219 protein-coding genes, 8 tRNA genes, 1 other RNA gene and 4 pseudogenes (2 of these 232 running past the window's edge) are annotated in these 227,837 nt (G+C 62.0%); 86 read left to right on the top strand and 146 right to left on the bottom strand.

What is annotated here, in order from left to right:
* The 4 genes from BX591_RS06740 to BX591_RS06725 form a co-directional block, all read right to left on the bottom strand.
* Window positions 1-797 carry the 5' portion of an ATP-dependent nuclease gene (locus tag BX591_RS06740; protein ID WP_111929876.1) on the bottom strand. 1,054 nt of this gene lie to the left of the window's left edge, so the window shows 797 of its 1,851 coding nt (coding positions 1-797); the start codon lies at window positions 795-797; the stop codon falls past the left edge of the window.
* Between the two features lie 154 nt (window positions 798-951).
* On the bottom strand, window positions 952-1,923 hold the full coding sequence (locus BX591_RS06735) for a reverse transcriptase family protein (protein WP_111929875.1): 972 nt from the start codon (window positions 1,921-1,923) through the stop codon (window positions 952-954).
* Window positions 1,892-2,197: a helix-turn-helix domain-containing protein gene (locus BX591_RS06730; RefSeq protein WP_074262788.1), complete on the bottom strand. Its 306-nt coding sequence runs from the start codon at window positions 2,195-2,197 to the stop codon at window positions 1,892-1,894. Before BX591_RS06730 ends, BX591_RS06735 begins: the two co-directional genes overlap by 32 nt.
* A gap of 33 nt (window positions 2,198-2,230) precedes the next feature.
* A complete protein-coding gene (locus BX591_RS06725; protein WP_146749734.1) occupies window positions 2,231-2,488 on the bottom strand; it encodes a hypothetical protein in 258 nt (85 codons plus the stop codon).
* Window positions 2,489-3,301: 813 nt separating this feature from the next.
* Here BX591_RS06725 and BX591_RS06720 point away from each other — a divergent pair.
* The gene (locus BX591_RS06720) at window positions 3,302-3,946 is read left to right on the top strand and encodes a hypothetical protein (protein ID WP_111929873.1); all 645 of its coding nucleotides are present in this window, start codon (window positions 3,302-3,304) and stop codon (window positions 3,944-3,946) included.
* A 229-nt stretch (window positions 3,947-4,175) separates the two neighbouring features.
* Complete coding sequence (locus BX591_RS06715) at window positions 4,176-5,570, top strand: hypothetical protein (protein ID WP_111929872.1); 1,395 nt, start codon at window positions 4,176-4,178, stop codon at window positions 5,568-5,570.
* 56 nt (window positions 5,571-5,626) lie between these two features.
* Here the strand turns inward: BX591_RS06715 and BX591_RS06710 are convergent, their stop codons facing one another.
* From BX591_RS06710 to BX591_RS06690, 6 genes and pseudogenes are all read right to left on the bottom strand, one after another.
* Window positions 5,627-6,175, bottom strand: a complete 549-nt coding sequence (locus BX591_RS06710; RefSeq protein WP_111929871.1) for a hypothetical protein — start codon at window positions 6,173-6,175, stop codon at window positions 5,627-5,629.
* A 174-nt stretch (window positions 6,176-6,349) separates the two neighbouring features.
* Window positions 6,350-7,057 carry a hypothetical protein gene (locus BX591_RS06705; RefSeq protein WP_111929929.1) on the bottom strand — a complete coding sequence of 236 codons (708 nt, stop codon included), beginning with the start codon at window positions 7,055-7,057 and terminating at the stop codon, window positions 6,350-6,352.
* Between the two features lie 37 nt (window positions 7,058-7,094).
* Complete coding sequence (locus BX591_RS37310; RefSeq protein WP_420849346.1) at window positions 7,095-7,571, bottom strand: Mov34/MPN/PAD-1 family protein; 477 nt, start codon at window positions 7,569-7,571, stop codon at window positions 7,095-7,097.
* Window positions 7,572-8,894: 1,323 nt separating this feature from the next.
* Window positions 8,895-9,323 (bottom strand): annotated as a pseudogene (locus tag BX591_RS37305) (hypothetical protein); the annotation flags it as partial.
* Between the two features lie 13 nt (window positions 9,324-9,336).
* Window positions 9,337-10,494: a ComEC/Rec2 family competence protein gene (locus tag BX591_RS06695; RefSeq protein ID WP_111929869.1), complete on the bottom strand. Its 1,158-nt coding sequence runs from the start codon at window positions 10,492-10,494 to the stop codon at window positions 9,337-9,339.
* 249 nt (window positions 10,495-10,743) lie between these two features.
* Window positions 10,744-11,685 (bottom strand): hypothetical protein, encoded by a 942-nt coding sequence (locus BX591_RS06690; RefSeq protein ID WP_167444505.1) that lies wholly within the window; start codon window positions 11,683-11,685, stop codon window positions 10,744-10,746.
* Window positions 11,686-11,847: 162 nt separating this feature from the next.
* On the opposite strand from BX591_RS06690, the gene BX591_RS06685 reads away from it, so the two are divergent.
* The 3 genes from BX591_RS06685 to BX591_RS06675 are packed head-to-tail and all read left to right on the top strand — an operon-like array spanning window position 11,848 to window position 13,654.
* Entirely contained in the window at window positions 11,848-12,438 is a 591-nt protein-coding gene (locus tag BX591_RS06685; RefSeq protein ID WP_111929867.1) for a hypothetical protein, read from the top strand.
* Window positions 12,435-12,824, top strand: a complete 390-nt coding sequence (locus BX591_RS06680; RefSeq protein WP_111929866.1) for a hypothetical protein — start codon at window positions 12,435-12,437, stop codon at window positions 12,822-12,824. Before BX591_RS06685 ends, BX591_RS06680 begins: the two co-directional genes overlap by 4 nt.
* On the top strand, window positions 12,821-13,654 hold the full coding sequence (locus BX591_RS06675; protein WP_111929865.1) for an ImmA/IrrE family metallo-endopeptidase: 834 nt from the start codon (window positions 12,821-12,823) through the stop codon (window positions 13,652-13,654). Before BX591_RS06680 ends, BX591_RS06675 begins: the two co-directional genes overlap by 4 nt.
* A 166-nt stretch (window positions 13,655-13,820) precedes the next feature.
* Here the strand turns inward: BX591_RS06675 and BX591_RS36010 are convergent, their stop codons facing one another.
* The 5 genes from BX591_RS36010 to BX591_RS06655 all read right to left on the bottom strand — a co-directional run bounded on the left by BX591_RS36010 (window position 13,821) and on the right by BX591_RS06655 (window position 20,832).
* Entirely contained in the window at window positions 13,821-14,486 is a 666-nt protein-coding gene (locus BX591_RS36010; RefSeq protein ID WP_146749733.1) for a hypothetical protein, read from the bottom strand.
* Window positions 14,479-17,973 carry a hypothetical protein gene (locus BX591_RS36005; protein WP_146749732.1) on the bottom strand — a complete coding sequence of 1,165 codons (3,495 nt, stop codon included), beginning with the start codon at window positions 17,971-17,973 and terminating at the stop codon, window positions 14,479-14,481. Before BX591_RS36005 ends, BX591_RS36010 begins: the two co-directional genes overlap by 8 nt.
* A complete protein-coding gene (locus tag BX591_RS06665) occupies window positions 17,970-19,376 on the bottom strand; it encodes a tyrosine-type recombinase/integrase (protein WP_111929863.1) in 1,407 nt (468 codons plus the stop codon). Before BX591_RS06665 ends, BX591_RS36005 begins: the two co-directional genes overlap by 4 nt.
* Before the next feature lie 147 nt (window positions 19,377-19,523).
* A tRNA-Arg gene (locus tag BX591_RS06660) sits at window positions 19,524-19,600 on the bottom strand.
* A 401-nt stretch (window positions 19,601-20,001) separates the two neighbouring features.
* On the bottom strand, window positions 20,002-20,832 hold the full coding sequence (locus tag BX591_RS06655) for an undecaprenyl-diphosphate phosphatase (RefSeq protein WP_111929862.1): 831 nt from the start codon (window positions 20,830-20,832) through the stop codon (window positions 20,002-20,004).
* 570 nt (window positions 20,833-21,402) lie between these two features.
* Between BX591_RS06655 and BX591_RS06650 the strand changes: the two genes are divergently transcribed.
* The 3 genes from BX591_RS06650 to BX591_RS06635 all read left to right on the top strand — a co-directional run bounded on the left by BX591_RS06650 (window position 21,403) and on the right by BX591_RS06635 (window position 23,624).
* Window positions 21,403-22,311 (top strand): aldose epimerase family protein, encoded by a 909-nt coding sequence (locus tag BX591_RS06650; RefSeq protein ID WP_111929861.1) that lies wholly within the window; start codon window positions 21,403-21,405, stop codon window positions 22,309-22,311.
* A gap of 151 nt (window positions 22,312-22,462) precedes the next feature.
* Window positions 22,463-23,182 carry a peptidoglycan DD-metalloendopeptidase family protein gene (locus tag BX591_RS06640; RefSeq protein ID WP_111929859.1) on the top strand — a complete coding sequence of 240 codons (720 nt, stop codon included), beginning with the start codon at window positions 22,463-22,465 and terminating at the stop codon, window positions 23,180-23,182.
* A 124-nt stretch (window positions 23,183-23,306) separates the two neighbouring features.
* Window positions 23,307-23,624, top strand: coding sequence for a hypothetical protein (locus BX591_RS06635; protein WP_111929858.1), 318 nt, complete (start codon window positions 23,307-23,309; stop codon window positions 23,622-23,624).
* A 231-nt stretch (window positions 23,625-23,855) separates the two neighbouring features.
* Here BX591_RS06635 and BX591_RS36380 read toward each other — a convergent pair whose 3' ends face one another.
* Window positions 23,856-24,017, bottom strand: coding sequence for a hypothetical protein (locus tag BX591_RS36380; protein WP_167444504.1), 162 nt, complete (start codon window positions 24,015-24,017; stop codon window positions 23,856-23,858).
* 287 nt (window positions 24,018-24,304) lie between these two features.
* Window positions 24,305-25,051, bottom strand: coding sequence for a pentapeptide repeat-containing protein (locus BX591_RS06630; RefSeq protein WP_111929857.1), 747 nt, complete (start codon window positions 25,049-25,051; stop codon window positions 24,305-24,307).
* Window positions 25,052-25,160: 109 nt separating this feature from the next.
* Between BX591_RS06630 and BX591_RS06625 the strand changes: the two genes are divergently transcribed.
* Together BX591_RS06625 and BX591_RS06620 are read left to right on the top strand one after the other, a co-directional pair.
* On the top strand, window positions 25,161-25,469 hold the full coding sequence (locus BX591_RS06625; RefSeq protein ID WP_111929856.1) for a DUF2288 domain-containing protein: 309 nt from the start codon (window positions 25,161-25,163) through the stop codon (window positions 25,467-25,469).
* A gap of 98 nt (window positions 25,470-25,567) precedes the next feature.
* Entirely contained in the window at window positions 25,568-26,932 is a 1,365-nt protein-coding gene (locus BX591_RS06620) for an MATE family efflux transporter (protein ID WP_111929928.1), read from the top strand.
* Between the two features lie 36 nt (window positions 26,933-26,968).
* Here the strand turns inward: BX591_RS06620 and BX591_RS36375 are convergent, their stop codons facing one another.
* Window positions 26,969-27,139, bottom strand: coding sequence for a hypothetical protein (locus BX591_RS36375; protein WP_167444503.1), 171 nt, complete (start codon window positions 27,137-27,139; stop codon window positions 26,969-26,971).
* Between the two features lie 198 nt (window positions 27,140-27,337).
* On the opposite strand from BX591_RS36375, the gene BX591_RS36370 reads away from it, so the two are divergent.
* From BX591_RS36370 to BX591_RS06610, 3 genes are all read left to right on the top strand, one after another.
* The gene (locus BX591_RS36370; protein ID WP_167444502.1) at window positions 27,338-27,514 is read left to right on the top strand and encodes a hypothetical protein; all 177 of its coding nucleotides are present in this window, start codon (window positions 27,338-27,340) and stop codon (window positions 27,512-27,514) included.
* Window positions 27,515-27,888: 374 nt separating this feature from the next.
* On the top strand, window positions 27,889-28,047 hold the full coding sequence (locus tag BX591_RS06615; RefSeq protein WP_091792618.1) for a DUF3309 family protein: 159 nt from the start codon (window positions 27,889-27,891) through the stop codon (window positions 28,045-28,047).
* 107 nt (window positions 28,048-28,154) lie between these two features.
* Window positions 28,155-28,231: transfer RNA gene (locus tag BX591_RS06610), tRNA-Pro, on the top strand.
* Window positions 28,232-28,433: 202 nt separating this feature from the next.
* On the opposite strand, the gene BX591_RS06605 is transcribed toward BX591_RS06610, so the two are convergent.
* Window positions 28,434-28,853 (bottom strand): hypothetical protein, encoded by a 420-nt coding sequence (locus tag BX591_RS06605; RefSeq protein ID WP_146749731.1) that lies wholly within the window; start codon window positions 28,851-28,853, stop codon window positions 28,434-28,436.
* A 799-nt stretch (window positions 28,854-29,652) separates the two neighbouring features.
* Here BX591_RS06605 and BX591_RS06595 point away from each other — a divergent pair.
* The gene (locus BX591_RS06595) at window positions 29,653-30,282 is read left to right on the top strand and encodes a winged helix-turn-helix domain-containing protein (protein ID WP_111929854.1); all 630 of its coding nucleotides are present in this window, start codon (window positions 29,653-29,655) and stop codon (window positions 30,280-30,282) included.
* A 41-nt stretch (window positions 30,283-30,323) separates the two neighbouring features.
* On the opposite strand, the gene BX591_RS06590 is transcribed toward BX591_RS06595, so the two are convergent.
* Both BX591_RS06590 and BX591_RS06585 read right to left on the bottom strand, forming a co-directional pair.
* Window positions 30,324-30,578, bottom strand: coding sequence for a hypothetical protein (locus BX591_RS06590; protein ID WP_146749730.1), 255 nt, complete (start codon window positions 30,576-30,578; stop codon window positions 30,324-30,326).
* Window positions 30,579-30,704: 126 nt separating this feature from the next.
* Entirely contained in the window at window positions 30,705-32,318 is a 1,614-nt protein-coding gene (locus tag BX591_RS06585; RefSeq protein WP_111929852.1) for a gp53-like domain-containing protein, read from the bottom strand.
* A 463-nt stretch (window positions 32,319-32,781) separates the two neighbouring features.
* Between BX591_RS06585 and BX591_RS06580 the strand changes: the two genes are divergently transcribed.
* From BX591_RS06580 to BX591_RS36850, 3 genes are all read left to right on the top strand, one after another.
* Entirely contained in the window at window positions 32,782-33,003 is a 222-nt protein-coding gene (locus tag BX591_RS06580; protein ID WP_111929851.1) for a hypothetical protein, read from the top strand.
* Complete coding sequence (locus BX591_RS06575; protein WP_111929850.1) at window positions 33,000-33,368, top strand: hypothetical protein; 369 nt, start codon at window positions 33,000-33,002, stop codon at window positions 33,366-33,368. Before BX591_RS06580 ends, BX591_RS06575 begins: the two co-directional genes overlap by 4 nt.
* Window positions 33,369-33,467: 99 nt before the next feature.
* A complete protein-coding gene (locus BX591_RS36850; RefSeq protein WP_111929927.1) occupies window positions 33,468-33,683 on the top strand; it encodes a hypothetical protein in 216 nt (71 codons plus the stop codon).
* A 552-nt stretch (window positions 33,684-34,235) separates the two neighbouring features.
* Here the strand turns inward: BX591_RS36850 and BX591_RS37300 are convergent.
* From BX591_RS37300 to BX591_RS06520, 11 genes are all read right to left on the bottom strand, one after another.
* Entirely contained in the window at window positions 34,236-34,424 is a 189-nt protein-coding gene (locus tag BX591_RS37300) for a type II toxin-antitoxin system HicA family toxin (protein ID WP_111929849.1), read from the bottom strand.
* Window positions 34,425-34,432: 8 nt separating this feature from the next.
* Window positions 34,433-34,651 carry a DUF1902 domain-containing protein gene (locus BX591_RS06560; protein WP_111929926.1) on the bottom strand — a complete coding sequence of 73 codons (219 nt, stop codon included), beginning with the start codon at window positions 34,649-34,651 and terminating at the stop codon, window positions 34,433-34,435.
* 542 nt (window positions 34,652-35,193) lie between these two features.
* Complete coding sequence (locus BX591_RS06555) at window positions 35,194-35,661, bottom strand: hypothetical protein (RefSeq protein WP_111929848.1); 468 nt, start codon at window positions 35,659-35,661, stop codon at window positions 35,194-35,196.
* Between the two features lie 8 nt (window positions 35,662-35,669).
* Entirely contained in the window at window positions 35,670-35,993 is a 324-nt protein-coding gene (locus tag BX591_RS06550) for a hypothetical protein (protein WP_111929847.1), read from the bottom strand.
* A complete protein-coding gene (locus BX591_RS06545) occupies window positions 35,986-36,462 on the bottom strand; it encodes a hypothetical protein (RefSeq protein WP_111929846.1) in 477 nt (158 codons plus the stop codon). Before BX591_RS06545 ends, BX591_RS06550 begins: the two co-directional genes overlap by 8 nt.
* On the bottom strand, window positions 36,455-36,769 hold the full coding sequence (locus BX591_RS06540; protein WP_111929845.1) for a hypothetical protein: 315 nt from the start codon (window positions 36,767-36,769) through the stop codon (window positions 36,455-36,457). Before BX591_RS06540 ends, BX591_RS06545 begins: the two co-directional genes overlap by 8 nt.
* Window positions 36,762-37,151: a hypothetical protein gene (locus BX591_RS06535; protein WP_111929844.1), complete on the bottom strand. Its 390-nt coding sequence runs from the start codon at window positions 37,149-37,151 to the stop codon at window positions 36,762-36,764. Before BX591_RS06535 ends, BX591_RS06540 begins: the two co-directional genes overlap by 8 nt.
* A gap of 115 nt (window positions 37,152-37,266) precedes the next feature.
* Window positions 37,267-37,512 carry a hypothetical protein gene (locus BX591_RS06530; RefSeq protein ID WP_111929843.1) on the bottom strand — a complete coding sequence of 82 codons (246 nt, stop codon included), beginning with the start codon at window positions 37,510-37,512 and terminating at the stop codon, window positions 37,267-37,269.
* Window positions 37,505-37,690 (bottom strand): hypothetical protein, encoded by a 186-nt coding sequence (locus BX591_RS06525; protein WP_111929842.1) that lies wholly within the window; start codon window positions 37,688-37,690, stop codon window positions 37,505-37,507. The genes BX591_RS06530 and BX591_RS06525 overlap by 8 nt, the downstream gene beginning before the upstream one ends.
* Window positions 37,687-37,899 (bottom strand): hypothetical protein, encoded by a 213-nt coding sequence (locus tag BX591_RS36000; RefSeq protein ID WP_146749729.1) that lies wholly within the window; start codon window positions 37,897-37,899, stop codon window positions 37,687-37,689. Before BX591_RS36000 ends, BX591_RS06525 begins: the two co-directional genes overlap by 4 nt.
* A complete protein-coding gene (locus BX591_RS06520; RefSeq protein ID WP_111929841.1) occupies window positions 37,892-38,185 on the bottom strand; it encodes a hypothetical protein in 294 nt (97 codons plus the stop codon). The genes BX591_RS36000 and BX591_RS06520 overlap by 8 nt, the downstream gene beginning before the upstream one ends.
* Before the next feature lie 116 nt (window positions 38,186-38,301).
* Here BX591_RS06520 and BX591_RS37125 point away from each other — a divergent pair, with 116 nt between their 5' ends.
* The 3 genes from BX591_RS37125 (at window position 38,302) to BX591_RS06505 (ending at window position 41,171) form a co-directional block, all read left to right on the top strand.
* Complete coding sequence (locus BX591_RS37125) at window positions 38,302-38,535, top strand: Arc family DNA-binding protein (protein WP_111929840.1); 234 nt, start codon at window positions 38,302-38,304, stop codon at window positions 38,533-38,535.
* A 1,063-nt stretch (window positions 38,536-39,598) separates the two neighbouring features.
* On the top strand, window positions 39,599-39,832 hold the full coding sequence (locus tag BX591_RS06510) for a hypothetical protein (protein WP_111929839.1): 234 nt from the start codon (window positions 39,599-39,601) through the stop codon (window positions 39,830-39,832).
* Between the two features lie 4 nt (window positions 39,833-39,836).
* A complete protein-coding gene (locus tag BX591_RS06505; protein WP_111929838.1) occupies window positions 39,837-41,171 on the top strand; it encodes a hypothetical protein in 1,335 nt (444 codons plus the stop codon).
* A 37-nt stretch (window positions 41,172-41,208) separates the two neighbouring features.
* On the opposite strand, the pseudogene BX591_RS06500 reads toward BX591_RS06505, so the two are convergent.
* Window positions 41,209-41,397 (bottom strand): annotated as a pseudogene (locus tag BX591_RS06500) (transposase domain-containing protein); the annotation flags it as partial.
* Window positions 41,398-41,460: 63 nt separating this feature from the next.
* A complete protein-coding gene (locus BX591_RS06495) occupies window positions 41,461-42,297 on the bottom strand; it encodes a potassium channel family protein (protein WP_111929837.1) in 837 nt (278 codons plus the stop codon).
* Window positions 42,298-42,800: 503 nt separating this feature from the next.
* On the opposite strand from BX591_RS06495, the gene BX591_RS06490 reads away from it, so the two are divergent.
* Entirely contained in the window at window positions 42,801-43,214 is a 414-nt protein-coding gene (locus BX591_RS06490) for a PH domain-containing protein (protein ID WP_111929836.1), read from the top strand.
* A gap of 40 nt (window positions 43,215-43,254) precedes the next feature.
* Here the strand turns inward: BX591_RS06490 and BX591_RS06485 are convergent.
* Window positions 43,255-43,527: pseudogene (locus BX591_RS06485) on the bottom strand (transposase); the annotation flags it as partial.
* Between the two features lie 15 nt (window positions 43,528-43,542).
* The gene (locus BX591_RS06480) at window positions 43,543-44,100 is read right to left on the bottom strand and encodes an Arm DNA-binding domain-containing protein (RefSeq protein WP_111929835.1); all 558 of its coding nucleotides are present in this window, start codon (window positions 44,098-44,100) and stop codon (window positions 43,543-43,545) included.
* Between the two features lie 507 nt (window positions 44,101-44,607).
* Between BX591_RS06480 and sixA the strand changes: the two genes are divergently transcribed.
* Entirely contained in the window at window positions 44,608-45,066 is a 459-nt protein-coding gene (sixA, locus tag BX591_RS06475) for a phosphohistidine phosphatase SixA (protein WP_111929834.1), read from the top strand.
* 316 nt (window positions 45,067-45,382) lie between these two features.
* Complete coding sequence (locus BX591_RS06470; RefSeq protein WP_105507817.1) at window positions 45,383-46,195, top strand: GNAT family N-acetyltransferase; 813 nt, start codon at window positions 45,383-45,385, stop codon at window positions 46,193-46,195.
* Window positions 46,196-46,288: 93 nt separating this feature from the next.
* Here the strand turns inward: BX591_RS06470 and ppx are convergent, their stop codons facing one another.
* Window positions 46,289-47,914: an exopolyphosphatase gene (gene ppx, locus BX591_RS06465; RefSeq protein WP_111929833.1), complete on the bottom strand. Its 1,626-nt coding sequence runs from the start codon at window positions 47,912-47,914 to the stop codon at window positions 46,289-46,291.
* A gap of 351 nt (window positions 47,915-48,265) precedes the next feature.
* Between ppx and BX591_RS06460 the strand changes: the two genes are divergently transcribed.
* A complete protein-coding gene (locus BX591_RS06460) occupies window positions 48,266-49,222 on the top strand; it encodes an IS110 family RNA-guided transposase (protein WP_111929832.1) in 957 nt (318 codons plus the stop codon).
* Between the two features lie 71 nt (window positions 49,223-49,293).
* Window positions 49,294-51,357, top strand: coding sequence for a polyphosphate kinase 1 (gene ppk1 / locus BX591_RS06455; RefSeq protein WP_111929831.1), 2,064 nt, complete (start codon window positions 49,294-49,296; stop codon window positions 51,355-51,357).
* Between the two features lie 90 nt (window positions 51,358-51,447).
* On the opposite strand, the gene phoR is transcribed toward ppk1, so the two are convergent.
* The 11 genes from phoR to BX591_RS06395 all read right to left on the bottom strand — a co-directional run bounded on the left by phoR (window position 51,448) and on the right by BX591_RS06395 (window position 63,876).
* A complete protein-coding gene (gene phoR, locus BX591_RS06450; protein ID WP_111929830.1) occupies window positions 51,448-52,761 on the bottom strand; it encodes a phosphate regulon sensor histidine kinase PhoR in 1,314 nt (437 codons plus the stop codon).
* A 159-nt stretch (window positions 52,762-52,920) separates the two neighbouring features.
* On the bottom strand, window positions 52,921-53,622 hold the full coding sequence (phoB, locus tag BX591_RS06445; protein WP_028199153.1) for a phosphate regulon transcriptional regulator PhoB: 702 nt from the start codon (window positions 53,620-53,622) through the stop codon (window positions 52,921-52,923).
* A 26-nt stretch (window positions 53,623-53,648) separates the two neighbouring features.
* Window positions 53,649-54,353, bottom strand: coding sequence for a phosphate signaling complex protein PhoU (gene phoU, locus BX591_RS06440; RefSeq protein WP_105507821.1), 705 nt, complete (start codon window positions 54,351-54,353; stop codon window positions 53,649-53,651).
* A gap of 29 nt (window positions 54,354-54,382) precedes the next feature.
* On the bottom strand, window positions 54,383-55,231 hold the full coding sequence (gene pstB / locus BX591_RS06435) for a phosphate ABC transporter ATP-binding protein PstB (RefSeq protein WP_111929829.1): 849 nt from the start codon (window positions 55,229-55,231) through the stop codon (window positions 54,383-54,385).
* Window positions 55,232-55,248: 17 nt separating this feature from the next.
* Window positions 55,249-56,145, bottom strand: a complete 897-nt coding sequence (pstA, locus tag BX591_RS06430) for a phosphate ABC transporter permease PstA (RefSeq protein WP_111929828.1) — start codon at window positions 56,143-56,145, stop codon at window positions 55,249-55,251.
* On the bottom strand, window positions 56,142-57,143 hold the full coding sequence (gene pstC, locus BX591_RS06425) for a phosphate ABC transporter permease PstC (RefSeq protein WP_111929827.1): 1,002 nt from the start codon (window positions 57,141-57,143) through the stop codon (window positions 56,142-56,144). The genes pstA and pstC overlap by 4 nt, the downstream gene beginning before the upstream one ends.
* Before the next feature lie 152 nt (window positions 57,144-57,295).
* Window positions 57,296-58,327: a phosphate ABC transporter substrate-binding protein PstS gene (gene pstS, locus BX591_RS06420; RefSeq protein ID WP_111929826.1), complete on the bottom strand. Its 1,032-nt coding sequence runs from the start codon at window positions 58,325-58,327 to the stop codon at window positions 57,296-57,298.
* A 425-nt stretch (window positions 58,328-58,752) separates the two neighbouring features.
* A complete protein-coding gene (glmM, locus tag BX591_RS06410) occupies window positions 58,753-60,111 on the bottom strand; it encodes a phosphoglucosamine mutase (protein WP_111929825.1) in 1,359 nt (452 codons plus the stop codon).
* Window positions 60,112-60,114: 3 nt separating this feature from the next.
* Entirely contained in the window at window positions 60,115-60,951 is an 837-nt protein-coding gene (gene folP / locus BX591_RS06405) for a dihydropteroate synthase (RefSeq protein ID WP_420849345.1), read from the bottom strand.
* Window positions 60,952-61,132: 181 nt separating this feature from the next.
* Window positions 61,133-63,025, bottom strand: a complete 1,893-nt coding sequence (ftsH, locus tag BX591_RS06400) for an ATP-dependent zinc metalloprotease FtsH (protein WP_111929824.1) — start codon at window positions 63,023-63,025, stop codon at window positions 61,133-61,135.
* 188 nt (window positions 63,026-63,213) lie between these two features.
* On the bottom strand, window positions 63,214-63,876 hold the full coding sequence (locus tag BX591_RS06395) for an RlmE family RNA methyltransferase (RefSeq protein ID WP_111929823.1): 663 nt from the start codon (window positions 63,874-63,876) through the stop codon (window positions 63,214-63,216).
* A gap of 201 nt (window positions 63,877-64,077) precedes the next feature.
* Here BX591_RS06395 and BX591_RS06390 point away from each other — a divergent pair, with 201 nt between their 5' ends.
* Window positions 64,078-64,608, top strand: coding sequence for a YhbY family RNA-binding protein (locus BX591_RS06390; RefSeq protein ID WP_111929822.1), 531 nt, complete (start codon window positions 64,078-64,080; stop codon window positions 64,606-64,608).
* Window positions 64,609-64,843: 235 nt separating this feature from the next.
* Here the strand turns inward: BX591_RS06390 and BX591_RS06385 are convergent, their stop codons facing one another.
* The 7 genes from BX591_RS06385 to gloB all read right to left on the bottom strand — a co-directional run bounded on the left by BX591_RS06385 (window position 64,844) and on the right by gloB (window position 75,091).
* The gene (locus BX591_RS06385; protein ID WP_111929924.1) at window positions 64,844-65,359 is read right to left on the bottom strand and encodes a DUF4149 domain-containing protein; all 516 of its coding nucleotides are present in this window, start codon (window positions 65,357-65,359) and stop codon (window positions 64,844-64,846) included.
* 20 nt (window positions 65,360-65,379) lie between these two features.
* Entirely contained in the window at window positions 65,380-65,856 is a 477-nt protein-coding gene (greA, locus tag BX591_RS06380; RefSeq protein ID WP_111929821.1) for a transcription elongation factor GreA, read from the bottom strand.
* Between the two features lie 151 nt (window positions 65,857-66,007).
* Window positions 66,008-69,262 carry a carbamoyl-phosphate synthase large subunit gene (gene carB, locus BX591_RS06375; RefSeq protein ID WP_111929820.1) on the bottom strand — a complete coding sequence of 1,085 codons (3,255 nt, stop codon included), beginning with the start codon at window positions 69,260-69,262 and terminating at the stop codon, window positions 66,008-66,010.
* A 145-nt stretch (window positions 69,263-69,407) separates the two neighbouring features.
* Window positions 69,408-70,562, bottom strand: a complete 1,155-nt coding sequence (gene carA, locus BX591_RS06370; RefSeq protein WP_111929819.1) for a glutamine-hydrolyzing carbamoyl-phosphate synthase small subunit — start codon at window positions 70,560-70,562, stop codon at window positions 69,408-69,410.
* A 442-nt stretch (window positions 70,563-71,004) separates the two neighbouring features.
* Window positions 71,005-72,246 (bottom strand): MFS transporter, encoded by a 1,242-nt coding sequence (locus tag BX591_RS06365; RefSeq protein ID WP_111929818.1) that lies wholly within the window; start codon window positions 72,244-72,246, stop codon window positions 71,005-71,007.
* Window positions 72,247-72,439: 193 nt separating this feature from the next.
* Window positions 72,440-74,143, bottom strand: coding sequence for a transglycosylase SLT domain-containing protein (locus BX591_RS06360; RefSeq protein ID WP_111929817.1), 1,704 nt, complete (start codon window positions 74,141-74,143; stop codon window positions 72,440-72,442).
* A 156-nt stretch (window positions 74,144-74,299) separates the two neighbouring features.
* The gene (gene gloB, locus BX591_RS06355; RefSeq protein ID WP_111929816.1) at window positions 74,300-75,091 is read right to left on the bottom strand and encodes a hydroxyacylglutathione hydrolase; all 792 of its coding nucleotides are present in this window, start codon (window positions 75,089-75,091) and stop codon (window positions 74,300-74,302) included.
* 19 nt (window positions 75,092-75,110) lie between these two features.
* Here gloB and BX591_RS06350 point away from each other — a divergent pair, with 19 nt between their 5' ends.
* The 5 genes from BX591_RS06350 to BX591_RS06330 all read left to right on the top strand — a co-directional run bounded on the left by BX591_RS06350 (window position 75,111) and on the right by BX591_RS06330 (window position 79,749).
* Window positions 75,111-75,989, top strand: a complete 879-nt coding sequence (locus BX591_RS06350) for a class I SAM-dependent methyltransferase (protein ID WP_111929815.1) — start codon at window positions 75,111-75,113, stop codon at window positions 75,987-75,989.
* Window positions 75,986-76,432, top strand: coding sequence for a ribonuclease HI (rnhA, locus tag BX591_RS06345; protein WP_111929814.1), 447 nt, complete (start codon window positions 75,986-75,988; stop codon window positions 76,430-76,432). The genes BX591_RS06350 and rnhA overlap by 4 nt, the downstream gene beginning before the upstream one ends.
* Window positions 76,433-76,535: 103 nt before the next feature.
* On the top strand, window positions 76,536-77,270 hold the full coding sequence (gene dnaQ / locus BX591_RS06340; RefSeq protein WP_111929813.1) for a DNA polymerase III subunit epsilon: 735 nt from the start codon (window positions 76,536-76,538) through the stop codon (window positions 77,268-77,270).
* A gap of 48 nt (window positions 77,271-77,318) precedes the next feature.
* A tRNA-Val gene (locus BX591_RS06335) sits at window positions 77,319-77,393 on the top strand.
* A 478-nt stretch (window positions 77,394-77,871) separates the two neighbouring features.
* Entirely contained in the window at window positions 77,872-79,749 is a 1,878-nt protein-coding gene (locus BX591_RS06330) for an ABC transporter ATP-binding protein (RefSeq protein WP_111929812.1), read from the top strand.
* A gap of 86 nt (window positions 79,750-79,835) precedes the next feature.
* Here the strand turns inward: BX591_RS06330 and BX591_RS06325 are convergent, their stop codons facing one another.
* The 3 genes from BX591_RS06325 to BX591_RS06315 all read right to left on the bottom strand — a co-directional run bounded on the left by BX591_RS06325 (window position 79,836) and on the right by BX591_RS06315 (window position 82,672).
* Window positions 79,836-80,300, bottom strand: coding sequence for a DUF2214 family protein (locus tag BX591_RS06325; protein ID WP_111929811.1), 465 nt, complete (start codon window positions 80,298-80,300; stop codon window positions 79,836-79,838).
* Between the two features lie 151 nt (window positions 80,301-80,451).
* Complete coding sequence (locus tag BX591_RS06320; RefSeq protein ID WP_111929923.1) at window positions 80,452-81,303, bottom strand: hypothetical protein; 852 nt, start codon at window positions 81,301-81,303, stop codon at window positions 80,452-80,454.
* A gap of 304 nt (window positions 81,304-81,607) precedes the next feature.
* The gene (locus tag BX591_RS06315) at window positions 81,608-82,672 is read right to left on the bottom strand and encodes a glycosyltransferase family 4 protein (RefSeq protein ID WP_111929810.1); all 1,065 of its coding nucleotides are present in this window, start codon (window positions 82,670-82,672) and stop codon (window positions 81,608-81,610) included.
* Between the two features lie 696 nt (window positions 82,673-83,368).
* Between BX591_RS06315 and BX591_RS06310 the strand changes: the two genes are divergently transcribed.
* The gene (locus BX591_RS06310; protein WP_111929809.1) at window positions 83,369-85,204 is read left to right on the top strand and encodes an ABC transporter ATP-binding protein; all 1,836 of its coding nucleotides are present in this window, start codon (window positions 83,369-83,371) and stop codon (window positions 85,202-85,204) included.
* A gap of 150 nt (window positions 85,205-85,354) precedes the next feature.
* On the opposite strand, the gene otsA is transcribed toward BX591_RS06310, so the two are convergent.
* Window positions 85,355-86,818, bottom strand: coding sequence for an alpha,alpha-trehalose-phosphate synthase (UDP-forming) (gene otsA, locus BX591_RS06305; RefSeq protein ID WP_111929808.1), 1,464 nt, complete (start codon window positions 86,816-86,818; stop codon window positions 85,355-85,357).
* Window positions 86,819-86,873: 55 nt separating this feature from the next.
* The gene (gene otsB, locus BX591_RS06300; protein WP_111929807.1) at window positions 86,874-87,623 is read right to left on the bottom strand and encodes a trehalose-phosphatase; all 750 of its coding nucleotides are present in this window, start codon (window positions 87,621-87,623) and stop codon (window positions 86,874-86,876) included.
* Between the two features lie 526 nt (window positions 87,624-88,149).
* Between otsB and BX591_RS06295 the strand changes: the two genes are divergently transcribed.
* Genes BX591_RS06295 through BX591_RS06285 form a run of 3 tightly spaced genes read left to right on the top strand, consistent with a single transcriptional unit; the run spans window position 88,150 to window position 90,117 of the window.
* Complete coding sequence (locus BX591_RS06295; protein WP_420849344.1) at window positions 88,150-88,737, top strand: SCO family protein; 588 nt, start codon at window positions 88,150-88,152, stop codon at window positions 88,735-88,737.
* Between the two features lie 18 nt (window positions 88,738-88,755).
* The gene (locus BX591_RS06290) at window positions 88,756-89,223 is read left to right on the top strand and encodes a copper chaperone PCu(A)C (protein WP_111929805.1); all 468 of its coding nucleotides are present in this window, start codon (window positions 88,756-88,758) and stop codon (window positions 89,221-89,223) included.
* Window positions 89,224-89,232: 9 nt separating this feature from the next.
* Window positions 89,233-90,117, top strand: a complete 885-nt coding sequence (locus tag BX591_RS06285) for a cytochrome c oxidase assembly protein (protein ID WP_111929804.1) — start codon at window positions 89,233-89,235, stop codon at window positions 90,115-90,117.
* A gap of 109 nt (window positions 90,118-90,226) precedes the next feature.
* Here the strand turns inward: BX591_RS06285 and BX591_RS06280 are convergent, their stop codons facing one another.
* The 5 genes from BX591_RS06280 to BX591_RS06260 all read right to left on the bottom strand — a co-directional run bounded on the left by BX591_RS06280 (window position 90,227) and on the right by BX591_RS06260 (window position 94,090).
* On the bottom strand, window positions 90,227-90,724 hold the full coding sequence (locus BX591_RS06280; protein WP_111929803.1) for a GNAT family N-acetyltransferase: 498 nt from the start codon (window positions 90,722-90,724) through the stop codon (window positions 90,227-90,229).
* Between the two features lie 85 nt (window positions 90,725-90,809).
* Window positions 90,810-91,790 (bottom strand): sensor domain-containing diguanylate cyclase, encoded by a 981-nt coding sequence (locus tag BX591_RS06275; RefSeq protein WP_111929802.1) that lies wholly within the window; start codon window positions 91,788-91,790, stop codon window positions 90,810-90,812.
* Between the two features lie 194 nt (window positions 91,791-91,984).
* Window positions 91,985-92,743, bottom strand: coding sequence for a TraB/GumN family protein (locus BX591_RS06270; protein ID WP_111929801.1), 759 nt, complete (start codon window positions 92,741-92,743; stop codon window positions 91,985-91,987).
* 47 nt (window positions 92,744-92,790) lie between these two features.
* Complete coding sequence (locus tag BX591_RS06265) at window positions 92,791-93,189, bottom strand: hypothetical protein (protein ID WP_111929800.1); 399 nt, start codon at window positions 93,187-93,189, stop codon at window positions 92,791-92,793.
* Window positions 93,190-93,355: 166 nt separating this feature from the next.
* Window positions 93,356-94,090, bottom strand: a complete 735-nt coding sequence (locus tag BX591_RS06260; protein ID WP_111929799.1) for a hypothetical protein — start codon at window positions 94,088-94,090, stop codon at window positions 93,356-93,358.
* Window positions 94,091-94,538: 448 nt separating this feature from the next.
* On the opposite strand from BX591_RS06260, the gene BX591_RS06255 reads away from it, so the two are divergent.
* Window positions 94,539-95,357 (top strand): hypothetical protein, encoded by an 819-nt coding sequence (locus BX591_RS06255; protein WP_244146839.1) that lies wholly within the window; start codon window positions 94,539-94,541, stop codon window positions 95,355-95,357.
* 146 nt (window positions 95,358-95,503) lie between these two features.
* Here the strand turns inward: BX591_RS06255 and BX591_RS06250 are convergent.
* The 5 genes from BX591_RS06250 to uvrC form a co-directional block, all read right to left on the bottom strand.
* Window positions 95,504-95,577: transfer RNA gene (locus BX591_RS06250), tRNA-Cys, on the bottom strand.
* Between the two features lie 122 nt (window positions 95,578-95,699).
* Window positions 95,700-95,775, bottom strand: a tRNA-Gly gene (locus BX591_RS06245).
* A gap of 64 nt (window positions 95,776-95,839) precedes the next feature.
* Window positions 95,840-95,915 (bottom strand) — tRNA-Gly (locus BX591_RS06240).
* A gap of 162 nt (window positions 95,916-96,077) precedes the next feature.
* Window positions 96,078-96,671 carry a CDP-diacylglycerol--glycerol-3-phosphate 3-phosphatidyltransferase gene (gene pgsA, locus BX591_RS06235; RefSeq protein WP_111929797.1) on the bottom strand — a complete coding sequence of 198 codons (594 nt, stop codon included), beginning with the start codon at window positions 96,669-96,671 and terminating at the stop codon, window positions 96,078-96,080.
* Between the two features lie 144 nt (window positions 96,672-96,815).
* Window positions 96,816-99,188 (bottom strand): excinuclease ABC subunit UvrC, encoded by a 2,373-nt coding sequence (uvrC, locus tag BX591_RS06230; protein ID WP_111929796.1) that lies wholly within the window; start codon window positions 99,186-99,188, stop codon window positions 96,816-96,818.
* Between the two features lie 198 nt (window positions 99,189-99,386).
* Here uvrC and earP point away from each other — a divergent pair, with 198 nt between their 5' ends.
* Window positions 99,387-100,580, top strand: coding sequence for an elongation factor P maturation arginine rhamnosyltransferase EarP (earP, locus tag BX591_RS06225; protein ID WP_111929795.1), 1,194 nt, complete (start codon window positions 99,387-99,389; stop codon window positions 100,578-100,580).
* Window positions 100,581-100,894: 314 nt separating this feature from the next.
* A complete protein-coding gene (efp, locus tag BX591_RS06220) occupies window positions 100,895-101,452 on the top strand; it encodes an elongation factor P (RefSeq protein WP_111929794.1) in 558 nt (185 codons plus the stop codon).
* Window positions 101,453-101,572: 120 nt separating this feature from the next.
* On the opposite strand, the gene BX591_RS06215 is transcribed toward efp, so the two are convergent.
* Entirely contained in the window at window positions 101,573-102,940 is a 1,368-nt protein-coding gene (locus tag BX591_RS06215; RefSeq protein ID WP_111929793.1) for an SGNH/GDSL hydrolase family protein, read from the bottom strand.
* A 366-nt stretch (window positions 102,941-103,306) separates the two neighbouring features.
* Between BX591_RS06215 and BX591_RS06210 the strand changes: the two genes are divergently transcribed.
* Window positions 103,307-103,513 (top strand): CsbD family protein, encoded by a 207-nt coding sequence (locus tag BX591_RS06210; RefSeq protein ID WP_035547320.1) that lies wholly within the window; start codon window positions 103,307-103,309, stop codon window positions 103,511-103,513.
* A gap of 243 nt (window positions 103,514-103,756) precedes the next feature.
* A complete protein-coding gene (locus tag BX591_RS06205) occupies window positions 103,757-105,139 on the top strand; it encodes a sigma-54-dependent transcriptional regulator (protein ID WP_111929792.1) in 1,383 nt (460 codons plus the stop codon).
* Window positions 105,140-105,324: 185 nt separating this feature from the next.
* On the opposite strand, the gene nagZ is transcribed toward BX591_RS06205, so the two are convergent.
* The 22 genes and pseudogenes from nagZ to BX591_RS06095 form a co-directional block, all read right to left on the bottom strand.
* A complete protein-coding gene (gene nagZ, locus BX591_RS06200) occupies window positions 105,325-106,362 on the bottom strand; it encodes a beta-N-acetylhexosaminidase (protein ID WP_111929791.1) in 1,038 nt (345 codons plus the stop codon).
* A gap of 187 nt (window positions 106,363-106,549) precedes the next feature.
* Window positions 106,550-106,981: pseudogene (gene acpS, locus BX591_RS06195) on the bottom strand (holo-ACP synthase); the annotation flags it as partial.
* 28 nt (window positions 106,982-107,009) lie between these two features.
* Window positions 107,010-107,774 carry a pyridoxine 5'-phosphate synthase gene (gene pdxJ / locus BX591_RS06190; protein WP_111929790.1) on the bottom strand — a complete coding sequence of 255 codons (765 nt, stop codon included), beginning with the start codon at window positions 107,772-107,774 and terminating at the stop codon, window positions 107,010-107,012.
* Window positions 107,771-108,673 carry a DNA repair protein RecO gene (gene recO, locus BX591_RS06185; protein ID WP_111929789.1) on the bottom strand — a complete coding sequence of 301 codons (903 nt, stop codon included), beginning with the start codon at window positions 108,671-108,673 and terminating at the stop codon, window positions 107,771-107,773. Before recO ends, pdxJ begins: the two co-directional genes overlap by 4 nt.
* A complete protein-coding gene (era, locus tag BX591_RS06180; RefSeq protein WP_111929788.1) occupies window positions 108,660-109,559 on the bottom strand; it encodes a GTPase Era in 900 nt (299 codons plus the stop codon). Before era ends, recO begins: the two co-directional genes overlap by 14 nt.
* A gap of 54 nt (window positions 109,560-109,613) precedes the next feature.
* Window positions 109,614-110,738 (bottom strand): ribonuclease III, encoded by a 1,125-nt coding sequence (gene rnc / locus BX591_RS06175; RefSeq protein ID WP_111929787.1) that lies wholly within the window; start codon window positions 110,736-110,738, stop codon window positions 109,614-109,616.
* 174 nt (window positions 110,739-110,912) lie between these two features.
* Window positions 110,913-111,806, bottom strand: a complete 894-nt coding sequence (gene lepB, locus BX591_RS06170; RefSeq protein ID WP_111929786.1) for a signal peptidase I — start codon at window positions 111,804-111,806, stop codon at window positions 110,913-110,915.
* A gap of 18 nt (window positions 111,807-111,824) precedes the next feature.
* Window positions 111,825-113,618 (bottom strand): translation elongation factor 4, encoded by a 1,794-nt coding sequence (gene lepA, locus BX591_RS06165; RefSeq protein WP_111929785.1) that lies wholly within the window; start codon window positions 113,616-113,618, stop codon window positions 111,825-111,827.
* A gap of 202 nt (window positions 113,619-113,820) precedes the next feature.
* Entirely contained in the window at window positions 113,821-114,093 is a 273-nt protein-coding gene (locus BX591_RS06160) for a glutaredoxin family protein (RefSeq protein WP_111929784.1), read from the bottom strand.
* On the bottom strand, window positions 114,090-115,616 hold the full coding sequence (locus BX591_RS06155) for a DegQ family serine endoprotease (protein ID WP_111929783.1): 1,527 nt from the start codon (window positions 115,614-115,616) through the stop codon (window positions 114,090-114,092). Before BX591_RS06155 ends, BX591_RS06160 begins: the two co-directional genes overlap by 4 nt.
* A gap of 35 nt (window positions 115,617-115,651) precedes the next feature.
* Complete coding sequence (locus tag BX591_RS06150; protein WP_111929922.1) at window positions 115,652-116,695, bottom strand: MucB/RseB C-terminal domain-containing protein; 1,044 nt, start codon at window positions 116,693-116,695, stop codon at window positions 115,652-115,654.
* Window positions 116,696-116,699: 4 nt separating this feature from the next.
* Window positions 116,700-117,332: a sigma-E factor negative regulatory protein gene (locus BX591_RS06145; protein ID WP_111929921.1), complete on the bottom strand. Its 633-nt coding sequence runs from the start codon at window positions 117,330-117,332 to the stop codon at window positions 116,700-116,702.
* 84 nt (window positions 117,333-117,416) lie between these two features.
* Complete coding sequence (rpoE, locus tag BX591_RS06140) at window positions 117,417-118,016, bottom strand: RNA polymerase sigma factor RpoE (RefSeq protein ID WP_006051939.1); 600 nt, start codon at window positions 118,014-118,016, stop codon at window positions 117,417-117,419.
* Window positions 118,017-118,118: 102 nt separating this feature from the next.
* The gene (locus BX591_RS06135) at window positions 118,119-118,502 is read right to left on the bottom strand and encodes a hypothetical protein (RefSeq protein ID WP_111929782.1); all 384 of its coding nucleotides are present in this window, start codon (window positions 118,500-118,502) and stop codon (window positions 118,119-118,121) included.
* Window positions 118,503-118,619: 117 nt separating this feature from the next.
* Window positions 118,620-119,858 (bottom strand): beta-ketoacyl-ACP synthase II, encoded by a 1,239-nt coding sequence (fabF, locus tag BX591_RS06130; protein ID WP_035547354.1) that lies wholly within the window; start codon window positions 119,856-119,858, stop codon window positions 118,620-118,622.
* A 300-nt stretch (window positions 119,859-120,158) separates the two neighbouring features.
* Entirely contained in the window at window positions 120,159-120,398 is a 240-nt protein-coding gene (acpP, locus tag BX591_RS06125) for an acyl carrier protein (RefSeq protein WP_004197638.1), read from the bottom strand.
* Window positions 120,399-120,549: 151 nt separating this feature from the next.
* Window positions 120,550-121,299: a 3-oxoacyl-ACP reductase FabG gene (fabG, locus tag BX591_RS06120; RefSeq protein WP_111929781.1), complete on the bottom strand. Its 750-nt coding sequence runs from the start codon at window positions 121,297-121,299 to the stop codon at window positions 120,550-120,552.
* A gap of 100 nt (window positions 121,300-121,399) precedes the next feature.
* Window positions 121,400-122,335, bottom strand: coding sequence for an ACP S-malonyltransferase (gene fabD / locus BX591_RS06115; RefSeq protein WP_111929780.1), 936 nt, complete (start codon window positions 122,333-122,335; stop codon window positions 121,400-121,402).
* 112 nt (window positions 122,336-122,447) lie between these two features.
* Window positions 122,448-123,437, bottom strand: coding sequence for a beta-ketoacyl-ACP synthase III (locus BX591_RS06110; protein WP_111929779.1), 990 nt, complete (start codon window positions 123,435-123,437; stop codon window positions 122,448-122,450).
* A complete protein-coding gene (gene plsX / locus BX591_RS06105) occupies window positions 123,437-124,543 on the bottom strand; it encodes a phosphate acyltransferase PlsX (RefSeq protein ID WP_035547365.1) in 1,107 nt (368 codons plus the stop codon). The genes BX591_RS06110 and plsX overlap by 1 nt, the downstream gene beginning before the upstream one ends.
* Window positions 124,544-124,714: 171 nt before the next feature.
* Window positions 124,715-124,894 carry a 50S ribosomal protein L32 gene (gene rpmF / locus BX591_RS06100; RefSeq protein ID WP_006051932.1) on the bottom strand — a complete coding sequence of 60 codons (180 nt, stop codon included), beginning with the start codon at window positions 124,892-124,894 and terminating at the stop codon, window positions 124,715-124,717.
* 101 nt (window positions 124,895-124,995) lie between these two features.
* Complete coding sequence (locus BX591_RS06095; RefSeq protein ID WP_111929778.1) at window positions 124,996-125,640, bottom strand: DUF177 domain-containing protein; 645 nt, start codon at window positions 125,638-125,640, stop codon at window positions 124,996-124,998.
* Window positions 125,641-125,875: 235 nt separating this feature from the next.
* On the opposite strand from BX591_RS06095, the gene BX591_RS06090 reads away from it, so the two are divergent.
* Entirely contained in the window at window positions 125,876-126,490 is a 615-nt protein-coding gene (locus BX591_RS06090) for a Maf-like protein (RefSeq protein WP_111929777.1), read from the top strand.
* A complete protein-coding gene (locus BX591_RS06085) occupies window positions 126,491-127,210 on the top strand; it encodes an SAM-dependent methyltransferase (protein ID WP_111929776.1) in 720 nt (239 codons plus the stop codon).
* A 130-nt stretch (window positions 127,211-127,340) separates the two neighbouring features.
* Here the strand turns inward: BX591_RS06085 and BX591_RS06080 are convergent, their stop codons facing one another.
* Genes BX591_RS06080 through BX591_RS06065 form a run of 4 tightly spaced genes read right to left on the bottom strand, consistent with a single transcriptional unit; the run spans window position 127,341 to window position 130,461 of the window.
* Window positions 127,341-128,345, bottom strand: a complete 1,005-nt coding sequence (locus BX591_RS06080) for a S49 family peptidase (protein WP_111929775.1) — start codon at window positions 128,343-128,345, stop codon at window positions 127,341-127,343.
* A 34-nt stretch (window positions 128,346-128,379) separates the two neighbouring features.
* The gene (locus BX591_RS06075) at window positions 128,380-128,787 is read right to left on the bottom strand and encodes a Rieske (2Fe-2S) protein (RefSeq protein WP_111929774.1); all 408 of its coding nucleotides are present in this window, start codon (window positions 128,785-128,787) and stop codon (window positions 128,380-128,382) included.
* Window positions 128,784-129,443 carry an HAD-IIIA family hydrolase gene (locus BX591_RS06070; protein WP_111929773.1) on the bottom strand — a complete coding sequence of 220 codons (660 nt, stop codon included), beginning with the start codon at window positions 129,441-129,443 and terminating at the stop codon, window positions 128,784-128,786. The genes BX591_RS06075 and BX591_RS06070 overlap by 4 nt, the downstream gene beginning before the upstream one ends.
* Window positions 129,436-130,461, bottom strand: coding sequence for an RluA family pseudouridine synthase (locus tag BX591_RS06065; RefSeq protein ID WP_111929772.1), 1,026 nt, complete (start codon window positions 130,459-130,461; stop codon window positions 129,436-129,438). The genes BX591_RS06070 and BX591_RS06065 overlap by 8 nt, the downstream gene beginning before the upstream one ends.
* Window positions 130,462-131,190: 729 nt before the next feature.
* Between BX591_RS06065 and BX591_RS06060 the strand changes: the two genes are divergently transcribed.
* From BX591_RS06060 to BX591_RS06035, 6 genes are all read left to right on the top strand, one after another.
* A complete protein-coding gene (locus BX591_RS06060; protein WP_111929771.1) occupies window positions 131,191-134,496 on the top strand; it encodes an Rne/Rng family ribonuclease in 3,306 nt (1,101 codons plus the stop codon).
* Window positions 134,497-134,697: 201 nt separating this feature from the next.
* Complete coding sequence (moaA, locus tag BX591_RS06055; protein WP_111929770.1) at window positions 134,698-135,807, top strand: GTP 3',8-cyclase MoaA; 1,110 nt, start codon at window positions 134,698-134,700, stop codon at window positions 135,805-135,807.
* Window positions 135,808-135,826: 19 nt separating this feature from the next.
* Window positions 135,827-136,441, top strand: a complete 615-nt coding sequence (gene mobA, locus BX591_RS06050) for a molybdenum cofactor guanylyltransferase MobA (protein WP_111929769.1) — start codon at window positions 135,827-135,829, stop codon at window positions 136,439-136,441.
* 84 nt (window positions 136,442-136,525) lie between these two features.
* Window positions 136,526-137,827 carry a molybdopterin molybdotransferase MoeA gene (moeA, locus tag BX591_RS06045; protein ID WP_111929768.1) on the top strand — a complete coding sequence of 434 codons (1,302 nt, stop codon included), beginning with the start codon at window positions 136,526-136,528 and terminating at the stop codon, window positions 137,825-137,827.
* A gap of 79 nt (window positions 137,828-137,906) precedes the next feature.
* Window positions 137,907-138,182: a hypothetical protein gene (locus BX591_RS06040; protein WP_105507881.1), complete on the top strand. Its 276-nt coding sequence runs from the start codon at window positions 137,907-137,909 to the stop codon at window positions 138,180-138,182.
* Window positions 138,182-138,670: a GNAT family N-acetyltransferase gene (locus BX591_RS06035; protein WP_111929767.1), complete on the top strand. Its 489-nt coding sequence runs from the start codon at window positions 138,182-138,184 to the stop codon at window positions 138,668-138,670. Before BX591_RS06040 ends, BX591_RS06035 begins: the two co-directional genes overlap by 1 nt.
* 25 nt (window positions 138,671-138,695) lie before the next feature.
* On the opposite strand, the gene BX591_RS06030 is transcribed toward BX591_RS06035, so the two are convergent.
* From BX591_RS06030 to pncB, 5 genes are all read right to left on the bottom strand, one after another.
* Window positions 138,696-140,153 (bottom strand): DNA recombination protein RmuC, encoded by a 1,458-nt coding sequence (locus BX591_RS06030; protein ID WP_111929766.1) that lies wholly within the window; start codon window positions 140,151-140,153, stop codon window positions 138,696-138,698.
* Entirely contained in the window at window positions 140,150-141,139 is a 990-nt protein-coding gene (locus BX591_RS06025) for a 2-hydroxyacid dehydrogenase (RefSeq protein WP_111929765.1), read from the bottom strand. Before BX591_RS06025 ends, BX591_RS06030 begins: the two co-directional genes overlap by 4 nt.
* A gap of 81 nt (window positions 141,140-141,220) precedes the next feature.
* Window positions 141,221-142,654 carry a sodium:proton antiporter gene (locus BX591_RS06020; protein WP_111929764.1) on the bottom strand — a complete coding sequence of 478 codons (1,434 nt, stop codon included), beginning with the start codon at window positions 142,652-142,654 and terminating at the stop codon, window positions 141,221-141,223.
* 62 nt (window positions 142,655-142,716) lie between these two features.
* On the bottom strand, window positions 142,717-143,379 hold the full coding sequence (locus BX591_RS06015) for a LutC/YkgG family protein (RefSeq protein ID WP_111929763.1): 663 nt from the start codon (window positions 143,377-143,379) through the stop codon (window positions 142,717-142,719).
* Window positions 143,380-143,540: 161 nt separating this feature from the next.
* Window positions 143,541-144,737, bottom strand: a complete 1,197-nt coding sequence (gene pncB, locus BX591_RS06010; RefSeq protein ID WP_111929762.1) for a nicotinate phosphoribosyltransferase — start codon at window positions 144,735-144,737, stop codon at window positions 143,541-143,543.
* A gap of 268 nt (window positions 144,738-145,005) precedes the next feature.
* Here pncB and fdxA point away from each other — a divergent pair, with 268 nt between their 5' ends.
* The 8 genes from fdxA to BX591_RS05970 all read left to right on the top strand — a co-directional run bounded on the left by fdxA (window position 145,006) and on the right by BX591_RS05970 (window position 149,794).
* Complete coding sequence (gene fdxA, locus BX591_RS06005) at window positions 145,006-145,329, top strand: ferredoxin FdxA (protein ID WP_111929761.1); 324 nt, start codon at window positions 145,006-145,008, stop codon at window positions 145,327-145,329.
* A 126-nt stretch (window positions 145,330-145,455) separates the two neighbouring features.
* Window positions 145,456-145,531, top strand: a tRNA-Asn gene (locus tag BX591_RS06000).
* 62 nt (window positions 145,532-145,593) lie between these two features.
* Window positions 145,594-145,669, top strand: a tRNA-Asn gene (locus tag BX591_RS05995).
* A 245-nt stretch (window positions 145,670-145,914) separates the two neighbouring features.
* On the top strand, window positions 145,915-146,391 hold the full coding sequence (locus tag BX591_RS05990; RefSeq protein WP_111929760.1) for a CreA family protein: 477 nt from the start codon (window positions 145,915-145,917) through the stop codon (window positions 146,389-146,391).
* 100 nt (window positions 146,392-146,491) lie between these two features.
* Window positions 146,492-147,322: a helix-turn-helix transcriptional regulator gene (locus BX591_RS05985; RefSeq protein ID WP_111929759.1), complete on the top strand. Its 831-nt coding sequence runs from the start codon at window positions 146,492-146,494 to the stop codon at window positions 147,320-147,322.
* Window positions 147,323-147,511: 189 nt separating this feature from the next.
* Window positions 147,512-148,264 carry an AzlC family ABC transporter permease gene (locus BX591_RS05980; RefSeq protein ID WP_111929758.1) on the top strand — a complete coding sequence of 251 codons (753 nt, stop codon included), beginning with the start codon at window positions 147,512-147,514 and terminating at the stop codon, window positions 148,262-148,264.
* Entirely contained in the window at window positions 148,261-148,584 is a 324-nt protein-coding gene (locus BX591_RS05975; RefSeq protein ID WP_111929757.1) for an AzlD domain-containing protein, read from the top strand. The genes BX591_RS05980 and BX591_RS05975 overlap by 4 nt, the downstream gene beginning before the upstream one ends.
* A 442-nt stretch (window positions 148,585-149,026) precedes the next feature.
* The gene (locus BX591_RS05970; RefSeq protein ID WP_035547431.1) at window positions 149,027-149,794 is read left to right on the top strand and encodes a DUF4088 family protein; all 768 of its coding nucleotides are present in this window, start codon (window positions 149,027-149,029) and stop codon (window positions 149,792-149,794) included.
* 82 nt (window positions 149,795-149,876) lie between these two features.
* On the opposite strand, the gene BX591_RS05965 is transcribed toward BX591_RS05970, so the two are convergent.
* The 3 genes from BX591_RS05965 to BX591_RS05955 all read right to left on the bottom strand — a co-directional run bounded on the left by BX591_RS05965 (window position 149,877) and on the right by BX591_RS05955 (window position 152,891).
* Window positions 149,877-152,027, bottom strand: a complete 2,151-nt coding sequence (locus BX591_RS05965; protein WP_420849343.1) for an ATP-dependent helicase — start codon at window positions 152,025-152,027, stop codon at window positions 149,877-149,879.
* Window positions 152,028-152,168: 141 nt separating this feature from the next.
* Complete coding sequence (locus tag BX591_RS05960; protein ID WP_111929755.1) at window positions 152,169-152,441, bottom strand: hypothetical protein; 273 nt, start codon at window positions 152,439-152,441, stop codon at window positions 152,169-152,171.
* Between the two features lie 15 nt (window positions 152,442-152,456).
* Entirely contained in the window at window positions 152,457-152,891 is a 435-nt protein-coding gene (locus BX591_RS05955; protein ID WP_111929754.1) for a hypothetical protein, read from the bottom strand.
* A 331-nt stretch (window positions 152,892-153,222) separates the two neighbouring features.
* Between BX591_RS05955 and BX591_RS05950 the strand changes: the two genes are divergently transcribed.
* The 5 genes from BX591_RS05950 (at window position 153,223) to fumC (ending at window position 159,448) form a co-directional block, all read left to right on the top strand.
* Window positions 153,223-153,441, top strand: a complete 219-nt coding sequence (locus BX591_RS05950; protein WP_035547440.1) for an RNA-binding S4 domain-containing protein — start codon at window positions 153,223-153,225, stop codon at window positions 153,439-153,441.
* Between the two features lie 243 nt (window positions 153,442-153,684).
* Entirely contained in the window at window positions 153,685-155,094 is a 1,410-nt protein-coding gene (locus tag BX591_RS05945) for an MATE family efflux transporter (protein ID WP_111929753.1), read from the top strand.
* A 156-nt stretch (window positions 155,095-155,250) separates the two neighbouring features.
* A complete protein-coding gene (panS, locus tag BX591_RS05940; RefSeq protein WP_111929752.1) occupies window positions 155,251-156,210 on the top strand; it encodes a ketopantoate/pantoate/pantothenate transporter PanS in 960 nt (319 codons plus the stop codon).
* Between the two features lie 247 nt (window positions 156,211-156,457).
* Window positions 156,458-158,032, top strand: coding sequence for a phospholipase D family protein (locus BX591_RS05935; protein WP_111929920.1), 1,575 nt, complete (start codon window positions 156,458-156,460; stop codon window positions 158,030-158,032).
* A gap of 15 nt (window positions 158,033-158,047) precedes the next feature.
* Window positions 158,048-159,448: a class II fumarate hydratase gene (gene fumC, locus BX591_RS05930; protein WP_111929751.1), complete on the top strand. Its 1,401-nt coding sequence runs from the start codon at window positions 158,048-158,050 to the stop codon at window positions 159,446-159,448.
* 224 nt (window positions 159,449-159,672) lie between these two features.
* Here fumC and BX591_RS05925 read toward each other — a convergent pair whose 3' ends face one another.
* The gene (locus BX591_RS05925) at window positions 159,673-160,179 is read right to left on the bottom strand and encodes an acyl-CoA thioesterase (RefSeq protein ID WP_105507897.1); all 507 of its coding nucleotides are present in this window, start codon (window positions 160,177-160,179) and stop codon (window positions 159,673-159,675) included.
* Window positions 160,180-160,411: 232 nt separating this feature from the next.
* Window positions 160,412-160,552 (bottom strand): hypothetical protein, encoded by a 141-nt coding sequence (locus BX591_RS36365; RefSeq protein WP_167444501.1) that lies wholly within the window; start codon window positions 160,550-160,552, stop codon window positions 160,412-160,414.
* A 242-nt stretch (window positions 160,553-160,794) separates the two neighbouring features.
* On the opposite strand from BX591_RS36365, the gene BX591_RS05920 reads away from it, so the two are divergent.
* On the top strand, window positions 160,795-161,508 hold the full coding sequence (locus BX591_RS05920) for an ArsR/SmtB family transcription factor (protein ID WP_111929750.1): 714 nt from the start codon (window positions 160,795-160,797) through the stop codon (window positions 161,506-161,508).
* A 203-nt stretch (window positions 161,509-161,711) separates the two neighbouring features.
* Complete coding sequence (locus BX591_RS05915; protein ID WP_111929749.1) at window positions 161,712-164,168, top strand: DUF6600 domain-containing protein; 2,457 nt, start codon at window positions 161,712-161,714, stop codon at window positions 164,166-164,168.
* 136 nt (window positions 164,169-164,304) lie between these two features.
* Here BX591_RS05915 and BX591_RS05910 read toward each other — a convergent pair whose 3' ends face one another.
* Together BX591_RS05910 and BX591_RS05905 are read right to left on the bottom strand one after the other, a co-directional pair.
* Window positions 164,305-165,276 carry a thymidylate synthase gene (locus tag BX591_RS05910; protein ID WP_111929748.1) on the bottom strand — a complete coding sequence of 324 codons (972 nt, stop codon included), beginning with the start codon at window positions 165,274-165,276 and terminating at the stop codon, window positions 164,305-164,307.
* A gap of 184 nt (window positions 165,277-165,460) precedes the next feature.
* On the bottom strand, window positions 165,461-166,855 hold the full coding sequence (locus BX591_RS05905; protein ID WP_105507900.1) for a sigma-54 dependent transcriptional regulator: 1,395 nt from the start codon (window positions 166,853-166,855) through the stop codon (window positions 165,461-165,463).
* Window positions 166,856-167,392: 537 nt separating this feature from the next.
* Here BX591_RS05905 and BX591_RS05900 point away from each other — a divergent pair.
* The 9 genes from BX591_RS05900 to BX591_RS05860 all read left to right on the top strand — a co-directional run bounded on the left by BX591_RS05900 (window position 167,393) and on the right by BX591_RS05860 (window position 175,953).
* On the top strand, window positions 167,393-167,905 hold the full coding sequence (locus BX591_RS05900) for a hypothetical protein (protein ID WP_111929747.1): 513 nt from the start codon (window positions 167,393-167,395) through the stop codon (window positions 167,903-167,905).
* A gap of 83 nt (window positions 167,906-167,988) precedes the next feature.
* A complete protein-coding gene (locus BX591_RS05895) occupies window positions 167,989-168,546 on the top strand; it encodes a hypothetical protein (RefSeq protein ID WP_111929746.1) in 558 nt (185 codons plus the stop codon).
* Entirely contained in the window at window positions 168,543-169,187 is a 645-nt protein-coding gene (locus tag BX591_RS05890) for a hypothetical protein (protein WP_176343014.1), read from the top strand. The genes BX591_RS05895 and BX591_RS05890 overlap by 4 nt, the downstream gene beginning before the upstream one ends.
* Before the next feature lie 26 nt (window positions 169,188-169,213).
* A complete protein-coding gene (locus tag BX591_RS05885; RefSeq protein WP_111929745.1) occupies window positions 169,214-170,605 on the top strand; it encodes a hypothetical protein in 1,392 nt (463 codons plus the stop codon).
* 105 nt (window positions 170,606-170,710) lie between these two features.
* On the top strand, window positions 170,711-171,424 hold the full coding sequence (locus BX591_RS05880) for a C39 family peptidase (RefSeq protein WP_111929744.1): 714 nt from the start codon (window positions 170,711-170,713) through the stop codon (window positions 171,422-171,424).
* Window positions 171,425-171,431: 7 nt separating this feature from the next.
* Window positions 171,432-172,244 (top strand): peptidase C39, encoded by an 813-nt coding sequence (locus BX591_RS05875; RefSeq protein ID WP_111929743.1) that lies wholly within the window; start codon window positions 171,432-171,434, stop codon window positions 172,242-172,244.
* Between the two features lie 104 nt (window positions 172,245-172,348).
* Window positions 172,349-173,785, top strand: coding sequence for a hypothetical protein (locus tag BX591_RS05870; protein WP_111929742.1), 1,437 nt, complete (start codon window positions 172,349-172,351; stop codon window positions 173,783-173,785).
* Window positions 173,786-173,809: 24 nt separating this feature from the next.
* Complete coding sequence (locus tag BX591_RS05865; RefSeq protein ID WP_111929741.1) at window positions 173,810-175,360, top strand: sigma-54 dependent transcriptional regulator; 1,551 nt, start codon at window positions 173,810-173,812, stop codon at window positions 175,358-175,360.
* 92 nt (window positions 175,361-175,452) lie between these two features.
* Window positions 175,453-175,953 carry a dihydrofolate reductase gene (locus BX591_RS05860; RefSeq protein ID WP_111929740.1) on the top strand — a complete coding sequence of 167 codons (501 nt, stop codon included), beginning with the start codon at window positions 175,453-175,455 and terminating at the stop codon, window positions 175,951-175,953.
* 154 nt (window positions 175,954-176,107) lie between these two features.
* Here the strand turns inward: BX591_RS05860 and pmbA are convergent, their stop codons facing one another.
* A complete protein-coding gene (gene pmbA, locus BX591_RS05855) occupies window positions 176,108-177,478 on the bottom strand; it encodes a metalloprotease PmbA (RefSeq protein WP_035547483.1) in 1,371 nt (456 codons plus the stop codon).
* 306 nt (window positions 177,479-177,784) lie between these two features.
* On the opposite strand from pmbA, the gene yjgA reads away from it, so the two are divergent.
* Window positions 177,785-178,396 carry a ribosome biogenesis factor YjgA gene (gene yjgA / locus BX591_RS05850; RefSeq protein ID WP_111929918.1) on the top strand — a complete coding sequence of 204 codons (612 nt, stop codon included), beginning with the start codon at window positions 177,785-177,787 and terminating at the stop codon, window positions 178,394-178,396.
* Complete coding sequence (gene mog / locus BX591_RS05845) at window positions 178,377-179,051, top strand: molybdopterin adenylyltransferase (RefSeq protein ID WP_111929739.1); 675 nt, start codon at window positions 178,377-178,379, stop codon at window positions 179,049-179,051. Before yjgA ends, mog begins: the two co-directional genes overlap by 20 nt.
* Before the next feature lie 162 nt (window positions 179,052-179,213).
* Here the strand turns inward: mog and orn are convergent, their stop codons facing one another.
* Window positions 179,214-179,822, bottom strand: a complete 609-nt coding sequence (gene orn, locus BX591_RS05840) for an oligoribonuclease (RefSeq protein WP_111929738.1) — start codon at window positions 179,820-179,822, stop codon at window positions 179,214-179,216.
* Between the two features lie 169 nt (window positions 179,823-179,991).
* Between orn and BX591_RS05835 the strand changes: the two genes are divergently transcribed.
* The 3 genes from BX591_RS05835 to BX591_RS05825 are packed head-to-tail and all read left to right on the top strand — an operon-like array spanning window position 179,992 to window position 182,523.
* Window positions 179,992-181,251, top strand: coding sequence for a M48 family metallopeptidase (locus BX591_RS05835; RefSeq protein ID WP_111929737.1), 1,260 nt, complete (start codon window positions 179,992-179,994; stop codon window positions 181,249-181,251).
* Complete coding sequence (gene rsgA, locus BX591_RS05830; RefSeq protein WP_111929736.1) at window positions 181,248-182,201, top strand: ribosome small subunit-dependent GTPase A; 954 nt, start codon at window positions 181,248-181,250, stop codon at window positions 182,199-182,201. Before BX591_RS05835 ends, rsgA begins: the two co-directional genes overlap by 4 nt.
* A gap of 1 nt (window position 182,202) precedes the next feature.
* Entirely contained in the window at window positions 182,203-182,523 is a 321-nt protein-coding gene (locus tag BX591_RS05825; RefSeq protein ID WP_111929735.1) for a putative signal transducing protein, read from the top strand.
* Between the two features lie 80 nt (window positions 182,524-182,603).
* On the opposite strand, the gene BX591_RS05820 is transcribed toward BX591_RS05825, so the two are convergent.
* The 6 genes from BX591_RS05820 to rpsP all read right to left on the bottom strand — a co-directional run bounded on the left by BX591_RS05820 (window position 182,604) and on the right by rpsP (window position 186,914).
* Window positions 182,604-183,542: a CobD/CbiB family protein gene (locus BX591_RS05820; protein ID WP_105507915.1), complete on the bottom strand. Its 939-nt coding sequence runs from the start codon at window positions 183,540-183,542 to the stop codon at window positions 182,604-182,606.
* A gap of 115 nt (window positions 183,543-183,657) precedes the next feature.
* A complete protein-coding gene (locus tag BX591_RS05815) occupies window positions 183,658-184,386 on the bottom strand; it encodes a CoA pyrophosphatase (RefSeq protein ID WP_111929734.1) in 729 nt (242 codons plus the stop codon).
* Between the two features lie 91 nt (window positions 184,387-184,477).
* Window positions 184,478-184,864: a 50S ribosomal protein L19 gene (rplS, locus tag BX591_RS05810; protein WP_035547504.1), complete on the bottom strand. Its 387-nt coding sequence runs from the start codon at window positions 184,862-184,864 to the stop codon at window positions 184,478-184,480.
* 157 nt (window positions 184,865-185,021) lie between these two features.
* Window positions 185,022-185,789, bottom strand: a complete 768-nt coding sequence (gene trmD, locus BX591_RS05805; protein ID WP_111929733.1) for a tRNA (guanosine(37)-N1)-methyltransferase TrmD — start codon at window positions 185,787-185,789, stop codon at window positions 185,022-185,024.
* Window positions 185,790-185,813: 24 nt separating this feature from the next.
* Entirely contained in the window at window positions 185,814-186,539 is a 726-nt protein-coding gene (gene rimM / locus BX591_RS05800; RefSeq protein ID WP_111929732.1) for a ribosome maturation factor RimM, read from the bottom strand.
* Between the two features lie 120 nt (window positions 186,540-186,659).
* Complete coding sequence (gene rpsP / locus BX591_RS05795) at window positions 186,660-186,914, bottom strand: 30S ribosomal protein S16 (RefSeq protein ID WP_006050280.1); 255 nt, start codon at window positions 186,912-186,914, stop codon at window positions 186,660-186,662.
* A 172-nt stretch (window positions 186,915-187,086) separates the two neighbouring features.
* Here rpsP and BX591_RS05790 point away from each other — a divergent pair, with 172 nt between their 5' ends.
* Together BX591_RS05790 and BX591_RS05785 are read left to right on the top strand one after the other, a co-directional pair.
* Window positions 187,087-188,280: a PQQ-dependent sugar dehydrogenase gene (locus BX591_RS05790; RefSeq protein WP_111929731.1), complete on the top strand. Its 1,194-nt coding sequence runs from the start codon at window positions 187,087-187,089 to the stop codon at window positions 188,278-188,280.
* 163 nt (window positions 188,281-188,443) lie between these two features.
* Window positions 188,444-188,911 (top strand): NINE protein, encoded by a 468-nt coding sequence (locus BX591_RS05785; protein ID WP_111929730.1) that lies wholly within the window; start codon window positions 188,444-188,446, stop codon window positions 188,909-188,911.
* A 22-nt stretch (window positions 188,912-188,933) separates the two neighbouring features.
* Here the strand turns inward: BX591_RS05785 and BX591_RS05780 are convergent, their stop codons facing one another.
* Window positions 188,934-190,094 carry a PA0069 family radical SAM protein gene (locus BX591_RS05780; protein WP_111929729.1) on the bottom strand — a complete coding sequence of 387 codons (1,161 nt, stop codon included), beginning with the start codon at window positions 190,092-190,094 and terminating at the stop codon, window positions 188,934-188,936.
* Window positions 190,095-190,235: 141 nt separating this feature from the next.
* A complete protein-coding gene (locus BX591_RS05775; protein WP_007180908.1) occupies window positions 190,236-190,724 on the bottom strand; it encodes an Lrp/AsnC ligand binding domain-containing protein in 489 nt (162 codons plus the stop codon).
* A 168-nt stretch (window positions 190,725-190,892) separates the two neighbouring features.
* On the opposite strand from BX591_RS05775, the gene BX591_RS05770 reads away from it, so the two are divergent.
* The gene (locus BX591_RS05770) at window positions 190,893-192,179 is read left to right on the top strand and encodes a D-amino acid dehydrogenase (RefSeq protein ID WP_111929728.1); all 1,287 of its coding nucleotides are present in this window, start codon (window positions 190,893-190,895) and stop codon (window positions 192,177-192,179) included.
* 118 nt (window positions 192,180-192,297) lie between these two features.
* Here the strand turns inward: BX591_RS05770 and BX591_RS05765 are convergent, their stop codons facing one another.
* The 6 genes from BX591_RS05765 to BX591_RS05740 all read right to left on the bottom strand — a co-directional run bounded on the left by BX591_RS05765 (window position 192,298) and on the right by BX591_RS05740 (window position 198,658).
* Window positions 192,298-194,088, bottom strand: coding sequence for an acyl-CoA dehydrogenase (locus BX591_RS05765; protein WP_111929727.1), 1,791 nt, complete (start codon window positions 194,086-194,088; stop codon window positions 192,298-192,300).
* Between the two features lie 103 nt (window positions 194,089-194,191).
* Complete coding sequence (locus tag BX591_RS05760; RefSeq protein WP_111929726.1) at window positions 194,192-195,127, bottom strand: electron transfer flavoprotein subunit alpha/FixB family protein; 936 nt, start codon at window positions 195,125-195,127, stop codon at window positions 194,192-194,194.
* A 22-nt stretch (window positions 195,128-195,149) separates the two neighbouring features.
* Complete coding sequence (locus BX591_RS05755) at window positions 195,150-195,899, bottom strand: electron transfer flavoprotein subunit beta/FixA family protein (protein WP_111929725.1); 750 nt, start codon at window positions 195,897-195,899, stop codon at window positions 195,150-195,152.
* A gap of 251 nt (window positions 195,900-196,150) precedes the next feature.
* Window positions 196,151-196,948, bottom strand: a complete 798-nt coding sequence (locus BX591_RS05750) for a MetQ/NlpA family ABC transporter substrate-binding protein (protein WP_111929724.1) — start codon at window positions 196,946-196,948, stop codon at window positions 196,151-196,153.
* A gap of 32 nt (window positions 196,949-196,980) precedes the next feature.
* On the bottom strand, window positions 196,981-197,634 hold the full coding sequence (locus BX591_RS05745; protein WP_111929723.1) for a methionine ABC transporter permease: 654 nt from the start codon (window positions 197,632-197,634) through the stop codon (window positions 196,981-196,983).
* Entirely contained in the window at window positions 197,624-198,658 is a 1,035-nt protein-coding gene (locus BX591_RS05740) for a methionine ABC transporter ATP-binding protein (protein WP_111929722.1), read from the bottom strand. Before BX591_RS05740 ends, BX591_RS05745 begins: the two co-directional genes overlap by 11 nt.
* A gap of 240 nt (window positions 198,659-198,898) precedes the next feature.
* Between BX591_RS05740 and BX591_RS05735 the strand changes: the two genes are divergently transcribed.
* Window positions 198,899-199,804, top strand: coding sequence for an alpha/beta hydrolase (locus BX591_RS05735; protein ID WP_176343015.1), 906 nt, complete (start codon window positions 198,899-198,901; stop codon window positions 199,802-199,804).
* 20 nt (window positions 199,805-199,824) lie between these two features.
* Here BX591_RS05735 and BX591_RS05730 read toward each other — a convergent pair whose 3' ends face one another.
* Entirely contained in the window at window positions 199,825-200,628 is an 804-nt protein-coding gene (locus BX591_RS05730) for an enoyl-CoA hydratase (protein WP_111929721.1), read from the bottom strand.
* Between the two features lie 101 nt (window positions 200,629-200,729).
* On the bottom strand, window positions 200,730-201,653 hold the full coding sequence (locus BX591_RS05725) for a histone deacetylase family protein (RefSeq protein ID WP_111929916.1): 924 nt from the start codon (window positions 201,651-201,653) through the stop codon (window positions 200,730-200,732).
* Window positions 201,654-201,852: 199 nt separating this feature from the next.
* Here BX591_RS05725 and mltB point away from each other — a divergent pair, with 199 nt between their 5' ends.
* Window positions 201,853-203,082 carry a lytic murein transglycosylase B gene (gene mltB / locus BX591_RS05720; protein ID WP_111929720.1) on the top strand — a complete coding sequence of 410 codons (1,230 nt, stop codon included), beginning with the start codon at window positions 201,853-201,855 and terminating at the stop codon, window positions 203,080-203,082.
* A gap of 98 nt (window positions 203,083-203,180) precedes the next feature.
* Here mltB and cysM read toward each other — a convergent pair whose 3' ends face one another.
* The 17 genes from cysM to gyrA form a co-directional block, all read right to left on the bottom strand.
* Window positions 203,181-204,083 carry a cysteine synthase CysM gene (cysM, locus tag BX591_RS05715; protein WP_111929719.1) on the bottom strand — a complete coding sequence of 301 codons (903 nt, stop codon included), beginning with the start codon at window positions 204,081-204,083 and terminating at the stop codon, window positions 203,181-203,183.
* Window positions 204,084-204,367: 284 nt separating this feature from the next.
* Window positions 204,368-204,733, bottom strand: coding sequence for a ComEA family DNA-binding protein (locus BX591_RS05710; RefSeq protein WP_111929718.1), 366 nt, complete (start codon window positions 204,731-204,733; stop codon window positions 204,368-204,370).
* 77 nt (window positions 204,734-204,810) lie between these two features.
* Window positions 204,811-205,803, bottom strand: a complete 993-nt coding sequence (rfaD, locus tag BX591_RS05705; protein ID WP_111929717.1) for an ADP-glyceromanno-heptose 6-epimerase — start codon at window positions 205,801-205,803, stop codon at window positions 204,811-204,813.
* A gap of 94 nt (window positions 205,804-205,897) precedes the next feature.
* Window positions 205,898-206,905: a D-glycero-beta-D-manno-heptose-7-phosphate kinase gene (gene rfaE1, locus BX591_RS05700; RefSeq protein ID WP_111929915.1), complete on the bottom strand. Its 1,008-nt coding sequence runs from the start codon at window positions 206,903-206,905 to the stop codon at window positions 205,898-205,900.
* The gene (locus tag BX591_RS05695; RefSeq protein ID WP_111929716.1) at window positions 206,871-208,274 is read right to left on the bottom strand and encodes a UDP-glucose dehydrogenase family protein; all 1,404 of its coding nucleotides are present in this window, start codon (window positions 208,272-208,274) and stop codon (window positions 206,871-206,873) included. The genes rfaE1 and BX591_RS05695 overlap by 35 nt, the downstream gene beginning before the upstream one ends.
* A 156-nt stretch (window positions 208,275-208,430) precedes the next feature.
* Complete coding sequence (gene lapB / locus BX591_RS05690; protein WP_111929715.1) at window positions 208,431-209,606, bottom strand: lipopolysaccharide assembly protein LapB; 1,176 nt, start codon at window positions 209,604-209,606, stop codon at window positions 208,431-208,433.
* Window positions 209,607-209,675: 69 nt separating this feature from the next.
* On the bottom strand, window positions 209,676-209,969 hold the full coding sequence (locus BX591_RS05685) for a LapA family protein (RefSeq protein WP_035549363.1): 294 nt from the start codon (window positions 209,967-209,969) through the stop codon (window positions 209,676-209,678).
* A gap of 315 nt (window positions 209,970-210,284) precedes the next feature.
* Complete coding sequence (locus tag BX591_RS05680) at window positions 210,285-210,608, bottom strand: integration host factor subunit beta (protein WP_111929714.1); 324 nt, start codon at window positions 210,606-210,608, stop codon at window positions 210,285-210,287.
* A 21-nt stretch (window positions 210,609-210,629) separates the two neighbouring features.
* A complete protein-coding gene (gene rpsA, locus BX591_RS05675) occupies window positions 210,630-212,363 on the bottom strand; it encodes a 30S ribosomal protein S1 (protein WP_035547560.1) in 1,734 nt (577 codons plus the stop codon).
* A 158-nt stretch (window positions 212,364-212,521) separates the two neighbouring features.
* A complete protein-coding gene (cmk, locus tag BX591_RS05670) occupies window positions 212,522-213,208 on the bottom strand; it encodes a (d)CMP kinase (RefSeq protein ID WP_111929713.1) in 687 nt (228 codons plus the stop codon).
* A 35-nt stretch (window positions 213,209-213,243) separates the two neighbouring features.
* Window positions 213,244-214,548 (bottom strand): 3-phosphoshikimate 1-carboxyvinyltransferase, encoded by a 1,305-nt coding sequence (gene aroA, locus BX591_RS05665; protein ID WP_111929712.1) that lies wholly within the window; start codon window positions 214,546-214,548, stop codon window positions 213,244-213,246.
* Between the two features lie 18 nt (window positions 214,549-214,566).
* Window positions 214,567-215,508 (bottom strand): prephenate dehydrogenase, encoded by a 942-nt coding sequence (locus tag BX591_RS05660; RefSeq protein WP_111929711.1) that lies wholly within the window; start codon window positions 215,506-215,508, stop codon window positions 214,567-214,569.
* 74 nt (window positions 215,509-215,582) lie between these two features.
* The gene (hisC, locus tag BX591_RS05655; protein ID WP_111929710.1) at window positions 215,583-216,695 is read right to left on the bottom strand and encodes a histidinol-phosphate transaminase; all 1,113 of its coding nucleotides are present in this window, start codon (window positions 216,693-216,695) and stop codon (window positions 215,583-215,585) included.
* Window positions 216,696-216,794: 99 nt separating this feature from the next.
* Entirely contained in the window at window positions 216,795-217,877 is a 1,083-nt protein-coding gene (pheA, locus tag BX591_RS05650; protein ID WP_111929709.1) for a prephenate dehydratase, read from the bottom strand.
* Between the two features lie 68 nt (window positions 217,878-217,945).
* Window positions 217,946-219,028 carry a 3-phosphoserine/phosphohydroxythreonine transaminase gene (serC, locus tag BX591_RS05645; RefSeq protein ID WP_111929708.1) on the bottom strand — a complete coding sequence of 361 codons (1,083 nt, stop codon included), beginning with the start codon at window positions 219,026-219,028 and terminating at the stop codon, window positions 217,946-217,948.
* 306 nt (window positions 219,029-219,334) lie between these two features.
* Window positions 219,335-219,937 carry a DUF2059 domain-containing protein gene (locus BX591_RS05640; protein WP_111929914.1) on the bottom strand — a complete coding sequence of 201 codons (603 nt, stop codon included), beginning with the start codon at window positions 219,935-219,937 and terminating at the stop codon, window positions 219,335-219,337.
* 123 nt (window positions 219,938-220,060) lie between these two features.
* On the bottom strand, window positions 220,061-222,697 hold the full coding sequence (gyrA, locus tag BX591_RS05635) for a DNA gyrase subunit A (protein ID WP_111929707.1): 2,637 nt from the start codon (window positions 222,695-222,697) through the stop codon (window positions 220,061-220,063).
* A gap of 476 nt (window positions 222,698-223,173) precedes the next feature.
* On the opposite strand from gyrA, the gene ompA reads away from it, so the two are divergent.
* The 4 genes from ompA to ssrA all read left to right on the top strand — a co-directional run bounded on the left by ompA (window position 223,174) and on the right by ssrA (window position 226,007).
* On the top strand, window positions 223,174-223,821 hold the full coding sequence (ompA, locus tag BX591_RS05630) for an outer membrane protein OmpA (RefSeq protein WP_007180879.1): 648 nt from the start codon (window positions 223,174-223,176) through the stop codon (window positions 223,819-223,821).
* 265 nt (window positions 223,822-224,086) lie between these two features.
* Window positions 224,087-224,785, top strand: a complete 699-nt coding sequence (gene ubiG, locus BX591_RS05625) for a bifunctional 2-polyprenyl-6-hydroxyphenol methylase/3-demethylubiquinol 3-O-methyltransferase UbiG (RefSeq protein WP_111929706.1) — start codon at window positions 224,087-224,089, stop codon at window positions 224,783-224,785.
* 30 nt (window positions 224,786-224,815) lie between these two features.
* Window positions 224,816-225,529 carry a phosphoglycolate phosphatase gene (gph, locus tag BX591_RS05620; protein WP_111929705.1) on the top strand — a complete coding sequence of 238 codons (714 nt, stop codon included), beginning with the start codon at window positions 224,816-224,818 and terminating at the stop codon, window positions 225,527-225,529.
* 108 nt (window positions 225,530-225,637) lie between these two features.
* Window positions 225,638-226,007, top strand: a transfer-messenger RNA (tmRNA) gene (ssrA, locus tag BX591_RS05615).
* 128 nt (window positions 226,008-226,135) lie between these two features.
* Here the strand turns inward: ssrA and BX591_RS05610 are convergent.
* Entirely contained in the window at window positions 226,136-227,809 is a 1,674-nt protein-coding gene (locus BX591_RS05610; RefSeq protein ID WP_176343016.1) for a TolC family protein, read from the bottom strand.
* Window positions 227,802-227,837: the final stretch of a peptidase domain-containing ABC transporter gene (locus BX591_RS05605; protein WP_111929704.1), read on the bottom strand. Its footprint extends 2,067 nt past the window's final position; 36 of the gene's 2,103 nt are visible here — the last part of the coding sequence; its start codon lies off the right edge, out of view; it ends in the stop codon at window positions 227,802-227,804. The genes BX591_RS05610 and BX591_RS05605 overlap by 8 nt, the downstream gene beginning before the upstream one ends.

The following is a 227,837-nucleotide window of genomic DNA, read 5'->3' as shown; positions in this document are numbered from 1 at the left end:
TCGCGGAAACGTTCGTTCAGCTTTTTGTCCCCCTTCTCCGTGAGGGCAATTTGCGTTCTCCGTTCGGCGGTCAATAACTCGGGTAACGATATTTTTGCCGCCCGCAAGTAGTTCCTGGCGGCATCGCGGCCAGCCCCCACAAGCTCGCCCTTGTCATCGATATCGACGTAGTCGGGAAGAGCCTGACTGTCCACATCAAATGACAAAGCACGCGGTGCAAAACTATGTATTACGAGAGCGAGGTCATTCGCCCCCATCTTCGATGTCGGGCTTTCATGGCTAACTGGTTTCGCCCCTTCTGTCGAAGCGTTGGCGATAGCTGAAGCGATTGTCGTTAGTGACTGGCCTAAATTGACCAGACCCGTACCGGTGTTGTGCGCATCTTCAAGCATCTTATCGAGCTCTGGGTCCGCAATACCGACAAGTCCTTCAAAGACCGTCCTTCCCTCAGCCCGTGAGCGGTCCCACGCATAGTCCAGCAAAACCTCGCCGCCTCGCGTCGAAAGATAACGCCTCACCGCCTGCTTCTGAAAGAACCCCCAACTGGCGAGTTCGGACTCTAGTTCTTCATATACAACCCGAACACGAAGGTGAATTTCCGGCTCTTTACTATCGACCCGGCAGTCGTTCTCGTTCAACCGCGCGCTACCAACAGTAAGCGCCAGCGCATCCAGAACAGCGCTTTTTCCGCTCTCATTCTGGCCGATGAGCACGGTCACTCTGTCCTCCGAAAAGCGTTGCCACTCGGAGTCAACGATTGAACGAAAATTTCTGATTCTGAACGCTAGAAAGTCCATAACAACCTTGCTTTGTTATTTCTGACTGGAAATCCCATCCGCCTGCTGCGCACAATCGAATACCCAAACCAGCCCCTCCGACCGGCGCGTCTTCATATGCTATCGACATTACTCGCCCGCACGCTCTACTCATTGCGGCACCACGTTCATAGAACTATTCGGGAGAACCTTCGGTATCGAACGGGACAGCTTGCCCTAACCTATCCGACAGCCGCGAACCAAGGTCGGGGTGCAGTCGAATCACCTTCGCAATCTTGCCACGCGTGCTTGCCACCGAAGGCACGTCCGCCTGAGTCCCGGACGTCAACGCCTCTTTGACCTGGTGCACCTGTGCTCTGATTCGACGGCGTTCATCCTTTGGCAATGCCGGGTGAACATTCACCACAAGGCTATTAACCGTTACGCGATGGTTCCGCCGAAGCACCTTGTGCTTCGAGCGCTTTACCGAGTACCCGTACCCCTGAAAACAACCTATTGCTATCCGATTGATGTCGGTCAGTTCCGTCTGGGACGTGTCGGTGGACTTCGAGATAGTTATGTCGTCGACGAGACGGGAGTATCGCCAGCCACGCTTTTCAAGCGTCTCAACCAGACTGTGTTCACGCTGCCAGAACACAAGATTGGCAAGGTAACTGCTAGTTCTCGCGCCTTGCGGGAGGAAACCGTCCTTGGTTGTCAACTGCGTGAGCACCACCGCAACTGGAGGCGCGAACCGGAAAAAATTCGTCCAGATGTCCCGGACAAGTTCGGCTTGGGTACTAGGAAAGAAGTCCGCAATGTCCAGGGTGACGGCAACACATGCGCCGGCGTGAATCTCGGCGTTGCGTACGTAGTCCCTCGGATACGCCCTGTCGCGAATGCTTCCCTGAAGGTACAGCGGAAACAGGACCTTATGAAAGAACAACTGGTTAATCCGGCCTTGGACTGCCTTAAGTTGCCTATGCGCGTCCCATGTTATCCGCTCAGTCCCGTCTTTTTTTGCAACGACGTTCCTGCGGTACATATTCCCGGCATTCGCAGCCAGCCGGTTCAACTGACGCTCGGTTAAGCCAAGCGCCAACGCCAGCGTCTTCACGTCGTTAACCGGCGCGAAGTTATATGAGGGCTTGTTCGGGCGGCTGTTCATTTAGCAGTTGGAGAGCTGCGAAAGATAGCTTTTCCTGCAAGTCGACGGGCAAGCCGGAAAGCTCGGTCTGGTCCGCAGCGAGGAAAAATAGGATACCCGAAGGGATTGCCAACGCTTCTGAGATTCGCTGAATGATGGAAAGGGTTGGGTCCTTCCGCTTGTTCTGCTCAAGCAGCGACAAATACGAAATCGAAATTTCGGCCTTTTCAGCAAGCTGCGCTTGATTGTATCCACGCTGCTTGCGGCAGAGTGCGATGGCGCGGCCTAGGTTCATCTCATGGTCCTTTGGAAAAGGTGGTTTGCTGTGTCACCGGGAGTTGAAGAACAGGTGAGCGAGAGTAGCGAGATTAGTCACGATGCTGAGCGCCTGGGCAAGCATGGTTAATGCCCGCCGGCTCACGCGATGTGGTACCTCGACTTCGTCCGTCCTTTCTTGCAGGCAGTCCTCCATTTCTTCGACGACAGCCTTCAACTCTTCACTGACACTGGTGCCTAACTCTTGGTGCTTTTCCTGATGAAGCGCCTTGAGCGCATCGATGCAGGTTTTCAATTGGTCGTACTTCATTGGAGTGTTCTCCGAAAACGGGCACATGCCCAGCTTCCACAAGCAAATAGCCGAACGGAGAGAGTTAGACACCACAAACCACATCCCAACAAAACAGCTTCCTTCAGTGCATTGCAAAACCGCGCAACGCTTACATCGCAGCAAAGGCGCTCATGCGATTAGCAGCATGCGAACCCCTACCTAACCAGCCAGCCGTAATGACCACGCCATTCGCACTCACGGACCGCGACGAGTGCATCGCGTCCACGGTTTCGGGGATGCAGTGCAGTCAGTACGGCGCGCTTCGGCGGTGACGTGGGAATTGCCCGCTATGCGGGTACCTCGTTCCAACGAACGAAGCAGCACTACCACGCTACTACTTGGGGAGCGATGAAGTCGACCTGTTAAAGAGCACCGAGGGGCGATACGCCCCTCCAAAACAAAGAATACACCAAAAACGTACAGTGGTGGCTCTTTTTTGACTGTCAGTCAAATTGTTGCGTCCCGAGTCGTTGTGCTCCCCGTTTGGGTCCACCACCAGAAGCTAAGTAAAAGCTGGGTAACAAGCGCGTCGGCGCCGCTTGGCATAGCTACCAGGCAAGGTCATCGGGCTGCTGGCGAGACCGCACGTGCTCGCGAATACTCGGTGTCCCCGGGCACGCCAAACACTCATCGACAAATCTGGTTAGAATTGGACATGGCACCCGCCAGAGCTTCGAGCGGCTCAAAAAAGGCGACATGTTTCCATGTTCAAACCCCGCGATAATCGTGCAGCTCCGCACGCGCAGGGGTCGGAATCGCTCGAGACCCCGCGCTCTATTCGGAGCACACGATATGACACAGCTATCCGCTATTGTCTTTGCGGTTCGTCGCGCGTTTGCGGCACAAGGCATGGCCCTCTCGACCGGCCATGCCCAGCAGCTTGCCGCCGCTGCGCTCGGACACAACAATCTCGCTTCCTACCAGGCGGCCAATGACGATGCCGGGCTGGCGGTCGCGTCGGTCATCGTCGTCGACCCAGGGCGGCTTCATGACCGGGCCACCGGGCTCGGGTACGATGGCAGCGCCTTTGCGCAAGCGCTCTCCGCTGCGCTGGGGGCGCGCTTTCCGGCTGCGCGCATCTACTCAGACCACGAGGACTGGCTGACGGACGTCCAAAATCACTTCGAGTTGGCAATAATCAACGACGGACATGTCGAATCCGAAGTGGCGATGACCAACGGTACGTTCCCGCGGATTGATATTGAGTTGCCGTGGTGGGAGACGCTCGATGAGTACGATGGCGACGACCTGAGCACGGAAATCGAAGGTCTGGTCACGGTCGACCAGGATGATGACCGCGCGTATTATGGCCATGAAATTGATGTGCGCGCCACGCTAACGGTGGAGCGCTTCGGCCGGCGCCTCTTCGGTGACTATCGTCTTGAGGTGGAGAAGGCAAGCCTGCGATGGCTGGGCGAGCCGAACCCATCCTTCTGACCGCAAGAGCCTGCCGCCGCTCCTACGCATTAAGCCGGGGCGGCATTTGGCGCCGTTTTGCTGTGGCGACCGCGAGCAGGGAAGTCGGCCAGGCTGACGGAGCAATCCGCCTCAGCGAACCGGCAAAACTCCACGTGATACCCCCGACTTATTCGCTTAGGCGGGGTATAACGCTCCGAGAACGCGGCGCAGCGGCATCCAAAACACGTGTCTTATACCGGGGAATAAAATGTCCAATCAGGCAGTCGCATCGTATCTCCCAGATTTACAGCTCATTAAACTAGGGGTTGAGCTTCCCGCCTTCGCTGACCCAGAGAATCCACGTGGCTTACAGGGGCCCCACGAACTCGCTTACTTCTTCCATGAATGGATTCACTTTTTCCACAATGTCTCCACGATTCATGGCTTGTCCGCTTTTGCAAACCTAGTGCATCTCTGGGGGCACTTCCGCAGCTCTATCGGCGCAGACGGCTTAAGTCAGGGTTCGGTCTCGCTTTCCGACGACGAGAACCTCTGGCTTCGTCAAAAGTTCGCGTTTTCCAGCGCCGAGCGGGCCAAGCGCCCAAACCCGTTGCCCCCGGGGGTCAAAGCCGAGCTTGTAAAAGTAACGAGCGTAGAATTCAGCGACGTCCCACTCCCCGAACTGACGCTGACAACACGTGTCATAGTCTGCAACCTCGAAATTCACAATGGCCAAGGCGACCATATCGAAGCGAAAGTCGAAATCGGCGCGCACGAGGTTCTCGAGTCAGTCGCGTACATGCTGGAAGAAAGGCTGACGCGCAAGTTTGGCGCAACTCCCGAACCACTTGGGTTTGCGCCGTACCATCTGCTCAGGATTTTGGCGCTGCACGTTGCGCCGACCCTTTCAGATGAATGTGTCGTCGCGTGCGGACTCGCATCCCTCCAGGACTCAGACCCACCATCAACTCTACTTGATGTCTTGAGAAGTGCGGAGCAGGAAAAAGCCAAGGGAAACGACCCCCTACAATTTATTGCGAACACTCAATCTCGGCTCCTGCATGACGCCAGAGAGTGGATTGACAAGCGGCTGGAAGAAATCGAAACTCGCTTCCCTAACGACGAGCCGATGGCTCGCGCAGTTAAAAGGACTCTTGCAGCCATCAGATGGAACTTTGAGTTTAGACGGCATTCGCCCCTCGTCGAGTTCTCGCTAATCGACCTGATAGCCTCGGACTGCAATACCTTAACGCAGATACTCGCTGTCTTCGGAGGATGTGCCGTCCTGCAGAAACGGCTTGGCTACGACGACGACGTCGAGCGTGACGTGCTCTATGAGTTTGTGCTAGACACCGACGACAACCAGGAACTGTACGAAGGAAGACGCATAATGCATGCGGCATTTCGCTTTGTTGCCCTGCATGCTGGACGCGGCGGAAGGCTCCTTGCCACGTCCGAGATTGCAGAGACACGTAGCAACATGTGTCCGTACTACACGACCTGCACGTTGGAGGCTCGCAAGGAAAATCCGACTGTGTGCGCCGAGAAACCGTGGCAATCCGTCTCGGAGCACACGCGATGCTGGTACGAACATGCCGTGCACATTATCGCGTCGCCTGAAATCGCCGCGCAGAGAGCAGCAAAGAGGTCGCAGCAAGCCTGACCATCCATCTGCTAGCGCGTAACAGCCAAGTCGATGGAGAGGCGTACTGCGGTTTGTCAGAGGTCTCGAATCTCTTCTACGACAACTGCTTTGAAATCCCTGCAGGCCTGCTCTAGCTGGTTCATCGACTCTGCCAACCTCGGTCCAAAACCGCCGCCTTCGGCTCCTGCCTTATAAGACCTTTTAAATTTGCCGAGCAATTCGCTTCTGGCGTCTCGCTGGTGGATGGCCGCGTTAAAAGTTTTCCTCGAGTTAGGAAAGTACACGTCAACTAGCATCTCGATGCGTCCGAAGTCGTACTTTAGGTTCGAATTGTCGCGAATTTCCATGTCGAGCGCGTCGTTTGCAGTGTAGCGGCCCTCCATGACACCAAGCCAAACAAAAGAATTTGCGCGAAGGTTGCTCTGCCATTTGTCCGCATGCTGGTAAAGCTCTTCTCCACGTTCGCGCGTGAGGGCTCGGCGCTCTTTAGCGAGCTCTTCCTTTGACTGTATTTGGGCACGACGGTCATTGCCCGTGCTGGTCACCCACACGCCAACAAGCGCACCTACCGCACCGGTCAAAGCCGACGAAACGTTGCTCAGTATTGTTGTGTAATCGGTCATACTCTCTCTTCAATCGGTCCAGAATAGGCATCCCGGTGTGAGCCTCTTAAATGCGAAGAAATCGCCGGAGGCTCGAGTAGACGTCGTGGCTCAAGTCGCAGAAACGGAAGAAACCCCGCTTAAGCGCTTTCTCAAATTCAAAGCAAGTTGCACACGCTGAACAGTCGGCGATGATTAGCTGCTGTTTTCTGGCTTACGGTTCGGACTCCGCTTTGACGCCGCAACCCTCTTTGTAGCGTGGATACAAAGTACGTTCTGAACGAAGCGCACCCCACTGTTCCGCGCAGCGACTGATGCAATCAGATATTGGAGCGCAAAGACTACCGCGGACAAGACCACAGCCGAGGCCGTGTTCCCGAAGAGAAACAGACCAAGCGCTACAAGAGGCACGAGCAATAGGGACATTGCAGCGATGTCCCGGAACATCAGGTATTTCTGATGACTCTCGAGCACCGAAACCTCGTTCTCCACCTGCTTGTAGAGCCTATACCACGTCGAATTCTGGTCACGCTCATCGCTGGGGAACTCCCCTACATTCTTTCTAAGCGAGTTGACGTCAATCCGTGAATCGGTTTGTGCATGAACGGAAAACGCGCGCGAAGCAGGCATCGGGTTACGAAGCCGCCAGAAAACCAGGACCGCCTTTTGCGAGTGCGAGAGAAGATACGACAGGAACACAATCGGAACGGGAAGAAAGACCGATAGGCCCGTACGCAATCCCATTCCCTTATCCGCAGTGAAGTCATCAACGGGGTGATGAAACGCGATGACCAACAGCACGATGACATCGAAGATGCCGACGGCGACGAGCCAGACCATATTTCGCGCCTTCAGCGACTTCCCCGATGAGGCGGCATGTGCGACTTGCTGTAATGCGTCCATGTTTTCCCCGTATGTCGAGTGTTGAAGCCAACCGGATTCAGGCCGGCGAACCATCGCGGACCAGCGCAGCATATCCTTCCGGATGACGAATTAGCAGCACTGCCGCGTGACGTATTTGGCCGTCGAGCGATTGCGCTGTATCCCTGTCAATCTGCGACGGACCACTCACCGCCAAATGGCTATGCCATGTCCCCAAGCACCACAGCGTGTGCCCACCGAGCGCTTCGTAGTCACGAATCGCATCCATAGTTCCTTCGACCCCGAGCACGAACCGCTCAGGCGCGCGCGTGCTGTCAGGCGAAGCGGGAAGGACGTCAGTGATGAATATCTCTCTCGTGAGCGCGGAGACGTTTCCCACGATGATGCCGCCAGTTTCAACCGCGGGATGCTCAGCAACATCCGCAACAATTTTCTTATGCGCCCTATCGAGCACGCGAACCGTCCACGTCTTCCCGTCAAATACCTCCGCCACATGCGTCGCACCAACTTCATCATGCGACCAAGCGATAGACATTCCATCGTCGCCGACAGAGGCGACGGACGATATACCGGTCTCGGGCAAACCGACCTCATCGTATTGATGCAATCTCTGGCCGATTCCAGCTGCGACGAGTGAGACTCGAGCGTCCGACATCGCGATAGTGACCGAGTGGCACCCGATACCGATTTCGAGAATATTCGCCGCTGCGGTTACACCCGCATCGCGCAGAAGCCCCAGCAAGCGAAGCTGCTCGTATGAGTGATGCAGCAGGTCGATAGTCGAGGGATTTCTGCCTTGTCCTTCCACGGTTATGAATGCTGCTTTGCCATGATGGACAAGTGCACCTTCAACAACACGGGCTTCAAACTTCGCTCTTGCGAAGAAGTCGCGCACCGCAGGCGAGCCCGTCGTGTGTACTACCACCGATTGCTCGCCGCGAAAGAAGTCTCTGTATTTGGCCTCATTGAAGTCTAGGCCGCGAACATCAGATGCGACGAATTTCGGGCGCTTTGAGCCAAAGCTCCCCATGATTTGCGCCAACCTTTCTGCTTTTCCCTGCAAGTTGCTCACGTCATCAGGCAAGAGTGCATGGCGGGCTACGTTATGCGCGACAACGAGCTTCTCGTCTATTAGCAGCGCTGCCCTGCCTCCCGCGCGCGCGACATGCATGGCAACCTTCGACCCGAGGCTCCCGCACCCTGCAAATGTCAGTTTCAATTCCTTCGATTGCTCCTGCAGCGCCGACGTCCGTCTCAGCAGTTTCGAAGAGATGGGGGACGAGAAGGCAACGGCGCCAACCGCTGCCGTGTCGTCCACCGACAGTTTCGTCGGCAGTGATAGTTGCATCTTGTAGGCCACCATTTCAAACTGACTCTGGGTGCCGATAATGTTCGTGGGCCTGCGCACCGGAAACGCAAAATACAAGAGCACATCAGCCTTGTATTTCGACGTTGCAAGCACACGGTTGAAGTTGCTCACAAAATCGTCCAGTGCAACTCGACAACCCCACTCGGCCGCCTGCTCGGCAAGCTCCGCGAACGTCGTGACCGTATCGGCCTTGTATCGCTCATGAACAGCGGGCTGCTCACCAGGAACGGATTGCGGCCAGCAGAAAACCAAAGGTACACGCCCGCAGAATGCCCTTTCGTTCATCCCGAGCGTCTTCAGCCACTCATGCATGAAGCCCGGGTCACCTACCGGAGACTTAAGCTGAGGGTCACGCGCTATCGACCAGCGGCCGTCTTTGCTCCAGCACGTCATGCATATGAACAAGCGCCACCCGCCAAACGGTGGCTTGACGAAATGTTCTGCTGGGTCCATTTCGACAAAGTTGAAGCCGACTTCCCTTCGGCTCGGTTCCCAGCCCTTTTCATTGATGGCCAGCTCATCGACCGCAGCTTTGTTGAGCCAATCCGACATCTGGTCGACAAGGCGAAAGAACCCATCTGAATGCATTACATCAAGCTTGTCGCCGAACGTAATGCACGGGGGCACCCGACCTCCGCGCTTGTGCAGATAGATATGCGGCAACGCGTCCGGAAAATCCTCACGCAACGTGAATCGCGGTGCGATATCCGGGAAATCGGACGGAAACTCGACGAGCACTTCCTCTCGCGCTCGAACACCATTCGGACTTGCGCCCGCGGCGGCCCAGCGCGACGGCAGGTCAACGAGAAACGTCGCGTAGACGTTTGCGCCACCGCCAGACGTTTCTTCGACCTTTACCGACTCGACCGCAGGATGCGCCTCGAGCAGCTGGATTGCACCCTGCAGCAGAGCGTTCATGGCGACCTCAGTCTTAGCCGTGCGACAAGGGCTTCGAGCCGAACGCTGCGGCGGCACCAGCCGCTGCAGGGGTCGCCGCAACCTTCCATTTCGCCTTGACGCCACCCGACGTGACTTCGAACACCATCGGCTCGGGATTCTTCTCGTTGGGATGGGCGGAGGTGTTCACAAACTTGCCCGAAGCCTCTTTCGCGATAGCTTCGTACTCACGCTTTGCGCGGATGCAAGGAGGGTCATTGTCGTCGTTGAGAATCAGATTGCTACTGGCGACGATGTAAGCGCCCGCGCGCGTCTGCGACAGCGCTTTGCGCGCGTCGGAAGACACTTCAGCCTCTTCCTTTTTCTTGCTCCAGCTGTGCCACGAGAGCGTGTGCCACGAGCAATGGTGAGGCGTCGACAGCAAGTCGTACTCGAGCGCCGTCGTGTCATCCTTGTGGCGTTTCCACTGCTTCTCCCAGATGTACACCTCTGCATCGCCGCCCGACAGGAATTTCACGGCGTCCGCGACCGCTCCCGTGCCGATGGAATAGTTGATGATGATGCTCGACTCGTTCTTCGAGAGTTCATCGGCATCGTGCTCGTCGTCAGCAGGCATCGGCGCCAGGAGCAACGCGCTGAAGTTATCCTGCTCCTTGCCGGCCACGGTAGTGATGCGCTCGTCGGTCTTCACGACGATGTCGAGAATATCGTCGGTCTTGCCGTCCGTGTCCTCGCCCATAATCAAGATGCGGTCGCCATCCTCCAACTCACCCTCTTCGCGGAACAGTGCAACACGACGCTTTGCTTCTGCATTCCAAGCGCGCGCGTCATCGCTCAGGGTGTGGTACTTCGAGGCGCGGCGGAACACCAGCGGAGAAGACCACATCTCTCGAATAACGATTTTTGACGGCTCGCCTCTCGTCGGGTAGTTCATCAGCGGGCCAAGGTAAAAGTGCTCGCGCAGGCCGCGGCAGTGGTCCTGGTCCGGATGGCTCAGCACCATCACGTCCACGTACGGGCGTCCTTCCTCGTCAACGGCCAGTTTCTCGCGCAAATCCTTAAGTACGTCGCGCACGCCGTCGCCTGGTTGCCGGATGTTGATGTCGATAAGAATCGTCCGGCCACTGGATAATTTGATGAGCGTCATGTCCCCATTGCCCACGGGGAAAAAGGTGATTTCTGGCGTTGCCATGGGTGACATCCCTCAAAGAAGTGCGCGAAAACGCCGCCAACCAATTGACGGCAACTTTTACCGCCTAACATGTTCAAATCATATTACCAAATACCACAACATATCGATAATTTACTATTTCAAACACAACATCTTGTGCTTCATCGCAATATTTCTATCATTTGAAAGAAATATTGCCATGCGCGCCACCTGCTTCGGTCAATTCGACCGTTTCCAGACAGTCCCGGCGCGAGCGGCGCACGCATTCAATTACGCAGCGCTTGCAGCGGGGCGAGCCAGAATTTCCGCCAAGGCGTCGAACCACTTGCGGTCGTGAATCAATCGCGCGTCGTGCGCCGAGGCAGACAGAATTTGCGCTTTCGTCATCTGCGAGACGATTTCCCAGTTCGCATGAGCGAGCACGTAAGTGGCGTTGTTGGTGAACCGGCTTTCCAGGATGCAGATACCCGTGCGCGGGAACCCGAATACGACGTAGTCGTCGAATCCCCCCAAACCGACGGCGATAAATTCCGGGGCGTATTTGCCAACTTCATTGAAGCGCGCCGCGACCACTTCGCGGCTCTTGCCGCGGCTCTTTTCGATGACGGTCTCGAGCGACGGCCACGCCGACTTCCACGGGTTCTTGCCAGACGGCAAGAGCTTCCAATTGAGGCGGCGCATCCGCACATCCACCGACGGGCTCATCGACGTATCGAGCACCTCAAACGAGCCGAACTGCTCGACGAGCATGTTCGCCGTGTTCGTCGCAGCGGCGGTCTGCGCATCCGTACGTTCGAACGGACCGGCCACCATGCAGTGCGCGCCGCCGGGGTCAGCCGAGACAACGACCTCGATGGAGTACGGCAGAACCTTCGTGCGCGGATAGCGGTAGTACCGAACATCCTTGACCTCGGTCACCTCGACCTCACGGTCGCCGTGCCGCTGCGTATAAGTCCAACTAATCTGGCGGTACGCAGTCTCTTTCGGCTGGTCGCGATGAACAATGTCGAAGCCATTGGCGTTTCGACGGCTCGCCGCGCCGCGCGCCGGCGGCAGCAGGCGTTCGCCGACGACCAGCGGGCTCGAAAAGCCCAGAGTCGCCAGACGGCGAACATGCTCGGGGCGCACGCGCACGCCGAGGTAGTATTTTTTGCCTTCGGGGAGATGCGACAGGTAACGATTGATGTCGCGCGTCTTGCGTTCTACTATCATCGGATTGTCCTCGCTCATCGGGAGCGGCGAAGCGCCAAATGCTTCGCCCATACTCAGTAAGACTCTTCAGAGAGGCGGCACGGACGTCACAACAAAAATTTTTTCGCGGCGTCCGTAGAGCGCGCCCGGAGAGTCTTTACTAATAACGGGAGTTCGGGAGCTATGAGAGAAGCCCTCGACAGTGACGACCGCCTGAGTCCGGCGGAGGTCAAGCAGGAACTGGAGAATATGTCGCCGGCCGATTGGGTCCGCGTCGAACGGATTGCCAAACGAGCGTACGCCGGGATGGGTGCCGCATCGCATGAGGACCTGCTGCAGGAAGCTTGCGCAAAGCTCCTCGGCGGGGAGCGAGTCTGGCACCGCGGATACACGGCCGTTCCGGCTATTGCATCCGTGCTGGACAGCATGGCCAGTAACGCTCGGAAGCGTGAAGCGAACGGTCCAATCGACGCAAACGCTGTTGTCGAGAGCAGTGACGTCATGGATGCGACCGAACTGCTCGTCCGTAACGTCGAGCCGGTTCAGACTCTCAGCCCCGAGGTCGCGACATCCGATGCCGAGCAAGCGGCCCGGGTGGAGATGCTGCTCGCAGATGATGTGGAGGCAGCACTGGTCGCATGGGAATGGGCTGCGGGTAGACGCGGCAAAGAAGCTGCCGGAGCACTTCAAATGGACAAGAATCAATACGAGGCCGCCCGTAAGCGGCTAATCCGGAAGCTTGAAACGATGGAAGACGAAAGGAGGAACGGATGAGCGCATCGCGCAAGCCCCAGTTCTCGTCGAGCTTTCTCGAGTCGTACACGTACGAGCTGATGTCGATGCCCGACGAGGAAATCCTCGAAGGCCAGGATATAGACGCGGTGAAACAGAGAGCAGCCAACCGTATTGCGGCCGCGAATCAGGATGCCGGGCGCAAACGATTGGCCGCAGCAAAAGCACGTCTTCAGAAACAAGATGAGCCTGTAGCCGCACAGTCGTCGGCGTCGCTAGATGAAATGAAGGCCTATATACGCGACGCAGCGAACGATGGTCAAGTCACCCTCGCCGCTCGCCAGCTCAGCGAGATGTCGGAAGCCGACACTCGACGGCTTTACGCCCAGCTCAAGCAGCTCCAAGATGGACAAGGAGGTAACAAATGACCCCCGGCCAGCGCGCCGAGGCACTTATCGCCGAGTTTGGCATCTCGTCCCCGTCGGAGCTTGACGTTGAAGCCATCGCGTGCGACGCCGGAATGGACGTTCGATATGAACAGCTTGACGGCTGTGAGGCAACACTCGTAGGAGTCAACAACCAGGCAATCGCAACCATCCGGCCGTCAGGGAACCGCGGGCGAGAGAGATTTTCCGCGTCACATGAACTCGGGCATTGGATTATGCACCGCGGGAAGTCGTTCCGCTGCCGCGTCGATGACCAAAGCGCAAACCTGGCGTCGGACGCGACGCTAGAGAAGGAAGCTGATAGCTACGCAGCCCACTTGCTGATGCCGCGCTATCTGTTCGACCCTGCCATCCGGTCGGGAACGAAGATTCCAACCTTCAAGCACATCGGGGAGGTTGCCCAGGCATTCGAAGTCAGCGTCGCAGCTGCCATCATCCGCATGGCTGAAGTCGACTCCTTGCCTATAATCGTCGCCTGCTATGACGGACGCGGAATTCGCTGGCGCGCGTTTGCCCCTCATGTTCCGAGACGGTGGCGGCTTGTACAAACGCTTCACGAAGACAGCTTTGCCTACGACATCGTGAATGGTGTCGAGTCAAAGCAGTGTTCCGGAAAGCAGGAAGCAGCAGCGTGGTTCTCAAACGATGACGCGGAGAGCTTCGAAGTGCACGAAAACGCGATGCCAAGTCGCCCGGGAGAAATTCTGGTGATGCTGTATCTCAGCGATACCGAGATGTTTGAGTCACCCTTCGAGCGCAGGTCCGAAGGGCGTTATCAAGATAACCCGAGCTTTGGCAGGCGGTCTCGTTAAGGCAGGCAACAAAAGAAGACCCGACCGCGCGACCTAGGCCCTCTTCCCAGTATCCGCCTTCTACCGGTCATCGGGCGGGTCGGACCAGCTCGTCAAAGACGAGCCTCTCTAGGGGAATGCTACCTGGTCACGCGTTGACATTCCACGCCTTCGTCTGGGCGCACACCTAGCTTTTGCCACCCAGAATGCCCCGGTGAGCCCGAAGCCAATCAAAAAATGGCGACGCCAAACGGTGCTCAACTATTACGTTGTTTCGCAATTTCGCCCGGTCTATAAATCTCTCGCCATCAGCATCGACTAAAACGAAGTCTTCGATATACGTCAACAATGCATGGAGCGCCTGACACGTCAGCGCGTGCCGATTCTGCAACTCCTCGATGGACCGGCGTTCCGCATCACCGCCCGTCAACAAGACTTCACTTTCTCGATTGCGTTCCTCTTCTTTCCTCCGTTCAGTCTCCTGATACAGAATTTTCAGTCGCTCGTTTTCACGCCGAAGATTGGTAATTTCTAACCGCTCTTTGAAATTCTCGACTTCAGGCCTCCCGGAGAATCCGTCACCTTTTCCATTTTTATGGTTCGTGATATTAGCTACCGCCATAAACCCCACCAACTTTACCTTGTATTTTTGATTTCTCAGCAATGTTGATTTGCTGCAGGGCTTTCCCTCCGCGATTGAGAGATGCTCTGCTAGTGCCTCTGCCAGGGCCGTCACATGAGGAAATCCAAGTTTTCTTTTTTTTGCGAGATGGAGATAATTTTGAATTATTTTCGCCCTGGCATCCTGATTGTCATCTTGAAACTTTTTAAAGGTGTTTATATTATTATTCATGGCTATCGCCCTTACCGACAAGACCAAGGCGTACCGGCATTGCACTTTCCGGCAACGCTCCATTTATAATTGCATCCAACGACTCAATGGTAAGCGAGTTCGCCTCCACCAGCGTGCGAATCAGCCCAGCGCACTCTGCGGCCGGCGCGACGCAAGTTTGCATTGAAAACGCCTCACTGGCCCGGCCGCCGAGTGCAAGCAGCGTACGCCGAAGAATATCAAATCGTGCTCGAATAACTGGATTATCAAGAGTCGGATATGCAACGCATTCATCCAATCGCAGTAATGTATAGGAAGTGAGGTTGGATGGCGACTGCACTCTTTTTAGTTGTCGAGTAATAATTTCCGGTTTTTGCACAATCCATCGCCGGGTTTCTTCACCCGATTTTACTTTCTCATATATCGTATATAGGAGCTCCTCATTTACCTTCCAACCAGCAAGTTCCTCGCCTACTCGAAGGCGCTCTGCTTCCAGCTCGTCTAATTCACCAGCGCTATACGTTGGTGGGTCCGTCTTCATAGCACCCACCAACTTTTCAGTCAGTGAATCTAGTTCTTCCTGCATCGAATGGACTTTAGCTGATACCGCCGGTGCATGGTCAATCGACCGAACTGCGTATTCGCATAAGCCGCATCGACCAATGCCTCTCCAACGTTTTATCACGTCCGGCGGACAAACATTTCCAAACGGACAGATTTCTGTCTTGTTTTCTACCGCATTTGCAGCGTTAGTCTCGCGGAGGACGTCGAGACCATTTTTTCCATTTTCGTTGATGGTTAGGCTCATACAGCCATATGAAATCAACGTTTCCTCCAGGTTCTCTCGAAGGCTTTCCGCTAGCCGGGAATTTACTGCCCCGGCGTCAATGAAGTTTGGGCTACCCGGTCGCTGGTGACCTTCTACGCCTAGCGGTCCGCTGCTGAAACCTTTCTTTCGAAGGGCCATTGCTTGGTGTACGCGAGCATCTTCCAGAAATGATGGTTCGATTTTCGTATAATAGAAGACCGATGTTCTTTTTTGACCCGTTATGGCTTTGCCAATCAGCTCCGCGGGCAAAAATTGTACATTTTGCGAAACAACAGAAATTCTCGAGCTATGCGGCGTTATATTTGTCGCGAGACCAAGTTCGCATACAGTTGCCCTATTGTCATCGCAAAATTGGCCATAACTCAGCCTCCGTTCCTTTATATTCGGATTGTTGAACCCTACATTCGGAGGCACCAGTTCACATAACTTCACAAGTCCGTTTACTCCCAATTCCGGCAACATACCGTGTAGCCCAGCCATTAGCGACTTCCACACGGTTTCGTAGCGACTGTCGTTATGCGGCCTACCATCACGATAAGAGGAAAATAGAGGTACGATTTTCTCCCATTTAGTATTTTGATTGTTATTATAGAAAATTCCATCGTTAAATCCCGGTTCATCAATCAACTTACGCCATGAACGCTGAGCCCTGAGAACTTCAATGACCTCAATATTTACGTGTGGAGTCCATGCGCCGGCCATCGTCTTATCGGTATTGACATAAAGCAAAGTGAAGTCACCATGGCTGACATTTACCAATCTGTCAAACGTATCGACATCCAACCATTGAATATGGTTATGCCTCAACCCAGTATAAAGTGCAACAATTATCTGATTCAGCGCATGCGGTTGCGGCAGTAAGCAGTAATCCGCTTTACCCCCCACTTTAACTCTAAAATTGCTTAGCGCCAAACAGTCTGGAATAAAGCGCAGGGGTATCGCCTTCCCATTAACGAAAAGCACAGGTATTGAAATACCAAACAATTCTGCCAACTCGAATGTGTCCAGAATGGTGCGACGACGGATGCATCGCCGCAAAACAGCACCATTCAACTCGCCCGACAACAACCGCTCCAAAATCACATAAAGATGTGCCTGAATCGCCTCTGTATAGGACAACAATGTCCCAAACAAAATCGAAGGGATAGGCGGCTTGTTTGAATTTGCATAACGGGAAGTGGGTGGGAAATCTTCTCTAGGCAGAGGCTGCTTGAACCCTGCGCACCCCGGCAATCTGTCTGCGTTGTTCTCTAAGAATTCAAAAAATCTTTCAAGCTGAATTAATGTTCCATAGTAGGAGTTATTTACCCACTCACGGTTATCCCGCATAGTGTCCATCAACTCAAAGAAAGTTAATGGCATTGACTCAGCGACGCTCAAAAGTCGGCTAATAAACACACTTGCCGCAAGCTTTTTCGGCTCATCAGGAAATTCAAATTTAGCTTCAGGATGTCTTTCAAACCAATAAGGAAGATACCAAAATAAATAAATATTCAGCCATCCAATTGCCCTTCGAAGCTCTCCTGTAGATTCCGTGCGAATTTTTTCTAAAAAGACTCTTTCTAGGATAACCCACGTCTTAGAAAATTCTTTAATGTTACAGTTGAGGCCTGGGAGGGTTGTCGTTTTCTCCAAGATTTCCAAGCTTGCGTTAGCGATGGGTTGCATCCGGAGTGCCTCTTCGATAACGTCAATGTCATCTCGGCCGCAAAATCGCTCAAGTATTTTAGGGTCTACGGCTGAGCGCAGGGGGCGAGGACGGCTTCGTTTCGGAACATTTGAGAATGCGCTGGATTTTTTTATTTTTGAATATTGCGCTCCTTTGCTTTTCTTCGCAACATTTCCTTCGACGGGAACCATTTTCTGCCTACGGTCGCTCAATTTATCCGACCAGTCGGATACCGAAATTCCGAAATCGCTCCCAAACCTTTTCCCGAGAACATCAATCAACATACGGTAAGGTGGCGCAGTGAAGACACCAAAATTCCCCGCATGTTCGCCCTTTTCCTTAAGTTCCATAAGCTCTTCTACATTTGCGTCCTGCGGTCTGTGCCAACCGGTCGCAAGTAAAAGCTTAGTACCATAGGAGAGAAAATACTCGCGCCCCTTCCTACCGTTCGAAATCGAGGCAAATGCTGGGTGCGGGAGTTCGTCAGATTGTGAATTTAAGGTCCGTATAAATGACAGCAGGCTCGAACATAACTCAGACCCAATCTCTAGCCGCCGCCCTTCCTCGCCTATACTTGGCCAATCAAAAGAAAAAGGGAGCACAATGCATTTCTGTCTATGCAACGAAAGGAGAAACAGGCAAGCCCCTTTCTTCATCCGCGCGGCGTATGTTCGCTTATAGGCAAACTCACCTTCCGAGGGCGCAAGTGTGAATTTATAAAATTGCTCCGGCGTTACGTCAAATGTTCCGCCCATTGCGATATCAAAAGCATTTTGCACATATTCGACTCCGAACCTTACATCCTCCCTCGCTAAGGTTTTATATAAGATAAATTTTGGAAAGCCACCCATCGGGTACGCTTTCGTTGTAACTTCCGCAAGGTCGATGTCGTTTAATTGATATTTATCGAGCAGTGTATCTGCTGCCTCATAAAGAGCTCGGCGGACATTTCTGTGCAATCGCTTCCCGTGCTGGAGAAAAACAGGTTCTTGACGATAGGGATTTATCATTGCATCCGTTTTTTGTCGTTGGCTATTTGAGCCTCAAGTTTGCTGACCTGCGAGTGCAATGCTTGCAACTTCATTTCTAATAAAGAATGAGGCATGCCACCGCAGTAAACCAACGCATTCGCATATTCAAGCTCCTGCCTTAACAAATCTTTATCATAGCGCGCATATACTCGCGTATATTTCTCGCATTTATGCCCCATAATCTGTTGCACGACAGCGAGACTCAGACCATGTTCTCCATTTCTGCAAGGGAAGTAGTTCAACAAATAAATCCCGTAAGCATGCCTCAAAGAGTGCGGGCCAGCTAAGGCAATCGGGATACCCGCGGCTGCGACAGTTCGCTTAAAAATTGTTCTTCGATAGCTTGCGTCTGATAAAAAGTAAGCCTCGCCGACATCGGCACCGGAATCGCTCTGAAAAACGAAACTATGTCGCCCGTGGGCGATATATTCAGTCGCGAGATATCGTTCAAGCTCCTCAAAGAAAATCGATGCGAATGGTTCAATGAAAAATGTCTCTGATGTCGCCCTTCCCTTCCAGCATAGTAAATCTCTCTGAGCCTGTGAAAGGTACAGGTAGCTTGCGTGGTTTCTTCTTTGAGAGGGACTTTTCAATTTTATTTCACGATTTTCGACATCGATATCTTCAAAAAGAATCTGTATCGCCTCGTGAATCCTGCAGCCAGTTCCCGCTACCAATGCATAAAGAGCTTTATCTCGATGGGTTGGCAAGCACTGGAGGAAATCCAGTATCCTATCGAAGGGGAAGGCTCGAGAGTCATCGTAGACATATTCGCCGCCTGATGTCGGCAGCAATGTTGCGTCAATGAGCTTCGGCCCTCCCGCAACTACGCTCGCGAGCATCGAGTTGGAAGCTATCGCCGCTCGCTGCGCCGAAGGAATTGGCAGCCGTCCTTGGCTAGGGACAAAAGGGTCTGGGCTTGCGGAGACGTCTAGCTGTATGACTTGAGCCCTCGATAATTCGAGAAGCTCGCCACGAAGTCGTTCTGATAATTTTAGGAATTTGCGGATGGCTGCATGTGCAACCGCCGACGTTTTTGGACTCACGTGACTGGACGGTCTGCTCTGGCTCACCAACGCAGCAATTTCGCTTCCGGACGCGCCCCCCGTAACAAGGTATTCGTCGTAAGCATCGATGGCATCCAAGATATCGGATTGCGTCGCGCAGTGCCCTTTGGCCTGCATGATTCGGATGAATTCAAGGAGATAGTCGATGAAGTAGGCGACAGAGCGACAGTAGACTTTACGCGTATTGCTGCTGTGCTTCCGGATTAGAGAGCGGGCGAAAACTTCGAATACTCCGAGATATTTGCCCTCCGGCCCGACCAGCCGCCAAGGCAGCTTCCCGTGTATCGGCTCTATCAGCGTAACGTGATGAAGCATCGGGTACTCCAAACATGCACTTGGAGCCAAATTAGCATTGCCTAAGGACAAATCTGTGCGGCACCGCACATTTCAAATTGACAAACTTTGGAGAAGAAAAAAAACAAGAGGACCAAATCCCATATGTGATTGATTTTATGGGGAAATTGGCCCGCCCTACACGATTCGAACGTGTGACCTACGGCTTAGAAGGCCGTTGCTCTATCCGTCTGAGCTAAGGGCGGTTCGTGAAACCACGCATCCACAACATGCAACTGGTGAAGCATCCCATAAGAACCCCCCACCCTCGGCTTAGAAGGCCGATGCTCTATCCAGCTGAGCTACTGCCGTAATGAAGAGAGGCGATGCTACACCAACGTACCGTTGGCATCGCCTGCAATGACAACCCGCTCTCGGGTTCTGGAACCTGCGCTGAACGTTGCCGCAGGGTTCGTGGACAACCGAAATTCTAACTGACGCCGCCGGAGACCGGAAATCTCACGCCGCGCGCTGCGGCGAGAATCAGCCGGAACAGCGCCGTCACGTCATAAAACAAAACGGGCCCGGCAGCAATCGCAACCGGGCCCGGATTATAACCGATCGGTCCCCACCCGCCAGCACGCGGCGGCGGGCATCACGAACATCATCAAACCGGTTGCGGATGCAGCAGGAACCAGCCGAGGAACAGCGCGCCGGCAATCACGCAATACACACCGAACGAAGCCAGACGTCCGCGGCCTTCGAAATAGCGCATCAGGAAACGCACGCTCAGATACGCGGCGATCGCGGTCAGCACGCCGCCCAGCAGCGCGTCCGCCAGTTGATCCGGCGCGTGGAACAGCTTCGGCAATTCGAGCACGCCGGCCGCGAAAATGATCGGCGTGCCGAGCAGGAACGAGAACTCGGCGGACTTCTCGGCGGTCAGTCCAGCCGCGTTGCCGGCGATCATCGTCAGGCCGCTGCGCGAGAAACCCGGAATCAACGCGCCGATCTGCGCGAGGCCGACAAAAAACGCCTGGCGGAACGTCAGCTTCTCCGGCGCCCGATGCGCGCGTGAACGCTGCAGACGATCGCCGAACCACAGCAGCACGCCGTTGACCATCAAGGCAATCGCCACGATCCGCAGATCGTGAAAAATCCGCTCGAGGTGTTTTTCCAGCAGCAGCCCGACCAGCCCCGCCGGAATCGTGCCGATGATGAGCGCCCACATCATGTGCGCGTCGTCGTTGCGACGTCCGCCGAACGATGCGAGGAAGCCGCGCACCAGCGCGCACCAGCGCTTACGGAAATACCACAGCAGCGCGAACGCAGTCCCGAGGTGCAAGGCGACGAGGAACGGCAGCAACTGCGGCGCGTGCTTGTCGATATGCATACCGAACAACGCAGGCACGAGCAGCGTATGGCCGAGGCTGCTCACCGGAAACAGTTCGGTGACGCCTTGCAGCACGCTCAGGAAAATCAGAAACGACAAGTTCACGCGGCGGTCCTTGTAAGGTAAAAGTCAGGGACAGCGCGCCGATCAAGGAAAAAGCCGGCGCGTCGAAAGCGCACCGATTATGCCTGGCTGCAATGTCAGCGCCAAGCGTTTGCACCGCATTCGGGGAAAGATTGACGCACCGCGTCACAACTTGAAACCCTTGTTACGCGGTGGCAAAAGACACGGGCCTCGCGCGACGGCGACCCGGCGATACCGAGAATCGCGGGGCGCGGACCTAGCGCTCGAGCTTATAAAAGAAGTAGACCGTGCTCGCCGCGAACATGCCGAACAGCGCCACACCCATTGCCATTGCGAGATCCATCGTGCCTCCTGAGCCGGTCGCGTCCGGCAGCCAGAAATGACCGGACAGTCAGACGATTATCGGCAAGGATGGCCCTTGCGCGACACCCGCAATTTCCCGAGAAGGGTTTCCCCGTAGCGCAAAGCAGCGCAAAATCATCCTCTCGGGCGGCGCCGCGAGGCGCTTTCCATGCTCATCGCGTATGAGCGCGGCGCAGTCCCCGCCACGTTCAATCCGCCCTCAACCCTTTATCGAATCCGCCATCGACCATGCCTCTTTCCCCGCAGCAGGACATTCTCGAGATCGCCCAGGACGCCTCCGTGCTCCGTTTCGCGCCGCAAGCCGGCGGCCGTCTGATGTCCTGGACCGTCGACGGTGAAGCCGTGATTCACTGGCCCGAGCATGCCGACTGGAGCCAGCCGGCGAGAATTCGCGGCGGCAATCCGTTGCTGTTTCCGTTCCTCGGGCGGCATCGGGTGGACGGCAAGATCGGCTATTGGCGCGACGCCGCAGGCACGGTCCGCGAACTGCCGATGCACGGCTTCGCTCGTGACCTGCCGTTCGAAGCGCACGCCGACGTGCATGGCGCCGGCCTGCGCATGGTCCTCGCCGACAGCGCGGCGACGCGCGGTGGCTATCCGTTCGGCTTCCGTTTCGAAGCCGCGTACACCCTGATCGACGCCCATACGCTGGAGGTGACATTCACCACCACCAATACCGGCGACGCGCGTCTACCCTACTACGCCGGTCATCACTTCTATTTCACGCTGCCGCACACGCAGCGCGGCGAGACGTCGCTGGAACTGCCGCACACCCAGCGCTGCCATCAACAGGACGACGGCTCGATCAGCGCGTTCGAGCCGGGCGAATCCCGTTACACGCTCGACGAGGCGCGCATTCTCGACCGCTTCCATTGTCTGGACGGCACGCCGGACCAACCGGTGCGCCTCGTCGCGCCGGGTCTGAACCGCGTCGTCACGATCGACCTGCAGCGCCCGGGTTCGGTGCCCTGGTACGCCGTGACCACATGGACCGAAGCCGCGGACTCGGACTTTTACTGCGTCGAACCGTGGCTCGGACTGCCGGACGCGATCCACAACGGTATGGGCTTGCGCTGGCTGGAGTCCGGTCAGACCGAAATCGCGACGCTGCGCATCAGCGTCGGCAAGCTGCGCTGACCGGCTCGTTTCACTGGCCCCTGCGCGCGGCCCACCGCCACCGCGCCAGCCGTTTTCCGATGGTGCAGCGCAAAACCGTTAGAATCGGACGCTTTTGTATCCACCTGCCACGTGATCGGGATCGGCGCGCGGCAGCGCTTTGCGAGGTCCAATGCTGGGAACAACAAGAATGATGAAACGACTCGCCTGCGCGTCGTTGCTGGCGCTCGTCGCCGCATGCGGGTCGGCGCCGGTGGCGCCGGGCTTTTACCGGGTCGAACGGGGCGATACGCTGTCGAAGATCGCGCGTAGTAACCGGCAATCGGTGCAAAGCATCGTGCGCTGGAACAACCTGAACAACCCGGACAGTATCGAAGTCGGCCAGGTGCTGCGCGTCGTGCCGCCAGGTGGCGCTTCGACGAGCGGCGCGGTCCGCAGCAGCGGCGCCGGCAGCGCTTCGGCCACGCCGCGCGCCGCACCGGCCCCGGCTGCGGCGGATAGCGCGCCGTCCGCGGCACCGGCCTCGAACATTTCGCTGGTCTGGCCGGCCGACGGCACGGTGATCCGGCGCTTCGACGGCAATAACTCGAAGGGTATCGACATTTCGGCGGCGGCCGGCACGCCGGTGATCGCCGCCGCGCCTGGCACCGTGGTGTATGCCGGCAACGGCTTGCGCGGTTACGGCAACCTGCTGATCATCAAGCACAACGCCGAGTACCTGACCGCCTACGCGCACAATCGGGCGCTGATGGTGAAGGAAGGCCAGTCGGTCACGCGCGGCGAGAAGATCGCCGAGATGGGCGACACCGATACCGACCGCGTCATGCTGCATTTCGAACTGCGCTATCAGGGCCGCTCGATCGACCCGGCGCGCTCGTTGCCGCCCCGGTAAGCGCGCGACCGGGCACGCTATCTGCAACCGGGCTCGGGGAACCCGGCGCGCTTTAAAACGCCCAAACCGACACACGACGTGGCTTCGCGCCGCGTCCTCCTCCGTTATCTGTAAGGAATTTGCCATGAAGAGCGCATTAGCGTCCGTCGCGACGGTCGCGGCGATCGGTCTCGGCCTGTTGAGCCTCGGCGGCTGCTCGAGCACCACCACCATGACCTATCTGCCGAGCGGCGACACCGGCTTCGCGATCAACTGCAGCGGCAGCGACGCAAGCTCCAGTTGGGCCGAGTGCTACAAGCGCGCAGGTGAAGTCTGCGGCAACTACGGCTACGACGTCGTCTCGAAAGACGTCGACAACGGCGCCACCTCCGGCGGCACGATCGGCGGGATTTTCGGCGCCAATGTAAAAAACCGCTCGATGGTGGTTCGCTGCAAACAGTAAGCGATCTGAATGGCGGCGCGCGTAAAGGCGCTATGAAGCCGCTATGACCCGCGTGAATCCCGTTAAAAAAAAGCCCGGCACGAGGCCGGGCTAACGGGGGTTCGGCGCATATCGGCAAAGGACCGGTTCACCATGCGCCAGAACGAAATCTAACAACCCGTCTTTACTAGTGCAATCTATTAATTTCGTCTTCAATGTGACACGACGCACGGATTCCGCATAACGTGAACCTTAAATGTCGGAAATAAACAGGATCATTTCGCCTTCAATTGCGGCGCGAAATGCTTTGGATATTGTGCGACTAAATTCACCAACAGCCCGCCCAGTGGCGCGCACCGGACTCTCGCCGGAATCGCGCGAAAAAGCCTGAAGAATGGCGATTGTCCGATTCAAGCTAACGCACCAGGCGTAATCCCGCCATACGGCTCGCCACCTGGCTTTAGTGCGCCAGCGCACCATCCCGATGTATTAACCGATATTCGACGCATTCGAATAAAGCGAATTTAATTCATCACATGAAAATTCGCGAATGGCGAAATCATCAAATAACTTTAAATCCCCCGACGAATTGTTATTTTAAAATCGGCTGACATTATCTACGGGTTGAGTGCAATGATATGCAGAGATATGCCATCCTTCAAGCTGGCCGAATGGCCAATTCGACCGGCCTGAAAGCGTGCTCACAACACCCGCAAACCTAGCTCCGTGATCAGCACCGCGGCCTGGCGATGCGAAATCGTCGCGCCTTTGAACAGCGCCGCGTCGACCAGACGCACGCCGCTCAGGTCCGCGTCGCGCAGATCCGCGCCGTCAAAGCGCGCGCCTTTGAGATTCGCGTCTTTGAGACTGCCGCCGTCGAAGATCGCCTCGCGAAAATCGACGCCCGCGAGATCGGCGTCGGAGAAATCCAGTTGCTGCAGCGTGGTTTTGCGAAACGACAGCCCGCGCAAGTGCGCCCCGACCAGCAGAGTTTCGACGAAACTCAAACCCAGCGCCGCGCACGCCTCGAAGTTGGCGCCCGTCAGCTTGCAGCCGCGAAACGACGCCGACGCAAGCTTGGCGCGCCGCCAGCTGGTGTTGTTCAGATCGCTGGACTGGAACGCGGCGTCGACCAGATCGGTGGAGCCGAAATCGGCCTGGCGGCCGCGGCAACGGATCCAGCGGGTATGCGACAGCGCCGCACCGAAGAACGACGTCTCGACGATCGTGCAGCGCTCGAATTCGGCGCCGCGCAGATCGAGGCGCGACAGATCGGCGCCTTCGAAATCGCAGTCGGTGAAACGCAGCGGCGCGCGGCCTGCGGCGGGGCTAGCGGCGTGATTGGCCGCGATCAGTTGTTCCACTTCGGCACGCGTCAGCGTGGCGTCGCTCACCTCTTGCGCTTGCGTTGGCGCGCCGGTCGACGGCGCCGTTGAGTCGAGTGACATGAAGGTTCAGAATCGGATTCGAGAGACCCAAAGCGTACCGGAACGCGTGCCGCCCTGGCGGCTTACGCCGATGGTTTATAGTGACGACCCCGTCAAACCCCGCCTTACGATGACTTCCAACGACGCCACCCACAGCCCGCTCTACGCCACGCTGCTCGCCGAGACCGCCAAAATCGGCTGGTCCGAACTCGAACGCTTTTTTGCGCGCGGCATCCTGCTGCGCGTCGCGCGCGACCTCGATCTGGTGAGCGTCGCCGAAGCGATTGCGAGCGACGACACCACCCAGGTCACGCAATGGTTGTCCGCTGGGCTGGTCGAGCGCGTGCAGGCGGAAACCGCCGCCGATTTCGCCGCGCGCGACCCGGATTTGTGGGCGGTGGTGGTCTCGCCGTGGGTGTGCGTGCAGGAACGCAGTTGAGCGACGGCGCGAAGCAGGCGGCCTTGCCGCGCGCCCCGGAGGCAGTTTCTTCGGAACTGGATCCGACGGCGCCCGCGCGGGTGGCTACGTCGAACGAAATTCCCGCACGGCCGCACGCGAGCGCCCCGACGCCCGCCGTTCCGGTCCACTGGCACCGCCGTGTGCTGACGCTGGCCTTCCCCATCGTTCTCGCGAATCTGACGCAACCGATCCTCGGTGCGGTCGATACCGCCGTCGCCGGCCATCTGGACGGTGCTTCGTACCTGGGCGGCGTGGCGCTCGGCGGACTGTTCTTCAGCTTCGTGTTCTGGGGTTTCGGCTTTTTGCGTATGGGCACCACCGGCCTCGTCGCGCAAGCGCACGGCGCGGGCAACCAGGCCGCGCTGCGCAACGACGTGGTCCGCGCGCTGTTGCTGGCGGCCGCGATCGGCGCACTAGTGCTGTTGCTGCAAGCACCACTAATCGATTACGCGTTGCGCGCGCTGGGCGGCAGTGACGCTGTGCAGCGCCACGCGCAACTCTATTGCCACGCGCGCATCTGGGCCGCGCCGTTCGCGCTCGGCAACTACGTCGTGCTCGGCTGGCTGCTCGGTAGCCAGCGGGTGCGGCTCGCGCTGCTGTCGCAGGTGTTTATCAATAGCGTGAACATCGGCGCGGTGCTGCTCTACGTGTACGGTTTCGGCTGGGGCGTAGCCGGGATCGGCGCGGCCACCGCGACCGCTGACGCCCTCGGCTTCGTCCTCGGCGCGGCGCTGCTGTGGCACGGCAGGCCGCGCGGCTTGCCCGCGTTGAACCGCGCCGCGCTGTTCGACGCGGCGGCGCTCAAGCGTCTGGTCGTGCTCAATCGCGATATCTTCGTACGCACGCTATGCCTGCTGTCGTCATTCGGCTGGTTCGCGCATCTGGGCGCCGCTCAGGGCGACGCCACGCTCGCCGCCAACGCGCTGCTGCTCAATTTTCAGACCTTCATGGCGTATGGACTCGACGGCTTCGCGCACGCCGCCGAAGCATTGGTCGGCGCGGCGATCGGTGCGCGCGACCGGCATGCCGTCACGACTGCGATCAAGGTGACAGCGCTGTGGTCAGCGCTCGGCGCAGTCGGTTTTTCGCTGGTGTATTGGGGGGCGGGGAGCTGGATCGTCGAACGTTTGACCGATCAGGCCACGGTGCGCGCGGCTGCCGAAACTTACCTGCCGTGGGCCGCCCTCATGCCGGTGATTTCGGTGTGGGGTTTTCTGCTCGACGGCGTGTTCATCGGCGCGACCCGCACGCGGGCGCTGATGATGTCGATGGTGGTGTCGTTCGCGGTGTTCTTGGCCGCGTCCTACGCGCTGCTGGCCTGGCACGGCAATCACGGCTTATGGGCCGCGATGTCGATCTTCATGGCCGCACGCGGCATCACGCTGGCGCGGTATTTACCTGCGATGCTGCGCGCGGTGTCACCGCCCCCGGTTACGGCTTGAACTCGAAATAGGCGCGCCCCTGAACGCCGCTCCCGCTTAAGGCGTAAGCGGTGCGGGCACCATCGCGGGCGGACGGTTGTCGGTCGGCACGCCGTGGTAGTCCGCCGGGTCTTGCGGCGGCGGCCCGCCGTGATGGCCGGACGGATCGTTCGCGCAGCCGGCAAGGCCGGCTACCAGCAGCAGTGCAATCATCGGAACGCGGATCATGAGGCAGTAGTCTCTCGAATCGGAATGAAGTAACGGCAACCCGGCAAGCGGCGACGGTGAAAATCCGGCCGCCGTCCGGCGCGCCGAGAGTCTACCTGCAAAGCGGTTCCGACGACGCCGCAACCCACGCGCCAGCCCTCCCATTTTGCGATGCGTGACCTACTATAAAGACACGGCCGCATGTCATAGGAGACTGCCATGGACGCTGAATCGATCGCGGGTCTGGTCGGACTCGCAATAGGCCTGCTCGTGCTGCTCGCACTGTCCATTTTCGAATCGAGAACCTACCGGCGCGAACACGACGGCGAAGGCATGCTGCATCATTGGGCTCATGCGCACGCGCACAGGCCGCACTGGATGCGGCGTCGACATTGAGATGTTGGTTGCGCTTTGTTTCTGTCTGACGTGTTGACGCGTTGACGCATTGGCTGACTGACTGCACTCGCGGTTGCGACGGTGTCGCGCCTAGTGCGTCACGCGTTCTTCTCTTCTCGTCTTACTTACGTCGATCTGGATGCATCGCAACGCCGAGTGCGTTCAGTTCCGATGCGCGCGCGTGAAATCCTGCTGGTCACGTTGCGTCCCCTCTTCGTCCGCCCGCCGGAACGTCAGACACACTAGGCACATGCCTTGCTGAACTGCTCCCTGCAAGGGACGCGCACCACGCGTCGACTGTCCCGGCGCTGATGCGCCGAACCATCCGGACTATGCGGCCCAGCCATCCCGAGGGCCCGACAGGGAGAACTCGAATGACCATCGGAACCATCCTGCTTATCGTGCTCATCCTGCTGCTGATCGGTGCATTGCCGAGTTGGCCGTACAGCAGCGGCTGGGGCTATCGCCCGACCGGATTGGTCGGTGTCGTGCTAATCATCGTGATCGTGCTGCTGCTGATGGGCCGCATATAAGGCTACGTCCTTGGGCCGGTTTCTGGCCCCTCAGCACGCTCGTTTCAGCCCGACGCCAATCGGGCATTGACTCTGACACCCAATGCCACTTAGAATCCTGCCTTCGTCGGAGCGTAGCGCAGCCTGGTAGCGCATCTGATTTGGGATCAGAGGGTCGAAGGTTCGAATCCTTTCGCTCCGACCAATAGAATCAAAGGGTTACACGCTTCGGCCTGTAACCCTTTTTCTTTTTTAGACCACTGTGTAACCGCTGTGTAACCGGATTCGGTCCATGCATGCGGGTCGGACCGGACTGCTCAAAATTAATGTAGCGTCGCGCGCGAATCGGCACCGTTTCGCGCTGCCTTTTGGCACCCGCCGCCCCTCCTAATTCAGCGGATGGCTTGTCATAAACGCGGGCGGACGTTGCCAGGGGGGTTTCTATATAGCGATAGCCACGTCGCTGGAGAGATCCAAAAGCGACGCGCCGCGAAGATCGTCAGCGCAGCTATCAATTCTAGACCTTGCTGCTCGTTGCGCACGATGAGATCTAGCGCAGTTTGAATGCGAGCGTCGAACTGGTCGACGGTCAAATCTCGCTGCTCACGAAGAAGGCTACCTTGCAATCCTCGAAAGGCGCGGAGGATCTCATATGCAAACGCAACCTCTCCCGCGAGCGGCTCGCCTAAGAGCCCGAGCTTAGTGACGTTGGCATCGAAAAGTGGACTAGTCGGAGGGTCAATTTGCGGCAAATACTTAGGTCTGCCATCCGGACCAGCGCCTTTCACTTTGGGAAAAACGTCCTTAATCGTTGGAACGTGGCTCATGTGGGCTCTCAGTTCGCCACAAAGCGCACTAGCTAGAGCTTTTGCGTCGAGAAAGCGTCGGTACTCTTCCGCGAGAAAGTTCGTGCCGTACGCTACTACGAGGACCGCACTGGCTCCCACCACTGCAGCAGCTATATCACTCATTAAGCCCCCGACGTCATTGTTTGCGGGGCCTGGTCCGCGCCCCGGAACATTCTACCTCTGGCCCAGAACAGCCCGTCCGTCTGGGTTCCCGGCTCCCAGTTCGTAATCACAAGCTCTCGGCTGGTCGAATGACCGCCGTTCGTGTTACTGACCGCATACTTAATGTCGACTCTAAGCATGGGGAAGCCTTCTAACGCCCGCCGGATGTCCGCGTGGTCGTTGATGCTGACCATTGCCTTGCCCTTCATTGAGCGCATCAGCGAGGCCATGCGGGTGTATTCCTCAAACGCAAACGGGACGCCATAGCCCTCGGTCTGCCAGTACGGCGGATCACAATATAAAAACGTATGCGCCCGGTCGTAACGCTCGATGCACCGATCCCACGGAAGGTTTTCGGATAGTGACGCCAGCCGGCGACGGGCACAACACGGCCACGACACAGGTCCGCGGCGGTATGACGCCGTGGGGCGAGATTTAGGCGACAAGTCCGAAGCGCGCGGACGAGTACTGCCGCGGCTCGAGGAAGCGGATGCGCCAAGTCGAGATGCAGTCGCATGGGGTGCGCGGATGGTCGCCGCAGGAAGTGGTCGTTTTTGCGTGTTCTCCAGCTGGACACCTTGTGAAAAAATAGGCCATCCAGTCATGTGCACAGGCTATGAGTCGAAATCCGAAGCTGACACCGTTCGCCTCGAAACGGCTCCGCGCGGCACAACTCCTTGCGGCGGGGCAAAGCATGGACAGCGTGGCACGTACAGTCGACATCTCCGTCAATACGATCCGGCGGTATAAAGCCATTCTCGATGCAGACGGCATTGAGGCATTCGAGAAAATCAGCGTAGGCGGACGGCGCTCCGCATTGGATGATCAGGCGCGCGCGTGGATCACCAAGACTGTTCGCGGGTCTCCGCGGCGCCACGGTTTCGACGTCGATCAGTGGACAAACGCAAAATTGCAGATGGTCATTGAACGTCAGTTCAGCGTACGCTTTTCGATTGTCTACGTGAGGCAATTGACCATCGACCTCGGCGTGCACGATCGGATGCGGTCGTTCAAAGCTCCGATGCAAAGAGCGCCCGGCGTACTCGATGACGATGCTCTTGCCTGGATCGCTGCGGCCATGCGCCACTCGCCGCGGCTCCATGACTTCGACGCTGATCGCTGGACGACTCCACGCCTCACCACCATCATCGAGCGGAGATTTGGCGTGCGATATTCCCGACGCTATGTCTGGCAGATCGTCACCGAACTGGGCTTGGCGCACCTACTGACGAGGATGAGCAATTGAAGAGACGCAGGCTTTCGACGAACCTGGCGCCGGCGCCGAGGCTACTGCAAATTCTTGCTGAGTTGCTGGCGCAATGTCTTGGCCATCCGCTCCAGAATGTCCGGCAATAGAATCTGAGCATCGAGCGGCCCCATCACCGAATAGCCCGAACCAGACTCTCCGCCGATGACGACGACGACAGCGCAGCGCGCCTGCGTCGCATCCCTTACGTGAGCGCAGGCCGCATCGAAGGCACCGGCTGACTCCCCACCCGGGCTGACCGTCGAGCTCACAAACTCTGCGCCCTTTTTGCTCATTACGTTCCCCGGCGGTTGCGCGATGCCCCATTCTATCCAGCTGTGGCGCCCGGTGTCCGGGCGGAGCCGCTCTCCCCCGGTCGCGGCGCAGTTCATCGTCGCGCGACACAGCCTAGAATCTGAGCGCTAATGGCAGAGCATACGCCAACCGATTGCCACGCCCGCGGCACCAGCATACAGCGTCGTACCGGTCGTGGTCTCGACGCCGACGCCGGTGGTGTACGGGCCACCCGCATTGACGGCAAACGTTGCCACCGAATCGACGGCGTTCGGGCATGCAAGCGGCCACGTCACGGCAACCGGAAAGCCAGTACCGGTTGAGCCTGACGTGACTTGCCCCCATTCTTCGATGTGCCCGTCAGGCAAGTTCATGCACGCAGTGTTGATGGGGCAGATTTCGGGGGCTTCGACGTTTTTCTGGAAATAATTCGAATCATATCCAGTGATGTGGTAGTTAGCCGTAGACGGCGCCGAAATCTTGATATAGGGAGTAGATGCGTTCGGCGTGTACGGTGAGCTACTCCAGAACGCGCTTCCCCTTACATCGATGTTAGTTTGACCACTCCCGCCGTAATTGTTAACCAACTCTATCGCGCTCTTGACGAATGTGGTATTGCTGATGCGCGCTTGCTCCACACCATTGATCGAATGCGATCCGCTACCATCGCTGGCGAGTTGGACGAAGAGAAAATCGGCGGACCCGCCGTTGAGTTCATAGTACCCGCCGAAAACAGACAACCCTTTCCTGCCTTGAAGGGGATTTCCGTACATCTCAATCGTGGCATTGCCGCTCGAGTTAGTAGTATTGTTGTCCTCGAAATCACCACCGTAAATGTCAATGTCAGCGCCGTTCTTGAACAGGAAAGAAGTCGCACTCTGAGAATTGACGTAGGGATTGATGATGACCCATTGATTTGGGTTTGAAACACCAGTTGTTCCGGCATTAATCGCCGTTGCATTTCCCAGAAACTGAGGATTGTCCAGTCTTATTTTTATAGCGTCATTTGCCACAAGACCCATCGCAAATTGCTGGACATTGAAATTCGCGAGTTCCATACCGGTGATCTGGTTCAGGCAAATACCCGTACCGGAGGACGCCGACGAAATCAGCTGGAAGTCGCTCAATGCCCGGTTTGACGCAGCATTCGTGTACGTCGTCGTGGGAGCATTAAAAGTAATCGCACAGTTTGAGCCAGTCACCGTACTTTCCAGCACGGTCTGCCCGACACCGCGGCCGCGAATAGCAGATAGTGGCCCTTGACCGCTCGCGGGCGTTCCCGCGTTGCCGACGGGAGCGGTCAGTTGGGAAAACTTGACGTAGTTTGTCGAGTCCGAAGGCGGCAGGAGGATGTCATTGTTGACTGTTCCGCCATAGGTCCACGCGGCCTGCAATGCGCTCGTGTTGTCCGTCGTCGCTCCATTTGCTACTACTCCCCATTCGCGCACGTCGAGCGGTCCAGCCGGAAAGTTAGCGATCCAGCAGAGGCCGTTGGCACTCTTCACCTGGCTACCATTGTCCCCAGCACCAGAATTGAGCGAGCATGCGCTTGATGAGGCCAGATAGGTCAGCGCCGGGACGTCGCCGGCTGTGTTGAACCCCAACCGAGTCACTGTGCTTGTCGTGACTGTAGACAAGGCCTGGAGAGCTGCGTTGGTGGGTACGGTTGGATTGGTCCCTGTTTGAGCGAGTGCCATCAGCGGTGCCCATGCCCAAAGCGCCGCGAGAATAAACTTTTTCATAAAGTCCTCGTAGATATGGCTGTGCGTTTATGTGGTGAGAATCGAATTACATCGTTCGCATTCCGCTTCTTCGTCCCTGCTACAACGACATTTATTGCGACATCATTCACTGCGCCTACAACCCGATGAAAGCGGCAAATGCGCCGCCGTGCATACCAACTTGTTTTACGCAAATAGCATAATCATTGGAGTGCGTTCGCTCGGATTCTCGCCGACTTCACCTTGATTCGTGGTTTATATTTTTTTCCGGAAGGGGAATGTCGTAGGCATGTACCGCCCGCAAGGGACATCGTCCAAAGCCGTACCGGTTTGCCCGTCTCGCGTCACCTGTTCTCAGGTGTCTAGCGGCGGTTACAAATGCCCGTCGTTCACTCAACAAGAACTTCGGTTATCTATTGGAGGACTAAAACCGACTCGCAGTACTATTCGTGCAGGACCGTGCTCGATACTGAGGTGGGAAAATATGGACGATCAGACCCGAAAATCCGCTTCTGAGCGATATGAAGCTGCACGTGCCATAGATGATGGCTGCGGACGGGCCATGGAAGCCTGCGTCGACATGATTGACGCCGCCGTAGCCATCGACGCCAGGAACGAACTGCACGCCATACGCGACGCCTTGCTGCGGCTTCATGCTTTAGCTACGGGTGTTTTCGAAGATGCGTCGCGGATGCGCCAGAATTGACGATCAGTCGCCATCCTGAGCGGGGCAATCTTGACGCCGAAGCGCGCGCCGAGCTTCTAACTTACCTGGTGGTGGCGCAGCTCATAGCTCGAGCGCGCACCGGTGCATGGCTGCGCACTGATCACCTCGTCGAGTCGACGCGGATCTGGCTCGGAGGCAACGGCGCTGATGCTAGCTGGGAGGATCGTGTGCGGCTCGGCGCGCTGTCCGAGAAAGTAGCTTGGAGCTTTGTGGACATCCCTCAATTCGCCGACCCCGATTTGCTCGCCAAACTCTTCACTCACGGCTGGCGACTCGACTATCGGTCGCCGATCGCGCGCGGAATCTATACGGCCTGCAGAACGCAGTTGCGTGGCACCCCCTGAAGGAATCTCGGAGCTACCACCTAGCCGCCCGACTATCGTCTTACGGCTCGGGATCAGATATTGCGCCATTCCCAATGTGCATAACCCCAAGGGAATATGATGATCAGAATAGCTAGCGCACTTGCATTGGTCGCCGCTCTCGCCGGCTGTGTAGTCGCCCCGGCAGGGCCTGGCTACGGATATGAACCGGCCCCGGCGTATGGCTACGGTCCCGGCTACTACGCCGCACCCTCGATCGACCTGGGTATTGGAATCGGAGGTGGTTGGGGAGAACACGGCGGACATGGCGACCACGGCGGTGGGCGCGGGCGTTAGGCATACTCCCTTAGCCGTTACAAGACCATAAGCGCACCTAGGCAGCCAAGCGCGAGAAAAAGGAAAAGGCCGCCCGCGAAGAGGTGATGTGATGGTTTCATGCGATCCCCGATTCGTTATCCGTGAAGCATACGGCGCTTGGGGAGCGCAAATTGTCAAGCATTGCAAGAACGAATGGGTATTCGATGAGGCATTCCGAATGTTTCGAATACGCTCAGAACCGTCGGCGCCGTGCGCGCTCCCGCTCCATACGAATGACTGCGGCGCTGGGGCGTGCCCTCCGTATTCTATTGCGGAGCGCGTGCTTGAGCCGGTCCCCGCGGACAAAATACCAGCCACCTAGCGCGAGCAGGATTGGAAACATGCCGAGGAGACGGGCTTGAGACTAAAAGTCGGCGATGGTGAACATGATCCTGTGTACCTCGGAGACGTTCATATCCCCATCACTGCGCGGGTACTGTCATTTTTTGTAGCGCTCGGCCGGCGAGGCGGAGTTCCACGGAGGTGCTCAGGGTGCGGCAGATGTGAAAAAGCCCAGCGTAGGACTGGGCTTCAGAAATGGTGCTTAATACCGGCTTGCTTCATGATCCCGTTTGCCGTGTGGCGCGACTTGATCTTTGAGTCGACTGGGAATCTGTGACCATCGGGCCTTTTCCAGATTGAATGGTCACCCTTGCCTTCCCGATCAAATTCGCATCCATGTTCGCGCAAAATTCTTTTTACCTGCGGCGCGAAATCCATCGGACCTCCTAAGCGTGAGCTACATCCTTCACTTCAAGTGTAAAGGGCACGTCATTGGGAACCTCCAGACCATTTGCCTCCAGCAACTCCGGGATGAGCACCTTCAGTTTCGGGATAAGAAGCTCGAGCGTATCCGCTTCTGTAATCAAGCCAGGCACATCATCGCTTTCGGCGACCCATACTTCCGCTTCGACATCGCGAAACGCTGTTACGACCACTTGTGACATATCGCCCTCCAGTTCGTGGGCTTTCCCCGCCTCAGTCATTTCCTTTGTGCTTCGAATCGAAGCGTATCGCCGCCATAAGAGGCTGTCTATCGCGATATCGGCACATCCCGGAAAAACCTGTTGTCTTGTATTACCAAGACAACAAAGGTGACGCAAAATGCATCACGCCGTCCATTTCCACGCATGAAACGTGCCGGCCCCTTAAACGCAGCTCGCAGTGCGCATGTGCCTATTCCACGTGCCTCCGGTTTAACTGTTGACGTCGTTATTGTTACACCGATGCAACATTCGCGTACGGTAGCCCGATAGCGCCGTCAGAGTCGCGCCGCGATCTGTTGCGACGTCGCCAAGTAGGGGGACCACGGAATCGCACCCGTATTTGCTCAGGAGACGGATTTTTAGGGGTGCCCTGTAGAAGGCTTCGCCCTTTGCCGGATTCTCGTCCGCGAGCCGCCTTCTAGTCCAAATGGTCGCCCCACCACTACATCATCTCCCGGCGCTCCGGGAGATGCCTAGCGCGATTGCTGGCCGTTCGAGCGCCGTCAATATCGATCTTCGTTAGCAGCTGGTGTCGACACGAACCGCCGCAGTTGCCAGTCCCGAATCTGCAGCAGAGCGTTCGCCCACTCCGCTGGTGACAGAGTTCGCCAGTCCGGTTCAGGACGCGGCCAAACGCGCTTGACGCGAAATTGATCGATGTCGTGCCACGCGCGACTGACCGGATTGGCTCGAGGCGCGGGCGTGTACAGCGCAACGAACGCCGGCAGATTTGCCATCTTTGCCAATTCTCTGATAACGCCCGTCGGTTTCTCCTGGCCGATGTCCTGCGCGACCTCCACGAGCGCCAGCGGAACCTTGCCGTCATAGCCATATTCGACGAACAACACGCTATCGAGATCGGCCATCGTCAGCGACTGCGCTTTGCGGTGGCCGATGAAGCGACTGATTGATCGCGACCGGTGCCACACGCCGTAGGCACGGTCGCGGATGAGATGTTGTTCTTCTTGCATGGCTGGTCTCATTCACTCTGATAGCTGGCTGATCCCTTCGTCCGGACCATACGGGCTCTAACCAGCAGCAACACAAGAACATCCATGAATCGCTCAATGTTGACGCAGTTCACGTGACAGTCGTAGGTGATGTCGCCGAACGCGTTGACCGTAAGATGAATGTATGAGTCGCGCTGCATCTCTTTTACCGCAGCCAATCCGGAACTGAGGTCGATATTCTCCCGGTACGTCTGCAGGCTTACAGCAGACGTTAGTGGCATCTCCGAACGCGGGCGCGTCCGGCGGCGCCCCTTTGGCTGGCACACCACAGGTATGTGCAGGATGTCAGCCATGTTCAGCCTCGCGCACAAGATCCATTAAGTTCTCAGCGAGTTGCATCATGTCGTCCCGGAGGTGCGTCAACGTGCACTTGACCGGCAAGCGGCCTTGACTGTCATCCGGGAGCGCCTCGACCATAAATTGCAACAGACCTTGCATCTTGAAAGCGATAGCGGTTTGATCAGTCAGAAGGTCGTCGATTCGTTCGATGACCTGCTTGCGTTTTTCGTCCTCGCGAGCCGCGCTCACCGCCTCGGCGGCGCCAGCGTTGAACTCCCTCTCCACCGCCTCAACGAGATCCCCAAACTCGTCGTCGGACTGACCAACAGCCTGCGGCATACTCCTGGCGAGCCAGTGACTCATCAGATCGTGATAGACGTGCGTCACAGCATGGACGTCGCCGAGGATTGCACGACCGCCGGCTCGGGCCAGCGCGAGCGCTTCGTCTTTAGTTAAAGACGCGAGGTTGACGAGCTTATCCATTGCCGTTCTCCCGTTCTAGCTTTTCTGTCTGGGCCGCCTCAAACGTCTGGTCTTCGATGCGCTCGTAGATGAGGTCGGCCAAGCACTCCACCGCCCCCGCCAGATTCTGCTTGTCGAAGTTGCTGATGGAACTGCGGATCAGACCGTCGTCGTCATCGCCGATGGCGTTGTGGAGGATTCGGCCGATCGAGGCAAGGGCTCGTGATGCCCGCTGGATGTCAGCAAGCGCGTGGGTGCGGATGCGCATAAATTCCGGGCAGTCATCCACCATCCACCGGTCCATGCTGAGAGAGGGACGCTCAGACATTTTCATCTCCTTTTGGGTGAGCCTCACAGAACGCGGCCAGAACGCGCCGGTCTCGAGCGCGCCCGATCTCGTCGACATGGTTGCTACCAACCTCCTCAGCAACGGCATTGACGTAATTGCCTAAGTCTGCGGCAATGTATTGAATCAGCCCGAGAATCTCCCCGAGAGCAGTCGGACCTTTCCAGAAACCCGGCGATTCCATGGCACGAAGCGTCACGCTCGTCAGATTCTCGATCTGGCCGAGCTGGATCTGGCACATGGAATCGATGCCATTGATCGTGTCGTAGCACTTGCTCAGCTCGGTGTCTCGCACGCTGCGGCTGGATGGCAATTGAGGATTGTCGCTAGATTGCTCGGAACGAGCGACAGTTTCGGTACTCATGATGTGTACTCCTATAAGGTTGCAAGGCGCCGACAACCGGCGCACCGCCTACATTACGCCTGTGCAACGCCTGCAGTACGCCTCTGCTGATCGCGTCTCTCCGCAGCCTTTGGCGTCATCCGGGCTCCGCCTCATACACCGCGATATGCGAAACGATTCCGTGAGCCGACGTCGCCATAGCTGCGAGGTTGGCGAAGAACGCAGAACGAATGTCGCTCGTAAAGCCGCCGACGTCACCGTCCTCGCAAAGCATCAATGACGCTCGAAGCGAGCCGAGCAGGAAATGCAGACGCTCTACGTCTTCCGCCGTCAGATCGGCGTGCACGGCATCACTGGCCGATCCATGCAAGATGCTATGCACCGGCAGTCTCCGCGAGAAGCGTCTGCAACTCCTCGTTGAGCGCCTCAAACACGATTCGCAGTTCGGTTTTCGTTTTGAGCGGCAGCACTTCAAAGGCGGCTCGACCGTCGACGTACATAAAGTCGGCGAGCGACGCCATTTGATCGAGCAAAGCCGACACCTCGGCGTTTGTGCTCATTTCGGTGAACCTCCGTAGGGATAACCACCCGCAGCGTCACCGCCTCGCGCGACTTGGGCAACGAGGCTAAGAGACTCGGCCAGCAAATCAAAACCCTCCCGCTCGCTTCGAGCATGCACGGCGGCGCGCAACGCGTCCAGAACGATCATGCGGATCGACGCAGAAGCTGGTTTTTCGATTAGTGAATTGGCCATGATGCCTTTAGGCAATCGCCAGTTCGATGTCGTCCGTTTCGGTCAGCGGCATCAGTTGCCCGTCCATCACGAAGCCCAAGTTGGTGAAGGCCGGCGCGTCGCTACGGGCGTCGATCGCCCAGATCGGCGAGCCCAAGACTTCCACCTTCCAGTCGTAATAGAGATCTGCTGCGCGTCCCACGACCCGCACGACACGCGTCCCGAACTTGCCCGACAGGATTGCAAGGTTGTCGCGTTGGCAACGCAGATTCTGGCGACGAGCGCTGACTGTGGTCTTGAAGGTGCTGCCTTGGCTGATCATGATTCGCTCCTTGGGAGGGCCAACAACGTTCGTTGAGATTGCTGCGCGTTGACCGTGATTGAAATGTAGCAAAGTGCTACGTTGATTGCAAGCACTTTGCTACATATAATCGAACTATGACAAGCGAAGATATCCAGACGAATCTCAGACTCCCCTCAGATCTGAAAACCCGGCTGAAGCACGCTGCCGACGCCAGCAATCGGTCCATGAACGCCGAAGTAGTGGCTCGTCTGGAAGAGAGCTTTAACGCAGGCAGCACGCCGCCGATAGACGAGCACACGCTCGACCTGTTTGCCGAGAAAGTCGGTCAGGTGCTGGATGAGCGGGAAAAGAACCGCGGGAAGCGCTAAATGACATGCGCCACATCAGACGAGCATTCGCATGCCGACTTTTCTGCCTCTACGGTAAAGCCCAGCTGGGATAACGGGTACAGAGTGAAAAACCATGCGCCATTGACGGCGCGCCCGAAGATTGGAACGAACATATACAGCAAATAACCACGCTTTACTTGCCCTTCTTTTCCGGCAGCGGTGTGTGGGTGCGGCGACTTTGATGCAATCTGTGCGGCGTTGGCGAACTACTCTAACCTGCCGAATGCTTTGTCGCCTCCGAAGCCACACAACGCAAACTCGGAGGTATGCCCAGCAACTACCCAGAGGGCAATCACGAAACACTGAAAGAACGCCCGTGATTTTGGGAAATGCTGAGTTATTAACGGTGCACTACCCCGCGTTGCTAGATACACGACGACCAATCAAGGCATCAAGATGTAAATTGACTAAGCAAGAACTTCCGCCGCGGGCCGCCGCTAGGGGCGGGAAAAGATGCTCCAGAGCCGAATTAAACTCATGCTGTAGCGCAGAGGTTGATGTCATTCCGCAAGGGCAAACCCGGAATGCTCCAAAGATGCAACTCGAATCCGATCACCACAGGTCGGTTCGATCCAGACGCCGCAAGAAAGCAGATCTCTCAGGAGCAGAGAATGACATGCGAATCGCCAATCATTTAATTTTAGCCAGCTATCACCCAACCTGCCGTTACGCGCCGTGCGAGGAACAATCTCCCCTGATCGAGCGATGTAACCACCTCTCTCGTTAACGCTCATATGCGAGCTACGACGCAACTGAATTGCTGTCTTATATACGATACATCCGGACTAACCACTAATTTTGCGTGCTCCAATTGTCGAATCGGCAAAGTATACCTATGCTGATTCAGCAATCGCCGCTGATCGAATTGGCTGATCGCGAAGTGCGAATAATTTAGGCGAATGTGTCTGAAAACCTGTTGGCAGATTAGCACTGAACGGCTTGTCGCGCGTACGATCGCTACGGGCACAGGGAAAAGTGTGAGCTAGCCGCCAATCCACTTCACTAGCGACTTCCGTAGCATCCTATTAATTAGGATTCCAACATGAGCTTCTACTTGATTCTCGACTCGGATTTTGCAGCAAGAGGACAAAATGTGGCGATCGTTGCGTCCGACCCGAGCCTTCCCCCGCTAATTCAACGCCAGAGTTACATGCCAAACCAACGAACCTCGATTCTCACTCAAGGACTGTCGTTTACATTTGTAATGAGCCACGATTTGAACGACATCGTGGCCCCCGGAAATCCGCTTGTCCCGGCCGCCATCTATTCCGCGTAAGCCAATGAAAAATAATTTTTTGCTCATCGTAGTGAGCATGATCGTTGCATCTGCCCTGATCGGATGCAACAGTTCTCCCGACAAGCGCTACGCGAGCGTGTCAGGTCTGTCGACTGCCGCGCCAACGGCACCTATCCTTGACATCACCGCGGTTGCCAGTGCACCGGCCGCACCAACTACTATTAAGGATCTACCCGAGCGCGCCGAAGCGGCATACATCACAGCTTTAAGTGCGAAGACCAAGACAGCAGCGGACTTACAGGCTGCGCTTGCCAAGAATATCGTGGCGCCCAAGACCTCGCTCGACAATACGGTAATTTCGAGGACACTTCTTATAACTGTCTCGCCCAGCTCTTTTCACCTAGGTGACCGCCTAACATACCTCTACATTACGGTAGTCCCTGACAACTTCGTTTTCACCGGCGTGACAGCGACCGCAACAACCTGGGGTAGCCAGCCCATTGACACGTTGGATATAACGAATAATGTCCAATTCCAACCCGAGTTGGACGTGACGTTAGCCGGTGCGGTAAAGGGTACGGCGAAAGGCCCTTTGACGGCAAGCCATCAGACCGACGTCAAAGCCAACACGGTCGAGCCGTTCGAGCAGCCCACGGCCAACTTGCGAGGCGATCGACTCGTTTTAACCCAGACCGGCGCGCGAGGTATCGATCTATATGGCACGACCCTGGTCAAGCTAAACCTCTCACCCAAGCCCGACTCTCAATCAAACGTCGAATCGGTTTTCATAGCAAGCAATTTGAAGCTGACCGACGATACCGGTGCGAGAGAGCCGGCCAAGAAAGCTAGCATCGACGTCGTCGAAGCAAAGGGATTAAAGGGGGTGCGCTACACGGCCACCGCGTATCTAAGCTACGGCTTGCGTCACGTCGTTGACGGGTATCAAACGTATCGCGAGGACGACGACACCGTACAGTATATGGAGGGGCATACTCAAGTGTGCGTTGTACTTGCATCCCCGACAGACACCAACTTTGCAATATGGGGGATTTTCGTTAACAAATCGGATCCTCTGGCGATCGCAACCGATGAAGGTCCACGCCAACTTTCGTTCACCTCTGCGGATGACGCTCAGCGATTCGCTACATGGCTGAGCAACGGGCCTGAAGCAAAAATAGGAGGTAGAACGTTGGGTACGCTCAAAGCCGGGGACATCGATGCCGGCCTTCAACCAATGAAGGCAGATCAAACTTACACAGTTCAACCAACGTCAACCAGTCCTTCCCCAGAGGACTTTCCCAACGGTTCTGCATGCAAGAACGTCACCAACTTCCCTGAAAGCGGCGCCGCGTTAAAGGCCGGTCTAAATACACCTTAAGGGTAAGCGGCCAGTAAAACCATCTTGACGAATTGAGCTAGTTGACGATGACCGTCGGCTGCCAGCGATGCGGCAGCAATGCGGCGATGTCGCTGGCCTTGCGGGTCGGCAGTCGCGTGAGGATGTCCTTCACGTAGGCGTGCGGGTCGTGCCCGTTAAGTTATGCAAACCGCATCTGGCTCATGATGGCGGCAGCGCGCTGACCAGATCGCAGCGCGCCAGTGAACGGGCAGCTTGCAACATTCCAGCAAACGCTCTTGCGACGCACGCCTCATACCAATCCACTGACTCACGGGATATCGGCTGGCGTGTCCAAATTGCCGGCTGGCGTGTCCAGTGAGGAGTCTGAGGCTCCTTCGCACGCCGGATTCGGGCCGTCCTCAGTTGTTGCATGGGTAACTGAAACAAAACGCGGCAGGAAGGAAACGAGGCGCGACAGCACGATGATGCCCAGCAGGAACCCAATCAAGCCTTGCGCCGCCGCGGCCAATTGAGTAGCGCGAATCGGCGACACGTCCCCGTACCCTATTGTCAGCTGCGTGATGACGCTGAAGTAAAGGCCCGCTCCTGTTGTCGGGCTTTCAGCATACGCATACCTGAACCGTGCCCACTGCGAGCCATAGAAGATTGCGAAGCACAAGACAACTTCGAACCAGTTCCACATGCTCAGGATCACCATCCTGGACAGAGAGGCAACGTAGTTGGGCGCGCTCCCGTCGCGACGTACAGCATCAAACAGATTGATGTTGATGACCGCCTGGACTATCTCAAAAACCCGGTACGCGGGTATGAGCACAAGGCAGATTAACGACAGCCACAACGGGATCGCACTTAAGAACCACGATGACTGCCCGTATTTGCCGGCGACTAGATCCGCCAAAAGCAAGCTGATCTCAACGCACAGCCAGAGCAACAGATACTGTTCGACGCGCCGGCTTCGATTCTTTACTATCGTCAGGCGTTTCTCTCTCACATACGCGTCGATGGACTCGGTTCGCCCCGAGCCAATCCACCACTGAGCCAGCGACGCTTTATGCATGTAGTAAAACGCACGCTCGATGCCATGAGAGATTGGTCCAAGCTCCTTGAACGGAGCCTCTCGTTTATTTCCCGCTTGATCGCCCATCGACAAATCGCCCCGTCAGCTTGAATGGCGCACGCGTGTTAACTAACTACTCGACACCATTCTTAACGGCCGAGCCGCCCGATTCTTTAGCGCGTCGTGTCGGACAACTCTCACTTAAGGTGGCATCATCCGGCGCGACCCCATCGCGGAGGCCACCACGTCCAAAACCACGCCGTCGACGGCGCATCGGAAAATCAGCGCTCCCCTAATCCTTGTAGATCTCTGATTTTGAATCGAAGCGCGCAGTCAGAGAGTCCGAGAACGCCTCGAATAATGTTGATATCGCCAACGTTGTAGCTTGTGCACATGGGCCTCCTTGGCACCCATAATAGCGCCCCAACATCCGACGCTACGTTGTACCGAGCCATGCAACCTATGCCAGTCGACTTCTCCGCAGCAATGGACCGCGGCCTCAAGTAATCGCGCGCCGACGCCGATAACGCGGTATGGATCGCGGCGTCTCGCGGTCCTTCCAAGAAATAGAACCGATAACCGAGGGAAGCATGGCGACTTATGTAGAGAAAAACCTTGTCTCTGGCGAGAAGATCATTTACAAGGGGCAATTGAGCCTTTGGCATCTTGCACCAAATATTATTGCTGGTGTGCTGTTGTTGCCTGTGTTCGGCCTTGGCTTGCTGGTTTTGCTCGGCGTGCTCATCCGTTACAAATCAACTGAACTGGCAATCACAAACAAACGAATTGTTGCGAAATTCGGATTTATTCGGCGCAGCACGGTGGAAATTGGCGTGCGGAAGATCGAAAGCATCCAAGTGCATCAAGGCATTCTCGGCCGCCTATTTAATTTCGGATCGATCGTTATGGCCGGCGCGGGAAATCCGCAAGCGCCTATTCCAGGTATCTCCCAGCCGATGGAGTTCCGCAAACGCTTCCTAGAGCAACAAGAGGCAAGCGCTTAACCGCAGCCACCCGCGCGGCGCATTTCATGAACACCTGCAGCCGGCGCGGCGACATCGCTCCGGCCAGGTCGGACGCCGGCACTACCTGCTCGCCAGCACTGACTGCTGACAGTCTTCCGTCCTGATAGAGCTTGCGCCGGGCGAACACATGGTTTGCATTCACCCGATGACGACGGGCAACTCCGGAAACGCTCGCTCCGGGTTCGAAGGTCTCGCGCACTATCGCGAACTTCTCCTCGACGGAGCGCCGGCGGCGCTGTTCGGGCTGGGTCAGAACTTCAATCGGGTCCACGTTAGAGTTGGGCTTAAACATAGGCGTAAGACTACCTCAAAGTTTAAGCGTTACCTCGTGTCCGGTCTTCGCGGGGGCCGGCCCAGACAGCCATCCTTTTCCTGGGAGGGTTTTCCCCTTACCGCGTTTTTTGGGTTCGCCACCGGGTGACGCATACGACGAGTGCTCGTTGATATAGCGCTCTGAGCGCGGTCGCTTCGACTTTGATGCGGTCTTGGTTCGCAGGTACCGGACGTACTCCTGCCAGGCATCCTTGACCGTCGTGTCTTGCCGGAGCCGTTCGGCCTGCCGGGCCGCATGTGAGGCCTGTTCCTCGGCGCGACGCTCCCGTGGATCAATGCCCTTGTCTACCAACCGCTGAAGTCGCCGAGCTTCCTCCTGGGCGTCGTCGATACCCCAATTACGGGGATCGCCAATCGTGACCCGGACTGTTTTGCCGTGGATCTTTCCTTGGAAGATATACGCCTTCGCGCCAGCGGCGGTTGCACGCAGACCCAGCCCGGTCGCCTTGCTATCCCACAGGAATGCCTGCGACTTGCCGGCAGGGCACGTGTGTCCGTTTACTCGCGCCGCCGTAAAGCTAACTTTCGCCATGTCTTGGTTGCCGGGTCGATGTAACCGCTGTGTAACCCGATTATGTCGCAACAGATCAATGGAGATCAACTCGGAAATTGAACGATTTCGCCGAAAACCCTTGCCAGAAAGCAGTTTCAGGGGATTGAGGGAATTTCGATCAACGCGAAGAAATACAGACTTTCCCTGATTTGGGATCAGAGGGTCGAAGGTTCGAATCCTTTCGCTCCGACCACGAAAAAGCAACACGAAACCCGCGTAGCCTTAGGCTTCGCGGGTTTTTGCTTTTGGGCCGCAGATTGGCATTCGGCGCATCGTCGCGTTTTCAATCAGACGGCGGTGGCGAGGTGCGCGACTTCGCCGCCCTCCTTTGTACACGCTCGCCCATCTGAAGCGCCCACACGCGGGACATATGCCGATGCTGATGCGCCCCACCCGCGCCACCGCCTTGCGGCCTCCCTCGCCCCCATGCGACAGTGATCGACATTTGGCGCCCCACGCGCCGTAACCAGAGTCAAGGAGACACACATGGACCTGATCCTCTGGCGTCACGCCGAAGCCGAAGAAGCCGCTGCCAGCGACCTCGCGCGCGCACTCACCACGCGCGGCCGCAAGCAGGCGCAAAACGTCGCCAAATGGCTGCGCACTCGCCTGCCCGACGACGCCCTGGTGCTCGCCAGCCCAGCCACCCGCACGATCCAAACCGCCGAGACCCTGAGCGACCAATACCGCGTGGTGCGTGAACTCGCGCCCAACGCCAGCGCCGACGACGTGCTCAACGCCGCCGGCTGGCCTAAGGGTGTAGCGCAGACGGTGGTAATCGTCGGCCATCAACCGACGCTCGGCCATGTGGCCGCGCGTCTGCTCGGCCATAGCGAAGCGAGCTGGCCGCTGAAGAAAGCCGGCGTGTGGTGGATCGCGAGCCGCGAACGCGACGGCGACGATCAGGCGGTGCTGCGCGCGGCGATCACGCCCGATCTGGTTTGATTTGAACTGAGCTGACGCGCGGTACGTGAGAGGCGCAGTGCCGCGCGACCTACCAGAAAGAAAGCGCGCGATAAGAGGCAACCTCACTCGCCTCACCTGCTCCGTGTGAACCGCGCAAACCGCCCCACCCACCACGCATCCCCCACACTTCGCACGAAAACAACACTCCCCCACTCCGCACCCCCGACATTACAACCCGCGCCCCCGCAGCTTACGGGGCGTCATCCAATCGTCATGGCATTGCCATGCGAGCGTCACCAGGCGTTACTACATTGGCGAAAAAAGAAATCTCCCTTTTTTCGACCAGGACGCCCCAATGCGAGAACTGCCGACGCCCACCCCGCCCCTGGCTTCGCTCTTCGAAACGCGCCGTCTGCCGCGCGCCGAGGAAACGGTCACCGCCCAGCATCGCCTGCAAGTGACGTGGGCCCGTAGCGACGACGAACTGCGCGAAGCGCAGCGTCTGCGCTACCGCGTGTTCGCCGAGGAAATGGGCGCACGCCTGACCGGCCCCGCCGGGCTCGACGTCGATTCGTTCGATTCCTACTGCGATCATTTGCTGGTGCGCGATCTCGACACGCTGAAGGTGGTCGGCACGTATCGCGCGCTGCCGCCGCACCAGGCCGCACGTATCGGCCGTCTGTATGCGGAAAGCGAATTTGACGTGTCGCGCCTGACGCACCTGCGCCCGAAAATGGTCGAAGTGGGCCGCTCGTGCGTGCACCCGGACTACCGCAGCGGCGCCGTGATCATGTCGCTGTGGGCCGGCCTCGCCGCGTACATGAAGCACAACGGCTACGAGACCATGCTCGGCTGCGCGAGCGTCGCGATGGTCGACGGCGGCCACTATGCGGCGAACCTGTATTGCGCGCTGCGCGACACCGCGATGACCGCGCCGGAATATCACGCGTTCCCGCACACCCCGCTGCCGGTCGACGAATTGCGCACCGGTGCCGACGTCGCGCCGCCGCCGCTCGTGAAGGGCTATCTACGGCTCGGCGCGAAGATATGCGGCGCACCGGCATGGGATCCTGACTTCAACTGCGCGGACTTTCTGACGCTGCTGCGTCTGTCCGAGATCAATGCGCGTTACGCTCGCCACTTCCTCGGCGATGCGGCGTCGCGCTGAGCGCAATCGCACCGCGCCGGCAAAGCGCGGATAGCCGATGCACGAAAAAAAGCCCGGTACGTACCGGGCTTTTTCATTCAACGAGCAACCGCGTCAGTCGCCGGTATAAACCACGCGATACGGAATGCCGACCTTTTCCCACTCGGCGGCTTCCTGAATCAGGCTGTAGTCGGTCAGCGGATTGTTGGCCACCCATTCGTTCGGCAAACGCACCTCGTAGCCACTATTGACCTGCGAAACCGCGATGCCGGGCAAGCCGACATCCGCACGTCGACGACACAACAGCGCCGCCAGCCGCAGGCAGAACAGCAGCGGCCATTCCACTTCACGCGTTTGCGACAACTTGCCGAGTTTGCCCGCATGCCCCAGCACCAGCGCGGCGAGCCGCGCCTGATCGGTCCGCGAAAAGCCCGGCATGTCCGCGTTGCTGGCGATATAAGCCGAATGCTTGTGATAGGCGCTATGCGAAATCGACAAACCGATCTCGTGCAAGGCCGCGGCCCAACTCAGGAACATGCGATTTTCCGCGCGACGCTCTTCATCGGGTTCGGCAAACTGATCGTAGAAACGCACCGCGAGTTCGCCGATGCGCCCGGCCTGCGCGCGATCCACGCCATAGCGGCGCATGAAACCTTCCACCGTCACCGTACGCATGTCTTCGTGCTGCGAGCGGCCCAGCAGGTCGTACAGCACGCCCAGACGCAATGCGCCGTCGGTCGTGTCGACGTAATCGACGCCGAGTTCGTCGAACACCGCGATCATGATCGACAGTCCGCCGGCCAGCACCGGAATACGATCGCCCTTCAACGAGACCAGCTTCAGACGATTGACGTTCTCCGCCTTGATCAACGCGCGCTTGAGCCGTTCGAGCCCGCCGCGCGTAATGCCATGCGTGACGCCCGGATCGTTGAAACCGTTTGCCTCGACCAGTTCGGCCAATGCGCGCGCCGTGCCCGACGAACCGATTGCCTGTTCCCAGCCGGTTTTCTTGTACTCGGCGGAAATGATCTGGATTTCGCGGCCCGCGGCGAGCTCGGCCTGGCGCATGGTGTATTCGTCCACATTGCCGGCCGGGAAAAACGCGCGGCTATGACTCACGCAGCCGATATACAGACTCTCCATCTTGATCGGCGTGTAGTGCGAGCCGATGATGAATTCCGTCGAGCCGCCGCCGATATCGACCACCAGCCGCTTGCCCGCGCTAGCCGGCACGGAGTGTGCTGCACCGGCATAAATCAGACGTGCTTCTTCACGCCCGGCGATCACTTCGATCGGAAACCCGAGCGCGGCTTGTGCCTCGCCGAGAAATTCGCCGGCGTTCTTGGCGATGCGCAGTGTATTGGTCGCGACCGCGCGCACGTGATCGGGATGAAAGTCGCGCAGGCGTTCGCCGAAGCGCTTGAGCGCGTCCCAGCCCCGCACTTGCGAGGCACGATCGAGCATCTTGTCGCGCGACAGACCGGCGGCAAGACGCACCGGTTCACGCAAGGCGTCGACCTGATAAATCTGGCTGCCCGCGTCGGTTTCCTCGACCCGGCCCACGATCAGGCGAAAGCTGTTCGAGCCGAGGTCGACGGCGGCGAGGAGTTGGGGCGTTGTGACCATCGAGTAAGCGGACTCCATGCGCGCGAGCGCGGCGGCGGTGGACGCCGAATCTGGCGAATGTCCACCCGGTGCCTTGGGCGCCTTGTGGCCGGCCGCGCTGTTCAAAGACGCCATTCTAAGCGTACCGGGCCTCACGATGTCACCTCGCAGCAATGGGGGTGCCGTATGGTCCCATATGGACTGCGTCATATTGACGACACGCGACGAATCCAGCGTAGAATTTATAACATTCAAAATGTCATAACAACGTCATCATACTGTGAGAATTTCCGAGCGTCTTTCTGCCTTGTATATTGATTTCGTGGCCTGAGACTGATCCTCTCTGGTCGCCGGAAGCGGTAGTCCGTTTGCTTACAAGGGCTCACAGCCCGAAAGAGAGCCTGGGACGCCGCTTTCTTTTTACCGCTCCGAACCCGGACAGTTGACTGAGCCTCGAGCTCGTATTTTGCAAGTAGGGGTGCCGCGGTGAACCAATCTCAATCTTCCGTTTCTTCCCTGTTCGTTGGCATCGATGTCAGCGGCGAGTTCCTCGACATCGCCTATCACGATTCCGATGAGTACTTCCGCGTGGCCAATTCTCCCGAGGCGATTGCCTCGCTGGTCGCTAAACTCACACCGCTCAAACCCGAGCGAATCGTGCTCGAAGCCACAGGCAAACTCGAGAAAGCCGTACTCGAAGCGCTTTGCCAGGCTGGCTTGCCTGCTGTCGCCGTCAATCCGAAATGGGTGCGCGACTTTGCCAGATCCACCGGACGCCTGGCCAAGACCGATCGCATCGACGCCCGCGTCATCGCGCACTACGGTGCCGCGGTCAAACCCGAGGTGCGCGCGCTCGACGACGAGCAGACCCAGCAGTTGCAGGCACTCATCCTGCGCCGCACCCAGCTCATCGAGACGCTCACGGCCGAGCAGAACCGGCGCCGCCGCGCCCATAAATCGACCTACGCCAGCATCGACGAACTCATCCTGTTCCTCAGGCAGCGCATCAAGGACGCCGACAGCGACATCGATTCGTTCCTGCGCACTTCCGAACGCTGGATCCGTACCGAGTCGCTGCTACGTTCTGCGCCCGGCATCGGCCGGGGCACAGCCGCCACGCTCATCGCCTTTCTGCCCGAACTCGGTTCGCTGAGCGCCCGGCAGATCGCTTCGCTCGTGGGGCTCGCCCCTTTCAATGCCGACAGCGGACGCCAGAGCGGTCAACGGCACATCAAGGGTGGCCGCCACATCGTTCGCCGCGCGCTTTACATGGCGTGCGTTGCCGCCCAGCGGGCCAATCCGGATATCAAGGCGTTCTGCGACCGGCTACGCGCGAAAGGCAAAAAGACCAAGGTCGCCTTCGTTGCCGGCATGCACAAACTCCTCACACGGTTGAACGCCATGATGCGCGATGCAGCCGACTGGAATCCGCCTCGTTCTTGATATCCACGCGCCGGTTTCTACTTGACTTGCAATACAGTTGCTCTCTTCCTGACATTCCATTCTCGCTGCCGATGTCCATCCGCTACCCCCTCTTGAATCGCGAGCTGGGCATTCTGGGCTTCAACGAGCGTGTGTTGGCACAAGCTGCCGACCCTGCCGTCCCTTTGCTCGAACGCCTGCGCTTCATCTGTATCACCAGTAGCAATCTCGACGAATTCTTCGAAGTCCGCATGGCCGGACTGCAGGAACAGATGCGCGACAACCCCGGCGCGCTGTCGCCGGACGGTATGTCGTTGCAACACGTGTACGACCTCGTGGTCGAGCGCGCGCAGAAACTCGTGCATCGTCAGTACACCATGCTGCACGACACCGTGCTGAGTGCGCTCGAACAGGAAGGCATCTATTTTCACGGCACCGAAGCGTGGAACGAAGCGCAGACCGAATGGGCGCGCAACTACTTCTTCGACGAACTGCTGCCGGTGCTCACGCCGATCGGTCTCGATCCGGCACATCCGTTTCCGCGCGTGCTCAACAAGAGCCTGAACTTCGTCGTCGAACTCGAAGGCAAAGACGCGTTCGGCCGTCAGGCGATGATGGGCATCGTGCAAGCGCCGCGCGCGTTGCCGCGGCTCGTGCGCATGCCGCAGGAACTGTCGGGCTATCCGCATGGCTTCGTGCTGCTGAGCTCGCTGCTGCAACGCTTTGTCGGCGAGCTGTTTCCGAATCTGGTGGTACGTAGCTGCAATCAGTTTCGCATCACGCGCAATAGCGAACTGTTCGTCGACGAAGACGAAATCACCAATCTGCGCGTCGCGTTGCAGGGCGAATTGCCGGCGCGCCATCTGGGCAACGCGGTGCGGCTCGAAGTGTCGGCGGAAACACCGTCGCATGTCGTGCGACGCCTGCTCGACGAAAGCGATCTGTCCGACAAAGACTGCTATTACGCCGACGGCCCCGTCAACCTGGTGCGGCTGATGCAGTTGCCGGAGATGGTGGACCGGCCCGATCTGAAATTCGTACCGCATATTCCGGCGATTCCCCAGCAGGTCGCCAACAGCGCCAGCCTGTTCGACGTGATCGATCAGGGCGACGTGCTGCTGCATCACCCGTACGAGAGCTTTCAGCCGGTGCTGGAACTGCTGCTGCAGGCCGCCAAGGATCCGAACGTGGTGGCGATCAAGCAGACCATCTACCGCACCGGCACCGATTCGCCGCTGATGGATGCGCTGATGCAAGCCGCGCGCAACGGCAAGGAAGTCACGGTGGTGGTCGAACTGCTCGCGCGCTTCGACGAAGAAACCAACATCAACTGGGCGTCGCAGCTCGAAGCGGTGGGCGCGCACGTCGTCTATGGCGTGGTGGGACACAAATGCCACGCGAAGATGATGCTGATCGTGCGGCGCGTCTCGTCGGGCGGCAAGACCACGCTCAAGCGTTACGTGCATCTGGGCACCGGCAACTATCATCCGCGCACCGCCCGCTTGTACACCGACTTCGGCCTGATGACCGCCGACCAGCAAATCTGCGAAGACGTGCACCACGTATTCCAGCAACTGACCGGTATTGGCGGCGAGTTGAAGCTGCACGAGTTGTGGCAGTCGCCGTTCACGCTGCATCCGAAACTGGTCGAAGCGATTCGCGCCGAAGCCGAACACGCACGCGCCGGCAAGAAAGCGCGCATCGTCGCGAAGATGAATGCGCTGCTCGAACCTACGGTGATCGCCGAACTGTATGAAGCGTCGCAGGCCGGCGTCAAGATCGATCTGATCGTGCGCGGCGTGTGTTCGTTGCAGCCGGGCGTGCCGGGGCTGTCGGAGAACATCACGGTGCGTTCGATCGTCGGGCGCTTTCTCGAGCACCACCGCATTTTCTATTTCTACGACGGCGGCAAGGAGCAGGTTTATCTGTCGAGCGCCGACTGGATGGACCGCAACTTCTTCCGGCGCGTGGAAGTGGCGTTCCCGATCAATAATCGCCGGCTGAAGCGGCGCGTGATCGCCGAAGGTTTGTCGGCGTTTCTCGGCGACAACCAGTCCGCGTGGCTGATGCAAAGCGACGGCCATTATCGTCGCCGGCGCCCGGGCAAATCGTCGCGCAACGCGCAGATGAGTCTGCTGGGTAAGTTCTGTTCTTGATGCCGGTCCCTTTTTGCCGGAAATAAAAAACCGCCTGAATTCAGGCGGTTTTTTTTCGGGCCGGCGCGGAACATGGCCGCGACGATAAGCTCAAGCCGGCGCCGGATGACGGCGCGCCGTGCGATACACCGGAAAACGCACGGTGAACGTGCTGCCACGCCCCTCCTCGCTCTTCACGTCCAGTTGCGCATCGTGCCGCTGCAACACGTGCTTGACAATCGCGAGACCGAGGCCCGTGCCGCCCGTGTCGCGCGAGCGGCTGCGATCCACGCGATAGAAGCGCTCGGTCAGGCGCGGAATGTCGGCCGCCGGAATTCCCAGGCCGCTATCCGTGACCGAGAACACCGCGCAACCGCCCGTGCCATGCCAGTTCACCTTGATCGCGCCGCCGTCCGGCGTATAGCGAATCGCGTTCGTGACGAGATTGCCCAAGGCGCTGAGAATTTCCGTTTCGACGCCGGTGACCGTGAGCCCTTCGTCGACGTCGAAACTGATCTTGTGATGATCGCTCGACAGGTTTTCCGCGTCGTCCCGCAGATGCCGAATCACCGCGCGCATATCGATCATCTGATCGCTCGGCGGCTTGTTGTCGCCTTCGAGTTTGGCCAGCACCAGCAGGTCGTTGACGATATGCCGCATGCGCGACGCCTGCTGTTCCATCAGCTCGAGATAACGACCGCGCTCGGCTTCGCTCAGCGGCAGTTCACGCATGGTCTCGAGAAAACCGGACAGCACCGTGAGCGGCGTCTTCAGTTCATGCGAGACATTGGCGACGAAGTCACGCCGCATCGCGTCGGTCCGCTCCAGCTCGGTAATGTCTTGCGACAACACCAGCTTGCGGTTCTCGCCGTACGGAAACACCTGCACCGACAGCACGTTCTGACGCTTCTCGCCCATGCCGCGCATGATCAGCATCTGCTCGTAGCGCTGCGAATTCAGGTAACGGACAAAGTCGGGCTGACGCACCAGATGCGTGATGTGCTGACGCAGATCGCGTTTTGCATCGAGACCGAAATGGAGCTCGGAGATCGCATTGCACCACTCGATCTGATCGTGATCGTCGAGCATGGCAACGCCGTTCGGCGACGCCTGAATGGCCTGGATGAAACGCGAATGCTGCTGCTCGACCTGACGCACCTGCGCATGCCAGCGCTTCGCGAGCTTATGCAGACGGTAGTAGATTTCGCCCCAGATACCCGGCGCGCTCGGCACTTCGCCGTACACCGGCGCGTCGAGCAGGCGCCACAGGCGCTGCTTGTGAAACGTACTGAAGAAGCTCTGCGCGAGCAGCATGACGATCGCGAGGACGAGCGCGGCCTTGACGTTCACGAGTGCGCCGACCGCCGCGCACAGAACAGCCAGCAGCACGATCGACACGATGGAGCGCGCCCAGATGATGTTCATGTTCTAGCGATCGAAAAGAAAAGCGTATGCGCCGGAATAGGAGAAAGAATAACGCGGCGACTAGCGTATGAAGATGAACAACCCGACGTTGCGGATGCCGGTGGCGCGCCAGAACGGTAACGGACTACGTACGCACTCCAACCTCGCCACCGCGGCGCATCAGGCGCTCTTCGCAAGCCGGTAGCCGCTGCCGCGAACCGTCTCAATCATAGCATCGCAACCTGCTGGCTTCAGCGCCGCGCGCAGGCGCTTGATATGCACGTCGACCGTGCGCTCTTCGACGAACACGTGGTCACCCCAGACCTGATCGAGCAGTTGCGTGCGGCTGTGCACGCGCTCCGGGTGCGTCATGAAGAAGTGCAGCAGGCGGAATTCCGTCGGGCCGAGATCGAGCTTGATCTCGCTGCCTTCGGCGTGCGCGGCTACCCGGTGCGTGGCCGGGTCGAGCTTCAGGCCGTTGATCGCCACCAGGTCTTCGGTGAGCTGCGGCGCGCGGCGGCGCAGCACCGCCTTGATGCGCGCCATCAGTTCCTTCGGCGAGAACGGCTTGGTGACGTAGTCGTCCGCGCCGATTTCGAGGCCCAGCACCTTGTCCTGCTCATCGCCGCGCGCGGTCAGCATGATGATCGGAATGTGCTTGGTGCGTTCGTTGTTGCGCAGGTCGCGCGCGAACGCAATACCGGACTTGCCCGGCAACATCCAGTCGAGCAGGACCAGATCGGGCAACACGTCGCTGATCAAATTCTGCGCCTGCTCCGCGTTGTACGCGCGAATCGGGCAGTGTCCGGCGTGTTGAAGATTGACCGAAATCAATTCGGAAATGGCGGGCTCATCTTCAATGACGAGAATGCTGCTGGGCATCGGCACCTCTGGTCCTTATCTCTGGATTAGCTGAGTGCTTCGCGTTCGAGCGCGTCGCGCGACTTGTGCCGCACGTCGGTGCCCTTGACGATGTAAATGATGAATTCCGCGATGTTCTTCGCGTGGTCGCCGATCCGCTCGATCGCCTTGGCGATGAAGAGGAAATCGAGGCCCACGGAAATGGAACGCGGATCTTCGGTCATGTACGAAATCAGCTTGCGCACGAAGGCGCGGAATTCTTCGTCGATCGCTTTGTCGTCGCGCACGATCTGCGCGGCGGCAACCGTGTCCAGACGCGCGAACGCGTCCAGCGCGCGGCGCAGGATCGACACCGCCATTTCGCCCGACAGCTTGATCTCGGCGATATTGATGGTGCGCGACGCGCCGTCTTCCATCAGACGCTTGGTGCGCTTGGCGATTTTTTCGGCTTCGTCGCCGGCGCGTTCGAGGTTCGTGATGGTCTTCGAGATCGCGATCAACAGACGCAGATCACGCGCGGCCGGCTGACGGCGCGCGATGATGTTGCTGCACTCTTCGTCGATATCCACTTCCATCTGATTCAGACGAGCTTCGGCGGCGATCACCTGCTCGGCGATATCGAGGTCGAATTCGTTGAGCGCCTGCATGGCGTGGACGATCTGCGATTCGACGAGGCCGCCCATTTCGAGCACCTTCGAGGAAACCAGGTTCAGATCGGCGTCGAACTGGCTGGACAGGTGTTTGTCGGACATGTCGTACTCCGTTGTTTTGGCTTGGCGGCTTAGCCGAAGCGGCCAGTGATGTAGTCCTCGGTTTCCTTGCGGACCGGCTTGATGAAGATCTTTTCGGTGTCGCCGAATTCGATCAGTTCACCGAGGTACATATAGGCAGTGTAGTCCGAACAGCGCGCCGCCTGTTGCATGTTGTGCGTGACGATCACCACCGTGTAATCGCTCTTCAGCTCGGCGATCAACTCTTCGATACGGCCGGTCGAGATCGGGTCGAGCGCGGAGCACGGTTCGTCGAGCAGCAGCACTTCGGGGCGAATCGCAATGCCGCGGGCAATGCACAGACGCTGCTGCTGACCGCCCGACAGGCCGTAGCCGCTCTGGCCGAGCTTGTCCTTCACTTCGTTCCACAGCGCCGCCTTGGTCAGCGCCCATTCGACGCGGTCGTCCATTTCCGAGCGCGGCAGCGTTTCGAACATCTTCACACCGAACGCGATGTTGTCGTAGATCGACATCGGGAACGGCGTCGGCTTCTGGAACACCATGCCGATCCGCGCTCGCAGCAGCGAAATGTCGCGCTTGGAGGTCAGCAGGTTTTCGCCGTCCATCAGGATCTCGCCTTCGGCGCGTTGTTCCGGATACAGCGCGTACATCTTGTTCAGCGTGCGCAACAGGGTCGACTTGCCGCAACCCGACGGGCCGATGAACGCGGTCACCTTGCCTTCGGGAATCGCCAGGTTGATGTTTTTCAGCGCGTGATACTTGCCGTAGAAGAAGTTCAGGTCGTTGATCTCGATCTTCGGGCGGTTCGACGCCTGATTCTGGCCGCTTTGGACGGGATCGAAACCGGCGGGCGCAGTCGGACGCACGGTCGGATTGAGTTGAGTTTCTGCCATATTCATCGGATTACACTCCGCCCTTACTTATTCGTGAAGATCGTGCGCGCGAGGACATTCAAGCCCAGCACCGCGAGCGTGATCAGGAAGACGCCGGCCCACGCGAGTGATTGCCACTGCGCGAACGGGCTCATCGCAAACTTGTAGATCGTGACCGGCAGGTTCGCGACCGGTTGGCCCATGTCCCATGAGAAGAACTGGTTGGACAGCGCCGTGAACAGCAATGGCGCGGTTTCGCCGGCGATCCGCGCGACGCCGAGCAGCACGCCGGTGACGATACCCGCAATCGACGCCTTCAGCGTGATCGACAGCACCATCTTCCACTTCGGCGTGCCGAGCGCGAAGGCCGCTTCGCGCAGCGCGTTCGGCACCAGCTTCAGCATGTTCTCGGTGGTGCGGATGACGATCGGAATCTGCAGCAGCGCGAGCGCGAACACACCGGCCCAGCCGCTGAAATGACCCATCTTCGCCACGACCAGGGCGTAGACGAACAGGCCGACCACGATCGACGGCGCCGACAGCAGAATGTCGTTGATGAAGCGCGTGAGGCTCGCAAACCAGCCTTTCTGGCCGTATTCGGCGAGATAGACGCCGGCGAGAATCCCGATCGGCGTGCCGACGAAAGTGGCGAGACCGACCAGCATCAAGCTGCCCACGATCGCGTTGGCGAGACCGCCGCCGTCGGTGTTCGGCGGCGGCGTCGACTGCGTGAACAGTTCGACCGACAAACCACCGACCCCGAGACGCAAGGTCGTATAGAGAATCCATACGAGCCACACCAGGCCGAACGCCATTGCGGCGAGCGACATGGTCAACGCGACGGCGTTCTTGAAGCGGCGGCGTCCTTGCAGACGCACGCGCATGGCTTCGAGCGCGACGGCGTCGTGCGAACCCGGCATATTCAGAGTGGACTGGCTCATTTCGCGCCCTCCCCTTTTTCGAGGCGAAGCAGCATGAACTTAGAGATGGCCAGCACGATGAAAGTAATCACGAACAGGATCAGGCCGAGCTCCATCAGCGCCGACGTATGCAGGCCCGGATCCGCTTCGGCGAATTCGTTGGCGAGCGCCGACGTGATGCTGTTGCCCGGCGAAAACAGCGAAACGTTATCGAGCAGATTGGTGTTGCCGATCACGAACGTGACCGCCATCGTCTCGCCGAGCGCGCGGCCGAGGCCTAGCATCACGCCGCCGATCACGCCGCTCTTGGTGAAGGGCAGCACGATCTTCCACATCACTTCCCACGTCGTGCAGCCGATGCCGTAGGCCGATTCCTTCAGCAGCACCGGCGTGACTTCGAACACGTCGCGCATGACCGAGGCGATGTAGGGAATGATCATGATCGCGAGAATCACGCCCGCGCACAGAATGCCGATGCCGATCGGTGCGCCCCGAAACAGCGCGCCCACGAACGGAATGCCGCCGAGCACGGCGCCGAGCGGCTTTTCGAACCACTGCGCGAAGATCGGCGCGAACACCAGCAGGCCCCACATGCCGTACACGATCGACGGAATCGCGGCGAGCAGTTCGATCGCGATACCGAGCGGACGACGCAGCCAGGCCGGCGCGAGTTCGGTCAGAAAGAGCGCGATGCCGAAGCTGACGGGCACCGCGATGATGAGAGCAATGAGGGAGGTGGCGATCGTGCCGTAGATCGGCACCAGTGCGCCGAACTGCTTGCTGGGTGGATCCCAGTCCGCGGTCCACAGGAAGCCGAGACCGAATTGTTTGATCGACGGCATGGACGCGACGATCAGCGAAACGATGATGCCGCCGAGCAGCAACAGCGTGATGATGGCGGCGAGGCGCGCGAGGCCGCCGAAGATCACGTCGCCGGCACGGCTGGGCGCTTTCTGCTGCGAGGCGCTGCCGGGCGGGGTCGAGCGCGAGGCGCCGGACGCTAATTGGATATCGGACATGAGAGCCTGATGGACCTGTTTCCAGTTGCCGTTCGACACTTGTCGTGCGGCGGTATTGCCGGTTATGCGGGGTCAATGCCATTGGCCGTCCTCAACCGGGGACGGCCAATGTGTAGCGAGAAGCGCGTGCCTCTCGCGTCGCTTACGGTGACTTACTCGGCGATTGCCTTGCCCGAAGCGTCTTTCACCTTCGACTTCCATTGCGAACGGATTTCAGCCGTCACCGAATCCGGCAGCGAGATGTAGTCCAGATCGTTTGCAGCCTGGGTGCCGTTCTTGAACGCCCAGTCGAAGAACTTCAGCGTTTCCGTGCCTTGCGCCGGCTTTTCCTGCGCCGTGTGCAGCAGCACGAACGTTGCGCCGACGATCGGCCATGCGTCCTTGCCCGGCTCGTTCGTCAGGATCTGGTAGAACGACTTCGACCAGTCGGCACCGGCTGCCGCTGCCTTGAACGTTTCCGTCTTCGGCTCGACCACCGCGCCCGTCGAATTCTTCATGGCGACGTACGTCATGTGGTTCTGCTTCGCGTACGCCCATTCCACATAGCCGATCGCGCCCGGCAGACGTTGCACGAAAGCCGCGACGCCGTCGTTGCCCTTGCCGCCCGTACCCGTCGGCCATGCGACCGTTGCGCCTTCACCGACCTTCGACTTCCAGTCTGCGTTGACCTTCGACAGGTAGTTCGTCCAGATGAAGCTGGTGCCCGAACCGTCGGCGCGGCGAACCACGGCAACGTCGGTGTCCGGCAGCTTGACCTTCGGGTTCAGCGCGGCGATGGCCGGGTCGTTCCACTTCTTGATCTTGCCCAGGTAGATGTCGCCGAGCACTTCGCCCGACAACGTCAGATCGCCAGCCTTCACGCCCGGCACGTTGACCACCGGCACCACGCCGCCGACCACTGTCGGGAACTGGAACAGGCCTGCCTTCGCGAGTTCGTCGTCCTTCAGGGGAGCGTCCGAGCCGGCGAAATCGACGGTCTTCGCTTCGATCTGCTTGATACCGCCCGACGAACCGATGCCCTGATAGTTGACCTTACCGCCGCCGGTCTTCTGATAGGCGTCAGCCCACTTCGTGTAAATCGGTGCTGCGAAGGTGCTGCCCGCGCCGGTGATGTCTGCGGCTTGCGCGGCGATCGCGAAAAGCGCGCCAGCGACGCCAGCGAACACGGTGTGCATCAATTTCATGAGACTCTCCAAGGTGTGAGCGGTGTGAGCGAATAACACGAACACCGCGAAGCTTAGGGTCTCTTTGTGACAGTAACGTGACTTACCGTGAAACAGATGTGACAGTAGGATTACGCTGGTGAAAGGCGTTTCGACGGAGGAAATGCCGGTTTGACGGAATGGCGGCTGCCGCTTTGAAGATTAGGCAAAAATGATGGGGCGCGAACGTTTGCGTGAGGGTGGATGGTTGTGAGGCGTGCGGCCGGTGGTTGCCAGGTGCGGAGGCTGTTGGCTGCGAAGCGGGCGGGCGGTTGCGAGGTGCGGAGGCGGCGGGCTGCGAAGCTTGCGGCGGGCTCGTTTTCCAAGCCGGATTTTCCAAGCCGTAAACGGTCAGCGGCGGCGCGACCTCACGATCGCCCCGCCGCTGCTCGACACACCCCCGAGATTTAAGCCGTTGCTTGCTTGACCGCGCCGGCAATCGCTTCAGCGTGACGGATCGCGTCGTCGGCATGTTCCGCTTCCACCATCACGCGCAGAACCGGCTCCGTGCCGGAAGCGCGGATCAGCACGCGGCCGCGCCCGTTCAGCGCCTCCTCGGCATGACCGATCGCGCGACGTATCGTGTCGCTGCCCTTCCAGTCCGCGTCGGGCTTCATGCGCACGTTGATCAGCTTTTGCGGGAACAGCGTGACGCCGTCGAGCAGATCGGCGAGCGTCTGCTCGCTGCGCTTCATGGCCGCCAGCACCAGCAGCGCGGAGACGATGCCGTCACCGGTCGAATGGCGGTCGAGCGAGAGAATATGGCCGGAGCCTTCCGCGCCGAGTTGCCAGCCGTGTTCGCGCAACTGCTCGAGCACGTAGCGGTCGCCCACTGCCGCGCGGACGAACTTCACGCCGTCTCGTTGCAGCGCGACTTCCACCGCCATGTTGGTCATCAAGGTGCCGACCGCGCCTTCCACCTTGCCGTCGGTCGCAACACGATCCTTGACCAGCACGTAGAGCAATTCATCGCCGTTATACAGGCGGCCGGCTGCGTCGACGATCTGCAGGCGATCGGCGTCGCCGTCGAGCGCGATGCCGAGGTCGGCGTGGTTCGCGCGCACCGCGCGCACCAGCGCGTCCGGCGCGGTTGCGCCGACGCCGTCGTTGATGTTGAAACCGTTCGGCGCGACGCCGATCGGGATCACGTCCGCGCCGAGCTCGTGGAACACGTGCGGCGCGATGTCATAGGCGGCGCCGTGCGCGCAATCCACCACCAGCTTCAGCCCGCGCAGATCGAAGGCGGCCGGGAACGTGCTCTTGCAGAATTCGATGTAGCGGCCGGCGGCGTCGTCGAGACGTCGCGCCTTGCCGAGTTGCTCGGATGCCGCGCACGAGAGCGGCAAATCGAGCTGCTCTTCGATCTGCAACTCCACTTCGTCGGGCAGCTTGTTGCCGTCGGCGGAGAAGAATTTGATGCCGTTGTCATAGTACGGGTTGTGCGACGCACTGATCACCACGCCCGCGGCTAAGCGCAACGCGCGCGTCAGATAGGCCACACCGGGAGTCGGCATCGGGCCGGCCAGCATCACGTCGACGCCTGCCGCCGAGAAGCCGGCTTCCAGCGCGGCTTCGAGCATATAGCCCGACACCCGCGTGTCCTTGCCGATCAGCACGGTCGGCCGGGCGCCGGTTTTGGCCCAACGGTCCGCGCCCGCGAGCACCTTGCCGGCCGCATAGCCGAGCCGCAACACGAACTCCGGCGTAATCGGGCCCTCGCCGACCTTGCCTCGAATCCCATCCGTTCCGAAATAACGACGTGCCATGTTTTATCTTCCTCCTTGATTTTTTCGGGTTCCAGCCTGCGGGCGGCTGATTGCAGCATCGCGCATGGCGGCCCACACTTTCAATGCATCTACTGTTTGCGCGACGTCATGCACGCGCAGAATCGCCGCGCCCCGCTCGGCGGCACACACGGCGGCGGCGACGCTGCCGGCAATGCGCTCCGGCGCCGGACGCCCGATCACCGCGCCGACCATCGACTTGCGCGACATGCCCGCAAGAATCGGGTACGGCGAATCGGCCCGCGGCGCTGTGTCCCGTAGATGCGCGAGCAAAGCGTAGTTGTGTTCAATGACTGCCTTGCCGAAGCCGAAGCCCGGATCCACGCTGATACGCGCGCGTACAACGCCTGCCTGCGCCAACGCGGCCACACGTTCTTCGAGAAACTGCCGGACTTCACCCACTACATCATCATAGACAGGCTCGCCGAGCTGCATGGTTTGCGGTTCGCCGAGCATATGCATTACACATAGACCGCAGTCGCTATTGCGTACTGCGTCGATAGCACCGGGCATGCGGAAGCCCCAGATGTCGTTGATCAGATCGGCGCCCGCGCTCAACGCATGACGCATCACTTCGGGCTTGTAGGTATCGATCGACAACGGCACGTTCGCCGCGCGAAGCTGCTCGACGAGTGGAATCACCCGTTCCAGTTCTTCGTCGAGCGGCACCGGTGGCGCGCCGGGCCGGGTGGACTCGCCGCCAATATCGATGATGTCCGCGCCGTCGAGCAGCATACGCTCAGCCTGGCGCAGCGCATCGCCGCGCATGGCGTATTGACCGCCGTCGGAAAACGAGTCCGGCGTGATGTTCAGGATGCCCATGACCAGCGGGCGTTCAAAGGTCAGCTTGAAGCGTCCGCACTGCAGCGGCTCGGGCAACGGCGGCAACGGAGCGGGAGAAAAATCGACTTTCGACACGTAGCGATGCATCAAATAAAACAAGATAAATGCAAAACGGGCCGGTGTGAAAACACACCGGCCCGCACTTTCTACTATTGGCTCATCAAGCCGGCGCGGTTGCGCTACCCGGCTTCACCTCGGTGCCCGGGCTACCGCCCGACGAGGCGTCGCTGGCCGACGGCGTCGAACTGGACTTCGGCGAGCGTGGCGGACGACCTGCCATGATGTCGTTGATCTGATCGGCGTCGATCGTTTCCCACTCCATCAGCGCGGCGGTCATGGCTTCGACCTTGTCGCGGTTTTCGTCCAGCAGGCGCTTGGCGAGGTTGTACTGCTCGTCCAGCACACGACGGATTTCCGCGTCGACCTTTTGCTGCGTCGCTTCCGAAATGGTCCGCGTGAAACCACGGCCGAACGGCGTTGCGTCGTTTTCGTCGTCGACGTAGACCATCGGTCCGAGTGCGTCCGTCATGCCGAAGCGAGCCACCATGGCACGCGCGGTTTGCGTGGCCTTGTTGAAGTCGTCCGACGCGCCGGTGCTGATCAGGTTCAGGAACAACTCTTCCGCTACGCGACCGCCGAACAGGATCGCCAGACGATCGAGCAGGTAGTCTTTCGAGTACGTTTCGTTGTCGTGCTCCGGCAACTGCCACGTGACGCCGAGGGCACGACCGCGCGGAATGATCGTGACCTTATGCACCGGATCGGCCTTCGGCAACAGCTTGGCGATCACCGCATGGCCCGATTCATGGTACGCCGTGGCGCGCTTCGATTCTTCGCGAATCACAGCCGACTTGCGCTCCGGACCCATGAAGATCTTGTCTTTCGCGTCTTCGAAGTCGTTCATCTCGACGATGCGTTTGCCGCGACGAGCCGCGAACAGTGCCGCTTCGTTCACGAGATTCGCGAGGTCCGCGCCCGAGAAACCCGGCGTGCCGCGTGCGATCACCGCTGCGTCGACGTCGTTCGAAATCGGCACCTTGCGCAGGTGAACCTTCATGATGTGTTCACGACCGCGAATGTCCGGCAGACCGACATACACCTGACGGTCGAAGCGACCCGGACGCAGCAACGCCTTATCGAGCACGTCCGAACGGTTCGTGGCAGCGATCACGATCACACCGGAGTTCGCTTCGAAACCGTCCATCTCGACCAGCATCTGGTTCAGGGTCTGTTCGCGTTCGTCGTTACCGCCGCCCATGCCGGCCCCACGATGACGGCCGACCGCGTCGATTTCGTCGATGAACACGATGCACGGGGCGTGCTTCTTGGCCTGCTCGAACATGTCGCGCACACGAGCCGCGCCGACACCGACGAACATTTCCACGAAGTCCGAACCCGAGATGCTGAAGAACGGCACCTTCGCCTCACCGGCGATGGCGCGCGCCAGCAGCGTTTTACCGGTTCCCGGCGGGCCGACCAGCAGCACGCCGCGCGGAATCCGCCCGCCGAGCTTCTGGAATTTCTGCGGATCACGCAGGAAGTCGACCAGTTCGGAGACTTCTTCTTTTGCTTCGTCGCAACCGGCGACGTCGGTGAAATTGATTGCGTTGTTGTTTTCGTCGATCAGGCGCGCACGGGATTTACCGAACGAGAACGCCCCGCCTTTCCCGCCTCCCTGCATCTGCCTCATCATGTAGAACCAGAAACCGATGATCAGGATCGTCGGCCCGAGGTAATACAGCGCCGACACCAGCGCGTTCGGTTCGTCGTCAGCCTTGCCGCTCACCTGAACGCCATACTTCATCAGATCGCCGACCATCCAGATGTCGCCGGGCGACACGATCTGGTATTTCTGGCCGTCTGCTGGAGTGACCGTGAGGTTACGCCCCTGGACAATGACGTTCTTGACTTTGCCAGCCTTTGCGTCGTCCATGAACTGCGAATAGGAAACGCCTTCCTGGACACGGGGCTTGTCGAACTGCTTGAACACCGTAAACAGCACCAGTGCGATAACCAGCCACACTGCTGCCTTCGAAAACATATTGTTGTTCAAAGCACCACTCCTTCACTTAGACGGGCGCCTACATTTGCCTTGCGGCACCACGAAAGCATTCTAATCCAGTCCGCAGACCCCTGCCATAAGGTTTCGCTACCACAGAAATAGCGTAGCGGGCATTTACAGCGCCGATTTCCAACGCCATGAGCCATTATCGGCAGATGCGGATCCGTCCTGCAGCGCCCCTATGCGGGCCGCTTGAGATGCTTACCCAAAATAAACGTTTCTGACGACTTGTCCCGCGACGCTTTCGGCTTGCGGGCCGCCACCACCTTGAACTGATGCTTGAACTTTTCGACAATCTGGCTGTAACCGCTGCCATGAAAACATTTGACTAAAAGGGCACCATCCGGCTTCAGGTGATTTTGCGAGAATTCCATCGCAAGATCACACAGATGCTCGATTCGCGCGGCATCCGCCACCGCCACCCCCGACAGGTTGGGCGCCATATCCGAAATTACAAGGTCGACCTGACGTTCTCCGACCAATTCTTCCAGTTGGAGCACCACCGAGTCTTCGCGGAAGTCGCCTTGAATGAAGTGAACGTCGGAGATCGGCTCCATGGGCAGCATGTCCAGCGCGATGATGGTCCCGTCGATGCCACCCTGGCGTTCGGCGTCGCGTTGCGAGCCTTTTGCCAGTTTGTTGCGTGCGTACTGGCTCCAGCTACCCGGCACCGAGCCCAGATCGACGATCACCTGCCCCGGTCGGATCAGCTTGTCCTGCTCGTCGATTTCCTTGAGCTTATAGGCCGCGCGGGCGCGATAGCCCTCCCGCTGCGCCATTTTCACGTAGGGATCGTTGATGTGGTCGTGCAGCCACGCGGTATTGAACTTGTTTTTTGCCATTAAACGTTGAACTCTTGCTGCGTCATGTCGCGCTTTAGCGGATAATACGCGGTTAATTCGCGCGGACACCGCCAAAACTGGCTGCCATCCGCGATTCTGATGTTCTGACGCGCCGCCCTGCCGAACCGCCCCGATCGAGCCAATCGAACGACTGGATCGGAAACGCAGGTGCCGCCATTTTAGTCGAGTCTCCCACTTTCCATGTCCGCCCTCAAAGTTTCTACCGATCAACGCGCCGAGTTGCGCTCCCAGGCACATGCGCTCAAACCGGTCGTGCTCGTCGGCGCCGAAGGTTTGACCGACGCTGTCCTGACCGAAATCAAGGTTCACCTGGGCGCGCACCAGTTGATCAAAATCCGCGTGTTCGGCGACGACCGCGAAGAACGCATCTCGATTTACGAACAAATCTGCGACAAACTGAACGCCGCGCCGATTCAGCATATCGGCAAGCTGCTGGTGATCTGGAAGCCGGAAGCGGCCGAAAAACCGGCAGCGAAGACCAAACGCGGCGCCCTGCCGAGCGCTCGCGAAGCCGCTGTGGAAGCCAAACCGGGTAAAGGCCGCGCGCCGCGCGTCGTTACCGTGGTAAAGCCCAGCGAAATCCCAATGCGCAAGCCGAAGGCCAAAGCAGTCGTGGTGCGTGGCAATGAACGCGTCACGCAAGGCGGCAACATCAAGCGCGCCAAGAAGCGCCAAACCAGCGCGAAGCGTGCGCATCAGTCGTCGAAATAAACGGGTGGTGAGAGGTGCGGGCGAGGTCCGCACCTTGGGCTTCAATCGGCACAGGCCCGCGTTGCCGGACTTGTGCCAACAGCAGCAACCGTCGGGAATTTAGCAACGCTGTCGTGCAGCGTTGCACCGGGCAGATCGCGGCTGGTTGAGCAAGCAATCAGCCAGGCAGCCAAGTCTCATCAAGGCCGCCACGCCGCACGCGCGTTTATACGCCAGGCATGGCACGCAAACGCGTTCAGCCGGCAACCTTCCCCGCTGCATCACGAGCCGTACCCTGCTGCTCCGCCGCCACAATCCCGGCGCCCGCTGGCAGCTTCCACACCAGCGCGACACCCAGCAGGCTCTCGATCAGATAAAACAGACTCGACACGCCGTGCAGAACTCCGAAGCGTGTCGCATAAGCCGAATGCCCGACATCGGTACCCGCCTGCAGCGCGGCAATGCGTATTGCATTCATGAACGGCTGCAACGCGAAGTAGCCGACCAGCACGCACACCAGCATGCCGACAATCAGCCAGCGCAACTGGCGATAAGCATTGGCCCCACGTCGCACCAGCACGTTGGCCAGCCCCAGCAGCAAAATGCCGCACACGGCGCCCAGCACACCCTCGATGCGAAACAGTTGCGCCGCCACTGCACCAGCAGAAATCCGGTCGAGCGACGTGAACAACACCGGCGCGACCGCATAGCCGATAGTCAACAGACTCCCGACCCAGACCACCGTCAACAGGCGGAAGAAACGATGCGGCATCAAGGATACCGGCGCCGCTTTCAAACGTAGCTCACCGTGATGATTTCGTATTCGCGCACGCCGCTCGGCGCCTGCACCGAAGCCACGTCGCCTTCGGACTTACCGATCAACGCGCGCGCGATCGGCGAGCTGATCGAGATCAGCCCGTGGTCGATGTCCGCTTCGTCGTCGCCGACGATCTGATACTTGACCGGTGCGCCCGAATCGAGGTCTTCGAGTTCGACCGTCGCACCGAACACCACGCGGCCGTCCGCTTCGACCAAGGCCGGATCGATCACTTGCGCACCGGCAAGCTTCGATTCGATCTCGGCAATGCGGCCTTCGATAAAGCCCTGCTTTTCTTTCGCCGCGTCGTATTCCGCGTTTTCCGACAGATCGCCCTGGGCACGCGCTTCGGCGATCGAATTGATCACCGACGGACGCTCAACCGATTTCAGGCGCTGCAACTCATCGCGCAACATTTCCGCGCCGCGCTTCGTCAATGGAACAGTGCTCATAAACAACTCTATGCAAAAAACAGCCGTAAAAAAAATCACCGCGGTTAAGTGCATTCCGTGGGACGCGGCGGACCGGGCAAAACCGGGACCACAGCACCTGCGGAACGCCGCTTAACCGCGGCACTTACATCTTGGACAGGTATTCGAAGCCTTAGTTTAGGCGAGCGTGCAGCCCTTGTAAATCATAGACTTCGAGGTTCTTCAAATAGCGCAAACCCTCTACCGCGGCACGCGCGCCGGACATCGTCGTGTAGTACGTGACCTTGTTCGCCTGCGCGCTCATGCGGATTGAACGCGAGTCCGCGATCGCGGCGCGGGTTTCGTCGACGGTCGTGAAGACCAGCGCGATCTCGCCGTTCTTGATCATGTCGACGATGTGCGGACGACCGTCCTTCACCTTGTTGACGACCTTTACCGGCACACCGGCCGATTCGATCGCGGCAGCCGTGCCCTTGGTTGCGACGATCGGATAGCCGAGTTCGTGAAGCATGCGCGCGACTTCGACAGCCTTGGGCTTGTCGGCGTCCATCACAGTCAGCAGCACCGTGCCGGTTTCCGGCAGACGCGAACCCGCCGCGAGTTGCGACTTGAACAGCGCTTCGCCGAACGTCTGACCCACGCCCATCACTTCGCCGGTGGAGCGCATTTCCGGTCCGAGCACCGGGTCGACTGCCGGGAATTTGACGAACGGGAACACGGCTTCTTTCACGCTGAAGTACGGCGGAACGATTTCCTTCGTCACGCCCTGGTCGGCGAGCTTCTGGCCGACCATTGCGCGCGCCGCGATTTTCGCGAGCGGCAGGCTGGTCGCCTTCGACACGTACGGCACGGTACGCGACGCACGCGGATTCACTTCAAGCACGTAGATGACGTCTTCTTTCGAGCCATCCGCCTGCGGCACCTGCTGAATCGCGAACTGCACGTTCATCAGGCCGATCACGTTCAGCGCCTTGGCCATGGCGGCGGTTTGACGCTTCAGTTCAGCGACGGTTTCCTGCGACAGCGAGTACGGCGGCAACGAGCAAGCCGAGTCGCCCGAGTGAACGCCCGCCTGCTCGATATGCTCCATCACGCCGCCGATGAACACCGCTTCGCCGTCCGAAATGCAGTCTACGTCACATTCGATCGCGTCGTTCAGGAAACGGTCGAGCAGCACCGGCGAATCGTTCGACACCTTCACGGCTTCGCGCATATAGCGCTCGAGGTCGCGCGGCTCGTGAACGATTTCCATCGCGCGGCCGCCCAGCACATACGACGGACGCACCACCAGCGGGTAACCGATTTCGTCGGCGAGCTTGAGCGCTTCGTCTTCGGCGCGCGCAGTGCGGTTCGGCGGCTGACGCAGACCGAGGTCCTGCAGCAGCTTCTGGAAGCGCTCGCGGTCTTCCGCGGCGTCGATCATGTCCGGCGACGTGCCGACGATCGGTACACCGTTCGCTTCGAGGTCGAGCGCGAGCTTCAACGGCGTCTGACCGCCGTATTGCACGATCACGCCGACCGGCTTTTCCTTGTCGACGATTTCGAGCACGTCTTCGAGCGTCAGCGATTCGAAGTACAGGCGGTCGGACGTGTCGTAGTCGGTCGACACGGTTTCAGGGTTGCAGTTGACCATGATCGTTTCGTAGCCGTCTTCGCGCATGGCGAGCGCGGCGTGCACGCAGCAGTAGTCGAACTCGATGCCCTGGCCGATCCGGTTCGGGCCGCCGCCCAGCACCATGATTTTCTTGTTGCTGGTGGGATTCGCTTCGCACTCTTCCTCATAGGTCGAGTACATGTATGCGGTTTTGGTCGCGAACTCGGCCGCGCAGGTGTCGACGCGCTTGTACACCGGGCGCACGTTCAGTTCGATACGACGCTGACGCACTTCCGCCGGCTTCGCGCCGAGCAGTTTAGCCAGACGGCGATCCGAGAAGCCGCTCTGCTTCAGGTACTTCAGCTCTTCCTTCGAGAGGCTCGCCAGCGACCGGCCGCTCAGCGCCTTTTCCTTCAGGATGATCTGCTCGATCTGCGCGAGGAACCACGGGTCGATCGAGGTTTCTTCGAAAATCTCTTCGGCCGTCATGCCGATACGGAACGCGTCGCCCACGTACCAGATACGATCCGGACCGGCTTCGCCGATTTCGCGGATGATCTCGTCGCGGTTGTCGGTCTTTTCGTCCAGACCGTCGACGCCGACTTCCAGACCGCGCAGTGCCTTCTGGAACGATTCCTGGAAGGTGCGGCCGATCGCCATCACCTCACCGACCGACTTCATCTGCGTGGTCAGGCGTGAATCGGCTTCGCGGAATTTCTCGAACGCGAAACGCGGGATCTTGGTGACGACGTAGTCGATCGTCGGCTCGAACGACGCCGGGGTCTGGCCGCCGGTGATTTCGTTCTTCAATTCGTCGAGCGAATAGCCGACCGCGAGCTTCGCCGCGATCTTGGCGATCGGGAAACCGGTCGCCTTCGACGCCAATGCCGACGAACGCGATACGCGCGGATTCATTTCGATCACGACCATGCGGCCGTCTTTCGGATTGATCGAGAACTGTACGTTCGAACCGCCCGTGTCGACGCCGATCTCCCGCAGCACCGCGAGCGACGCGTTACGCAGGATCTGGTATTCCTTGTCGGTGAGCGTTTGCGCCGGCGCGACGGTGATCGAGTCGCCGGTGTGAATACCCATCGGGTCCAGATTTTCGATCGAGCAGACGATGATGCAATTGTCCTGTTTGTCGCGGACCACTTCCATCTCGTACTCTTTCCAGCCAAGCAGCGATTCTTCGATCAGCAACTCGCGCGTGGGCGACAGGTCCAGACCGCGCTTGCAGATCTCTTCGAACTCGTCGCGGTTGTACGCAATACCGCCGCCCGAACCGCCCAGCGTGAACGACGGACGAATCACGACCGGATAGCCGCCGCTACCGGTCAGCGCCGCGATTTCGGCTTGCACGGCCAGCGCTTCTTCCATGGAATGCGCGGTGCCCGACTTGGCCGAACCGAGACCAATTTTGGTCATCGCGTCCTTGAACTTCTGGCGGTCTTCCGCCTTGTCGATAGCTTCCGGCGACGCGCCGATCAGCTCGACCTTGTACTTCTCCAGCACGCCGTGCGCGTGGAGATCCAGCGCGCAATTCAGCGCGGTCTGGCCGCCCATGGTCGGCAGGATCGCGTCGGGGCGCTCCTTGGCGATGATGCGCTCCACCACTTCCCACGTGATCGGCTCGATGTAGGTGACGTCGGCCGTGTTCGGGTCGGTCATGATCGTCGCCGGATTGCTGTTGACGAGGATGACCTTGTAGCCTTCCTCACGCAGCGCCTTGCATGCCTGCGCGCCCGAGTAATCGAACTCGCACGCCTGGCCGATGATGATCGGACCCGCGCCGATAATGAGGATGCTCTTGATGTCTGTCCGCTTGGGCATAACGCTCTCGCTAAATATTCCTGTGTTCTTTCCGTTGGCGCGCGTGGTGCTACGTTGCGCGCTCTGCTGTGTGCGGTTTGCTTCGCGTGGTGCCGTCTCGCGCTGCGAACCGCGCGCCGCCGGAGCGGCGCGTCACATGCTCCGCTTAAGCCGCGGCGGTCTTGCCGGCCTTCTTCGTGTCCATCAACGCCGTGAAGCGGTCGAACAGATAGGCGATGTCGTGCGGACCCGGCGACGCTTCCGGGTGACCCTGGAAGCAGAACGCCGGCTTGTCCGTCAGCGCGAAACCTTGCAGCGTGCCGTCGAACAGCGAAACGTGCGTAGCACGCGCGTTGGCGGGCAGCGTAGCGGCGTCGACCGCGAAGCCATGGTTCTGCGACGTGATCACCACGCGGCCGTCGTCCAGATCTTTCACCGGATGGTTCGCGCCGTGGTGGCCGGTCTTCATCTTCATGGTTTTGGCGCCGACCGCGAGGCCCATGATCTGATGGCCGAGGCAAATGCCGAAGGTCGGAATGCCGCGCTCGATCAGCTCTTTGGTGGCCGCGATCGCATAGTCGCACGGCTCCGGATCGCCCGGGCCGTTCGACAGGAACACGCCGTCCGGGTTGAGCGCGAGCGCGTCAGCGGCGCTGGCTTGCGCCGGTAGCACGGTGACGTGGCAGCCGCGTTCGGCCAGCATGCGCAGAATGTTGTACTTGACGCCGTAGTCGAACGCGACGACACGGTACTTCGGCGCCTTCTGCGTGCCGTAGCCTTCGCCAAGACGCCATTCGGTCTGGGTCCATTCGTAGCTTTCCTTCGTCGACACGACCTTCGCGAGGTCCATGCCCGAGAGGCCCGGGAACGAGCGCGCGAGTTCGATGGCCTTGGCCTCGTCGTCCGAACCGGCGAGGATCGCGCCGTTCTGCGCGCCCTTGTCGCGCAGCACGCGGGTCAACATGCGGGTGTCGAGACCGGCGATGGCGACCACGCCTTCGTCCTTGAGGTATTGCGGGAGCGTGCGCTCCATACGGAAGTTCGACGCAAGAACCGGCAGATCACGGATGATCAGGCCGGCGGCATGGACTTTCGTGGCTTCGACGTCTTCGGCATTCACGCCGACGTTGCCGATATGCGGATACGTGAGGGTCACGATCTGGCGCGCGTAGCTCGGGTCAGTCAGGATTTCCTGATAGCCGGTGATAGCGGTGTTGAACACGACTTCGCCGATGGTATGCCCGGGGGCGCCGATCGAGTAACCACGAAAGACCGTGCCGTCGGCGAGCGCGAGCAGAGCGGGAGAAAATGACGGCAACACGGGAGACTCCTTGGGGGAACACCCTGTTGCCGACCTGTCTATCCGACTGCGAGCCGCAGCGGAACGCATCCATGAGGATGCACGCGCAGACTCGCTCGCGTACTGCCGTTGACGTTGCAAGGGGCGCGATGGGTCCATTGTGTGGACGGATCGGCTGGGTGCGGGGCCCTTCTTGCTACGCCGGCGGCGCGCGGCGGATGAACGGTATGGGAGAGGTAGGCGCTAGGGTGCGGGTTGATAAGCTCAAACCTTGAAATTATAGCGTGAAACACCCCTTCCCGCCAAATCCGAGATGGCGAGCACGCCCAGCGAGGCGTGCTTCGGATTCGCTCCAAGCCTTGCTGTGTCGGGTTTTGAACCCTTCGGACAATAGTTATGCGGCGTAAATCGGGATAGCGCCGGTCAATATGACCGGCGCCGACCAGTGCCTGCGCAGCGGCGCTTAGGCGCCTTGCCGCTCGGGAGTGTCGACCGCCTTGACCGGCTTCCTGGCAGGCAGGACGAACCAGATCGCGCTCAGAATCTGCAACACGATGAGAATGCCCCACGCCGTCAGATGCGCGGACACCGGATAGTGACCGCCGCTCGCCGGCCAATGCGACAACACAGCGCCGACACCGATCTGAAAACCGAAAATCAGCAAGAAGATGATCAGATTCAGCGTGGTGTTGACCCGGCCGGTCATCTGCGGCGGAAAATGCCGCGCCATCACCGCGTAGATCAGGATGCCGGTGCCGCCGAACGCGCCGTACGCCGCCCACAGCAGGCCGGCAGGCAGCGGCGCCTTGAACACGATCAGCAGTTGCGTCACCACGAATAGCGCCATGCCGATCCCGCAAAAGGCATACAGCGAGACGCCGCGCCGTTCGAGACTGCGCGCCGCCGCGCCGAAGCCGATACAGCCGGCCATCATCGCGAAACCGAGAATCGACACCAGCGCCGCCGCCTCGCGCGGCTCGAAGCCCTGCACGTCGCGCAACCAGGCGCCGACCCACAGCGATTGCATCGCGTAAAAGACGCCCTGCGTGACCACCGAAAACGACGCGATCTTCCAGAACGCCGCGCTGCCGAGAATGTGCAGCGTGCCTTTGAACTGCGTGCCGATGCTCGCCTGATGATGGGTTTCCTTCGTATCGGGCGCGAGCGTCCACAACGCCAGCGCCACCACCACCGTCATCAGACCCAACCCGACGCAGACCCCGCGCCAACTGGCGAAACCCAGCACCCAGGTGAGCGGCGAACCGACCATGACGCCGCCCAGGCCGCCGACCGCCATCACGAGTCCGTTCATCAACGGCAGGCGCGCGGTGGCGAAGTGCTGCGCCAGCGCCTTGAACGCGCCACCCAGGCAAACCGAAACACCCATGCCGATCAGCAGACGTCCGACCATCATCATGCCGACGCCGTGCGCCGCGCCGAACACCCAGATGCCGAGCGCGGCGAACAGCAAGGTGCCCGCCGTGACCCGCCGGGCGCCGAAATGATCCAACAGCACACCGGCCGGAATCTGCGCGCCCGCGAAGCCCAGGAAATACAGACTGGTCAGCACGCCCAGGTTGGCGGCCGACAAACCGAGGTCGCGCGTAATGAACGGTGCAAAGCCGAGATTGACGCCGCGAAACACGTAGGAAACGAAGTAGCCCGCGGAAAACAGAACAAAAACGCGCAGTTGGGTCGACGACATAAGCTTTGAGTGAAACAGCGAGGCAGAACGAAGCACGAAAGATAAAGCAAATCGGCCGGCTTTGCCGTCAATCTTCCGATCAATGAAAAACGCCGTCACACAGGTGACGGCGTTGGAAATAACACGGTGTGTGATCGGAGCGCAATTCATGCGCTGCCCCCGCAACGCATGTGGTCACTACCGTGGCAGCCGCTTATTGGTTTTGCTTACCCTTCTTCGCGCTGGCCGCGGTCTTCGGGCGGCTATCCGCCGCGGCCTTCGACGCCTTGCTGGACGTGGAAGCCGACACCTTCGTCACTTTGCCTTTACTGGCGGCGGACGCTGTCGGCTTGCTGACCTTTCCTACCGGCTCGGACACTTTCACCACGGGCGAGCGGCCACGACCTCTCTTCTTATCGTAGCGCGAATCGCCCCGGGTGTCCGCGACACGGGTGCCGATCTTCTCGACGCCGCCGCCTTGTACGTTGGTCGCGATCGCTTCCGGACCCGGCTCGCTCGGCATGGCTTTGCCGACCGGCACGTGCAGCACGATCACCTGACCGCGCGATACGCCGTCGCGATGCGTACGATTCCACGCCTTCAACTGGCCGACCGAGACGCCGTAACGCACGGCGATGGCCGCCATCGACTGATTGCGACGCACGCGGATCAGCATCTTGCGGGTATCGGGGACGTCCGGCTCCATGGCCAGCACCGCGCTTTCGGCGACGTCGGCGCTGATGTCTTCGTCGTCGTCCGAACCGCGCGGCACGACGATCGTGGAGCCCGGCTTCAGGCGCATGCCGGCCGGAATCTTGTTCACTTCCATCAGCGTGTCGGCGTCGACGCCGATCTTCTGCGCGATCGCCGCAGGCGCCGCGCGCTCGGTGACCGTGTAGGTGGTCCACGACGACAGCGAGCCGGAGTACGCCTTCAGGTTGCGCTCGAACGCGCTGGCGTTGTCGAACGGCAGCAGGATCTGCGGCTGCGTTGCGCCGAGAATCACCGGCTTGCGGAACGACGGGTTCAGCGAGCGAAACTCGTCGGGCGAAAGATTCGAGAGCTTGGCGGCCATTTCCACGTCGATGTCGTGCGAGGTGGTCACCGTCACGAAATACGGGTGATTCGGAATGGCCGGCAGCGTGAGCCCGTACATTTGCGGGTTCATGATGATGTTCTTCACCGCCTGCAGCTTCGGCACGTAATTGCGCGTCTCGTTCGGCATGCGCAGGCTGAGGTAGTCGGTGGGCAAGCCCGCCGCTTCGTTACGGGCGATCGCGCGCTGCACGTTGCCCTCACCCCAGTTGTACGCGGCGAGCGCGAGTTGCCAGTCGCCGAACATGTCGTGCAGATTCGACAGATAGTCGAGCGCGGCGCTGGTCGACGCCAGCACGTCGCGGCGCTCGTCCTGCCACATGTTCTGCTTGAGGTTGTAGGTGCGGCCGGTGCCCGGCATGAACTGCCACATGCCGGCCGCCTTCGCCACCGACAACGCCTGCGGGCTGTACGCCGATTCGATGAACGGCAGCAGCGCGAGCTCGGTCGGCATATGGCGCGCTTCGAGCTCTTCGACGATGTGATACAGGTATTTCTGCGAGCGCTCGGTCATGCGCTGCACGTAGTCGGGACGCTGCACGTACCAGTTGACCTGCATGTCGACGAGGTCGGTCTGCAGATCCGGCATCTGGAAACCACGGCGAATCCGACCCCACAGATCGGCGTCCGCGCTCGTCAGCTGAGTGACCGAGCCTTGATCGACGTTGATCGTCTCTTTGGCGGTGGCTGTCTTGCGAAGGGCGTCGGAAACTGCTTGCTGACTGGCGGGGTTATTGGCGGTGGTGGAGCTATTCGTCGCTGGTCCCTGACTCGCGCAGGCGGCGAGTGTTAGGACCAACAACGCACTAAAGATAAATCGCATGAACGTCTCGGCTTCCACAAGGGCTGGAATTTGCAGCCGATAGTACGAAACGGCGCGGTTTACGTCAATCTAAAAATACCGAAAAAATCAAGCAAATCTTAGGCTTGGCGAATTTTTCCGATTCTTCGCGTGAGGAATACCCTTACGCGGGTGCGGTCAGCGGAAGCGGTTTTTCCATTCGCGCATCAGCGTGAATGCGGCGAGTCGATCGGGCACTTTTTCATGCAATTGCGCTTGCAGGCTCGCCTGGACCGCCGGTTCGTCGGCGCGTAAAAACGGATTCACCGCGCGTTCATGGGCAATGGTGGTGGGCAGCGTGGGCACGTGGCGCGCTCGCAGCTCGGTCGCCTTGTCGCGCCAGGCCTGCAGCTCGGCATTGTCCGGCTCGCACGCGAGCGCGAAGCGGATGTTCGACAACGTATACTCGTGCGCGCAATGAACCTCGGTGGTACCGGGCAGCGCGGCGAGCGAGTCGAGCGAGGCCAGCATCTGCTTCGGCGTGCCTTCGAACAGCCGGCCGCAGCCGCACGCGAACAACGTGTCGCCGCAAAACACGTGCGGCGTGCCACGCGGATCGGCCGCCTGGAAATACGCGATGTGGCCGCTCGTGTGACCGGGCACGTCGAGCACCGTGAAGTCGAGCGCGGGCGCCGCGATCGTGACGCGATCGCCATTTTCAAGACGCTGTGTGAGATGCTCGATCGCTTCACCGGCGGGGCCGTAGACAGGTACGGCCTGGCCATTCAGCAGATCGGCCACCCCACCGACATGGTCGTGATGATGGTGCGTGAGTAAAATAGCGCTCAGCCGCCAACCCCGCTTCGCCAGATACGCGCGCACGGGGGCGGCCTCACCCGGATCGACGACGACCGCATGATGTCCGTCGGAAACGACCCAGATGTAATTGTCTTCAAACGCCGGGACCGGTACGTACTCGAGCGCATTCATAGGCGACGCATTCTTTGATATGACTGACCGAGCGATTATAGACTGGCCCGCCTGGACCGATTCGCCGCCGGGCCGCTACGTGCTGGACTGGGAGCAAACCCAGCTCGACCGCGTGGTATCCGACGTATTCGGCTACCACGCGCTGCAACTCGGCCTGCCGCAACTCGACGCCTTGCGCGAGAATCGCATGCCCTGCCGCGGCCTCGTGCTCGACGCCGCGAGCGGCGCGAGCGCGCCCTACTCGTATCCGCGCGGCTTGCGGCATGGCGGCAACGGCCACGCAGCGAACATCGGCGCGACTGCGCAGCCCCAGTCCCCGCAACATGGGCTCGTGGCCGGCTTACCCGCGCCGGCCGGGCGCAGCGCGGTATGGTGCGACCTGCTCGACCTGCCGTTCGAAGCCCAAAGCGTCGACCTGATCGTCATGCCGCACACCCTGGAATTCACCAGCGACCCACACCGGCTGCTGCGCGAGGCCGAGCGCGTGTTGATGCCCGAAGGGCAACTAATCATTCTCGGCTTCAACTCGCTGTCGCTGTGGGGCGCGCGCCAATCGGTCGGCAAGGTGACCGGGCGGCCGTTCGTGCCCGCCGCCGTCGACCTGATCGCCTTCACGCGACTCAAAGACTGGATCAAGCTGCTGGGCTTCGACCTTGAACGCGGGCGCTTCGGCTGCTATCGTCCGCCGCTCGGCAGCGATCAATGGCTGTCCCGCTATGGTTTCATGGAAGCCGCCGGCGACCGCTGGTGGCCAATTTTCGGCGCCACCTACATGATCAAGGCGATCAAGCGCGTGCGCGGCATGCGGCTCGTCGGCCCACTGAAAGTGAAGAAACCTGTCCTCGCCGCGGGCCTCGCGCCCGCCGCCACCCCGAATACACGCAACCACACTCAATGACTTCCGATCTCATCGATATTTATACCGACGGCGCCTGCAAGGGCAATCCGGGCCCCGGCGGCTGGGGCGCGCTGCTGCGCTTCGGCGGCCAGGAAAAAGAACTGTTCGGCGGCGAGCCCAACACCACCAACAACCGCATGGAGTTGATGGGCGTGATCGGCGCACTCGAAGCGCTGAAGCGTCCGTGCAAAGCGGTGGTTCACACCGACTCGCAGTACGTGCAGAAAGGCATCAGCGAGTGGATTCACGGCTGGAAGAAAAAAGGCTGGATCACCGCCGCCAAGCAGCCGGTAAAGAACGCCGATCTGTGGAAACGCCTCGACGCGCTCGTCGCGCAACACGACATCGAATGGCGCTGGGTGCGCGGGCACAATGGTCACCCGGAGAACGAGCGGGCCGATCAACTGGCCAATCGCGGCGTCGCGTCGCTCACGCAGGCTTGACGATGGCTGCGATGCTTGCCGCCGGTGCGCAACGCATCTGCGCCCTCCCCGCCTGATTTTTTCGCGGCCATTTTTTTTGAATTTTGAAGCAGGCTAATCCGACATGCGTCAACTCATCCTCGATACCGAAACCACCGGCCTGAATGCGCGCACCGGCGACCGGATTCTCGAACTCGGCTGCGTCGAAATGGTGAACCGCCGGTTGACGGGCAACAACCTGCATTTCTATATCAATCCGGAACGCGACAGCGATCCGGGAGCACTGGCGGTCCACGGACTAACCACCGAATTCCTCAGCGACAAACCGAAGTTCGCCGAGATCGCCGACCAGATTCGCGACTTCATTCAGGACGCGGACCTGATCATTCACAACGCGCCGTTCGACATCGGCTTTCTCGATGCCGAGTTCGCGCTGCTGGGTTTGCCGCCGGTCAGAACGTATTGCGGCGAGATCATCGACACCCTCGCGCGCGCCAAGCAGATGTTCCCCGGCAAGCGCAATTCGCTCGATGCGCTGTGCGACCGCTTCGGCGTCAGCAACGCGCACCGCACGCTGCACGGCGCGCTGCTCGACTCGGAACTGCTCGCGGAAGTCTATCTGGCGATGACGCGCGGCCAGGAGAGCCTCGTCATCGACATGCTCGGCGACTCGCACGGCGGCGGTGACGCGCATGCGCCGCGCATCGCGTTCGAATCGCTCGATTTGATCGTGGTCGCCGCCAGCGAGGACGAAATCGCCGCGCATCAGGCAGTGCTCGATGGTCTCGACAAAGCGGTCAAAGGTACGAGCGTTTGGCGCCTCGAACCGACGCCCGCCGCGGATGAGCAAACCGCTTAAAAAGTACTAGACGAGCCTTAAAATCCCTGACATAATTCGGCTCTCTTCGGGTGGTTAGCTCAGCGGTAGAGCACTGCCTTCACACGGCAGGGGTCACTGGTTCGATCCCAGTACTACCCACCAGAATTTTGGTGTGTCGATCACCGAAGACAAAAGGGCTTACGCAGCAATGCGTAAGCCCTTTTTCAATTTGTCGCTCCGGTCTGAACACGACGTCATTTTGAAGCTCTCGCATTGCGGCGCTTCGTCGTCAATACCGAATCTTCGTACGATTGCGGCGGCTAAATACTGCTGATATAGTTGGTTTTCGGGCAAGCGCCCGCCCTTCTTCCACCTCACTCAACCTCAAGGAGGCGTCACATGTTCAGCATGCATCTCGCTCTCCTTGGCATGGTTTCGCGAGCGTTCTCGCGACCGTAACGGTCGCCGTTACGTCGCTCACGCGGTTTGACCTGAACAGGCACACCGCGCAATTTCCAGACAGTCCGTAGTGCCGTTGCCGGTTCGATTCGGTCCTATTCGTTCCGACGCGGATTAACTGTCTCTTCCTTTCGCATCTGACTGGAACCTCGGTGCGCTCGCGCGCCATCGGGTCGTGGCAATGACTAAAAAGAAACTCGACTTTCGCGGACAAGCCTTCAAGGATGTCCTCGGCTTTACCTTCCTTCACTGGGCGAAGCAGCCATGGCGCGTCTGCGTCATCACGGTGCTGGTGCTGCTCTCGGCCGTGGCGGACGTGCTCACGCCGCTGTTCGCCGGGCGCCTGGTCGACGCGATCGCGTCCGGCTCGGCGCGCGACGCGCTCGCGTGGCACGCGGCGGTCACGGCCTTCTGCGTGCTCGCCGCGCTGGGTCTGGGCGCCACGCTGCTACGGCAAGGCGTGTACTTCAACATCATCCGGCTCTCGCTGCGGATGATGAGCGAGATCGCGGCGAACGCGTTTCATCGCGTGCAGCGCTTTTCGACCGACTGGCACGCCAACAGCTTCGCCGGATCCACGGTGCGCAAGATCACGCGCGGCATGTGGGCGCTCGACCTGCTGAACGACACGCTGTTGATCGCGCTGTTTCCGTCCATGGTGATGCTGATGGGCGCCACGTTTTTGCTCGGCTGGCGCTGGCCGATGATGGGCGCGGTGGTCGGCATCGGTTCGGTGTTGTATATCGCGGTGACCGTGGCGCTGTCGCTCGGCTTCGTGGCACCGGCCGCGCGTCTCGCGAACGCGTGGGACACGCGCATGGGCGGTGCGCTGGCGGACGCGGTCAGTTGCAACGGCGTCGTGAAAGCGTTCGGCGCGGAAGACCGCGAGGAAGCGCTGCTGGCGCGCGTGATCGACAAGTGGCGTCATCGCACGCGCCGCACGTGGATGCGCGGCACGATCAACGGCGGCGTGCAGGGCGGCATGCTGGTGGCGATCCAGGCGGCGATTCTCGGCGTCGCGCTGCTGTTGTGGGCGCGCGGCGAAGCGGGCGTGGGCGACATCACCTTCGCGCTGACCATGTTCTTCATGTTGCAGGGCTATCTGCGTGAAGTCGGTATGCATATCCGCAATCTGCAGCGCTCGGTCAACGACATGGAAGAACTGGTCTCGCTGGACAGCCAGCCGCTCGGTATCGAAGACCAACCTGGCGCGGGTCCGATCGCGATCGGCAAGGGCGAGATCCGCTTCGAGCACGTCACCTTCCACTACGGCGCGAACGGCCGGCCGCTGTACGACAACTTCTCCGTGCGCATCGCGCCGGGTGAGCGGATCGGACTGGTCGGACATTCGGGCTCGGGGAAGACGACCTTCATCAAGCTGATCCAGCGCCTCTATGACATTTCGGGCGGCCGGATCACGATCGACGGGCAGGATATCGCCGGCGTACGGCAAGCGTCGTTGCGCAGCCAGATCGCGATCGTTCAGCAGGAACCGGTGCTGTTCCATCGGTCGCTGGCGGAGAACATCGCGTATGCGCGGCCCGGCGCGAGTCGCGCCGAGATCGAACGGGCCGCCCGGCTCGCCAGCGCGCACGACTTCATCGCCGCACTGCCGAACGGTTACGACACGCTGGTCGGTGAACGGGGCGTCAAACTGTCGGGGGGTGAACGTCAGCGGGTGGCGCTTGCACGTGCGTTTCTCGCCGACGCGCCGATCCTGATTCTGGACGAAGCGACGTCGAGCCTCGACAGCGAAAGTGAAGTGCTGATCCAACGTGCCATGGAACGGCTGATGATGGGTCGCACCACGCTGGTGGTCGCGCATCGGCTGTCCACGGTGCGGGCGCTCGACCGGCTGCTGGTGCTGGACAAGGGCAAAGTCATCGAGGAAGGCAGTCACGAAACGCTGATCCGACTCGAGAACGGCCTCTATCGGCGATTGTTCGAACGCCAGGCGCTGGAGTTGATCAAGGGGCTGGGCGAGTCGGACATCATGCTGGACGGCGCCGGCAGCAGGGCCAGCCGGACCGACGATTCCAGCTTGCTGGTCGGGAAGTAAATTGCAGCAAACGGGTGGGACGCCAGGCAGAAGCCGTCGCTAGCGGCGGTTTGTTCCGGCGTTCCGACCCGTCCCCTCACCTACCATCACACCACGCCCGCCGGCAAGCCGACACCACGCGCCATACCGGTGGCGGCAAACACCATCAGCACCAGCAGTACCGTTTGAATCACGCTGTAGCGTGCGTACGAGCGCGCCTTGCTCAGGTCGGGCGGCACGCCGTTTCTGACCGCCGCGCGCCAGCGCAACAACGCAAGCATGGAAGGCACTTCGAGGATAAGAATCACCACCAGCAGCGTCATCTTCACGTGGAAGAGCGGCTCGTGGAGATAGTAGTCGGCGCCCTTCTCGTATCCGCCGAAAGCGCGCATCAAGCCAGTCACGATCAACACGAGTGCAGAAATGCCCCAGCGCGTATCGGCGCGGAACACGGAGCGTAAGGCAGCGGGTACGGCTGCGCGACGCAGCGCCCAGGTGCGCCTGAGAATCGACGCGAGCGCAAAACCATAAGCGAGCAGATGAAGGGCGGCAAGTAACCAGCGAACCAGCATGGCGACTCCTGGAAAAGACGCAATACGATCGTTGTACGTCTGACTCGCCCATTGCGACTCCATGGGCGGCATGACTTCATTATCAGCTAATGCTTACTTTACGACGCGCACGCCGGCCACGGGTGTGGCCGACTGCACAAAGCTTACGGGATCAAACCTGCTGCAAGGAAGTGTCGAGTGCTCGTGCGGCGACCCGGTCGCCTTCGGTGGTCAACGCGGCGCGGAAAACGGTTTGCCGGTTATGACCCGCGGCGGCCGGCGAATCCCACAGCAATTCGATCTTCGGACGGCGGCCGAAAACACCACGCGTAAGCGCCGGAGCGACGCCCGAGCCCAGCGTCGCGGCAGAGCCCGGCTCGCCGGCCGCGCTGAAGGCCACCACCGGTGTGGGCGTCGGCATGGCACCGGCGTCCTGCCCCAGCGCCCAGCGTACGGACAATTCGCGCGCGTCGTACTGACCGACCTTGCGACGCTCGGCCCAGACGATCACGGTGCGCGTGGCCGGATCGAGCGCGACCGCGTAGCGGCCAATCGCGAACCGGCGCGCGGCGATATTGGTTCGCCACAACGCGCGCGGCCGGCAGATCCACACCACGGCGGCATACAACGCCGGCGCAACGAGCAACCAGCCGTTGGTGGCCGCCACCGCTTGCGCCGCGCGCCGCCAGCCGGCGCTCGCCGCAAACGCGCCGACCGACCAGACCGCGAACAGCAAACCGAGGAAAGCAAACAGGCGCACGGCCTGCCTCAGCCATTGCGGCAGCGGATGAAGCGGCCGCTCGGCCACGGCGCGCGCGCCGGGCAAAAAGATCAGCAGGAACAGGAACACCAGGTTGATGCACGCCCACGGCGACGACACCATTGCCGACAACGACGCGCCCAGGTCCATCTGCGCCATCGAAAAAAGCCAGCGAGCCAGCAGCACGAGACCGATGGCGCGCAACGCGAAAATCATTCCGGCGCCAGGCGCCGCGTTCGCACGCGTCTCTTTCGTTCTCGCCAAGGCATCCTCCTGTCGTCGGCGGCGCCGCAGCCAAATTTGCGGCACGGCCATTATAGGGATATTACGGAGAGTGACTCAGTCTTACCGCCCCGAAAACCCCACTTTCCACCGCTTGTCGCAAAAAACGCGGCGCGCATGCAACAACGCCCCGCGAGCGGTTAGCGCGCGAGGCGTTGTGAGTGGCGTCGGCGTGCGTGAAGCACGCTTGCGGCCGGTCGGTCTGAACGGCGAGTGCCTCGCCGACGCCTTATCTACCAGGCATCGATCGGCTACCCGCGAGTCACCGCGGGCCGCCCGCCGGCCCTTAGCTGGCGTTGACTTCGCGCAGCACCGAGCGGTGCTTCTGACGCAGCAGTTCTTCGTACGTGGCGACGTAGTTCTGTGCCATGACCTTCGACGAGAAACGCGATTCGAACGCCTTGCGCACGTTGGCGCGCGGCAGCGTGTGCAGACGCTTGAGCGCCGCGACCGCGCTGATTTCGTCTTCGACGACAAAACCCGACACGCCGTTCTCGATCACTTCCGGCACCGAACCGCGATTGAACGCGATCACCGGCGTGCCGCATGCCATCGCTTCGATCATGACCAGACCGAAGGGCTCCGGCCAGTCGATCGGGAACACCAGCGCATGCGCGTTGCCGAGGAACTCACGTTTTTCGGTCTCGCCGATTTCGCCGATGTACTCGACGTGCGGGAGCGCCATCAGCGGCTTGATCACTTCTTCGTAATAGGCGCGGTCGGCCTTGTCGATCTTGGCGGCGACCTTGAGCTTCATGCCGGCCTGGCCGGCGATGCGGATCGCGCGGTCGAGGCCCTTCTCCGGCGAAACGCGGCCGAGGAAAGCGAGGTAGCCCGGCTCGACGTCGGGGATCGGCGTGAGCACGTCTTCCGGCAGACCGTGATACACGGTTTGCAGCCAGTTGGCCTGTTGCAGCGGAATGCGCTGGTTGTCCGAAATCGACACGACCGGCACGTCGTTGAACGTGTTGAAGATCGGCTGCAGTTCCGGCAGATCCAGACGGCCGTGCAGCGTGGTCAGGAACGGCACCGGCTGACGCGCGAACAGCGAGAACGGGTAGTAGTCGATGTGGAAATGCAGCACGTCGAATTCGTCCGCGCGGCGGCGCACTTCCTCGAGCAACAGCATGTGCGGCGCCATCACGTCGCGGATCGTCGGGTCGAGGCGCAGCGCCTGCGGCCAGAAGGCTTCGAGCTTTGCCGAGGTGATCGAATCGCCGCTCGCAAAGAGCGTGACGTCGTGGCCCTGCTCGACCAGCGCTTCAGTCAGGTAGGACACCACGCGTTCCGTCCCGCCATACAGCTTGGGAGGAACCGCCTCGTGCAACGGAGCGATTTGAGCGATTCGCATAATGAAAGTCCTCGTAAAAAATCAGGCAAAGATACTGCGTTTGTTAAAAGCGCCTCGCTTGCTCGCCAGGGCAGCCTGACCGGGATCGCCGGCGCGGGCCTGATTCTTTCGAGAAATCCTGCGATGGATCGCTTGGGGTAGTGAGCCCAGACCAGTGGGTCACCGTCTGCGCCTGTGCCGGTAAACGCACACGCACTCGCTACGTTGACAAACTGTCAGATATTTCATGGGCCTACGAAGCATGCATTATCGATGCCGGGCATCTCGCTGCACTACAACATTTCAAAGTCTTTACGTTGTTACAAACGCGAAACACTTTGCAAACCCTTGTTTTCTAAGACAGTTCTACAGTGGCTACTGGTTTGCGGGATGAGCCGGCCAAGCGGCCCCACAAGCTCCTGCGTCAACTTTGCCGGCAAGCGTTGAAGAAATGCCGCAGCGCAGTTGAATGCAATTTGTAATTATATCCCGAAATTTTCCGCAATCAGCGTGAACCACCGAGCCGTTCTCGGGGTCGAGCACCAGTAGGTTGCGGAGTTCTATCGCGAAATCAGTCGCGCCAACGCCCGGATACACAGGGCGCAATCGCTTTTGCATGTTTACAATGCGAAGCAACGGCCTCGCGGCGGCAGCTTTTTTCGTCTGGCCCGCGCTTTGCATGCACAACCCGACTCACATCGACCTACTCACGATCAATTGGAACATTTAACCATTGCCCAGCGTAACGCCGAGAACGCAAAGCTCGCGAGCTTTGCGCACCGGCCGCTTGCGTTTCTCTTCCGCTTTATCCGCCGCCATCCGCTCGCCCACGCGATCGTCCTGTGCAGCGTGTTTGCGGCCGTGGGCTGTGCGCTCGCTTCGCAATACGCGATCAAACATCTGATCGACGTACTCGGCGAAGGCCGGCACCATCCGGGTCCGCTGTGGGGCGCGTTCGCGATCCTGGTCGGCCTGATCGCCGCGGACAACCTGTTGTGGCGGGTCGGCGGATGGGTCGCCGCGCATACGTTCGTCGCCGTGACGGGCGATCTGCGGCGTGATCTGTTCCAGTATCTGAGCGGCCACTCGCCTAGCTATTACGCCGAGAAGCAACCGGGCATGCTCGCCAGCCGGATCACGGCCACCTCGAACGCGGTCTACACCGCCGAAAACACCACCGCGTGGAACGTGCTGCCACCGTGCATCGCGGTGCTCGGCGCGATCGTCATGATCATCGCGGTGAATCCGCTGATGGCCGCCGGCCTGATGCTGTGCTCGGCGATCCTGTCGGTCGTGTTGTACAAACTGGCTGGGCGCGGCTCCGCGCGGCATCACCATTTCGCGACCAAGGCGGCTTCGGTGGACGGCGAGCTGGTCGACGTGATCAGCAACATGGGTCTCGTGCGCGCCTTCGGCATGACGTTTCGCGAGCAGCAGCGGTTCGGCGCGACGGTCAAGGCGGAGATGGACGCGCGTCAGCAGAGTCTGCTGTATCTGGAGAAGCTGCGCCTGCTGCATGCGGTGATCACCGCGCTGCTGTCGGCGGGATTGCTCGGCTGGGCGTTGTGGCTGTGGGATCAGGGCAAGGCGACCTCGGGCGATATCGTGCTGGTCAGCTCGCTCGGCTTCACGATTCTGCACGGCACGCGCGACCTGGCCGTGGCGCTGGTCGACGTGACGCAACACGTCGCGCGTTTGGCGGAAGCGGTGCGCACACTGCTCGAACCGCACGGCATGCCGGACCGCGACGGCGCTTCCGAACTCGTGCCGCAAGGCGGCCGCATCGCGTTCGAAGGCGTGACGTTCGCCTACCCGCGCCGCCGGCCGATTCTCGATCACTTCGATCTGCATATCCAGCCGGGCCAGCGGGTCGGCCTGATCGGCAAGTCGGGCGCGGGCAAATCCACCGTGCTGGCGCTGCTGCAACGGTTCTATGAAACCCAGGGCGGCGCGATCAGGATCGATGGACAGGACATTGCCACGATCAGCCAGGACAGCTTGCGCCACGCGATCGCGCTGGTGCCGCAGGATATTTCGCTGTTCCATCGCACGGTGTTCGAGAACATTGCTTATGGCCGCCCCGAGGCGAGCCGCGAAGAAGTGCTGGCGGCCGCGCGCGAAGCGCGTTGCGCCGACTTCATCGAAGCCATGCCGGAAGGTTACGACACGATCGTCGGCGACCGGGGCGTCAAGCTGTCCGGCGGGCAGCGTCAGCGGATCGCGATTGCGCGGGCCATCCTGAAAAATGCGCCGATCCTGCTGCTCGACGAAGCCACGTCGGCACTCGACAGCGCGTCGGAAGAAGCGATCCAGAAGGCGCTCGACCGGCTGATGGTGGGTCGCACCGTGGTCGCGATCGCGCACCGGCTGTCCACGCTGAACAACTTCGACCGGATCATCGTGATGAGCGCCGGCAAGGTGATCGACGACGGCAGTCCCGAAGAACTGCGCCAACGCCCGGGCCTGTATCGCGATCTGCTCGCGAAGCAATACGGCAAGGGCACGACGCTGCACGTCGGCGGGAAAAAGGTCGACGAACAGCACGTGGTTTGAAACCACCCGCGTTGAGCGACGCGGCGTCACCATCGCCACGCTACCGTTAGCCTCAGCACCGCCCGCAAACGAAAAAGCCGCTCACACGAGCGGCTTTTTTTACAACCGGGGCGCCTCGATCAATGTAGACGCCGTAACAACCGAAACTGCCTATCCCCTCGCACTCGCAGACGCCGCCTTCTTCCTACCCGTCACGGCGCGCTTCTTCCCGTTTACGGTGCGCTTCGCACCATCCAGGCCCTGCAGGTCGCGCATGAAATTATCGCGCCACACCGACACATTGTTCTCGCGCAACTGAACCATCATGTCGCGATGACGCGCCTGACGCTCGTCGAGCGGCATCTCGAGCGCCCTCGCCAACGCCTCCGCCATGCCGTCGACGTCGACCGGATTGACGATCAACGCACCATCGAGCTCCTGCGCGGCGCCCGCGAAACGCGACAGCACCAGCACGCCCGGGTCCTCCGGATCCTGCGCCGACACATATTCCTTGGCGACGAGGTTCATCCCGTCGCGCAGCGGCGTCACGTAGCCGACGTGGGCGGTACGGAACAGCGCGGCCAGCACCGGGCGCTCGTACTGTTTGTGGATGTACAGAATCGGCGTCCAGTCGAGTTCGGCGAATCGCCCGTTGATGCGCCCCGACTCGCCTTCCAGTTGCAGGCGGATGTCCTGATACGCGTGCAGGTCGGCGCGCGTCGGCGGCGCGATCTGCAGGAACGACACCTTGTTGCGCTGCGCGGTGGCATGTTCGAGCAGCCGCTCGAACGCGCGAAACCGCTCGACCAGCCCCTTCGAATAATCGAGCCGGTCCACGCTCATGATCAGCTTGCGCGAATGCAGCGTCGCTTTCATCGTGCGCACGGGTTTGCCGCGCTCGCCCGCTTTCGCGAGTGCGGCAATCTCGTCCGGATAGACGCCGATCGGATAAGCCGCCGCGCGCAGCGTGCGACCGAACGCGTGAATCGTCGACGGACCGTTTGCCGTCAGATCGACCGATCCGTTTGCCTCGTTGACGATGTAGTCGCAGAACGCGCGCAGATCCGGCGCCGTCTGGAAGCCGAGCAGGTCGAACGAACACAGCGCTTCGACCAGTTCGCGATGCGGCGGCACCGCCAGCAACACCTGCGAAGCCGGAAACGGAATATGCAGAAAGAAGCCGATGCGGTTCTTCACGCCGGCCGCGCGCAGTGCCTGAGCGAATGGGATCAGGTGATAGTCGTGCACCCAGATGACGTCGTCGTCGCGCAGCAGCGGCACGAGTTGCTGCGCGAGCCACGCGTTGACGCGGCAGTAACCTTCGAAATCATGCCGGTCGTACTGCACCAGATCCGCGCGATAGTGGAACGCCGGCCACAGCGTCGCGTTCGAAAACCCGCGATAGTACTGATCGTAGTCGCGCCGCATCAGCGCGATGGTCGCGAAGGTCACCGGCCCGCGCTCTTCGACCTTGATCTGCGGCTGGCCCGAGCTGAGTACGTCGCCGCTCCAGCCAAACCACATGCCGCCGGTTTCCTTCAGCGCGTCGTACACACCGACCGCCAGACCGCCCGCCGCCGGACCGCCCTCCGAGATCGGCGCAACCCGGTTCGATACGATGATCAGTCGACTCATGAAGCGCGATTCCCGAAGCAATACGTTGTGGTTTTCAAACGATACGGCGCGCCGCTCATGCTGCTCGCGCCGCCTTGACGATCGCGGCGAGCCAGTCGAGCAACCCCGGCACCGAGTCGATGCGCGTGTGCGCCAGTGTCTCGCCCGCGCCGACCTTGATCGACAGCCCGGCGCGCTCGTTGACGACCGCGAAGCCCTTCTCGTCGGTCAGGTCGTCGCCGGCGAACACCGGCCGGCGGCCGACGAACGGCGGCTCGTCGAGGAACGCGCGCATCGCGCGGCCTTTGTCGACATCTTTCGGTTTGATTTCGTAGACCATCTTGCCCGGCTGCAGCACGTACGCGCCGGGATAGTCGGCCACCAGCCGCTCGGTCGCCTCGCGCGCAACCGGTTCGCGGTCCGGCGCATTGCGGTAGTGGAGCGCGAGCGCGGCGCCCTTGATCTCCAGCAGCATGCCGGGATGCGCGTTGACGACCTGCGCGAGCACCTGCTCCATGCGCAGCAGCCGCTCGTCGTGAAAGCCGATGCGCTGCGTGTCGCCGTTCGCGTCGCGCCGCTCGGCGCCGTGCAAACCGGCAATCGGCAGATCGGGCATGCCGAGAAAGCCGTCGATACTGTCGATGCCGCGCCCCGACACGATCGCCACCGCGCCGTTCGTCAGACTGCGCAACTCGGTGAGCAGCGTGATCACGCGGGGTTCCACCCGCACGCCGTCCGGCGTGGGCGCGAGTTCGACCAGCGTGCCGTCGAAATCGAAGAAAAATGCCGTCTCGCTCGGAGACAGAACAGCCGGAAGTGCTTGCATCGGAGTGTTTTGCCTTTCAGCCTCGTGCGGCCGGAAAAGTGTGCGCATCTTACCGCGCATCGGTCAATTTTTCGAGAAAGTAAGCCAGGACACAAGCCCAGCCGGGCGGCGCGCACCCTGGTGCGGACGAGTCGCGTTCAAAAGCCGAACATTCCGGCTTCAGCCAGCTTTCAGCCGGCTGCGTCAAATTGCCTCGCAAACGGCGCGCCCGCGAGCGGTGCGCGGCGTCTGCGGTGATTTTGCGATACAGTCGCTGCCACGCGGATCATGGCCGCCGCCACGCTGTCGTGCGCGCCGTGACGGGCCACGCGCGCGGTGCGTGGATCGAGCGGCGCCGTTCAGAGGCAGCCCCGGAGACAACCGGCCAGGACCACCTCGCAGACCACGCCGCGCGCCGCGCCACAGGCACATCATGCGCCGCTCTTCAATCGAGTCATTGAGCCCTGCTTTGTTCCCGATCCTCTCCTCCCGACAGCCGCCACCGGCTCATGCGCCGCGCCATCACCCCGGGTTCGCGCGACGGTTCCTGCTCGACGTCGTGCTTGCCGTCAGCGCGCTTACGGCGCTGGCCGGTTGCACGCATCGCAACGAAACGTGGCAGTTGACCGATGTGACCGGTCATCTGCCGGACCTCGAATTCAAGCTGACCGGCGACGACGGCCGTCCCGTGACCGGCGAGTCATTCAAAGGCCGCACCTCGCTCGTGTACTTCGGCTACACGCATTGTCCGGACGTCTGCCCGGAAACGATGGGCCGCCTGATGCAGGTGCTCGCCAGGCTCGGGCCCGACGCGCGGAAGGTGCGCATTCTGTTCATCACCGTCGATCCCGCGCGCGACACGCCGCAGGCCTTGCGCGACTACGTCGGCGCTTTCGACGCGCAGCATGCCGAAGGGCTGACCGGCACCGACTGGCAGATCGAGTCGCTCGCCAAGCGCTACCGGGTCGCGTATCAGATGGAAAAGCGCGATCCCAACGGCAACTACGAAGTGACCCACAGCTCCGCCGTCTACGTGTTCGACCAGCAAGGTCATGCGCGCCTGCTCGCCACCGATCACGACACACCCGACGCGATCGCGCAGGACTTGCGCCGTATCGTCGACGACCGTTCCTGACTTTTCCCGAGATCAATCATGTCGATCAAGCTCAAAACATCCGCCTCGTTAGCCGCCGCCCTCACGCTGTCGCTCGGTCTCGCCTTCGCTCCCGGCGCACAAGCCGCCGGTGCCAAGGCGATCAGCGTCAAGAACGCCTGGGTCCGCTGGCTGCCGAACAACCTGCCCGCCGCCGGCTACGCGACGCTGGTGAACGCGAGCGACAAACCGGTCGATCTGGTCGACATGTCGAGCGCCGATTACGGCGACGCGATGCTGCATCAGACCGTGTCGAACGGTTCGTCGCAGAAAATGGTGATGGTCGACAAGCTGACGGTGCCGGCGCACGGCCAGGTCGCGATCTCGCCCGGCGGCTATCACGTGATGCTCGAAAATGCGAAGCACAAGGTCGCGCCGGGCGACACCGTGCATCTGACGCTGAAGTTCTCCGACGGCGAAACGCTCGACGCGCCGTTTGTCGTCAAATCGCCCGCCCAAACCAACTAACACGCTGCGATGAATCTGCTCTACTGGCTCGATCCGTGGGAGTTTTCGCCGACCGTCGTGATCGCGCTGCTGATTCCGGCGATCCTGTTCGTGCGCGGCGCGCGCAAGGCGAAAGTGTCGATCCGCAGGCGCCTGTCGTTCTGGTTCGGGCTGGTGGCGTTGTATGTCGCGCTGCACACGCGGCTCGATTATTTCTTCGAGCATGAGTTCTTCATGCATCGCGCGCAGCATCTGGTGCTGCATCATCTCGGACCGTTTTTCATCGCGCTGTCGTATCCGGGCGCCGCGTTGCGCGCGGGGATTCCATTCCGCTGGCGGCAACGTGTCGTGCGGCCCGCGCTGGCAACACCCGTGGTGCGTCGGCTGCTCGACATCGTGATGCATCCGGTGGTCGCGGTCACGCTGTTCGTCGGGCTGATCTACTTCTGGCTGATGTCGCCAATCCATTTCGTCGCGATGCTCGACTGGCGGCTTTATCGCGTCATGAACTGGAGCATGGTGCTCGACGGCCTGCTGTTCTGGTGGCTCGTGCTCGACCCGCGTCCCGCGCCGCCGGCGCGGCTGTCGCCCGGCAAGCGCATTCTCGTGGTAATCGCCGCGATTCCGCCGCAGATTCTGCTCGGCGCATTCATCTTCTTCACGCCGCACGAGCTGTATCCGATCTATTCGATCTGCGGCCGCGCGTTCACCTGGCTGAGCCCAATGCGCGACCAGCAGATCGGCGGCCTGCTGCTGTGGATTCCGGGTTCGATGATGAGCGTGATCGGCGCGCTGATCGCGTTGCGTCACTGGATGCGGCTGTCGGCGCGTGGCCGGTTGCGCAATGAACGGCGTGCGAAGGTGGTGAAGGTGGCGACGCCGGGCGCGTCGGTGCCGGCGAACGGTCGTCGGTAGTGAGACCGCAAGAACAGCTGGGGTTTGACGGCGGCGTTGGGCGAGCTGAGCGAGCTAGCTAGTTCGCCAACCGGCAGCCTCCGTACGGCCGAACACGCCCGCCTTCGCTTCACACCGAACGCATCCACACATGCGGAATGTCGTCTTCGTCGTGAATCTCCGACACCGGCGTAAAGCCGAACGCGCCATAGAAGCCTTGCAGATGCGCTTGCGCGTGCAGCCGGATCGGCGTGCCGGGCCACTGCGCGCGGATGTGCTCGAGCGCGCGCTCGAGCATGGCATTGCCCAGACCGATACCGCGAAACGGCGCGGTGGTCAGCACGCGACCGATCCGGATATCGCTGTCTTCGGCATCGGGCAGCAGCACCCGCAGATATCCCGCCAACGGCGGATAACGCTCGTCGCCGGGACCGAATGCGAACAGGTGCCACGCGTCCAGATCGAGCCCGTCGATGTCGCCATACACACAATTCTGCTCGACGACGAACACCGCGCTACGTGCTGCGAGCATGGCATAGACTTCGGCGCTGCTGAGGTCGCCGAACGCTTTCCAGCGCCATTCGAGTTGTGCCCGCCGCGTGGCGGCGGTGTGTTGCGGTTCGGTCATGACGCGCTTCGAAAAAGAGCCGGCGGCGAGGCGCCGCGGCGATCCACGATTATGCCGCGCGCGACGGCCCCACGCTATCGCGCGCTCAGATGCGCTGCGCGGCGCGTGCCTTCGACGCCTGCTTGTGGCTATACATCGCCGTATCCGCGGCCGCCAGCAGTTCGGCAATCGACGCATGCCGCGCGGGTTCGTACTGAATCTGTCCGACGCTGAAACGGATCTGATAACCGCGCTGCTCGCCGGCATTGCGCGCGTCCAGCAGATGCTGGAGACGCTGCGTGACTTCGTGGGTTTCGGCGCTGCTTGAATTGGTGAGCAACGCGACGAATTCGTCGCCGCCCAGCCGCCCGATCACGTCGCTCTCGCGCAGCGCCGTGCGCAGCACGTCGGCGAACGTGGTCAGTGCGCGGTCGCCCTCGGCGTGGCCGTGGGTGTCGTTGATCTGCTTGAAGTCGTTCAGGTCGAAGAACAGCAGCGACGCCGGTTTCTCCAGCCGCTTGCAGACGTTCAGCGCATGTTGCGCGAGCGCTTCGAAACCGCGCCGGTTGGACAGCAGCGTCAGGTCGTCGAGCGTGGCGAGCTGCACGGCGGCCAGTTCCTGCTCGGCCATGCGCGCCAGATCGCGCAGCAGTTCGCGCTCTTCTTCGTCGAGACCGCGCGGTTTGACGTCGATCAGACACAGCGTGCCGAGCTTGCTGCCGTTGGGCACCGTCAGCGGACAGCCGGCATAGAAACGGATATTGGGGTTGTCGATGACCAGCGGATTGTCGTGAAAGCGCGCGTCGGCCAGTGCATCGGGCACCATCATGATTTCGTCGCCGAGAATCGCGTGAGCGCAGAACGAGATGTCGCGCGAAGTCTCGCTGGCCGTCAAGCCGACGCAGGACTTGAACCACTGGCGGTCGGCGTCGACGAGGCTCACGAGCGCGATCGGCACGCCGAACAGCCGCTTGGCCAGCCGCGTCAGCCGGTCGAAGCGCTCTTCAGGCGAGGTGTCGAGGATATGCAGCGCACGCAAGGTGTCGAGACGGGCGCTTTCATTGCTAGGCGTCGGTGGGACATGCATGTCGTTTTTCCTATGGCCGTTGGGTTGGCTGCGATTATTGGCACTCAGTGTATAGCGGCAAACTTCGGTGCAAACCTTTGCGCTCGGGTTTTCAGTGGGATTTAAACCCGGCGGCGGAGTTCCGCCTCGTTAAGTTCTCAGCGGGGTTGCACGCGGCGCAAAGCCCGTCGTGGCATGGCCTTGCGTGAGTCTTATCAGGCTGCGTCCGGCACCGGTTCGACAGGCCGCGCCAGGCATTCGATCAGGTTGCCGGGGCCGCACAGATGCAGCGCGCCGATCACCACCAGGGTGCGCTCCGGCCGCTCGATCAGCGCCGTCAGATGCGCCGCCCACGCGCGATTGCGGGCATCTAGGATCGCCTCGCGGATGCCCGGCAGATTGAACATCGGCGATTCGACGGCAATCCGCTGCACGGCCGGGAGATCGCCGTTAATCCACGCGGCATGCATCTTCTCGAGCGTGCGCTGCGGCTCGGTGAGGTCGGCCATCAGCAGGTCGAGCGCCGCGGCGATCGCGTCGAGCGGAATCGAATCGAGCGACGCCGCCACTTCCTGCGCGCTCTCCAGGTAGCGATACGGTTTGCCCTGAGTCAGCGCCGAGCGTAGCAGACGCGGCTCGACGCCTTCGACCACTTGCTGGAACAGCGTCGGCGCGACGATCAGCGCGGCCCATGGTCGTAGTTCGGCGAGCGGCGCGAGCGGGCCCTCGGTGGGCCAGACGGCGTTGAGCCGCTGCCATGCGTCGTCGGCTAGCAGCGGTCGCAAGCGCTCGGCGCCGGCTGGTGTGGCGGCCTTCAGGAACGGCAGAATCGTCGGCGCGTCGGACTCGAGGACGAGCGATTCGGCCCAATCGTAGGCTTCGGCGATCCATGGCGGAGTACGGCGGCTCGTCGCGGGAAAAAGGTGCATCGAGCCGAGCAGACGTAACTGGGTGCCGGTGAGTTGTAAATACATGCGGCCTCGGTATGGACGATCGATAACGCCGGCGGCGAGCACGCCATTCAATTGGCGGCAGACAACGCCGGACGCGCGCGGACGGCGCCGCGCCAGGCGGTCCGGAAGGTAGACAGGACGAACAGTAGAAAAACGATCTGCGACAGATACAGGTCCATCCGGATCGGATGATGCAGCGCGAACCAGGAATTGTGCGCTACATCGGTCACGATCACGGCGACGCAGAGTATCAGCCCCACCACAGGCGAGACGAGCAGCAATAACGCGGTCAACGGATCGACGAACAGCAGCGAGGTCCAGTAGACGCGCGTGAGCGGCACGGCGCCGCCGTAGTCCCACCAGAGACCGTGCGTCAGCGCCACTTGCAGATGCGTCCAGGTGGCGCCGCACAGGCAGAGCGCGTAGATGACGCGCAGGTGGAGAGAGCGGCGTTGGAGGGATTGCATGGACGCGCCTGGCCAGTTTCGAAGCAGGGAAGTATCCGCAAAAAAGCCCCGAATGTGAACCGGCTCGCCATGGACTGGACGATCGTCCAGCTTCAAGGCTTCAGTTCAAATGCAGGGCTTCTTTTCCGCAACGAGTTGCGGACCATTAATGCGGCGCAGGGTGGGTTTATTCCGCGCTTCTTTTAAACGACTCCAGCTCGTTGGTATAACGCTCGTTTCGCACACCGTTACTGCCGTAATATTCTTCGACCGATTTCACCCAACGGCCGATTTCCGGTACATACCAGAACGCTTTATAAGTGCGCCCGGTCACCTGAACCGCGCCGGTCTTCTGCGCGTGCGTGACCATCGCGGTATCGCCCTGTTGCGTCTGCACGGCTTGCGTCACGGTCTGCGTCGGCTCGAGTTGCGCGACCCAATCGCCCTCCGCTTCGACTTTGATCGCCTGGAATTTACCGGCCGGCACTTCGACCGACTCCGTCCCGACTACCCGGTATTGCGAGCTCCACTTTTGCATCGCGAAGGTTTTGTTCGGATGCTGCTCCGTGTAATCGAGATTCCACGTCTTGCCCGGCGACAGCGGGAAGGCGAGTGGGCGATTGACCACTGTGTCGGCGCCGTTGACGTTGCGCTCCCGACTCCAGTCCGCACCTGCAATCGCCTCGCTCGGCGTCTGGCTCGAACCCACCTGCTTCGACGAATAATAGATATGCGAAGGCGTGGCGCGCAGCACCGTCACTTCGTCGTGTGTCTGACGCCATCCGGAAGGCGCTTTCTCGAACGTCGACACGTAGGTCCAGGTGTCGCCGGTCTTTATCGCAGGCGCCGGCGCCGATTGCGCAGTCGCGATAAGTGGCAGAGCAAGCGTCACCAGCAACGCAGCAGTTAAGGTTTTTTTCATGGTCGAATTGTTGTAGTCATGGCAGGTTTGCCACCCGCGTTTTCGCAACGAAAGACATCGTCAAACTGACGCAGCACGGTTCAGTTAATGCCACTGAATAAACAAACAGCATTCCCTACTTTACATGATCGGCAATAAATCGCTATTGTTCATCGCCTCATTCGAAGCCTCATTAAATCGACAAACATAATTGAAAGATGAAAATACAATAATGAAAGAATTAAAGAAGCGGGCAGTAAATAAACAGGTCGTTCTGGGTACGGGACTCGCACTGCTTTTATCGGCGTGCGGAGGTGGGTCATCCGGAGGCTCGGGGTCGACGTCGAACTCGGCGAATCTGAGCGCCGTTCAGCAAAACTATGAAAGTGCGGCGCTCGCCGCGAACGGCGGCCTGCACTATGTGAGCGGTGCCCTCTCCTTCACCACTTCGTCGACCGGTGTACTGGGTATGAGTTCGAACTCAACCTTCTACAGCGACGACTCGAGCGTCGCGCAAAGTCCGGCGAACGGTGCGCAGATGTTGAGCGTCTCCTATTCGTCGGTATCGAGCGCCTTGCGGGTGCCGACGTTGGCGGTGGATCGTCTGGTGACCAACGGCGCGGTGGCCAGCACCGCCATGCCGCCGCAGGTGCAAGTCAGCTACAACGGCGCTAATGTCCAGGAAGACTATCTGGCCGCGGATGGTAAGACTACCCTTCGTACGGTGCTCGGCACCAGCTACACCGTGGTGCCGCTCACGGGATTGATCTCTGCCTCTCCCGCTGAACTGTTTGCGAATAGCGCGGTGGGCCTGATCACCAACACCATTAACGGGCAGGCGCTGTACAACACGCAGGCCACCTGGCAAACGGGCGCGGCCTACGTGAAAGTAGTCAGGCAGTATGCCGCCGACACGCTGTATGCCTACGATTGCGTTGCCCCGGCTACCACGGGAAACACCCCGACACCCTGCTCGGCGGCGATTTCGACGCTCGAGGGTTTCTTCCCCTACACCAGCACCGCGGACGGCAAGACTTATCAACTTGGCGACGGCCAGATCGTCACGGTGGCGGGCGTACGCGCATGGGTCGCCAATGCGCAACTCGGCGGCGCAACCACCGATTACCGCGTGTACTACCAGAGCAACGGCGGAATCTCGGCGGGCTATCTGATCAGGAGCGGCACGACGCTGCAGATCACACCGCTGGGTGGTGGGACGCCGCAAAGCAACGCTTACTTTCTCAACGGCGCGGCGCTGGGTTCGCTCAAATCCGCAATTAGTTTTTGAGGTGGTGATGTGGGCGTGAGGGCGCGCTGCCCAGGCTGCTGCGCCCTGTGGATGTCGATCGCGTTCGTGTCGAGTATCGAATGCGATCGACGCGCCGAAAAAAGAAAAGCCCCGACCAGGTCGGGGCTTTTCTTTACATCAACTTCTGGAGGCGCGAGCCGGAGTCGAACCGGCCTAAACGGCTTTGCAGGCCGCTGCATAACCGCTTTGCTATCGCGCCGCAAGCGGACTGGAATCTAGCTGCAGATTCGCAGGTTTGTCTGGTGGGCCACCGGTACAACCGGTGAGGCTGAAACCTTCAGCCCATCAAACAAAAAGGGAAGCGTTGCTTCCCCTTATGTATGGAGCGGGAGACGAGGCTCGAACTCGCGACCTCAACCTTGGCAAGGTTGCGCTCTACCAACTGAGCTACTCCCGCATTGAACTGCTTCACAACGCGCTGCACTTTTCACTTCGCCAAACAACGCATTGCTTCAAAAATTTGGAGCGGGAGACGAGGCTCGAACTCGCGACCTCAACCTTGGCAAGGTTGCGCTCTACCAACTGAGCTACTCCCGCTTTGTGCTGCTATTGCCGTGCTTCTACTTCAATACTGCCTACAACTAACCTGCTATTTCCGCTGCTGCTTCAAACTGCGTGCATCGGAGAAACGAGATTATGGAGAAACGACTGAAACGTGTCAACCCCTTTTGCGAATGTCTTTTACTGAACAGATTTCACTCATGCCGCCCCGCCACGTTCGCGGATCTGCGGCCACGCGAGCTTCATGTAATAGAGCATCGACCAGATGGTCAGGAACGCAGCCAGATAGATCAGCCACAGGCCCCACACGCGCGTGTCGACCACCACGCCACCGCCGAACGGCAACGGGCCGTAGAACAGCAGCATGGGAATCGCGACCATCTGACACACGGTTTTGAACTTGCCGAGCGAATTCACCGCGACGCTCTTCGACGCGCCGATCTGCGCCATCCACTCGCGCAGCGCCGAGATCGCGATCTCGCGCCCGACGATCACCAACGCGATCGCCGAATCGATCCGCGTGAGTTGCACCAGCACCAGTAGCGCCGCGGTCACCATCAGCTTGTCGGCGACCGGATCGAGGAACGCGCCGAACGCCGAGGTCTGATTCCACTTACGCGCCAGGAAGCCGTCGAACCAGTCGGTCAGCGCGGCCAGAATGAAGATCGTCGCGGCCGCCAGGTTGCGGTGCGCGGGGCTCATCATCATGTCGGGCAAATAGAACACGCCGACGACGAGCGGAATCAGGACGATCCGCAGCCAGGTCAGGAAAATCGGAAAATTAAACGGCATGGGCAGGCGCAGCGTCTGGCAAGGGAGATGCAATTGTGCCGTGTCACAGGGACTGCCACAAGCAAAGCGGCGCACGGGCCATGGCACGCGCGCCGCCTGGGCGCTCAATCGCGGCCGGTGAACGCCCAGGCCGTCACGCTGCCATCAGTGCAATTGCCGATAGATCTGCTCGGCAAGCGCCTGCGAAATCCCCTCGACGCTTGCCAGATCCTCGACGCTCGCCGCCACCACGCCACGCAGTCCGCCGAACCGCGCGAGCAACCGCTGACGCCGCTTCGCGCCGACGCCTTCGAGTTCTTCGAGCCGCGAAGTCTGGCGCGTTTTGGCGCGCTTCGCACGCATGCCGGTGATCGCGAAACGATGCGCTTCGTCGCGAATTTGCGCGACGAGCATGAGTGCCGCGCTTTCCTTGCCGAGTTCGAGCGGCGCGCGGTCGTCGGCGAAAATCAGCGTTTCGAGGCCGACCTTGCGGCCTTCGCCCTTGGCGACGCCGACCAGCATGCCAATGTCCAGCCCCAATTCCGAGAACACCTGACGCGCGATCTCGACCTGGCCCTTGCCGCCGTCGATCAGCACGATGGTCGGCAGAATGCCGCCGGTGGGGGGGACGGGATCGGTGGTTTCGGGCGGCAGCGTTGGATCGGTGGTTTCCGGCGCGCGTGCCGGGTCGGAGGCCGGATCGGTGGCAACGCTGTTGTCCAGGTTGCCTGGCAAATCGACGGCTTCGTCGGCGAGGATTGCGGCAGTGTTCGCCGCATCGTTCGTCACTTCGCCCTCGGCTTCACTGCCGCCGGCATTCGCTGCAGCTTGCGCGACCATCTTCTCGTAGCGGCGCGTCAGCACCTGGCGCATGGCGGCGTAATCGTCGCCCGGGGTAATGCCGGTGATGTTGTAACGGCGATACTCGGACGACTGCATCTTGTGATGGTGATACACCACGCACGATGCCTGCGTCGCCTCGCCCATCGTATGGCTGATATCGAAGCATTCGATCCGCAGATGCGCGAGATCGTCGCACTCCATGCCGAGCGTGTCGGTCAGCGCGCGCGTGCGAGCCTGCTGCGAGCCTTGTTCGGAGAGCAGACGCGCCAGCGCGAGGCGCGCGTTCTGCTCGGCCATCGCGAGCCACGCGCGCCGCTGGCCTTGCGGCTGACGCAACACGGTGACCTTGTGACCGGCCTGCTCGATCAGCACGTCGACCAGTTCGCGATTGGCCGGCGCGTGGCTGACTACCAGCACCGGCGGCACGCGATTGCCGAGGTAATGCTGGGCGATGAACGCCTCGAGGACCTCGGCTTCGATTCCAGCGGATGCGCGGCCCTTGCGCGGTTTTGCGGGTTGTGCGTCGGAGGCGGGGGCAGCGTTCTGCGCGTCGCTGTGTTGCGGGGCGTCTGCGTCTGCGTCTGCGTCTGCGTCTGCGTCTGCGTCTGCGTCGGCATCTAACGCCGCTTCATCATCGTCCTCCGCGCTTAGCGCTGCCGCGATCGCGAGCGCATCGTCGTCCGCGTCGGACGCTTCCGCCCCGTCGCTCACGCTATGCGCTGCGGCCGCGACAGTAGCGTCCATCGCCACTCGCGCCAGCACCGCATCGCCCTCAGCGTCGTCTTCAAGCCCGCCCTCGTCCGCCGTCAGCGCGCTTTCCACATGCGTCGGGAAATACGCCTTGTCGCCGAGATGGCGGCCGCCGCGCACCATCGCGAGATTCACGCAGACCCGCCCGCCCAGCGCGACCACCGCGAGAATATCCACGTCGCTATCACTGCCGACCTCGATCGCCTGCTGATGCAACACGGTCGACAGCGAGCTCATCTGGTTGCGCACCGCCGCGGCCTGCTCGAACTTCAGCTCGCTCGCGAACGCGTGCATCTTGCCCTCGAGCTCCTTCATCACCTCGCCCTGACGGCCGAGCAGAAAGCGCGACGCGTTGGCGACGTCGTGGGCATAGTCTTCTTCGCTGATCGCCGCGACGCACGGCGCGGTGCAGCGGCCGATCTGATGCAGCAGGCACGGCCGGGTGCGGTTGTTGAACACCGAGTCTTCGCAGGTACGCAACTGGAACACGCGCTGCAGGATCTGAATGCTTTCGCGCACCGCCCACGCGCTCGGGAACGGCCCGAAGTACTGGTTCTTGCGATCCACCGAGCCACGGTAGTACGCCATGCGCGGAAACTTGTGGCCGGTCAGCTTGAGATACGGGTACGACTTGTCGTCGCGAAACAGAATGTTGTAACGCGGCGCGAGCGCCTTGATCAGGTTGTTTTCGAGCAGCAGCGCCTCGGCCTCGGAACGCGTGACGGTCGTTTCGATCCGCGCGATGCGCGTCACCATCATCGCGATGCGGGGCGACAGCAGCGTCTTGGTGAAGTAGCTCGACACGCGTTTCTTCAGATCGCGCGCCTTGCCCACATAGAGCACCGCGCCGTGCGTATCGTAATAGCGATACACGCCGGGCAGATGCGGCAGTTGGGCGAGCACTTTTTTCGGCTCGAAGGCGTCGGTTGCTTCGGGTTCGGTCATGCAGAATCGGTTGGATGGGACTGTCTCGCGGGGCCTCGCCGCGCGCCGCGCGCGGGAGCGAAACCGGTGTGCGCAGTCGTGGACGGGTGCTTTAGAATCGCCAGTTTAGAACATTCCGCGACCGTTCGAAGCGGCTGCCGCGAATCCGGCAGCCTGGCGGGAATGCACCGCTTTTTGCCTCCGCGACCCTTGGCCACCATGTCCACTGCTGCACCCTCTTCCGAATCCGCCGAAGCCCATTCCGCCGCGATCGCCTGCGACATCTTTTGCGCGGTCATCGACAATTTCGGCGATATCGGCGTGTGCTGGCGTCTTGCGCGTCAACTCGCGAGCGAGCACGGCTGGCAGGTGCGCGTATTCGTCGACGATCTGCACGCGTTCCAGAAACTGTGCCCTTCGCTGGCACTGGACCGGCCTCGCCAGACGATCGGCGGCATCGTCGTCGAACACTGGCATCAGCCGGCGCACGCGGGCGAGTCGCTCGAGGTCGCCGACGTCGTGATCGAAGCCTTCGCCTGCGAACTGCCGCCGGTCTACGTCGCCGCGATGGCGCGGCGCGAACCCACGCCGGTATGGTTCAACCTCGAATACCTGAGCGCCGAAGACTGGGTCGCGGACTTTCATTTGCGGCCGTCGCCGCACCCGCGCTATCCGCTGACCAAGACGTTCTTCTTCCCCGGGCTCGGACCCGGCACGGGCGGCGTGCTGAAAGAACGGCATCTCGATGCCGCGCGCGCGTCCTTCGACGCCTCGCAGGCGGCACGCGCCGCATGGTGGCAACAGAGCATCGGCCGCCCGCCGCCGCCCGCCGCGGCCACGGTGGTCTCGCTGTTCGCCTACGAAAACCCCGCCGTCGACAGCCTGCTCGAACAGTGGCGCGACAGCGCCGCGCCGGTCGTGCTGCTGGTGCCCGAAGGTCGCATCTCGGCCGCGGTCGCGCGCTTTTTCGGGTTGCCCGAATTCGCCGCCGGCACGCAGGCCGAACGCGGCAACCTCAGCGCACATGCCCTCGCGTTCACCAGCCAGCCGGGCTACGACGCGCTGCTCTGGGTGAGCGACATCAATTTCGTGCGCGGCGAAGATTCGTTCGTGCGGGCCCAATGGGCGGCCAAACCGTTCGTCTGGCACATCTACCCGCAAGCCGACGACGCTCATCTGCCCAAGCTCGACGCCGCGCTCGCCCACTACACCCGCACGCTGCCCGCCGACGCCCGCGACGCGCTGGCGCGCTTCTGGCACGCCTGGAACGGTGCGGGCCAGCCCGATTGGGCGGCGTTCCTGAACCACCTCCCGGCGCTGAAGCAGCGCGCGGCCGACTGGGCGGTCGAACTGGCCGAAGTGGGCGACCTCGCCGGAAATCTGGCCTTGTTCGCAAAAAGTCAGTTAAAATAAGCGGTTATCCAACGGCCGACGACGCAAGCGCGGTCCGATCGCAGGCAAGTCAGCTGCGAATCGGCGCCACTCGTGTACACGCCCGCACAGGGTAAAAGCAAGGTAACGAACGCAAGCGGACACAAGCCTATCGAGGCGGCAGATCATGCAGCCTCCCGCGAATCCTCGCGGCATACTGGCCACGCTTCAAGCACTCGCTTCCCGCCGTGCCGCTCGCATGCGGTGCGGCACGCAGTGAGCGAAGCGCCGAAGCCGCTTGCGTCGTATGCCGTTGAGCACCAGTTGAAGCTACTCATTTCGTACAGGACAGTTTTATGAAGACCGCACAGGAACTCCGCACCGGCAACGTCGTGATGATCGGCACTGACGCAATGGTCGTGCAAAAGGCCGAATACAACAAATCGGGCCGCAACTCCGCCGTCGTCAAGATGAAGTTCAAGAACCTGCTGACCAACGCAGGCATGGAAAGCGTGTACAAGGCCGACGACAAGTTCGACGTCGTCGTGCTGGAACGCAAGGAAGTCACCTACTCGTACTTCGCTGACCCGATGTACGTGTTCATGGACGCCGACTACAACCAGTTCGAAGTCGAAGGCGAAATGATGGGCGACGCCCTCCATTACCTCGAAGACGGCATGGCTTGCGAAGTCGTGTTCTACAACGAGAAGGCGATTTCGGTCGATCTGCCGACCACGCTCATCCGCGAAATCATCTACACGGAACCGGCTGTCAAGGGCGATACGTCGTCGGGCAAGGTGTTGAAGAACGCCAAGCTGACCACGGGTTTCGAACTGCAAGTGCCGCTGTTCTGCAACATCGGCGACAAGATCGAAATCGACACGCGCACGAACGAGTACCGCAGCCGCGCGTAAGCGCCCGCCCTTCTGATTCTCGCGCCGGTGCCCTGCCGGCGTGGTGGAGCAAATGGCATAAAAACGACCCGGTCGCGCAAGCGATCGGGTCGTTTTTTATCGTGCCGCGATTTGACGCGATCAGCTTCCAAATCGCTCCCGCACGAACGATGCGATGCGTTCCGCGAGAAGCGCGTGCGTCGTGGTCGTCGGGTGCAGCGCGTCCCAGAACAGGAAGCGCGCCGGGTCGTCGCAGCTTGCGCGTGGGATCTGCGCGCTCAGGTAAGTGAGTGCGGACGGATTCGGAATATCGAGGCACGAATGCGTCGTATCGTCGAGACCGTATTGCGCGGGATGACGCAGCAAATCGTCGAACATCGCATTTGCGTCGAATAGTTCGAGCTGAAGGGTCGCGCCGTAGCGGACGCGCAACGCCGCCGCCATATCGACGAGCATGCGGTTGTAGTCCCTCACCTGAACGGCCACCCGCGCGGCGTCGCCTCGTGCCGCGACGATCGGCGCGCGCGACACGTCGGGAAGCGTGACGAGCAGAATACGCGTCGCATCCGCGGTAGCGAGCCGCTCCAGGCTGTCGCGCATGGCACTTGCCGCCTGCTCGGGCGTGCGGTCGTAACTGACCAGATCGTTGCCCCCGGCGAGCACCGCGAACAATGTGTTACCCGGTCGATAGTCCGGCGCGAACTTCATGTAGTCGCGCCACGATTCCACCTGCTGCACGAGGCCAGGCAAGACCAGGTGCTGATCGGTCGCCGCGCCGCCGATCGCCCAGGTATACATCGGTAATTGCAGTGCATTGGCCAGATACTCGGACCAGATGGGTCCGTTGCTGAAACGCCCCGCATGCCAGCTCGTCCGATTCGGCAGCGTCCACTGACTCGCATTGAAGATCTTTTGCGAGTCGGACAGGCTGTCGCCGAAGACGATCAGCTTGTTGATGCGCGCCTCCTGCTGCGCGGCATCGATGCTCCAGATCGTGAAATTGAAAGACAACGTGTTGTTGGCCGCCACCGCCTGCGTGACGTCGGCCCGGATGCCGCGTGTGTTCAGCGTGGCGCGGCATACGTCGTCGAGCGTGTCTTGCGTCGTTGCGCTGTAGAACATGTTCCGCCATTGCAGCACGCCGTCCGCTCGCCAGAAGCCGGCCAGCCGATACCAGTCGCCGTCGTTTGGGTCGAGCGCCCATTCATAGGTCGCCTCGGGCTTGAGCGGGTCCGCGCTGATGCGATACCAGCAGCGCAGATAGGTGTAGGTGTCGTTGCCCCGGCCCACCGTCGCCATGGTCGGCGGGGATTCGGCCGGCGCGGTAGGCGAGCGCAAGACCGGCGCGGCGAACGGGCCCGACGGCGATAGCGTCATGTCGCCGGTGGGTTTGGAGAAAGGCGCCGGCTCGGCCGCTACGCTTGCGCCGGCCGCTGCAAACGGCAGCGCGGCACACGCCGCCGTATGGGTGATCCGGGTGGCCAGCGACGCAACACGTTGGCAAATCATGACTGCTCCTTCGGTGAGTGACGGATAAATCGAAGGCGGCGCATACCGGTGCGCGCACCATTTGCTGCGGAGAACCACTCAGTCGCGCGCATGCCTTTTGGGATCATTCGCGATCACCCGCCGCATGGAAAAAATAGCGCTGCCATGGCCGCCGAAATTAGGCACTTTTTCTTTTTTGCGTCGCCGTGTATGGTTAGGAAAACTTTACCGGCGGCCTGTCTAAATTTGCCTGGCCATCACGCGAATTGACCCACCTTGCATCTGACAAATCATTGATACGATTGATATAACGCCCTTGGCACAGTCCCTGCTTATTTCCGAGTAAGGCCAGTACGGCTTTATTTTCTTCAACTCCGGAGATGCGACATGAATAACGACATCGCTGAAGGCAAGTGGAAGCAGATGCTGGGCAAGGCCAAGACCGCATGGGGCGAATTGACGGACGACGAATTGACCAAGGCCGAAGGCCGTGCCGACAAACTTGCCGGTCTGATTCAGGAGCGTTACGGCAAGACGCGTGAACAGGCGGAATTGGAAGTGCGTCGCTTCTTCGACAGTAATCGGCATTTTTGACAGGCCGAGTGAAGGAAGTACAGGCGGCCTGTTGACGCGCTTCAGCGCGAGCTTCAGCGTCGAAGCAGACCCATCCGGATCAAACCAAGGACAAGACTACGTGAGCCGAATCGCCGCCCCACTAGCCCGGTGCTCTGACTGCCGGGCACCGCGTTCACGACGGCCAGCTATCGCGCCCATGCATCGCGCCCGTATCCCGGCGCGATGCATCGGTATTCCATCCATTTAAAAATTGCGCTCGCCATGCCACACGCCCTGATTGTTGAAGACGACCCCAATAGCCTGTCAGGCCTGTCCGCCATCCTCGCGGCCGACGGCTTTTCCGTCGACACCGCGACCACCATCGCCGAGGCGCGGGCGGCGCTGACACGCTTCATTCCCGACGTCGTGCTGGTCGACTTGAATCTGCCGGACGGCAGCGGGCTCGACGTGTTGCAGCATCTGCCCGCGCATCCGCCCGGCGGCGCCTTGCCCGTGATCGTGATGACCGGCAATGCGACAGTGGAAAGCGCGATTGAAGGCCTGCGGCACGGCATCTGGGACTATCTGCTCAAGCCGGTCAACATTCCGCGCTTGCGCAGCCTGCTGGCGCGGATACCGCGGCCGTACGAACTGACCGAAGAGGTTCAGACACTGCGCGCCTCGCTGCGGCAGCTCGGCCGCTTCGGCGCGATGCTCGGTCGCAGCGGCGCGATCCAGCACGTGTACGACACGATCGAACATATCGCCCCGACCGAAGCGGCCGTGCTGATTTCCGGCGAAGCCGGCACCGGCAAGCAGGTCGCGGCGCGCACGATGCACGACATGAGCCGCCGCCGGAAAGGCCCGTTTATCACGTTCAATTGCCGCACCGCAGCCAGCGCGGCGACGCATCGTTCGTTGGATAGCGTGTTGTTCGGTCATGAGCGCGGCGCATTCAATGGCGCCGAGCAGCGCGAGCCGGGCCTGTTCGAACAGGCGAGCGGCGGCACGCTGTTCATCGACGAAATTGCCGAATTGCCGCGCGCCCAGCAGGAAGCGCTGCTGCGCGCGCTCGACTCGCAGACCTTCATGCGGGTCGGCGGCACGCATCAGGTGGTGACGGATTTCCGGCTGATCGCCTCGACGCGCAAAGCGCCGCGCGCGGCCGTGGCCGACGGCAGCCTGAACGAAGAGCTCGCCCTGCGTCTTGAGGCCGCGGCCATCACCCTGCCGCCGTTGCGCGAGCGCGGCGAAGACCCGGCGCTGATCGCGCAGGCAATCGTCGACGAACTGAACCATGAAGCGGCCGCGCGCGGCACGGCGGAAGCCGCCAAGCAGGTTGGGCCAAACTTCATCCGCGAGTGTCTCGCGTACGAATGGCCGGGCAATGTGCGTGAGTTGCAGGAACGGGCGCGGCGCGCGTATCACGCGTCGGGCGACGTAGTGGAATCGCTGCGCGCCGACGAAGCCGGCTCGGCCAACGGCCGCGATCTGAACGGTAGCCGTGTCCAGGTAACGGTCGGCACTCCGCTTGCGGACGTCGAGGAAATGCTGATTCGCGCCACGCTCGACGCGGTCGGCGGAACCCGGCACCGCGCGGCATCGCTGCTGGGCATCAGTCCGAAAACGCTGTATAACAAATTGCAGCGGATGCGGTTGAATTGAGGTTGGTTTTGTGTGACGCGCGAGGCGGTGGTTACCTTTCGTACGTTGCGCATTGCTCCGCATTGCTTATTAAGCATTGCGGTCCATCAAGGATCATAAAAAACGGCGCCTTCAAATTTGAAGGCGCCGTTTTTCTTTGTCTCGCCGCTCATGCTCAGACAGGCGAAGCTCCGCGCGAACCCACCTCAGGCCGATCCGGCAAACGCACTGCGCAACAACGCCTGCGCTTGCAGATACTGCGGCTCGGCGACCAGCTTGCTCCACTTCAGCGCCTTGCCGCGCGGCCGCATGCGCTTCAGGCGCTGCTGCGATTCCTTCGACGGCGTGAAGCGCAGCGCGTCCAGCACCTTCTCCGCTTCATCCGGCTGATTGCAGATCAGCACCATGTCGCAACCGGCCTGCAACGCGGCCGTCGCACCTTCGGTCAGCGTGCCGCCCTGGCGTGCGGCTTCCATCGACAGGTCGTCGCTGAAAACCGCGCCCTCGAAGCGCAGCTTGTTGCGCAGAATGTCCTGCAACCACACGCGAGAAAAACCCGCCGGCTTCGAATCGACCTGCGGATACACCACGTGGGCGGGCAGCACCGATCCCAGCGACAAATCGAGCCAGTCGTACGGTGCCACGTCGTCGCGCAGGATGTCCTCGAGCGAACGGTCGTCGACCGGCATCGCGACGTGCGAATCCGCTTGCGCGAAACCGTGTCCGGGAAAATGCTTGCCGCAATTGCTCATGCCGGCAAGCGCGAGGCCGTGGTTGAGGCTCTTGGCCAGCAGCGTCACCACGCGCGGGTCGCGATGAAACGAGCGGTCGCCGATTACCTGCGACTGCCCGTAGTTCAGATCGAGCACCGGCGTGAAGCTCATGTCGATGTCACACGCGCGCAGCTCCGCCGCGAGGATATAGCCGACCGCGGTCGTGACCTTGGTGGCATGCAGCACGTCGCTGTCCCACAAGGTGCCGAGCTTGCCCATCGACGGCAACACGGTGAAGCCGTCGGTCCGAAAGCGCTGGACGCGGCCGCCTTCGTGGTCGACAGCGATCAGCAGATCCGGGTTCACGTCGCGGATCGCGGCGGTCAGCGCGATCAGTTGCGCGCGGCTTTCGTAGTGGCGCGCGAACAGGATCACGCCGCCGGTCATCGGATGGGCAAGGCGGCGCCGGTCGTCGTCGTTCAGCGTTTTGCCGACCACGTCGAGCATCACCGGTCCAGAAGTGGTTTTCATCGAATTCCGCTAGAAAAAAGCTTGAGACAAAGAAAGACGCGGCCAGCAGAGGCCGCGTTCAGGGTATTTTTTATTCGTCGGTGGCGGGAGCGGGTGGAACGTCCGGCGTTGAGGCCGATGAAAGCGGTTGGTTTTGAGCGGGCTGTTGCGGCTGCGGCTGCGCTTGCGTTTGCGTTTGAACGGCCGCCTGCGCTTGCGTGGCCGCTTGCGGCGCCCCGCTCTCCTGCCCCGTTTCCGCGATCACGAACGACACCGCGTAGTCCCGTTCGTCGCTGATCGTCACGCGCGCCGTGATGCCGCGCGCGTCGAGCCATTCGGCCAGTTCGCCGGAGGCGACCACCATCGGCTCGCCGCTCGGTTTATTGAGTGTTTGCAGCGCCCGCCATGTCATCGGCCAGCGCATGCCCAGCCCGATCGCTTTCGAGAACGCTTCTTTCGCCGAGAACCGCGTGGCGAGAAACGCGAGGCCACGCGCCGCCGACCGGGCCTGACGCGCGTGATAAACGCGCAGCTCGTCCGGCCCGAGCACCTTCTCCGCAAAGCGGCCGTTGGTGCGCGTCATGACCGCGGCCACGCGGCTGACCTGAACGATATCCGTGCCGATGCCGTAGATCGTCATGTGCGGTGCCGTCGCCGAATTCGCCGCACTACGCGCGCGCGCCGAGACGCGCGGCGACCATGATTGCCTTCATCTCGCGCACCGCGTTGTCCCAGCCGGCGAAGATGGCATGCGCCACGATCGAGTGGCCAATATTCAGTTCGTCGATGCCTTCGATCGCCGCGATCTGCTGCACGTTCGTGTAGTGCAGGCCGTGGCCGGCATTCACCTTGATGCCGAGCGTCGCGCCGAATTCCACCGCGCGAACCACGCGCTCGAATTCGCGCTGCTGTTCGGCGGGATCGTGCGCCTCCGCGTAACGGCCGGTGTGCAGTTCGATCACCGGCGCGCCGGCTTCGTGCGCGGCGCGAATCTGCGTTTCGTCGGGGTCGATGAAGAGCGACACGCGCGAGTTCGCTGCCGCGAGCTGCCTGCATGCGGCCCGCACCGCTTCGAACTGGCCTGCGACATCGAGGCCGCCTTCCGTGGTCAGTTCCTGACGCTTCTCGGGCACGAGGCAGGTGTCGTGCGGCTGCACTTCACAGGCGATGTCGAGCATCTCCTGGGTCACCGCGCACTCCAGATTCATACGCGTTTTCAGCAGCGGACGGAGCTTGCGCACATCGGCGTCGACGATATGGCGGCGGTCTTCACGCAGATGCAGTGTGATGACGTCGGCGCCCGCCTCTTCGGCCATCAGCGCGGCACGGATCGGATCGGGATAGGATGTGCCGCGCGCGTTGCGCAGCGTGGCGACGTGATCGATATTCACGCCCAGGTCGATGACGTTCGGCGACGTAAGAAAGAAGCTCATAAGTTCTGCAAGTCGATCAGGATCTGGCGCGTCGCGAGCGGCGTGCCGCCAAGGTAAATGTTGAGCAGAAAGCGCATCAGCGTTTTGCTTTGCGCCACGGTCTGCGCACGATGGTAATCGTCCTGCTCCATGTCGAGCAAGGTCTGCCCTGCAACCACCGGCCATTGCGCGGGTAGATCGTCGGAGGCTTCACGCACGCCGCGTTCCGGATCGAACACATAGCGGCCTTCGGCCACCACCGCCTTACGCGCGACCGTGCGATTGAGCGCCATCGCGTAGCCGGTTTCGCGCAGCAGCACGCGCTCGAACGAACGCAGTACCTGCACGGGCGGTTCGTCGTGAGCAAGACGCGTCATCGTGACGACGTAGTGATGGAACAGGTGTGGATGCGGGTCTTCGCGCGCGCAGAACTTGACCAGCAGTTCATTGACGTAGAAGCCGCACAGCAGCGCGTCGCCGCACAACGGCAACATGCCGCCGACCCACTCGGCGCCGGTGAGCGTGCGCACTTCGGATTTGCCGGACCATGACAACGCGAGCGGCTGGAACGTCTGCAAGACGCCGCGCAACGCCGAGTGCGGGCGCTTCGCGCCCTTCGCGACCAGCGCGAGACGGCCGTGATCGCGCGACAGCACGTCGATAATCAGACTGGTCTCGCTATACGGATAGCTATGTAAAACGAACGCGGGCTGTTCCGAGATGCGGTAGTCGGAAGCGGAGGTGCGCGGCGCGCGGCGCGCCGGTTTGTGCGGCTCGCCTTCGGCGCCCTGCGCGCTCTTACTGGAAGATTTTCTGGTGCTACGCGCGGGCCTGGCTGGCTCGCGTGCGGCTGCGGCCGGCTCCGGATCGTCCGGCCCGCCCGCGGAATTCAGCGTCATCCACGCGTCATTCGTACCCATACGCGCGAAGTCCGGCTTCGTTGTCGGCCCAGCCGCTCTTCACCTTGATGAAGGTTTCCAGATACACCGGGCCGTCGAACAGCTTTTCCATGTCGAGGCGCGCTTCCGTGCTGATCTGCTTCAGCTTCGCGCCTTTCTGGCCGATGATCATCGCCTTGTGCGTGTCGCGCTCGACCATGATGGTCGCGAAAATGCGGCGCAGGCGGCCTTCGGTTTCGAACTTGTCGATCAACACGGTGCTGGTGTACGGCAATTCGTCACCGGTCCAGCGGAACACTTTTTCACGCAGAATTTCGGCCGCGAGAAAGCGCTCGCTACGATCGGTCAGGTCGTCTTCACCGTAGATCGGCTCGCCTTCGGGCAGGAACGGTTTGACGGTCGCCATCAGACGCTTGACGTCGTCGACGTGCTTGGCCGACAGCGGCACGATCTCGGCGAACTTGTGCAGCGCGCTGATCTCCTGCATGAACGGGAACAGCGAGTCTTTGTCGGACACGCGATCGAGCTTGTTGGCGATCAGCAGCGTGGGCACCGACGACGGGATCAGGTCGAGCACTTTCTGGTCGTCGGGGCCGAAACGACCGGCTTCGATCACGAACAGGATCGCATCCACCGAGGTCAGCGTGGACGTCACCGCGCGGTTCAGCGAGCGGTTCAGCGCGCCGCTGTGCTTGGTCTGGAAGCCGGGCGTGTCGACGAAAATGTACTGCGCGTCTTCCAGCGTATGAATGCCGGTGATGCGATGGCGCGTGGTCTGCGCCTTGCGCGACGTGATACTGACTTTCTGGCCGACCAGCGCGTTCATCAGCGTGGATTTGCCGACGTTCGGGCGGCCGACGATCGCGACCATGCCGCAACGAAAACCAGTGGGTGTGGGAGCGTTCATATTCGGGCTACGGCTAGTTCAGATCAGCGCGCGGGATCGGCGCGCCGACGGCAATCAATGGCCCGCGTCGGCGACGCGGGTATGCACCGCGTCGGCTACGCCGGGTTCGTGTTCGATGGATGCCGGTGCGCCCGGAGTGGCGGCGGCAGCCGGTGTGGCTGAGTGGGCTGGGGCTTGAGTTTGAGCCTTATCCGCGCGTTCCGCTTTATCCACTTTGTCGGTCTTGTCTGCCTTGTCGGCGCGTTCCTGCCCGCTGTACTCGACGTGCGCGGCACGAATCACCGCGAGCGGCGCGGCTGCCACGGTCGATGCTGCCCGTTCCGCGGCGGATTCCGCTGCGAACGCCGCGCGAATCTCGCCTCGCGCGAGGCCGCGTTCGCTCTTACGGTCCGGAGTGCGCAAATCCAGCGCGGCCTGCACGCCGGTCACACCAGGCACGATCTCCGGCTCGGCTTTTTTCGCCGCGCGAGCGCTCTTCGAGCGCTTGGGCTTGGCGACCACGGCCGGCGCCGCGGCCATCACTTCGTCGAGTGCCTTCTTGGCCGCTGCCTGTTCGGCCGCGCGGCGGCTTGCGCCTGAACCGGACACCTTGACGTCCAGCTTCGGCACCGTACATTCGACTTCGAATTGCTGATTGTGCGCCGCACCATGCGTGGCGACCACCGTATAGGTCGGCAGCGCGATCTTGTGGCCTTGCAAATACTCCTGCAACAGCGTCTTGGAATCCTTGCCGAGCGTGCGCGGATCGATATGATCGAGAATCGGCACGTAAAGGCGCTTGATGACCGTCTGGGCGGCTTCGAAGCCACCGTCGAGGAACACCGCGCCCAGCACCGCTTCGAGCGTGTCAGCGAGGATCGAGGGTCGACGGAAGCCGCCGCTGCGCAACTCGCCCTCGCCCAGACGGAGGCCTTCGGAAATATTCAGGGCCTGAGCGATTTCGTAAAGCGACTGCTGTTTGACCAGATTGGCACGGACGCGCGACAGATCGCCTTCGTCCAATTTGCTGAAGCGTTGGAACAAAAGCGCAGCCACCGCGCAATTTAGGACGGAGTCGCCAAGAAACTCGAGCCGTTCGTTATGCGTGGAACTGTGACTGCGGTGCGTTAAAGCCTGGCGCAACAATTCCGCATTGCGAAATTCGTAGCGCAGACGGCTTTCCAACGGAGATAGGGGCATGGGCAGAGTATAACGCGGGCGCCAGACACGGCGAAAACGCGGGGCGGCCTGCGGAAAAAGCGTGGTGAAGCGACGTTACCGCGTGTTCTTAAAGTAGCGTGATAACACGCCGCGACTAACCTGACCTCAGTGGGGTCACGCGCGCGGCGTGCTGTGCAATCGCTGCACGCGAACTCAGTGGAATGAGCCGATGCGTTTCAGATTGCTGAAGTTCATCCAGATGAAAAACGCGCGGCCGACGACATTCTTGTCCGGCGCAAACCCCCAGTACCGGCTGTCCGCGCTGTTGTCGCGGTTGTCGCCCATCATGAAGTAGTTACCCGGTGGCACCTTGCAGATCACGCCGCGCGCGTTGTACGTGCAGTTATCGCGATACGGATAATCTTCCGCACCGACGATGAACGGCGGCACCGCAGGATTGTTCAGAATCGCGTTCTTGCGGCCGTCCAGATCCTCTTCGAACTGCTTCGCATAGCCCATGCGTTCGTCGTCGAGGTAATCGGGCAGCGCCGTTTCGGGCACCGGCTTGCCGTTGATCGTCAGTTGCTTGTCCTGATAAGCGATCGTGTCGCCCGGCAGGCCGATCACGCGCTTGATGTAGTCGACCGATTCGTCTTTCGGATAGCGGAACACCACCACATCGCCACGTTCGAGCGGACGGCCTTCAGTGATCTTGGTATTGGTGATCGGCAGGCGAATGCCGTATTCGAATTTATTGACGAGGATGAAGTCGCCCACCAGCAGCGTCGGTACCATCGAACCCGACGGAATCTTGAACGGCTCGACCACGAACGAACGCACCACGAACACCACCAGAATCACCGGGAAGAAACTCGCGGAATACTCGAGCCACCACGGCTGACGCAGCTTGTCGTCACGCAGACGGGCGCGCGTTTGCGCCGCGTTTTCGTCGGCGAAACGCTCGCCGACGCGTGCCTGCTGGCGGTCGAACTCGGCGACCACGGCTTCCGCCGCGCGGCGCCGTTGCGGCAGGAAAACCAGTTTGTCTGCGACCCATGCGACGCCCGTCAAAATGACGAGCACAAAAAGAATCAGCGCAAAATTCATAGAGTTCCGTTGTTCGTCTTATTTGTCTTCGACACGCAAAATAGCGAGGAAAGCTTCTTGCGGAATCTCGACCGAGCCCACCTGCTTCATTCGCTTCTTGCCTGCCTTTTGCTTTTCCAGCAGCTTCTTCTTACGGGAGATATCGCCGCCGTAGCATTTTGCCAGCACGTTCTTACGCAACGCTTTAATGTTCTCGCGCGCAATAATGTTCGCGCCGATGGTCGCCTGAATCGCCACGTCGTACATTTGCCGCGGAATCAGTTCGCGCATTTTCGCCGCCACTTCGCGGCCGCGATACTGGCTTTGCGAACGGTGCACGATGACCGACAGCGCGTCTACCTTGTCGCCGTTGATCAGCATGTCGACCTTCACGACATCCGCCGCGCGGTATTCCTTGAACTCGTAATCCATCGACGCATAGCCGCGCGAAATCGACTTCAGACGATCGAAGAAATCGAGCACGACTTCGCCCATCGGAATTTCATACGTGAGCTGAACCTGACGGCCGTGGTACTGCATATTGATCTGATTGCCGCGCTTTTGCGTACACAGCGTGATCACTGAGCCGACGTAGTCTTGCGGCATATACAGATTCACGGTGACGATCGGCTCGCGCACTTCTTCGATCTTGGACGGCTCCGGCATCTTGGCCGGATTTTCGACCATGATGATCGTATTGTCGCGTTGCAGGACTTCGTACACCACGGTCGGCGCCGTGGTGATCAGGTCCATGTCGAACTCGCGCTCGAGACGTTCCTGCACGATCTCCATATGCAGCAACCCGAGGAAGCCGCAACGGAAACCGAAACCGAGCGCCTGCGACACTTCCGGCTCGTACTGCAGCGAGGCGTCGTTCAGCTTGAGTTTTTCGAGCGAGTCGCGCAGCGCGTCGTACTGGTTGGCTTCGACCGGATAGAGGCCGGCGAACACCTGCGGCTTCACTTCCTTGAAACCGGGCAGCGGCTCAGCGGCCGGACGGTTCACCAGCGTGACCGTGTCGCCCACCTTGGCCGCGGCCAATTCCTTGATGCCGGCGATGATGAAACCCACCTGCCCGGCCGACAACGATTCGAGATTCTTCGACTTCGGCGTGAATACGCCGATATGCTCGACCGGGTACTGCGCGCCGGTCGCCATCATGCGGATCTTGTCTTTCGGACGCAGCGTACCGTTGACGATACGCACCAGCATCACGACGCCGACGTAGTTGTCGAACCACGAGTCGATGATCAGCGCCTGCAGCGGCGCTTCGGGATCGCCCTTGGGCGGCGGTACCTTCAGGATCAGCGCCTCGAGCACGTCTTCGACGCCGAGACCGGTCTTCGCGCTGCAATGCGTGGCGTCCGTCGCGTCGATGCCGATCACGTCTTCGATTTCGGCGATGGCGTTTTCAGGGTTCGCGGCCGGCAAGTCGATCTTGTTCAGCACCGGAATCACGTCGACGCCGAGTTCGATCGCCGTGTAGCAGTTGGCGACGGTTTGCGCCTCCACGCCCTGGCTCGCGTCGACGACCAGCAAAGCGCCTTCGCACGCGGACAGCGAGCGGCTGACTTCATACGAGAAGTCGACGTGTCCCGGCGTGTCGATCATGTTCAGGTTGTAGACCTGACCGTCACGCGCCTTGTAGGTCAGTGCGGCGGTTTGTGCCTTGATGGTGATGCCGCGCTCGCGCTCGAGATCCATCGAGTCGAGCACTTGGGATTCCATCTCGCGGTCGGACAGGCCGCCGCAAATCTGGATGATGCGATCGGCGAGCGTCGACTTGCCATGGTCGATGTGCGCAATGATCGAGAAATTACGAATATGATCCATTCAGTACCGATCAAGCGAAAAAGGCGCGCTCAGACAATAGCGGAGCACGCCTTGTAAGTAGGTGAAAAACCTATCTATTTTAGCCGAAAAGGCTATCGCCCGGCGCATCTTGCGAGGTCCGGGCGGAAAAGACGGCTCGAGAGAGACGTGATACCTGGTGTGAACGGCGCCCGTTGGCGCCCTGTTTGAACCCCGAGCGAACTCAGGGCGTCGCTGCCGTGCGCGTGTTTCTTGCGGCTAGCGCCTCGCGAACCCGTGTGACGTCGAGGTGATAGTGGCACAGTTCGACGCCATCGCAGAGCAGAACCGGCACCCGCTCGTTGTAACGCGCTTCCAGCACCGGATCGCTGTCGACGTCGACCACGTCCACCTGCGCCCCGAACTCCGCTAGCAACGGCTCGAGTGCGACGCGCATGTCGTCGCACAGGTGGCACCACGCGCGCCCGTAGAGCGTGAGTGGCGCCGCCTTCGTCATTTCTGGGCGCCGCTGCGCGGACGGACCGGCACGAACTGCGTGTTCTCGCCGCGGCGAACCAGCAACGCAACCATCTTCGACGGATCGAGATGCGCGCTCAGATCGTCGAACTGCTTCGCGCTCGTAATGTCCGTATCGCCCACCCGCAGAATGATGTCGCCCTTCTGCAAGCCGACGCGCGCGGCCGGGCCGTCAGCCGCGTCGATCTGCACGCCATTGCGCAGCTTCAGCGACTTCAGCTGGTCGGCCGGGATATCGCTGACGGCCAGACCCAGCACGTTGGTCGCACGCTGCTTCGGCGGCTGCGGCTTTTTCTGGTCCGCCTTGGTGGTCTTGTCCGGCTGCATTTCGGCGATCGTGACCGGCAGGTCGCGCGTCTGACCCTTGCGCCAGATCGTGATCGTCGATTTGGTGCCCGGCTTCGTATCGCCGACCATGCGCGGCAGATCCGTTGCCGTATCCACCGAATGGCCGTTGAACTTCAGGATGATGTCGCCCGGCTGCACGCCCGCCTTGTCCGCCGGGCCGCCCGGCTCGACGCTGCTGACCAGCGCGCCTTGCGCCTTCGGCAGGCCGAGCGAATCGGCGACGTCTTTGGTCACTTCGCCGATCGCCACCGCGATCCGGCCGCGCACCACCTTGCCCGACGTTTTCAACTGGTCGGCCACGCGCATCGCCTCGTCGATCGGAATCGCGAAAGAAATGCCCATGAAACCGCCGGTACGGCTGTAGATCTGCGAGTTGATGCCGATCACTTCGCCTTGCATGTTGATCAGCGGACCGCCCGAGTTGCCCGGGTTAACAGCCACATCGGTCTGGATGAACGGCAGATAGTCGCCCGTATCGCGCCCCTTGGCGCTGACGATACCGGCCGTCACCGTGTTCTCGAGACCGAACGGCGAGCCGATCGCCACGACCCACTCACCGACGCGAACCTTGTTCGAATCGCCGATCGTGATGGTCGGCAGGTTGGCGGCGCTGATCTTGACGACGGCGACGTCGGTCCGATCGTCCACGCCGATCAGCTTGGCCTTGAATTCGCGCTTGTCGGTGAGCGTGACGTAGATGGTGTCCGCGTCGTCGACGACGTGCGCGTTGGTCATCACGTAGCCGTCCGCCGACAGGATGAAGCCCGAGCCGACGCCGCTATTTTGCTCCGGATCGGTGTTATCCGGCGTGTCCTGGCTGCCGCCACTACCGCCGCTGCCGCCGTTATCGCCACCGCGCGGCGAACCCGGCGATTGCGGCGACTGCGGCAACGGAATGCCGAAGAAGCGGCGGAAGAATTCCGACATATCGCCGTCGTCCATACCCGGCGGCAAGCCGCCGCGGGCGCCGCTGCCGCTCGACACGCGCGTCGTCGTGCGAATGTTGACGACCGCCGGGCCGACCTTGTCGACGAGATCAGTGAAGTCGGGCAGATTGGCTGCGGCAGGAGCCGCCGACGCCGTGTGCGGCATGAGCGGCAAACACGCCGCCACTACCGCGGCCGCGAGGAATTTGCGCACCGAGAAAGTCGTCATATCGTAGCAAGCCGAGGGATTCAGGATTCGGAGGATTACTTCGGAGCTTTGTATTCTATGGCAGACGCAAATTGCTGCAATGTGGTCTGGGGCACTTCACCAAGCAGAGTAATCCAGAAGTCGCCGCGGCGCTTCACCAGCACATGGGTGGCGCCGGTGCTACCCGCGCCTTCCTTGCGCGTGTTGTTCTCGACCGGCTCGACGAACACCGAAATGGCCGCGAGGCCGTCCGAGAACACGGCCTGATCCACCGGAATGGTCGGCTGGCCCGCGTCGCGCGCGGCCATCGGCCGACGCAATTCACGAATCTTGCGGAAGCCCGGCACGGTCGGCGTGATCTGCCAGCCCTGCGCGGCCATGTCGACCGGTTCGACCGGCGGACGCACCACGGTCCAGCCCGTCAGGTTGCGAATCCCGTTGACGATCCCGGCCTTGTCCATCGGCACGCCGATGCGAATCTGCGAGAACGACAGTTGTTCGAGCACCTGCCCGTTCGCGTCGAGAGTCTGCGCGCGCAGCAACAGGCCGGTTTTCTTGTCGGCCCACAGCTTGTACGCGAAACGATAGGCGTCTTTCGGATCAAGTTCGATCACCTGGCTGTCAACGCCCGCTACGCGATCGTCGCCCAGCAGCTTAGGCTCATAAACCGACAGCACCTGTTCGCCGCTGACTGCCAGCAGCGCCGGAAACGAGTCTTTGTTCTGACGCTTCTCGACCACGCACAGATGCCGCTCGGGCACGAACGTGTAGAGGTCTTCGTTATGGCGCAGCATTTTGCGCGGCTTGCCGTCCAGACTCTCGAGCTGCTCGAATTCGCCGTCATTGCGGGTCGCATAATGCGCGATCCGCGAAGTCTGCACGAAATTGCCGCGCTGATAGACGAAGGCGCCTTCGTAATTTTGCTGCTGGGCGGCCTGATGGATGCGATCGAGCAGATCCGCGGCCGTGCGACGGGCGACGAGCGGGTCGTCGGTTTGTGCAAAGACCCGCGGTGTAGCGGACAACAATACGGCTGCGCAGAACAGAAATGCCGGCAGCCGCCCCCAGATAGTCGTTTTATTCAACCGCGGAGTCTGCATCAAACTATTGGCCTTGCGTAGAAACTGCGGCAGCGCGAATCAGCGGCATCGAGCCCGGCATGACCGGTTGTTGCGCGAATTGCTGGTGAGCTTCCAGATACTGGTCGAGACTGGCGTCGCGAATGATATTGGCGTCTTGCGCGACGGGCTGGACCGTCGCGGACGGCACCGAGGCCATGGCCACGCGTTGCAGCGAGTCGCCGTGCGACTGGACCGACGCGAACTGCGCCGCCCCCGAACCGCCCGGCACGCCTTGCAGTTGCGGCACGACGATCCATGTCAGCGTGGCGGCAGCGGCCGCCACCGCGAAAGCGGGCACCACACGACGGCGCAGCGCCAGCAAACGACGCGCAACCGGCATGGCCGCAGGCGCGAGCACATGTGGCTCGCTGTCGAGGCGCGCGGCGAAGCCGCTCAGGAACGCGCTGCTCGCCGCCGGGCTAACCGCCAGATCGTCGGAACGCAAAGCGTCGCCGATCAGGTGATAGCTCGACCAGGCGGTGCGATCCTCGCTATTCAGCCCGGAAAGAAACGCGTTCAGATTGAGATGCTCTTCGCCGAACAACTCACCGTCGACAAAAGCGGACAGACGCTCGCCGCGCGAGCTGGCTTGCGATTGCACCGAGACCGACCCCATGATGCTCCCCATCTTACAAATACCCCGTAGTGACACCACTAATCCAGATATTGCACCCGTGCCCCATACGGCCCGGCTGGTGGTTTACCAGCGCTTGCCTTCAGGTGTGTCAAGCAACGGACGCAATTTTGCCGCAATGGCTTCGCGAGCGCGGAAAATTCGTGATCTGACTGTGCCAATTGGGCAACCCATCATCTCAGCGATTTCCTCGTAACTCAAACCTTCAATTTCACGAAGAGTAATGGCGGTGCGCAACTCTTCCGGTAAAACCGCCATCGCAGCATTGACCGTCTCAGCGATCTGCTTGCTCATCAACATCGACTCGGGCGTGTTGATATCCCTTAGTTGGTCCGCGTCCGAGAAAGTTTCAGCTTCTTCAGCATCCGCTTCGGTCGATGTCGGCGCGCGCCGCCCCTGGGTCGCAAGGTAGTTCTTTGCCGTGTTGACCGCAATCCGGTACAACCACGTATAAAACGCCGATTCTCCGCGAAACTGCGGCAATGCCCGGTACGCCTTGATAAAGGCGTCCTGGGCGACGTCTTCTACTTCGGCGGGGTCCCGCACGAGGCGCGAGATCAGCCGAAGAATCTTGCGGTGGTATTTGGAGACCAGAAGCTCGAACGCGGCCTTGTCGCCCTTCTGGACGCGCTCAACCAGCACCTGATCAATTTCTTTTTCGCTCACCTGATAAATCCGTTAACTATAGGGCGCATGGCGGGGGACCATTGTAGCGTCCCCATCAACGATGAGACGTTACTCCGGTAACAGCGGTTACAGTCGTTACAGTCAGGCACCCGCAGCGCGCCGGCCCAGCACCGCCAGTTTGCGGAACACGGGGCGTGGCAGCGTGTCGGCGGTAAGCAGCAAGGTGGATTCGCGCCCGCGCTCCCCGGCAAGTGCCAGAACCAGCAGGCAGTCGCTCCAGTGCGCACAGCCGGCAATGCGCCTCTGCGCCGATACACGACCTATGCGATCCCCAACAGACAGCCCCTCCCGCCCGATTTTCAGTACGACGGGCTGCGCCCGCTCATGTTTGATCGCACGAAACATGAGCAGCACGCAAACGGCGAGCGTCAACGGAACGGCTTTCGCCGCCCCGAGATGCGATGCAGCGCACGCATAAACAGCCCACGTCGCAGTCAGGATGAACGCCCCCAACGCAGCGCGCATAACAAAAGAGCGCCGCAACGGAATCCGTTGCGGCGCTCCGTCAGGCGTAGCCGATTCGGGGGAAACCGCCGGGCGAACCGGCGGTGTCGACTGACTTGTCACCAAACGATCAGACGATCACGCGCGCTTGAAAACCAGCGTGCCGTTCGTGCCGCCGAACCCGAACGAGTTCTTCAGCGCGACGTCGATCTTCATTTCCCGCGCGGTGTTGGCGCAGTAGTCCAGATCGCAGGCCGGATCCTGATTGAAGATGTTGATCGTCGGCGGCGACACCTGATGATGCACGGCCAGCACGGTGAACACCGACTCCAGACCGCCGGCGCCGCCCAACAGGTGACCCGTCATCGACTTGGTCGAGTTCACGACCATGTCTTTGGCGTGATCGCCGAAAGCGCGCTTGATGCCGGTAGTTTCCGCCAGGTCGCCCAGCGGCGTGGAGGTGCCGTGCGCGTTCAGGTAATTCACCTGATCGGCATTGATACCCGCGTTCTTCAACGCGGCCAGCATGCAGCGGCGTGCGCCGTCGCCATCTTCCAGTGGCGCGGTCATGTGATAGGCGTCGCCGCTCATCCCATAGCCGCTGACTTCGGCGTAAATCTTCGCGCCGCGCGCCTTCGCATGTTCGTACTCTTCGAGCACCATCACGCCAGCGCCCTCACCCAGCACGAAACCATCGCGATCCTTGTCCCACGGACGGCTCGCCGTTGCCGGATCGTCATTGCGCTGGGACAGCGCGCGCGCCGCCGCAAAGCCGCCGATACCCAGCGGCGACACGGTGGATTCCGCGCCGCCCGCGATCATCACGTCGGCGTCACCGTATTCGATCAGGCGCGAAGCCTCGCCGATACAGTGCAGACCGGTGGTGCATGCGGTGACGATCGCCAGATTCGGACCCTTGATGCCGAACTTGATCGACAGGTGGCCGGAGATCATGTTGATGATCGACGCCGGCACGAAAAACGGCGAAATACGGCGCGGGCCGCGATTCGCATATTCCGTTTGCGTGGCTTCGATCATCGGCAGACCGCCGATGCCCGAACCGACCACCACACCGATGCGTTCCGAATTCTCGTCGGTGACTTCGAGGCCGCTGTCCTGCATCGCCTGGATGCCTGCAGCCACGCCGTAATGGATGAACGTATCCATGTGGCGCGCCTCTTTACCGGGGATGTAGTCCTCGATATTGAAGCCCTTCACCTCGCCGGCGAAACGAGTCGAGAAGTTCGACGCATCGAACTTCGTGATATTGGCAATGCCCGACTTGCCGGCGACCAGATTGGCCCAGCCGTCGGCAACATTATTGCCAACAGGCGAAATCAGCCCCAGGCCTGTAACAACAACACGACGGCGGCTCACGGTAACCCCTTTTTCATAGATGACAAAAGCAAAAGCCACAGCGACCACAGGAACGTGCCCTGTATGCCCTGTGGCTGTTAACCGCCCCCGATTCTGGTGCTTCGCACCAGTCCCCCGAAGGAGACGCAAGAAAACTTGGGGCGGCCCGGTGTTTTCTTGAAAGTCGGCAATTGCGCGAAAAGTTGCGCTGTCAACATCGCTGGCTCCTGCACGGCAAAAAGCGCCAACCCTGCTGGCGTCGGCAACCGACACGGCAGGGCGTCATACGCCACCAACGCAGAAACGCAGGCGCGAATGACCTTAGGCCTTGACGTTCGCGCGAGCGTAGTCGATCGCTTGCTGAACGGTAGTGATCTTCTCGGCTTCTTCATCCGGAATTTCCATGCCGAATTCGTCTTCGAGGGCCATCACGAGTTCAACGGTGTCGAGCGAGTCGGCGCCGAGGTCGTTCACGAACGAAGCTTCGTTCTTGATCTCAGCTTCTGCAACGCCCAGTTGTTCTGCGACGATCTTCTTGACGCGCTGTTCGATATTGTCCATTACCCCTCCAAGGGAAAAGAAGTTCAAAAATACAGGTGCGCGCATTTTATCAGGTTTGACCCGGCAAAAAAGCGGCGCATCGGGTTGCTGTCAAGGCATGCGCCTTACGCTTTTGCAAACGCATCAAGGCGCGGATAGTAACCGAATTTGGTTACGACATGTACATTCCGCCGTTCACATGCAACGTCGTACCGGTGATATAGCCCGCTTGCGGCGACGCCAGGAACACGACGGCGTGCGCGATATCTTCCGGGCTGCCCAGACGGCCGAGCGGAATTTGCGTCTTCAGCGCCGTTTGCTGCTCTTCCGGCAAGGTCTTGGTCATGTCGGTGTCGATGAAGCCCGGCGCGACGCAATTCACGGTGATGCCGCGGCTGCCGATCTCGCGTGCCAGCGCGCGCGTCATGCCCGCCACGCCCGCTTTCGCGGCCGCGTAGTTGACCTGCCCCGGGTTGCCGGCCGAGCCAACCACCGACGTGATGTTGATGATGCGGCCGCCGCGGGCCTTCATCATGGGGCGCAGCACCGCGCGCGACAAACGGAAGACCGACTTGAGGTTGGTGTCGACCACCGCATCCCAGTCGTCGTCTTTCATCCGCATGGCCAGTTGGTCCTGTGTGATGCCGGCGTTGTTCACCAGCACGTGCAGCGCGCCAAACTCCTTCACCGTGCCGTCGATCAACGCTTCGGCCGCGGCCGCGTCGTTGACGTTGAGCACCGCGCCACGACCGTTCACGCCGGCCGCGTTAAACGCTTCGGTGATCGCGGCCGCGCCGCTCTCGCTGGTCGCCGTGCCGATGACCGTCGCGCCCTGGCGCGCCAGTTCCATCGCGATCGCCCGGCCGATGCCGCGCGATGCGCCCGTCACGATTGCGATCTGCTTGTCGAGAATCTTTTCCATCTGTCAGTCCGAATGCCCTTCGGAGGGCTGATTGATTGCTGATGCAGCGTCCTGATGCCGCGCCTCGACGCCCGTTGCCGGGCACGTTACGAAGCGGCGTTCAGCCTGCCGTCACGAGCTTGAGCGTTTCTTCGAGCGAAGCCGGATCGAACACCGAAGCGCCGATCAGATTGCCGTCGATACGCTTGGTCAAACCCGCAAGGACCTTGCCAGGACCGCATTCGATCACATGCGTGACGCCCTGAGCCGCGATCGCCTGCACGCTTTCGACCCAGCGCACCGCACCGGCCGCCTGGCGCACCAGCGCGTCCTTGATCTGAGCCGGTTCGTTGACGATGGCGACGTCGACGTTATTGATGACCGGAATCGCCGGCACCTGTACGTTGACGCTGGCCAGATACTCGCGAAGCTGGTCCGACGCCGGCTTGAGCAGCGACGAGTGGAACGGCGCCGACACCGGCAGCGGCAACGCACGCTTGGCGCCCTTCGCCTTGGCCACTTCGCAGGCCTTCTCGACCGCCGCCTTGTGGCCCGCGATCACGACTTGCGCCGGCGCGTTGAAATTGACCGCTTCGACGACACCCGCAACCGATGCTTCGACGCACACCGCGCGCACCGTGTCGTCGTCGAGGCCGAGAATCGCGGCCATGCCGCCTTCGCCGACCGGCACCGCCGTTTGCATCGCTTGCGCGCGGAAGCGCACGAGCGGCACGGCGTCGCGGAACGCGAGCGCACCGGCCGCCACCAGCGCCGTATATTCGCCGAGGCTATGACCGGCGACGATTGCCGGCTGCGGGCCACCTGCCTGCTGCCACGCGCGATAAATCGCGTAAGCGGCGGTCAGCATGACCGGCTGGGTATTGGTGGTGAGATTCAGATCTTCGACCGGCCCTTCGGCGATCAGCTTGCCGAGATCCTGATTGAGCGCGTCGGAAGCTTCCTGAACCGTCTCGCGCACGATCGCGTGATCGGCGAATGCGTTGAGCATGCCGACCGTCTGCGAACCTTGCCCAGGAAAAACGAACGCAAATTTCATAACGTCCCCAAAATCGATTGAGTCAGATGCGGGTGGCGCGCGGCGCGGACATCGAACGATATCGCGCCGGCGCACTCGGGTGCCATTAGCGGCGCCCGGCGTGTCGCCGCTATCAGTAGCGGATGACCGACGCGCCCCACGTGAAGCCGCCGCCGACGCCTTCGATCAGCACGTTCTGACCGCGCTTGATGCGGCCGTCGCGCACCGCGACGTCGAATGCGAGCGGAATGGACGCAGCCGACGTATTGCCGTGCTCGCCCACCGTGACGACCATGCGCTCCTGCGGCAAGCCGAGCTTGCGGCAGGTGCTTTGCATGATGCGGATATTGGCCTGATGCGGAATCAGCCAGTCGATCTGCTCGGCGGACAGATTCGCCTTGGCGAGCGCTTCGACCGCGACTTTTTCGAGCACGTTCACGGCAAGCTTGAACACCGCCTGGCCGTCCATGTGCAGAAACGCGCTGCCTTCGATCACGCCGCCGTTCACGTTGCCCGGCGTGCAGAGAATGCCCGAATGGCTGCCGTCCGCATGCAAGGCGCTGGCCAGCACGCCCGGTTCGTCGGAGGCCTGCAGGATCACCGCGCCGGCACCGTCGCCGAACAGCACACAGGTGGTGCGGTCCTTGAAATCGAGAATGCGCGAGAAGGTTTCGGCGCCGATCACCAGCGCCGTACGATGCTGGCCGCTGCGAATGAAACTGTCCGCCGTGGCGACCGCGTAGGCGAAGCCGGAACAGACCGCTTGCACGTCGAATGCAGCGCCGTGATTCTTGATGCCGAGCTTGTTCTGCAACAGACACGCCGTGCTCGGAAACACGAAGTCAGGCGTGGAGGTGGCAACGATGATCAGGTCGATGGATTGCGGATCGATGTCCGCTGCTTCGATCGCGCGCTGTGCGGCGATGAGCGCCAGGTCGCTGGTCGCGACATCGGGTTCGGCGAAGTGGCGCGCATGGATGCCCGTACGGGCAACAATCCATTCGTCGCTGGTCTCGACGCCTTGGCGGGCGAGACGTTCAGCCAGATCCTGATTGGTGACGCGCCCGGGCGGCAGGTAGCTGCCGGTGCCCAGCACGCGGGAATAAATTGTCGATTGAGCCATTATGCCTTCGAGGATTGCGCAGCGTAGGGCTCGGCCGGCTGGCCTGCGATCGGGCTTGCGTGACCCGCACCACTCGCGTCGCGCGCCGCCTGTTCGAGAGAACCCGCGTTCTCTTCCATTGCTCGCGCAAGGCGTTCCAGCACGCCGTTTTTGACGGCATCATACCCGCGTTTGATAGCCCACTCAAACCCGTAGGCGTCCGCCGACCCGTGGCTTTTTATCACCAGGCCCCGCAGACCAAGCAGCGCCGCGCCATTGTATTGCCGGTGATCGACGCGCTTCTTGAAACGCATCAATACCGGCAACGCGAGTACCGCCATTACCTTGGTGAGCCACGAACGGCCGAACTCTTCCTTGATGATGTCGTTGAGCATCTGCGCGAGACCTTCCGACGTCTTCAACGCGACGTTACCCACGAAACCGTCGCAGACGATCACGTCGACCGTGCCCTTGAAGATATCGTTGCCTTCCACATTGCCGTGAAAGTTGAGTGTACTCGCGCGCAACAGTTCGCCGGCACGCTTGATGGTGTCATTGCCCTTGATGACTTCTTCGCCGATGTTGAGTAGCCCGATGGTGGGCCGCTCCTTGCCTTCGAGCGCCGACACGAGCGCGTGCCCCATCTCCGCGAACTGCAGCAGATGCTGCGGTTCGCAGTCGACGTTGGCGCCCAGATCGAGCATTGTCGTATAGCCGTCGGGATTAGGCAGAGCAAACGCGATGGCCGGGCGCTCAATGCCCGACAGCGTTTTCAGCACGTAGCGCGACACCGCCATCAAGGCACCGGTATTGCCGGCGGAGACGCAGGCTTGCGCCTCGCCTTCCTTGACGCGATTCAGCGCAACGCGCATGGATGAATCTTTTTTCTTGCGCAGCGCGACCTCAACCGAATCGTCCATGGCGACGATCTCGGAAGCAGGGACGACGGTCAGCGCCGGCAGGTCTTGTGCCTTCAACTTCTTCAGCTGCGCACGAATCGCACCTTCAATGCCGACGAGCAGCAGTTGCGCGTCGGGATGCGAACGAACGAAGTTGACGGCAGCGGGAACGGTCACGGACGGGCCGTGGTCGCCTCCCATGCAATCTATCGTGAGCTTTACTGTCATGGAGTGCGACGAATTTCAGACGCCCTGCATGGGATCGCAGAAAGCACTAGAGCGCCAGGTGCGACCGACGCAAAAAAGCGGCAGTTGAATGCCGCCTTTTTGCCGAGCCGGGAAAATGTCAAGCGAGCCGATCGCCACGCGAAACGCCGAAGGGCGCAACGCAGTGAACGATTAGTCGTTCTTCGTCTTGACGACTTTCTTGCCGCGATAGTAGCCGTTCGGGCTGACATGGTGACGCAGATGCACTTCGCCCGTGCTCGGCTCCACGGCCAGCGGCGCTGCCGTCAGGAAATCGTGCGAACGGTGCATGCCGCGCTTCGACGGCGACTTCTTGTTTTGCTGAACTGCCATGACTAACTCCTAAAAATTTTCCGAATTCTAACACAGCCCGATCGGGTCTCCGCCACTGGCCGATTGGCCAATGCGCCCGCATCGCGCAACTACGCAACTGTTTAGTGCTTCTTGTCGTCCGGCTCACCGCGCTTGAGACTTTCGAGCGCCGCGAACGGATTGGGCCGCTCGGGCTCACCGCCCTCGCCAGCTTCGTCCGACTCCGCTTCGTCGCCCTCACCTTCTGCTCCGGCCACACCAGAGACGAGACTCTCGTGCACTTCGGGACAGACTTCATGCTTGGGCACGACCGGCAACGAAAGCAGCAACTCTTCTTCGATCAAGTCGATGAGATCGAACTGGCGCGAGCCCACGATCACTTCGACTTCATCCTCGTCGAGCGGAAACTCTTCGGCTTCCGCCTCAGTGTTGACGATCCGATAAGTTGCGTCGACGTTGAATGCCTGCAAATACGGCGTCATGCACCGCTGACATTCGAGCCACGCGGCGCCGTGAATCGCCAACCTCAAATAAGGCTGCGGACCCTCGGCGCCGTCGTCCTGCAATTCCGGCTGCGTCGCGCCTTCGGCTTGCCAGGTGAACGCGGTGTCGCGGTCTGGCGCTTCTGCCGGGACTTCGTTTAACATGCGCGGCAGTTGCGAGACGCGCACGACACCCGCGGCCTGACGCCCACTCCGCGCAAATTCGAACAGATCAAGATCGTGCGGGTCGGACAGACCAGCAGGGTTGCCAGGATGTTGAGTCATGTGCGCTCCTGCGTCGGCAAGGATTTCGCCGGGGTAAATCGGTCCGCAAACAGCCCGGAAATTCTGGAGATTCGTACACACAAGTTGTACGCGCCCAGACCCACCTAGCGCAAGCATACCGATGAAAAGCCCGAAATCATATCCGTTTTGTCTTTTCGAGTCAAACACTTAAGCCCGTACCTGCGCACCTTTCGCGCAACTCCGTACGCCCCGCCTTCCTAGCCGTTGATTGACCATGTCAAATTCCCTGAATCGCCCGTCACGCCTGATTTTGGCGTCGAGCTCGCCGTACCGCCGGGAGTTGCTCGACCGCCTGCGCGTGCCGTTCGACGTCGTCGTGCCCGCCATCGACGAAACACCGCTTGCCGGCGAAACGCCCGAAGTCACCGCGCTGCGCCTCGCCGAGGCCAAGGCTCGCGCGGTCGCGGGCAAGCTCGACGCGAATGAAGCCGCCCTCGTGATCGGCTCCGATCAGGTCGCCACTTACGACGGCCTGCAGATCGGCAAGCCCGGCACGCACGAGAAAGCACTCGCCCAATTACAGTCGATGCGCGGCCGCGAGGTGCTGTTTCATAGCGCGTTGTGCCTGTTCGACAGCCGTTCCGGCGCGGCACAAGTGCTCGACGTCATCACCCGCGTGCAATTCCGCGACTTGCCGGACGCCTCGCTGGAAGCGTATCTGCGCGCGGAAACGCCGTACGACGTCGCCGGCAGCGCCAAATCCGAAGGGCTCGGCATTGCCTTGCTCGAGGCCATCCACTCCGACGACCCCACCGCGCTCGTCGGCTTGCCATTGATTGCACTGTCGCGCATGTTGCTCGCCGCGGGCTATCCACTTCTGGGGGCATAAATGAGCGGCACGCTCTACCTGATTCCGAACACCCTGGGCGAAGGCGACGCCGACGCACTCGACGCCGTCCTGCCCGCGCCCGTCAGGGCTCGCGCGGCGGCGCTTCAGTATTACATTGGCGAAAACGCAAAGACCACCCGCGCGTTCCTGAAGAAGGTCGGCACCGAACGGCCGATCCAGGACATCGAGATTCGCGAACTGAACGTCAACACGCCGGCGGGCGAGATCGACAAGCTGCTCGCGCCGCTGCTGGCGGGCACCGATGCAGGTCTCGTCTCCGAGGCGGGCTGCCCGGCGGTTGCGGATCCCGGTGCGCTGCTGGTGCGGCGCGCGCATGAGCGCGGCGTCAAGGTGGTGCCGTTTGTCGGCCCAAGTTCGATCTTGCTGGCGCTGATGGCGTCGGGGCTGAATGGTCAGAGTTTTGCATTTCACGGCTATCTGCCGGTCGACGCCGCCGAGCGCGCGAAGCGTCTTCGTGATCTGGAGCAGCAGTCGCGCAAAGCCAGGCAGACGCAGATTTTCATCGAGACGCCGTATCGGAATCGCGCCCTGCTGGACACGCTCCTCGCAACTTGCGCGCCGTCCACGCTGGTTTGCGTGGCGGTCGATCTGACGCTGGAGACGGAAGCCATCGCCAGTCGTAGCGTGACTGACTGGAAGAAGAAGCCCGCGCTCGATTTGCACAAGCGACCGGCTATTTTTCTGATTTTGGCCGTTTGATCGGCAACCGATAAAGCGGCAAACGCTCACCGCAAACCGCCACCCAAAGAAAAGCCCCGCACGATCCGCATTCGATCGTGCGGGGCTTTTCACATCACATCAAACACAGTTGCGCAGCGCAGACAGCCGATCACCGCAGGCTCATCTTCCCGCCAAGCGCCATGGCATGCACCGCGCCGCTACCCACCGCCGCGCCGAACTTTCGTGCAACCCGGTCCGTAATGCTCTCTTTCACCGTGTAATCGACGATATCCGGCGCCTTGAAAAGATCGCGAGCGACGTAATCGGCGTCGCCGAAACCGTCCGCCAGACCGAGCTCAACGCTTTTTTGCCCAGTCCAGAACAGCCCTGAGAACATGTCCGGCGTTTCATGCAGGCGCTTGCCACGCCCCTGGCGCACCGCGTCGATAAATTGCGCATGTATCTGATCGAGCATGTCTTGCGCATGTTCGTCCATCTTCGGCGTTTCCGGCGAGAACGGGTCGAAAAAGCCCTTGTTCTCACCCGACGTGTGCAGGCGCCGCTGAACCCCCAGCTTATCCATCAGACCGGTGAAACCGAAGCTGTCCATCAGCACGCCGATCGACCCGACGATGCTTGCCTTATCGACATAAATCTTGTCGGCGGCCGCTGCAGCGTAATACCCGCCAGACGCACACATGTCGCCGACCACCACGTACAGCGGAATCGACGGATATTTGGCACGCAACCGGCGAATCTCGTTGTAGATAATGCCCGCCTGCACCGGGCTGCCGCCCGGGCTGTTGCAGCGCAGAATCACGCCCGCAGTGCCGGCGTCGTCGAACGCGCTTTCCAGTGCCGTGTTGATATCTTCGGCATTCGCATTGGTATCGGCCGAGATTTCGCCGTCAAGCGCCACCATCGCCGTGTGGCGCCCGGTGGCCGCAACCTTGTCGCCGGAAAAATCGACCACGCCCCAGATCACCAGCAGCAGCACGATCAGAAACACGAATCGGAAAAAGATTTTCCAGCGGCGCGCCGCGCGCTGTTCGTTGATTGCGGCCAACGCGATGCGCTCGAGCGCCGCACGTTCCCAGCCGGGTTCATCGGCAGGCGATCGGGGGCGGCCTGTCAGGGACGGTTCCTTCGGCTCGGGAGTCAAATTGTCGGACATGCGGTGCAGTGGAAAGGTCGAAGGAGGAGAAAAATCAGGGAGCAGCCGGACGCAGTTCGCCGTCGGGCAGCCAGAACACGGCACGGCCTTCCGGCGTATCGCGTTCGTCCACCTGGACGGCGCGCAATTTGCCGCCGCGGCACGGACCGCCCATGCATTTGCCGCTATCAGGCGCGTAAATCGCGCCATGCGTAGCGCACATCAAGTATAAACCGGACGATTCGAAGAACTGCCCTTCGGCCCAGTCGAGTTCCATCGGCACGTGGGCGCAACGGTTCAGGTAGCCATACGCCCGGCCATCATAGCGAACAAAAAACACCACGACGTCGCCACCGCCCAGTTTGGCGGCATGCCGCACGCCCATGCCGCCGTCGACCAGGGCCTCGGACGCGCAGATCCGCACCGCCTCCGCCGCCTCCGTTCCGATGCCGACCGTGCTCATGCGTTCTCTCGCAGCCAGCCGGACAGCGCACTCACACTCGCCGCGACGAACTTCGGTGCCAGCGCGGTTAGCGAAGCCGCAGGATGCGCACCATAGGTGACGCCGATACCGGCCACGCCCGCATTGATCGCCATCTGCAGATCGTGGGTGGTATCGCCGACCATGACCGTACGCGCCGGATCCTGCCCCAGTTCGCGCGTCAATTCGTGCAGCATGGCCGGGTGCGGCTTGGAGAACGTTTCGTCGGCGCAGCGGGTGCCGTCGAACAGGCTGGTGAGACGCGACTGGTCGAGCGCGCGATTCAGTCCGACGCGGCTTTTGCCCGTTGCGACGGCCAGCAGATAACCCTGATCGCGCAAGTCCTGCAGCATTTCGCGCACGCCGGCGAACAACTCGGTGGTCTGATCCTTCACCAGATAGTGGAAGCGATAGCGCTCGGCGAGCCGCGGATAATCCGCCGGATCGAGCGTGGGCGCGGCGATCTGCAGCGCGTCGCGCAGGCCGAGGCCGATCACGTAGCTCGCGGCTTCGTCGGCGGGAACCGGCAGGCCGAGGTCCCGGCAGGCGGACTGGATGCTGCGCGTGATGTGCGCGGTCGAATCCATCAACGTCCCGTCCCAGTCGAAGACGATCAGATCAAATTGCTCTCTAGCCATGCGGTGTCGTCTCCGGGTGTGACCCATTTCGTAATTCGTTGAGCTGCGCGACGAAACTGCGGCACTCGGCCGGCAACGGCGCCTCGAACTGAATCGACGCGCCGGTTGCCGGGTGCGCGAGCTTCAGCCGGTAGGCGTGCAGGAACATGCGTTTGAGGCCCGGCTTCGCGTTGGCGCGCGCCAACGCCTTGTTCAGCGCGAAGTCGCCGTATTTGGCGTCGCCGACGATCGGCAGTTCCAGGTGCTGCAAGTGGACGCGAATCTGATGCGTACGGCCGGTCTTGAGTTCCGCCTCGAGCAGCGCGTACTCCGGCCAGCGGTCGACCAGATTGAACACCGTATGCGACGCCAGGCCGTCTGCCTGCACGCGCACGCGACGCTCGCCGTCAGCGGTCAGATACTTGTGCAGCGGCTCCCTGACCGCCCGGCGACGGCCCCAATCGCTCGCCCATTCGCCGTGAACGCAAGCATAGTAGCGCTTATCCATCTGGTTCTCGCGAATCTGCTCGTGCAGGTTGACGAGCGCGGCGCGCTTCTTGGCAAGCATCAGAATGCCGGACGTCTCACGGTCCAGCCGATGCACCAGTTCGAGGAATTTCGCCTGCGGACGCGCCGCGCGCATCTGCTCGATCACGCCGAAGGCCACACCGCTGCCACCGTGGACCGCCACGCCTGCCGGCTTGTCGATCACGAGCATGTGCTCGTCTTCGAAAATGATCTTGAACTCCGCGCCCGGCACCGGCGCGTGAGCCTCCGCCTCGTCCGGTTGCGCGACGCGGATAGGCGGCACGCGCACCAGATCGCCAAGCTCGAGACGGTACTGCGCGTCTATCCGGCCCTTATTCACACGCACTTCCCCGCTGCGCAGGATGCGGTAAATATGGCTCTTCGGCACGCCTTTACAGACGCGCAACAGGAAGTTGTCGATGCGCTGTCCGGCCGCGCTGTCGTCGATCTCGATCATCGAGACCTGGTCGCTTGCGACCGATTTCTGGGATATTTTGCCTAACTCTTTCATTCTGAATATAATTTGCCCAGCAGTCTGCGGCGGCCGGCGCAGTGTCCGAGTTCGGGCGGATTGCGCAGGTGCAAGCTTGAAACCGTTATTTTACTTGCGCCGGGGTCTGGTTGCTCACCCTGAAAATGAGATGCAACAAGTTGCACGCACGAAGTCAGCACCCGGCAGGGACGGCGCCCACAGGCGCGTTCGGTCAAGGTCGGCTTCGACGGTAACGGAATTTTGGTAAAAAAGAATTTAACTTTCAGCTTCGGTATCGGGCGGTAGACGCCCTGCTGTACGAAGCTGCAGGTTGCGAAAATACGGCGTGCGCCCGAGGCGTTTTGTAGAAAGTACAAGACATGGCGACGTCAAAATGAGGCGAGACACCCCCAGCAGGAAAAGACGCGCCGACTGCGCGAACTTCCCGCTGCGGCATGACCGCAGCCTTCGACCCTCCGGTCACGCGCCCACCCGGCGCACCGGCGCGAGTGGACGAAGGCTGATGAAGGTCTGCTGGCAGAACCCGCGGCGTGTCGGGTCGTTATTTGAAGCCGTGTTCGCATGTGCCCTGCGGCACCGTGCCCCTTTTTGACGGGCCGGGCCCTTCCAGGCAATTCTCCCGCCATTTTTCCCGCTCCAGCGTGCTTGTGAAAACACAATAAGGCGCGGCATGCCTTCGCCCGTAACGCTTTCGCGACTGACAACCGCGCGGGCGTTGGGGTGGCTAAGCCGCTCTGGAGCCGTTCAATGAAACGAATGTTGTTCAACGCGACGCAGCAGGAAGAACTGCGCGTTGCCATCGTCGATGGGCAAAAACTCATCGATATCGACATCGAAACCGCCGGGCGCGAACAACGCAAAGGCAATATTTACAAAGGCATCATTACCCGCATCGAGCCGTCGCTCGAAGCCTGTTTCGTCAACTACGGCGAAGACCGCCACGGTTTTCTGCCGTTCAAGGAAGTCGCCCGCCAGTATTTCCGTGACGGCGTCGACATGCGTTCCGCGCGCATCCAGGACGCGCTGCGCGAAGGTCAGGAACTGATCGTTCAGGTCGAAAAAGAAGAGCGCGGCAACAAGGGCGCAGCCCTGACCACGTTCATCTCGCTCGCCGGACGTTACCTGGTCCTGATGCCCAACAACCCGCGCGGCGGCGGCGTGTCGCGCCGGATCGAAGGCGACGACCGTCAGGAACTGCGCGAAACCATGGCGCAACTGCAACTGCCGGAAGGCATGAGCATCATTGCGCGCACGGCCGGCATCGGCCGCAGCGCCGAAGAGTTGCAGTGGGACCTGAACTACCTGATGCAGCTGTGGCGCGCGATCGAAGCCGCGTCGCAAAGCGGTTCGAGCGGTCAGCCCATGCTGATTTATCTCGAATCGAGCCTGGTGATCCGCGCGATTCGCGACTACTTCCAGCCGGATATCGGCGAAATTCTGATCGACACCACCGAAATCCATGACCAGGCCCGCGCCTTCATGGACATCGTGATGCCGGACAATGTCAGCAAGGTGAAGCGGTATCACGACGACGTGCCGCTCTTCTCGCGCTTCCAGATCGAACACCAGATCGAAACGGCGTACTCGCGCACGGTGCCGCTGCCCTCGGGCGGCGCGATCGTGATCGATCACACCGAAGCGCTGGTCGCGATCGACGTGAACTCGGCGCGCGCCACCAAGGGCGCCGACATCGAGGAAACGGCTGCGCGCACCAACCTCGAAGCCGCCGACGAAGTGGCCCGCCAGTTGCGTTTGCGCGACCTGGGCGGCCTGATCGTGATCGACTTCATCGACATGGAATCGGCCAAGAGCCAGCGCGAAGTCGAACAGCGCCTGAAAGACGCGCTCAAGCACGACCGTGCACGCGTCCAGATGGGCAAGATCTCCCGCTTCGGCCTGATGGAACTGTCGCGTCAGCGTCTGCGTCCGGCGCTGTCGGAAGGCAGCCACGTGACCTGCCCGCGCTGCAACGGCACGGGCCACATCCGCGATACCGAATCGTCCGCGCTGCAGGTGCTGCGGATCATTCAGGAAGAAGCAATGAAGGAAAACACCGCGGCGATCCATTGCCAGGTGCCGGTCGAAGTGACCGCCTTCCTGCTGAACGAAAAGCGCGCCGAAATCAACAAGATCGAATCGCGTTTCAAGGTCAATGTCGTTCTGATCCCGAACAAGCATCTCGACACGCCGCATTACAAGCTGGAGCGTCTGCGTCACGACGATGCGCGCCTGGACGATCCGCGCGCTTCGTGGAAGATGGCCGAAGAAGCAGCCCGCGAACTGGAGTCGGAAACCGGCTACAGCAAGCGCGCCGAAGAAGTGAAGCCGAAGCAGGAAGCGGCGGTCAAGGGCATCACGCCTGAAAAGCCGGCGCCGAGCGCACCGATTCGCGCAGCGGCAACCCCGGCTCCGGTCGCGGTTACGCCGGCGAGCGGTGGTTTCATCGGCTGGTTGAAGAATCTGTTCGGCGTGCAACCGGCCGCTCCGGCGCCGGTCGCACCGGCTACGACGGAAAAACAGACCCGTCCGCAACGCGGCGAACGCACGGAGCGCGGTGAGCGCACCGGCGAACGCGGCGGCGATCGCAATCGCAATCGCCGTGGCGGCGCAGGCGGCCGTGACGCAGCAGGCCGTGCCGAAGGTACGAATGGCGCGCGTCAGGGGCAGGGGCAGCAGCCGTCGTCGCAACGTCGCGAAGAACGCGAACCGCGCGAAGGCCGCGAGGTGCGTGAAGCCCGCGAAGGCCGTGAACCGCGCGAGGCGCGTGAAGGCCGCGAACCGCGTGGCAGCCGTGAGCCGCGTGAAGCCCGCGAAGGCCGTGAGCCGCGCGAGGCTCGTGAGCCGCGTGAAGGTCGCGAGCCGCGTGAGAACCGCGATCGCGACAACCGTGGTGAGCGTGCCGATACAGCCGAAGCCACACCGCGCGGCGAGCGTGGTGAGCGTCAGGAACGCGGCGAGCGCCGGGAACGTGGCGAGCGTGCGGAGCGCGGCGAACGTCGCAAGCCGCAGGCTGAAACCGCGGACGCGCTGACGCAAGGCGAAACGCAGACAGCAGAAGAACTGGCGCAAAACCAGCCCGTTCTGGGCGAAAACGGCATGCCGATCGATCAGGAAGCCGTGGCGCGTGAAGGTGAAGAGCGTCGTCGTCGCCGTCGCGGCCGTCGTGGCGGCCGTCGTGAGCGTGAAGAGGACGTGAACGGCAACCTGGCTGCGGACGTGGCGGAAGCCGAAGGCGACACCGCCAATGTGAACGACGAAGCACCGATGCGCAGCGCGCATCAGCCGGTCGAGCACAAGGCTGAAGTCAATCAGGCGAACGAAGTGACGCCGGTGGAAGTGGTCGTCGCGGCAGTCGCGACCGAAACCGCCGTGGTCACCGAACTGCACGCCGCAACGGAAACGCCGGCACTGGCCGTCGAGAAAGCTGCAACGACTGAAGCCGTCGTACCGGCTGCCGCAGCACCGGCAGCAGTCGAACCGGTGGTGGAAGCGCCGGTTGCGCAAGCAGCGGCAGCGCCGGTCGAAGCCGCGCAAGCCGCGCCGGCTGCCAGCGAGACGGTTTCGCTGGTTGAACCGGTCGCGCATGTCGAAGCGCCAGCAATTGCCGCCGCAGTCGAAACGGTCGAAACGGCTCAAGCCGCTGCGGCCCCGGTCGAACCCACAGCGCCGGCTGTCGTGGCCGAAGCACCGGTCGTTCAGCCTGCACCGCAAGTCGAGATCGTCGAACCGCAACCGGTCGTGGCGGTAGCCGCGCCGGCGGTGATCGAGACGTCGGAGCCGGCGCCTGTCGCTGCCGCAGCGCAAGTGCAAGCTCAAGCGCCTGAGGTCGTCCAGACGCCTCGTCACAGCGGCGTCTCGGCCGAAGCCCTGAAGCCGGTGCTGGAACAAGCCGGTCTCGTCTGGGTGAACACCGACGCCGACAAGCTGCGTGTCGCGCAGGAAGCCGCTGCACAGACCGTCAAGCCGGCCCGCGTGGTGCGTGAGCGCAAGCCGTTGGCGCCGCTCGACAGCGCGCCGATGCAACAGGTGGAAACGGGCAAGCACACGCAGTAAGCTGCCTCGCCTCCCCCTCGAAAAGCCCGCCTTCACCGGCGGGCTTTTTTTTGCCGGTCAGCGGCGAAAACGCGCGCCGCCCCCTCAGCGTTATGCCGCTCCCCGTATACCCCGACTGGGCGCCAAGCCCGTCTGTCGGCCGGGGCATTTCCGCTAGAATGAATATCTGGCTTTATTTTCAAGCACCAAACGAAGCATTTCATGTCCCGACGCATCATCCCTGTTGCCGATTTCAGCGCGGCGCCGGTCATAGCCGGCCCCGTGCAGACGCCCACCGGCGTGCTGCACGATACGCTGGCGCGCCCGCTGCGCGACCTGCGCATCTCGGTGACGGATCGTTGCAATTTCCGTTGCGTCTACTGCATGCCCCGCGCGGTGTTCGACAAGGACTACACGTTCTTGCCGCACAGCGCCTTGCTCAGTTTCGAAGAAATCGAACGGCTGGCGCGGCTGTTCGTCGCACATGGCGTGGAGAAAATCCGTCTGACGGGCGGCGAGCCGCTGCTGCGCAAAAATCTGGAATTCCTGATCGAGCGGCTCGCGCGGCTCACCACGTCGGACGGCCGCCCGCTCGACCTGACCTTGACCACCAACGGTTCGCTGCTGGAGCGCAAGGCGCGCAACCTGAAAGACGCCGGCCTGACGCGCGTCACCGTCAGTCTCGACGCGCTCGACGACGCCTTGTTCCGCCGCATGAACGACGCCGACTTCGCGGTCGCCGACGTGCTGGACGGCATTGCCGCGGCGCAGGCGGTGGGGCTCGCGCCGGTCAAGGTCAACATGGTCGTCAAGCGCGGTACGAACGACCGCGAAATCGTGCCGATGGCGAGCCATTTCAAAGGCTCGGGTGCGGTGCTGCGCTTCATCGAATATATGGATGTCGGCAGCTCGAACGGCTGGAACATGACCGAAGTGCTGCCGTCGGCCGATGTGGTCAGCCGCATCGCCGAACATTTCCCGCTGGCCCCGCTCGACGCGCACACCGCCGCCGAGACCGCACAGCGTTGGGGCTACGTGGACGGCAGCGGCGAGATCGGCGTGATTTCAAGTGTGACGCGCGCGTTTTGCGGCAGTTGCACGCGAGCGCGTCTGTCAACGGAAGGCAAGCTGTACCTGTGCCTCTTTGCGTCGGCCGGTCACGATTTGCGCGCGTTGTTGCGCAGCGGTGCGAGCGACGCGGGCATCGCCACCGCCGTCGCCGAAATCTGGCAAGGCCGCGGCGACCGCTATTCGCAACTGCGCGGCAGCAACGCCGCCGAGACGCGCGTGCTGGACAGCCAGCGCGTCGAAATGTCGTACATCGGCGGCTGAACGGTCGGCGCATGAAACCATGAAACCGACACGCGAACACCTCACCGGTCTGGTGCTCGCGGGCGGGCGCGGCATGCGCATGGGCGGCGTCGACAAAGGCCTGCAAACCCTCCACGGCGAACCGCTCGCCGCGCATGTCCTGAAGCGCCTCGCACCGCAATGCGGCGCCCTCCTGATCAGCGCCAATCGTCATGCGGAAACCTACGCGACACTGGGCGCGCCGTTCAGCGCCACGATCGTGGCCGACACCCTGCCCGGCTTCCCCGGACCGCTAGCCGGCCTGCTCGCCGGGCTGCGCAGTGCGCGCTCGGCCTACCTGCTCAGCGCGCCGTGCGACACGCCCGGCCTGCCCACCGATCTCGCCGCCCACCTCGCGCACGCCATGGACACGAACCTGGCCGACATCGCCACCGTCACCACCACCGACGCCCAGGGCGAAGTCTCGCTGCACCCGGTCTTCGCGCTGCTGCGCACGACGCTCGCGGACGACCTGGCGGCCTTTCTGGACGCGGGCGAGCGCAAAGTCCGCGCGTGGTACGCACGCCACAAGACGGTGGAAGTCAGCTTTACCGACGAGCGCGCGTTTTACAATATCAATTCGTTACAAGAACTCTCCGACCTCGAGCGCGCTTGAGGCCCCGGTGAAACCCCGCTCCGGCCACACGGCACACGCCGCGCGTTTCCACTCCCGGCCGCCGGACGCGACGCCCAGCCCTTCATGACCACGCTTAACGACTTTTCCCGCTGCGTCGCGCAGTACGATCCTCACGCGCTGCCCGTCAAGGCTGCTCAGGCGATAGTTCGTCAATGGGCTGCGCCGGTCGCGGCGGTTGAACGCGTGGCGTTGCGCGATGCGCTCGACCGCGTGCTGGCCGCCGACATCGTGTCACCGATCGACGTGCCGTCGCACGACAATTCGGCCATGGACGGCTATGCATTCCAAAGCGCGGCGCTGGCAAGCGGTATCGCGACGGTAGCGTTGGCGATCGTCGGCAAGGCGCTGGCCGGGCATCCGTACGAGGGCGGCGTCGAGACGACGCAATGCGTGCGCGTGATGACCGGCGCCTGCATGCCGACAGGCTGCGACACCGTAGTGCCGCAGGAACTGGTCGAACGCAACGCCGAATGCACGTCGATCCGCTTCGCCGCCCGCGCGGTCGCGCCGGGCGCCAACCGGCGTCTCGCCGGCGAAGATCTGGCTCGCGGCCATGCGGCCTTGCGGGCCGGCCGCGTCATGCGCGCGTCGGACCTCGGCTTGCTGGCGTCGCTCGGTATCGGCGAGGTGAACGTGCGGCGGCGCTTGCGCGTCGCCTTCTTCTCGACCGGCGACGAACTGCGCTCGCTCGGCGAACCGCTCGACCCGGGCTCGGTGTACGACAGCAACCGCTACACGCTGTTTGCGATGCTGCGACGCCTGAACGTCGACACGCTCGACCTCGGTGTCGTGCGCGACGAACCGGCCGCGCTGGAAGCCGCGTTGCGCAGCGCCGCGGCCAGCGCCGACGTGGTGTTGACCTCCGGCGGCGTCTCGGTCGGCGAGGCCGATTTCACCAAACAGTTGCTGCAAACATTCGGCGACGTCGCGTTCTGGAGCCTCGCCATGCGACCCGGCCGGCCGCTCGCTTTTGGCCGTGTCTGGTCGGGCGAACGACCGGGTCTCGGACTGCCCGCGCTATTCTTCGGGTTGCCGGGCAACCCGGTGGCGGTGATGGTGACCTTCTACCAGATCGTGCGCGAGGTGCTGCTGCTCATGTCGGGCGCCACGCCACAGCCGCTGCCGGTGATTCGCGCCACCAGCCGCCAGGCCATCCGCAAACGCGCCGGCCGTACGGAATTCCAGCGCGGCGTGGCGGTTCAGAGCGAGCCAGGAGAATGGCACGTCACACCAACCGGTTCGCAAAGCTCCGGCGTGCTGAGTTCGATGAGCGAAGCCAATTGTTTCATCGTGCTCGACCACGACGAAGGCGAGATCGCGGAGGGGCAACAAGTGGCTATCATGCCGTTCGACGGCCTCATCTGACGCTTCTGGACCCTCCGCCTTCTCTGGCGACTAGTTGCAGCTTCACCCATTACCACTACGACTCACGGGTTTGACTGACATGAAAAAACAGATCTCGTTCATCGCACCGGGACAGACGGCCAAAGCACTGATCCTCGTGTATCTCACGTTCTCGGTGCCGCTCGTGCTGCTCGGCGTGCTGGTCGCGTTCATCCGTTACGGCTCGGTGGAGTTGAGCACCGTGTTCAGCGCGCTGCTGCTGAACGCGATTCTCGGTTTCATCCTGCTGTGGATCGCATGCCACGCGTACAACTGGGTGGCGTCGCGCTTCGGCGGCATCGAAATCCAGCTGAGCGACGCGCCGGAAGAAGCCTGATGCCGGCCACGATCCGCGCCGCCGCGCCCGCGGACACCAGCGCGATCTTCGCGCTGACGTATGAACTGGCGGAGTTCGAAAGCCTCACGCACGTGTTCGTCGCGACTGAAGACGGCCTGCACGACGCGCTGTTCGGCACGCGGCCGTCGATTGAAGCGCTGGTCGCGGAACAGGAAGGGCGCGTCGTCGGCTATGCGCTGTTCTTCCACAATTATTCGAGTTTTGTCGGCAAGCGCGGACTGTATCTGGAAGACGTGTATGTGCAGCCGAGCCAGCGCGGCAGCGGACTGGGCAGTGCATTACTGCAGCGCCTCGCGGCGTTGGCGGTGGAGCGCCAATGCGGGCGCTTCGAGTGGACCGTGCTGGACTGGAATCAGCCGGCCATTAGCTTCTACGAAAAGATGGGCGCAACCGTGCTGCCGGATTGGCGCGTAGTGCGCCTGGCAGGCGACGCGCTCGCAAAGCTGGCTGCGGGCACGGCCGCCTGAGCGGCGCGCCACCCGCCTGGCCGGCCTATTCACCCAGTTGTTCGTCGGGCTCCACGCCCGACAGGGCATCGCCGAGCAGGCCGCTCGCCGCTTCGCCCGGCAACGCCTCGACATCGCGCAGCTTGCGGTTCATCACCCGCGTGCGCGTTTCGGCGGCTTCGATTGAACGCGTGACGGTTTCCAGTTGCGCCTTGGTCTTGGCCAGCACGTCGCCGAATTTACCGAACTCCGTTTTCACCGCGCCAAGCACCTGCCACACCTCGCTCGAGCGCTTCTCGATCGCGAGCGTGCGGAAACCCATTTGCAAACTGTTGAGCAACGCGGTCAGCGTAGTCGGACCGGCGATCGTCACGCGATAGTCGCGTTGCAGCATGTCGGTCAGACCCGGCCGACGCAGAACTTCCGCGTACAGCCCTTCGGTTGGCAGGAACAGCAGCGCAAAGTCCGTGGTATGCGGCGGCGCCACGTACTTTTCCGCGATCGTGCGAGCCTCCGCGCGAATCCGCGATTCCAGTGCGCGCGATGCGTCCTCCACCGCCACAGGATCGGCGCGCTCCTGCGCTTCGATCAACCGCTCGTAATCTTCGCGCGGAAATTTGGCGTCGATCGGCAACCATACGGGCGTGGCCGCGCTGCCCTGCTCCGCGCGACCCGGCAGCTTGATCGCGAATTCGACGCGCTCGGTGCTCTTCGGCACCGTCGCGACGTTCTTCGCGTATTGATCGGCGGTAAGCAGCTGTTCGAGCAACGCTTCCAGTTGCACTTCGCCCCATGTGCCGCGCGTCTTGACGTTGGTGAGCACCTTCTTCAGATCGCCGACGCCGGCCGCCAGCGTCTGCATCTCCCCCAAACCGCGATGCACCTGTTCGAGCCGGTCGGACACCAGCTTGAACGATTCGCCGAGGCGTTGTTCGAGCGTGGCGTGCAGCTTTTCGTCGACGGTGCGGCGCATTTCCTCGAGCTTGGCCGAGTTATTGGCCTCGATGTCCTTGAGCCGCTGTTCGATGGTTGCGCGCACCTCGGCGAAGCGACGATCGTTCGCCTCGGTCAGTTGCCCCAGTTGCAGGCTCAGCGTATCGCCGAACTGTTTGAGCGAACGACCTTGCTCGTCACGCGCCTGCTGTGCCTGCTGCTGCAAGCTGTGACGCACGGCGTCGAGCTGCTGGGCGAAGCCGTCGATCTTGCCGCCCTGCACCGTGGTCATGCTGCCGAACTGCGCCGCGAGCGTCTGCTGAAAATGCGCAAAGCCGCTGCTCTGCTCGGCGCGCGACACGCGCGCCGTCTCGGCGATGTCATTGCGCAGTTGCCGCTCGAGACGCTCATACGCATGCGCTTGCGCGTCGGCCGCCGCGTCGATGCGTTCGTTGACCAGCTCGAACTGCTCGCTCTCCTCCGCACGGCCGGAGCCGCGCAGCAACAGGGCCACCGCGATGACCAAGGCGACCGCCAGCACCGCGACGGCCGCCACCAGAATCAGGGTCATGAACGCGCCCGGCCGATGACTTCGGGGTTGATCGGATTCGGCGGCCGGCCGGCGCGCGGCCCCTCGCCCAACGCAGCAATCAGGTTATCCGCGGCGAGGTTCGCCATGGCGCGGCGCGTGGCTTCGGTCGCGCTGGCAATGTGCGGCGTCAGCACGATATTCGGCACGGTAAGCAGATCCGGATTCAACTGCGGCTCGCCTTCGAACACGTCCAGACCGGCAGCGGCGATCCGTTTCGAGCGCAGCGCTTCGACCAGCGCGGCGTCGTCGACAATGCCGCCGCGCGCGATATTGGTCAGCGTCGCGCTCGGCTTCATCAACGCGAGTTCGGCAGCGCCGATCGTGTGGTGGTTTTCCCTGGTGTACGGCAAGACCAGCACGACATGATCGGCACGCCGCAACAGGTCCTGCTTCGACACGTATTCGGCGTTCAGTTCGGCTTCGATCTCCGGCGCGACACGCGAGCGATTGTGATAAATCACCTGCATGTTGAAACCCTTCGCGCGACGCGCCAGCGCCTGGCCGATCCGGCCCATGCCGAGCACGCCGAGTGTCGATCCATACAGGTCGCTACCGAGGAAACCGTCGTACGCCCATTTCTGCCATTGGCCCGCGCGCAGCCAATGCTCCGATTCCGCGAGACGGCGCGCGGCCGCCATCATCAGCGCCCAGCCGAAATCGGCGGTCGATTCGTTCAGCACGTCCGGCGTGTTGGTGCCGAGCACGTTCGCCGCATTGAACGCGGCCATGTCGAAGTTGTTGTAGCCCACCGCCATGTTCGACACCACGCGCAAACGCGGCGCCGCTGCAAGCGCGGCCGCGCCGACCGGATCGCCTGCGGTCAGCGCGCCGTCTTTGTCCGCCAGACGGCGCGTCAGTTCGTCGGCAGGCATGACTTCGCCCTGATTCCAGTCGACGTCGAAATACTGTTTGAGCCGTTCGATCACATCGGGGAAAATCGGACGGGCGACGAGGATCTTTTGCATTGCCATTCTCCGTATAGCGCGTCGAGTTCGTTTGTCTCGGCGTTGAAGGTCGGGTTGGTCGGTTCGATTCGAAAGTTTGCGTTAAAAGAACAGCCAGCCGGTCACGAGGAAAAGCGGCAGCAACACCGTGCAAGACCAGCCGAGATACGCAAAGAAACTCGGCATACGCACGCCGCGCGACTCCGCGATCGCTTTCACCATGAAGTTCGGCGCATTGCCGATGTACGTGTTTGCGCCCATGAACACCGCGCCCGCCGAGATGGCGGCGAGCGTGGTGGCGCCGGTGGTCATCAGTGTCTGCGCGTCGCCACCGGCCAGGTTGAAGAACACGAGATAGGTCGGTGCATTATCGAGAAACGACGACAGCAGCCCGGTGGCCCAGAAGTACATTGCGTCGTGCGGCTGACCGGCGGAGTCGTTGACCAGATGAACGATGCCCGCGAACGCACCTGCCTCGCCCGCGCGCAGGATCGTGATGACCGGCGCGATCGTCACGAAGATACCGGCGAACAGCTTGGCCACTTCTTCGATCGGCGCCCAGTTGAAATCGTTGCCGGCGCGCGCGGCCCGCGGCGTCAACACCAGCGAGAGCAACGTCACCCCGATCAGCGCAAGATCGCGCACGGCGTTTTGCAAGGCCACGTGCGTGCCCAACACGTCGAACTCGATGCCCGGCTTCCACAGCCCGCTCATCAACACCAACGCGATCACCGCGACGAGCAGTAGAAAATTGATCTTGCCGTCTATGCCGAGCGGCGGCGAGTCCGGCGTCGGATCGAGAAAGCGCGAACGTTCCTCCTCCCGCCGATGAAAATAATACGAGTCCAGCGCATAGAACCCGCCGAGCAGCACCGCGCAGACGAACAGCATGGGCAGCGCGAGATGCGTGGTGGTCCAGAAGAAACCGACGCCCTGGAGGAACCCGAGGAACAGCGGTGGATCGCCCAACGGCGAGAGCGAGCCGCCCGCATTCGCCACCAGAAAAATGAAGAACACGACCACGTGGACGACGTGCTTGCGGTTGTCGTTGGCGCGCAGCAACGGACGGATCAACAGCATGGCCGCGCCGGTCGTGCCCATGATGCTCGCCAGCACGGTACCGAGCGCGAGGATACCGGTATTCAGGCGCGGTGTGCCGTGCAGATTACCCCGCACGCAGATGCCGCCCGCCACGGTATAGAGCGCCGTAAGCAGCACGATGAACGGAACATATTCCTCGAGCAACGCATGCACGAGCGCGCCGGACGCAACCCCGGTGCCGAACGTAAGCGCGAACGGCACGAGGAACAGCAGTGCCCACGCTGCCGCGATCTTGCCGAAATGGTGATGCCAGAACGCCGGCGCCACCAGCGGGAACACCGCGATGGACAGCAGCACGCCGGCGAACGGCAAGCCCCACAACGCGGACAAGGTCGCGCCGTCCAGCGTCGCGGCAGCGGCCGGTTGCGGCCAGCCCATCAACGTCGATACAACAATGGCGAGCGCTATGCCCGCCCAACCGGCGTGCCCTTTCATACTCTTGAAGTCCTTGTTATCACGGTGGCCGCGATGGCCGGAGACGCCGATGCGGGCGCCGCTCAGGCGCCTTGCACGACGATCACATGCACGCGGTAAGGCCCATGCGCGCCGAGCACGATGGTCTGTTCGATATCGCCGGTGCGCGACGGCCCGGAAACGAAATTGACCGCACGAGGCAATTCGCCGCGCTCACTGCGAATCAGGCCGAACGCCTCTTCGTGACCCGCGACGATGCGCGAAGCCGGCACGATCGCGATATGCGTTTCCGGCAGCAGACCGGCCGACGCATAAGTCTGCGGACCGGACAGCAACACCAGCGTGCCGGTTTCGGCCGTCGCGCAGAAGCAGCCCGTGAGGCCCACCACGTCGCCGTCTTGCGGCTTGCGGAATTCGACGCTGAGACCGGCTTCGGCCCACTGCATATCCTGCAGCGTTTGCCAGGCGATGGCTTGCAACGGCAAGGCGTGTTGCGTGAGGTAGCGATGCGCGGCGGCCGGCACCTCGCTCATTGTCTGAACCGTCTCCACCGTGGTCGCCATTTTCTGGGCTTCTTCGATGAAGCGCGCACTCAGATCGGCCGGCATTTCCGGCCGCGGGCCAGCCGGATGACGCGCGACGTAATCGGCGGCGGCCTCGCGTTCGGCGGCGGACGGCTCGGGCTCGCGCCCTTGCGCGGCGCGGATGCGCGCCAGGATGTTGCGGCGGGCAATCGATGTGTCCATATGCGAAATCCTCGTGTCGACAGCCGTGCAATGTGACGAGGATTATACCGGCCACCCTGCGCACGAACACCCTGGCCGAACGGCCTATTGCGGGCCGCCAGACACATGGGCAAAGTACACGCAAAGCAAGACCGGCGGCAGAGCGCCGCAGACGCAGCGGCTTACTTCGACACCTCTTCCTCAGGCTGCGCGATGCCGAACACCTGGCGCAAATACGCGAGATAGGCCTTGTCTTCGCACATGTTCTTGCCGGGCGAATCCGACAGCTTGGCCACCGGCTGACCGTTGCAGCGAACCATCTTGATGACGATCTGCAAGGGGTTGTAGCCGAGGTCGTTGGTCAGATTGGTGCCCACGCCGAAGGCCAGCTTGCAGCGGCCGCGGAATCGTTCGTACAACTGCAGCACCTTGGGAATATCGAGCGCGTCGGAGAACACGAGGATCTTGGTGCGCGGGTCGCAGCGGTTCTCTTCGTAATGCTTGAGCAGGCGCTCGCCCCAGTCGAACGGATCGCCGGAATCGTGGCGCGCGCCGTCGAACAGCTTGCAGAAGTACATGTCGAAGTCGCGCAGGAAGGCCTGCATGCCGTACACGTCGGAGAGCGCGATACCCAGGTCGCCACGATATTCCTTGGCCCACATTTCGAAGCCGAAGATCTGCGAGTCACGCAAGCGCGGACCCAGCGCCTGACAAGCCTGCAAGTATTCGTGCGCCATCGTGCCCAGCGGCGTCAGGCTGTGCTTCATGGCGTAGAAGACGTTGCTAGTGCCGGCGAACTGCTCGCCCAGGCCGTCCTTGAGCGTGAGGATCACCTCTTCGTGCCATTGCTTGGAGAAGCGGCGGCGGGTGCCGTAATCGGCGATCTTGCAATCGGCGAATTCCGGGCGCGCGCCCAGCAACTGGATCTTCTCGACGAGACGGCCGCGCCCTTCGCTGTAGTCGGGCTTCTGCTGCGTGTTGCGGAAATAGACTTCGTTGACGATCGCGAGCATCGGGATCTCGAACAGGATCGTATGCAGCCACGGTCCTTTGATCTCGATGTCGATTTCGCCATTGCCCTTCGGCGACGGCTCGATCGAAATGTATTTCTCGTTCAGATGAAACAGCGCGAGAAACTCGATGTAGTCGCCCTTGATGAAGCGCATGCGCCGCAAGTAGTCGAGCTCCCCGTCGGTAAAGCGCAGATCGCACAGCTTGCGCACTTCGTCGCGAATCTCGGCGATATACGGCACGAGATCGACATTCGGCGTACGGCAGCGGAAACGGTATTCCACATTCGCCGCGGGAAAGTGATGCAACACCACTTGCATCATCGTGAACTTGTACAGATCGGTGTCGAGCAGCGAAGTAATAATCATGATGGTGCGAACTGGACCGCGGGAAGAACGGAAGGCCTGACTCAACCTATGCGCATGCGGCGTGCCCCGTGGCCGCCGACCTGACGCATGTTACCCGAATGCACGCGAATTCCGCGTGCCCGCGCGACGGCTGTTCAGCCCGCCATAAACTAATCACGAAAACGTATAAAAGCCGTAGCCCGATGGTGCAACCGCCTCTTGACGTTACGCTACAATAGCGCTTTTGGCGTATTCGCCTTCCCTGATTCTGCATGCAGGAGCTGCCTGAATGACTCACGTTGTGACCGAAAGCTGCATTAAGTGCCGCTATACCGACTGCGTCGATGTGTGTCCAGTGGACTGCTTTCGCGAAGGTCCCAACTTCCTCGCGATCGACCCCGACGAATGCATCGACTGCGCCGTGTGCGTGGCCGAGTGCCCGGTGAATGCCATTTATGCCGAAGAAGACGTGCCGGGCGACCAGCAGCACTTCATCGAGCTGAACGCCGACCTGGCGAAAAACTGGCCGAGCATCACCAAGACCAAGGCTCCGCTGCCGGAAGCCGACGAGTTCAAGGACATCAAGGAAAAGCTCGAACTGCTCGCTCGCTGAGCGTAGCCGTCTGCCTCCTCCGCTCGGATCTCATCGGTCGATTCAAATGAAAACGAGCCGCGCAGGGTATTGACAGGCGCTTAAGCTACTCCTACAATTTCGTTTCTCTGCTGTTTGTTGTTCTGTTCCTCGATAGCTCAGTCGGTAGAGCGCCGGACTGTTAATCCGTAGGTCCCTGGTTCGAGCCCAGGTCGAGGAGCCAAGAATTGCAAAAGCCCGTTAACCAAGACGGGCTTTTTTATGTAGATCAAGTTGTACTGCTGGTCCTCGATAGCTCAGTCGGTAGAGCGCCGGACTGTTAATCCGTAGGTCCCTGGTTCGAGCCCAGGTCGAGGAGCCAAAAAATTTGAAAGGCCCGCATTCGTGCGGGCCTTTTTGTTTTGGGACGCGAATTTGACGCGCGTTGCGCTTCGCTCTTCGAGCCTGGCATCGCCAGCTTGGTGTGCCGTTCTCCAGCCCGCCCGCTCATTTGCACCAGCCCTTTCACGAGCGCGCCGTTATACGATGGCGACTTCCTCGCGCGCACTTCGCAGCCAGCTGTCACGCCTTGTCGCGCTCAACTCACGTGCTCACTTCCGGCAACCCATGAAACCCACCTCGTCGCGCATCGCATTTGCCATTGCCGCCGCCCTGCTGCTGCCTTCGGCGCACAGTGAAGAAGTCGGCAGCGTCAATACCAACTTCCGCATCACCGGTTCCGATCGTGTCGTGGTCGAGGCCTATGACGATCCGGTCGTCCAGGGCGTGACCTGCTATGTATCGCGAGCGCGAACCGGTGGCGTCAAAGGCACGCTCGGTATCGCCGAAGATCCGACCGAGGCGTCCATCGCCTGCCGTCAGGTCGGGGCGATCCATTTCACCGGACCGGTCAAGCAACAGGCCGACGTGTTCTCGGTAAGCATGTCGCTGATCTTCAAATCACTGCACGTGGTACGGGTAGTCGACGCGAAGCGCAATGCACTGGTATATCTCACGTACAGCGACCGGGTCGTCAGCGGCAGTGCGAAAAACAGCGTGAGCGCCGTGCCGATGCCGGCCGGCACCACGATCCCGCTCAAGTAAGCCGCTTTCCTACGGCAAAACGCGATCGGCCGATGCGCTGCCGGATGGCGCGGTAGCGCTTACGTCGCGCTACACTGAGCCGTTGCACCGAACCTTCATCATGACCGCCGCCCACCGCTTCCAGGATTCCGCCCGCTACTGGCGCACGCCGCTTTTGCCCGGCGCGGATCTGGTCACCGCCGAATATCACAACCATGAGTTCGCGCCGCATTGGCACGACGCGTACACGATTCCGGTGATCGTCGCGGGCGCCGAGGGCTATCGGTATCGCGGGGCCGACTATGTGGCCGAAGCCGGCACCGTGCCGATCATCAATCCCGGTGAGTTGCACACCGGTTCGAAGGCGATCGAGGCCGGCTGGCGTTATCGCGTGATCTATGCGCCGGTGGATTTCATTCACGACCTCGCCAACGAAGTCACCGGCAAGCCGCAGGCCTTACCGTGGTTCGAGCCGGGCGTGATTCGCGATCCCGATCTGGCGAGGCGGCTCGCGCGCGCGCATCGCTTGCTCGAAGCGGGCAGCGACGCACTCGCCGCCGAAGCCGCCCTGCTCGACGCCATGTCCATGCTGCTGGTCCGCTACTCGCAAACGCAAGGAAGGCCCGCACGCCTCGCTACCGACGACACCCGCGTCGCGCTCATGAAAGAGCGTCTGACAGGCGACCTCGTCGAGCCCGTCGCGCTCGCCGACGTAGCGCGCGCGGTGGGGCTTTCGCCGTTTCACGCGGCGCGCCTGTTCACGCAGACCACCGGCCTGCCGCCGCATGCATGGCGCAATCAGGTGCGCTTGCAGCGCGCGCTGGCGCCGTTGCGCGCGGGCGTGTCGGTCACGGATGTCGCCGCGGCCAGCGGCTTCACCGATCAAAGCCATTTCACGCGGCACTTCCGGCGCATGTTCGGCGTGCCGCCCGGACGCTGGCAAGGCCCTTGAGCGTAAGGGAAAGGGAACTACAACGGCAACGACGCACCGTCCGGGCTAAACACCTCTCCACCACAGCCTTCGCCACGCCGCCCTTGGTGCACGAAACGTCGCCGCCGCCAACGCCCGCCGCTGCGCCGCAAGAACGTACAAGCCCCACCACCCGCGTCCCGCTATGCTTGCCGCATCAAGGAGGCAAGATTGACCCATTCCACCCAGGCCCAGCCCACTCGCACAGGCCACTTCAAAGCATTCACCGCCGGCGCGCGCGACATCATTCCGATGATGGTCGGCGCCGCGCCTTTCGGCGTCATTTTCGGCACGCTCGTCGCATCCGGTCCGCTGCATCTATGGCATGGGCAGTTGATGTCGCTCGTCGTGTTCGCCGGCTCCGCGCAGTTCATCGCACTCGGTCTGATCGCCGGTCACGCGAGTTTCGCGGTGATCTGGGCGACCACGCTGGTCGTCAATCTGCGCCACGTACTGTATAGCGCGACGCTCGCGCCGCACGTCGCGCATCTGTCGACGCGCTGGCGCTGGGCGCTCGGCGCGCTGCTCACCGACGAGGTGTTCGCGGTCGCGTGGGAGCACTACCGGCATAAGGAACCCGGCACCGTCGGCCCGCACTATTTCTTCGGCGCGGGTCTCGCGATGTACCTGAACTGGCAACTCTGGACCGCCGCCGGCCTGCTGTTCGGCGCCGCGTTCCCCGGCCTGCAATCGCTCGGGCTCGATTTCGCGATGGTCGCCACCTTCATCGCGATCGTCGTGCCGCAACTCGTCGCGCTGCGCTATATCGCCGCCGCCGTCACGACAGGCACGCTGGCCTTCTTCTGGCAGGCGTGGCCGTACAAACTCGGCCTGCTCGGCGCCGTGTTCGCCGGCGTCGCGGTCGGCGTGCTGCTGTCGACGGCGCGCCCCACCCCGCGCGGCACAGCGGAGGCGTCGCGATGAACTACGTCGCCCTGATTCTCGGCATGGCGCTCATCACGTGGGTGATCCGCGCCGCCGTCTTCGTACTCGGCGACCGGCTGGTGTTTCCGCCGCTCGTGCGCACCGCCCTCGGCTTCGTACCGGTCACCGTGCTGACCGCGATCATCGTGCCGATGGCGGTGTCGCCGCACGGCACTCAGGCCGAATTGAGCTGGCGCAATCCGCAATTGGTCGGCGCACTCGCCGCCGTGCTGGTGAGCGCCGTGACGCGGCGCCCGCTCCTGACCATCGCGGTCGGACTCGCGGTCTTTTTTGTCTGGCAATTGGTCGTGCTTAAATAGCGTGCAAACGCCGTCGAGCCCTCAGCGACGGCGGAGCCGGCCTGCCCAACGCTCCCTTGCCCGGCGCCGTGACGTTTTTGCCGCGAACGGCGCCGGCAGGGAAGTACGGCAACCGGGCACGGCGACCTGAACGCGGCAAACCAGGCAAGGCAATCCAGGCGCAGCAACGCAGCGCGGCACGTTACGCACGGCAAACGTCAGGCACGAACCCGTTGGGCGATGCTTCCTTCTAATGCCGGCTCCCATGAGCCGCATGCCCTTAAGTTTTCCCTGAATCCGCCGATATGAAGTCGAGGTCCGCTCATCGGGATACGACGTCCCGCTGATGACGCGGCAACAGGCAGGAAGCAATCGCGCCGGCAGCATGGGTCGCGTCTCACCAGGTCCATGCGCGGCCGGATGACGCGACGAAGCCGCGCGGCAGGACCAAACGGGATAACACATGGGTCAAATCACCCTCACGCTCAAAGACGAGACCATTGCGACGCTGCGCAAGGATTTCGACGCTTTTCTGCGGGTTTCGCTGAAGCTCGATCCGCAGTTCGCGACGCCGTCCTTCGAGGATTTCTTGCGCGCCAAGCTGCTCGACAATATGGTGCCGCTGACCGAACACGCCGTGCAGCGGATGCTGCAAGGTGGCCAGTACGCCTGGGCCAAACGCACGCTGGACAAGGAATTCCCGGATGTCGTCGCGATTCTGATGCGGCAGGCGGGCGAATTCGGCTTCGGTTTCGCGGCGCGTTCGGAATGGACGCCGGAAGAGCTCGCCAAGCAGTGCCGCGACTGGGCGGCGGCGATCGTCAAGGAAGCCGAAGGCGACGCCGCGCTGATCGACCCGCTCGCGGCACAGATCAAAAGCGCCGCGCAAGACATCCAGGCGCTCGAGGAAGTGATGCAGACGCCGGCCTGGCGGCTGGTGGAATCGCTGCGTCAGCGGGTGTACGAAGCAAAGGTGGCGTGCGAAACCGGTGTGGGCAGCACCGCGCGCGAAAAGCTCGGCGAATTGCGTGGCCTGCTGCGGCTGGGCATTTCGCACGGCTCGTTCCAGAAGCAGGAAGCGCAGCAGATCATGGAATATTTGCGCCTGCTCAAGCCCGAGATTTTCGTCGAAGAGCCATACGACGTGTTTTCGCGACTGGCGGCCTGGCTGCGTAATTTCTTCGTGCCGCCGCGTCCGGCGCCGCAACAGCAGCAACGACAGTCGCGGTAAAGGCTGGCGGCGGTTTGGGGCCGGTGGGCCGACGTCACGAGGCCCACCCGTCATTTACGCCAAAGAGCGCATCCCGGCGCCCTCAATCCCACATCTTTCTCAACTTCGCCCCGATCTCGATCTTCGCCCGTGCCGCAGCGGCGAGCCCCGCCGCCGTGGGCGCGCTCGGAATCGCCACACGCGGCCACGCATAGGCGTCGAACAGCGGCATCAGATGCGCGGGAATGAAGCGCGTGCGCGACGCCCAGACGTGGCGGTCGCCCATCTGCGTCTGGTTGTGCACGTAGAAGCGCTGCGGCACGACGATATGCAGGTCCTCTTTGGCCCGCGTCATCGCCACGTAAAGCAGGCGCCGCTCCTCGTCGATTTCCTCTTCGCTACCGGTGCCGAGGTCGGACGGAATGCAACCGTCGACGCCGTTCAGCACGAACACGTTGCGCCATTCCTGCCCCTTCGCCGAATGAATCGTGGAAAGGATCAGATAGTCCTCGTCGAGCAACGGGACGCCGGATTCGCCGCTGGTGGCGTCGGGCGGGTCGAGCGTCAATTCGGTCAGGAAGCGTTCGCGCGACGGATACGTGCCCGCGATGCTTTCCATCTGCAACACATCGGCGTGACGGATCGCCGCGTCCTCGTGGTTGCGCTCCAGATGCGGCTCGTACCAGCGCCGCACCATTTCGAATTCGGCCGGCCACGGCGTCTGGCGGCCGTAGACGCTCGACATTAGCTTGACGAACGGATGCCAGTCTTCCTGCGCGCGAGCCGGTGCGGTGAACGCGGCCAGCGCGCCGCCGGCGGTGTCGGCGGGATTACCGGCACCCGCGCGCGCGGCGATTTCGTCGAGCACCTTCGCGGCGGTGGCCGGGCCGACGCCGGGCAGCAACTGCACCACGCGGAACCCGGCGACGCGGTCGCGCGGATTCTCCGCCCAACGCAGCACCGCGAGCATGTCCTTGACGTGTACCGAATCCAGAAACTTCAGGCCGCCGAACTTCACGAACGGAATATTGCGCCGGGTCAGTTCGATCTCCAGCGCGGCGCTGTGATGCGCGGCGCGAAACAGCACCGCCTGCGACTTGAGCTTGACGCCCTGCTCGCGCGCTTCGAGCACCTGCTCGACGATGTAACGCGCCTGATCGGCTTCGTCGGCGACCGTGACGAGCCGCGGACGTTGCGCCGACGCCTTGTCGGTCCACAGATTCTTCGTGTAGCGCTCGCTGGCCAGTTCGATCACCGCATTCGACGCCGCGAGAATCGGCGCGCTCGACCGGTAGTTGCGTTCGAGCGTGACCCGGCGCGCCGGTGGATCGAATTGCGCGGGAAAGTCGAGAATATTGCGCACGGTGGCGCCGCGAAACGAATAGATCGACTGGGCGTCGTCGCCGACCACGGTCAGGCCGCGACCGTCCGGCTTCAGCGCGAGCAGGATCGACGCCTGCAGACGGTTGGTGTCCTGGTACTCGTCGACCAGCACATGGTCGAAACGCGCCGACAGGTCTGCCGCGATGGACGGTTCGGCGGCCATATGCGCCCAGTAAAGCAGGAGATCGTCGTAATCGAGCACGCTCTGCTTCTGCTTCGCGTCGACATAGGCGGCGAACAACCGGCGCAGATCGTCCTCCCACTCGCGACACCACGGAAACGCGCTGTCGAGCACATGGGTGAGCGACGCGCCGGTGTTCACCACGCGCGAATAAATCGCGAAACAGGTGCCTTTGGCCGGGAAACGCCGCTCTTTCGCGGATAAGCCGAGTTCGTGGCGCACCAGGTTCATCAGGTCGGCGGCGTCTTCGCGGTCGTTGATCGTGAAGGCCGGTGCGAGGCCGATCAGATCCGCGTATTCGCGCAGCAGCCGCGCGCCGACGCTATGAAACGTGCCCGACCACGTCAGCCCTTGCGCGAGCGCGGCGCGCGCGCCAAGCGCCGCACTGGCGATGCGCGTGACCCGGCGCGTCATTTCGAGCGCCGCGCGACGAGAAAAGGTCAGCAGGAGAATGCGGCGTGGATCGACGCCTTTCACGACGAGATTCGCGACCCGGTGTGCCAGCGTGTTGGTTTTGCCGGAGCCTGCGCCCGCGATGACCAGCAGCGCGCCGGGCGGCAAGGTGGGTGTGTCCGCGCCATACTCGACGGCTTCGCGTTGCGCGTCGTTGAGTTTGGCAAGCCAGTCGGCGGCGTCCGCCGGGTCGGATGAACCGGACGCGGCGGACGCTGCCGATGTATCGGACGGCAGCGGAGAGTCGGCGACAGAGAGCACGTGGATTCGGCGCTAAAGTGAATGGAGGATGGCGACGCATACTGTATATCCATACAACCATCGCAGACAAGCGACCCTTATTTCGGGCCGCTGTCTTTCAGCGCCAACGCACGCCTGCTACTGCTTCTTTGCGTCCTTCACGTTAGCGTCGGCGTTCGCCTTATCGGCGTCGGCCTGTGCGTCGGTTTTCTTCTTGTCGGCCTTGGCTTGCGCGACGGACGCCTTCTTGTCCGCCTTCGACTGTTCCTTCGCGGCCTTCTTGTCGGCATGCGTCACGGGCGCGGCCGCCGGGTCGCTCGCCTGCGCGAACGCCATGGATGCCATGGACGACAGACACCCCACGATCAGCGCGGCGTAAATCTGCTTTCTGGTGGATTGGGCAATGCTCATTCGATACCTCCGTGCTTAGTGCTTCACATCGCTGCCATCGGACTGGTCGCCCGTCTGGCCTTGCATGTTCATCTTCATTTCGTTGTTGGCGGTTTGCTTATCCGCCTTCTGGTTGATCTTGGCGTCGCGCACCTGATCCTTGTACTGCGCCTTGGCGGCCTTCTGCTGATCCTTCAGCTCCGTCTTGGACGCCTTTTTCGACGCACGGTACTCGGCGTTCGCCTTGGCATCGGCGTCGCGCTTCTGCACCAGCGGATCGGTCGAACCCGGCGCGGTCAGGCGCGTCGGCGCCGGGGTGACCGGCTGCACGCCGGCGGCGGCGGGCGCTTGCATCTGCATCTGAGCCTGGCCGTCCGCACCCGCGGCCGGCTGCGCGGTCTGCGCGACAGCGGCAGTCGCGGCAAAGGCAGTCAGGGCGGTACCGATCAGAAGTGTACGAATCTGGGTCATGGCTTAATCCTCTCTAAAATTGTTGTGACCGAACGATTTAAGTCGCCTGGTACCGTGCGATCCGCCGTGACGGATGTTTATGTTTCGCGCACAAATCCATGCTTGGTCCGGCCTTCTCGTTGCGGGATAATCCCGCAATCTTTCCTACTGATGTCCACTTTACGAGTGAAATTGGCAATCGGCGAATGCTGTTACGGAAGGTTTCACTTTCCGACAATGACATAACATCTGCTTGCAAAAGCCTACAAACCGCCGCTGGCACAGCGCAAGCTTCTTCCAAAGCCAGCTTCTGGCTTATGATGCGAACCCTTTGCCTGAAGGTGCAAACGCCATGCCCAACCTCGATTTCACGCTCACCGGCGACTACGTCGAATTGCACAATCTCCTGAAGATAACGGGCCTCGCGGAGAGCGGCGGGCAGGCGAAAATGATGGTCGGCGACGGCGCGGTCACCGTCGACGGACGGGTCGAAACGCGTAAAACCTGCAAAATCCGCGCAGGCCAGGTGGTGCTGTTCGGCGACACGCGCATCGCGGTTCACGAAGCCTGACCACACCCGCCTCGTTATCCATGGTCCGCGGTCCGGAAATTCGGAGGGCCGTACGCACCAAAATCGTGCTTCTTTGATCGACAGCGCCGCGCCCAGGCAATAAGCTGTCAGTTTCGACAGACAACAAACGGCCGGTTGACCGAGCCGCTGTCCCTCGCCACCGGGTCACCGCCCGCCCACGCGCGAACGCTGCAACGCGCGCCTGCCGTGATCCGGTCGCTACTTTCGCCGCCAGGCGCTTCCATGACTCAATCCAGCTTCACCCGGGTGGCCTCCCGGCCGCCGACGCTTTCCCGCCATGCCGCCGACACCGCGCGGCTCGCCGCGCCGCTCGCGATCTCCCAGCTGGCACAAATGGCCATGGCCGTCACCGACACGATCCTGCTCGGCTCGCTCGGCCCCGACGCGCTCGCCGCCGGCGGCCTCGGCGCGAACCTGTTTTTCGTCGTGGTCACGCTGTTGCAGGGCGTGCTGACCTCCGTCAGCGTGAGCGTGTCGCATGCACGTGGCGCGCAGGACGAAAGCCGCGTGCCGCATATCTACTGGACCGGCCTCGTGCTGTCGGTGCTGCTGTCGGTGCCGGCATTCATTCTGCTGTCGTTCGCCACGCCGATCCTGCTGGCGTTCGGCGAACCCACGCTGCTCGCGCACAACGTCGGCGAATATGCGGCCGTCCTGCGTTGGGGCTCGCTCGGCAGCCTGATCGGCGTCGGCCTGATGCGCTCGTTCCTGCCGGCGATCGGCGCAGCGAAACGGCTGCTGTGGGTGTCGCTCGTGAGCGTCTTCGTGAACGGCTTTCTCAACTACGGGCTGATTCACGGCGCGTTTGGTTTGCCGCGGCTCGGCTTTCTCGGCTCGGCGGCCGCGACCTCGATCACCGTCTGGCTGAGCGCGCTGGTGCTGATGGCGCTGCTGCATTTGCGGCCGCGCTACCGCCATTTTGTCGTCGCGACGCGGCCGAACGTACCGCTGATGGGCGAACTGTTCGGCATCGGCTGGCCGGTGGCGATCACCTACGGCGTCGAGTCGACGTTGTTTCTCGCCACGGGTCTGATGGTCGGCCTGCTGGGCGAATCGCAACTGGCCGCGCATCAGATCGCGCTGAACGTGGCGTCGGTCGCCTTCATGGTGCCGCTCGCGATCGGCCAGGCGGGCAATGTGCGGGTCGGCTTCTGGTCCGGCGCGGGGCAGCCGCTCGCCGCGCGCCATGCCGGCTTCGTCGCGCTGGCGCTCGGCGTGGGCTTCATGACGCTGTCGGGCATCGTGCTGATCGCGGCGCCGCATTGGATCGTGGGTCTGTATCTGCATCTCGACGATCCGGCTAATGCGGACACGGTCAAGCTGGCGAGTTCGCTGCTCGGTGTCGCGGCGATCTTCCAGATCGTCGACGGCATGCAGACGGTGGGCTCCGGCTGTCTGCGCGGTCTGAAGGACACCCGCGTGCCGATGATCGCCGCGGCGTTCGGTTACTGGGTGATCGGCTTTCCGACTGGCTACACGCTGGCGTTTCACTTCGGGCTCGGCGCGCTCGGTCTGTGGTGGGGACTGGCTGCGGGGCTCGCCAGCGTCGCCTTGCTGATGACGCTGCGCTTTCATAAGCTGAGCTTGCGGCAAGTGCCGGTTGAAGCGAAGGCGTCGGATCCTTCTGTTTAAATCGACGCGGCGGGCAGCGGCGCGCGGCGGATTATGCCGCCGCCCGCCGTTCGTTCGAGCTCCCCCCTGGCTGGTTGCACGCGCAACCATCTGCGCGCGGAAACCCCGCTGCGGAAGGTAAAATGCGCGCTCGGCAAACACCAAGGACCCTCCGTCATGCTCGCCCGCGTCACCCGTCTCTTTCCGCTCTGGGCCGTGCTCGTGTCGATCGCCGCGTACAGCTCGCCCGCGTCGTTCGCCGGCATCGCGCCGCACGTCACCACGCTGCTCACCATCATCATGCTGGCCATGGGCGTCACACTTTCCGTCGCCGATTTTCAGCGTGTTTTCACGCGGCCCGCGCCGGTGGTGGCCGGCATCGTGCTGCACTATCTTGTGATGCCGCTCGCCGCCTGGGTCATCGCCCGGGCCTTGCGCATGCCGCCCGATCTGACCGCCGGCATGGTATTGGTGGGCAGCGTGGCGAGCGGCACGGCGTCGAACGTGATGATCTATCTGGCGCGCGGCGACGTCGCGTTGTCGGTGACGATCAGCGCGCTATCGACCCTCGTCGGCGTGTTTGCGACGCCGCTGCTGACGCGTCTGTATGTGGACGCGTCGATCGTCGTCGACGTGCACGGCATGCTGATGAGCATCCTGCAAATCGTCGCGCTGCCGATCGTGGTCGGTCTCGCCGTCAATCATCTTTTCGGCAAGATCGTGCGCAAGGTCGAACCAATTCTGCCGCTGATTTCGATGGTCGCGATCATCCTGATCATCGGCGCGGTGGTCGGCGGCACGCAGAAGAGCATCGCGTCGGTCGGCCTCGTGGTGATGCTGGGCGTGGTGCTGCATAACGGCATCGGCCTGCTCGGCGGATACTGGGGCGGCCGTTTGCTCGGCTTCGACGAAGCCGTCTGCCGCACGCTCGCGATCGAAGTCGGCATGCAGAATTCCGGCCTCGCGGCCACGCTCGGCAAGCTGTATTTCACACCGATCGCCGCGCTGCCCGGCGCGCTGTTTTCGGTGTGGCACAACCTCTCCGGCTCGCTGCTCGCGGGCTATTGGGCAGGACGTCCGGCCAAGGGTTCGACGCATCCGGATGGCGACCGCGCACTGAGCGCCGAACGCGGCTAATCCCCTCGCCGTGATGCGGGCGAACCCGGCCCAGCCCGGCAATTCCCCTTAGAATGCATTTCTCGACAGCGCAGGCCAACACCTGCGCTGTCGCCATGAGAAGCCTGCGATCAAGGGAGAAGCGAGCGTGCCGTGGCATCAGAAACAGAAGCAGAATCCAAAGCCAAGCCAGACCGTACCGCAACGCTGGCACGCGCTCAGCACACCGCATAGAAAATCGGCGTGGGCGGCAAGCGGACATTTCTTCCTGCTGTGCCTCGCAACGGCATTTCTGACTGCCTGCGCCACCAAGCCCCCCGCCACCGCGTTCGACCGTCAGGTCACCCACGCGCTTCCCGTCACCGAGACCACACCGCTGCACACCGCGCTTGCACCGCTCGAAGCCGCGCATCCGAACCAGTCCGGTTTTCGCGTGCTGTCGAGCGGTACCGACGCGTTGCAGATGCGCATCGCGCTCGCGCGCGCGGCGACGAAGACCCTCGACTTGCAGTACTACATCGCCAACGAGGACACCACCGGCAAGCTGCTGCTCGGCGCCGCGCTGTACGCGGCGGATCACGGCGTGCGCGTGCGCATGCTGGTCGACGATCTGAACTTCAAGGACATCGACCAGGTGATGGCGGGGCTGAACTCGCACGACAACATCGAGATTCGCGTGTTCAATCCGTTCGGCAGCGCGCAGCAAGGCGTGTTCGAACGCACGACGAATCTGTTCACGCAGATCGGCCACTTCACGCGCCGCATGCATAACAAGGCGATGATCGCGGACAACCAGTTGGCGATCGTCGGCGGCCGCAATCTGGGCGACGAATACTTCAGCGCCAGCGAAACGCTGCAATTTCGCGATCTCGACGTGCTCGCCGCGGGCCCGATCACCGCCGACATTTCGGCCAGTTTCGACGACTACTGGAACAGCAGCATTGCCTATCCGTTGCGCGTGCTGAACCAGCAGAAGTTCGACGCGAAAGAACTCGACAAGACCCGCGAAGACTTGCGTCAACACTGGCGCGAGAACGCCGATCCGTACAACGCGAAGCCGCTGAACGCGACACCGCTCGCCACGCAGATCGCCAACGACCAGCTTGGCCTGACCTGGGCGCCCGCCGAATTCAAGGCGGATCTGCCGGAGAAAATCGTGCACCCGTCGCCGGACTATGTGAGTCCGCCGATGCAGCGCCTGGCCGAGCTGATGCACGACGCGCAGAAAGATTTCCTGATCATTTCGCCCTACTTCGTACCGCACGAATCCGGAGTCCAGGCGGCGGGCGTGCTGACGCATCGCGGCGTGCGGATCGCCGTGCTGACCAACTCGCTCGCCGCCACCGACGCGGTCGCCGTGCAAGCGGGCTACAGTCCGTTTCGCGTGCCGCTGCTGCGGCAAGGCGTCGAGCTGTACGAGTTCAAGCCGCAACAGAATACGCCGCGCGCGGGGATTGCCGGTTCGCGTTCGCGTGCCAGCCTGCATGCCAAAACCTACGTGATCGATCACGAGATTCTGGTGATCGGCTCGATGAATCTCGACCCCCGTTCAGCCAATCTGAACACCGAACTGGCGCTGGTGATCCACAGCGCGCCGCTCGCCAACCAGGTCGCGCAGATCTTCGAGCGCGCCATCGCGCCGGAGGCCAGTTACCACGTGACGCTAGCCGACGCCGCGCAGCTCGCCTACCTGCGTTCGATCGGCGCGCCGCTGTCGCCGCTGGTGTGGACCGACGTCGAAAACGGCCAGCGCCGCACCTACATTTTCGATCCGCAGGCGGGTTTGTACCGGAACGCGCTAACGGGTCTATTCTCCCTATTGCCTGTCAACGCAGAACTTTGAGAAGCGGAGTTGAACATGACTGAAGACGTACGAATGGAGCGTGACACGTTCGGTGAAATCGCCGTGCCGAACGCGCGTTTGTGGGGCGCGCAAACGCAGCGTTCGCTGCAGAATTTCCGCATTTCGACCGAGAAGCAGTCGCTTGAACTGATCAACGCGCTGGCCGTCATCAAGCGCGCCGCCGCCGAGGTCAACCAGGGGCTCGGCGTGCTCGACGAAAGCAAGGCCAAAGCCATCATCGCGGCCGCCGACGAGATCATCGCGGGCCAGCATCCCGACGAATTTCCGCTTGCCGTCTGGCAGACCGGGTCGGGCACGCAGACCAATATGAACCTCAACGAGGTGATCGCGAATCGCGCCAGCGAATTGCTCGGCGGCGAACGCGGCGAAGCGCGCAAAGTGCATCCGAATGACGACGTGAATCGCGGCCAGTCGTCGAACGACGTGTTCCCGACGGCGATGCACGTGGCCGCCGCCAACGCGATCGTCAAGCATCTGCTGCCGGCGCTGAAGACGCTGCGCGATACGCTCGACGGCAAGGCCAAGGCGTTCGTCGACATCGTGAAGATCGGCCGCACACACTTGCAGGACGCGACGCCGCTCACGCTTGGCCAGGAGTTTTCGGGTTACGTCGCGCAACTGGATCACGGCATTCGTCACGTGGAAGCGACGCTGCCGCATCTGTACGAACTCGCGCAGGGCGGCACCGCGGTCGGCACCGGCCTGAACGCACATCCGCAGTTCGCGGACAAGGTCGCGGCCGCGATCGGCCAGCAGACCGGCCTGCCGTTCGTGTCGGCGCCGAACAAGTTCGAGGTGATGGCCGCGGCCGACGCGCTGGTGTTCGCGCATGGCGCGTTGAAAACCGTCGCCGCGAGCCTGAACAAGATCGCCAACGACATTCGCTGGCTCTCGAGCGGCCCGCGTTGCGGCCTGGGCGAACTCTCGATTCCGGAGAACGAACCGGGCAGTTCGATCATGCCGGGCAAGGTCAATCCGACCCAGTCCGAAGCCCTGACGATGCTGTGCGCGCAGGTGTTCGGCAACGACGTCGCGGTCAACATCGGCGGCGCGAGCGGCAATTTCGAGTTGAACGTGTTCCGGCCGATGATCGCCCATAACGTGCTGCAATCGGTGCGGCTGCTGGCCGACGGCGCGCATAGCTTCAACGACAACTGCGCGGTGGGCATCGAGCCGAATCGCGAGCGTATCGATACGTTGCTCAACGAATCGCTGATGCTGGTGACCGCCCTCAATCCGCACATCGGCTACGACAAGGCCGCCAAAATCGCGAAGAAAGCGCACAAGGAAGGCACCACGCTGAAGGCGTCGGCGCTTGCGCTCGGCTATGTGACCGAGCAGCAGTTCGATGAGTGGGTGAAGCCGAAGGAGATGGTGGGGCACTCGGCCGGTTGAGTAGGCGGTACGCGGCGAGCTGATTGCCTGGACGCTGCGGCTGCGGCTGCGGCTGCGGCTGCGGCCAGATAATTCGCCCCGCGCCGCGCTTGCCGCTCGCCTGACACGCAACCCGGCGAAGCGAGCCAGAGACTCACCGGCAAGCGCTCAACCCGCTGTCCGCACGAACGTAACGCCCTGTTCGCGTGGACAGCCTGCCGCGCCGGCAGACCCGCCGGCGCCGCTTAAACCTTCCCCTGCGCCACCTCTTCCGGCTTCAACTCGACGATCGCGTCGAGCGCTTCCTTCACGTCCATCGCGTACTTCGCGAGGCGCTTCTGCTCATCCGTCTCCGGCACGAAGGCCGGCACCGGCACCGGGTGACCGTTCTCGTTGACGGCGACCATCACGACCAGGCAGTCCGTGGTTTGCATCAGCTCACCGCCCTTCGGATCGCCGGCCTGCACGGACACGTGGATGTGCATGCTGGTGCGACCCGTCGCCACGACCCGCGCGCGCAATTCGACGAGGTTGCCGACCAGAATCGGCCGACGGAAACGGATATTGCCCACGCTAACCGTCACGCAGTAGCGGCCCGACCACACCGCCGAGCACGCGTACGCGGTTTCGTCGATCCACTTCATCAACGCGCCGCCGTGAACCTTGCCGCCGAAGTTGACCGAACTGGGTTCGGCGAGAAAGCGGAAAGTGGTTTCGGAACGGTCGAACGGGGCTGCGGAAGGGGTGCTCATGTTGACTCCGGTCAATCGGATGCATTGAAAGGAGGCGATTATACGAGCGCAATATTGACAGCGCCGTGGGTTCCGCGCAGTTGGAGAGGCGAATTGTTGCGGGAATCGGTTGTGGCTTTCGGCGAGCTGTCCGTTAGCGCGAGGCTTTTACCAAGGTAGCGCCAACGTGACGCCGTCCGAGTTGCGGGCAGCGCTCGCTCACGCGGCCCATTACCCGTCGCTTACCCGCCGCTTATTTATGTACGGTGACGCCTTCGTCGATCGTGCCGTACATCGTGATGCTGCCGGTGCCCGCCCCCGACGAATCCGCGCCGCCATGCGCGCACGCGCCGAGCAGCAGTGCCGCGACCAGCACGGCGAGAAGAGTTTTCATGACTGCGTGTTCCTGTTCCTGCAAAGACAGAGGTCGATTCTAGCCTGGCGGATCGCAACGACTCAGGAGCGCCAGCCACGTCACCGCGCAGCCGCGCCAGCCGGGTTTTCGTAGCATTTGCACACCACGTTTCACGCTAAGCTGAAACATAGAATGCCGCGGATCGGTACATTGATTCGTAGGGCGCCCCGGCGGCGCCGCCAACGGCAACCCGGTTGCCCGGAACCCGCAGGAGACACCTCATGACCCTCAAGCTCGCCGACGAACAGAACCATTTCCCCGGCTTGAGCCGGATCGGTGCATTGCTTGCCGATCCCGGCCGCGCTGCCATGCTGTGGGCGCTGATGGACGGCAGCGCCCGCCCGGCCGGCGAACTGACGATCATCGCCGGGCTGTCGCCGTCGGCAGCGAGCGCCCATCTTGCCCGTCTGACCGACGGCGGACTGCTCGCGCTCGAAGTGCGCGGCCGGCATCGCTACTTCCGGATCGCCTCGCCGGATATCGCGGCGTCCATCGAAGCGCTCGCCAACGTCGCGCAAATCAGCGCGCCGCAGCGGTCCGTGCCGCGTCCGGCGCGCACCGTGCCGCTCGACATGCGCTACGCCCGCACCTGCTACGACCATATGGCGGGTGAACTGTCGGTGCGCGTGCTGGAGCGGCTGGTCCAGCGCGGCCTGCTGACGCTGAATGGCACCTCGCTCGAAACAACCGGGGACGGCGCCGGCCGCTTTGCCGAATGGGGCGTCGACCTGTCGGCGCAGAAAAGCCGCCGGCGCCGCTTTGCCTGCACCTGTCCCGACTGGAGCGAACGGCGCCCGCACCTGGGTGGCGCGCTCGGCGCGGCGCTGCTCGACTCGTGGTCCGCGCAAGGCTGGGTCGAGCGGACCGAAAGGCCGCGAATCCTGCGCGTTACGCCTTCGGGGCAGCGTCATTTCGATGCCTTCCTGGCAAGCTGAATGAGGCCGCGAGCGGCCCCTCGCCGCTCGTAAATACCTGATGCGATTACAGAAATCATCCAATCGCCTTACGGAATCCCTTATCGAGACCTTTTGTTACACGCTGGTGAGGTGGCCTTACAAAAGTGGGGGTCTTGAAACATACGCTGCAGGTAAAGTGAAATCCGGATGAAGCAAAATGCCGCGTCCGCCGGAGATAAATCATGAGAACACATACCAAAGATCAGCACTCGAATCGCCGCCTCACGGGCTACACCCTGATCGCCGCCGCTGCCTTCCTGTTCGCCGCTCAAGCCGGCATCGCGCAGGAAGTCCAGCCCGCGCCTCAGGTCGCCTCGACGCAGAACACCGATCCGCCGGGACGCATTGCGCGTCTGAACTACATGGCCGGCACGGTGACCACCGAACCGGCCGGCGCGACCGACTGGTCGTACGCGCAGCTCAACCGCCCGCTCACCACCGGCGATCAGCTGTGGAACGATCGGAATGCGCGCTCGGAACTGCACATCGGCTCGACCGCGGTGCGCCTCGATCAGTCCACCAGCCTCGACATCCTGAATCTCGACGACAACAGCGCGCAGCTCAAAGTCGCGCAAGGCACCTTGTCGACGCGGGTGCGCGAACTGGCGCCGGGTTCGTCGTATGAGATCGACACGCCGAATCTCGCGCTCGGGCTGAACGGCCCCGGCGATTATCGCGTCGACGTCGCGCCGGACGGCAGCAGCACCAGCGTGACCGTGCGCAGCGGCAGCGCGACGGTGTACGGCGACAGCGGTCAGGTACAAATCTCGGCGGGCCAGCAGATCCGCTTCGGCGGCACCAACCTGCAACAGATCGCCGACAACGGCGTACCGGGCCTCGACGGCTTCGACCAGTGGGCCGCCGCGCGCGATGCCGCCGAGGACCGCTCGGTGTCGGCGCGTTATGTGTCGCGCGACATTCCCGGTTACGAAGACCTCGACGCCAACGGCACGTGGCGCAGCAGCCCGCAATACGGCGAGGTGTGGGTGCCGCGCGCCACGCCGGTCGGCTGGGCGCCGTACCACGAAGGCCACTGGGTCTGGCAGGCGCCGTGGGGCTGGACGTGGGTCGACGACGCGCCGTGGGGCTTCGCGCCCTACCACTACGGCCGCTGGGCCCAGGTCGACGATGCGTGGGCGTGGGTGCCGGGCCCGATCGTGGTCAGCGCGCCGCCCGTGTACGCACCGGCGCTGGTCGCCTTCGTGGGCGGCGGCGGTGGCGGCGTGAACTGGGGCGTGAGTCTGGCGATCGGCGGCGCGGTGGCAGCGGGCGTCGCGTGGTTCCCGCTCGGCCCCGGCGAGCCGTGGCATCCGCAGTGGGGCAGCGGTCACGATCACTGGAGCCCGGGTTACTACAACCGCGTCAACCAGACGACCATCGTCAACAACCGCAACGTCAATGTGACGAATGTGAATGTGACCAACATTCACAACACGTACATCAACTATCGCGCGCCGGGTGCTGTCACCGCCGTGCCGGCAACGGCCTTCGTGCATGGTCAGCCGGTCGCGCGCTTCGCGCAGAAGGTCGATCCGCAGCAATGGCGCAATGCGCAGATCAACCCGGGCGGCGTGGGCATCGCGCCGGTCAAGGAAAGCTTCGGACCGGGTCTGCGCAACGCGAATTACCGGCCGCCGGCGGGTGTCGCGGCGCGTGCGGTGGTGGCGACGCGTAATCCGGGCATGCCGGCCGCCTATCACGACACCCTCGCACAGAATTTCGCGCAAAGCGGTGGACGGGTGCCGGGTGCGGGTCAGCCGATCGTGCGGACCTCCGTGCCGGCGCATATGGCGGGCGGTCCGAGCGCGTTGCCGGTGCAGAACGTACGGGTCGTACAGTCGCATATGGCAGGGCGTACGCCGGGGGCAGCGCCCGGGGCGCCTGGTGCGCCTGGCGGGATGCAGCAGGTGGAGCAACGTCCGGGTGCGACGCCCGGCGCGGCGCCCGGTCAGCCGCAACGTGGCGAGCAGGCGCAGGCGCGTCCGGGCACGCCGCAGCCGATGGCCAACGAACGCCAGCAACCCGGCGAAGCGGGACATGCGGTGAATGGTGTGCCGCGTCCGCCGCAAGCGAACGCGCAGCAGCACGGCATGCCGCAGCAAGCCGGCCAGCAGCCGGGCGCGAACGAGCGCCACGAGCCGGCCTGGACGCAACCGCATACGCCGATGGCGCAGCAGCATGGTGGCCCGCAGGAACCGGCACGGCAGGCGGAAGCGCGTCCGCAGCAGGCTGAGCGTCAGCCGGAAGCGCCGCGTGAAGTGCAACATGAAGCGCAACGGCCGCAGCCGACGCAGCAAGCCCAGCAGCCGCGCGAGGAATCTCATCCGCAGCCGGCACAGCAGGCCCAGCAGCCGCGTCAGGAAGCGCGTCCGGAACAGATGCAGCAACCGCGTCCGGAACCGCGCCCGCAGCAGGTGCAGCAGCCTCGTCCGGAACCGCGTCCGCAGCAAGCACAGCAGCCTCGTCCGGAACCGCGTCCGCAGCAGGCACAGCAGCCTCGTCCGGAACCGCGTCCGCAGCAGGCACAGCAGCCTCGTCCGGAACCGCGTCCGCAGCAGGCGCAGCGTCCGGAGCCGCATCCGCAGCACGAGGAGCAGCATTCATCCGGCGGCAACCACGACGAGCATCACAAGAGCTAAACCCGGCAGCGCTGATTTCTTAAACCTCGCACCTGAACTCGACGTGCAACAAAAAACCCCCGCGACTCACATCGCGGGGGTTTTTCCTTTTCAGGCGAGCGCCGAGCGCCGAGCGCAGGACGCCGGTCGCGCTCGCTCAGACCGCCATCGGCGCGGTCAGCGGCTCGTGATGCCGGTAACCGACGAGCGAAAAATCCGCCGGCTCGATCTTCTCCAGCCACTCCGGCTCATACACGCCGGTCTTCGCGTAGTCCGGCACGCGGTCCGAAATCGCGAACGCCGGGCTCTCGTAGGGCTCACGCGTCAACTGCTGCTTCAACATATCGAGCTGGTTCTCGTAGATGTGCGCGTCGCCGATGAAGTACGTGAACCAGCGCGGCGTATAGCCCGTCAAGCGACCCACCAGATGCAGCAACGCCGCGCCTTCGGTCAGATTGAACGGCGTGCCGAGCCCGACGTCGTTGCTGCGAATGTACAGACACAGCGAAATCTCGCGCCGCGCGACGTTCGGCAGGAATTGATACAGCAGGTGACAAGCCGGCAGGGCGATCTGATCCAGTACCGCAGGGTTCCATGCATGAAACAGAATTCGCCGGTCGGCGGGGTTCTGCATGATCGTGTCCAGACATTGCCGCAACTGGTCGATTGCCTTGTAGAGCAGCACTTTGGGGCTGCCGTTCTCGTCGAATTCGGTCACCACCTGGAAGCCGCGCGACTGCGCGTCGGCCAACTGCGCGCTCGCGCCCGCGTCGAGCACCTTGTAGGCCGGCCACTGGCGCCACTGCACGCCGTATACATCGCCGAGGTCGTCGGGTCCTTCGCGATACGGATTGGCCAGCCACTGCGGATTCTGGTTCGCATTCGCGTCCCACACCTTGCAGCCGAGATCACGAAAATCCGCGGCGCTACGCGACGCGCGCAAAAAACCGACCAGTTCGCCGACCGCCGACTTGAACGCCAGTTTTTTCGTCGTGACGGCGGGAAAACCTTGCTGGAGGTCGAAGCGCAACATCGCGCCGGGCATGCTGATGGTGCGGATGCCGGTGCGGTTCTCCTGCCATGTGCCGGTGTCGAGAATCGTGCGGACGAGGTCCAGATACTGTTTCATGCGGGTTCCTTCGACGACGCGCGCGGCGCAAGCGAGGCGCGCCACGGAAATTGAGCGGAAAACCCGATTTTAACAAGCGCGGCCGAACGACGCCGGAGCGCGGCATGAGCATGAAGCGGAGAAAATACCGACACCTTCCTTCCTCCCGGCCCACGACACTCGCGAGGTCGGTGGAAAGGAGAGCCTAGAGATGCGGCACCGTCGCCGGCAAATCGCCGTGCGGCGCGGCGAGCGGCTCGCCTTCCATATGCCGCATGCCATGCGAGCACAACAGCCGGTACAACGTGACGCGCGAAATGCCGAGTTCCTGGGCGGCGTCGCCGAGACGGCCGCGATGGCGCAACAACGCCAGCTCGATCGCCTGACGCTCGGCCGCCTCGCGCGCCTGCGCGAGCGACACCGGCACGATCTCGACATACTCGGCCAGTTCCAGATCGCGCGCCGTGATCGCCCGCCCTTCCGACATCACGATGGCGCGCCGCACCCGGTTGATCAGCTCACGCACATTGCCCGGCCAACCATAGTTATGCAGCGCCGCGATCGCATCCGGCGCGAAGCCGCGCAGACGGCGGCTCGCGTCTTTCTTGAAACGTTCCAGCATGTGCCGCGCGAGCAGTTCGATATCCTTACCGCGCGCGCGCAGCGGCGGCTCGTCGATCTGCAACACGCACAGACGGTGATACAGGTCGGAACGGAAACGCCCTTCGATCATCGCGGCGGTCATATCCACGTGCGTGGCCGAGATGATGCGCACGTCGACGTCGATCGCTCCATGACCGCCCAGCCGCTCGACCTTGCGTTCCTGCAGAAAGCGCAGCAGGCTCGCCTGGCTTTCGAGCGGCAAATCGCCGATTTCATCGAGAAACAAGGTGCCGCCATTGGCGGCTTCGACGCGTCCGATCTTGCGCTGATTCGCGCCCGTGAACGCGCCGCGCTCATAACCAAATAGTTCGGATTGCAACAGATGCGGGGGAATCGCGCCGCAGTTGATCGGCACGAACGGCGCGTTGCGCCGTGCCGAGCGCTCGTGAATCGCGACCGCCGTCAATTCCTTGCCGGTGCCCGATTCGCCGGAGATGAACACCGGCGCGTCGGTCATGGCCACTTTGCGGATGGAGCGGAACAGCGCGAGCATGGCGTCGCACGAGCCGACCATTTCGCCTTCGGCGCCCTGCGATGCGTCGTTCGAAGCGGGTTCGCCCAGCGAGATCATGCCGTACGCGTGGCCGACCGAATCGACGATACGGTCGCCTGAATACGGCACCGTCACGTAGTCGAAACAGTAGTCGCGCACGAGCCGGCGCAAGGCGGCGTCCTGCAACTGGCCGGGCAAGGTGGCCGCGACCCAGCCGACGTTCGGCATGGTCAGGCAGGATTCGAAGGCGGCAATTTCATGCGGCTGGAAGTCGCTGCAAAGATCGAGCAGGCCGCCCGCTGCCATTCCGGCGCGAACCGCCCGGCGCACGTCGCGCGCCGATCCCACCACTTCGACATGCCAGCCACGCTGATGAAAGCGTGTGTGCAGCTCCGCGCTCGGGTCGCGCGAAACGTAAATCAGTTGCCGCGTTGCGGGTTCCATTATTCAGATCCTCTCGTCAACGAACGTTAAGGATGACGCACGCACCTGAACCAAGATTCAGACACGCTGACTCGTTCGGGATTCGCGCAATAGCAAAAACCGAACGGCCATTCCATTCCGTGCGGACAGCTGATCCCCAAGAAAGCGGCGTGTGTGTTTGAGACGGCCCGTTAGCGGGCTTTTTTAAATCTGAAGCTCTTTTTCGAGAGCTTACTATACGCGCGCCGCTTGGAAAACAATTATGCGAATTTAATCGCAAACTCCATACCCAGTAAGGTTTAGCGGGCGATTCGCCGAGATTAAGCCGACAAATAAAAGACGAGTGGAAGCGCTTTTCCTGGCGTAGACCCGAAGGTAGTTCGTACCGCCGCAATTAACAAATTATAGGTATTTTCTGCCTGCCGTTTCAGCGCTGAAACGTTTTTGTCCGATTTGCCGAGCCTGGCTTCGGGGTATGCGGGTCGCATCCAGATGCACCAATGGATTGCGACGGATGGCACACGTTTCGCTAAATGCTGTGCACCAAGGAGACACATCATGCGACTCGCTTTTTGCACCGAACTGAGCAGCCTCGCATCATGCGCCGCACTGTGCGCCGCAGCCGCCCTGTTCGTGCTGCCCGCCGGCGCCCGTGCCCAGCAAGCCGTCCAGGCGCAAAGCGCCACGCTGGCCGATTCCGCCGATTCGACCGACAGCGGCTTTGCCTCCTTCACGAACGCGACGCTCCGCGTTAAGGCCGCTCCCGACTGGACGGCCTCGATGGCCAGCGAATTCCGCCTGCTCGCCGGCAACGTGTTGAGCCTTCCGGTCGATGGTGCATCCGTGAACGATTTTTCGCTCGACGACCAGGTCTTGTCGCGGCAACGCGGCGGTGCGGTCGGCATGTTGATGGTGGCCGCGACGCCGCAGTTGATGCGCGGCAGCGGCAGCGGTAACGGCAACAGCGTGACGCTCTGGGACGAAATCGCCCCGCCCTCGTCGCCGCTGCCGATTCCGGTCGACGCCGCGCGCACCGCGCAAGGCAACGTCGCCAACTACCAAAGAAAGTAGCCGAGCAGATTAAAGACGCATACCGGCGACGGCGACGCGCGCAGCGCGCCACCCGCTTACAGAGACAAAGGCAGGGGACCGACATGAACGCTTCAATCCGCACGCCGTACGCGCAGAGGCCGCCGCAGACACCGGCCGCCGCGCTGTCGGCCCGTCTGCCTCTTGTGCCCAGCTTCTCCGTCGCGCTCATCGGCACCGTTGTGCTGCTCGCCGCCTGTTTCAGCGTCGCGGCTCATGCGCAGCAAACCGTCAACCCCGGCGACATCATCGTCGAACGCACGGTCACGCCGCGCGACGCGTTCATCCCGGTGCCGAAAAGCCAGGATCCGGTCGCCGTGCGTGCCACCACTTTCCCGGCCAATTCATTCAATCCGGCGATCGCCCAACTCGTGGGCGACACCGATCTGACGAATGCGCACGGGTCCAGCGGCGTCGCCGACGGCGGCGTGCTCGGCGGCACCGGCATGCAGGCGGTCACGCAAATCCTGAGCGGCAAGACGACCGGCAACAACGTCGCGCTGAACGCGGGCGGCATCGGGCTGCCAGGTCCCGGGATCGGCGGCACGATTACCTCGTCGGTGACCGGCGCGCTGGCGCCGCTGTCGAACGCGCTGAGCGGCTCGCTCGGAGGTTTGAAATGAATCCGCTCACCTTGCGTTCACCGCGCTTGCGTTCACTGCAGACCGCGCTGTGGCTGTGCTTCGGCGGCGTGGCGCTGCTGGCCGGCCAGGCGCATGCTCAAGCCGTGCCGGGCGTCGGCGCCAACGCGACCATCGGCAACGGTGCCGGCGCGGGTGTCACCGGCGCGTTCGCGGTCAACGAAACGGCCGGCCTCGACAACGCGCAGGCCAATCAGATCACGCTGACAAACGGCGGCTCGGTCGGCAATGCCAACGTCGGCACGCAAAGCGCGAGTGTCGCCGCGAAGGTCACGACGGCGCGGGCGTCGATCGAAGCGAATGCCTTTTCGAATACATCCGGCGCGGTACTGGTGAACCAGTCCGCCGGAGCAGGGAATCTGCAGCGCAACAGCACCCAGATCGGGACTGCTGCTGTGCTCGGAGTCGAGACCGTCTCGGATGGGGAGCTATCCGCGACGGCCCCGAAAAACGGCAGTCTGGGTCAATCCATCGGGGTTCATAGCGTACGCGAGGCAAACATCTCCAGCGATGCCTTCAAGAACGTCAGCGGGATCGTGCAGATCAACCAGACAGCCGGCGCCGGTAATGCCACGGCAAACAGTTTTGTGCTCCGTCCCCCGGCGGGCACTTTTTTTAACTGACCACACTTAAAGTATCGGAGCGAATCATGAAGCGCACTCTTATTGCCGCAGCCGTCCTCGTTGCCGCATCCGGCAGCGCCTTTGCCGCACCGCAAAAGGTCTACCTGTTCAATGCCACGCTGGTGGGTGAAGCGGTCGGCGTCGAAGGTCTGGTTGGCCTGTACGGTTGCGTGCACGTGTCCAGCACGGCCGGCGCGGTGATCAACAACAGCCAGATGGTCAACGTCAATGCGTCGCTCGACCCGCAAGCACAAAGCTACACGAGCGGCCATGTGACGACGTCGGTCAATAACAACTCGTCGTCGGTGGTTGGCGGCGGCGTCGCGTACGCCGTGCTGACACAAAGCCATTCGTCGAAATCGTCGAGCTCGCAAGGCGCGCAAGCGTCGGCCGGCTATGTGTACGGCAGCCAGAGCAGCGCGGTGCAAGGCGGCGGCTATTCGTTCAGCCAGCAGGCAGCCGGCATCGAAGGCGGCTTCAGCCACACCAGCCAGAACGCCGGCGGCCATATCGCGGCGGGCGGCTCGATCGGCGGCAGCTACAACTATCAGGGCTTCAATACGCCGTTCTTCGGCGAAGGCTCGGCGCATGCCAGCGGCGGATTCTCGGCCGGCTACAACGAATCGAGCTATGCCAACTCGGCGGGTGTAGCAGGCGGCTTCGAAGCCAGCGAAGGTTCGGGACAAGGCAAGGTGTGGGGCTACAAGGCTAGCCAGGGCTCCGGCTACGCCGCGGTCGGCGAACAGTCCTCCAGCTATTCGAAGAGCTCCTCGTCTTCCACCGACGCCTACGGCGCAGCATGGGGTATCGACGCCAGCCTCGCCACGACCGACGTGACGGTCAAGGGCTCCGTGACGCAGCACATCAACACGCAAGCCGCCGGCACGCTCACCGCCACGACCGGCAACGGCGCCGCCAACGGTGTCTCGGGCAACCTCGGCATCAACATCACGGAAGGTATCGACAACGCTCAGAGCAACGACGTGTCGCTCGCTTCGGTCGACGTCGGCAACGTGTTCGGCAACGCGCAGATCTTCAATGCGCAAAGCTCGGCCGGCACCGCCAGGATCAACAACTTCAATCTGAATGCGTCGATCGGCGACAACTCGCTGCAAAGCGTGTCGGGCAATGTCGGTGTGAACGTCTCGTCGGGTATCGGCAACGTGCAGAACAACAGCCTCGCCGGTGCAGTGACGACGACCACGCCGATGAATGCCGAAACCACGGCAATGGTCGCCACGGATGACAACTCGCAAACCGCCAACATGTCGGTCAAGGGTCAATTCCAGGGTACCGCGATGCTGGGCGCAGGCGCTCTGATGAACGCGTCGGGCAACATCGGCGTGAACATTGCCGGTGGCGCGGGCAACCTGCAACACAACGGCCTCGCGATCGCAGCGCTGAACAGCGGTCACTAAGCTGACGGCACCGCGACAGCGGGTAGAAGAAGCCAGAAGAGCAGCAGGGAGGAAGCGCCGGCCGCCATCGAAGCGGCCGGCGCGACCACAAAGCAGGAGACCAGCATGTCCGGGTTCAAGGGGTTCCCGGCGCTACGCTTCGCCGTAGCGTTGGCAAGCTGCACGCTGTGCGTGGACCAGACTTACGCGCAGGCGAGCGTCGACACGGCCACCTTCGCCGGCGTGCCGTTGACGAAGACGGTTCGTTCGATGAAGGACATCCGTTACAGCCACATCGTCAACCAGCAGTTCGACTACAGCTGCGGTGCGGCGGCGCTGGCGACCCTCCTCAAATTCGGCTACGGCATCGACATTCCGGAAACCGAACTGATCCGCCGGATGATGGTGTTCTCCACGCCCGAAGTGGTGGTCAAGAATGGCTTCTCGATGCTCGACATGAAGAAGTTCGTCGAGACCATCGGCATGCGCGGCCGCGGCTTCCGGGTCACGGTCGACGCACTCCAGCATCTACAGATTCCCGTGATGGTGTTGATGAACATCGACGGGTACGAACACTTCGTGATCGTCAAGCACGCCGAGCAAGGCCGCATCTTCATTGCGGATCCGGCGCTGGGCAATCGCATCGTGCTGCAGGAGGACTTCGCGAAGACCTGGAACGGTCTCGTCTTCGCGGTCCTCGGCAAACCCTTCAGGGAGGATTCACCGCTCTTGCAGGACAACGAGTCGCTCGCGCTGAAGCTGCGCGCCAACGCGCTGGCTAACGGCACCGCGGCGACTCCCTTTGTCGAGTACGGCTTGATCAAGGCAGACCTGTTCTGACTCAACCATGAAGCAACAGCTCACTCAGCTCGGGCTCGCAATCTGCACCTTGATGTGCGGCCTGACCAGCAGCGCCCATGCGGCACAAGGCGCCGGTTCGCCATCGGTGCCTGAATTTCTTGCCGCTCACGACAGCGACGCCGCAGCCCTCAAGGTGCAAATGGTCGGTGACGATGTGCTCGCCACCCAGACCGGCAAATACGCCGGCGGCACGATGATTTCCGGCTTCGTGCTGAACGTCATTTCGCAATGGCAGTTGCCCAACGGCGTGACCGCCCTCGCCCAGGGCACGCTTTCGGCGGTGCAGAACGCCGTGGGCCAGGTCACGACCGCCGTCAATTCGATGGCGAGCGTGACGGGAGGCAGCGGTGGCAATTCGGGCGCCAACTCGGGCGCCAACCCGAACGCTCAAGCCGCCGGCGGACAAAACATTTCGGTCAACGGGGTGTCGCAAGTCACGCAGGTTGCGGGCGATAAGAACACGGGTTCCAACTCGGCAACGATCGATTTCAATAATAACGCCGTGCTGCTGGGGGGCGCCGCCAATGTCCCGTCGGCAGCGGCCAGCAATTCGACCGGCTCGGTTAAAGCCGGCATCACGTTCGGCAGCAATGGCATTAGCGTCGCATTACAAACACCGGCTGGGCTCGCCACCCAGACCATCACGCCAGGCAACGGGCAAATCGCCCAGTTACTACAGATTGCAGGCAATAACCAGCAAGTCGCCAACGCATTGCAGTTGAGTTTGCAGACGCAGCAAATGTCAGCCGCGATGATCCGTCAGTTAGGCGTACTACAAGCGCTGCAAAACCGGAGATAACGCGGCGGACCGCCACCCGTCAACCGTAGGACCAGCAGTAAAGATACGGCAGCGCGCCGCCCGGCAACGGACGGCGTGCAGCCGGAACACCGGGGGAACACAAAATGAACAATTTTTCATCGACCAGAATGCCGCGCACGGCACTGGCGGCCATTCCGGCCGCCGTCCTGCTATTCGCGCTTTCGCAAGGTGCCGGCGCTCAGGCGCTGGCGGGACAGTCGGTAGAAGACCGTCTGAACACGTTGATGCGGGTCGTCGACGAACAGCAGCGGCAGATCCATTCACTCGAACAGCAGGTCACCAATCTCGAGATGGCGCAGCGCGGCCGCGGCATGCCGGGCTACGGTGCGCCGGCCGGCAGCGAAGCGGTGGCCGAACAGCCCGGCGCCGACGGGCTGCCGGTGCCGTTGCCGCCGCTCGCCCAGGTCAATCCGGGGGTTCCGGCGCCGGGCGGCAACACCGGCACCGCCACCGGCGTGCCCGTCAACCCGCCGGCGCCCGAGGGCAACAGCGCGGGCGGCCTGCCTGCCGCCACCGACGGCAGCGGCGCGATCGGCACGACCCAGAAAGCCGCCGAACCGGTACGCACGCAAGCCGAAGAAGCCGTCGTGCAACGCGAACACGCGCCGCTCTTCGACCATAAGCTGACGATGGACTGGGGCATCAGCGACACCTATTACGATCGTCGCCAGTTGCAGTTGTCCGGCTTCCTCGCGCTCGACGCGATTTTCCTCGGCAACATCAACCTCGGCGAGACCAAGTCGCACCAGGTGATGGCCGATCTCGATACGCGCTACGGTCTGACCGACCGCATGAGTATCGACGTCGACGTGCCGTACATCTACCGGCATAGCAACTTCATTGTCGGCGGCGCGGGCGGCGCGGCGAACACGCTGTCGGACGCGTCGGTGAACGGCAGCAATATCGGCGACATCAACTTCGGCATCTATTATCAGTTCCTGAAAGAGACCAACAGCCTGCCCGACGTGGTCGGCAGTCTGCGTATCAAGGCCCCGACCGGCACCTCGCCGTTCGGCCAGAAGCTGGTGCAGGTGGACGCCAACAATACCAACCTGGTCGCGCCGAACAAGCTGCCCACCGGCACCGGCATGTGGAACGTGACGGCCGGCGTCTCGCTGCTAAAAACCTACGACCCGGTGGTGCTGTTCGGCAGCCTGTCGTACACGTACAACGTGGCCCGCTCGTTCGCGGACATCTCCTCGGTGCAGGGACAAACCCAACCGGCGACGGTCAAGCTCGGCGACGTCGTGCAGTTCGGCGGCGGCGTCGCGCTCGCGTTCTCCGACAAGGACTCGGCCAGCATCTCGTACACCATGGCGCTCGAACCGGAGTCGAAGACCCGCGCGCCGGGCGGCTCCTACTCGAAGGTGCCGGGCAGCGAGACCACGGCGGCCGCGCTGAATTTCGGGCTGAACCACGTGGTGAACAAGCATCTGACCATCAACGGTTCGGTCTCGGTCGGCCTGACGCCGGACGCGCCGAACTTCGTGGTCGGCGTGCGCTTTCCCTACACATTCTGATATGCCAACGATACGAGGTCGAACGTGCGTGAATCACCTCATCTGACCAGTGTTGCTCCGGTGGCGGGAGCGGTTTCGCATCTCACCCTCGCCCTGCCGCAAAAGAGTGCCGTGGGCCGCGCCGTGGACACCCCGCCGCATGTGCCGCCGGCGGTAGCCACGCATGGCGGCGCGGCGGCGGTGACGCACATACGGAGCGAGCGTCTGCTGCTCTATGTGGCACGCACGTTGGACGATACCTTGATCGCGCACCTGAAAAGCCGTGGCTGGAACGTCGCGGCGGCACGCTCCGCGCATGAACTCGGCAAGCTGGTGAAGCCCGACGTGGCGTGCGCCGGCATCGTCGATCTGGCAAGCTTTCCGCCGCGCGATCTGGCCGGACTCGAAGCCAGTCTGCGGCAGCAACAGGTCGGCTGGATCGCGCTCGCCACGCACGAGCGCCTGAACGATCCGGTCGTGCGCCGGCTCGTGCGCCACTACTGTTTCGACTACGTGAAAATGCCGGTGGCGAACGCCTCGGTCGATTATCTGGTCAGCCACGCGTTCGGCATGGTGACGCTGTGCGAACCGGAAGTCCCGCCGCCCAGCAGCGAATCGGGCGACGAGGAAATGGTCGGCACCTGCGAAGCGATGCAGCAACTGTTTCGCACCATCCGCAAGGTCGCGAATACCGACGCGAGCGTGTTCATCTCCGGCGAGTCGGGCACCGGCAAGGAGCTCACCGCACTGGCGATTCACGAGCGCTCGCCGCGCCGCAAGGCACCGTTCATCGCGATCAATTGCGGCGCGATTCCGCACCACCTGCTGCAGTCGGAACTGTTCGGCTACGAACGCGGTGCGTTCACCGGCGCGAACCAGCGCAAGATCGGCCGGGTCGAAGCGGCCGACGGCGGCACCCTGCTGCTCGACGAAATCGGCGACCTGCCGCTCGAAAGTCAGGCGAGCCTGTTGCGCTTTCTTCAGGAGGGCAAGATCGAACGGCTCGGTGGCCGCGAATCGATTCCGATCGACGTGCGGATCATTTCCGCGACTCACGTCGATCTCGACGACGCGATGCGCGAAGGGCGTTTCCGCGCCGACCTGTTTCATCGGCTCTGTGTGCTGCGGGTAGACGAACCGCCGTTGCGCGCGCGCGGCAAGGACATCGAAATTCTCGCGCAGCACATTCTGCACAAGTTCAAGACCGACAGCGCGCGCAAGATTCGCGGCTTCACGCCGTCGGCGATCGAGGCGCTGTACAACTACACCTGGCCGGGCAACGTCCGGGAGTTGATCAACCGGGTGCGCCGCGCGATCGTGATGGCGGAGAACAAGCTGATTTCCGCCGACGACCTCGATCTCGGCGACTTCACCGAACAGCAGACCATGACGCTATCGCAAGCGCGCGAGGCCGCCGAGAAGCGCGCGATCGAAGCGGCGTTGCTGCGCCATCGGCATCGCCTGAACGAGGCGGCGGTGGATCTGAATATTTCGCGCGTCACGCTGTACCGGCTGATGGGACTGCATGGCTTGCGCGACTTGAGCGCCGTCGAAGACAAAGCCGTGCTCGCGGGCGAAGACGCCGCGCAGGAGTGAGCGACACGCTGAACGAGGGGCGGGTCCACCCCCGTGGGCCCGCTTGCGCGCGTCAGGTAGAATCGTCCCGGTTACGTTCCCCTTTCCATTCGATGACGACGCTCACCCTGATCGTCGCTCGCGCCAATAACGGCGTGATCGGCCGCGACAACCAGTTGCCCTGGCGACTTCCCGAAGACCTCGCGTTCTTCAAGCGCACCACCATGGGCGCGCCCATCATCATGGGCCGTAAAACGCATGAATCGATCGGCCGGCCGCTGCCGGGACGCCGTAACATCGTCGTGACTCGGGACGCGACGCGCCGCTTTCAGGGCTGCGACGCCGCCACGACCCTCGAACAGGCGCTGGAACTCGCCGCCCAGGATCAGGCGCCGGAAGCGTTTCTGATCGGCGGCGCGCAGTTGTATGCAGAAGGCTTGCGGCAGGCGGACAAGCTGATCATCACCGAGATTTCCGCCGACTTCGAAGGCGATGCCACCTTCCCCGAGCTCGACGACAGCGAGTGGGAAGAAGTCGCGCATGAAACGCATCGCGCGGATGCACCGAATGACTTCGATTACGCGTTCGTGACTTATAAGCGCACGGGCGCCTGAGGGCGCTACGGCTGGACGCAAACGCATTCGCATAAAAAAACGCCACGCATGAATTTGCGTGGCGTTTCTGTTTCTGCGCGAAGCGACCTGAGGGTTGTGCGTTGACGCGGCTGCGCGCCTCAACGCGCAGCGACAACCCGCAGCTGCAACCCCCTTACTGCCCGGCGATCGTCATCCGCTCGATCAGCACCGAGCCCGTCTGCTTGGTGCCGCGCGTGATCGTATCCGCGCCGATCGCAACGATATGGTGGAACATCTCCTGCAGCGTGCTCGCCACCGTGATTTCCTCGACCGGATACTGGATCTTGCCATTCTCGACCCAGAAGCCCGACGCGCCGCGCGAGTAGTCGCCGGTCACGTAGTTCACGCCCTGCCCCATCAGCTCGGTCAGCAGCAAGCCGGTGCCGAGCTTCTTCAGCATGGCTTCGAAATCGTCTTCCGGACGCGTGTTGGAGCTCTTCAGCGACAGGTTGTGCGAGCCGCCCGCATTGCCGGTGGTTTGCATACCGAGCTTGCGCGCCGAGTAGGTGGAGAGGAAATAGCCTTCCACCACGCCGTCTTTCACGACCGAGCGCTGTTTGGTGCGCACGCCTTCTTCGTCGAACGGCGCGCTGCCCATGGCGCGAGCCACGTGCGGATCTTCGACCACCTGCACGTGCGGCGCGAATACCGGCTTGCCGAGGCTGTCGACGAGGAACGACGTCTTGCGATACAGCGCGCCGCCGCTGGTGGCCTGCACGAATGCGCCGAGAATACCGGCAGCGAGCGGCGCTTCGAACAGCACCGGCACCTTGCGCGTGTCGAGGCTGCGCGCGCCGATGCGCGACAGCGCGCGTTGCGCCGCGTAACGGCCCACGGCTTCCGGATCGGCCAGATCGCCCGCGTTGCGGGTCGACGTGTACCAGTCGTCGCGCTGCATGTTGCGGCCGCTGCCGGCGATCGGCGCGCACGCCACGTAGTGACGCGAGAACGGATAGCCGGCGAGGAAGCCGCGCGACGTGGCGAGCACGAATTGCGAGTGCTGCGCGGAGACGCTCGCGCCTTCCGAGTTCTTGATCTGCGGATCGGTCGCGAAGGCGGCGTCTTCCGAACGACGGGCGATTTCCACGGCTTCGTCCGCGCTCAGATTCCACGGGTGATACAGATCGAGATCGCGCGGCGCGGTTTCGAGCAGCTCCGCTTCGGCGAGGCCGGCGCAGTCGTCTTCCGCCGTGAAGCGCGCGATGTTGTACGCCGCCGCAACCGTGTCCTTCAGCGCCTGCGACGAGAAGTCCGAGGTGCTCGCGTTGCCGCGCTTGTTGCCGATGAACACCGTCACGCCGACCATCTTGTCGCGGTTATGCTCGATCGTCTCGACTTCGCCGCGCCGGACGGAGACGGACAGGCCGTCCCCTTCGGAAATCTCGGTTGCCGCGTCGGTACCGCCGAGCGACTTCGCGTGACGAAGGATGTCCGAGGCGATTTCCTTCAGTTCATCCTGGGTATGCGGAAAAAAGCGCTGCTTGACGTCCATGTCTGCTGCCATTGTCGTTGCCGTCCTGTTCGGGGCCGAGCGGCCCTGTGTGTTCGTACCTGCCACGCATGCGCGTCTGCGTCTGTGTCTATCTCTGTGTCTGCATTTGCGTCTCAACGCATCCCGCGATCATAGCAAGGTCCGCGCCGCCGTACCTGGACTTCGCTGGGCGTCCCTTCGACGATGCTTTGGCGGGCGCGCAACCGTGCAAAAGCGTACCGTCGAGGTCATGTGCAATCCGGCGTGGCAAGCGCGGCGCGAAGGCTCGCGCGCGCCGGGACGGCCGGTTCGACGGGCGCGGCACGCTACAATATCGGTATGACACGCAAAACCCGCATTCAACCCATCGAATCCGCCGAGCCGGAAATCGACGAGAACGGTTACGACCGTCCCAGCAAGTCCCAGCTCAAGCGCGACATGCATGAGCTGCAGGAACTGGGCATGGCGCTGATCGCCTTGCCGAAAGACGCGCTCAAGCGCATGCCGATGCCCGAAAAGCTCGACGACGCCGTGCGCGAAGCGCGCCGCATCACCGATCACGAGGGCAAGCGCCGCCAGGTGCAGTACGTCGGGCGCGTGATGCGCTCGCTGCTGGACGACGAAACCGCCGCGCTGCGCACCGCGCTCGACACCTACAACGGCGTCAACAAGGCGGAAACGGCCAAACTCCACTGGATCGAACGCACCCGCGAAAAACTGCTCGCCGACGACGCCGCGCTGACCGAGTTCATCCGCCAGCACCCGAACGCCGATCCGCAGCAAGGCCGCACGCTGATCCGCAATGCCCGCAAGGAAGCGCAACTGAGCAAGCCGCCGCGCTACTTCCGCGAGCTGTTCCAATGGATCAAGAACGCCGACGGCCCGTCCGCCGCGACCGATTCCGACGCCGACGACGCCTTGGAAGACGACGATGACGACCACGACGAGTAATCGCTCGGACCAGCGGGAACAAGTAGTACGGGCGCAGCGGCAGCATCCGGACGAGATCGTGATCGGCCTCGTGTCGATCAGCGACCGCGCGTCCACCGGCGTGTACGAGGACAAAGGTATTCCGGCGCTGCAGGAATGGCTCGGCGCGGCGCTGAGTTCGCCGTGGCAGATCGTCACGCGTCTGATTCAGGACGACGCGGCCACCATTTCAGCCACGCTGACCGAACTGGTGGACGAAGTGGGCTGCGATCTGGTGCTGACCACCGGCGGCACCGGCCCGTCGCGCCGCGACGTGACGCCGGAAGCGACCCTCGCGGTCGCCACGAAGGAAATGCCGGGTTTCGGCGAGCAGATGCGGCAGATCAGTCTGAATTTCGTGCCGACAGCGATTCTGTCGCGCCAGGTGGCGGTGATCCGCGAAACGGCGGAGCACGCGGCCCTGATCATCAATCTGCCGGGTCAGCCGAAGTCGATCAAGGAAACACTGGAAGGTTTGCGCGATGGCGGCGCGGACGGTACGGTGAAGGTGCCGGGCATTTTCGCCGCGGTGCCGTATTGCATCGATCTGATCGGCGGTCCGTATGTGGAAACCCGTTCCGACGTGGTGAAGGCGTTCCGGCCGAAGAACGCCCAACGGGCGGCGAAGCAGGGTTAGCGATAGCCTCGGGCCTGGATTGGGCGTCAGCCGCGGGCCGAGTTTCGTGTAGTCAGGCCCGAGCCTGCGCATCATCACGCAGGTCTAGCCGGCGCCGGTCAGATGCGGCGCAACGAACCGCGCCGCTTCCCAACTGAAGCGGCACAGCGAACAATCCACCCGTTATTCCGCGGTGCCCGCCGCATCCGCCGACGCCGGGATCAGGAAGTGCTCGCGGTAGTACTTCAGCTCGTCGATCGACTCGTGAATATCGGCCAGCGCCGTGTGCATGGCGCGCTTCTGGAAACCTTTGTAGATAGCCGGCTGCCAGCGGCGGCACAGTTCCTTCAGCGTGCTGACGTCGAGGTTGCGGTAATGGAAGAAGCGCTCCAGATCCGGCATCCAGCGCGCCATGAAGCGGCGATCCTGGCAGATCGAGTTGCCGCACATCGGCGATTTGCCCGGCGGCACGTACGCGCCCAGGAACTCGCGAATCTGTTCGGTGGCGTCGGCTTCGCTGACCATGGAAGCCTTCACGCGGTCGATCAACCCCGAGCGGCCGTGCGTGTTCTGATTCCACTGATCCATTTTGGCGAGCGTCTCGTCGCTCTGATGAATCGCCAGCACCGGACCTTCGACCAGGCGGTCGAGCGTCGAATTCGTCACCACGACCGCGATTTCGATGATGCGGTCGGAATCGGGCTCGAGTCCGGTCATTTCCATGTCCAGCCAGACGAGATTCATGTCGCTACGTACGAGCGGCTGGTCGGTGGATGCGAGGATGTCAGTCATGAAGGGCAACCTTGATGGCCAGGCAGAAGACCGCGTACTACTCGCGCGCCTGCCACGGCGAATGTTCGTTTGAGATTGAATTGAAGCGTTTGGCCCGGATCGGCCTTATCCCCCGCCGCGAGGCGGGAAGAAACATATAATTCTCGCATAGATACCACGGAATCCCCGGATGCCTACCCTGTACTTCACCGTTCTGTTCGTCATCGCCGTCGTGGCGATGGTCGGCACCAAACTGTGGCTCGCGTCGCGGCAGATCCGCTTCGTCGCCGGTCATCGCGAGCAGGTGCCGAGCCAGTTTGCCGGCACCATCGCGCTCACCGCGCATCAGCGCGCCGCCGACTACACCGTCGAGCGCACTCGCCTCGCCATGATCGAGATCGTCGTCAGCGCCGCCGTGCTGGTCGGCCTGACGCTGCTGGGCGGCGTGCAGACGCTCGATCTGGCGATCTCCGACTGGCTGGGTCGCGGTTATGTTGGGCAGATCGCGCTGGTCGCGGCGGTGATCGCGATCACCAGCGTGATCGATCTGCCGTTCGACTACTACCGTCAGTTCGTGGTCGAGCAGCGCTTCGGCTTCAACCGGATGAGCAAGGGCATTTTCTTCGTCGACCGTTTGAAGGGCGTGCTGCTCGGCGCCGCGTTCGGCCTGCCGCTGCTGTTCGTCGTGCTGTGGCTGATGAACCAGGCCGGCAGCCTCTGGTGGCTGTGGACCTGGGTCGTCTGGGTGGCGTTCCAGATGCTCGTGCTGGTGTTGTATCCGTCGTTTATCGCGCCGCTCTTCAACAAGTTCGAGCCGCTCAAGGACGAAGCGCTGAAAAGCCGGATCGAAGCGCTGATGCAACGCTGCGGTTTCGCCGCCAAGGGCCTGTTCGTGATGGACGGCAGCCGCCGCTCCGCGCACGGCAATGCCTACTTCACCGGCTTCGGCGCGGCCAAGCGGATCGTATTCTTCGACACGCTGCTCGCGCGCCTGTCGGGCAATGAGATCGAAGCCGTGCTCGCGCACGAACTCGGCCACTTCAAGCGCCGTCACGTGATCAAGCGGATGCTCGTCACGTTCGCGATCAGTCTCGCGATGCTCGCCCTGCTCGGCTGGCTCACGCAATGCGTGTGGTTCTACGAAGGCCTGGGGGTGCGGCCGTCGCTGATCGGCGGCAACAGCGGTCTGGCGCTGGTGCTGTTCTTCCTCGCGCTGCCGGTGTTCCTGTTCTTCGTCACGCCGCTCGGCAGCCTCAGCTCGCGCAAGCACGAGTTCGAAGCGGACGCGTTCGCCGCGACCCAAACCGATGCGCAAGATCTCGTCAACGCGCTCGTCAAGCTGTATGAGGACAACGCGTCGACGTTGACGCCCGATCCGCTCTACACCGCGTTCTATTACTCGCATCCGCCGGCGTCGCAGCGGATCGACCGACTGTTGCGTCACGCATGAGCGGCCGCTCCCCGAAGGCGAAGCAAGCCCCGTCCGCCGCGCGCGTAGGCGGCCTCGTGATCGCCGCGCATGGCCGTCACTACCTGGTTGCGCCGGAAGACGGCAGCCCGATGCTCCAGTGCTTCCCGCGCGGCAAGCGCAGCGAAGTCGCGGTGGGCGATCGCGTGATTTATGAAATGACCTCGGCCGACCAGGGCGTGATCGTCGAGATCGGCGAGCGGCGCAATCTGCTGTATCGTTCGGATCAGTACAAGTCGAAACTGTTTGCCGCGAACCTCGATCAGTTGCTGATCGTGCTCGCCACTGAGCCGCGCTTCAGCGAAGACCTGCTGGGGCGCGCGCTGGTCGCGGCCGAAGCGAACGAGTTGAAGCCGCTGATCGTGCTGAACAAGACCGACGTGACCGCCGAACTCGAAGGCGCGCGCAAGCGGCTCGAATCGTATCGGGCGCTCGACTACACGGTCGTGGAAGTCTCGATCCGCACGCAGCCCGAGGCGGCCCTCGCTATCTTGACCGAACATCTGCAGGGGCATTCCACCTTGCTGCTCGGCCAGTCCGGCATGGGCAAATCCACGCTGGTGAATCTGCTGATTCCGGATGCCGAAGTCGCCACGCGCGAAATCTCGACCGCGTTGAACAGCGGGCGTCATACCACGACCTTCACGCGGCTTTATCCGTTGCCGGATCTCGATGGCAGCGGCAAGCGCGGTGTGTTGATCGACTCGCCGGGCTTTCAGGAATTCGGTTTGCATCATCTGACCGAAGGCCGGCTCGAACGCGCGTTCCCCGAATTCAGGCCGCTGCTGGCGAACTGCCGGTTCTATAACTGCCATCACTTGCAGGAACCGGGCTGCGCGATTCTCGAAGCGGTCGCGGACGGCAGCATCCGTCGTGAACGGCATGCGCTGTACGCGCAACTCGTGCACGAAGCCAGCCAGATCGTGCGCTGACATGAGGCTGATGCGCGCGCCGAATCTGATCATCGGGCAGCATTGGGTGAATCTGCTCGAGACAGCGGGTATTCGTTGCGAGCTGCACAACCGGTATCTGAACGGCGCGCTCGGGGATATTCCGGCGGATCAGTGCGCGCCGGAACTGTGGCTCGTGGATGACCGCGACGAGGCGATGGCGCGGAGGTTGATCGAGGCGGCGTTGCAGGGGCCGACGGCGGGGGCGCCTACGTGGCGATGCCATGCGTGCGGTGAGACGCTCGAGGCACAGTTTACGGTGTGCTGGCAGTGCGGGACGGCGCGGAATCCGTTGGATGGGTGAAGGCATGAATGAAGGCATAAAAAAACCGGGCACATTTGCCCGGTTTTTTTATCTTGCACGACCGACCGTGGTTGCGTCTTTTAAGCCACCCACACCGCGATCGTCAGCATCAACAGTAAAATCATCCACAGCACCACCGCACGCCACACCAGCCCCACCGCCGATTGCAACGTGCGCGGCGTGCAGTCGTCACCGACCTGCATCGGACCGCCGTCGCCGGTGGTCAGCGCGTCGAGACTGGATGGCTCCGCCAACGGCCCGCTCAAGCGCGCGCCCAACGCACCGCTGCCTGCCGCGAGCAACACGCCGTCGTTAGCATCCGGCCACTGACGTGCATGGTTGCGCCATGCATAGATTGCGTCTTCGAAATTGCCGACAATCGCAAAGCCCAGCGACGTCAGCCGTGCCGGCACCCAGTCGATCACGAAAAACGCGCGCTGCGCGAAGCTCGAAAACGCGACGGTCCGATCGTCGACCGGCCGCGCCCATGTGCGCGCCAGATATTCGGCGATGCGATAGAGCACCGCGCCCGCCGGGCCGACCGGAATCAGGAACCAGAAAAACACCCCGAACACGTGACGATGTGACGCCACCACCGCGTGAATCAGCGTGTGACGCACGATTTCGCTGACGGGCATGTCCACGGTATCCAGCCCGGTCCACTCATTGAGGATTTCACGCGCGCGCGGCACGTCGTCGTTATTCAACGCGAGGTGGATGTCCGTGAAGTAATGGCTGAACTGCCGGAAACCGAGCGTGAAGTACAGCACCGCGACGTTCCACAGGAACGCGAGCGCAAAGTGAATGTGATAAAGCACGTAGTAGACGAGCGCGACGGCCAGCGTCCACGGCACCACCACCACGAGCCAGGCGAGCAAACCGTGCTTGGGCTTGCCGGCATCGAATCCGTGCGCCGCCGACTCCGCATGGTATTGAAGCAGCGCGGACACCGGATTGTTCGGCGACAGCGCGCGCACCTGTTCAATGATCAGAGCCAGCAATACGGAGAAAAAAGTCATGCGATGCGCCGTGCTTTTCGAGTTTTTACGATTGTTTTATAACGATAGCACAGGGTCGGATGCCACTGAGCGAGGACGTTGACAAACACCCAACAAGTGCACAACCCGCGGCGATTCAAGCCGCAAGAAAGCGATAAAAATTGCGCAGCATGGCCGCCGTCGCGCCCCAGATGAAATGGTGGCCGCCGACCGGATTGCCGCTCTCGTCACCAGCCTCTGTCTCCGTCGACGCCGCCGCTCGTGGATACGGCATCGCGAAAAAGCGGCGTTCGCCGCCTTCGTAGCGAAAAATGCGCTCTTCGTGATTGGCGGGGTCCATCAGAAAGGCGAGCGGCACCTCGAAGACTTCGGCGACTTCGAGCGCATCCGCTTTCAACGCGAACGGCGGATGCACCAGACCGATGACAGGTGTGACGCGAAAGCCGGTGCCCGTCAGATAGTCGGGCAACGCACCGAGAATTTCGACACGCGAGGGCGCAAGGCTCACCTCTTCCTGCGCTTCACGCAGCGCGGTGGCGGTGGCGTCGGCATCGAAAGGTTCGTGACGGCCGCCCGGGAAACTCACCTGGCCGGCGTGGTCGTTCAGATGGTCGGCACGTTGGGTCAACAGCACGGTGAGGCCGTGCTCGCGAACCACCAGCGGCACCAGTACCGCGGCAACCCGCGGATCGACGTGAGTATCGCGCCAGGGCGCTTCGATGATCGGCTCAGGCGCCCACGAAAGACGCTGCTCGAACCGTGCGCGCAAGCCATCGGGCGTGAGACGCCCGCCGGCCACCGGCGGCAGATCGGCGCCCGTCGCGACGACAGGCAGTGTTTCGGGCTCAAAGACGGGGCGGATCAACGGGTCTCTCGAATAAGCGGAAGGGGACGTGCCGCTATTTTGACCTGGCAAACAAAAAAGCACCCGCGAGGGGTGCTTTTTCTTACAGCATTTACGCTTGGGAAGCAGCGCGGTCTTTCGAGACCAGCTTTTCCTTGATCCGGGCCGACTTGCCCGAACGGTCGCGCAGGTAGTACAGCTTCGCGCGACGCACGTCGCCACGACGCTTCACGACGATGCTTGCCAGCAGCGGCGAGTACGTCTGGAACGTACGCTCAACGCCTTCGCCCGACGAAATCTTACGGACGATGAACGACGAATTCAGACCACGGTTACGCTTGGCGATCACGACGCCTTCGTAAGCCTGAACACGCTTACGCGTACCTTCAACCACGTTCACGCTGACGATCACCGTGTCGCCGGGGGCGAATGCGGGGATAGTCTTTTCGCCGAGGGCGCGGCCAATTTCTTCCTGCTCGAGAATTGCAATCAGATTCATTACTGACTCCTAGATCCATCTTGTCGGCGTTCGTACCTGCTTCGCGCCAAGTCGCCTTGTTACGCTCCGCTACGGCCCCGATAGAGGATGGGTTCACATCTGGCGCCGTACACGCATGTGCGGCGCCGCCTGGTGTCCGCTCGAAAGACCGAGAGCTTTACGCCTTCGACTCTTCTTTCGCGAGACTCGTCAGCCATGCCTCGTCGGCACGGCTCAACATCTTGTTCTTTCTGGCCTTCACGATCAGATCGGGCCGCTTGTTCCGCGTGTTGCGCAATGCTTCGCGCCGACGCCACACCGCGATTTCCGCATGATGGCCGCCGAGCAGCACATCGGGTACACGCACGCCGTCGTATTCTTCGGGACGCGTGTAATGCGGGCAATCCAGCAGCACGTCGACGAAACTGTCCTGCACCGCCGATTGCGAGTCGTTGAGCACGCCGGGCAACTGACGCACTACGGCATCCATCAACGCCATGGCGGGTAACTCACCGCCCGACAGCACGAAATCGCCAAGGCTGACTTCTTCGTCGACGACACGATCGAGCAAACGCTGGTCGATCGCCTCATAGCGCCCGCACAACAGGATCAGACCGGGCTCGGCAGCAAACTGCATGACACGGTCGTGATTCAGCGTAGCGCCCTGCGGTGACATCATCACGACACGCGGAGCGCTAATGCCCTGCTCCGACTGCGCAGCTTTCGCCGCGCCGATCGCGTCTTCGAGCGGTTTGGCCAGCATAACCATGCCGGGTCCACCGCCGTAGGGGCGATCGTCGATCGTGCGGTAGTTGTCGGTCGTGAAATCGCGCGGATTCCACGTACGCAACGCGTAGCGCTCCTGCTTCGCCGCCCGGCTGGTGATACCCCAGTCGGTCAGCGCGCGAAACATGTCGGGAAAGAGCGTGACGACATCGAACTGCATCGCTCTCTCCGTTCAGCGAATGATTTAGTAATCAGCTTCCCAGTCGACGGTAATCAGCTTTGCCGTCTGGTCCACTGTTTTGACAAAGACGCCGACGAACGGGATCAAACGCTCGCCGGTTACCGGCTTGCCGCTTTTGTCGGTAGCCGGATATTCGATACGCAACACCGAGTGCGCACCGTTGTCGATCATGTCTGCAACCTTGCCGAGGTGGACTCCGGCAACGTTCACCACATCCAGGCCGAGCAGGTCGACCCAGTAGAATTCGTCGGCTGCGAGAGCCGGAAATTCGCTGCGGCTGATATAAATACGCGTACCGCGCATGGCCAGCGCCACGTCGCGATCAGCGACGCCGCCCAGTTGGGCAACCACACTGTCGCTGTGCGTTTTCGCCTGCAACGACGGTGCCGACTTGCGCTCCTGACCTTGCATCAGCCACCAGCGCTTCGCGCTCAGCAACGCGTCGCCGCCATGCCCGGCATCCGCGTGAGCGGCTACCTTGACCCAGCCTTTGAGGCCGTAAGCATCGACGATTTTGCCGACCTCGACCAAATCGGCCGGCCAGCTTTCCGCCGTTTCCGGGCGCATTTCTGCAGCACCAGAAGCAACGGGCACAACATCGGCTCTCGCCTTGCCTCCGGCTTTTTCGACCGGCTTGCGGACGAATGCACCGAATGGCGCCTGATCAGACGTCTTCGCGCGCGAAGTGGCCTTGGCGCGACCTGAACTGCCGGAATCACGCTCAGACATGATTGAACCTCGCTGCTAACTTCGACGCCTGTTTCAGCAAAACAATTTGCGCATCGGACTGCTCACACAGACTGCGCGAGCCGCCGGCCGAACCGACGACGATACACATGCTAGCTACCATTAAGCAGCCGGCTGCGCCTTTTGCGCTTCTTTCACGAGACGCTCGACGGTCGGCGACAGTTGCGCGCCAACACCTTGCCAGTACGTCAGGCGATCTTGAGCGATACGCAGCGACTCACCCTTCGTAGCGACCGGGTTGTAGAAACCAACGCGTTCGATGAAGCGGCCGTCACGACGGTTGCGCGAATCGGTTGCGACGATGTTGTAGAACGGGCGCTTCTTGGAGCCGCCACGAGCCAAGCGGATGATGACCATACTAGAATCCTTGAAAACCGGGGTTCGGAACGACTGAAACACGCGATTATAGCGGGAAACCAACGCCATAACAAACACTTACGGGGATAAACTGAGCAACGAGCCCGCGCCGCCCCTCCGGAAGCGGCCCTCGGACCTCGCCGAAACGCCCGAACTACTTGACGGAGCGCCTGTGAAAGTCCTGTTGCCGATTGCGTTTTTGCGCGCATTTTTTGCCGCTCGCGCATGGTTCACCGTGTTGGCCCGTACCTCGCGTCGTCGAAAAACCGTGCACGCCATTGCCAGCGTGCTGTTCGTCGGGCAAGCCCTCGCCGCCTTCGCCGCGTTGCCGGTCGAGCGGATCAAACTGCCGCCGGGCTTTCATATCGAGGTGCTGTCGGACGCGGTGCCGAGCGCGCGAGCCATGGCGTTGTCGCCGCAAGGCATTCTTTATATAGGCAGCCTCGACGGCCACGTCTACGCGCTCGAGTTGCAGAACGGCAACGTGACGGCCCGGCATGTGATCGCTTCGGGCCTGGAAACGCCGGCGGGCGTGGCATGGCGCGACGGTGCGCTGTATGTGTCAGCCGTGTCGAAAATCTTGCGCTTCGACGCGATTGACAGCCATCTGACCGATCCGCCCAAGCCGGTCGTGATCACCGACTCCCTGCCCACCGAAACGCACCACGGCTGGAAATTCATCGCGTTCGGCCCGGACGGCAAGCTGTATGTGCCGCAGGGCGCGCCCTGCAATGTCTGCCTGAAAGATCGCGACCGGTATGGGTTGATCGGTCGCATGGACCCGGACGGCAGCCATTACGAGGTCGTCGCGCGCGGCATCCGCAACTCGGTCGGATTTGCATGGCATCCGGCGACGCATGAACTGTGGTTCACCGACAACGGCCGCGATCTGCTAGGCGACGACGTGCCGGACGACAAGCTGAACCGCGCGCCGCGTGCCGGCATGGACTTCGGTTTTCCTTACTGCCACGGCGGCGACACGCCCGATCCGGAATTTGGCAAAGATCACCCGTGCAGCGCGTTTACGCCGCCAGTGGTCAAGCTGGGCGCTCATGTCGCCTCGCTCGGCATGCGGTTTTATAACGGTTCGATGTTTCCCGCCGCGTATCGGGACAATATTTTCATCGCCGAGCACGGTTCGTGGAATCGCAGCAAGAAGGTCGGTTACCGTGTTGTGCGGGTGATCACCGACCCGGACGGCCGCAACGCTCGCCAGGAGGTCTTCGCCAAGGGCTGGCTGCAACCCGGCGAAGCGGTGTGGGGCCGCCCGGCCGACGTATTGCCGATGCCCGACGGCTCGCTTCTGATCAGCGACGACTACGCCGGCGCGGTTTATCGCGTGACTTATTCGGTGCCGGCCTCCTGAAGCATGCGGCGCTGGCGAGCGCCCACCTCGCTCGCGACAGCCGCAACGTGACCGCCGCCGCCGCGCGAGCGTAAAATGCGCGTCGGTCCGCGTCCTTCGGCGCACCGCACCTTTCGACCGCCTGCTACCGCTCGCTACCGCCCGCCACTCTAAGCTCGCCTACATGTCCACCCTTGCTTCGGCTTCACCGCGTTTCAGATCCAAGACGATTACTGCCGCGCTGGCCTTTTTCTTCGGCAGCCTCGGCGCTCACCGCTTCTATCTTTACGGCACGCGCGACATTTATGGCTGGGCACATCTGATCGGCACGCTGATCGGCATTCCGGGCGCCATGCTGGTGGTGGCCAGCGAGCGCGCCTCGATGCTCGGCTGGGCGCTGGCGTTTTTCGGCGCCGTTTCGCTGCTCTCGGCGTTTCTCGCCGCGATCGTCTACGGCCTGCGCCCGGATGAAAAGTGGGACGCGCAATTCAACGCGCAAACCCAGCGCCAAAGCCGCTCCGGCTGGACGGTGATCTTTATCGTGATCTTTTCGCTGTTGATCGGCGCCTTCCTGCTGATGACCGGTCTCGCCATCTCATTCCAGACCTATTTCGAAGGTCAGGAGCAAGCGGCCAAGGCGCTGTCGCAGTAATCGCCCTTCGGTCACGCCCGCGCTAAAAAAGATCCAGTTGAGGATTCTCGCGCGCCGGCGGTTCGGCACGCGTCGGCGCGACCGGCCGAAAGTGCGACATATCCAGAATGCCGCGATCGCGCCGATTCAGACCCAGCCGTCGCACGGCCTTGTGGAATCGCTGCCTGAGCAGGTCCGCCCACAGACCCTCGCCTTTCATGCGGGTGGCGAAATTCGCGTCGTAATCCTTGCCACCGCGCATATCGCGCACGCGGCTCATGACCCGGTCCGCGCGATCGGGGAAATGCGCCGCGAGCCAATCTTTGAATAGCGGCGCGACCTCCCACGGCAGACGCAACACGATATAGCTTACATTGCTCGCGCCGGCTTCCGCACACGCTTCCAGCACGCGCTCCATGTCCGGTTCCGTGACGAACGGAATGACCGGCGCGATGCTCACGCCAACCGGAATGCCCGCCTCGCTCAACGTACGGATGGCGCGCAGCCGCCGTGACGGCGTGGCCGCGCGAGGTTCGAGCGTGCGCGCAATCTCCGGATCCAGCGTGGTGATGGTAATGGCCGCCATGAATTGCCCGCGCGCCGCCATGGGCGCGAGCAGATCGAGATCGCGTTCGATCAGCGACGATTTGGTGATCGCCGCGAACGGATGGTTGCGCTCGCTGAGCACCTCGACAACCCGACGCGTAATGCGCAAATCACGCTCGACAGGTTGCCACGCGTCCGTATTCACGCCGAGCGCGATCGGCTCCGGCACGTAAGACTTCTTCGACAGTTCGCGCTCGAGCAACGCCGGCGCGTTGATCTTCGCGTAGATCCGGCTTTCGAAATCGAGTCCCGGCGACAAGCCCAGATAACTATGCGTGGGCCGCGCAAAACAATAGATGCAACCATGCTCGCAACCGCGATACGGATTCAGCGACACGCTGAACGGAATATCCGGCGACGCATTGCGCGTGAGGATGGTCTTGGCCCGCTCCTCGAAGACCTGTGTGCGCAAGACCTTCGGCTCGCCATCGTCGTCTTCCGGGACCGAAACCGATCGCCAGCCGTCGTCCACGGCTTCGCGCTGGTCGACTTCGTAGCGGCCTTGCAGGTTCGTCACCGCGCCGCGCCCCTTGCGGGGCGCCGGCGGGGCGACGGGAAATTCGGGAATGCTGTCGAAGTCGGGATCGGATGAGGTCACGGCTGAAGAGCACGGAGAACGCGGGGCAGGTCAAAACAGAAACGGCGCAAAACACCTGTACAAATATACAGTGTTTACGCCGTTTGTCGAGTACCGCCAAGCCGTAATAAAAGCGCGTTAACCGCCGGCTCCGACAATCCGCTAATCCCCCACCGCGATCGTCAAGGTTTCCTTGATCTCTTCCATCACCACGTAGCTCTTCGACTGCACCGCACCGGGCAATTGCAACAGGATGTCCCCGAGCAACTTCCGGTAATCGGCCATCTCGCCGATGCGCGCCTTGATCAGATAGTCGAAATCGCCGGAGACCAGATGACACTCCAGCACCTCGGGGATCTTCTGCACCTCGCGGCGGAACTGGTCGAACATGTTGCCGCTTTTGTGATCCAGCGTGATCTCGACGAACACCAGCAGCGCCGCGCCCAGTTCAGCCGGGTTCACGCGCGCGTGATAGCCGGTAATCACACCGTCGCGCTCCATCCGCTTGACCCGTTCGATGCACGGTGTGACCGACAGTCCGACCTGTTCGGCGAGGTCCTTCATGGCCATCCGGCCGTCCTGCTGCAGCAGGCGCAGGATCTTGTGATCGAGTTTGTCGAGGGCCCGGACCGGTTGGCGTTGTGTGCGCATGGTGTATTTGCTGAAAATCTTGAAAATACAATAACAAAACCTGCCTGACTGTTAATAGTATAGCGGTTAACACTAGGCGATCCGCGCTGCACCTCGTGAATCAAACGAATGCCAACGAATCGACGCACGCGGCGCCCATCCAACCTCTATTGAACAGTCGGAGCAGTTATGCGAGTCGTCGTTTTGGGCAGTGGCGTCGTCGGGGTGACGAGCGCGTATTACCTGGCGCGCGCGGGTCACGAAGTGACCGTGATCGATCGCGAGGCCGGCCCGGCGCTCGAAACCAGCTTTGCCAACGCCGGCCAGATCTCGCCGGGCTACGCGTCGCCGTGGGCCGCGCCGGGCGTGCCGCTGAAGGCCGTCAAGTGGATGTTCCAGAAACACGCGCCGCTGGCAATCCGTCTCGACGGCACGCAGTTCCAGTTGCAGTGGATGTGGCAGATGCTGCAGAACTGCACGTCGTCGCGTTATGCGGTGAACAAAGGCCGCATGGTCCGCCTCGCCGAGTACAGCCGCGACTGCCTGCAGGCGCTGCGCGCCGAAACCGGCATTCAGTACGAAGGCCGCACCGGCGGCACGCTGCAGGTGTTCCGCACGCAGCAGCAATTCGACGGCGCCGCGAAAGACATCGCCGTGCTGCAGGAAGCCAACGTGCCGTATGAACTGCTGTCGGCGGCCGAACTGGCCCAAGCCGAGCCGGCGCTCGCCGCGGTGTCGCACAAACTGACCGGCGGCCTGCGCCTGCCGGGCGACGAAACCGGCGACTGCCAGATGTTCACCACACGCCTCGCGGCGCTGGCCGAGCAACTGGGCGTCAAATTCCGCTACAACACACCGATCGACGCACTCGCCATGGCCGGCGACCGTATCGCCGGCGTGCAGTGCGGCAGTGAACTGGTGCGTGCGGATTCGTTCGTCGTCGCGCTCGGGTCGTACTCGACCAATTTCCTGTCCGGCCTCGTGAAGATTCCGGTCTATCCGCTCAAGGGTTATTCGATCACCGCGCCGATCGTCAACGAAGCGGCTGCGCCGATCTCCACCGTGCTCGACGAAACCTACAAGATCGCGATCACGCGTTTCGACGACCGGATCCGCGTCGGCGGGATGGCCGAGATTGTCGGTTTCGACAAATCGCTGCGCCAGGCGCGCCGTGAAACGCTGGAACTGTGCGTGAACGATCTGTTCCCGGGCGGCGGCGACACGTCGAAGGCGAGCTTCTGGACCGGTCTGCGCCCCATGACGCCGGACGGCACGCCGATCGTCGGCCGCACGCCCGTGCCGAATCTGTTCCTGAACACGGGTCACGGCACACTGGGCTGGACCATGTCGTGCGGGTCGGGTCAGTTGCTGGCCGATGTGATGTCGGGCAAGCAACCCGTCATCAAGGCGGACGATCTGTCGGTGCATCGTTACCTCGGCGAAAGCAGCGGTGCGCATCGGCCGGCTTATGCTTAAGGTTTGACGACGCGACGTACGAGGTTCGTGCGAGTCGCGAGAGAGCAAAAAAGCGCCCCGTGGGGCGCTTTTTTTATGCCGACGCTTTAAACGTTGAGCGTTACGCGGTGAAACAACCTCAAAACTGATCGTCCGACAAAGCCAGCACGCTCTCGCCGCCCTTCGCGCTGACAATCGACGCCTCGAACGCCGACGCCAGCGGCAACACATGCTCCGCATAGAACTGCGCGGTCGCGATCTTCGCGCCGTGGAACGCCGGATCTTCGTCGCGCTTCTGCGTGGCCGCCAGCAACGCACGCGCCATCTGCCAGCCGCCCAGCACCACACCCGCGAGTTTCAGATACGGCACGCTGCCGGCAAACACCGCGTTCGGATCGCCCTTGGTATTGGCCAGCACGTAGTCCACCGCCGAACTCAGCGCGTCGTGGCCTTGCGCCAGATACTTCTTCATCGAATCGAACGCCGGACCTTGTTGCGCGCCGAGCGCTTCGACCGTGCGCGCCACGTCGGCGAGCAGCGACTTCGCGACCTTGCCGCCGTCGCGCAGCGTCTTGCGGCCGATCAGGTCGTTGGCCTGAATCGCGGTCGTGCCTTCGTAGATCGGCAAAATGCGCGCGTCGCGGTAGTACTGCGCCGCGCCGGTTTCCTCGATAAAGCCCATGCCGCCATGCACCTGCACGCCGAGGCTCGTCACGTCGATGGAAAGCTCCGTGCTCCAGCCCTTAACGATCGGCACGAGGAATTCGTAGATCGCCTGGTGTTCGGCACGCTTCGTTTCGTCAGGATGACGATGCGCGATGTCGCAATGCGCCGCCGCCACATAAGCCAGCGCGCGCGAGGCTTCGGTGAGACCGCGCATCGTCGCGAGCATGCGGCGCACGTCCGGATGCTGGATGATCGCGACCGGCTGCTTCGCGGAGCCGTCCACAGGACGGCTCTGCACGCGATCTTTCGCATACGCGACCGCCTTCTGATACGCGCGATCCGACACGCCCACGCCCTGCATGCCGACCGCGAAACGCGCTGCGTTCATCATGATGAACATGTACTCGAGGCCGCGATTTTCTTCGCCGATCAGATGGCCGATCGCGCCGCCGTGGTCGCCGAATTGCAGCACCGCGGTCGGGCTCGCCTTGATGCCGAGCTTGTGTTCGATCGACACGCAATGCACGTCGTTGCGCTCGCCGAGCAAACCGTCTTCATTGACGAGAAACTTCGGCACGATGAAGAGCGAGATGCCCTTCACGCCTTCCGGCGCATTCGGCGTGCGCGCCAGCACGAGATGGGCGATGTTCTTCGCCATGTCGTGCTCGCCCCACGTGATGAAAATCTTCGTGCCGAACAGCTTGAACGAGCCGTCGCCCTGCGGCTCCGCGCGCGTGCGTACGAGCGCCAGGTCGGAGCCGGCTTGCGGCTCGGTCAGGTTCATGGTGCCGGTCCATTCACCGGAAATCAGCTTGGGCACGTAGGTTTGTTTTTGCGCTTCGGTGCCGGCGGTGAGCAACGCTTCGATCGCGCCGTCGGTCAGCAGCGGGCACAGTGCGAACGACAGGTTCGACGCGTTGAGCATTTCGACGCACGGCGTCGCGATCAGCTTCGGCAGGCCCTGGCCTTCGTAATCCACCGGATGCTGCACGCCTTGCCAGCCGCCTTCGCTGAACTGACGGAACGCGTCCCTGAAGCCGGGCGTCGCGGTGACCACACCGTCTTTCCAGCTACTCGGATTGCGATCGCCTTCGACGTTCAGCGGCGCCAACACTTCGCCGCACAGTTTCGCCGACTCGTCGAGCACGGCCTGGGCCGTATCGAAGTTAGCGTCTTCGAAGCCCGGCAGCGTCGCGATTTCGTCGAGACCGGCCAGTTCTTTCATCACGAACAGCATGTCCTTGATGGGCGCCGTATAGCTCATTTCAGTTCTCCTCCTGTCTTCGATATAAAAAGGGCGCTGGACTTGATCGGTCCCGCGCCCTTCGCTGTTGCTGCCAGACGCCTTATAGACGGCGCTGCGGCGTTTAGCCGAGTTCGCTCACGAGCTCCGGCACGACCGTGAACAGATCGCCCACCAGACCGTAATCGGCGACGCTGAAAATCGGCGCTTCCGGATCTTTATTGATCGCGACGATGACCTTCGAGTCTTTCATGCCGGCCAGATGCTGGATCGCACCCGAGATACCGACCGCCACGTAGAGTTGCGGCGCGACGATCTTGCCGGTCTGGCCGACCTGATAGTCATTCGGCACGAAGCCCGCGTCGACCGCCGCGCGCGATGCGCCGAGTGCCGCGTTCAGCTTGTCGGCCAGCGGCTCCAGAACCTTGGTGTAGTTCTCGCCGTTGCCCAGACCACGGCCACCCGAGACGATGATCTTCGCCGAGGTCAGTTCCGGACGGTCCAGCTTCGTCACTTCACGGCTCACGAAAGACGAGATGCCGCTATCTGCTGCCGCTTCGATCTTCTCGACCGTTGCGCTTCCGCCTTCCGCCGCCACAGCGTCGAAGCCAGTCGAACGAACGGTAATGACCTTGATCGGGTCAGCCGATTGCACCGTGGCGATCGCGTTGCCTGCGTAGATTGGACGCTCGAACGTATCGGCGCTATCCACGGCCGTGATGTCGCTGATCTGCGCGACGTCGAGCTTCGCGGCGATACGCGGCGCGACGTTCTTGCCGTACGCGGTTGCGGGCGCGAGGATGTGCGTGTAGTTCTTCGCGATGTTCAGCACCGTGGCTTCGACGTTTTCCGCGAGGCCCGCTTCGAGTTGCGGTGCGTCGGCGAGCAGCACCTTGCCGACGCCGGCGATCTTTGCTGCCGCGTCTGCCGCGGCTTGCGCGTTATGACCCGCCACCAGCACGTGAATATCACCGCCGATCTTCTGCGCGGCGGCGATCGTGTTCAGCGTCGCGGCTTTAATCGACGCGCCGTCGTGTTCTGCAATAACCAGATTCGTCATTTCGTCTGTCTCCGCGTTTCTCTTAAAGCACCTTGGCTTCAGTCTTCAGCTTCTCGACCAGCGTCTTCACGTCCGGCACCTTCACACCGGCGGAACGCTTGGGCGGCTCGACGACTTTCAGCGTCTTCAGGCGCGGCGACACGTCAACGCCAAGGTCTTCCGGCTTGATCGTTTCCAGCGGCTTTTTCTTCGCCTTCATGATGTTCGGCAGCGTCACGTAGCGCGGCTCGTTCAGACGCAGGTCGGTGGTGATCACGGCCGGCAGCGTCAGCGACAGCGTTTCCGCTCCGCCATCCACTTCGCGCGATACGGTGGCTTTACCGTCGGCCACGACTACTTTCGACGCGAACGTCGCTTGCGGCAGATTCGCCAACGCAGCCAGCATCTGGCCGGTCTGGTTCGAATCGTCGTCGATGGCCTGCTTGCCGAGGATGACCAGTTGCGGCTGTTCCTTGTCGACCAGCGCCTTCAGCAGCTTGGCGACCGCCAGCGGCTGCAGTTCTTCACTCGACTCGATCAGGATCGCGCGGTCCGCGCCGATCGCCAGCGCCGTACGCAGCGTTTCCTGCGATTGCGTCACACCCGCCGACACGGCGATCACTTCGGTCGCCACGCCCGCTTCGCGCAGACGCACGGCCTCTTCAACCGCGATTTCGTCGAACGGATTCATCGACATCTTCACGTTCGCGATGTCGACACCCGTGCCGTCCGACTTGACTCGAACTTTCACGTTGTAATCGACCACTCTCTTCACTGGCACCAGGATTTTCATGCACACGCTCCAAAGTTACGAATACGTCAACCCAGCGAACATTATAGCGACTGCCCTTACGGCAACCGCGTCGCGGGCGCTCTAGCAGGAGGATATCGCTCCTCAGCGGCGTGACGGCAATAACGAACGATCGTTCTATTTTAATCTCGAAAAAACCCGGGTGACAACCCCGGGTCCCGATCCACGACTCTAATTTTGCATTGCCGTCGTGTCTTACTACGTTTGACTTACTGCGTATGGGGGATGCCGGATCACCACGCGGTGATCACCGAGCCGCCGAATTTCGTCGCCACGAACTGCTTCACTTCCGGCGAATGGTACGCGGCGACCAGTTTGGCGACCCACGGTTTGTCCTTGTCTTCCGCGCGAATCGCGATGATGTTCACGTACGGACCCTTCGGGTCTTCAGCGGCGATTGCGTCCTTCTTCGGGTTCAAGCCCGCTTCCATCGCGAAGTTGGTGTTGATCGCGGCGGCGTCCACGTCGTTCAGCGAACGCGGAATCTGCGCCGCGTCGAGTTCGACGATCTTCAGCTTGCGCGGATTGTCGACGATATCGAGCGGCGTCGCCTTCAGGCCGGCATCGGCACGCAGCTTCAGCAGGCCCTCCTTCTGCAGCAGCAACAGGGCGCGGCCGCCGTTGGTCGGATCGTTCGGCACGGCAATCTTCGCGCCCGGCTGCAACTCGGCGAGCGTCTTCACTTTCTTCGAATAGATGCCCATCGGGTACGTGACCGTATCGGCGATACGGATCAGCTTGTAACCGCGGTCCTTGACCTGCGCCTGCAAGTACGGGTCGTGCTGGTAGCTGTTCGCGTCCAGATCGCCGGCGGCGAGCGCAGCGTTCGGCTGCACGTAGTCGGCGAATTCGATGATCTTGATGTTCAGACCGTTCTTTGCCGCGACCGTCTTCACGACTTCCATGATCTGCGCGTGCGGACCGCCGGTGACGCCGACCTTGATCGAGTCTTCGGCCTGAGCCGCACTGGCGGCGAACAGCGACGCGGCGCCGAGCAGGGCGGCGAGCTTGAGAACCAAACGACGTTGCATGATGGACCTTTCCAAACCTGATGTTTCTGTTGTTATTTATGGCTCAAACGACGCACGAGCCAATCCCCGAACGACTGCACCAGTTGCACGAAGACGATCAGGATCACCACGACCGTCAACATCACTTCCGGCAAAAACCGCTGATACCCGTAACGAATGCCCAGATCGCCCAGACCGCCGCCGCCGATCGCGCCGGCCATCGCCGAATAGCCGACCAGCGAGACGAACGTGATCGTCAGCCCCGCCACCACGCCCGGCAGCGATTCCGGCAACAGCACCTTGAAGACGATCTGGCTGGTGGTCGCGCCCATGGCCTGGGCCGCTTCGATCAGCCCGCGGTCGACCTCTCGCAGCGCGGTTTCGACCAGACGCGCGATGAACGGCGCGGCGGCGATCGTCAGCGGCACCACGGCAGCCATCGTGCCGATCGACGAACCGACGATCAGACGCGTGAACGGAATCACCGCGACCAGCAGGATGATGAACGGCGTCGAACGCACCGCATTGACGATCACGCCCATCACACGATTCACCGTGATGTTCTGCAATACGCCCTGACGATCGGTCAGGTACAGCAACACGCCGAGCGGCAAGCCCACCGCCGCGCCGACCAGTCCGGAAATGCCCACCATCACGAGCGTTTCCCAGAACGACTGGACGAACATATCGAACATTTCACTCAACATACGAGAGCTCCTCCACCACCACACCCTGTTCGCGCAGATACGTCAGCGCCTGCGCCACCTTCACCGGTTCGCCGCCCGCGAGCACCGCGAGCGAGCCGAACGTCTGCCCCTGGATCTCGTCGATCTGGCCGTGCAGGATGTTGAAGTCGAGTTCGAAGCGGCGAATCGTCTCCGACAGGATCGGCTGGTCGACGCCCGAACCGGTGAACGCCAGACGCAGCAAATGGCCACGGCCCGTCTTGAGACGTTCGGCGACACGCGCTTTCATGGCGGGCGGCAGTTCCTGCGCGATCACGTCGCCGATCAGGGCGCGCGTGACCTCGTGATGCGGTTGCAGGAACACGTCGATTACCTTGCCCTCCTCGACCACACGGCCCGCGTCCAGCACCGCGACGCGATCGCAGACCTGCTTGATCACGTCCATCTGGTGGGTGATCAGCACGATCGTCAGGTTCAGTTCGCGATTGATGCGTTTGAGCAGATCGAGAATCGCGCGGGTGGTTTCGGGGTCGAGCGCGGAAGTGGCTTCGTCGGAGAGCAGCACTTTCGGCTTGCTCGCCAATGCACGCGCGATACCGACGCGCTGCTTCTGGCCGCCGCTGATCTGCGCCGGATAACGGTCTTTCTGCGCCGACAGGCCGACCAGCTCCAGCAGCGGCAGCACGTTCGCTTCGATTTCGGCGCGCTTCACGCCGGCGAGTTCGAGCGGCAACGCCACGTTCTCGTACACGGTGCGCGACGACAGCAGATTGAAGTGCTGGAAGATCATGCCGATTTCGCGGCGCGCCTCGCGCAGTTGCGCGGCGGGCAGCGTGGTCAGATCGCGGCCGTTGACGACGATGTTGCCCTCGGACGGACGCGTTAGCAGGTTGAGCGTGCGCACCAGCGTGCTCTTGCCCGCGCCGCTTCGGCCAATGATGCCGAACACTTCACCCGCCGGGATCGACAGATTGACGTTGTGCAGCGCCTCGACCCAGCCCCGGGGTCCGGCGAAACGCTGGGAGATATTGCGTATTTCGATCATGGAAAAACGAAACGGCGGAGTTTGTCTGCGAGCGTTGTGTGCTCCGGACAAGCGGCCGCCGTTGCTTTTATTGGGATTTGAGGCCGCAATTCTACCGCAGCGACGTCATTCCCTTTAATAATCAATTGCGCGCTTTTTATAACCTGAGAGCATTAGAGGCCTGCCCGGCACGGGATGCTCGCGTGCATCGCGTGCCAACGACTATGATCGGGCGGAACAAAATCAGGATAGACGACGGCCATGGAGACATCCCAACACAGCACGCTGCGGCCCACCGACGGCTCGCGGACGAACGGCGCGGCGCGGCGCGGCTCGGTGACGACCGCCGACGGCATCACGTTGCCGCTCTACCGCTGGCAGCCGACCGCGCCACTGCGGGCGACGGTGGCGCTGCTGCATGGCCTCGCCGAGCACGCCGGGCGCTACGCCGCGCTGGCTGCGCGGTTGAACGCGGCCGGCATCGAACTGGTCGCGATCGATCTGCGCGGTCACGGCGAAGCGCCGGGCAAGCGCGCATACGTGAACCGCTTCGACGACTATCTGCTGGATGCGCAGGCGTTGCTCGACGCGGCGGCGCAAAGTTGCGCGCCGCTCTTTCTGATGGGGCACAGCATGGGCGGCGCGGTGGCCGCGCTCTACGCGATCGAGCGGCTCGGCGCGACTGACCGCCGCCTGAACGGGCTGATTCTGTCGAGTCCAGCCCTGGCGCCCGGCCGCGACGTGCCGCGCTGGATGCTCAAGCTGAGCCAGCTGATCAGCCGGTTGTGGCCGGGCTTCCCGGCGATGAAAATCGACGCCGCCTTGTTGTCGCGGCTCGAACCGGTGGTGAACGCCAATCGCAACGATCCGCTCGTGCATCACGGCGCGATTCCGGCGCGCACCGGCGCGGAGTTGTTGCTGGCGATGGCGCGGATCGAACAAGGTCGTACGGGTTTGCGCGTGCCGCTGCTGGTGTATCACGGTACGGCCGACAAGCTCACGGAACCCGACGGCAGCCGCGCGTTCGGTCAGTTCGCGGGTTCGCCGGATAAGACGCTCACGCTGCACGACGGCAGCTATCACGAGACGATGAACGACCTGGATCGCGATCGGGTGATTGGGGCGCTGATCGAGTGGATTGAGAAACGGGTTGTGGCGAGAAGTTGAGCGAAAGCGGCGGGACGCGCCTAGTCCTTCCAGTCCGGCGGCCGCTTTTCGATAAACGCCTGCACGCCTTCGAGCGCAGATTCATCCATCATGTTGCAGGCCATCGTCTGGCCGGCGAGCTGATACGCCGCTTCAATGCCCATCTCGAGCTGGCGATAAAAAAGCCCCTTGCCCGCGCTCACCGCTTCGACCGGTTTCGCGCAGATGCTTGTGGCGAGCCGCGCGATTTCCGCGTCCAACGCGTCGGCCGGCGCCACGCGATTCACCAGACCTTGCTGCTTCGCCTCGGCGGCATCGATGAAATCGCCGGTCAGCAGCATCTCCAGCGCCGCCTTGCGCGACAGGTTGCGTGACAGCGGCACCGACGGCGTCGCGCAGAACAACCCCAGATTCACGCCCGACACCGCGAAGCGCGCCGTCTCGGCCGCGACCGCGAGATCGCACATCGCGACCAGTTGACAACCCGCCGCCGTGGCAATGCCCTGCACCCGCGCGATCACCGGTTGCGGCATGCGCTGGATCGTCATCATCAGTTTCGTGCAGCGGGCGAACAGCGCCTGGTAGTACGCCAACGACGGCGCCGCGCGCATCTCCTTCAGATCGTGACCCGCGCAGAATGCGCGCCCCGCACCCGCGATCACGACCACGCGCGCCACCGACGACTGCGCGATGTCGGTCAGTGCCACCTGCAATGCGTCGAGCAGCGCCTCGGAGAGCGCGTTGAATGCGTCGGGCCGGTTCATCGTCACCAGTACGACACCCGGCATGCCATACGCGCCGTGTTCGATCTCGACTAATGAAGCGTTGCGCACGTCGGCAGTCATGGCTCGGTCCTGGTTGAATTCACACACGCCGCGCGTGGAGCGCACTGCGCGTTGGCGGCAGCATGCCGCATAGCGGTTCCGCGGTTCTGCGCCTTTGCGCCTCAGATCCCGGCCAGCGCACGCACGTGCGCAACCACGCTGCGTCCGAGCGCCGACAAGTTATAACCGCCCTCGAGACAACTGACGATGCGCCCGCGCGCATAACGCTTCGCGATCTCGCGCATCTGGTCGGTGATCCACGCGTAGTCGTCTTCGACGAGACCCATGTTGCCGAGATCGTCTTCACGATGCGCGTCGAAACCCGCGGAGACGAAGATCATCTCCGGCTTGAATTCGTGCAGACGCGGCAGCCACATCATGTCCACCACCTCGCGCACTTCCATGCCTTTCGAGCGCGCCGCCATCGGCACGTTGCACATGTTCGACGCCTGGTTGTCCGCGCCGCTGAACGGATAGAACGGATGCTGGAAGATGCTGCACATCAGCACGCGCGCGTCGCCCGAGAAAGCCGCTTCGGTGCCGTTGCCGTGATGCACGTCGAAATCGATGATCGCGACGCGCTCCAGGCCATGCACTTCGAGCGCATGACGCGCGGCGACCGCGACGTTGTTGAAGAAGCAGAAGCCCATCGCGCGCGCCGGCTCCGCGTGGTGGCCCGGCGGGCGCACGCTGCAGAACGCGTTGTCGTAACGGCCTTCGATCACTGCGTCCGTCGCGGCCACCGCCGCGCCCGCCGCGCGCAACGCGGCCTGCAAGGTGTGCGGGTTCATCGACGTATCGGGGTCGATCTCGGCGAGACCTTCGACAGGCGAACGATCGCGAATATAGTCGACGTGAGCTTGCGTATGCACGCGCAGCAGCGCGGCTTCGTCGGCGAGCGGCGGCGACTCGCGCTCGATCAGCGAGTCGATGCGGCTCGCGATCAGCTGATCTTCGATCGCCTGCAGACGCGCGGGGCATTCGGGATGCCATTGCCCCATATCGTGCAGCAGACAGTCGGCGTGGGAATAAAAACCTGTTGCCATGATTCTCTTCTGCGGCGCGGCACCGTGATGCGCGCGCGGCGTGTCTCCATCCAGGGCACGCGCCCTCGGCGCGCCAACATTCATCAAGTTACCACACGACGCGGGTACGACATATCCACCACAGTTTTGCAGAAGGCCTCGGGTATACTGCCCCGAACCGTTTTTCCCTGTCTCCTGCGCACCGCGCCTTCAGCTCACTATGACCGTCAAGCTTGCTCTGTCTGCACGAAACCGGCTACGCACCAAAACGGTAGTCGCCGCACTATCCGTCGTATCGTGCATGTTCATGGCAACCCCTCCGGCGCAGGCGCAAAGCGCCGGCAAGAAAGCGCCGGTGCAGATCGCGCAAAGCCAGCCGCAGCCCGCCGTGCCGCAAGGGCAAACCTTCGAAGAAGAAATCGTCCCGCAGCGCTACGCGAACAATCCCGCCGTAGACACGTTCATCAACGACATGGTCGCGCGCTACGACTTCGACCCCGACGCATTGCACGCGCTGTTTTCGCACGTGAGCTATTCGGCGACCGCGGTCAAGCTGGTGACGCCGTCGCCCTCGCCGTCCATCAAGAACTGGCGCGTCTATCAGTCGCGCTTTCTCGACCAGATCCGCATCAACGCCGGCGTGCGCTTCTGGCGCGCCAACCAGGCCACGCTGCAACGCGCGTACGACGAGTTCGGCGTGCCGCCGGAGGTGGTCGTCGGCATTATCGGCGTGGAGACGATTTACGGTCGCTTCATGGGCAACTTCCGCGTGCTCGACGCGCTGACCACGCTCAGCTTCGACTATCCGAGCACCGCCAATCGCGCGGATCGTCAGGCAACCTTCCGCAAGAATCTCGAAGACTACCTGGTATGGACGCGTGATTCGCAGATCGACCCGACCACGGTGCTCGGCTCGTACACCGGCGCGATCGGCATTCCGCAGTTTCTGCCGAGCAGCATCGTTCAATACGCGGTGAGCTACGACGGCAACAAGCAGATCGACCTGCGCACCAACCAGGCGGATGCGATCGGCAGCGTGGCGAACTATCTGCGTCAGAACGGCTGGGAAAGCGGCCGGCCGGTGGTGTGGAAGATCGGCACGGACGCCGGCAGTCTGGGTGTCGCGCAAGCCGCCGCCGACGGCCAGCCGGAACCCCATTGGCCGCTCGACCAGTTGCTGCGTGCCGGCCTGCTGCTGAACGAGCCGGATGTGGACGTCGCGGCCGAAGCCGGTACGCCGGTTACGGTGGTGGACCTGCCGTCGCCGGGACGCGGCACCGAGTACATGCTGGGCTTGAAGAACTTCTACGTGCTGACGCGCTATAACCGCAGCTTCTTTTATGCGCTCGCGGTTTATCAGTTGGGTCAGCGCGTCAAGGCGCAGATGGAAGCGAGCGACGCGGCAAGCGCCGTCAGGAACGCAACGCCGCCGGTGGCAGCTTCACAGTAAATCCACCGGTTCGCGTCATATCGCACGATGAATAAAAAAGCGCCGGTCCTCGTTGAGAGGACCGGCGCTTTTGCCTTCGTTCGAGCGAAGTGGCGAACTCAGGCGGGAAACACGCCCGTGGACAGATAGCGGTCGCCGCGATCGCAGACAATAAACACGATCGTCGCATTCTCGACCTGACGCGCAACGCGCAGCGCCACTTCACACGCGCCGCCCGACGAGATGCCGGCAAAGATGCCCTCCACCGCCGCCATACGACGCACCATCGCTTCCGCTGCGGACTGGCTCACGTTCTCGACGCGATCCACGCGGCTGCGATCGAAAATCTTGGGCAGATAGGCTTCCGGCCATTTGCGGATGCCTGGAATACGCGAGCCTTCTTCGGGCTGCGCACCGACGATTTCAATCGCCTGGTTCTGTTGCTTCAGATACGTGGACACGCCCATGATCGTGCCGGTCGTACCCATGGACGACACGAAGTGCGTAATGCGCCCTTCGGTATCGCGCCAGATTTCCGGACCCGTACCTTGGACGTGCGCGGCCGGATTATCCGGATTCGCGAACTGGTCGAGAATGATGCCCTTGCCTTCGCGCTGCATCTGCTCAGCGAGATCGCGGGCGTATTCCATGCCGCCGGTGACCGGCGTGAGAATGATCTGCGCGCCGTACGCGGCCATGCTTTGACGGCGTTCGATCGACAGATCTTCCGGCATGATCAGCACCATCTTGTAGCCGCGAATCGCGGCCGCCATAGCCAACGCAATGCCGGTATTGCCGCTGGTCGATTCGATCAGCGTGTCGCCCGGTTTGATGCGCCCGCGCGCTTCCGCTTTCTTGATCATGGACAGCGCCGGACGATCCTTCACCGAACCCGCAGGGTTGTTGCCCTCGAGCTTCGCAAGGATCACGTTATTGCGGCTGCGGATCTCGTCGTCGGGAAGCCGCACAAGTTGCACGAGCGGCGTATTGCCGATCGTGTCTTCAATCGTTTTGTAAGCCATGTCGTTTCTGGTGCCGTCGCTGCGGGGAGTCTTCAATCCATCGATTCTAAACCACCGTGCCTGCGGCTGCCGTGCGGCCCTTCTGGCCGCATGGATGCAGGCGCGCGCATCATTCAACGCGCATGGCGCGAACCACGCAAAAAGCCCGCGGCAGCAACCGCGGGAGCCAGTCATCTGGATGACAGCTGAAGGAGTGGGCTGAACAACTCCGAGGCCATGAAGGGGTACGACGCGAGCGGGCCGCGTGCGTGACAAGGCACGCCACGGACGCGGCCCGCGTCGGGCTATTTCTTTACCGCCACGGTGGTGTTGGCTTTGGGTGCATTGGCCGGAGCGGCCGCGCCTTTGGTCGATGCAGACGCCGCAGCTTGCGCGTTAGCAGCCGCGCCAGCCGGACCGACAGCGAGACCCTCCGCCTGCAGGCGCTCGACGGTATGCCCGCCCATGCCTTTGACGCGTTTGCCGAGATCCGCCGGGTCCTTGAACGGACCATGCGCTGTACGCTCTTCGAGAATGGCTTTCGCTTTGGCAGGACCGATGCCCTTGATGCCGCGCAGCGCGTCTTCGTTAGCCGTGTTGACGTCGACCGCCGCATACGCGTGGCCGAAAGCGGCGAGCATCGCCGCGGTAACCAGAATTTTTCGAAACATATGGAATCTCCCTCGTACAACCGGTTGGCGACCATCACCAACCGGGAGATTCCACTTTACAGAGGTGTCCGGACTAATTAAACCTGGCCGAATAGCCAATGGACGTAGCGGTCGACACCTTCCTGCACGCTCAGGAACGGCGCGTCGTAGCCGGCCGCGCGCAGCCTGGTCTGATCGGCCTGCGTGAAGCACTGATACTTGCCGCGCAGCGCGTCGGGAAATGGAATGTATTCGATCAGCCCGCGCTGCACCTGCTCCGCGAGCGACAACGCCGGTTCGTTGTTCAGCGCGCGCAGCGTGTTGACCACGGTACTCGCGATGTCGTTGAACGGTTGCGCGCGGCCGCTGCCCAGATTGAAAATGCCCGATTTGTCCGGATTATCGAAGAAGAACAGGTTGACCTTCACCACGTCTTCGATCGAAACGAAATCGCGGGTCTGTTCGCCTGCGGCATAGCCGTTGTATTCGCCGAACAGCTTGACCTTGCCTTCGGCGCGGAACTGGTTGAAGTTGTGAAACGCCACCGACGCCATGCGCGCCTTATGCGTTTCGCGCGGCCCGTAGACGTTGAAGTAACGGAACCCGGCAATCTGGCTCTTCGCGGTGGGCAGCACGCGGCGAATCACCTGGTCGAACAGGAACTTCGAATAGCCGTACACGTTCAGCGGCTGCTCGACTTCGCGCTCTTCGACGAAACGGCTCGATCCGCCGTACGTCGCCGCCGACGACGCGTACAGAAACTGGATGTCCTGCGCGAGGCAGACGTCGAGCACGTCGCGGCTATAGCGGAAATTGTTGTCCATCATGTAGCGGCCGTCGGTTTCCATCGTGTCCGAGCAGGCGCCTTCATGGAAGATCGCGCGTACCTTGCCGAAGTCGCCGCGCTTGAAGCGTTCGACGAATTCGGTCTTGTCCAGGTAGTCGTCGATTTCGCAGTCGACCAGGTTCTTGAACTTGTCGGCGCGCGTGAGGTTATCCACGGCGATGATGCGTTGTTCGCCGCGCTCGTTGAGCGCCTTCACGAGATTGCTGCCGATAAAGCCGGCCGCGCCGGTGACGATGACGGTCATGATGATCCTGCGGTAATGAGTTTCAGCCGACGCCCCGCGAATCCCCGTGCTGCGCCGTCAAGGCGCGCGTGACGTGAGATCCGGCGGCCTTAAGTCAATGAAAGAGTTCGTCGTAGTTGACGGTGGCCGTGCCGAGTTTGCCGACCACGATACCGGCCGCGCGATTCGCGAGACCAACCGCGTCGACCAGCGTGAGACCCGCACCCAGCATGGCGGCGAGCGTCGCGATCACGGTGTCGCCGGCGCCCGAGACATCATACACTTCGCGCGCAACCGCCGACGCATGCAGGATGCCCTCGTCCGAGAAGAGCGTCATGCCCTCTTCCGAACGCGTCAGCAGCAGCGCCTTGAACTGCAGATCGGCGCGCAATTTCGTGACGCGCGCGAGCAGGTCTTCCTCGGATTTCCACTGGCCGACCACCTCGCGCAATTCGGCGCGATTCGGCGTGATCAGCGTGGCGCCGCGATAGCGTTCCCAGTCGTCGCCCTTCGGATCGACCAGCACCGCCTTGCCTGCCGCGTGCGCCTTGGCGATCATCTGCGTGACGTGGGTCAGGCCGCCCTTCGCGTAATCGGACATCAGGATCACGTCGTGCGACGGCAGCAGTTCGTCGAACCGCGCGAGACCCGCGAGCAGCACTTCATGCGCCGGCGAATTCTCGAAGTCGACGCGCAGCAATTGCTGTTGGCGCGACAGCACGCGCAGCTTGATCGTAGTGAGCAACGCGGGATCGCGTTCGAGATGCGGCGTCACACCGCTTTCGCCGAGTAATTGCACGATGCGCTCGCCGGGTTCGTCGTGACCGACCACGCACAGCAGGCCAGCCTGCGCGCCGAGCGCAACCGCATTGCGCGCGACGTTCGCCGCGCCGCCCAGACGGTCTTCCTGGCGTTGCACGTGCACGACCGGCACAGGCGCTTCCGGCGAAATGCGGTTCACGTCGCCGAACCAGTAGCGGTCGAGCATGACGTCGCCGACCACCAGCACGCGCGCGGCGGCGAGTTGCCGGCGCGGCACCACGATCAGCGCCGGCGCCGGCGTGGACGCCGCGGCTCCGGGCAAGGTCTCAGACATCGGCCGGAAGTTCAGAGGGTTGGGCATAAGGGCGTCCAATCGAGTGATAGTCGATGCCGATCTCGGTCATCGCGTCCGGTTCGTACAGATTGCGGCCGTCGAAAATCAGCGGCGATTTCAGCACGGATTTCAGATGCAGGAAATCCGGGCTCTTGAATTCCTTCCATTCGGTGACGATCACGAGCGCGTCGGCGTTGGTGAGCGTTTCGTCCTGCGTGCCGGTGAAGGTCAGACGCGCGAGTTGCTCCGGCGCGTCGTGCAGATCGAGCGCGAAAACGCGGCGCGCTTCGGCCACCGCGACCGGATCGTACGCGCGCACCTGCGCGCCGCGTGCCAGCAGTTCGGCGATCACGCGACGGCTCGGCGCTTCGCGCATGTCGTCGGTATTCGGCTTGAACGCGAGGCCCCAAACGGCGAACGTGCGGCCGCTCAGATCGTCGCCGAGCTTCGCGGCGATCTTGTTCACCAGCACGTCTTTCTGGTGGTTGTTCACGTCCTCGACCGCTTCGAGAATCCGCAGCGGATGACCGCTTTCGCTCGCCGTGCGGATCAGCGCCTGCACGTCTTTCGGGAAGCATGAACCACCATACCCGCAACCCGCATACAGGAAGTGATAGCCGATCCGCGGATCCGAGCCGATGCCGCGACGCACCGCTTCGATATCGGCGCCGACGCGGTCCGCCAGATTCGACATTTCGTTCATGAACGAGATGCGCGTGGCGAGCATGGCATTGGCCGCGTATTTGGTGAATTCGGCCGAGCGCACGTCCATGTACAGCGTGCGCTCGTGATTGCGGTTGAACGGCGCGTACAGACGCTTCATCAGTTCGCGGGCGCGCATGCCGGACTCGTCTTCGTCGCTGCCGAGCACGATGCGATCGGGCCGCATGAAGTCGTCGACCGCTGCGCCTTCTTTCAGGAATTCGGGATTCGACACGACCGAGAAGCGATGCTGCTCGCTATCGGCGAGGCCTCGTTTGGCCAGCTCTTCGTCGACCACGGCACGCACGCGCTGCGCGGTGCCGACCGGCACCGTCGATTTGTCGACGATAACCTTGAAGCCGTTCATGGTGCGGCCGATGTTGCGGGCCGCTTCGAGCACGTATTGCAGATCGGCCGAGCCGTCTTCGTCGGGCGGCGTGCCGACGGCGATGAACTGCACCTCGCCGTGCGCCACGCTCGCTTCGATATCGGTCGAAAACGTGATACGGCGCGCCGCGCGCGTGCGGTTGATGATTTCCAGCAAACCCGGCTCGTGAATCGGCACGCCGCCGTTGTTGAGGATCTCGATCTTGCGCGGATCGACGTCGAGACAGAACACGTCGTGGCCGATTTCGGCGAGGCACGCGCCAGTGACGAGGCCCACATAGCCCGTGCCGATAATGGTGATTTTCATACGCTTTCCGGTAGAGGGTTCCGGTGATGATTCCCGGCAGTGAAGCCGGTCATGAACACGTTGCTGCGATATCCGCCCACGTGGACGCTGCCGCGCTGCGCGTGATGCGACGGGCGTGCGGCGCTCCGATTAATGGCCGACGCGGCCGCCATGGCGTCAGTTCGACGCGGTAATCGGTTCAACGCGGCGCGGCGCATAGGTTTCCCAACCGCTGCAACCCGGGCACTGCCAGTAGAAGAGCCGCGCCCTGAAACCGCAATTCTGGCACGTATACCGTGGCAGATTTTTGGTGCGCTGACGGATCAGCGTGCGCATCAGTTCCAGCTCGCTGCGCCGTGGCTCTTCCGCGAGGGCTTCCTGCGCTTCCAGCAGACGCGTCATGCCGGCCAGATTCGGCGACTTCTGCATCTGCGAGCGCGCCAACGCGTGCGCCGCGTCGGGGCCACGCAGCGACGCGACGTGCTGATAGGCGACGTCGAGCAGGTCATTGGTCGGATAGCGATCGACCCAGGTGGTCAGCAGATCCGCGCCGTCCTGCGGGCGGCCGAGCGCCTCGTAAGCTTTCATCAACTTTTCCGCGACGAGTGGCAGATACGCGGGATTCTGTTCCTCGACGCGACGCCACTGCGCGATGGCCGCTTCCTGCGCGCCGCCGGCCGCGTCGACGTCGCCGAACAGGATCGTGGCGCGCACGTTGGTCGGGTTCGCCTTCAGCGCGTAGCCGAGCTGGCGGCGGGCTTCGTCCGGGTTTTTCTGTTGCAGCGCTTCCTGCGCGAGTTCGCAATGGAACTGCGCGATTTCCTTGTCGAGCGATTCGGCGCCCATTGTTTCGAGGTGGCGAGCGGTGTCGATCGACTTGACCCAGTCCTTCTCGATTTCATAGATGGTCAGCAGCGCGCGTTGCGCGCCCAGCGCGTAGTCGCCGGTTTCCAGCGACCTGAAAGTCTCTTCTGCGCGATCGAGCAGGCCGGCTTTCAGGAAGTCCTGCCCCAGCTCGTAGAGTGCGTGATCGCGCTCGGAGACGGGTAGATCGGCGCGGCTCAGCAGGTTCTGATGCACGCGGATCGCGCGGTCCGTTTCACCACGGCGGCGGAACAGATTGCCCAGCGCGAAGTGCAGCTCGATCGTTTCCGGGTCGAGCTTGACCACTTCGATGAACGCATCGATCGCCTGGTCCGGCTGCTCGTTGAGCAGGAAATTCAGCCCGCGGAAATACGAACGCGGCAGGTTGGCGCTTTCGGACAGCAGCGTCTTAAGGTCGTAACGCGCGGCCATCCAGCCGAACGCGAATGCGACGGGTATGACCAGCAGCCACCAGAAGTCTAGATCCATGCGATTGATGCAAATGAACGGGAAAGCGGAAACGAAAAACCGCGCTGACGACGCGCGGCTGAGGAAATGTCAGATCAGCGGCGGCATGGGCGGTTGCTCGACCACCACGGGGGTTTCGCGCGCCACGCGCAACTCGCGCTTGAGCCGGCCGTTTTCCATGCGCAGGCGCACCATTGCCGGCATCGACGACACCAGCCCGGCCAGCAGCCCCACCACGAAGAACGCGAGGCCGATCAGGATCAAGGGTGCCGACCATGCGTAGCCCGCGAGGAAATTCAGCGTAGCAGTTTGCGTATTGGAGAGCGCCAGCACCAGCAGCAGCACGAACACCAGTACACGGATCAGCCAGACGATAAATTTCATGAATAAGGTCTCTTGACGGCAGTTGCGGGGTGACGCCGGCTTGATGACGCGTCGCGCCACGGTGTTGCCCGCGCCGAAGTGACCCGTATTGTAATTGAAGCCCTCGCGGCTGGGCAGGAACTGGCTGAAAGCGGGTTAAGGGGAGAGCATCGTCGTTGCATCGAGACCGGGACCACGCCAAGCCGCGCCTCGGTCAGTCGCCCGAAACGTACAGGCGAAAAAAAAGCGCCCTAAGGCGCTTTTTCTGGTCTTTTGCCGACTGGCTTTGGCCGCTGACGTTACCAATGCCACGCTGCAAACCACACAGCGGAACATTTACAGGTCATCATCCGGCTCTTCGGCCTTCAGCGGCTCGCCCGCGCGACGATCTACCCGTTCGCGCAACTCCTTGCCTGGCTTGAAGTGCGGTACGTACTTCTCAGGTACCAACACTTTCTCGCCCGACTTCGGATTACGCCCGACGCGGGAGGGACGACGGTTGAGGCCGAAGCTGCCGAAGCCACGAATTTCGATGCGATGACCGTTGGCAAGCGCCTCCGACATCGCATCAAGCATCGTCTTCACCGCGAAATCCGCATCTTTAAGAAGAAGCTGCGGAAATCGCGTAGCCAGCTGGGCGACCAATTCCGATTTGGTCATACTGCAGCAGACCTCTCAGGCTTACTGGTTCTGGCCGTCGAGCTTGGCCTTCAGCAGCGCGCCGAGGTTCGTCGTGCCGGTAGCAGCCGTGCTCGAGTCCGACGAAGCCAGGCCGCGGATCGCTTCCTGTTGCTCAGCCGAATCCTTGGCCTTGATCGACAGGTTGATACCACGCGACTTGCGATCGATGTTGATGATCATCGCGTTGACCTTATCGCCTTCCTTCAGCACGTTGCGAGCATCTTCCACGCGGTCTTGTGCGATTTCCGAAGCACGCAGGTAGCCTTCGACTTCCATCGACAGCTGAACCACTGCACCCTTCGCGTCCACCGTCTTGACCACGCCGTCGACCGTCGAACCCTTGTCGTTCATTGCAACGAAGTTGCTGAACGGGTCGCCTTCGAGTTGCTTGATACCCAGCGAAATACGTTCCTTCTCGACGTCGATGCCGAGAACGATCGCTTCCACTTCGTCGCCCTTCTTGTACTTGCGAACTGCTTCTTCGCCCGTTTCGCTCCACGACAGGTCCGACAGGTGAACCAGACCGTCGATGCCGCCCGGCAGACCGATGAAGACGCCGAAGTCGGTGATCGACTTGATTGCGCCTTGCAGCTTGTCGCCCTTCTTGAAGTTGCGGCTGAAGTCGTCCCACGGGTTCGGCTTGCACTGCTTCATGCCGAGGCTGATACGGCGGCGGTCTTCGTCGATTTCCAGAACCATGACTTCGACTTCGTCGCCCAGTTGCACAACCTTCGACGGTGCAACGTTCTTGTTCGTCCAGTCCATTTCCGACACGTGAACCAGGCCTTCGATGCCCGATTCGACTTCGACGAATGCGCCGTAGTCGGTGATGTTGGTAACCTTACCGAACAGGCGCGTGCCCGACGGGTAACGGCGCGAGATGCCTTCCCACGGATCGTCGCCCAGTTGCTTGATGCCCAGCGAAACGCGGTTCTTCTCCTGGTCGAACTTGAGGATCTTCGCGGTAACTTCCTGGCCAACCGACAGCACTTCGCTCGGGTGACGCACACGACGCCATGCGATGTCGGTGATGTGCAGCAGGCCGTCGATACCGCCGAGGTCCACGAATGCGCCGTAGTCCGTGATGTTCTTCACCACGCCTTCCACGATCGCGCCTTCTTTCAGCGTTTCGAGCAGCTTTGCGCGCTCTTCGCCTTGGGTCGCTTCGATCACAGCGCGGCGCGACAGCACCACGTTGTTACGCTTGCGGTCCAGCTTGATGACGCGGAATTCCAGCGTCTTGCCTTCGTACGGGGTCGTGTCCTTGACCGGACGCGTGTCGACCAGCGAACCCGGCAGGAACGCGCGGATGCCGTTGACCATGACGGTCATGCCGCCCTTGACCTTGCCCGTGATCGTGCCGGTCACGAGTTCGTTGTTGTCGAGCGCTTTTTCCAGCGACAGCCACGAAGCCAGACGCTTCGCCTTGTCGCGCGACAGGATCGTGTCGCCGTAGCCGTTTTCCAGCGCGTCGATCGCGACGGAAACGAAGTCGCCCGCCTGCACTTCTACCTCGCCCGCGTCGTTCAGGAACTCTTCGAGCGGGATGTAGGCTTCGGACTTGAGACCAGCATTGACGACCACGAAGTTGTGGTCAACACGCACGACTTCGGCGGAGATCACTTCGCCGGCGCGCATGTCTTGCTTGGTCAGCGACTCTTCGAACAGAGCCGCAAAAGATTCGGTATTCGGGGTAGAGGTTTGCAGGTCGGACATAAAAATCAAAATTTGCATGGTTCTCGCGGTGCCCGGCTGGCCGGATGGTCAGCATCGGTAAAAAGTGCGAATGCCACGCGGGGTTAAGGGGTTAATACAGCTTCACAACGATCGCGAAGCACCTACTGACAACGGACTTTCTACTGCGCCCGCCGCCGACACAACACATACTTCTGTCAGGCATGCGGGACTAAAGCTTCATACCACTGCACCACGTGCTCAACCGCCTGGTCGATCGACAATGCCGAGGTATCAAGCAGCTTTGCATCCGCTGCGGGCTTGAGCGGCGCGGCCGCGCGCTGACTGTCACGCTCGTCGCGCTCACGCAAATCCCGGAGCAAGTCATCTATATTAGCAGAAAAACCTTTTTGGATCAATTGCTTATGCCGGCGGGCCGCGCGGGCCTCGACGCTGGCCGTCATGAACACTTTCAACACGGCATCCTGGAAGATCACCGTACCCATATCCCGGCCGTCGGCCACCAGCCCAGGCTCCTTGCGAAACGCTCGCTGACGCGCCACCAGCGCGGCTCGCACGGGCGCGTGCACGGCGATCGCGGAAGCGCGGCTACCGACTTCCTCGGCGCGAATGTCGGCGGACACGTCGACGCCGTCGAGCTGCGCCAGCCCCTCGCGAAACGTGATGTGCAGCTCGTCGATCAGTTTGACGAGCGCATCGGCATCATTGGCGGCGACGTTGTAGCGGCAGCTCGCCAATGCGGCGAGCCGGTACAGCGCGCCACTGTCCAGCAAGTGAAAGCCGAGGCTCGCGGCAACCAGCGCGGCCACGGTGCCTTTGCCGGAGGCACTCGGACCGTCGATCGTAATGACGGGCGTCTGGTGAAAGGGACGGGTCGGTTTCATCTAAAAAGTCGCACGTCAGGCGATTCGGGGGCGAATCAGGGTTGGGCAAGCGCGGTGAAGCGCTCGAAATAATCGGGAAACGTCTTGCCGACGCACTTCGGGTCGTTGATCCGGATCGGCACGCCGCCGAGGCTCACCAGCGAAAAGCACATGGCCATGCGGTGATCGTCGTAAGTGTCGATCGCGGCGTTCGGGATCAGCTTTTCGGGCGGCTCGATGACGAGATAATCCTCGCCCTCCTGCACCTTGGCGCCCACCTTGCGCAGCTCCGTTGCCATCGCGGCGAGCCGGTCGGTTTCCTTGACGCGCCAGCTGGCGATATTGCGCAGCGTGGTCGCGCCGTCCGCGAACAGCGCGGCGACGGCGATCGTCATGGCCGCGTCCGGGATCAGATTGCAATCCATGTCGATCGGCTCGAGCTTGCCGCTGTCGTGACCGACGCCACGCACTTCGATCCAGTCGTCGCCCATTTGCAGGTTCGCGCCCATGCGGATCAGCGCGTCGGCAAAGCCGACGTCGCCCTGAATGCTCGCGCGGCCAACGCCTTCCACTTTCAGCGGACCGCCGCCGAGCGCGCCGGCCGCGAGGAAATACGAGGCCGACGACGCATCGCCTTCCACCATGATCGTGCCCGGCGATTGATAGCGCTGCCCCGCCGGCACGACGAACTGATGCCAGCCATGACGCTCGACCTTGATGCCGAAACGTTCCATCAGCTTGATCGTGATCTCGATGTACGGCTTCGAGATCAGCTCGCCGTCGACCTGCACGGTGCTGACGCCGCTTTCGGTGCGCAGCAGCGGCAGCGTCATCAGCAGCGACGTAAGGAACTGGCTCGACACGTCGCCGCGCACGCGGATCGGCGCTTCGGCGGAAATCTGCGCCGGGCGAATGCGCAGCGGCGGATAGCCTTCGTTTTCTTCATAGTCGACGCGCGCGCCGATCTGGCGCAAGCCGTCGACCAGATCGCCGATCGGCCGTTCATGCATACGCGGCACGCCGTGGATGCGATAGTCGCCGCCGTTCACCGCCAGCGCCGCGGTCAGCGGACGCACCGCCGTGCCCGCATTACCGAGGAACAGGTCCGCCGTGCGCGCCGTGAACGCGCCGCGCGTGCCGGTCACGACGCAGGTGTCGCCGTCGCGCTTCAGACGCACACCAAGCTTTTCGAGCGCGTCGAGCATCACGCGGGTGTCGTCGGAGTCGAGCAGATTGGTAATCGTCGTTTCGCCTTCGGCGAGCGCCGCCAGCAGCAGCACCCGATTCGAAATGCTCTTCGAGCCAGGCAGACGAATCGTGCCGGACGCACGGGAAAAAGGTCCGAGGTCGAGGAATTCCATGATTGAGTCCAGTTCCGGTTATTTCGACGCGTCGCTATGCGCGACGCCGGCCGAGCGCTGTTCCTGCCACTCGCTGCGCGCCACGCGTGAGCGCGCGAACACGGCTTCGAGCGTGGCCCCGTCGCCAGCTTCGATCGCCGCGCGCAAGCGCGCGAGCACCGTGGTGTAGCTGTCCAGTTCTTCGAGCAACGCGGCGCGATTGGCGACGCACACGTCGCGCCACATTTCGGGGCTCGACGCCGCGATGCGCGTGAAGTCGCGAAAGCCGCCGGCGGCGAACGAAAACTTCAACGCGGCGTCCGGCGAATTGAGAATCTGCTCGACCAGCGCGAACGACAACACGTGCGGCAGATGACTGACCGACGCCAGCACGCGGTCGTGCTGTTCGGGCGACATATCGCGTACGCAGGCGCCGGTGGCAAGCCACATCGCCGCCACGCGCTCGACCGCCTCAGCCGCATTTTCCGGCAGCGGGCACAGCACGACATTGCGGTTCACATACAGGTCGGGCAGCGCGGCATCCGGGCCGCTCGCTTCGCGGCCGGCAATCGGATGCCCCGGCACGAACTGACCGATGCGCTCGCCGAGCGCCGCGCGGGCGGCGGCGACTACGTCGGATTTGGTACTGCCGGCGTCGGTGACGATTGTCTTCGCGTCGAGAAACGGCGCAATGCGGTCGAGCAAAGGCTGCGTTTGCGCGACGGGCGCCGCCAGCAGCACGAAGTCCGCTCCGGACAATGCCTCGCGTAGCGCGCCGTCGTCGTTCAGCGCGACGGCGCTGTCGATCACACCCAATTCCAGCGCCCGTGCGCTCGACGCGGACGACCGCCCGACGCCGATCACCGTGCGCTCGCCCGTCGTTTCGCCGCGCTCGCGCAGCGCGCGCGCCAGCGATCCGCCGATCAGGCCGACACCGAAAATCACCAACTTGTTAAAGGAAAACGCAGCCACGTCGGTCATAGTAAAAGCGCGCCTTTCATGCGATGCGGCGCGCGGGTCAAGAATTGCCGCCCGGTTTCCCTTTCGGGAACCGATCAGGCGGCGGCGAGCGTCTTTTCGAGCGCCGCGATGAATGCTTCGTTTTCTTCCGGCAGGCCGATCGTGATGCGCAGCCATTGCGGCAAACCGTAGTTGCCGACCGGACGCACGATCACGCCCTGCTTCAGTAACGCCAGGTTGACGCGGTTACCGGCCGAGTCGTCGTTGCCCACACGCACCAGCACGAAATTGCCGTCCGACGGCACGTACTCGAGGCAGAGTTTGTCGAACGCTTCGGTCAGACGGCGATAGCCTTGCGCGTTCAGCGCGGCGCTCTTTTCCAGAAACGCCGTGTCGTTCAGCGCCGCGATCGCGGCCGCCTGCGCGAGCGTGTTCACGTTGAACGGCTGACGCAGCCGGTTCAGCAGATCGGTCAACTCCGGCTGCGCGATCGCGAAGCCCACGCGCAGGCCGGCGAGGCCAAACGCCTTCGAAAAGGTGCGTGACACCAGCAGATTCGGATAACGGCGCACCCAGGCGATCGAGTCGTAGCGCTTTTCTTGCGGCAGATATTCGGTGTATGCCTCGTCGAGCACGACGGCGACGCTGCGCGGCACCTTGTCGAGAAACGCCTCGAGCTTGGGACCTTCGATAAACGTGCCGGTCGGATTGTTCGGATTGGCGACGAAGATCAGGCGCGTGTCGTCGGTGATTGCGGCGAGCATCGCGTCGAGGTCGTGCCCGTACCGAACGGCCGGCACGACGATCGCCCGTGCGCCGAGCCCTTGCGTGGCCAACGCGTAAACCGCGAACGAATACTGCGCGTAGATGATCGACTGGCCTTTCTCCACAAACGCATGGGCGGCGATTTCAAGAATGTCGTTGCTGCCGTTGCCGAGCGTGATCCACTCGGCCGGCACGCCGTAACGCTCACTCAGCGCGCTCTTCAGTTCGAACGCGTTCGCGTCCGGATAGCGGCCCAGTTCGCTCGCGGCTTGCGCCATAGCGTGTTGCGCCGACTCCGGCATGCCCAGCGGGTTTTCGTTCGACGCCAGCTTCACGATGCTCGCTTCGTCGAGACCAAACTCGCGGGCCACTTCCGAAATCGGCTTGCCGGCGACGTAAGGGGCAATCGCGCGCACATAGGAAGGACCGAAAGACGCTGTCATGAAAATCTCCGAACGATGATTAGCAAATGAGTTTGCGACCGGCGTGCCTCACGTACCGCTGGGCACTGCCTATGTGTCTGTGTGTCAGCCTGTGCGCCATCAACGGGCGCGCGGATACGAGCCCAGAATCTTCAGAAACGCGGCCTTCTCGCCGAGTTCGGCGAGCGCGGCGGCCACACCCGGATCGTCGCGATGACCTTCGACGTCGATGTAGAAGTAGTACTCCCACGTACCGACGCGCGCAGGACGCGACTCGAAACGGGTCATGGACACGCTATGGCGCGCCAGCGGTTCCAGTAGCTTGACCATGGCACCGGGCTCGTTCACCACCGACACGATCAGCGACGTCTGGTCGTACCCGCTCGGACCGCCCGGCTGCTTGCCGATCATCACGAAGCGCGTGCGATTGTGCGGATCGTCCTGGATCAACGCGTAAGCGACTTGCAAACCGTAGTGGGTCGCCGCGCGATCGCCGGCAATCGCCGCGATGGTCGGATCGGCCGCCGCCATGCGCGCCGCCTCGGCGTTGCTCGACACCGCCTGACGCTCCAGATGCGGCGCGTTCGTCGACAGCCAGCGCTGGCACTGCGCCAGCGCTTGCGCATGCGCGCATACGCGCGTCACACCGGTCAACCCACCGTTCAGCGACAGCAGATTATGATGAATCGGCAAAGCCAGTTCACCGCCGATCGTGAGTTGCGTTTGCAGCAGCAGATCGAGCGTGCGCGAGACCGCGCCTTCGGTCGAATTCTCGACGGGTACGACGCCGAATTCGGCGGCGCCGGCTTCGACCGAGCGAAACACTTCGTCGATCGACGGGCACGGCAGACCTTCGATCGACTGACCGAAGTACTCGTGCATGGCCTGCTCGCTATACGTGCCGACTGGCCCGAGATACGCGGCCTTGATGGTCTTTTCGAGCGCGCGGCTCGCGGCCATGATCTCGCGCCAGATCGCGCTGATGTGCTCGCTTGCGAGCGGCCCGTCGCTCATGTCCTGCAGGCGCGCGATCACCTGCTGCTCGCGCTCGGGCCGGAACACCGGTGCGTTGAAATGCTTCTTGACCTCGCCTACTTCGAGCGCCACCGCAGCACGCTGATTGAGAAGCGCGATCAACTGCGCGTCGAGCGCGTCGATGCGTTCGCGAAGGGGTTTGAGTCGGGTATTGAGTTCGTCGTCCATGCGTGAATACGGCCCTGCCGGGTAACTGCTGGAAAGGATGCGCGCGCCTGCGGTTCGATGCTGCCTGTTCAGGCGCTGCGCTGTTCGAATTCCTTCATGTATTCGACAAGCGCTTTGACGCCTTCGAGCGGGACGGCGTTATAAATCGACGCCCGCATGCCGCCGACGGACTTGTGGCCCTTTAGCTGCACCATTCCCCGGGCTTTCGCACCGGCCAGGAAATCATCGTTGCGCGACTCGTCGGCGAGGAAGAACGGTACGTTCATTCGCGAGCGCGAGCCACGTTCGACCTTGTTCAGATAGAAGCTGCTGGAATCGATCGCGTCGTATAACAGCTTCGACTTTTCGAGGTTGCGCGCTTCCATTTCAACGAGGCCGCCCTGCTTCTTCAACCACTTGAACACCAGCCCGGCGATGTAGATCGCGTACGTGGGCGGCGTGTTGTACATCGAATTGTTTTCGGCGACGGTTTTCCACTCGAACGCCGATGGGCAGATCGACAGCGCGCGATCCAGCATGTCTTCGCGCACGATCACCACCGTCACGCCCGCCATGCCGATATTCTTCTGCGCGCCGCCGAACAGCACGCCGTATTTGGCGATGTCCATGGGGCGCGACAGAATATGCGACGAGGCATCGGCCACCAGAGGAATATCGCCGAGGTCCGGAATCTCGAACGTCTCGACGCCGTGAATGGTCTCGTTCGTGCACAGATGCACGTACGCCGGATCGTCCGACAACTGCCATTCCGAGCGCGCGGGCGAACGCGTGAAACCGTCCGCCGTCTGACCGCTCGCGGCGAGATGCACGGTGCCGTATTTTTGCGCTTCCTTGAACGACTTCTGCGACCACGAACCGGTCACGATGAAATCCGCGCGCGGTTTCGCGGCGAGCAGGTTCATCGGGACGATCGCGTTTTCGCCGAGACCGCCGCCTTGCAGAAACAGAATGCGATGGCTTGCCGGTACGTCGAGCAGATCGCGCAGGTCGACGAGGGCTTGCTCGTGGATCGACATGAACTCTTTGCCGCGATGGCTCATTTCCATCACGCTCATGCCACTGCCTTGCCAATCGAGCATCTCGTCGGCTGCCTGACGCAGCACTTCTTCGGGCATGGCTGCGGGGCCGGCGGAGAAATTAAAGACGCGCATCGTGAGATCCTGGAAGCAGGCGCGAAAAAGAAGGATCGCGCAAATTCGGCGAATTGGCCGCCGTGAAGGCAGCCACTGTGAAGCGGGCCGCGCGGTGCAGATCGCATCGGTTTGTGGCGTGCATTGGCCGACTCGAATAGGCCGACCGTTTCGCGCCAAAAAGACAATGGCCGTTTGCGCGTGTGCGCAAACGGCCATTATCGCATTGTCACCGTCAAGCCGCCAAACCCGGCGCCCCGTAAAGCCTACGAGACGCGCCCGAGAAAGCGGCTAGCGCGATTTCAGCGCAGCCTTTCGACGTGGGATTTACTTGGCCGGCTTGACCGAAGCGACTTCCTTGTCTGCCTGGTCACGCGTTGCCTTGATCGATTGCGGCATGTACTTTTGCATCAAGCCATTCACGACGTCGCGGCCAACCTGGTCTTGCACCTGGATGAACTTGCGGCCGGTCGGGCTCTTGTAGAACGCGGTCAGATCCTTGATTTCCGACGTGCTGTAGTACTTCGCGTAAGCGTCGTACTGAGCTTGCATTGCGTCCGTACGGAACGAGTCCGTTGCGAACACTTGACCTGCGCCGTCAACCAGCTTCGGCACGGCATTCTTTTGCAGCGTCGGGACGGAAGCCTGCTTCTGCTTGTCCGTCATCGTCTTGTTTTCGCTCAGGGCGTCCGACAGGATGGCCGGAACCAGTTGCTTGGCTTGCATCTGCGCGCTATTGCCGATCGCGCCGACCAGCTTCTGCGCGTCGATTGCGTCCAGCAGATCCTTGATGGCAGCCTGCTTGGCCGGATCAACCGGTGCCGCGGCAGCAGCCGGAGCCGCCGGAGCCGGGCTCTGAAGCGCTTGAGCCATGGCAAAGGTCGGCACGAGGGCAGCCAGCAACATCAGTTGTTTGAATCGTTTTTGCATCATTACTCCCTAAGAGAAATTAATTTGAACTGCGCGCTGCGCGGGATACGTATCGGCCCGATACGCCATTATTCCCTGCGCAGCTTTCAACCAATCACTGAGACTGAAAGCCGCCAACGCGGATCAGGCTGCCCCACCCTCGTCGCTGCCGTTTTCACCTTCGGCCGGACCTTCGGTGTCGCCTTCCACATCGCCTTCAGCTTCCGCTTCAGCAACCTGTTGCAGACCTGAAAGCTTGGTCCCTTCGTCAAGGCTGATGAGTGTAACACCTTGGGTTGCACGGCCCATTTCGCGGATTTCCGACACGCGCGTGCGAATCAGCACGCCCGTATTGGTGATCAGCATGATTTGCGCTTCCTGATCGACCAGCGTTGCGGCGACGACGCGGCCGTTGCGCTCCGACGTCTGAATCGCAATCATGCCCTTCGTTCCGCGCCCGTGACGGGTGTACTCGATGATCGGCGTGCGCTTGCCAAAACCGTTTTCCGTAGCGGTGAGCACCGACTGCTGCTCGTCGCCGGCCACCAGCAACGCGATCACGTTCTGGCCATCTTCGAGCTGCATGCCGCGCACGCCGCGCGCCTCACGACCCATTGGACGCACGTCGTTCTCGTCGAAGCGAACCGCCTTGCCCGAATCCGAGAACAGCATCACGTCGTGCTGGCCGTCTGTAATGGCGGCGCCAATCAGGTAATCGCCCTCATCCAGACCGACCGCAATAATACCTTTGCGCAGCACGCGGCCAAAGGCTTCCAGCGGCGTCTTTTTTACCGTTCCTAACGCCGTGCCCATGAAGACGAATTTGTCAGCCGAAAATTCCTTGACCGGCAAGACAACCGTAATCTTTTCGCCTTCCTGCAGCGGGAAGATATTGACGATCGGACGGCCGCGCGAGTTGCGCGAACCTTGCGGCACTTCGTAGACTTTCACGCTGTAGACGCGACCACGATTCGAGAAGCACAGAATGTGGTCGTGCGTGTTCGCGATGAACAGTGTGTCGATCCAGTCGTCTTCCTTCATGGCCGTGGCCTGCTTGCCGCGGCCACCGCGCTTCTGCGCACTGTATTCGGACAGCGGCTGCGACTTCACATAGCCCGCGTGCGACATGGTCACGACCATTTCCTGCGGCGTGATCAGGTCTTCGGTGTTCAGCTCGGTCGCGTTCATCTCGATCTTCGAGCGGCGCGCATCGCCGAATTCGGCTTTGATCGACGTCAGTTCATCGACGATGATCGCCGTAATGCGTTCCGGGCGAGCCAGAATGTCCAGCAGGTCGGCGATTTGCGCCATCACTTCGCGGTACTCGCCGATGATCTTGTCCTGCTCGAGACCCGTCAGGCGCTGCAGACGCATCTGCAGAATTTCCTGAGCCTGGGTGTCGGACAGACGGTAGAGGCCGTCGGACTGCATACCGAACGCCGGATTCAACCCGTCAGGACGGTAAGCTTCACGACCACCGGCCGACGCGTTTTCCGACTCGGCGCGCGACAACATCTCACGCACCAGCGACGAATCCCACGGCCGCGCCATCAATTCCTGCTTGGCGATCGGCGGAGTCGGCGCACCCTTGATGAGCGCGATGAACTCGTCGATATTGGCGAGTGCGACCGCCAGACCTTCGAGCACGTGACCGCGTTCGCGCGCCTTGCGCAGCTCGTATACAGTGCGCCGCGTCAGCACTTCCCGGCGATGCGACAGGAAGCACGACAGCATTTCCTTCAGGTTCAGCAGCTTCGGCTGGCCGTCGACCAGCGCGACCATGTTCATGCCGAAGGTGTCCTGAAGCTGGGTCGCCTTGTACAGATTGTTGAGCACGACTTCCGGCACTTCACCGCGCTTGAGCTCGATCACGACACGCATGCCGCTCTTGTCGGACTCGTCGCGGATATCGGAAATGCCTTCGAGCTTCTTCTCGTTGACCAGTTCGGCAATGCGCTCCAGAAGTGAGCGCTTGTTCACCTGGTACGGCAATTCGTCGACGATGATCGCCATGCGCTGACCGCGATCGATTTCCTCGAAGTGCGTGAGCGCGCGCATCAGCACGCGGCCGCGGCCGGTACGATAGCCGTCGCGCACGCCGGCCACGCCGTAGATGATGCCGGCGGTCGGGAAATCGGGCGCCGGAATGATCTCGATCAGTTCGTCGATCGTGGCTTCCGGGTTTTTAAGCAGATGCTGGCAAGCGTCGACGACCTCGTTGAGATTGTGCGGCGGAATGTTGGTCGCCATGCCGACCGCGATCCCGGACGAGCCATTGATCAGCAGATTGGGAATGCGCGCGGGCAGAATAGCCGGCTCGTTTTCACTGCCGTCGTAATTCGGCGTGAAGTCGACCGTTTCCTTGTCGATGTCGGCCAGCAGTTCGTGGCCGATCTTCGCCATGCGGATTTCGGTGTATCGCATCGCGGCGGCGTTGTCGCCGTCCACGGAACCGAAGTTGCCCTGGCCGTCCACCAGCATGTAGCGCAGCGAGAAGTTCTGCGCCATCCGGACGATGGTGTCGTAAACAGCCGTGTCGCCGTGCGGGTGGTACTTACCGATGACGTCGCCGACAATACGCGCCGACTTCTTGTAAGCCCGGTTCCAGTCGTTGTTCAGTTCGTGCATCGCGTACAGCACGCGCCGGTGTACCGGCTTCAGGCCATCGCGAACATCGGGAAGCGCACGCCCCACGATCACGCTCATCGCGTAATCGAGATACGAACGGCGCATTTCCTCCTCTAGGGAGATTGGCAGAGTCTCTTTGGCGAATTGATCCATTATCCGTATCTTTTACGTGCCAACGCGACGGGTAAACGACGCCTTGGCGTAAGCATTGCAGGCGCAACGCATCACGCGATTCTAACATGCCGCGAATCCGCTCCCGACTCAGGTACGTATACCTATTAGAGGGTGCTCGAAGAGCCCGCCCCGACTCCCCACTTTTGCGCCGGTCAGGCGCGATTCGTGCGTGGGGCAATCCGCCGCTCAGCCATGACTGGCGGAGCCTCCAGCGGATTGCTTCTGTTGCGCATGCACCACAATTGAAGGGCGATTTGATTGGGGGCAGATTTTTTTATCGTGGGAAGGGAACGATATGGCAAAATGCCAACGCACAAAGAGTTAGACACTGCTCGAAGTCTACACAGCACGCTTTTTTGTTCTACACCGATGTTATACTTCGAGCAATGTATGACTTGTCTTCGTCAACAGGCTCGCAGTAAACCTGCGGTAATCTCAATTTCGAGAGGAGAAATATGAATAAACTTTCAAAGCTCGCGTTCATTGCAGCTACCGCAGTTATGGCTGCATCCGCCATGGCGCAGTCGGTGCCGGCGTCGCGACAAGCTACGAACGACAACTGGGTGAATGGTACCGGCGAATACGTGTGGATGAACGGCACGAACGAACTTTGCTGGCGCGATGCATTCTGGACGCCGGCAACGGCCAACGCAAAGTGCGATGGCGCCCTGGTTGCCCAGGCTCCGACCCCGCCGGCTCCGGTTGCACCTGCACCGGCTATCACGAGCCAAAAGATTACGTATCAAGCTGACGCACTGTTCGACTTCGACAAAGCAATCCTGAAGCCGGGCGGTAAGGAAAAGCTGGACGATCTCGCATCGAAGATCGGCGCGCTGAACCTGGAAGTCGTCGTTGCAACGGGTTACACGGACCGTATCGGTTCGGACAAGTACAACGATCGTCTGTCGCTGCGCCGTGCTCAAGCTGTCAAGGCATACCTGGTCAGCAAGGGCATCGAATCCAACCGTATCTATACGGAAGGCAAGGGCAAGCGCAACCCGGTCACGACCGGTTGCAATCAGAAGAACCGCAAGCAACTTATCGCCTGCCTCGCACCGGATCGTCGCGTGGAAGTCGAAGTTGTCGGTACTTCGAAGCAATAAGCTCCAAGTTACCGCAGTATCAAAGCCCCGCTTCGGCGGGGCTTTTTTTATGCCCGGTTTTCCCGCAGATCGACGGCGCGTGTCGGCGCGGACTCTCGCGAGCCGATCCACGCGTCTTGCAGATTCGCGAGCGATGCCGCACGGCACGACGGCAGGGATTGCGCCCCAGAATGGCGCGGCATTTTGCCGCCCTGTCCCTCGACCTATATACTCAGGGTTTATCCTCGAGCGCCCGCTCACCGCTCCCATCGAGGCAGCTTCCGCTATGACCAACGCCGATCCCCACGAACTGCAGAAATTCAGCGACCTCGCGCATCGTTGGTGGGACCCGAATGCGGAATTCAAGCCGCTGCACGAACTCAATCCCATTCGTCTGAGCTGGATCGACGCTCATGCGCATCTCGCGGGCAAGAAGGTGCTGGACATCGGCTGCGGCGGCGGGATTCTGTCGGAGTCCATGGCGAGCCTTGGCGCGCACGTCAAAGGTATCGACCTGTCGCACCAGGCGCTCGGCGTGGCCGATCTGCACAGCCTTGAAAGCGGCGTCACGGTCGACTACGAAGAAATCGCCGCCGAGGCGCTCGCCGCCCGCGAACCGGGCACATACGACGTGGTCACCTGCATGGAAATGCTGGAACACGTGCCAGAGCCGTCCGCGATTGTCGAAGCCTGCAAGACGCTGGTGAAACCCGGCGGCTGGGTGTTCTTCTCCACGCTCAACCGCAACGTGAAGTCGTACCTGTTCGCCGTGATCGGCGCCGAGTACATCGCGCGCATGCTGCCCAAGGGCACGCACGACTACGCGCGCTTTATTCGCCCGTCCGAGCTGGCGAGTTTCGTGCGCGCCGCTGAACTGCGCACGGCCGACATCAAAGGTATTGTCTACAACCCGCTCAGCAAGCATTTCGCGCTGTCCGCCGATACGAGCGTGAACTACATGCTCGCCTGCCGCCGCGACGTCTGACGCGCCAAGACCTCCTGACCGAACCCATCAATGAGCGATCCCACGCCCCTGCCCCAACGCGAAGACAACGAAGATGCCTTGGGTCTTTGCCATGCCGTCCTGTTCGACCTGGACGGCACGCTAGCCGACACGGCACCCGATCTCGCGGCTGCCGTCAACAAGATGCGCCACGATCGCGGGCTCGAGATGGTGCCGCTCGAAGACCTGCGGCCGCTCGCCTCGGCCGGCGCGCGTGGCTTGATAGGCGGGGCGTTCGGCATCGGTCCCGATAGTCACGAGTTTGCGTCGATGCGCGAGGAATTCCTCGCCAACTACGAGGCGGATTTGTGCATCGAAACCACGCTGTTTCCGGGCATTCCCGAGATGCTGGACGAACTCGACGCCCGTGGCGTGCGCTGGGGCATCGTCACCAACAAGGTTGCGCGGCTCACCGAGCCGCTGATCGCTCAGCTCGGTCTGGAAGAGCGCGCGGGCTGCGTCGTCAGCGGCGACACGACGCCTCATTCGAAACCCCACCCCGCGCCGTTGCTGCACGCCGCGCGTGAGCTCGACGTGGTGCCGGAGCGCATCGTCTATGTCGGCGACGACCTGCGCGACGTGCAGGCAGGCTTCGCTGCCGGCATGAAAACCATAGCCGCCGCCTACGGCTACTGCGGCAACGACATTCCGCCGACGCAATGGCACGCGCAATACGTCGTTCAATCGCCGGCGGAATTGCAAAAGCTACTGCGCGACATCGGTTGAATCACAAAGGCGCACGGCCGCCGCTTCGTGTCTGCCAATGAATCAGGACGCGGCCGTCAATTTATTGTAAAATCTACGTTGGTTCAGAAGTCTTGAGCAACGAACCGCGGGGGCGACCTGGTTTCGACAGGGGTTGCGAAGCGGCTAGGGCATGTCGAGGACCCGTCACCTCGTTAATCAATGGGAAAAACGTAACTGCAAACGACGAAACGTTCGCACTGGCAGCCTAAGGGCCGCCGTCCTCTGCCTAGTTCACTGACGGGCTAGAGTCGCAAGACCGGTAGCAATACCGACAGAGGTCATATACGTCAGTTAAGCCTTGGTGGTGTCACGACATCCGGGTCGAAAATCTAGTGAATCGCCTTAGTGCAGCGTGTTCGTCCGCGTCGCTCGGGTTAAATCAAATGACAGAACTAAACATGTAGAACTAGTCGTAGAGTGCTTCTGGACGCGGGTTCGATTCCCGCCGCCTCCACCAGACATCGTGTCCACCTCACCGGTGCCACGCTTTATGAAAAACCCCGACAGCGTCAAGCTCTCGGGGTTTTTTGTTGCCGGCGTTCGGCGATCGTATCCACGCAACAGGGCTACCTGCACGCTACCGGTCTACCGCTCCGTTAGCGTCGAGGCGCGCCAGGCTTGGAGCGCGTTCACCGCGCCTGAGGCTGAGGCTGAGGCTGAGGCTGAGGCTGAGGCTGAGGCTGAGGCTGAGGCTGAGGCTGAGGCTGAGGCTGAGGCTGAGGTTGAGGCTGAGGCTGAAGCTGAAGTCAAAGTCGATCCCTCGGTACTACGTTCGAGAACGGTCCGAGCCGCTGGCACAGCGCTGCTGGGCGGCCGGGCAAGGGGGACGATTGCAGCCCGGTTCGCGGTTGCATAGGCAAACGGTTCATTCGTCGGTTCAGTCGCCGGCTGACTTGCAGGCCCATCCGCTAGCCCATCCGCAGCCACGCTCGCCGCCCCACTACCCGCCCCAATCAGCAACCCATTCACCCGCCCCACCTCGTCGAAATCCAGCGTCGCCGTTGCCGCCTTAAGCTGCAGCAACGCAACGATCGTCGCGTAGCGCGCGCGGATCCAATCCCGTCGATTCGAATACAACGCATCCGATGCGCGCAACACATCCGCGCTGGTCCGGCTGCCCACCTTGTACCCGACCTGCGTGGCGTCGAGCGCCGCGCGCGTGGTCCGCATCAAACGTGTCAGCGATTCGACCCGCGCCAGGCCGGCGCGAAAGCGCGACCAGTTTTCACGCGCCGTCGCGCCGGCGACACGTTGCGCCGCCAGCAACTCGTTCTGCGCCTTGTCTTCCAGCGCCAGCTTCTCGTCGACGATGGCATTGCTCTCACCGCCCTCGAATAGCGGAATCGTGATCGACAACATGGCGGTAGTGGTCGTTGTCGGCCGGGAGTAGCCGGACGCCGCGCCGGCCGGCGTGTGGCTTGCCGACAGATTCACGACCGGCAGATGTCTCGCCCGCGCCTTCTCGACCTCCAACGCCGAGAGGCGACGGTCGATCTGCTTCAACTGCACCTGATAGTCGTGGGCTTCGGCTTGCAAAGCCCAGTCCTCGCCATCGACAGTGTCCAGCCTCGGCATGACCGCGTTGTCCGACAGACGCGACAACGCAGCAAAAGGCTGCCCGGTAAGCTGCTCCAAGGCGAGCCGCTTAAGCTGCAACTCGCCACGCGCGTCCTGCTGCTGCAACCGAGCCTGCTCGCGCGCCGCTTCGGCCTCCCGCAGGTCGATCACGGTCGCCTCACCCGCCGCCTGTCTACGACGCAACTGATCGAAATGCAGATCGAGCGCGGCCGTGTAGTCGTTGGCACGCGTCAGTTCGTCTTCAGCGGCAAGCTCGTCGAAATACGCGCGCACCGCCTGCACGATGGCCGATTGCTGAGCGCTCGCGACCTCGACCGCGCCGCGCGCCGCGATCACGTCGGCCTGCTTGTAGACCGTCCAGCGACTCCAGTCGAACACCGGCTGCGTCAGCGTGACGCTCCAGCCGTTCTGCCAGTACGTGTTGCGCGGAAAACCGTCCATTACCGTACTGTTGTACGCACGTCCCCAGCCGCCCGCGACTTGCGGCAAGAAGCCGGCGCGTGCCTTGGGCAAAGCCTGCTGAGCCGCACGGGAGCCCGCGCGGAATGCCGCCAGATCCGCGTCGTGGTCGCTCGCCTGCTCGACAACGGTCGACAGATCGACTGCCGCCGCCGGCCGAGCCGGGACCACACCGGCGAACGCAATCAGCCAGAGCCAGCCCCGCGCCGTGCGCCTAGTCATGGGTCACCCCGCCAGCGCGCGCCTCGCA

Source organism: Paraburkholderia bryophila (assembly GCF_003269035.1).
GTDB lineage: Bacteria > Pseudomonadota > Gammaproteobacteria > Burkholderiales > Burkholderiaceae > Paraburkholderia > Paraburkholderia bryophila.
The sequence above is the reverse complement of the archived record's forward strand: the minus strand, read 5'-3'. Positions and strand labels throughout refer to the sequence as shown.

Bases quoted from the DNA above. Each gene is read 5' to 3' on its own strand.
- BX591_RS06735 (WP_111929875.1), bottom strand. From the start codon at position 1,923: ATGAACAGCCGCCCGAACAAGCCCTCATATAACTTCGCGCCGGTTAAC.
- BX591_RS06730 (WP_074262788.1), bottom strand. From the start codon at position 2,197: ATGAACCTAGGCCGCGCCATCGCACTCTGCCGCAAGCAGCGTGGATAC.
- BX591_RS06725 (WP_146749734.1), bottom strand. From the start codon at position 2,488: ATGAAGTACGACCAATTGAAAACCTGCATCGATGCGCTCAAGGCGCTT.
- BX591_RS06720 (WP_111929873.1), top strand. From the start codon at position 3,302: ATGACACAGCTATCCGCTATTGTCTTTGCGGTTCGTCGCGCGTTTGCG.
- BX591_RS06715 (WP_111929872.1), top strand. From the start codon at position 4,176: ATGTCCAATCAGGCAGTCGCATCGTATCTCCCAGATTTACAGCTCATT.
- BX591_RS06710 (WP_111929871.1), bottom strand. From the start codon at position 6,175: ATGACCGATTACACAACAATACTGAGCAACGTTTCGTCGGCTTTGACC.
- BX591_RS06705 (WP_111929929.1), bottom strand. From the start codon at position 7,057: ATGGACGCATTACAGCAAGTCGCACATGCCGCCTCATCGGGGAAGTCG.
- BX591_RS37310 (WP_420849346.1), bottom strand. From the start codon at position 7,571: ATGTCTATCGCTTGGTCGCATGATGAAGTTGGTGCGACGCATGTGGCG.
- BX591_RS06695 (WP_111929869.1), bottom strand. From the start codon at position 10,494: ATGGCAACGCCAGAAATCACCTTTTTCCCCGTGGGCAATGGGGACATG.
- BX591_RS06690 (WP_167444505.1), bottom strand. From the start codon at position 11,685: ATGATAGTAGAACGCAAGACGCGCGACATCAATCGTTACCTGTCGCAT.
- BX591_RS06685 (WP_111929867.1), top strand. From the start codon at position 11,848: ATGAGAGAAGCCCTCGACAGTGACGACCGCCTGAGTCCGGCGGAGGTC.
- BX591_RS06680 (WP_111929866.1), top strand. From the start codon at position 12,435: ATGAGCGCATCGCGCAAGCCCCAGTTCTCGTCGAGCTTTCTCGAGTCG.
- BX591_RS06675 (WP_111929865.1), top strand. From the start codon at position 12,821: ATGACCCCCGGCCAGCGCGCCGAGGCACTTATCGCCGAGTTTGGCATC.
- BX591_RS36010 (WP_146749733.1), bottom strand. From the start codon at position 14,486: ATGAATAATAATATAAACACCTTTAAAAAGTTTCAAGATGACAATCAG.
- BX591_RS36005 (WP_146749732.1), bottom strand. From the start codon at position 17,973: ATGATAAATCCCTATCGTCAAGAACCTGTTTTTCTCCAGCACGGGAAG.
- BX591_RS06665 (WP_111929863.1), bottom strand. From the start codon at position 19,376: ATGCTTCATCACGTTACGCTGATAGAGCCGATACACGGGAAGCTGCCT.
- BX591_RS06650 (WP_111929861.1), top strand. From the start codon at position 21,403: ATGCCTCTTTCCCCGCAGCAGGACATTCTCGAGATCGCCCAGGACGCC.
- BX591_RS06640 (WP_111929859.1), top strand. From the start codon at position 22,463: ATGCTGGGAACAACAAGAATGATGAAACGACTCGCCTGCGCGTCGTTG.
- BX591_RS06635 (WP_111929858.1), top strand. From the start codon at position 23,307: ATGAAGAGCGCATTAGCGTCCGTCGCGACGGTCGCGGCGATCGGTCTC.
- BX591_RS06630 (WP_111929857.1), bottom strand. From the start codon at position 25,051: ATGTCACTCGACTCAACGGCGCCGTCGACCGGCGCGCCAACGCAAGCG.
- BX591_RS06625 (WP_111929856.1), top strand. From the start codon at position 25,161: ATGACTTCCAACGACGCCACCCACAGCCCGCTCTACGCCACGCTGCTC.
- BX591_RS36375 (WP_167444503.1), bottom strand. From the start codon at position 27,139: ATGATCCGCGTTCCGATGATTGCACTGCTGCTGGTAGCCGGCCTTGCC.
- BX591_RS36370 (WP_167444502.1), top strand. From the start codon at position 27,338: ATGGACGCTGAATCGATCGCGGGTCTGGTCGGACTCGCAATAGGCCTG.
- BX591_RS06615 (WP_091792618.1), top strand. From the start codon at position 27,889: ATGACCATCGGAACCATCCTGCTTATCGTGCTCATCCTGCTGCTGATC.
- BX591_RS06605 (WP_146749731.1), bottom strand. From the start codon at position 28,853: ATGAGCCACGTTCCAACGATTAAGGACGTTTTTCCCAAAGTGAAAGGC.
- BX591_RS06595 (WP_111929854.1), top strand. From the start codon at position 29,653: ATGAGTCGAAATCCGAAGCTGACACCGTTCGCCTCGAAACGGCTCCGC.
- BX591_RS06590 (WP_146749730.1), bottom strand. From the start codon at position 30,578: ATGAGCAAAAAGGGCGCAGAGTTTGTGAGCTCGACGGTCAGCCCGGGT.
- BX591_RS06585 (WP_111929852.1), bottom strand. From the start codon at position 32,318: ATGAAAAAGTTTATTCTCGCGGCGCTTTGGGCATGGGCACCGCTGATG.
- BX591_RS06580 (WP_111929851.1), top strand. From the start codon at position 32,782: ATGGACGATCAGACCCGAAAATCCGCTTCTGAGCGATATGAAGCTGCA.
- BX591_RS36850 (WP_111929927.1), top strand. From the start codon at position 33,468: ATGATCAGAATAGCTAGCGCACTTGCATTGGTCGCCGCTCTCGCCGGC.
- BX591_RS37300 (WP_111929849.1), bottom strand. From the start codon at position 34,424: ATGGATTTCGCGCCGCAGGTAAAAAGAATTTTGCGCGAACATGGATGC.
- BX591_RS06560 (WP_111929926.1), bottom strand. From the start codon at position 34,651: ATGTCACAAGTGGTCGTAACAGCGTTTCGCGATGTCGAAGCGGAAGTA.
- BX591_RS06555 (WP_111929848.1), bottom strand. From the start codon at position 35,661: ATGCAAGAAGAACAACATCTCATCCGCGACCGTGCCTACGGCGTGTGG.
- BX591_RS06550 (WP_111929847.1), bottom strand. From the start codon at position 35,993: ATGGCTGACATCCTGCACATACCTGTGGTGTGCCAGCCAAAGGGGCGC.
- BX591_RS06545 (WP_111929846.1), bottom strand. From the start codon at position 36,462: ATGGATAAGCTCGTCAACCTCGCGTCTTTAACTAAAGACGAAGCGCTC.
- BX591_RS06540 (WP_111929845.1), bottom strand. From the start codon at position 36,769: ATGTCTGAGCGTCCCTCTCTCAGCATGGACCGGTGGATGGTGGATGAC.
- BX591_RS06535 (WP_111929844.1), bottom strand. From the start codon at position 37,151: ATGAGTACCGAAACTGTCGCTCGTTCCGAGCAATCTAGCGACAATCCT.
- BX591_RS06525 (WP_111929842.1), bottom strand. From the start codon at position 37,690: ATGAGCACAAACGCCGAGGTGTCGGCTTTGCTCGATCAAATGGCGTCG.
- BX591_RS06520 (WP_111929841.1), bottom strand. From the start codon at position 38,185: ATGATCAGCCAAGGCAGCACCTTCAAGACCACAGTCAGCGCTCGTCGC.
- BX591_RS37125 (WP_111929840.1), top strand. From the start codon at position 38,302: ATGACAAGCGAAGATATCCAGACGAATCTCAGACTCCCCTCAGATCTG.
- BX591_RS06510 (WP_111929839.1), top strand. From the start codon at position 39,599: ATGAGCTTCTACTTGATTCTCGACTCGGATTTTGCAGCAAGAGGACAA.
- BX591_RS06505 (WP_111929838.1), top strand. From the start codon at position 39,837: ATGAAAAATAATTTTTTGCTCATCGTAGTGAGCATGATCGTTGCATCT.
- BX591_RS06495 (WP_111929837.1), bottom strand. From the start codon at position 42,297: ATGGGCGATCAAGCGGGAAATAAACGAGAGGCTCCGTTCAAGGAGCTT.
- BX591_RS06490 (WP_111929836.1), top strand. From the start codon at position 42,801: ATGGCGACTTATGTAGAGAAAAACCTTGTCTCTGGCGAGAAGATCATT.
- BX591_RS06480 (WP_111929835.1), bottom strand. From the start codon at position 44,100: ATGGCGAAAGTTAGCTTTACGGCGGCGCGAGTAAACGGACACACGTGC.
- sixA (WP_111929834.1), top strand. From the start codon at position 44,608: ATGGACCTGATCCTCTGGCGTCACGCCGAAGCCGAAGAAGCCGCTGCC.
- BX591_RS06470 (WP_105507817.1), top strand. From the start codon at position 45,383: ATGCGAGAACTGCCGACGCCCACCCCGCCCCTGGCTTCGCTCTTCGAA.
- ppx (WP_111929833.1), bottom strand. From the start codon at position 47,914: ATGGCGTCTTTGAACAGCGCGGCCGGCCACAAGGCGCCCAAGGCACCG.
- ppk1 (WP_111929831.1), top strand. From the start codon at position 49,294: ATGTCCATCCGCTACCCCCTCTTGAATCGCGAGCTGGGCATTCTGGGC.
- phoR (WP_111929830.1), bottom strand. From the start codon at position 52,761: ATGAACATCATCTGGGCGCGCTCCATCGTGTCGATCGTGCTGCTGGCT.
- phoB (WP_028199153.1), bottom strand. From the start codon at position 53,622: ATGCCCAGCAGCATTCTCGTCATTGAAGATGAGCCCGCCATTTCCGAA.
- phoU (WP_105507821.1), bottom strand. From the start codon at position 54,353: ATGTCCGACAAACACCTGTCCAGCCAGTTCGACGCCGATCTGAACCTG.
- pstB (WP_111929829.1), bottom strand. From the start codon at position 55,231: ATGAATATGGCAGAAACTCAACTCAATCCGACCGTGCGTCCGACTGCG.
- pstA (WP_111929828.1), bottom strand. From the start codon at position 56,145: ATGAGCCAGTCCACTCTGAATATGCCGGGTTCGCACGACGCCGTCGCG.
- pstC (WP_111929827.1), bottom strand. From the start codon at position 57,143: ATGTCCGATATCCAATTAGCGTCCGGCGCCTCGCGCTCGACCCCGCCC.
- pstS (WP_111929826.1), bottom strand. From the start codon at position 58,327: ATGAAATTGATGCACACCGTGTTCGCTGGCGTCGCTGGCGCGCTTTTC.
- glmM (WP_111929825.1), bottom strand. From the start codon at position 60,111: ATGGCACGTCGTTATTTCGGAACGGATGGGATTCGAGGCAAGGTCGGC.
- folP (WP_420849345.1), bottom strand. From the start codon at position 60,951: ATGGGCATCCTGAACATCACGCCGGACTCGTTTTCCGACGGCGGTCAA.
- BX591_RS06395 (WP_111929823.1), bottom strand. From the start codon at position 63,876: ATGGCAAAAAACAAGTTCAATACCGCGTGGCTGCACGACCACATCAAC.
- BX591_RS06390 (WP_111929822.1), top strand. From the start codon at position 64,078: ATGTCCGCCCTCAAAGTTTCTACCGATCAACGCGCCGAGTTGCGCTCC.
- BX591_RS06385 (WP_111929924.1), bottom strand. From the start codon at position 65,359: ATGCCGCATCGTTTCTTCCGCCTGTTGACGGTGGTCTGGGTCGGGAGT.
- greA (WP_111929821.1), bottom strand. From the start codon at position 65,856: ATGAGCACTGTTCCATTGACGAAGCGCGGCGCGGAAATGTTGCGCGAT.
- carB (WP_111929820.1), bottom strand. From the start codon at position 69,262: ATGCCCAAGCGGACAGACATCAAGAGCATCCTCATTATCGGCGCGGGT.
- BX591_RS06365 (WP_111929818.1), bottom strand. From the start codon at position 72,246: ATGTCGTCGACCCAACTGCGCGTTTTTGTTCTGTTTTCCGCGGGCTAC.
- BX591_RS06360 (WP_111929817.1), bottom strand. From the start codon at position 74,143: ATGCGATTTATCTTTAGTGCGTTGTTGGTCCTAACACTCGCCGCCTGC.
- gloB (WP_111929816.1), bottom strand. From the start codon at position 75,091: ATGAATGCGCTCGAGTACGTACCGGTCCCGGCGTTTGAAGACAATTAC.
- BX591_RS06350 (WP_111929815.1), top strand. From the start codon at position 75,111: ATGACTGACCGAGCGATTATAGACTGGCCCGCCTGGACCGATTCGCCG.
- rnhA (WP_111929814.1), top strand. From the start codon at position 75,986: ATGACTTCCGATCTCATCGATATTTATACCGACGGCGCCTGCAAGGGC.
- dnaQ (WP_111929813.1), top strand. From the start codon at position 76,536: ATGCGTCAACTCATCCTCGATACCGAAACCACCGGCCTGAATGCGCGC.
- BX591_RS06330 (WP_111929812.1), top strand. From the start codon at position 77,872: ATGACTAAAAAGAAACTCGACTTTCGCGGACAAGCCTTCAAGGATGTC.
- BX591_RS06325 (WP_111929811.1), bottom strand. From the start codon at position 80,300: ATGCTGGTTCGCTGGTTACTTGCCGCCCTTCATCTGCTCGCTTATGGT.
- BX591_RS06315 (WP_111929810.1), bottom strand. From the start codon at position 82,672: ATGCGAATCGCTCAAATCGCTCCGTTGCACGAGGCGGTTCCTCCCAAG.
- otsA (WP_111929808.1), bottom strand. From the start codon at position 86,818: ATGAGTCGACTGATCATCGTATCGAACCGGGTTGCGCCGATCTCGGAG.
- otsB (WP_111929807.1), bottom strand. From the start codon at position 87,623: ATGCAAGCACTTCCGGCTGTTCTGTCTCCGAGCGAGACGGCATTTTTC.
- BX591_RS06290 (WP_111929805.1), top strand. From the start codon at position 88,756: ATGTCGATCAAGCTCAAAACATCCGCCTCGTTAGCCGCCGCCCTCACG.
- BX591_RS06285 (WP_111929804.1), top strand. From the start codon at position 89,233: ATGAATCTGCTCTACTGGCTCGATCCGTGGGAGTTTTCGCCGACCGTC.
- BX591_RS06280 (WP_111929803.1), bottom strand. From the start codon at position 90,724: ATGACCGAACCGCAACACACCGCCGCCACGCGGCGGGCACAACTCGAA.
- BX591_RS06275 (WP_111929802.1), bottom strand. From the start codon at position 91,790: ATGCATGTCCCACCGACGCCTAGCAATGAAAGCGCCCGTCTCGACACC.
- BX591_RS06270 (WP_111929801.1), bottom strand. From the start codon at position 92,743: ATGTATTTACAACTCACCGGCACCCAGTTACGTCTGCTCGGCTCGATG.
- BX591_RS06265 (WP_111929800.1), bottom strand. From the start codon at position 93,189: ATGCAATCCCTCCAACGCCGCTCTCTCCACCTGCGCGTCATCTACGCG.
- BX591_RS06260 (WP_111929799.1), bottom strand. From the start codon at position 94,090: ATGAAAAAAACCTTAACTGCTGCGTTGCTGGTGACGCTTGCTCTGCCA.
- BX591_RS06255 (WP_244146839.1), top strand. From the start codon at position 94,539: ATGAGTTCGAACTCAACCTTCTACAGCGACGACTCGAGCGTCGCGCAA.
- pgsA (WP_111929797.1), bottom strand. From the start codon at position 96,671: ATGCCGTTTAATTTTCCGATTTTCCTGACCTGGCTGCGGATCGTCCTG.
- uvrC (WP_111929796.1), bottom strand. From the start codon at position 99,188: ATGACCGAACCCGAAGCAACCGACGCCTTCGAGCCGAAAAAAGTGCTC.
- earP (WP_111929795.1), top strand. From the start codon at position 99,387: ATGTCCACTGCTGCACCCTCTTCCGAATCCGCCGAAGCCCATTCCGCC.
- efp (WP_111929794.1), top strand. From the start codon at position 100,895: ATGAAGACCGCACAGGAACTCCGCACCGGCAACGTCGTGATGATCGGC.
- BX591_RS06215 (WP_111929793.1), bottom strand. From the start codon at position 102,940: ATGATTTGCCAACGTGTTGCGTCGCTGGCCACCCGGATCACCCATACG.
- BX591_RS06210 (WP_035547320.1), top strand. From the start codon at position 103,307: ATGAATAACGACATCGCTGAAGGCAAGTGGAAGCAGATGCTGGGCAAG.
- BX591_RS06205 (WP_111929792.1), top strand. From the start codon at position 103,757: ATGCCACACGCCCTGATTGTTGAAGACGACCCCAATAGCCTGTCAGGC.
- nagZ (WP_111929791.1), bottom strand. From the start codon at position 106,362: ATGAAAACCACTTCTGGACCGGTGATGCTCGACGTGGTCGGCAAAACG.
- pdxJ (WP_111929790.1), bottom strand. From the start codon at position 107,774: ATGAGCTTCTTTCTTACGTCGCCGAACGTCATCGACCTGGGCGTGAAT.
- recO (WP_111929789.1), bottom strand. From the start codon at position 108,673: ATGGGTACGAATGACGCGTGGATGACGCTGAATTCCGCGGGCGGGCCG.
- era (WP_111929788.1), bottom strand. From the start codon at position 109,559: ATGAACGCTCCCACACCCACTGGTTTTCGTTGCGGCATGGTCGCGATC.
- rnc (WP_111929787.1), bottom strand. From the start codon at position 110,738: ATGCCCCTATCTCCGTTGGAAAGCCGTCTGCGCTACGAATTTCGCAAT.
- lepB (WP_111929786.1), bottom strand. From the start codon at position 111,806: ATGAATTTTGCGCTGATTCTTTTTGTGCTCGTCATTTTGACGGGCGTC.
- lepA (WP_111929785.1), bottom strand. From the start codon at position 113,618: ATGGATCATATTCGTAATTTCTCGATCATTGCGCACATCGACCATGGC.
- BX591_RS06160 (WP_111929784.1), bottom strand. From the start codon at position 114,093: ATGACGAAGGCGGCGCCACTCACGCTCTACGGGCGCGCGTGGTGCCAC.
- BX591_RS06155 (WP_111929783.1), bottom strand. From the start codon at position 115,616: ATGACGACTTTCTCGGTGCGCAAATTCCTCGCGGCCGCGGTAGTGGCG.
- BX591_RS06150 (WP_111929922.1), bottom strand. From the start codon at position 116,695: ATGCAGACTCCGCGGTTGAATAAAACGACTATCTGGGGGCGGCTGCCG.
- BX591_RS06145 (WP_111929921.1), bottom strand. From the start codon at position 117,332: ATGGGGTCGGTCTCGGTGCAATCGCAAGCCAGCTCGCGCGGCGAGCGT.
- BX591_RS06135 (WP_111929782.1), bottom strand. From the start codon at position 118,502: ATGCGCGCTGCGTTGGGGGCGTTCATCCTGACTGCGACGTGGGCTGTT.
- acpP (WP_004197638.1), bottom strand. From the start codon at position 120,398: ATGGACAATATCGAACAGCGCGTCAAGAAGATCGTCGCAGAACAACTG.
- fabG (WP_111929781.1), bottom strand. From the start codon at position 121,299: ATGGAAAAGATTCTCGACAAGCAGATCGCAATCGTGACGGGCGCATCG.
- fabD (WP_111929780.1), bottom strand. From the start codon at position 122,335: ATGAAATTTGCGTTCGTTTTTCCTGGGCAAGGTTCGCAGACGGTCGGC.
- BX591_RS06110 (WP_111929779.1), bottom strand. From the start codon at position 123,437: ATGGCTCAATCGACAATTTATTCCCGCGTGCTGGGCACCGGCAGCTAC.
- plsX (WP_035547365.1), bottom strand. From the start codon at position 124,543: ATGACAGTAAAGCTCACGATAGATTGCATGGGAGGCGACCACGGCCCG.
- rpmF (WP_006051932.1), bottom strand. From the start codon at position 124,894: ATGGCAGTTCAGCAAAACAAGAAGTCGCCGTCGAAGCGCGGCATGCAC.
- BX591_RS06095 (WP_111929778.1), bottom strand. From the start codon at position 125,640: ATGACTCAACATCCTGGCAACCCTGCTGGTCTGTCCGACCCGCACGAT.
- BX591_RS06090 (WP_111929777.1), top strand. From the start codon at position 125,876: ATGTCAAATTCCCTGAATCGCCCGTCACGCCTGATTTTGGCGTCGAGC.
- BX591_RS06085 (WP_111929776.1), top strand. From the start codon at position 126,491: ATGAGCGGCACGCTCTACCTGATTCCGAACACCCTGGGCGAAGGCGAC.
- BX591_RS06080 (WP_111929775.1), bottom strand. From the start codon at position 128,345: ATGTCCGACAATTTGACTCCCGAGCCGAAGGAACCGTCCCTGACAGGC.
- BX591_RS06075 (WP_111929774.1), bottom strand. From the start codon at position 128,787: ATGAGCACGGTCGGCATCGGAACGGAGGCGGCGGAGGCGGTGCGGATC.
- BX591_RS06070 (WP_111929773.1), bottom strand. From the start codon at position 129,443: ATGGCTAGAGAGCAATTTGATCTGATCGTCTTCGACTGGGACGGGACG.
- BX591_RS06065 (WP_111929772.1), bottom strand. From the start codon at position 130,461: ATGAAAGAGTTAGGCAAAATATCCCAGAAATCGGTCGCAAGCGACCAG.
- BX591_RS06060 (WP_111929771.1), top strand. From the start codon at position 131,191: ATGAAACGAATGTTGTTCAACGCGACGCAGCAGGAAGAACTGCGCGTT.
- moaA (WP_111929770.1), top strand. From the start codon at position 134,698: ATGTCCCGACGCATCATCCCTGTTGCCGATTTCAGCGCGGCGCCGGTC.
- mobA (WP_111929769.1), top strand. From the start codon at position 135,827: ATGAAACCGACACGCGAACACCTCACCGGTCTGGTGCTCGCGGGCGGG.
- moeA (WP_111929768.1), top strand. From the start codon at position 136,526: ATGACCACGCTTAACGACTTTTCCCGCTGCGTCGCGCAGTACGATCCT.
- BX591_RS06040 (WP_105507881.1), top strand. From the start codon at position 137,907: ATGAAAAAACAGATCTCGTTCATCGCACCGGGACAGACGGCCAAAGCA.
- BX591_RS06035 (WP_111929767.1), top strand. From the start codon at position 138,182: ATGCCGGCCACGATCCGCGCCGCCGCGCCCGCGGACACCAGCGCGATC.
- BX591_RS06030 (WP_111929766.1), bottom strand. From the start codon at position 140,153: ATGACCCTGATTCTGGTGGCGGCCGTCGCGGTGCTGGCGGTCGCCTTG.
- BX591_RS06025 (WP_111929765.1), bottom strand. From the start codon at position 141,139: ATGCAAAAGATCCTCGTCGCCCGTCCGATTTTCCCCGATGTGATCGAA.
- BX591_RS06020 (WP_111929764.1), bottom strand. From the start codon at position 142,654: ATGAAAGGGCACGCCGGTTGGGCGGGCATAGCGCTCGCCATTGTTGTA.
- BX591_RS06015 (WP_111929763.1), bottom strand. From the start codon at position 143,379: ATGGACACATCGATTGCCCGCCGCAACATCCTGGCGCGCATCCGCGCC.
- pncB (WP_111929762.1), bottom strand. From the start codon at position 144,737: ATGATTATTACTTCGCTGCTCGACACCGATCTGTACAAGTTCACGATG.
- fdxA (WP_111929761.1), top strand. From the start codon at position 145,006: ATGACTCACGTTGTGACCGAAAGCTGCATTAAGTGCCGCTATACCGAC.
- BX591_RS05990 (WP_111929760.1), top strand. From the start codon at position 145,915: ATGAAACCCACCTCGTCGCGCATCGCATTTGCCATTGCCGCCGCCCTG.
- BX591_RS05985 (WP_111929759.1), top strand. From the start codon at position 146,492: ATGACCGCCGCCCACCGCTTCCAGGATTCCGCCCGCTACTGGCGCACG.
- BX591_RS05975 (WP_111929757.1), top strand. From the start codon at position 148,261: ATGAACTACGTCGCCCTGATTCTCGGCATGGCGCTCATCACGTGGGTG.
- BX591_RS05970 (WP_035547431.1), top strand. From the start codon at position 149,027: ATGGGTCAAATCACCCTCACGCTCAAAGACGAGACCATTGCGACGCTG.
- BX591_RS05960 (WP_111929755.1), bottom strand. From the start codon at position 152,441: ATGAGCATTGCCCAATCCACCAGAAAGCAGATTTACGCCGCGCTGATC.
- BX591_RS05955 (WP_111929754.1), bottom strand. From the start codon at position 152,891: ATGACCCAGATTCGTACACTTCTGATCGGTACCGCCCTGACTGCCTTT.
- BX591_RS05950 (WP_035547440.1), top strand. From the start codon at position 153,223: ATGCCCAACCTCGATTTCACGCTCACCGGCGACTACGTCGAATTGCAC.
- BX591_RS05945 (WP_111929753.1), top strand. From the start codon at position 153,685: ATGACTCAATCCAGCTTCACCCGGGTGGCCTCCCGGCCGCCGACGCTT.
- panS (WP_111929752.1), top strand. From the start codon at position 155,251: ATGCTCGCCCGCGTCACCCGTCTCTTTCCGCTCTGGGCCGTGCTCGTG.
- fumC (WP_111929751.1), top strand. From the start codon at position 158,048: ATGACTGAAGACGTACGAATGGAGCGTGACACGTTCGGTGAAATCGCC.
- BX591_RS05925 (WP_105507897.1), bottom strand. From the start codon at position 160,179: ATGAGCACCCCTTCCGCAGCCCCGTTCGACCGTTCCGAAACCACTTTC.
- BX591_RS36365 (WP_167444501.1), bottom strand. From the start codon at position 160,552: ATGAAAACTCTTCTCGCCGTGCTGGTCGCGGCACTGCTGCTCGGCGCG.
- BX591_RS05920 (WP_111929750.1), top strand. From the start codon at position 160,795: ATGACCCTCAAGCTCGCCGACGAACAGAACCATTTCCCCGGCTTGAGC.
- BX591_RS05915 (WP_111929749.1), top strand. From the start codon at position 161,712: ATGAGAACACATACCAAAGATCAGCACTCGAATCGCCGCCTCACGGGC.
- BX591_RS05910 (WP_111929748.1), bottom strand. From the start codon at position 165,276: ATGAAACAGTATCTGGACCTCGTCCGCACGATTCTCGACACCGGCACA.
- BX591_RS05905 (WP_105507900.1), bottom strand. From the start codon at position 166,855: ATGGAACCCGCAACGCGGCAACTGATTTACGTTTCGCGCGACCCGAGC.
- BX591_RS05900 (WP_111929747.1), top strand. From the start codon at position 167,393: ATGCGACTCGCTTTTTGCACCGAACTGAGCAGCCTCGCATCATGCGCC.
- BX591_RS05895 (WP_111929746.1), top strand. From the start codon at position 167,989: ATGAACGCTTCAATCCGCACGCCGTACGCGCAGAGGCCGCCGCAGACA.
- BX591_RS05890 (WP_176343014.1), top strand. From the start codon at position 168,543: ATGAATCCGCTCACCTTGCGTTCACCGCGCTTGCGTTCACTGCAGACC.
- BX591_RS05885 (WP_111929745.1), top strand. From the start codon at position 169,214: ATGAAGCGCACTCTTATTGCCGCAGCCGTCCTCGTTGCCGCATCCGGC.
- BX591_RS05880 (WP_111929744.1), top strand. From the start codon at position 170,711: ATGTCCGGGTTCAAGGGGTTCCCGGCGCTACGCTTCGCCGTAGCGTTG.
- BX591_RS05875 (WP_111929743.1), top strand. From the start codon at position 171,432: ATGAAGCAACAGCTCACTCAGCTCGGGCTCGCAATCTGCACCTTGATG.
- BX591_RS05870 (WP_111929742.1), top strand. From the start codon at position 172,349: ATGAACAATTTTTCATCGACCAGAATGCCGCGCACGGCACTGGCGGCC.
- BX591_RS05860 (WP_111929740.1), top strand. From the start codon at position 175,453: ATGACGACGCTCACCCTGATCGTCGCTCGCGCCAATAACGGCGTGATC.
- pmbA (WP_035547483.1), bottom strand. From the start codon at position 177,478: ATGGCAGCAGACATGGACGTCAAGCAGCGCTTTTTTCCGCATACCCAG.
- yjgA (WP_111929918.1), top strand. From the start codon at position 177,785: ATGACACGCAAAACCCGCATTCAACCCATCGAATCCGCCGAGCCGGAA.
- mog (WP_111929739.1), top strand. From the start codon at position 178,377: ATGACGACCACGACGAGTAATCGCTCGGACCAGCGGGAACAAGTAGTA.
- orn (WP_111929738.1), bottom strand. From the start codon at position 179,822: ATGACTGACATCCTCGCATCCACCGACCAGCCGCTCGTACGTAGCGAC.
- BX591_RS05835 (WP_111929737.1), top strand. From the start codon at position 179,992: ATGCCTACCCTGTACTTCACCGTTCTGTTCGTCATCGCCGTCGTGGCG.
- rsgA (WP_111929736.1), top strand. From the start codon at position 181,248: ATGAGCGGCCGCTCCCCGAAGGCGAAGCAAGCCCCGTCCGCCGCGCGC.
- BX591_RS05825 (WP_111929735.1), top strand. From the start codon at position 182,203: ATGAGGCTGATGCGCGCGCCGAATCTGATCATCGGGCAGCATTGGGTG.
- BX591_RS05820 (WP_105507915.1), bottom strand. From the start codon at position 183,542: ATGACTTTTTTCTCCGTATTGCTGGCTCTGATCATTGAACAGGTGCGC.
- rplS (WP_035547504.1), bottom strand. From the start codon at position 184,864: ATGAATCTGATTGCAATTCTCGAGCAGGAAGAAATTGGCCGCGCCCTC.
- trmD (WP_111929733.1), bottom strand. From the start codon at position 185,789: ATGCAGTTCGATGTCGTCACGCTCTTTCCCGACATGTTTCGCGCGCTG.
- rimM (WP_111929732.1), bottom strand. From the start codon at position 186,539: ATGTCTGAGCGTGATTCCGGCAGTTCAGGTCGCGCCAAGGCCACTTCG.
- rpsP (WP_006050280.1), bottom strand. From the start codon at position 186,914: ATGGTCATCATCCGCTTGGCTCGTGGCGGCTCCAAGAAGCGCCCGTTC.
- BX591_RS05785 (WP_111929730.1), top strand. From the start codon at position 188,444: ATGTCCACCCTTGCTTCGGCTTCACCGCGTTTCAGATCCAAGACGATT.
- BX591_RS05775 (WP_007180908.1), bottom strand. From the start codon at position 190,724: ATGCGCACACAACGCCAACCGGTCCGGGCCCTCGACAAACTCGATCAC.
- BX591_RS05770 (WP_111929728.1), top strand. From the start codon at position 190,893: ATGCGAGTCGTCGTTTTGGGCAGTGGCGTCGTCGGGGTGACGAGCGCG.
- BX591_RS05765 (WP_111929727.1), bottom strand. From the start codon at position 194,088: ATGAGCTATACGGCGCCCATCAAGGACATGCTGTTCGTGATGAAAGAA.
- BX591_RS05760 (WP_111929726.1), bottom strand. From the start codon at position 195,127: ATGACGAATCTGGTTATTGCAGAACACGACGGCGCGTCGATTAAAGCC.
- BX591_RS05755 (WP_111929725.1), bottom strand. From the start codon at position 195,899: ATGAAAATCCTGGTGCCAGTGAAGAGAGTGGTCGATTACAACGTGAAA.
- BX591_RS05750 (WP_111929724.1), bottom strand. From the start codon at position 196,948: ATGCAACGTCGTTTGGTTCTCAAGCTCGCCGCCCTGCTCGGCGCCGCG.
- BX591_RS05745 (WP_111929723.1), bottom strand. From the start codon at position 197,634: ATGTTGAGTGAAATGTTCGATATGTTCGTCCAGTCGTTCTGGGAAACG.
- BX591_RS05740 (WP_111929722.1), bottom strand. From the start codon at position 198,658: ATGATCGAAATACGCAATATCTCCCAGCGTTTCGCCGGACCCCGGGGC.
- BX591_RS05735 (WP_176343015.1), top strand. From the start codon at position 198,899: ATGGAGACATCCCAACACAGCACGCTGCGGCCCACCGACGGCTCGCGG.
- BX591_RS05730 (WP_111929721.1), bottom strand. From the start codon at position 200,628: ATGACTGCCGACGTGCGCAACGCTTCATTAGTCGAGATCGAACACGGC.
- BX591_RS05725 (WP_111929916.1), bottom strand. From the start codon at position 201,653: ATGGCAACAGGTTTTTATTCCCACGCCGACTGTCTGCTGCACGATATG.
- mltB (WP_111929720.1), top strand. From the start codon at position 201,853: ATGACCGTCAAGCTTGCTCTGTCTGCACGAAACCGGCTACGCACCAAA.
- cysM (WP_111929719.1), bottom strand. From the start codon at position 204,083: ATGGCTTACAAAACGATTGAAGACACGATCGGCAATACGCCGCTCGTG.
- BX591_RS05710 (WP_111929718.1), bottom strand. From the start codon at position 204,733: ATGTTTCGAAAAATTCTGGTTACCGCGGCGATGCTCGCCGCTTTCGGC.
- rfaD (WP_111929717.1), bottom strand. From the start codon at position 205,803: ATGACCGTCATCGTCACCGGCGCGGCCGGCTTTATCGGCAGCAATCTC.
- rfaE1 (WP_111929915.1), bottom strand. From the start codon at position 206,905: ATGCCCAACCCTCTGAACTTCCGGCCGATGTCTGAGACCTTGCCCGGA.
- BX591_RS05695 (WP_111929716.1), bottom strand. From the start codon at position 208,274: ATGAAAATCACCATTATCGGCACGGGCTATGTGGGCCTCGTCACTGGC.
- lapB (WP_111929715.1), bottom strand. From the start codon at position 209,606: ATGGATCTAGACTTCTGGTGGCTGCTGGTCATACCCGTCGCATTCGCG.
- BX591_RS05685 (WP_035549363.1), bottom strand. From the start codon at position 209,969: ATGAAATTTATCGTCTGGCTGATCCGTGTACTGGTGTTCGTGCTGCTG.
- BX591_RS05680 (WP_111929714.1), bottom strand. From the start codon at position 210,608: ATGACCAAATCGGAATTGGTCGCCCAGCTGGCTACGCGATTTCCGCAG.
- rpsA (WP_035547560.1), bottom strand. From the start codon at position 212,363: ATGCAAATTTTGATTTTTATGTCCGACCTGCAAACCTCTACCCCGAAT.
- cmk (WP_111929713.1), bottom strand. From the start codon at position 213,208: ATGAAACCGACCCGTCCCTTTCACCAGACGCCCGTCATTACGATCGAC.
- aroA (WP_111929712.1), bottom strand. From the start codon at position 214,548: ATGGAATTCCTCGACCTCGGACCTTTTTCCCGTGCGTCCGGCACGATT.
- BX591_RS05660 (WP_111929711.1), bottom strand. From the start codon at position 215,508: ATGACCGACGTGGCTGCGTTTTCCTTTAACAAGTTGGTGATTTTCGGT.
- hisC (WP_111929710.1), bottom strand. From the start codon at position 216,695: ATGACAGCGTCTTTCGGTCCTTCCTATGTGCGCGCGATTGCCCCTTAC.
- pheA (WP_111929709.1), bottom strand. From the start codon at position 217,877: ATGGACGACGAACTCAATACCCGACTCAAACCCCTTCGCGAACGCATC.
- serC (WP_111929708.1), bottom strand. From the start codon at position 219,028: ATGCGCGTCTTTAATTTCTCCGCCGGCCCCGCAGCCATGCCCGAAGAA.
- BX591_RS05640 (WP_111929914.1), bottom strand. From the start codon at position 219,937: ATGCAAAAACGATTCAAACAACTGATGTTGCTGGCTGCCCTCGTGCCG.
- gyrA (WP_111929707.1), bottom strand. From the start codon at position 222,697: ATGGATCAATTCGCCAAAGAGACTCTGCCAATCTCCCTAGAGGAGGAA.
- ompA (WP_007180879.1), top strand. From the start codon at position 223,174: ATGAATAAACTTTCAAAGCTCGCGTTCATTGCAGCTACCGCAGTTATG.
- ubiG (WP_111929706.1), top strand. From the start codon at position 224,087: ATGACCAACGCCGATCCCCACGAACTGCAGAAATTCAGCGACCTCGCG.
- gph (WP_111929705.1), top strand. From the start codon at position 224,816: ATGAGCGATCCCACGCCCCTGCCCCAACGCGAAGACAACGAAGATGCC.
- BX591_RS05610 (WP_176343016.1), bottom strand. From the start codon at position 227,809: ATGACTAGGCGCACGGCGCGGGGCTGGCTCTGGCTGATTGCGTTCGCC.